The following is a 225,393-nucleotide window of genomic DNA, read 5'->3' as shown; positions in this document are numbered from 1 at the left end:
AGGTTCGAGGGGTAGATGCGGCCCTCGCGACGGCCGTGCTCGAGGTAGTGCAGCTGCCCCTGCCACGCGTGCTCGAACAGCGCCGCGAGGTCGGCGTGCAGCCGGATATAGCCGAGGGCGTCGAAATCCTCCGGCAGGGGCCCGTCCCGGCTCGCGAGGTCGGCGAGGCGCAGCGCGGTCTCGCGCGGCGGGCCGGACGGGCGCACCGCATCGGTCCGGCCCGCCCGCAGCGCGATCGCCTCCGCGACGACGGCGAGCAGACCGTCCGCGTAGGTGTCCCAGTCGAGCGCCCGGATCCGCGCCCGTCCCGCCTCGGCCCGGGACGCGGCGCCGGCCGGATCGGTCGCGATCCTGTCCACGGCCTCCGCGATGGCCGCGCCCAGCGCCGCGTCCGGACCGTCCGGCACCACCAGGGCCGTGACGCCGTCCTCGGCGAAAGCCAGCGTGCCGTGCACGGTCGCGACGAGCGGCGTGCCGCAGGCCATCGCTTCCGCGGCCGGGTTGCACCAGCCGGCATGCGCCTCCGCGCTGCAGAACGCGTCGAGCCCGTGATACCACGCGGGCAGGTCGGACTCGGGCAGCGGCCCGTGCACGACGAGGCGGCCCGAAGCCACCAGATCGGCGCGCGCGCCCACCAGCCCCCAGTCCGGCCGTCCGAACCAGTGCAGGGCCCACGCGTCACCGAGCCTGTCGAGCGCCGCGAGCTGCGCGGCGGGGCGCTTGTTGGCGATGCCGCCGAGCCTGCGCCGCGCGCCGCGCGCGGGCGGCGAGACGGGCGGCGCGAACAGCCCGCTATCGACCGCACCGACGAGGCGCCGCCACGGCAGGCCGAGGGCCTGGAGGGCGGCGTCGTCCCAGTGGTCGTTGTTCGCCACGACGAGGTCGGGCGCGAGGGTCCGCGTGACGCGCGCGTAGGCGTCGCGCCGCACCGGCGCGTTGAGGAGGTGCTGGATCCGGGCGCCGAAGTTCGGGGCCCGAAGGTCCGCGAATCCCTCGATCGTGGCATCCGGGAATCCGCCGCCGGGCACCATGACGGCGTCCCAGCTCGCGCGCGCGGCGTCCTCGCGGTGCAGGACGGGCAGCCGCGTCTCGAACCCGTCCTCGCCCGTACCCAGGGTCAGGTACGCGAACGCGTGACCGCGACGCGCGAGCACCCGTCCGACCCGCTCGAACCGGAGCAGGCCGCCCGTCAGCGCCAGGTGGTCACAGGCGACGAGCAGCCGCATCACGGGGTTCCTCTGATGAGACGCAGGAGGCGAAGGGACAGGCGGCTGCCGTCGCCGGCCGAAGCGCGGCGAGTGTCGAGGGTGTCCTGAAGGTGGTCGCGCGCGCGGTGCATCTCGGCCGCGTAGGCGATCACGCGGTCGGTGCGGCGGACGTGCTCGCGCGCGGCGGCCTCGTGCGCGGCGGCGTCGGCGGCGCGCGCGGCGCGCAGGGCCGCATTCTCCTCGAGCAGCCGCGCGATCTCCGCGGAGGCCTCCGCGAGCGCCGCGCGCGGATCCGCGTCGATCCGGGTCTCTTCGCCGACCGGCAGGCGCGTCGCCGCCGCCCAGTCCAGGCCGCGCTCCGTCACCCGGTCGCTGACGATCGTCTGGAAGCGGCTTTCCCGGGCCAGCCGGTCGGCGAGCTGCGCATCGTCCAGAGCCAGCCCGAGTCGCGGCAGCAGGGCGCGCAGGGCGTCCAGAAGGGTCAGCGTGGACGGCCCGCCGGGACGCCAGTCTCGTGCATCGGTCAGCGCGTTGATGAGGCCCCGCACGGCGAGGTGGCCAGCGTCCAGAGGGCCCCCGAGCTCCCATTCCAGGTCTATGAACGTGCCGTCGGCGCCCGAGACGAGATTCTTCGGGATGGCGTCGAGGGCCGGTCCCGGGAGGATCGTCCGGGTCTCGAGCGGCGCTCCCGCCGCGAAGCGGCGCGAGACGGCCTGAAGCCACGTTCCGGCCCAGGCGGCGACGGCGTCCGGGCACCAGCCTTCCCGCGCCAGCCGCGCCTCGAGAACTTCAGACCAGAGGGAGCCCGGCACGTAGGTCTCCGACGGCAACAGGTTCGTGACGCCTCGAACCGCGGCGGGAAGGTCGGGATTCGCCCGCGCGCGGCGCACCGCGATCTGCAACCCGGCCCCCGCGAAGGTCACCAGCCGCTCGAATTCCGGCCGGCGGCGCAAACCCGCGTGGATCGCCAGCCGGTCGTCCGGCGGCAGCGGCTCCGCCGATGCCGCGATCATGAAGGCGGGCGCCAGATCGCCGATGAGCCCCTGCTCCGCCACCGTGGCCCAGGCGCGCCGCGGCGAGAACAGCGCGCCCGCGCGGGCTGCCGGATCCGGCCCGGCCGCGCCGATCGCGAGCATTCCGGGATCGAACCCGCCCGGCCGCGCGAGGCCCCGCTCGGCGATGAAGCTCACGGGCTCCTCCCGCCCCGGGAACGGGAACCACCATTCCTGATAGGCCAGGCCGCGGGCCTGCAGGGACCGTTTCAGGCCTGCTCGCGTGGGCAGCCGGAGGCCGTCCGACCTGAGGCGTCCCTCGAGGCTCGGGAAGCCGCGCTGCCCCACCGTCTCGGAGCCCGCAGCGAGTCCGTGGAGCGAGAGGGCGTTGTCGATGACGAGGATCAGCCGCCCGCCGGGCCGCAGCCGTTCCTGGGCCCAGGCGATCGTCGCGTCGAGCGCGTCCCGGCCCCCGTCGTCGCGACACGACAGCAGCCCCGTCAGCACGACGCCATCGAAGAGCGTGGAAGCCGGCAGGTCGGCGCCATCCGCCGTGGTGACGAGGGTGGCGTCGGAAGCCCAGCGCGCGCGGCTCCCCGCGTCGGGCTTCGGGCCCAGCAGCAGGAGCGTGCCGGTCAACCACGGCAGGAAGGGGCGCAACGCCTCGGCGCAGGGCTCGCGCGGCGGGTGCGGCGCGCCTATTGCCACTTCATCCCGTGCCATACTTCCTGATTGCCAACATTGAATTGCCCGAAATTACCCGATCGCCAAGTGGTTGGGGGAAATTAATCGACGAAATGGACATGCGACAGTTGCGTGTCTACTTACAATTGGCATTAACCTGCAATTAAAACTGGCCCGTCTCGCCGAGGTCACGAGGGATGAATTTCGTCAGCGCGATCTCGTTGGCCGGGCCGCACGTCCTGGTCACGAGCACCTTCCCCGATGCGCTCAACAGGAATCCCGGGATCCGGAGCGATCTGGCCGACGGCTTCGCCGAACTGCTCGGCGCCGAGCGCGTCAGACACACCCCTCTGGAACTGGCGGTCGCGGCGGTCCGGGCGACCCGGCCGGATGTCGTGATCGCGGTCGGAAGTCTCGTGCCTGACCTGGCGGATCTGCGCGCGCTTCGGCGCGCCGCGGACGCCGTGGGTGCCGTCCTGATCTTCTGGCTGACGGACGACCCGTACGAGTTCGACTACGCCTTCAAGGCGGAACTCTACGCAGACATCGTCGTGAGCAACGATTCCTGGGCGGCGCAGCACTACCGGCACCCCGACGTCCACCACCTGCCGCTGGCCGCGGCGCCCGACCGGCATTTCCGGCCGATCGCCCCGGTGGCGGAGCGGGAGACAGTCCTGTTCTTCTGCGGCGTCGCCTACCCGAACCGCGTCGCCCTGATGCGCCGGATCGACGATCTCCTGTGCCGGCACGTCGTGGAGATCCTGGGCGCCGAGTGGCCGGACACGCTCCGATGCGCGGTGAACCGCCGCCTCACGCCGGCGCAGATGGCCGACTACGCCGCGGCGGCGCGGCTGACGCTCAACATCGGCCGCGACCTCGACGTGGCCAATCGCCGGCTGTCGCTCCCGCAGGCGACGCCGGGACCGCGCACCTTCGAGGTCGCTCTGTCGGGCTCGGCGCAGCTGTTCTTCGTCACCGGCCTGGAAATCTGCGCGCATTTCGAGCCGGACACGGAGATCCTGCTGGTGGACGGCGCGGCCGATATCGCGCGCGCCATCGAGCGGTCGCTCGACGAGCCCGCCGCGATCGAGGCGATCGCGCGCCGGGCGCAGGCGCGGGCGCTCCGCGAGCACACCTACCGGCATCGCGCGGCGCGCCTGCTCGATCTGAGCCGCCTGACGGTCCCGGCCTGATCACGCCGCCGCTGAGACGGACGAGACCGCGCATGTCCGACCTGTCGATCCTGCTGCTCGACACCGAGCCGCAGACCCACAACCGCTACCTCGTGCTCGCCATCGCGGACGCGCTGCGCCGGCATCCCGCGGTCGGCCGGGTCCATGTCGGCGGGCACGGCGATGCCCTGGCCGCCTTCGTCGAGCAGGGTCTCGACACGCTGATCGCTTTCGGCGGCGCGCGGGCGCACGCGCCCCTGGTCGGTCGCCTCGCGGGGCTCGCTCGGACCAGCGTGCTCTGGACCACGGAGGATCCGTACGAGCGCGAAGCGAACGTGCGCGGGTCCGGGGTCTTCGATCTGGTCTTCACGAACGACCTTGCCACGGTCCCGGCCTACGGAGGCCGGGCGCACCACCTCGCCCTCGGCGCCTCCTCGCTCTTCCACGATCTCCCGGTTCTCGAGGACGACGCGCGCTACCGCTACGATCTCCTCTTCATCGGAACGGCGTGGCCGAACAGGGTCGCGACCCTGAACGCGCTCTCGGCCAAGCTGCCGCGGGACGTGAAGTTCAAGCTGGCGCTGCCGTGGAACGCGCATATCGGTCCGCCGGAGCTGGAGGACGAGGCGCTCGTCACAGACTGGCGCTGCGGCAACCGCGACTTCGCCCTCCTGGCGAACCGCAGTCGCGTCGTGCTCACCCTGCCCCGGATCTTCTCGGCGGCGCGCGCCGATCAGGCGACCGGTTCGACGCCGCCGCCGCGGCTGTTCGAGACGGCGCTGGCCGGCGGCTACCAAGTCGTGGTGTCGCCCGAGCCGGAGACGGCCGCCTACTACACGCCGGGCGCCGAGATCGCGCTCTGCGACGACGAGGCCGGTGCGGTCGAGGCGATCCTGACGGCCCTGACCGAACCGGAAGCCCGCATCGCGCGCGCGCGCGCCGCGCAGGCGCGGACCCGCGCCGAACACCTCTACGACCATCGCGTGGCGACGATCCTGGACGCGGTGATCGACCGGCGCCGGACGCAGACGCGCCGGCCGCCCCTCGAACCGTCAGCGCCCCGCACGGTCCTGATGCTCACCCACAACCGGATGGGGCATCGTCCCGGCGGCGGGGTCGAGGTCTATCAGGAACTGCTGACCGAGCTCGGCGAGCCGTACCGCGTCCTGTTCCTCTTCTCCGTCTTCGGCGACGGGCGCTGGTCGCTCCGGCTCGAGGGCCCGGGGATCGCGGAGAGCTTCGCCTGCGGTCCCGTCACGCCGCCGCTCTCGACGGACCCGTTCGTGGAGGGGATCTTCCAGAGGCTGCTGTTCGAGCATCAGGTCGACCTCGTCCACATCCATCACCTGATGCACGTCCCGCTGTCGCTGCCGCTCATCGCGCGGGCCTGCGGCATACCCACCGTCTACCACCTGCACGACCATTTCCTGATCTGCGAGCGCTGGCTGCTGCTCGATCACACCGGCCGGTTCTGCGACGTCGTCAATCGCGGGGCGGACCAGTGCGACGCCTGCCTGGTCTCGGGAAACCAGTATCCGCCTGGCTCCAAGGCGCGCCGCGACGGCATGATGACCCTGGTGACCGACGCGATCGACGCCTTCGTCACGAGCACGCCCGCCACGGCGGGGTACCTCCGGCGCTACTTCCCCGGCATCCCCGCCGACCGGATCGTCGAGATCCCGATGGTGGCGCCGAACACCGCGCCGGCCGGGGCGCGGCCTGTGTCCAGGCGCAGGCGCGACGGCGATCGGCTGACCGTGGCGATCCTGGGCAATCTCGCGGCCCACAAGGGCGGTCAGCAGGCGATCAACCTGATCCGGAGCTGCGAGGCCTATCCCATCCATTTCAAGGTGATCGGCCGCATCGACGAAACGTACCGCGAGGCGGTCGCGGGCTTCGGACCAGATCAGGTCACCGTGACGGGCGCCTACGAGCAGCACGCGATCGGCGGCCTGCTGGCCGGCTGCGATGTCTCGCTGCACCTCTCGACCTGGCCCGAGACGTTCGTCATCGCGCTGACGGAGGCGTGGCAGGCGGGCCTGGTCCCGATCGTCGCCGATATCGGGGCCCTGGCCGAGCGCGTCGAGGACGGGGTCGACGGGTTCAAGGTCCCGCCGGACGATGCCGGCGCCGTCCGCGCGCGCCTCATCGCGCTGCACTACGATCGCGCCCGCCTCGCCCGGATGCAGGCCTCCATCGGCCGGAAATCCTTCCCCGACGCCGACGGCCACCTCGGGTCGGTCCGCGCCCTCTACGAGCGCCTGATCGAGGCGCGGCCGCTGCGCCACGGACGGGTTCCCAGCCACCTGCGGCACGGTTTCGACCTGCGGCTCGAGACCCTGGGATACCGGACGAACGCCGCCTCCTGGACCAGCGCGGCGATCGCGTGGGACGAGGCGGCCCGCGCGCCGGAGGCGTCGCCCACCGTGATGGCGGCGGCGCGCGCGCGCCCGGTGCCGGAGCTGCCCGACGCGTTCCGGCGTCTGACGCTGAGGCCGGTCCGGCGCAGCGAGTGCGGCTGGAGCCTCGACGTGCTGCGCACGGACGAGCGCCTGAACCGGAGCCTGGATCTCTCGTCGGTCGTCGCGCGGGCCTCCGTGTTCCTGCGCGGCTGGCTGCACGTCTCGGGGCCGGCGCCGAAGGCGATCTACCTGCGGCTGACGGGTCGCACCGGGACATCGTGGGTCGCCCTCCAGAGCGATCTCCGTCCGGACGTGGCCAAGTGGTACGGTGAACCCGCCGCCGCGACGTCCGGCTTCACCGGCCAGATCGACGTCGCGGGGATGTCCTTCGGACGCTACGCGCTCGCGATCGTCCAGATCGCCGACGGTAGCCTGCGCATCCTCGAAGACGTCGCCTCGATCTTCATCGCCCCCGACACCGAGCCGCCGGCGCGCTTCGTTCCGGAGCCGCGCCATCTCGTCAGCGGGCCGCCGCACGTCCCGGATCTGCACCACAGCCTGCCGGATGCCGGCGACGCGCTCCGCGTGTCGCCGGGGCAGCTCTGGGCCGCGGAAGTCGCGTTCCCCGGGACCGCGCCCCGGCTCGGCAAGGAGACGCTGGCCGTGTTCCGCGGCACCAACGGTCAGACGTGGCGGGCGCCCGTCCTCAAGATCGACGAGCGGACGGTGCGCATCACCGCCTCCGTCCCCAACATCGATCCGGGCGCCTACACGGTGTCCCTCGCCGAGCCGCACAACAGGACGTTGCGGACCCTCGCGACGCTGTTCCGCACCCAGGTGGCGCGTTCGGAGTGACGGGGCTCACCGGCAAGCCCGGTCTCGATCCCCCGAGCCGACCCCGGACGCGGGCTTACCACGCCTCGACCCGTTCACCGCCGAAGATGCGCGAAGTCGGCAGCTCGAAGATGAAGTAGGGATTGAGCTGCGGCGGAGCCCCGGCCTCATCCAGGCGGGACTGCTGCTCGGGCGTCAGGACGACCTCGAGCGCGGCGATATTCTGCGCCAGCTGCTCCGGGCGGCTCGCCCCGACCAGGACCGAGGCGACGCCGGGTCGCCGCGCGACCCAGGCCAGCGCCACCTGCGCCATCGGTCGGCCGACGTCCGCGGCGACCGCCCGCAGCACGTCCACCACCGCGAAGTTCGCCTCGGTGAACAGCATGCCGCCGAAGGGATTGTCGCCGTTGAGCCGGCCGTCGCTGCCGCCCTCGGCCGCGTCGCCGGCCCGGTCCGGGAGCGAGCCTGCCGGACCGGCCAGAGCGAGCTTCTCGCGCCCGTACTTGCCGGTCAGCAGGCCGGCCGCCAGCGGGCTCCAGGGCACCAGCCCGAGCCCGAGGGCGCGGCCCGCGGGCAGCACGTCGAGTTCCACGCCCCGGTCGAGCAGCGAGTAGGCGTATTGCAGGCCGATGGGTTCCGGGAGGCCGTGGGCACGGGCCAGCGCGGCGATCTGCGCGGCGTACCAAGCGGGCGCGTTCGAGAATCCGTAATACAGGATGTCGCCGCGAGCGACGGCGTCGGTCAGCGCCCGGAGGACTTCCTCCGGCGGCGTGGTCCGGTCCCAGACATGGGTCCAGTACAGGTCGATCCAGCCGGTCCTGAGACGGCGCAGGGAGCTCTCGAGACCGGAGCGGATGTTCCGCGCGCTGTTGCCTCCGGCGAGCGGCGTGCCCTGCGCGCGCGGGAAGCCGGACTTCGTCGCGACGACCAGGCGGTCGCGCAGACCGCGCGCCGCGATCAGGTCGCCGAGCATCGTCTCGCTCGCACCGCCCGCGTAGACGTCGGCCGTATCGATGAAGTTGCCGCCCGCTTCGACGTAACGGTCGAAGATGGCCGCCGAGACCGTCGCGTCGCTGCCCCAGCGGGCGGCGCCGAAGGTCATGGTCCCGAGCGCCAGGGGGCTCACGGCCAGACCCGAGCGTCCCAGGGTTCGATAGTGCCTCAGATCCATCGCCGCACCTCACTGTTGAGGGACTGGACGTAGTCCGGCGCCGGGATCAGGATTAGCCATGGTATTCCGCATGCGCCTGTGAGCAGAGTTCAGGAATGCGGCGCGGCACCCTCGACGATCTGGCGGCTTTCGCGGCGGTGGCGCGCCATCGCAGCTTCACGCGGGCGGCCGCGGAGATGGGGCTGTCGCCCTCCGCGCTCAGCCACACGATGCGGGTTCTGGAGGCGCGTCACGGCGTGCGCCTGCTGGCCCGCACCACGCGCAGCGTCGCGCTCACTCCGGCCGGCGAGCGGCTGCTGCGGTCGGTCGGCCCCGCGCTCGAGGACGTCGCGCGCGGGCTCGACGCGCTGGCCGAGTGGCGCGGCGCGCCGTCGGGGCGGCTGCGGCTGACGACCTTCGCGTACGCCGCGCGGGCGATCCTCGAGCCCAGACTGCCCGCCTTCCTGATCGATCACCCGGCCGTCTCGGTTGAGGTGATCGTGGACGACCCCCTGACCGACATCGTCGCCGCCGGCTTCGACGCCGGGATCCGCTTCGGCGAGACGGTCGAGCGCGACATGGTGGCGGTCCGGGTCGGACCCGACCTGCGCACGGTGGTCGTCGCGACCCCGGACTACTTCGCCCGTCATCCGCGCCCGGAGAGCCCGGCTGACCTGGAAGCGCATCGCTGCGTGAACTACCGGCTCGTCGGCGGCGGCGGGTTGCTGCCCTGGGAGTTCGCCCGCGACGGCCGCGAGATCCGGGTGCGCGCGGCCGGCCAGCTCGTCGTGAACGATGGCCGGCTCGCGGCCGCCGCGATCCGGGCCGGTGCCGGGCTCGGCTACATGCTGGAAGACGAGGCGGCCGACGACCTGGCCGCGGGCCGTCTCGTCCAGGCGCTGGACGCGTGGTGTCCGTCGTTTCCCGGCTGCCACCTCTACTACCCCGACCGGCAGGTCACGCCCGCCCTGCGCAGCCTGATCGACGCGCTGCGGTGGCGGGAGGCGTTGCCGCCTCCCGGCCCGTGAGACCGTGCCCGCGTGACAGTGCCTGCGAGACCGTACCCGCGGGGCCTCCCCGCTCAGGCGCCCCGCCAGTCGCGGGCGACCTCACCCGCGAAGTCGCGGTAGCTGCGCGGCCTGCGGCCGAGGAGCCTCGCGAAGTCCGCAACCTCGGCCTCGGTCGCGACGGCGCCGTCCTCCTGGTAGCGGCGCATCATCACCCGCAGGTCATAGGCGAGCCAGGCGGGAGCGAAGCTCCGGAGCCGCTGCTCCAGCGCGTCGAGATCGTCTCCTCCGTAGCGGACCGCGCGCCCGAGGGCCTCGGACCAGATCTCCGCCAGGGCGTCGCCCGTCAGGGCGTCCGGCCCGACGACGTCGTAGGTCTCGGCCGGAAGACGGTCGGCCGCGCGCTCGCGGCGCAGTAGCGCGTTGGCCGCCGCCTCGGCGATATCGCGCACGTCGACCATCGAGACGCCGGCCTGCCCGAGGGGCACGGCATACAGGCCGGCCCCGAGGAGCGGCTCCTTCTGGGCGAGGTCGTTCTGCATGAAGTAGGAGGGCCGCAGCACCGTAGCGGGCAGGTCGAGGGCCGCGATCATCCGCTCGACGGCGTGCTTGCCGGTGAAGTGCGGGGCATCGACGAAGGCCTCGCTCTTGAAGACCGAGAGGTAGACGATGCCGCGCACGCCCGCGTCGCGGGCGAGGCTGAGCGTCGTGATCGCCTGGGTCAGCTCGTCCGGCGCGTTGGCGACGAGCAGGAACAGGGTGTCGACCCCGACCAGCGCCACGCGCATCGCGTCGATGTCGGCGGGATCGCCGCGGACGGCCTCGACGCCGGAGGGGAATCGCGCCTTCTCGGGCGAGCGGGTCAGAGCGCGCACGGCGGCCCCCTCGGCGACGAGATGATCGATGACGGCGGAGCCGATGCGGCCCGTGGAACCGGTGACGAGGATGGTCATGGCGGATCTCCTGGATGCGGGGCGGCCCCGAGCGGGCCGCTGATGACCCGAAGATGCGCCGTTCCTCTTCTGAGCCATAGTCGGCAAGATCGGGACTGGGTGTCCCGGATCTGGAACAGCACATGGACCTCGCGGCGCTCGCCGACTTCAATCTCGTCGCCGGCCACGGCGGCTTCGGCCGCGCCGCCCGGGCGAGCGGGCGGCCGAAGGCGACGCTGTCGCGGCGCGTCGCCGAGCTCGAGGCGAGCCTCGGGACGCGGCTGATCGAGCGGGGCGAGCGCAGCCTGCGCCTGACCGAGGCGGGGGCGCTCCTCCACGCCCGGACGGGGCCGCTGCTCAGCGAGATCGCGGAGGCCGGCGCCGTCGTCGGTGGCGGCCTCGACCGACCCCGTGGGCGGCTCCGGGTGAGTGCGCCGCTGCTCCTGTCCGACACGCAGCTCGGCCGCGTCGCCGCGGACTTCGCCCGCGCCTATCCCGAGGTCGAGCTGGAGATCTCCGCCGAGGACCGGTTCGTCGACCCGATCGAAGAGGGTTTCGATGTGATCATCCGGGTCAATCCGAAGCCGGACGAGCGCCTCGTCGGGCGCTGTGTCCTGCGGGACGAGCTCTGGCTGGTGGCGCCGCCCGAGGTCCCGCGTCCCGAACCGTCGGCCGGGACCGACGCGGCGACCGTGCCGGCGGCGGTGCGCTGGACGCCGCGTCAGGACGAGACGTGGCAGGTTCATGACGGCCGGACGCGCCGGTCCTACGCGCCCGTGCCGGTCCTGCGCCTGTCCTCGCTGCCGATGCTGCGCGACGCCGTGGTGGCGGGCGCCGGCGCGGCGCTGCTCCCGCGCTCGCTGGTCGGGGGCGACGTGGCGGCCGGACGCCTCGCCTGCTGGGGCTGGCTGGAGGGGCCGCCGACGGAGCTGTGGGCGCTCCACACGTCCCGGCGCTTGGTCAGTCCCAAGGTGAACGCCTTCGTCGCCCATCTGGCAGCCGCGCTGTCGACGGATCGACCCGCCCGGCGGTAGATCGAGCGTTCGAACCGAGGGGCGCCGAGCGCGGCGCGCGCGGGACGGTGCCCTATCTGCATTCGGCCGCACCGTCCCGACGCGGCGCCTCGGGCGAGCCCGGAGGACCCGCCATCGTCCGGCCGAGCCAGTCCACGAAGGCCGCCGCCAGCCCCGCGGGTGGCAGGGCACGCACGAGAACGAAGTACCGGAGCCCGTTCATGACAGCTTCGTCGCCAGCCGGCACGAGGCGCCCGTCGGCGCGATAGGGCGCGACGATCAGCGATCGCCCCAGGGCGATGCCCGAGCCGCCGAGCGAGGCGCGCAGCGCCAGTTGCGCGAGGTTGAAGTAGAGATTCTGGACGCGGCCGCCCCAGGGCGCCCCGTGGACCCGTATCCAGCGATCCCACTCCTCCGAGACGCTCGCGGCCGCCTCCCACGGCGTCGCGTCGTGGAGCAGCACGACGGCCCCGCCGGGATCCGCCGCATCCCGGTAGGCCGGGGCGCAGACCGGGTAGACCGGCTCGGGATGGTCGAAGACGACCGTCGCACCGGGAGGCGGCGCCGGGCCGTAGCGGATCGCGACGTCGATACCGGACTGCGCCATGCGTCCCGGATCCAGGTCGTGGGTCTCCCCGAAGACGGCGACGTCGATGTCGGGATGCGTGTCGCTGAAGGCTTTCAACCTTGGCGCGAGCCATTCCGAGGCCAGGGAGGGGACGCAGCTGATCCGCAGCGTCGCCCGGCCCTCGCGCCGTTCCCCCCGGAGCAGGGCCTCGCCCATCCCGTCGAAGCCGCTCCGCGCCGCGGCGAACAGGTCTTGACCCGCGGCGGTCAGCCGGATCTCGCGGGTGCCCCGCTCGAGCAGCGGGTAACCGAGGCGCCGCTCCAGCCGCTGGATCCGCTGCGTGACCGCGCTCTGCGTGACGGCGAGGCGGTCGCCCGCACGGGCGAAGCCGCCCGCCTCGACCAGGACGCGGAAGAAGAACAGGTCGCCGGCCAGGCGCGCGTCGAGCCTCACGGGCATGCCCGATCATAAGCGGGCCTAATAGACCGCACCAGAGAATATAATTGGCCGCATGAGCGCCGCTCGCGCAGGGTCGGCGCGGACAAACCGGGCAGGATCGGGAGCGCCATGGCAGCCGTCGGCGGGATGGAGACTCGACTATCGGGCGACCGGATTCCGGAGGCGGTCAGGCGCGCCAGCCCCACGGTCTGGATGAACCCGGCGCTGGACGCCACCGCGTCCGTCCTGCCCGGACTCGCGACCGGCCGTGCCGACGTGGACGCGGCCGTGGCGCGCTGGCAGCGGTTCGCGCCGCTCCTGGCGCGCCTCTTCCCCGAAGAGGGCGCCGGCCGGATCGACTCGCCGCTCGTCCCGCTGGAAGAGCGCCTGTCCCGTGACATCCTGGACGGTGCCGACGGGCGCGTGCTGGTGAAGGCCGACCACGCGCTGCCGGTGACCGGCTGCATCAAGGCGCGCGGCGGCGTCTACGAGGTCCTGGCCTATGCCGAGGACCTGGCCGCGCGGGCCGGGCTGCTCACCGAGGGGCGATCCTACGCGGCCTTCGCCGACCCGGAATTCCGCGCCCTGTTCGCCCGCCACGTGATCGCGGTCGGCAGCACCGGCAATCTCGGCTTCAGCGTCGGCCTGATGGGGCGCTCGCTCGGCTTCGCGGTCGAGGTCCACATGTCCCACGACGCCAAGGCGTGGAAGAAGCAGCGCCTGCGCGAACTCGGCGCCCGCGTCGTCGAGCATCGCGGCGATTACGGGGCGGCGGTCGCGGCGGCCCGCGGCGCGTTCGCCGGCCGCGCGGACGCCCATTTCGTCGACGACGAGGATTCCGTCGACCTGTTTCTCGGCTACGCGGCCGCGGCCCTCGACCTTCAGCGCCAGCTCGCGGAGGCCGGGATCGCGGTGAGGCCGGCGCATCCCCTGTTCGTCTATCTGCCCTGCGGCGTGGGCGGTGCGCCGGGCGGCGTCGCCTTCGGTCTGAAGCTCTTGTTCGGTGACGCCGTGCACCCGGTCTTCGTCGAGCCGGTCGCGTCCCCGTGCATGCTGGTTCAGCTCGCGGCCGGTCTCGAGCGCCCGGTCAGCGTCTACGATGTCGGCCTCGACAACCGCACCGCGGCGGACGGGTTGGCCTGCGCCTCCGCGTCGATGCTGGTGGCCCGGACGCTTGAGAAGCTGGTGGCCGCCGTGGTCACGGTGCCCGACGACGCGCTGTACCGCTGGCTCAGGGTGATGTGGACCGAGGCGGGCCTGCGCCTGGAGCCCTCCGCGGCGGCGGGCTTCGCGGCGGCCGGGCGCTTCGCCGCCACGCTGCCCGCGGCGGTCGGCGCCGCGGCCACCCACGTGATCTGGACGACCGGCGGCGCGCACCTCCCGGCCGAGGAATTCGAGGCGGCCCTCGCCCGCGGTTGAGGCGCGCTGGACGTCTTCTCAAAAACCGAGACCGCGCGGCCGCGGCTCCTCGATCGTGCCCGATCGCCAGGCGATCCGCGGCCGATTCAAAGTGAGTACCAGACCCGGACGACGGTCACTCCATCAGGTCGGTCAGGGCCCCGATCTCGTCGGCGTTCTTCCAGACCGTCTCGCAGCCGATCACCGTGTCGGTGGCGTCGATCGTCAGCGTGAACGCGGGGGGCACCCGCTCGGTCCCGACGAGCCGGAGGCGAACACCCCACCGCGACATGTCGTGCACCACGCAGGGGATGGCGGGATGGCCGGCCACCGAGATGCATCCGCTCAGGTTGACGGAGACGCGTCGGGCGTTGCGCTGGTTGTCCATAAGTACTCCGCGCTAGAGCGCCGGAGCATAAGCGGCGACCGATCAAGGGCCGGTTTACGAACTGAACTCAATTGCGCCTAAAATTCGCGTCGAGGTGGCTAATACCGTAGTCTCGACCTACCGGTTGGGAAGCCACCGGGAGACGAAGGTCAGCGGACGCGACGTGCCGGCCCGGCCGTCGGCATCCGCACGCGCGTCCTCGTCCGGCAGCAGCGACCCGATCAGGCGGAGCAGCTTCTCCCGCTCCTCTCCGGTGAACAGCACGAGGAACGAACCGAGATCCAGTTGGACCTCCGGCGCATCATCGCCCGGGGAGTGAGAGACGTAGGGCTGTCCGGTCTGGAGGTCGCGCATCAGGGCCCAGCGGTCGCCGCCGACGCCGACATGGAATTCGCGCGCTATCCGTGGGCCCTGTTCAATCATTGCTCATCCCGCACGCGGTCAACGTGCAATTTTCAACGGGATAGAGCGCGCAAACGCCTTGCGATATAACCTGGCTCAAGAATTCACAGGTATCGTCGACTGCAGCCCCACCGGCGCGAGCCGCCGGTGGCGGGATATCGGCGCGGTCTCGGGCTGGAGGTCGGTGCACTTGCGGCGCAGGATCGCGGACGATCCGACGCCGGACTGACATGTCCCGTCTCCGCGCGGCAGACGGCGCGTATTCGGACCGAGAAGGGCGAGCGCTCCGCTCTCGCCCGGTCGGCGCCGGCCCTAGCGATACGCGTGGGGGCGTGAGCGCTCGAAGGCGGCCGCGCAGGCCGTGTCGAAGAGCTTGCAGGGCGGCGGGGCGTCGCCCGGTTCGACGAGCATGGGCTGTCCGCGGATGTCTCCGGTGGCGTGAGCCTGCGAGTACCGTGACCGCGGGTCGAAGTAAGGATCCGAAGTGTAACTGCTCATGAAGGCGCCCCCTGCCGGCATCTCGCTCTCGGACAGCGCCACGCCGGTCTGCAGCGCCAGTGAGAGCACCGAGACCAGGAGCAGCAGACATCGTCTGGTCATAGGCCCGCGCCTCCTCGCGCGCACGAGATCGGCAGCGCGGACGCCGCGCTCCGGATGTCCTGGATGTGTTCGACGGGACCGCCGCGGGCGTCTGCGGCCGGTCTCTGCGAGCAGGCCCGCCACAACGCGTGCGCGCTTCGGAACAGCCGCCCGACGGGATCACCGCGTGGCCGCGACGCGCTGCCTTCAGCGACGTTGGCGGGTCAGCCCACCTCGACATTCGGAAGATGGCGCAAGCCGAGCGCGCACTGCAATCAAATAGGCTTTTCAGCAGTGAAAACGGAATTGATTTGAGAAATTTTCTTTAAAATTCGATGCGCGCCCGTCCGGCCGCGGCCTGGGACGGAGACAGTTCAAGAATCGGATTCGCGACGCACTTTAGAGATTCAACGCCGCTTTAAGTTTCTTAAACGCGCTTTATTTTGTCGTGCCGAATTCATTCGAAGAGTGTCTTTGCCAGGACTATAACTTCGGCGTGCCGGGCATTCGCCCTGCCTTCTCTTCGCACACGAGGCTTGATCGGCTCCCAGTCCACGCGGGCACCCCGCGGGAATGGGAGCCGGGTCACGGCGGGACACCCGACTGATCACATGGAACTCGTCCGGTTCGCTCTGAAGTTTCGCAAGAGCTTCTATGTTCTTGCCGTCCTCATGTTCCTCGCGGGGCTCGGCTCGATCACCGTCGCGCCGAAGGACGTGCTGCCCGCCGTCGATATCCCGGTGGTGGTGGTGGTGTGGACCTATAACGGTCTCGACGCGACCGACATGGTCCAGCGCATCACGAACTACAGCGAGTTCTCGCTGTCGAGCAACGTGAACAACATCCGCCGGATCGAGTCGACGTCGATCCAGGGCACGGTGACCGAGCGTATCTACTTCGATTCCGCGGTCAGCATCGATCTGGCGATGACCCAGGTCGACTCGGCGATGAACGCGATCCGCTCGCGCATGCCGCCGGGCGTGCAGCCCCCCGTCATCATGCGCTTCTCCGCCTCGTCGGTGCCCGTCATTCAGATGGCGCTGTCGTCCTCGAAGCTGCCGCTCACCAAGGTCTTCGACTACGCCCAGTACCGGACCCGCCGCCGGCTCGCCGAGGTGCCGGGCTCGACCCTGCCCTCCCCCTACGGCGGCGCGCCGCGTCAGGTCATGGTCGATCTCGACCCCGGCAAGCTGCGCGCGATCGGCATGACGCCGCTCGATGTCCTGAACGCGGTCCTCAAGCAGAACCTCGTCGTGCCCTCGGGCCTCGCGAAGATCGGGACGCAGCAGTACACGGTGCGGCTGAACTCGAGCCCGCAGCTGGTCGATCAGCTCAACCGCATTCCCATCAAGGTCGAGAACAACCAGCCGGTCCTGCTGCGCGACGTCGCCCATGTCCGGGACGGCTCGCCCCCGCAGATCAACATCGTCCGCGCCGACGGCCACCACTCCGTCCTGTTGCAGGTCCTCAAGAACGGCGCGGCCTCGACCCTGGACGTCGTGAACGCCGTCAAGGCCGCGCTGCCGGACATCCACGCGGCCGCGCCGAAGGGCATGACCATCACGCCGCTGTTCGATCAGTCGGTCTTCGTCTCGGACGCCATCTCCGACGTGGTGCGCGAGGCGGTGATCGCGGCGGGGCTCACGGGTCTCGCCATCCTGCTGTTCCTCGGCTCCTGGCGCTCGACCATCGTGGTGCTGGTGTCCATCCCGCTCTGCATCCTGACCTCCCTGTCGATCCTGGTTGCTCTGGGCCAGACCATCAACGTGATGACCCTGGGCGGCCTCGCCCTGGCCGTCGGCATCCTCGTGGACGACGCGACGGTCGCGATCGAGAACACCTACCGGATGTTCGAGGAAGGCTTCTCCTTCCGGCGCTCGGTGGTCGAGGGCGTGGCCGGCATCGCCAAGCCGGCCCTGATCTCCACGCTGGCGATCTGCTCGGCCTTCTCGGCGGTCTTCTTCCTCACGGACGCGCCCCGCTACCTCTTCGTCCCGCAGGCCGAGGCGGTGGTCTTCGCGATGCTGACCTCCTACCTCCTGTCGCGGACGCTGGTGGCGATCCTCATCGACGTCCTGGTCGCCCCGGAATACGCCCGGCATCACGGCCCGGCCGCCGAGGTCGATGGGGCGTCACCACCCCGCCGCCGCTCCGTCCTCGGCCAGATTCTCCGCGCGCCGACACGGCCCCTCGCCTGGCTGCTTCAATATCCGCTGCGCGGTGCCCTCGCCTTCCGCAACGCGTTCGAGCGCGGGTTCGCGCGCTTCCACGCGGGCTATGTCGGCCTCCTGTCCGCGGTGCTCGGCCACCCGGCCCGCGCGCTGTCCGGCGCGCTCGCCGTCTTCGCGGTGACGGCCGCGATCTTCCCCTTCGTCGGTCAGGACTACTTCCCGCAGATCGAATCCAGCCAGATGACCCTGCATATCCGCACGCGTCCGGGCGAGCGGATCGAGCAGGCGGAGAAGACCTTCGCGCAGGTCGAGGACGTCGTCCGGCAGGTCGTCCCGAAGGACGAGCTGGGGCTCATCCTGGACAATATCGGCCTCCCCGCCTCGAACTACAACTTCGCCTTCATGGATGCATCGTTCGTCGCCTACAATGACGGGCAGATGCTCATCAACCTGAAGGGTGAGCATAAGCCGATCTCGTTCTACGAGAAGCGGCTGCGCCAGGTCCTGCACCAGGCCTTCCCCGACGACACCTTCTACTTCCAGCCGTCCGACATCATCACGCAGATCCTGAATTTCGGGACCGTCGCGCAGATCGACGTGCAGGTCTCCGGGCGGCACGATGCCGAGGACCTCGCCGTGGCGCAGGACCTCGTCCGCCGCATCGCGGCGGTCCGCGGCGCCGTCGACGTCCACCTGCACCAGATCGTCGACGCCCCGCAGATGTACGTGAACGTCGACCGCAGGCTGGCCTCCGAGATGGGCGTCAGCGAGCAGTCCATCGCGCAGAACCTGAACGTCTCGCTCTCCGGCTCCTTTCAGGTCAGCCCGAACTTCTGGGCCGATCCCAAGTCCGGCATGCCGTACCAGCTCTGGGTCCAGACGCCGGAGTGGCGCAACGCCGACATCACGCAGCTGATGAACACGCCGGTCTCGGTGCACACGGACGCGGGTGACAGGCCCGGCATCCCGATCCTGCTGTCGAACATCGCCACGATGCAGCGGCAGCCTGAGCAGACCGTGATCAACCACGTCAACCAGCAGCCGACCTTCGACATCCTCGCCAACGTCCAGAACGCGGATCTCGGCAGCGTCCGAAACGCCGTGGACCGGATCGTCGCCGAGGAGCAGGTCAAGCTCCCGGCCCCGGACAAGATCCTCGTCCGCGGCCAGATCGAGAGCATGGAGAGCGCCTTCTCGCGCATCGAGCTCGGGCTCGGGATCGCGCTGGTGGCGGTCTACCTGCTGCTCGTCCTGAACTACCAGACGTGGGTCGACCCCTTCGTGGTCATCGCCGCCCTGCCGCTGGCCTTCTGCGGCATCGTGATGAGCCTGTTCATCAGCAGCACGGCGTTCTCGATCCCCGCCCTGTTCGGCGCGATCATGTCGGTCGGCGTGGCGAGCGCGAACTCGATCCTGCTCGTCACCTTCGCCAAGGAGCACCGCGAGGCCACCGGCTGCTCTGCCCGCGAGGCCGCCCTGATGGCCGGCCATACCCGCCTCCGGCCGGTGCTCATGACCGCCTCCGCGATGTTCTTGGGCCTGATCCCGATGGCGATCGGGTCCGGCGAAGGCGCCGAGCAGAATGCCGCCCTCGCCCGCGCGGTGATGGGCGGGATCGGGATGGGCACCGTCTCGACCCTGCTCTTCGTCCCCCTTCTCTACACCCTGCTCCGCCGCAACCCGATCAAGCCCCTCGAGGATTATTGATGACCCGTTTCAACGACGCCCCCGGGAGCGGCGCCGAGGCTGCCGCGCGGGCGCACCAGCACGCGGTCGAGATCGACCCGCTGCGGCAGGACGGGGCCGGCGAGGCCCTCGTCCACGCGGTGCCGCCGCCGCCGCGCAAGCGCCCGTTCCTCGTGGCGTTCCTCGCGCTCGGCAGCGCCCTCGGCCTCGGCGCCTGGCACCATTGGGAAACCTACCAGGCCTCCCTGGTGACGCAGGCCGAGGCCGTGAACTTCGTTCCGACGGTCCGCACCGGGCCGGCGCAGGTGGATGACGGGCCCATGACGCTGACCCTGCCGGGCCAGACCGAGGCCTTCGACCATGCCGACATCTTCGCCCGCGCCACCGGCTACATCGCCGAGCGCCGGGTCGACATCGGGTCGCGGGTCAAGAAGGGCGACCTGCTGGTCCGGATCGCCGCGCCCGACCTCGACCAGCAGGCCCGGCAGGCCGAGGCCCAGCTCGGCCAATTCAAGGCGCAGCTCGCCGTGGCGCAGGCGGATGTGGAGCAGGCCAAGGCCAGCGTGACGCTCGCGAACGTGACCGACGCCCGCACCGCGACGCTGGCCGGACAAGGCTGGGCCTCGAAGCAGAACGCCGATCAGACCCGGGCGGGGATGCTGACCGCCACCGCGACCCTCGCCGCCGCGCAGGCGAAGGTGAAGGTCGCGGAAGCCAACATCACCGCCCAGCAGGCGACCGTCGACCGGCTCCGCACGCTGACCACCTTCGAGAACGTCGTCGCGCCGTTCGACGGCATCGTGACCGCCCGCAAGGTCGATGTCGGCGACCTCGTCCACGGCGATGCCGGCTCCGGGACGCCGCTCTTCACGGTCGACAGCACCGATGTCCTGCGCGTCGCGGTGCAGGTGCCGCAATCGGCCGCCGTGGGTATCCGCGGCGGGGTGAAGGCGCGGGTCCAGGTCGCGCAGATCGCGGACCGGACCTTCGACGGCACGGTCTCGCGCAGCTCGGTGGCTCTCCAATCCTCGGTGCGGACGCTGGACACGGAGGTCGACGTCGCCAATCCCGACGGGGTCCTGCGGCCGGGCCTCTACGTCGCCGTCACCTTCGCGGTGCCGCGCACGCATCCGCGAGTGATCGTGCCGTCCGAGGCGCTCATCTTCGACGCGGAGGGGACGCGCGTGGCCGTGGTCGGGGCGGACGACACCGTCCGGCTCCGGCCGATCACGATCGCGCGCGATCTCGGCACGCGCCTCGAGCTGCGCAGCGGCCTCGACAGCGGCGAGACCGTCGTCCTCAACCCGCCCGCCGGCCTTCAGGACGGCAGCCGCGTCGTCCCCCGCGGCTCCGTCGCCTCCCAGGTCCCGACAGCCAAGCTCTCCGAGCAGGCGAGCGCGGAGTGAGGCGCATGGTCCAGATCCCTCGCTCCCTTGTAAGCTTCGCCGGCGGGATGACGCAGGTCGGCCGCCGCGACCGAACCGCATTTGACTCCGGCTCCGAAGAGGATAATTCCACCTCTCCCTCCGAGCCTCAGGAGACCAGACAGGGCCGGCGAATACAAAATAAGAAGGAAAAACGAATGGCCAGCGTATTGGTAGTCGAGGACGACCGGCGGGTCGCCGCGGAGATCGGTTCGGCCCTCGCGGAATACGGATTTCAGGTCGACGAAGCCCCCAGTGGCAGCATCGGACTACGCAAGGCCCTGGACGGTAACTTTGACGTGATCGTGCTCGACCGGATGCTCCCGGAGATCGACGGCCTGTCGCTGCTGACCGAGTTGCGCGCCGCGAAGGTCTCGACGCCGGTCCTGATCCTCAGCGCCCTGTCGGCCGTCAACGAGCGCGTCGACGGGCTGCGCGCCGGCGGCGACGACTACTTGGCCAAGCCATTCGAGTTCATCGAGCTGACCGCCCGCGTCGACGCGCTGGCGCGGCGCAAGATGGCGGCCGAGGCGGTGAACGAACTCGTCGTCGGCGACCTGCGCCTCGACCTGATCGAGCGCGTCCTCCATTGCGGGAACCGGGAAATTGAGCTCCTGCCCAAGGAATTCGCGATCATCGAGTTCCTGATGCAGAACGCCGGCACGCTGGTGAGCCGGAAGATGATCTTCGAATCCGTCTGGGGCTACAGCTTCAATCACCAGTCCAGCGTCATCGACGTCCACATCGGCAAGATCCGCAAGAAGCTCGATCCCGACGGGCTGAACCCGCGGATCCACACGGTGCGCAACACGGGCTTCATCCTCCGTGCGCCTTCTTGAGGTCCGGCGCACCAGCGGCTTCCGGGTCGCGTGCCTGTTCTTCGCGACCTTCGGGACCGCCTCGCTGGCGCTCTCGGGCTTCCTCTACGTCGACACGCGCAGCTACGGCCGCAAGGCCGCGTTCGAGTGGGTCGAGTGGGAATCGAAGCACCTCCTGAACCTGTCGCCGCGCGCGCTGCGCGAGCGGATCGACGCGTCCGAGGATTTCGCCGAGGGCGGCCGCCCGCTCGTCCTGTTCGGGCCCGACCACGTGCGCCGGGCCGGCGCGCCGATCGCCTTCCCCGACAGGGCGCCGATCGGGAAGCCGTTCATCCTGGCGCAGCCGCTGGATCACCGCAGCCGCACGCTCTTCAGCCAGCTCACCGAGCTTCCGAGCGGCGAGTATGTGCTGGTCAGCCGCTCGGCCCAGGATCTCCAGTCCCTCGAGAAGGCGCTGGTCGAGACCTTTGTCTGGGGCATGGCCGCCACCATCGTGATCGGCCTGATCGGCGCCGTCGTGTTCGGCGCCGGCTCGCTGCGGCAGAACGATGCGATCACCAAGGCGGTCGAGCGCATCATGCGCGGCGACCTGAGCGAGCGCCTGCCGACGCGCGGCGTCTCGGCCGACCTCGCTCACCTCACGCGCGTCGTGAACGACATGCTCGACCAGCTCGAGCGGCTGATGCTGGAGATCAAGGGCGTCAACGAGAACATCGCCCACGACCTGCGCACCCCGCTGACCCGGGTGGTCGGCACGCTGGAGCGGTCGCTGCGCAAGGCCGACAGCGTCGCGGCCTTCCGCGCCTTCAACGAGGACGTCCTGGCCGAGGTCAAGAGCATCGTCGTCCGGTTCTCGGCCCTGCTGCGCATCTCCGAGATGGAGGACCGCCTGCGCCGATCGGGCTTCACCCAGGTCGATCTCGGCCGGCTGCTCGAGGATGCGGTGGAGTACTACGAGCCCCTGGCGATCGAGCGCGACATCCGACTTCTCTGGGACCGGCCGGACGGCCCGTGCGCGATCGAGGGCGACCGCAGCCTGATCTTCGAGGCGGTGAGCAACCTGATCGACAACGCCCTGAAGTTCACGCCGGCCGGCGGGCAGGTGACGGTCGCGCTGCTCCGGAATCCGACGGGGATCCAGGTCACCGATACGGGCTGCGGCATCCCCGCGGAGGAGCTGAGCGCTGTGCGCGCCCGCTACCGCCGCGGTGCGCTGAAGACCGACAAGAGCGGCTTCGGGATCGGCCTGAGCCTCGTCGATTCCATCGCGCGGCTGCACAGCGCCACCTTCGACATCGCCTCCGACGGGAGCGGCTGCCGCGTGACCCTCAGCTGGACCCACAGCGTCGCGGGGCACCCGTCGATCGACCTCCTGCCGGCCGCATCCCTCTGACGCCGTCGTCACGCCGTCGCGCCCGGCCGGTCCCGCATCGCGGGGCGTGCCGGGCGCGGGGCCGTACCGGGTGGGCGCTCAGTAGGCGGGCTGTCCGCGGCGGCGCTCGCGGCTGTTGAGATGGCTCCACTGGCGATTGGCCGGGACGGTCTCGACCGCGCTGGGCCGCTGGATCGCGGCGCTGTAGCCGGTCGCCCCCTCCCACATGCCGCCCGCCTTGTCGTTGCCCTCGGAGGCGGACCACGCGTCGAGGCCGCTGCCGTTGGTCCGGACGATGAGGCTGGGATCGATGGTCGCGCCACCGTCCTGAGCGAGAGCAGGTCCCGCGATCAGCATCGCGCCCATCGAGCAGGCCAGGACGATGTTCTTCATGATGATCTCCCGTTACACAAGCTGTCGCTCACCGGCGACGTGGTAGTAATATGCTGCAATACCCATTTAAACTCTATATTTTATTGCGGAATAATTCTTTCGCTCTTTGGACGGGCTTCAATCTTGAAACGATTTTTGAATTTCTCGTGGAGGATGGGCTCAGGTCGGCCACATCCCGGTCGCCGGGATCGGGGCTTGTGTCGCCCAGGCCTGACGGAAAATCCTGCCCGGCTTGCGCCGGCAGCGAGCACGAAAAAGCCGACCGGTTGCCCGGTCGGCGAAGTCGTATGGGTCTGAAGCTCTGGGTCAGACCGGCCCTGCCCTGGTACCCGGGCCAGCCGCTCTGAAACCATAGCATCCGCTCGGTCGGCGGCGAAGCAAGCCGCTGAAGAGCTGACTCTCTTGTAGATGATTTTGCGTCGATCGCAAGCAAAAGATCTTTTATTTGTTGAATATGGCCCAATTTACGAGACAACTTACTTGGCGTTCCAAATAGAGAAGCCCGGCCTTGCGGCCGGGCTCGAGACTGGACGTTGCGCCCGCGAAGGCGCGTCGGATCGGTTCAGAAATCCCGCTGCACGCGGAACCGGAATTGGGCCGCATCCTGTGAATTGACGTAGCGCAGCGCGTTCTTCGAGATGTCCGGCGTGACGCCGCTGTTGAGCGCCGTGCGGATGTACTCGCCCTCGACGCCGATATCGAGATCCTTCACGGGGGTCCAGATCAGGCTGGCGCCGGTGATCATCTGGTTGTTGCCCCGCAGGATGGGACTCGTGGCGAAGGCCAGGGCATTCGACGCACTGGCGCCGGCCGGGGCGAAGCCGAAGCCGAGGAGGCCCAGCGCGTTGCGCCCCTTGGAGTTGTAGTCGATCTGCGCGTAGCTGCCGAAGAAGGCCGAGCGCCAGGCAGGCGACCAGTAATGGAGCAGGGAGGCGACAGCGGAGAACGAGGTCGACAGTTCGAGGCGGCCGGTCGCGGGATTGAGCACCGCGTCGGCGTAGTATTGCGCGAACGAGCCGCCGCCGACCGGCGCCGCGCCGAGGGCGTCGTACGGCGCCGTGTAGTTGGAGATGCCCGTATAGGCGATGGCACCCTGCCCGTAGGCGCCCTGGAGGTAGAGCGTGTCGCCCGTCGCGATGAACGGCAGGTTGACCTTCAGGCCGCCCTGGACCGCCCAGCCGTAGGCGTTCGAGGCGCGTCCCGTCGGCGAGATGCCCAGGCCGGTCGTGGCGGTGGTGATGCCCGCGACCGTGCTGCCGGCGTCGCCGGCATTGATCTCGTGGACGGCGGCCGAGAGCTGCGCCGAGCCCCAGGCCTGGTCGATGCGGGCCGCGCCGACGAAGTCCGGCATGCGGCTCTTCTGGGTGACGTCGACGAAGGCGACATTGCCGGGACCGACGACGATCGGCGCCAGCCAGGTCGAGGGGGTGAACGGGTTGAAGGCGTTGCTGTAGCCCGCGAAGCCGCCACCGGCCGTGAAGGCCCCGACGGCCGAGCCTGTGCCGAAGATCGGGAAGCGCCGGTAGGTCGGATCTTCCATCGAGGCGGTCAGCGTGATGCCGTTCCCGAGGATCGCCGAATAGGCGAGCAGGTTCGTGCTGAACGTATCGGAGCCGGCCGTGCCGCCGATCAGCTCGAAGTCGTGCGCGTAGAAGTCGAAGAAGGAGGACGCGCGGCCCGCGGTGAGCCCGGCGAACTGAATGAAGGCCTTATCGGCGTTGACGTAGGTCTGCGTGCGCCCGAAGGCGTCGGCGCCGAGGCCCGCGATGGCCAAGCTCTCGCGCTGCCGGGATCCCGAGGTCAGGAACGGGCCGCTGCGGTTGGCGACATCGATGCGCAGGAAGGCGCGCAGGGTTCCGTAATCGGTCTGGGTCCGCGAATCGAGGTTCAGACGCATCAGGCCGAGATAGCCGGTGAGGTCGCCGCCGCCGCCCGTGCGAACCTTGCTGGTCTGATACAGAAAGTCATACCGCGCCCGTCCGGACAGACGAATGCAGGTATCGGTCCCGGGGATGTAGAAGAAGCCGGCGCCGTAGGCGTTGCAAACGCGTACGAACTCGACCGGCGCAGCCTTGAACGTCGGGAGATCGGCAGCGTACGCACCGCCGATCGGGATCATCAGGGCCGAGGAGCCCAGTAACAGCGCCTTGATTCTGGTCATCATATCCCCGCATCCGACGCCGTGGTCGTGCCACTGCCAGCGTCAACCCAATGATCCGCGTTCACGCACGTGTACGGGTCCCGACACAGTGCGACGTCGCAGTATTTTTTGAGAATTGGCCGCTCTATCGCTCGGCAGCTTGACCGTATCTGTCAAGATTTGATTTTACAAATAAATTGCGATTGCGTTTTTCAACCGAAATTGACTTCCTGAAATTTGTTTTTGTATCTGAATTGATCACGGAAATGGGAGCGCGGGGGGAGGCGAGCTGCGGATCGCGGCCGCGTCGGCTCAGCGAGGCTGGTTGATGGCTCGGTCCATCGCGTGGACTCCGCCGACCGAGACCTTGAGTTCTGCGCCGTGGATGTCGCTAGCAGGGATTAAGAGGCATCTGCCGCCCTATCAGGCCTGCTCCCCGAGATCCGGCGACAGATCCCGTGCCGGCGCTAGGAGTCCCTGTCTCCAAGCATTCCTGACTGAGCGCTCTGTCGTGACAGGTGGCTGAGGTGTCGCTCTGAGGCCGTACCCTGTCGGCCGCGTCCGCCTGCCATCGACGCGCGACCCGAAACGGTTTGCGCCGCGGCGGGGCGGAGCCACGGCATGCCCTGCTGACCGACCGGGCCGCAACCGCCGTTAAGCATATCGATCAAGAGTTATAGATTGCAAAGCTCGGCTATATCGCGCGGCCGGCATCATGATTTACAAAGTTCTAACGTAGCGCGTCCAATTTGCGGCGACGGTGCGGAGGATCGAATGTCGGAACCGCTGACCCTCGCGCCGCATCCGCCCGGCGGAGCCGAGACCGCCCCCGGGTGGCGCAGTACAGCCGCCGCGCAGGTCGACCGGCATCCCCGCTCCGATGTCGGGACCATCGTGATCCACTGGGTGGTCGCCATCGCCATGGTGGCGAGCCTGCTCACGGGCCTGCGCATCTCGGCCGACGCGCCCGTGGCGCGGACCGCGAAGTTCCTGGCGCCCCTGCTTCCGCAAGGTGAAGTCTGGACCGTCCACTTCGTGGCCGGCCTGACCCTATTCTTCGGAATCACCGCCTATCTGGTCTACCTCGTGCGCGGGCGTCTCACGGATCGCAACGGCCTGTCGCGGCTCCGCGCCGTCCGTGTCAGCGGGCGAAGCAAGGCCGCCCGGAAGGCACGTTGGGGCGGCATCAACGTCGCGCTGCACTGGCTGATCTACGCCGTCACGCTCGTCCTGACGGGTACCGGGGTCGCGCTCTACCTCGGCTATGGCGGCTGGGTGGTCTGGCTGCACGCCACCTGCGCGCTGGTCGCCCTGGCCTACATCGCGGTCCATACCCTCGCGCACTTCATGTATGGCGGCCTGTGGCAGCTCCTTCGGTTGTTCCGTCCGACGGCCCTGGCGGACGGTGCGGCGCGGCGGCGGCGACCGCTCCTGGCCGCCGCCATCATCGGCCTCCCCGTCGTCGGCGGCCTCGCCTTCGCGGATGTGAGAGGCCGCTCCACGCTGGTGATCGACAAGGTGTCGGCTGGGCCCGACCTGTCGAAGCTCCTCGAAGACCCGGTCTGGCGCACCGCGCGCCCGGTCTCGGTCCGGACGATGCAGGGGGCCAATTTCGGCGGGACCGGTGAGACCACCGTCGAGATCCGCGCCGTGCGCGACGCGACGAACGTGTATTTCGCCTTCCGCTGGTGGGACCCGTCGCGCTCGCTCAAGCGCGTCCCGATGATCAAGAAGGCGGACGGCTGGCACCTCCTCGACGCGGACGCGGCGCGCGCGGACGTGACCGCCTACTACGAGGACAAGCTGGCGGTGATCTTCTCGCGATCCGACGCGTTCGGCAGCGGCGGGTCGACCCATCTCGGCGCCCGGCCGCTGCCCGACGCCCCCGCCCCGCTCAATGGCCGCGGCTACCACTACACCACCGACGGCAGCTACATCGACATGTGGCAGTGGAAGGCGGCCCGCGGCGGCATGCTCGGCGTCGTCGAGGACATGCATATCGGTCCGCCCACCGACCCCACCGCCGCCGAGCGGGCCGTGAAGGGCCGCTACCAGGCCGGCTACTGGGGCGATCCCGGCACCAGCGCGTACCGCTACAACTTCAAGTTCGAGGGTCCGGGCGGCTACGCGGGGGCGGTCGAGCCGCTGCGGCTTCCCAAGGACTGGCAGGCGACGGTGGCCAGGCTCGGCACCGTGGATCTGGACTTCGATGCCAGCACGTCGCCGGGCTCGGCGTGGTGGATGGTCGAGAAGACCGAGACGGTGCCGTACTCGGCGGCCGCCGACGCGGAGATCCCGGTCGGCACCGTGATGCCGGGCGTGCTCATGACCGACGGCTATACAGGGGACCGCGCCGGGATCTCGGCGGCCGCCGACTGGGCCGACGACCACTGGACCCTCGTCGCCGCGCGCAAGATCGCGACCGGCAGCAAGTACGACGTCGATTTCCTGCCGGGAAACACCTTCTACCTGTATGTCTCGGCCTTCGATCACACGCAGACGCGGCACACGCGGCACATGCGGCCGGTCGAAGTCCTTCTGCGCTGAGCCGGGAGCGCGCCGTGGCCGAACGCGTCACCCTCGTCATCAACGGAAGGCGGGTCAGCGCCAGCGCCGGCCAGACCCTGCTCGACGCGGGTCTGGCGGCCGGCCAGGCGATCCCGCACGACTGCGCCACCGGGCAGTGCGACACCTGCCGCGTCCGGATCCATGCGGGCGCGGTCGACGATGCGGGGACGCGCATCGGCGAGACCGTGCAGGCCTGCCGGGCTCGCCTGACCACCGACGCGGTCATCGAATTCGACGAGGTTCCGGAAGCCGTCCGGCGGGCCGGCACCGTGGACCGCGTCGTCGATCTCACCGCCGAGATCGTCGAGGTGACGGTCGCGCTGCGCAAGCGGCTGACCTACCTGCCCGGCCAGTATGTCCGGGTCTCCTTCGCCGGGCTGCCCGCGCGGGACTACAGCCCGACCCTGCGCGCGGACGGCTCGGGCGAACTGAACGAATTGATCTTCCAGATCCGCCGCCAGCCCGACGGCGCGGTCTCGCCGCTGCTCGGCGGCAGGATCGGACCGGGAACCGCGGTGAAGGTCGAGGGCCCGTTCGGGACCGCCTTCCACCGGCTCGGGCGCGGCCGTCTCGTGATCGTCTCATCGGGCGTCGGCTGGGCGCCCGCCTGGGCGGTCGCCCGCGCGAGCCGGATGCGTGAGCCGGAGCGCGACCTGCTCGTCGTGGCCGGCGCGCGGCACCCGCAGAACCTCTACATGCGCCCGGCGCTCGACTGGCTGCGCGAGCGGGGGGCGACGACGGTCCTGACCTGCAGCGGCGGCAACCCGCCTCCGGATGCCCGGCCCGGGCGGCCGACGCTCCACATGCCGATGCTCACGCGCGACGACACCGTTCTCGCGGCGGGCGCCCCCGAGATGGTCGCGGCTGTCCAGTTCCTCGCCGCGGCGACCGGGGCGACCTGCTACGCCGATCCCTTCTACGCGGCCGCACGTGGCGCGGACGGGAAACCGCCGTCCGACACGAACTTCCTGCAGCGCTTCCTCCAGCGCGTCGCGGGTCATCGGACCGCTAAAACGGAGCCTGTCGCCTAGCAGATCGTCAACCACACCTTCGGTGTACGGTATCCGGTGACCTCGGGTTAAGCACTCGAGGCGCATTCTCGGGTTATGGCACTGTTATTCACGTCTCTTCGGCGCATCATCGCGGGTGGAATCATCCTCCTGGCCCTGCCGGCCGCCGCGCGCGCGGACGACCTCGCGGTCGTCGGCACGGGCGACGGGATCGAGATGCTCCAGGCCGTGGCGGCCGCCTACAATGCCGAGAGCGGCAGCGCGCGCGTGTCGGTGCCGCCGAGCATCGGTTCCGGCGGCGCCGTCGCGGCCGTGGGCGGCGAGCGCCAGAGGCTCGGGCGGGTCGCGCGCCCGCTGACCGAGGCAGAGAAGGCCCAGGGACTCGTGGAGGTGCCGCTCGCCCGCATCCCCTCGGCGATCTTCGTCCATCAGGGCGTCGGCGTCACCAACCTGACCAGCGCGCAGACCGCCGCGATCTTCGCCGGCACGGTCGACAATTGGAGCGCCCTCGGCGGCCCCGATCTGAAGATCCGCGTCGTCCGGCGCGAGGACACGGACAGCACGCTCACGGTCCTGCGGGCCACCATGCCGGGCTGGCGCGACCTCGTCCTGACCAGCCGCTCGAAGACGGCGACCACGACCCAGGACGCGATCGCCACGGTGCGGGAGACGCCCGGCGCGATCGGCTTCGGACCGTACTCGCCGGCGCTCGCGGGCGATCTCGCGGTCCTGACGATCGACGGCCGGGCCCCGCGCGATCCGACCTATCCGAGCGCCGTGACCCTCGCGCTGATCTACAAGGCCGCCACGCGCGACGCCGCGGCGTCGGCGTTCCTCGCCTTCGCGACCTCCGACCGCGCGGGACAGGTCATGGCGGAGCGGGGCGGCGCCCCGCTCAGGCCGTGACGGGCACCGTCTTCTCGCGTTCCCTGCGCGCGCGCCTCGTCGGCGCCACGCTCTCGACGGCCGCGATCGCGCTGGCGGCGTTGGTTTTCCTCGTGGTTCTGCGCTCCGGCCAGACGCTCCGCGAGCAGGCGCAGGAGGTCTCGACCTGGTCCGAGGCCCAGCTCTCCGACCGCCTGCTCAGCGACGCCAAGCTCGCCGCGGCGCGGCTCCAGATGCAGCGCGAGGACGTCGAGCGGCGCTTCGCCACCATGTCGAAGCGCTGGGACGTCGCGAAGGCGGTGTTCTCCGGCAACACGGTGGCGGCCTCGGAGCTTCTGCGGCCGGCTCTCGCCCTCGCCGATCTCGACGGCGCCATCGCCTTCGACCTCAATCTCCGCGCGCTGACCGCCGACCGCGTCGAGGCGGACCTCCTCGCCGCCAACGCGGCGTTCCGGACCTCGCCCGTCGCGGCGTCCCTGCGGGCCGTGCTCGCCCGCAACGATCGGGAGCACGCGGACGGGTTCGTGCTGTCGCTGCGCTGGGACGACGCGCTCGCGCGGGCGCTCGCCGCCACCGAGAGCGGCACGGTCGCCGACATCTTCGGCGAGCCGCTGTTCGACGATTTCGGCGAGGTGATCGGCGGCCTCGTCGGGTACCGGGTCCTGCGCGCGCACGAGCCGACCCTGACGGCGTTCGCGTCCCTCAGCAACCGCGACGTCCTGATCCTCGCCGACCAGAACCTCCTCTCCTCGGCGGGCTCGGAGGTCTCCAACGCCCAGCTCGGACCCGCGTCGGGCGCTGAGCTGCACGCCGTGCTCGGCGCCGAGAAGGTCGCGCGCTGCATCCCGCAGCCGCCCGACATACGCCTCTGCGTCGCGGCGCCGCTGCGGGAGCTGCAGCAACTCACCGGCAAGGTCGTGGGCATCGGCGAGGAGAGCTCGCGCGCGCTGCTGCGGACGCTCAGCGTCGTCGCCGGTCTCACGCTGTGCCTCGTCGCCGTCGTCATGCTCTTCCTGTCGAGCCGGATCACCCGTCCCCTGGTGCGCATCACCCAGACGGTCTCCGAGGTCGCGCGCGGCAACTGGCACGTCAGCGTGCCCGATATCGACCGTGCCGACGAGGTCGGCGATATCGCCCGGGCCGTCGTCGTGCTCGAGCATTCCCTCTCGGAGCGCGATCAGCTGCGCGACGACGTGTTCCGGCAGAACACGGTCCTGACGGAGCGCGAGCGGCAGCTGCAGGAGCAGAACGAGCGCTTCGACGCCGCCCTGAACAACATGTCCCAGGGCCTGTGCATGTTCGGCGTCCACGGCCGGCTCAAGGTCTACAATTCCCAGTTCTGCCGGATCTACGGGATCGCTCCGGGCGTGCTGGATCTCGACCCGACACAGGATGAGGTTCACCGGCTCGCCGGTCTCACGGACTGGTCGGCCGCGGAGAGCGGGCCGATCCGCCGGACCCTCACCCGGACGCTCGCCGACGGCCGCTGCATCGAGATCACGGTCGAGCCGATGGCCGATGGCGGCTGGGTGGAGACCCACGAGGACGTCACCGCGAGCGTCACCGCGCAGGCGCGGATCGCGCATCTCGCGACCCACGACGCGCTGACCGGCCTCTCGAATCGAGCGCTCCTGGCCGACCGTCTGGCCGCCGCCTTCGCGGACCATGCGGTCGGCGGCCGGGCGGTGACCGTCATCTGTCTCGACCTCGACGACTTCAAGGGCATCAACGACACCCTCGGACATCCGGCCGGCGACGAGCTCCTCCGACAGGTCGGCCGCCGCCTCACCGGACTGTGCCCGTCCGGCGGCACGGTGGCACGCCTCGGCGGCGACGAGTTCGCGATGGTCCTCTTCGAGGCAGACCTGTCGGACGGCGTCCTCGCCCTGGCGGAGCAGATCCTGATCCAGCTCAGGCGGCCGTTCTTCCTCGCCGGCCAGTTCGTGTCCGTCGACGGGAGTCTCGGTATCGCCGTCTCCGGCACGGAGGATGCCGACGGCGACGATCTCCTGCGCCGCGCCGACGTCGCCCTCTACGCCGCGAAGGCCGACGGCGGTCGGCGCGTCCGCGTCTTCGAGCAGGAGATGGAGGAGCGTCAGAACCAGCGGCGCTGGCTGGAACGCGAGCTGCGGCTGGCGATCGGCACCGCGCAGATCGAGCTGCACTATCAGCCGCTGTTCGACCTGGCGACGAACGCGGTGACGAGCTTCGAGGCCCTCGCGCGGTGGCACCACCCGGAACGCGGGATGATCTCGCCCGGCGAGTTCATCCCGGTCGCCGAGGCGACGGGGCTGATCGACGCCCTCGGCGCCTACGTGCTCGAACGGGCCTGCGCCGATGCCATGACATGGCCTGGCTCCCTGCGGGTCGCCGTCAACATCTCGCCGATCCAGTTCCGCGAAGGCAATCTCGACCGGTTCGTCGAGGAGGTCCTGCTGAAGACCGAGCTGCCGAGCCACCGTCTCGAGCTGGAGATCACCGAGTCGGTCATTCTGAGCCAGGATCAGGCGAGCTTCGAGATGCTGAGCCGCCTGCGCTCCTTAGGCGTGCGGTTCTCGATGGACGATTTCGGGACCGGCTACTCGTCCCTCTCCTCCCTGAACACCTTCCGCTTCGACAAGATCAAGCTGGACCAGTCCTTCGTCCGGAACCTCCTGGAGAAGGACGAGGCGGCGGCGATCGTCCACGTCGTCGCCGAACTCGGCCGCAGCCTGAAGATCACGACGACGGCCGAGGGTGTCGAGACCCCGGAGCAGCTGGCCCGGCTGCGGGCGAGCGGGTTCTCGGAGGTCCAGGGCTACCTGCTGAGCAGGCCGATCCCGGCCGCTGGCGTGGCGGCCTTCATCAACGCGCAGGAGCATATCCACGTCGCGGCCTGAGCGGGCCGCGCAACGGCCCGTTGGGCGGCTCGGCGGCTCGCGCTCAGTCGGCAACGCGCTCCACGCGGGACAGGAGGCACCCGGGCCGCGCCGTGTGGATGTTGACGAAGCGGGTGCGCGGATCGTCGAGGGCGCGGCGGAGCGGAATCTCGGCCTCGCTCCCGGGACAGACCTGCCCGAGATCGTAGAGGCAGAGATGGTCCGCGTCGTAGGCACGGACCGAGACCAGCGTGTTCGCGCGGACGATCGGCGCGAGGCCGTCGGCCGCCTCGGCGCGCGGGCACTCGTCCGCGTGCAGGAAGATCGGACTGGGTGTCCAGTAGATCCCGCGCGGCTCGGGCAGATCGTAGGATCCGAGCAGCATGGTCTCGCCGGGCCGGCCGAGCCGCAGGCAGTGTCGGCAGGGAAAGCCGCCATCCGCCGTCGCGACGACCCGACGGACCGGTTTGCCCCGGTCGTCAAGGCCGGTGGTACGGAAGCGATCGGCGGTCTCCGTCGGGATCGGAACGCAGCGATAACGGGTCATGGTGCACCTCCGGGACGGGCCCTAAGCTCCGTCCCGGCGCGCCGCATCCCGCTTCTTGCTGCGCAATCCGGAACGCTCCGCGGCCGCCGCGGGCGTCTCAGGCCGGGGTCGCGTCGCCGGCCGCGAGGGCGTGGCAGTACACGTCGACCGCACCCTTGCCCTTCAGCGTCACCGGGCCGATCGGCCGGACGTGGCGCGGGTCCGGCAGGCGCGCGAAGGCCTCGCGCGACAGGTGCAGCGCGCACCCGTCGCCGAGGCCCGCGAGCCGGGCGGCGACGTTCACGGTGTCGCCCCACAGGTCGAAGGTGAACTTCGTTCGGCCGACGATGCCGCCGACGACCGGCCCGATGTGGATGCCGCCGCGGATTCGCCAGCCCGGCTCGCCCTCGGCCGCGATCGCCACCATGTCGGCGGCGCAGCGGATGGCGGCGGAGACCGGGTCGTCGTGCGGCCGCAGCAGGTTGGCCGTGGCCATGAAGGCGTCGCCGATCGTCTTGATGTTCTCCAGGCCGCGCGCCTGCGCGACCACCTCGAAGGCCTCCGCGAGGCGCTGGATCTCCGCGACGACGACGTCCGGGCTCTGGTCGTGGCACCACGTGGTGAAGCCGACGAGGTCGATGAACAGGACGGCGACGTCGCCGAACAGCCGTGGCTTGACCTGCCCGGTCTCCATCAGCTCCGCCACCGCCGAGACCGGCAGGATGGCGTGCAGGAGTTCGTCGGCGCGCTTGCGCTCGCGCTCGATGGTCCGCAGATGCGCCACCTCGCGGTCGTGCGCCCGCTTCCGCTCCAGGCAGGACCGGATTCGCGCCTCCAGGATCACGGGCTCGAAGGGCTTCGGCAGGTAGTCGAAGGCGCCGAGCTCGATGCACCGGACGATGCTGCCGATCTCCATGAGCGCGGAGATCATCACGACGGGCGTGTGGCGCCACGCCTCGTGGGCCTTCATCCGCTCGAGCACGGCGTAGCCGTCCAGGGCCGGCATCATCACGTCGAGGAGCACGAGGTCGAACGGCTCCTCGCTCAGCCGATCGAGGGCCGCCCGCCCGTTCGCCGCCCGCACGCTGGCGTGGCCGAGGAGTTCCAGCTCCTGCTCCAGCAGGTCGAGGTTGAAGGGCTCATCGTCGACGATGAGGATGCGGGCTGGCTCCACGGGTCCTCCCTTCCTGGCGTGAGACGGCCGCGCTCAGCCGAGCCAGTGCTGCAGCTTCGCGAAGAGCAGGTCCTCGTCGACGGGCTTCGTCATGAAGTCGTCGCAGCCGGCGGCCCGCGCGCGGTCCTCGTCGCCGGTCATCGCGTTGGCGGTGATCGCCATCACGGGGATGGCGGCGGTCGTCGCGTCGGCCTTGATGCGGCGCGTCGCCTCCCAGCCGTCGACGAGCGGCAGCGACAGGTCCATGAGGATGAGATCCGGCCGGTGCGCGATCGCCATGTCCACGCCGGCGGCCCCGTCGACGGCGATCAGAATCTCGTACTCGTCCTCAAGCAGCTGGGTCAGCAGATCGCGGTTGAGCGCGACGTCCTCGACGATGAGAATCCGCTTCATGGGCCGGTCCCGGGCGTCGCGGGCCGCCACGGGCGGGTCGTTGCCGACCTCATCGGTCACCGTCGGCGGTCTCGGTCTCCAGGACCGGCAGCACGCGGCGGACCTCCCGGACCAGGGCGGCGCGATCGAGCCCGCCCTTGTCGATCAGTCCGAGCACCCGTTCCCGGAGCATGCCGCGCTCGGCGGGATCCAGGGACGCGGCGGTCAGGACCACGACGGGGATCGACCGGGCGGCGGGATCCGCCTGCAGGGCGTCCAGGAAGGCGAGGCCGTCCATCCGCGGCATGAGCAGGTCGAGGAGGATGACGCTCGGGCGGGCCTGCGCGATGCGCTCCAGTCCGGCCGCGCCGTCGGCCACCCAGTCGACGGTGCAGTGCTCCGAGTCGAGCAGCTGGCGCACGAGGTCGGGCACGTTGGGATCGTCGTCGATCACGAGGACGCGCTCGTTGTCGGGGGCGATCCGCGCGAGGGCGCCGATCAGGGCCTCCCGCTCGAACGGCTTCACGATGTAGTCGGTCGCGCCGAGCCGGAAGCCGAGCTCCTTCTGGTCGACGATGGAGATCAGCACGACCGGGATGTCCCGGGTCAGCGGATCGGTCTTCAGCGCGTGCAGCACCTGCCAGCCGTCGGTGCCGGGCATCATGATGTCGAGGGTGATGGCCCGCGGCTGCAGCTCCCGAGCCTTGACCAGCCCTTCCTGGCCGCTCGCCGCCCCGACCACCGTGTAGCCGGCATCGGCGAGGTTCTCCTTCAGCAGGTAGACGACGTTGGGATCGTCGTCGATCGCGAGCACGACCTTGGCGCCCGAGCGCGGCGCGGTGACGGCGGCGGGTGCCGGCTTCGGGGGCGGGGGCACCTCGGCGCCGCCGGCGATCCGCGGCGGGATGGTGAGCGTGAAGGTCGATCCCTCGCCCTCGCGGCTCTCGACGCCGATCCGGCCGCCGAGCAGGCGCGCGAGCCGGTGGCTGATCGCGAGCCCGAGCCCGGTGCCGCTGTGGGACCGGGTCGCGCTGTTGTCGACCTGATGGAACTCCTCGAAGATCGCGCTCAGGGCGCCCGCCGGGATGCCGATGCCGGTATCCATCACGGCGAACTCGATGCCCTCATCGACCGAGCGGACGCGGAGCGTGACCGATCCGGCCTCGGTAAACTTGATGGCGTTGCTGAGCAGGTTGATCAGGATCTGACGTAGCTTCTCCTCGTCCGTGCGCAGCATCGGGGGCGGGTCCCGGACGTCCCGGACGAGGCGCACGCCCTCGTTCTTGACGAGGGGCTCGACGGTGCGGAGGCACAGGTCGAGGACCGGCTCCAGGGCGAAGTCCGAGGGTTTCACCTCCATGCGCCCCGCCTCGACCTTGGCGAGGTCGAGGATGCTGTTGATCAGCGAGAGCAGGTGCTCGGAACTCGCCAGGATCTTCTCGAGATTCTCGAACTGCTTGACCGGCAGGACATCCTTCGCCCGCCGCATCACCAGCCGGGTGAAGCCGATGATCGCGTTGAGCGGCGTCCGCAATTCGTGGCTCATGTTGGCGAGGAAGCTGCTCTTGGCGCGGCTCGCCTCCTCGGCCGCCTCCTTCGCCTGACGCAGGCTCTCCTCGGCCTGCTTGCGCTCGATCACGCGGCCGAGCTGCGCGCCGATATTGCTCATGACCCGGAGCAGCGAGGCGTCCGGCGGGGACGCGTCACGGGCGAAGAACTCCAGTACCGCGACGACGTCGCGCCCGACCGTCACCGGAAAGGCGAACCCCGCCCGGATGCCGTGCTCGACCGCCGCCGGCGCGCGCGGGTCCGCGGCCAGCGTCGGGTCCCCGACGCTCCATTCCGGCGCGCCCGAGACCAGAACGCGGCCGGCCAGGCCCGATCCGGCGGCCAGCGACGTGGCGGCCGTGGCAGCCTGGAATCGCGCGACATCCGCGCCGGGGTCGCAGTGCCAGATGCCGGTCGGGAGCAGCGTCCGCGTCCCGTCCCGGGCCAGGATATGGGCGTGACCGACGGGCCAGCCGGCGTGCTGCGCGACGCGCTCGAGGCAGAAGCGCAGGGCGTCCTCGACCGTCGGGGCCTCGTTGGCGGCCGCGGCGGCGGCCTGGAGCAGCTCGACGAAGGCGGTCTGCTTCTGCAGCGCCAGCTCGGCCTCCTTGCGCTCGGTGATGTCGCTCCAGGACTCGACCACCTCGACGGGCTGGCCCGTCGCGTCCCGCAGGAGGCGCTGCTCGTCCCGGACCCAGCGATAGGTGCCGTTGGCGTGCCGGAACCGGTACTCGATGACGTTGTGCCCGTCCGCGAGCAGGTGCGGGAACTCGGCGAGCACCCGGTCCCGGTCGTCCGGGTGAAGCCGCTCCAGCCAGAATTCCGGGCCCGCCAGGTAATCGCCGGGCTCGTAGCCGAGGAGATCGCGCACGTTCTCGCTGATGAAGGTCGGCGCGTTGCGGCCCCCCACCTCGAAGCTGCAGATCATCGACGGGGACGCGGTGAGCAGGTAGGTCAGCCGCCCCTGCGTCGCCTGGAGCACCTGCTCGGCGCGCTTGATCTCGGTCACGTCGGTGTAGACCGCGACGACGCCGCCGTCGTTGGTCTTGCGCTCGTTGACCTGGACCCAGCGGCCGTCGACGCGCTGCTGGAGAAGCGGACCGCGCGGCGCGCGGTAATGGGCGATGCGCTCGGCGACCCAGGCCTCGACGCTCATCCCGTCCGGCCGTACGACGCAGGTCTCCGCGACGGCGTTGGCGATGGCCTCGAAGGTCACGCCGGGCACGATGATGGCCGACAGGCCGGGATGGAAATCCTGGAAGTGCCCGTTGCACAGGACGAGGCGATCGTCCGGGTCGAACAGCGCGAAGCCCTCCGAGCTGCTCTCGATCGCCTCGACGAGCTTCTGCTTGGCGACCCCGGCCTCGTCGAGAGGCCCGGCGCTCCGGCTAGGGCCGGCGTCGGCGGCCCGACCTGTCTCGCTGGGTGATCCGGCCGGCGCGTGGGACATACCTCGAACCACTCCGACACCGACGCGCCAGGGGTGACGCCTTGCCCTGCCAAGCCTGATCTGCGCGATGCCCGAGGGCGCGCAATTCATTATTCGGCACCGTCGCATGGTCTATTTTGCGGATCAAGCTGTACGGGAATCGCTGTCCCGCCCCAGTCACGGGCTCGCCGTTCGTCGCCCGGTTCGTCGCCCGTCTGCCGGCTTCTCGCTTCCAATCCCGTCCGGAACGCATCGGTGCCATGTCTCGGCGCGGCGTGGCGGCACGCCGAGAAGGTGTATCTTCCGTGAAAACGGAGGAAACGATGGCTTACAAGATCACTTTTCGCCGCGGAAAACGCGAGAGCTTCACCAAGCTGTGGCCGTGCGACCTCGAGGCGGCGACGGCCTACGCGCTCGCGCAGCTCCCCCTGCAGCAGCGCGAGAACGGGGCGACCTCTGTCACCGTGGTCTGCGAGCGGACCGGCGAGGTCGTGTTCAACTCGACCGAGCAGCCCGAGGCCGCGACGGTCTAGGGCGTCGCCCGGCCGCGGACCGGACGCTCCCGGAGGGGCTGCGTCGTGCCACCAGATCCCCTCCGTGCGCCCGAGACCGTCCCGGCCTCGGTGGGCCGCGCCGAACCGGGATCCGGCGCCCACGACTTACCGCCGCGCGTCCTGCACGCGCTCGATCCGCGCTTTCTCGGGCTGACGGGCGCGCCGGCCCCCCATCCTGATGACATCCCTATGCCGGACGCCCCGCACGCGTCTTGGTCCCTCACGGCCGATGCGGACGTGGTCGCGCCATCGGGCATCAGCCCGGATGGAGCCTCCGCATGCCGATCGTCCGTTACATCCTCGCCGAGTGCAGGGCCGACCGCGTCTTCGCGCTGATGGTCGTCGCCCTCGGCGGGTGGTCCGCCGTGTCCCTCGCGCTGCTCGCGCTGAACGTCTTCGAACCCCTGCAGGTCCAGTGAGCCCCGGAGCCGCGCCGCCCTGTCGCGGCGACGCCGCGTCGCCGTCCGGCACGGCACCCCCGGGGTTATCCATCCAACCGCTGGCGGGCCGCTGCCGCGTCTGCGGCCTCGCCTTCGGCGGCATCCTCGGCCGCGAGGCGGGGGTGATCCGGCTCGATCGCGCCCGGTGGCGCCGTCTCTGCCCGGGCGCGGCGTGGCTGACCGTGCCGGCCGCCTGCGCGGGTCTCCGGGCCAGCTTCGGCGGGAACGCCGGATCCTAACGCGGCCCTTATAAACTCCCGCCCGGTCCTCGCTCGAACCCTAACGCGGTTCCCGGCGACACTGCTGGTCGGCCAAGGCCGGCCGCGGAGCCTCCGCTGCCGGTCCGCCGAACCGGACCCGACCACCATGCTCGACATCGTCTTCCTCGCAGGGGGCCTCGCCTTCTTCGCCGCGGCGGCCGGCTACGCGGCCGCCTGCGACCGGCTCTGAGAGAGGCCGCCATGACCCTCGATCTCGCCCTCGGCGCCTGCGTGACCGCCGGCCTCCTCGTCTACCTCACCTACGCCCTCGTCCGCCCCGAGCGGTTCTGAGCGGCCCTGACGGATCTCCCCCATGACCCTCAACGGCTGGATCCAGATCGCGCTGTACAGCGCGATCGTTCTGGCGCTCGTGAAGCCCCTCGGGTCGTACATGACCCGCGTCTTCACCGGAGAGCGCACCCTCCTCTCGCCCGTGCTCGGACCGATCGAGCGCGGGCTCTACCGCGTGTCCGGCATCGATGACCGCCAGGAGCAGCACTGGCTGGCCTATACGGGCGCGGTCATCCTGTTCCACGTGCTGGGCTTCGCGGTGCTCTACGCGATCCTGCGCCTGCAGGCGGTACTGCCGCTGAATCCGGCCGATCAGAGCGCGGTGGCGCCGGATCTCGCGTTCAACACGTCGACCAGCTTCATCACCAACACCAACTGGCAGTCCTACGGCGGCGAGACCACGCTGTCGTACCTGTCCCAGATGCTGGGCCTGACGCACCAGAACTTTCTGTCGGCGGCGACCGGCATCGCGGTCGCGGTGGCGCTGATCCGCGGGTTCGCCCGCGCCTCCAGCGGCACGATCGGCTCGTTCTGGGTCGATGTGACCCGCGCGACCCTCTACGTGCTGCTGCCGATCTGCATCCCCTACACGCTGTTCCTGGTCTGGCAGGGCATGCCGCAGACGCTCAGCGCCTACGCGGACGCCACGACGCTGGAGGGCGCCAAGCAGACCATCGCGCTGGGCCCGGTCGCGAGCCAGGTGGCGATCAAGATGCTCGGCACCAACGGCGGCGGCTTCTTCAACGCCAACGCCGCGCACCCCTTCGAGAACCCCACCGCCCTGTCGAACTTCGTCCAGATGGTCTCGATCTTCGCGATCGGCGCCGCGCTGACCAACGTCTTCGGCCGCATGGTCGGTGACGAGCGTCAGGGCTGGGCGATCCTCGGCGCCATGGGAATCCTGTTCCTGGCCGGCGTCGCCGTCACCTACTGGGCCGAGGCCAACGGCAGCTCGGTGCTCAGCAGCTTCGGGCTCACCGGCGGCAACATGGAGGGCAAGGAGGTCCGCTTCGGGATCAGCGCCTCGGCGCTGTTCGCGGTGATCACCACCGCGGCCTCCTGCGGCGCGGTGAACGCCATGCACGACTCGTTCACGGCGCTCGGCGGCCTGATCCCGCTGCTCAACATGCAGCTGGGCGAGGTCATCATCGGCGGCGTCGGCGCCGGCCTCTACGGCATGCTGATCTTCGTCATCGTGGCGATCTTCGTGGCGGGCCTGATGGTCGGCCGCACCCCCGAATACCTCGGCAAGAAGATCGAGGCGAAGGAGGTGAAGATGGCCATGCTCGGCATCCTCTGCCTGCCGCTGATGATGCTGGGCTTCACCGCCCTGGCGACGGTGGTGCCGGCGGGCCTCGCCGGCCCGGCCAATGCCGGCCCGCACGGCTTCTCGGAGATCCTCTACGCCTACACGTCGGCGGCGGCCAACAACGGCTCGGCCTTCGGCGGGCTGACGGCCAACACGCTGTTCTACAACAGCACGCTCGCCGTCGGCATGCTGGTCGGCCGGTTCTTCGTGAAGATCCCGGTGCTCGCCATCGCGGGCTCGCTCGCGGCCAAGAAGACGGTCCCGGCCTCGGCGGGCACGTTCCCCACCCACGGTGGCCTGTTCGTCGGGCTGCTGGTCGGCGTCGTGCTGATCATGGGCGGCCTGACCTTCTTCCCGTCGCTCGCGCTCGGCCCCATCGTGGAGCACTTCGCGGGCGCGGCCGGTCAGACCTTCGCGACGGGGGGCTGAGATGCCGCGCGCTTTCCCCGCCCGGCGCGTCCCGCGCCACCACCTCGCGCTGCACCGCTCTCCACTGCGGCACGACCGCGGCGGCGCTCAGCCTCTGCGGACCTCCGACCTCATCCTGGCGCTCCTCGGCGTCGTGATGCTCGGCGGCTTCGCCCTGCTGGCCGCCTACGTGCTCACCCTCGGCGCCGAGGGCTGAGCCTCCGCAACGGTGATCGCGCGCGCAGCGAAGCGCGGCCCTGGGTTGCTTCGCTCCGCTCGCAAGGACGGCAGCCTCACTTCAATCTCTCCTCCGGACATCTCCCATGTCGCGTCAGACGTCATCCCTGTTCAGCGCCGCCCTGATCGGGCCGGCCCTCCTCGGCTCGGTACGAAAACTCGATCCGCGGGCCATGATCCGAAACCCGGTCATGTTCGTGGTCGAGGTCGTGGCGCTCCTCACCACCGTGCTGTTCGTCCGCGACCTCGTCACCGGCGGCAGCGACCTGCTCTTCTCGGGCCAGATCATCCTCTGGCTGTGGTTCACCCTGATCTTCGCCAACTTCGCCGAGGCGCTCGCGGAGGGTCGCGGCAAGGCCCAGGCCGACAGCCTGCGGCGCACCCGCACCGAGATGACCGCCAAGCGCCTCATTGGGCAGGGCCGGGCCTTCGAGACGGTGCCGGGCACCTCGCTCAAGGTCGGCGACGTCGTCCTGGTCGAGGCCGGAGACCTGATCCCGTCCGACGGCGAGGTGATCGAGGGCGTCGCCTCCGTGAACGAGGCGGCCATCACGGGCGAATCCGCTTCGGTGATCCGAGAATCCGGCGGCGACCGTTCGGCGGTAACCGGCGGCACGCAGGTCCTCTCGGACGAGATCAAGGTCCGCATCACGGCCGCGGCCGGCTCGACCTTCGTCGACCGGATGATCGCGCTCGTGGAGGGCGCCTCGCGCCAGAAGACGCCGAACGAGATCGCCCTGAACATCCTGCTCGCCGGCCTCACCATCGTGTTCGTCTTCGCGGTGGCCTCGATCCCCAGCTTCGCGAGCTACGCGGGCGGGTCGATCCCCGTGATCGTTCTGGTCGCCCTGTTCGTCACGCTGATCCCGACGACAATCGGCGCGCTGCTCTCGGCGATCGGCATCGCCGGGATGGACCGGCTGGTCCGCTTCAACGTGCTCGCCATGTCGGGCCGCGCCGTGGAGGCGGCGGGCGACGTCGACACGCTGCTCCTCGACAAGACCGGCACGATCACCCTCGGCAACCGGCAGGCCACCGAGTTCCGCCCCGTCCGCGGCGTCACCGCGCAGGATCTCGCCGACGCGGCGCAGCTCGCCTCGCTCGCCGACGAGACGCCGGAGGGCCGCTCCATCGTGGTGCTGGCCAAGGAGAAGTACGGCATCCGCGCCCGCGACATGGCGAGCCTGAACGCCACCTTCGTGCCGTTCACCGCGCAGTCGCGGATGTCGGGGGTGGATCTGCAGGGCACGTCGATCCGCAAGGGCGCCGTCGATGCCGTCATCGCCTCGGTCTCGGGCCAGCCCATCGCCTCGCGCGGCTCCAACGTCGCCCTGGCCGTCCGCCCCGAGGCCGAGACCGGCGTCGTGACCGAGATCCGCGCCATCGCGGAGGAGATCGCCAAGGCCGGCGGCACCCCGCTCGCCGTGGCCAAGGACGGTCGCCTGCTGGGCGTGGTCTACCTCAAGGACATCGTGAAGGGCGGCATCCGGGAGCGTTTCGCCGAGCTGCGCCAGATGGGCATCCGCACGGTGATGATCACCGGCGACAACCCGATGACCGCGGCGGCGATCGCCGCCGAGGCCGGCGTCGACGACTTCCTCGCCCAGGCGACTCCGGAGGACAAGCTCGCGCTGATCCGCAAGGAGCAGGCGGACGGCAAGCTCGTCGCCATGTGCGGTGACGGCACCAACGACGCCCCGGCGCTGGCCCAGGCCGATGTCGGCGTCGCCATGAACACCGGCACCGTCGCGGCCCGCGAGGCCGGCAACATGGTCGACCTCGACAGCGACCCGACGAAGCTCATCGAGATCGTCGGCATCGGCAAGCAGCTGCTGATGACCCGCGGGGCGCTGACGACCTTCTCGATCGCCAACGACGTGGCCAAGTACTTCGCCATCATCCCGGCGATGTTCCTCACGCTCTACCCGCAGCTCCAGGCGCTGAACGTCATGGGCTTGGCCTCGCCGCAGAGCGCGATCCTGTCGGCGATCATCTTCAATGCGCTCATCATCGTCGCGCTGATCCCGCTGGCCCTGCGCGGCGTCACCTACCGGGCTGTCGGCGCGGCCGCGCTGCTGCGCCGGAACCTCCTGATCTACGGCCTCGGCGGCGTCCTCGTGCCCTTCGTCGGCATCAAGGCCATCGACCTCGCCGTCAGCGCCCTCCACCTCGCCTGAATTGGTCCCCCGGAGACCCGCGATGCTCAACCAGCTTCGCCCCGCCCTGGTCCTGCTCACCGCCCTGACGGCGATCACCGGCCTCGCCTACCCCCTCGCGATGACGGGCCTCGCCGGCGCCATCTTCCCCGCCAAGGCCGCCGGCAGCCTGATCGCGCGCGACGGCACGGTCGTCGGCTCCAGCCTGATCGGCCAGAACTTCACGGGTGCCGGCTACTTCCACGGCCGGCCCTCGGCGACGACGGCGCCGGACCCGTCCGACGCCTCGAAGACGGTGCCGGCGCCCTACAACGCGGCGAACTCCTCGGGCTCGAATCTCGGGCCGACCAGCGCCGCCCTCGCCGAGCGGGTGAAGGCCGATCTCGACGCGCTCAGGGCCGAGAACCCGGATGCGCCCGTCCCGGTCGACCTCGTCACGACCAGCGGCTCGGGCCTCGACCCGGACATCTCGCCCGAGGCCGCCTACTTCCAGGTTCCCCGCGTCGCCAAGGCCCGCAACATCCCGGCGGACAAGCTGCGCGCGCTGGTGTCGTCCCGCATCGAGGCGCGCACCCTCGGCATCCTGGGTGAGCCGCGCGTCAACGTGCTGGCGCTGAACCTCGCGGTCGACGATCTCGCCCGTCGCTGAGGCGCGCCCGGCAGCAGGGGGGACCCCGAAGCTGCGCTGCGGATCCCGCTTCGTCTTTGCGAGCGAAGCGAAGCAATCCAGCCGCGCCACGCGCACCGGCGTCCCGCTGCCCTGGGTTGCTTCGCTCCGCTCGCAATGAGGCGACCATCCCGCGTTGTCCGCGGCGTTTTGCTAAGATGGCGATCATGCCCGAGACCGGCCGCGACCCGACCCGCCCCTCCCCCGACGCCCTGCTCGAAGCGGCGCGCCGGGAGGAGCGGACGCGTGGCCGGCTCAAGGTGTTCCTCGGCGCCGCACCCGGGGTCGGCAAGACCTACGAGATGCTGACCGTCGGGCGGGCGCGGCTGAAGGCAGGCCTCGACGTCGTGGTCGGCGTCGTCGAGACGCACGGCCGCGCCGAGACCGAGGCCCTGCTCGACGGGTTCGAGACGATCCCCCGCCGTTCCGTTCCGTATCACGGCACCGTCCTGCAGGAGATGGACCTCGACGCCTTGCTGGCGCGCCGGCCGGCCCTCGCCTTGGTCGACGAGCTCGCCCACACCAACGCCCCGGGCTCGCGCCACCCGAAGCGCTACCAGGATGTCGAGGAGCTCCTCGACGCCGGTATCGATGTCCTGACGACGCTCAACATCCAGCACGTCGAGAGCCTCAACGACGTGGTGGCGTCGATCACCCGCATCCGGGTGCGCGAGACGGTGCCGGACGGTGTCCTCGACCGGGCCGACGACATCGAGGTCGTGGACCTCAACCCCGACGACCTGATCCAGCGCCTGAAGGACGGCAAGGTCTACATCCCGACGCACGCCGAGCGCGCGCTCAAGCACTACTTCTCGCGCGGCAACCTCACGGCGCTCCGCGAGCTGGCGCTCCGGCGCACCGCCGACCGGGTCGACGACGAGCTGCTCGGCCACATGCGGGCCAACGCGATCGCCGGTCCCTGGGCGGCGGGCGAGCGCGTGCTGGTCTGCGTGAACGAGGATCCCCGCTCCGCCGGCCTCGTGCGCCACGCCAAGCGCCTGGCCGACCGCCTGCACGCCCCCTGGACGGCGCTCTCCATCGAGGGCGCGCGGGCGGCGGCCCTGAGCGAGGCCGAGCGCGACCGCATCGCCGAGGCCCTGCGGCTCGCCGACCGCCTCGGCGGCGACGCCGTCACCCTGCCGGGCGGGCGCCGGATCGCCGACGACGTGCTCGACTACGCGCGCTCGGCCAACGTGAACCACATCGTCGTCGGCAAGGCGAACCGCTCGTGGCTCTTCGAGCTGGTCAACGGATCGGTGGTGTACGACCTCGTGCGGCACAGCGGCGCCATCAGCGTGCACGTCGTCCCCGGCGAGGCCGTCCCCGACGAGAAGCCGGCGCGCCGCGCCGTGGCGGTGACCGCGCCGCGTCCGGGGCGCGACGCGCGGCCCTACGCGATCGCGCTGGCGGCGATCGCCGCGGGCCTCGGCGCGGCCATCGTCGCGGAACCCTACGCGGGCGTCGAGAACGCCGACCTGTTCCTGCTGACCGCGGTCGTGGCGGTGGCGGTGCGCTGGGGCCTCGGGCCGTCCCTCGTCTCGGTGGTGGCGGCCTCGCTCGCCTACAACTTCTTCTTCCTGCCGCCGGTCTACACGCTCACCATCGCCGATCCGACCAACGTCGCGGCGTTCCTGCTCTTCACCCTGGTGGCCGTCCTGGTCTCGAACCTCGCCTCCCGCGCGCGTCGCGTCGCGGTGGTCAGCCAGGGCCGGGCGCGGGCCACGGAACGGCTCTTCGGCTTCTCGCGGAAGCTCGCCGCCTGCGGCACCCTCGACGACGTGCTCTGGGCCACCTGCGCCCAGGTCGCCGCGATGCTGAAGGTGCGCGTCGTCCTCCTGCTGCCGGACGGCCAGGCCGTCACGGTGCGGGCGGGCTACCCGCCCGAGGACATGCTGGACGAGGCCGATCTCGCGGCCGCGCAGTGGGCCTTCGACAACGACCGGCCCGCGGGCCGGGGCGCCGACACGCTGCCGGGCGCCAAGCGCCTGTTCCTGCCGATGCGGACCGGGCGCGGGACGATCGGGGTGATCGGCCTCGATTCCGACGGCACCGGGCCGATCCTGTCGCCTGAGGGCCGCCGCCTCCTCGACGCCCTGGCCGACATGGGCGCCCTCGCCATCGAGCGGGTCCGGCTCGTGGAGGATCTCGACCGGGCCGAGCGCGCGGCCGAGACCGACCGCCTGCGCCAGGCGCTGCTCACCTCGATCAGCCACGACCTGCGCACGCCGCTCGCCTCGGTCCTGGGCGCGGCCAGCACGCTGCGCGACCTCGAGGCGGCGCTGCCCGCGGACGCCAAGGCGGAGTTGCTGGCCACGATCATCGAGGAATCGGAGCGGCTCAACCGCTTCATCGCGAACCTCCTCGACATGACCCGGCTGGAGGCCGGCGCGGTGGCGCCGAACCTCTCCGCGCAGGACGTGGCCGAGACGGTCGACACCGCCCTGCGCCGCACCCAGAAGATCCTCGCCGAACACCGCGTCGCCGTGGAGGTCGAGGCCGACCTGCCGCCGCTGGCGCTCGACCCGGTCCTGTTCGAGCAGGTCCTGGTCAACCTCCTCGACAACGCCGCCAAGTACGCGCCCGAGGGCTCGACCGTGACGGTGCGTGCGCGCCGCGCGGGCGACCGGGTCCGCATCGCCGTGCTGGACGAGGGGGACGGCCTGCCCGAGGCGGATGTCGAGCGGGTCTTCGACAAGTTCTACCGCGTCCGGAAGGGCGACCGTGTCCGGGCCGGCACGGGGCTGGGCCTCGCCATCTCCCGGGGCTTCGTCGAGGCGATGGGCGGCAATGTCACGGCCGAGAACCGTCGCGACCGCTCGGGCGCCTGCTTCACCGTCAGCCTGCCGATTCCGGCCCGGAACGCGCCCAGGGATATCGCCGCATGAGCCCCACGATCCTGGTCGTCGATGACGAGCCGCCGATCCGCAAGCTCCTGCGCATGGGTTTGGCCACGCAGGGCTACGCGATCCTGGAGGCGCCCGATGCCCGGACCGCCCTGGCGCTGCTCGGCCGGGAGGGCGTCGATCTCGTGATCCTCGATCTCGGCCTGCCCGACATGCGCGGCCACGACCTGTTGCGGTCGGTTCGATCGAGCCATCCCGACCTCCCGGTCGTCGTGCTTTCGAGCCGCGACGACGAGAGCGGCAAGGTCGAGGCGCTCGATCTCGGCGCCAACGACTACGTGACCAAGCCGTTCGGCATGGCGGAGCTGCTGGCGCGCCTGCGGGCCGCCATGCGCCACCAGCTTGCCGCGCGCGGCGAGCGGCCGATCTTCCGCGTCGACACCCTGTCCGTCGATCTGGTCCGCCGGATCGTGAAGGTCGACGAGGCCGAGGTGAAGCTGACGCCGCGCGAGTACGATTTCCTGCGCGTCCTGGTCCTGCATGCCGGCAAGGTGCTCACCCACGCGCAGCTGATGCGCTCGGTGCCGTCCTCGTCCGACCCGCAATACCTGCGCGTCTACGTGCGCCAGCTCCGCCAGAAGCTGGAGGCGGACCCCGAGCGGCCGCGGATCTTGCTCACCGAGACCGGCGTCGGCTACCGCCTGCGCGCGCCCGACGACGAGCCGGCCCCGCCGCACCGCGGCGCCGGCGGCGCGACCGCCCACTGATCCCGAGGACGAGCCGATGTGTTCCAGCGCCCGCGATCCCGCGCGATGAGTGTGGACCGGATCCTCGCGCCCTCCGACGCGCTCGTCGGCCTGCGCGCCGCCGGCAAGGGCGCGCTGCTCGAGGAGCTGGCGCGCCGCGCCGCCGGCGCCCTCGGCCTCGCCGCGGAGACGATACTCCCCGCGCTGATCCGGCGCGAGAGCCTAGGCTCGACCGGGGTCGGCGACGGCATCGCCCTGCCGCACGCGCGCCTCGAGGGCATCGCGCGCCCCTACGGGATACTGGCCCGGCTCCGCGACCCGATCGATTTCGACGCGGTCGACGATCGGCCGGTGGACCTCGTCGTCCTGCTGCTGCTCCCGGCCGTCGCCGAGGGCGAGACGCTGAACGCGCTGGCCTGCGTGGCGCGGCGCCTGCGCGACCCCGGGGCCGCCGCGGCGATGCGCGCCGCGCGGGACGCGGCGGCGCTCTACGCGGCCGCGACGGGCCGGTAAGGGCGCCGCGCGGCCGTCAGTGCGCGCCGCCGGTCTCGACGAACTTGAACAGGAAGACCGCCGCGATCACCCAGACGATCGGCTTCACCTCCCGGGCGCGGCCCGCCAGCAGCTTCAGCGCCGCGTAGGTGATGAACCCGCAGGAGACGCCGGTGGCGATCGAGTAGGTGAACGGCATCAGCAGGGCCGTGACGCAGGCCGGCACGACCTCGGTGATATCGTCCCAGTCGAGCTCGACCAGCTCGCGCAGCATCAGGCAGGCGACGTAGAACAGCGCCGGCGCCGTGGCGTAGGCGGGCACCGCGCCCGCGAGCGGCGCGAAGAACAGGCAGGCGAGGAACAGCACCGCCACGGTGGCTGCCGTGAGCCCGGTGCGGCCGCCCTCCTCGACGCCGGAAGCGCTCTCCAGGTACGCCGTCGTGCTCGACGTGCCGAGGAGCGAGCCCGCGAAGACCGAGACGGAATCGGCCATCAGCGCCCGGTCGAGGCGGCGCATCTTCCCGTCGGTCAGGAGTCCGGCCCGGCTCGCCACGCCCATCAGCGTGCCCGTGGCGTCGAACAGCTCCACCAGGAACAGGACCAGGATGACGTGGAGCAGGCCCGCCGAGAGGGCACCCGGGATGTCGAGGGCGAACAGGGTCGGGGCGATCGACGGCGGCAGGGAGACGATTCCCTGGAAGGTGTTGCCCGCGAAGACGAAGCTCAGCGCCGTGACGGTGAGGATGCTCGACAGCAGCGCCGCCCGCACCTTCCGGGCGGAGAGGACGGCCACCATCAGGAAGCCCAGCACCGCCAGGATCGCCTCGGGCTTGTGCAGGTCGCCGAGGGTGACGAAGGTCGCCGGGCTCGCCGCGACGAGGCCGGCGTTCTTGAGCGCGATGATCGCCAGGAACAGGCCGATCCCGACCGTGATGGCGATCCGCATGGAGCGCGGGATCCCCTCGACGATCAGCGCGCGCAGGCCTGTCAGCGTGACGATCAGGAAGCACACGCCCGAGATGAACACCGCGCCGAGGGCGGCCTGCCAGCTGAAGCCGAGCTGCTGGACCACCACGTAGGTGAAGTAGGCGTTGAGCCCCATGCCGGGCGCGAGGGCGATCGGGTAATTGGCCCAGAGCGCCATGATCATCGAGCCGAGCGCCGCCACGAGGCAGGTCGCCACGAAAACCGCGCCCCGGGGCATGCCGGCATCCCCGAGGATGCTCGGGTTGATGAAGACGATGTAGGCCATCGTCAGGAAGGTGGTCAGCCCCGCCAGAACCTCCGTGCGTACGCTGGTGCCGTGCTCGGCGAGGCGGAAGGTGCGTTCCAGGAGGCCGGGCCTCGCCGCCGGCACCGCGTCCCGCGCGCGATCCATCACGCGAGCCCCGCCCGGCCGGCCGCCACGGCCCGGTAGATCCTGTCCGGCGCGAAGGGGGTCGCGGTCAGGCGAGCCCCGGTCGCGTCCCGGATGGCGTTGCCGAGCGCCGCCGCCACCGGGTTGAACGGCGACTCGCTCATCGACTTGGCGCCGAGGGGGCCGACGCTGTCGTAGGTATCTGCGAACAGGACCTCGGTGTCTGGCACGTCGGCGCAGGCGGGGATGTGGTAGTCGCGGAACGTCTGGGTAACGAGGCTCCCGTCCGCGGCGACTTGGACGTCCTCGTAGAGCGCCGCGCCGAGCGCCTGCGCGATGCCGCCCTCGACCTGACCGCGGCACTGCATCGGGTTGATCACCCGCCCGGCATCGGCGGCGTGGACGCTCCTGAGGATCCGCACCGCGCCGCTCACCGGGTCGACCGCCACCCGGAAGGCGTGAACGTTGAACGCCACCGAGCGCGGGCTGCCGTCGGCCCGGCCGGTCGCGTCCAGGGGACCGATCGCCGCCAGCGTGACCGGTCCGGCCGGCGTCTCGACCTGCTCCCCGTCGAAGCGGCAGGATTCCGGGGTCGCGCCCGCGATCTCGGCGGCCCGCGCGCGGATCCGGAGCGCGAGCGCCTCGGCGGCGCGCAGCGTCGCCAGGCCCGCCACCACCGTGCCGGTGCTCCCGTAGGCGCCGGTGTCGTGCCCGACGATATCCGTGTCCGCGCCCGCGACGCGGACACGCTCCGGCGCGGCGCCGAGCGCCGAGGCCGCGATCTGCCGATGCACCGTGCTGGTGCCGTTGCCGAACTCGGCCGTCCCGACGCGCACGGTGAAGTGCCCGTCGGCGTCCAGGCTGACCCGCGCGTCGGCGTGGTGGCCGCGCGGCGGGATCGTGTCGATCATCGCCATCGCCATGCCGGTCCCGGCGCGCCAGCCGGGTTCCGGCTCGGGCCCCGGATCGGACCGCAGCGCCTCCTCGACCAGGGTGAGGCACTGGTCGAGCCCGTAGCTGCCGAAGATCACGTCGTGCGGTTCCAGGCTGTTCGACACCATGGCGTCGCCCGGCTTGATGGCGTTGCGTCGCCTCAGGGCGAACGGGTCCAGGCCGAGTTCGCGGGCGACCTCGTCCAGGGCGGATTCCAGCGCGAAGATCGTCTGGCTCAGCCCGTAGCCGCGGAAGGCCCCCGCCGGCACCGTGTGGGTGTAGACGGCGCGGCCGCTCACCTGCTTGTTCGGGCAGACATAGGCGGCCAGCACCTCGTGGCAGGCGTGGTGGATCACGCCGCCCGCGTGGTTCCCGTAGGCGCCGGTGTCGGACAGGACGTCGAGGCTCAGCGCCGTGAGGGTGCCGTCGCGGCGGGCGCCGACCTTCACGTCCACCCGCATCGGGTGGCGCGTCGTCGTCCCGACGAACTGCTCCCGGCGGGTCAGCTCCCAGCGCACCGGCCGGCCGGTGTGCAGGACCGCCAGGGCGACGAGATCCTCGGTCAGCATCTCCTGCTTGCCGCCGAAGCCGCCCCCGACCCGGGCGCAGACGACGCGCACCGCGTCCTTCTCGAGGCCGAACAGGTCCGCCAGCGCGTCCCGGGTCAGGAACGGCACCTGGGTGCTGGTGCGCAGCGTCAGGCGGCCGTCCTCGGCGCGCCAGCCGACGCAGCCGTGGGTCTCCATGGCGGCGTGCTGGACGCGCTGCGACCGGAACGTCCCGGCGTAGACGAAATCGGCCTCGGCGAGGCCCGCCGCCACGTCGCCGACCGCGCCGTGCACCTCGCCGGCGAGGTTGGGATGGCTCTCCAGGGGCGGTGCGTCCTCGCCCGGGCAATCACGGGGATCGTGGACGCGGGCTGCGTCGGGATCGAGGGCGCGCTCCGGATCGAGGAGCGCCGGGCGCACCTCGTAGGTCACCCGCAGGGCGCGGCAGCCGGCCTCGGCGGCTGCCTCCGTCTCCGCCACCACGGCGGCGACGCGCTGCCCGACGAACCGCAGGATCGGGTCGAGGACCCGCGTGTCGGAGGCGTCGTCGCGCGGATCCTCGTGGCGGGCGGTCGAGAAGCGGCGCGTCGGCGCGTCGGCGTGCGTCAGCACGGCCACGACGCCCGGGATGGCGCGGGCGGCCGTCGCGTCGATCGCGACGATCCGGGCATGGGCGTGCGGCGAGCGCAGCACCTTGAGGTGGAGCGTGTCGCCGAGCGGTGCGTCCATCGTGAAGCGGGCGCGTCCGGACACGACCAGCGGCGCGGCCGGTGCCGCGAGGTTGCGGCCCACGGGATCGCCGCAGCCGCCGCTCTCGACCGAGCGCGCGCCGCCCGCGATGGCCTCGCGCACGGCGCGGTAGCCGGTGCAGCGGCAGAGATTGCCCTTGAGGGCGGTGCCGAGATCCTGCTTCTGGCCCTGGTCGAGGCGCGCCGCGGTCATGATCATGCCGGGCGTGCAGAAGCCGCACTGGAAGCCCTGGGCCGCCAGGAAGGCTTCCTGCATCGGGTGAAACGCCGCCGGCTCGGCCGCGTCGGCGCGGCAGGGACCGGCCAGGCCTTCGATCGTGGTCACGCTCCGTCCCTCGGCGCGGAAGGCCGGTACCAGGCAGCTGTGCACGGGCTCGCCGTCGAGATGGACCGTGCAGGCGCCGCAATCGCCGGCATCGCAACCCTTCTTCACGCCGAACCAGCCGGCCTCGCGCAAGTAGGTCCGGAGGCACTGCCCGGCTCTCGGCGCGCCCTCGTGCGCGGCACCGTTGATCGTGAGCTTCATGACGCGGCTCCCGGCGACGGCGCCGCGTCGAGCGACCCGCGGATCTCCTCGGCGAAGTGCCGGGTCATGTGGCGGCGCCAGTCAGGCCGCCCGTGGACATCGTCGTGGTAGAGCGCGTCCGGGATCGCCTCGTCCAGCGCCCGCATCAGCGCGGCCGGATCCGGCAGACCGTCGAAGGCGAGGCGGAGCGGTCGTTTGACGGAGGCCGTGACCGTGAGCGCGAAGGCGCCGTCCGCGCCGCGCGTCCCGATCAGCAGCGCGCCGGAGCGCCCGTTCGGGCTGAGGCTGATGCGGCGGAAGGCCGTGCGACGCGCGAGCGCCGCGGCCGGCATCGACAGGCTCCGCAGGATCTCGCCCGGTGCCAGGGCGTTCCGCTCCGGCGCGAGGACGACGTCGAGGATCGGGAGCTCCCGCTCGGCCCCGTCGGCGGACCAGATCGTGCAGGTCGCGTCGAGGGCCGTCGCGAGGGCGATCATCGGCCCGGCCGGGAGGGCGAGGCAGACGTTGCCGCCGACCGTGGCCACGTTCCAGATCTTGAAGGAGCCGAGCAGCGCGCGGCAGCACTGGCCCACCAGCGGCGCCGCGTTCCAGCCCGGCGGCAGTTCCAGCCGGTCGAGCTGGGCGATGGTGCAGGTCGCCGCGAGGGTCAGGCCCTCCGCGTCGACCGCGTGCGGTGGCCATCCGAGCGCCGCGAGGTCGACGAGGCGCCGCATCCCGACCTGCGGCTCGGAGAACAGCCACGTCCCGCCTCCCAGACAGGCATCGCCGTCCGCCCAGGCGGGAAGCTCGGTCCGACTCCGCGGCCGGACGACGGTCTCGATCGTGTTGAGGTCCATGCCCGCTCGCCGGTCCGAGGCCGGTTCGGCCCGGCCCGACACTATGCCGGTTCTAATCGGGCCCCGGTCAAGCCGCGCCGGCAACTTCGAACCTTGGCGCCCCCACGCACGTCGGCCTAGGATGAATCAGATTTGCGTGAGATGGCCGGCGGCGGTCCGGATCGGAGATCCCCATGGCCCTGACGGCATCGCGGTACGGCAAGGAACGGGTTCGCGTGCTGCGCCTCGCCCGCGACGGCGACCACCACACGCCGCGCGAGCTGACGCTGTCGGTGATGCTGACCGGGCGCTTCGAGGCGGCCTGGACAGAGGGTGACAACCGCGCCTCCATCGCCACCGACAGCATCCGGAACATCGTCAACGTGACGGCGGCGCGGCATCTGGGGCTCGACGCCGAGGGATTCGTCGCCGCGGTCGCGCGGGTGCTGCTCGAGACCTACCCGCAGGTCGAGACCGTCACGATCGACGCGGAGGAAGTTCACTGGCTCCGCCACGCGATCGCCGACGCGCCGCACGGCCACACCTTCACGCGCGACGGGAACGGCGCCGGCTACGTGGGGCTCACCGCCGACCGGACCCGGTCTACACTGCGCTCCGGATTGCGCGGCTACACCTTCATGAAGACCACGCAATCGGGCTGGACGGGGTTCGTGGCCGACCAGTACCGAACCCTGCCCGACACGACCGACCGCATCGCCGCGACCAGCATGGACGCGACCTGGACCTGGGCCTCGGCGCCGCACGATCACGCCGGAACAAACGCCCGCATTCTCGCGACGCTGTTGACCGTCTTCGGCACCACCTACAGCCGCGGGATCCAGGACAGCATGTACCGGATGGGCGAGGCCGCCCTGGCCGCCGTCCCGGAACTGGCCGAGATCGGCTTCGTCATGCCCAACAAGCACTACCTGCCGATCGACCTGACACCGTTCGGCCTCGACAACCCGGGAATTGTCTTCCTGCCGACCGACGAGCCCTACGGCCGGATCGAGGCGACCATCGGCCGGACAGGTTGATCAGTCCGCGCCGCGACGCCCTTCCCCGATTCCCCACGCATCATCGCGCGCCGCGTCGATCGGTGGGCTGTGGATCAGCGGTGCAATCCTACAACCGCAGGCTGACAAGCGGCGGGCGAACGCGGGCGACGCACAACGCAAGATAGTCTCGCCCTTGATCTATGCTGTCCCATGGCTTTTCATTAAGTGGGACTGTGCATTTAGTGGCTCACCGCGAATATCTTGAGCAAAGCAAACCATTTTAACCGCCGCGCAACGGCATCCCATTATCGAAGCCCGCGCTAGATCGGGCATCGACAGGTTTATGGTGTCGCCCGGCGCAATAAAAATTTATCTCGATCAAGAAATTCTTGATCCGACCGGCTCGGTGCGCGCTTCGGCCGCACCCTCATCTCAGGATGCGGAGACATCGATGTTCGAGGGCGTTCTGGCTGGGAGGGATCACGCGGCCAAACTCGCGGCGTTGAGCCGGTCCCTCGCCACCATCGAGTTCGCGCTGGACGGCACGATCCTCGACGCCAATCCGAACTTCCTGGAAGCCATGGGCTACGTGCTCGAGGAGATCCGCGGCCGGCATCACAGCCTGTTCGTCCCGCCGGCCGAGCGGGAGAGCGAGGCCTATCGGGAATTCTGGGACAAGCTGCGGCGCGGCACCTTCGCCAGCGCCGAGTACAAGCGGCTCGCCAAGGGCGGGCGGGAGGTCTGGATCCAGGCCTCCTACAACCCGGTGCTCGACGCGCGCGGCGGACCGGTCAAGATCGTCAAGTTCGCCACCGACATCACCGCCCAGAAGCTCCGCGCCCTCGATCTGGAAGGGCAGATCAGCGCGCTGCACCGCTCGCAGGCGGTGATCGCCTTCGCGCTCGACGGCACGATCCTCACCGCCAACGCGAACTTCCTCGACGCGGTGGGCTATCGGCTCGACGAGATCGTGGGGCGGCATCACAGCCTGTTCGTCGGCGAGGCGGAGCGCGCCAGCGAGGCTTACCGGCTGTTCTGGGCCGCCCTGGCGCGCGGGGAGTATCAGTCCGGCGTGTTCAGCCGCAGCGGCAAGGGCGGGCGGGAAGTCTGGATCCAGGCGACCTACAATCCGATCACGGACGCGGATGGACGGCCCGTCCGGGTCGTCAAGTTCGCCACCGACATCACCGCCCAGGTCCACGAGCGGCAGCAGCGCGCCGCCGCGCAGAGCGCCATCGGCGCCGAGCTGGACGCCATCGGCGACGCCGTGGCGGATGTGACGCGCCAGGCCGACGCGGCGGTCACGCGGGTGGACCGCGTGTCCGGCGACATCCGCTCGGTGGCCACCGGCGCGGAGCAGCTGTCGGCTTCGGTGGATGAGATCAGCCAGCAGGTGAGCCACGCCGCCGAGATGGCCGGGCAGGCCGTGGAGCAGGCGCAGCGCACCGGCCAGATCGTGACCGGCCTCAGCGACCAGGCCGCGCAGATCGGCGCGGTGCTGAGCCTCATCTCCGGCATCGCCGCGCAGACCAACCTGCTCGCGCTCAACGCCACCATCGAGGCGGCCCGTGCCGGCGAGGCCGGTCGCGGCTTCGCGGTGGTGGCGTCGGAGGTGAAGACCCTGGCCGCGCAGACGGGGCGCGCGACGGAACAGATCCGCCAGCAGATCGCCTCGACGCAGGCGGCGACCCGGGAGGCCGTCGACGCCATCGACACGATCCAAAGCACGATCCGGACCCTGGACGCGGCCTCGTCGACCATCGCGGCGGCCGTCGAGGAGCAATCCGCGGTGATGCGCGAGATGTCGAGCACCATGCGGACCGCCGCACAGGACGTCTCCGCGATCTCCGGCGGGATGACCACGATCGCGCGGGCGAGCGGCCGTGCCGACCGCGCGACGCGGCAGGTCCGGGAGACCGCGCGGGCTTTCGGCTGAGGCGATCCGGGCGGTCGCCGCCGGGTCAGCCCGGATCGCCGCCTTCGTCCGCGCGCTCGTCCTCGACCAAGCGCCCGATCCGGGGGATCAGCGGGCAGGTGACCGTGCAGCGCAGGCCGTCGGGCTCGAAGGCGAGCGCGACGGTTGCCCGCAGCTCGTAGCTCAGCATCTCGGTGAGCACCTGCATGCCGAAGCCGCGCCGGCTCGGCTGCGCGACGCCTGACCCTCCCGATTCCTTCCAGACGAGCGTCAGGTCGCCGGGCGGGCTCGCGCCGGTGCCGGCGACGACCCAGGTGACGTCGACACCGCCCTTCGAGAGACCGAAGGCACCGTGCTCGATCGCGTTGCTGCAGAGTTCGTGGACCGCGAGTGCCATGAGTTGCGCGGCCTTCGGCCGGAGGCGCACGGTCGGCCCCGCCAGCGTCGCCTGCTCGCCTTCGCGGATCAGGTGGATCATCAGCTCGTCGGAGATGAGCGTGTGCAGGCTCACCTCGCCGAACGTGTCTGCCGCGACCCGCACGCGCGCGATGGCGTCCAGCCGACCTTCGAGATGCGTCGCGTAGCCGTCGACGGTCTCGGCGGTCTCGGCCGAGAGACGCAGGACCGCCCGCAGCATCGCCAGCGTGTCGCGCAAGCCGTGACGCAGACCGTCCGGTGTCCCGGACTCGTCCAGGAGGCGGCGAAGACGGGCGTTGTCCGCTTCGAGGTGCGCGACGCGCGCGGCCATTGCTTGAGGCTCTGCCATGTTCGCTCTCTCAGCGCCGAAAGCCGGGAGGTTCCGTTCAGCTCACATAACGTATCGCGGACCTGCGCCAGCATCACAGACCGGAGATTTTCGCTGTACCGGGCGGGAAGTGCCGGCTCGTGCCCGTCTGACCTGAACACGCCCCACCGCGGAGCGATCATCGAGCTCCGAGATGCTGTCAGCCAATACCGGCGATCATTCGTCCAGGTTTCAGGCTACGTTCTGACCAGAGGCCGATCTTCGACGAAGCACCTCCGAGCCGCACGCAAAGCTTCGGCCTTGATCACCCCGAGCGACAATCCGGCCGCGTCGACGTTCGCGATCATCCCGAGCCGGCCGAATGCCGGATGGCGGTTTCGGCAGGATCCGAGCGTCGTCGGGCCCGGTTCGACCTGCACCATCCGCCGGCGATCCGGAAAACGCCAACGGTAGGGCGGCGGACGCGCCCGCCCAGGGGGCCTCGCATACGCCCCACGCCGGGCCGGAGTCCGACCCTTGTTTCGGTTCGGCTAACCATCCCTGCCCCGGTCGCCTACCCGTGGCCGGACTTCGATGTGCGGGAGACGGATGCGTGGCGGGACAAAGCTTGCGGAAGGCAGGACGGCTGAAGCGGCTCTGGCCCGGGCGCGCGGCTGCCCTTCCGCCGGCACCGCGTTCGCCGGGACTGGCCGACCTGCCTGAACCGCCGCCGCCGCGCGGTCTCACGGCCTCCGAGCTGATCGCCATGGCGCGCCAAGCCCGGGCCATGTCCGATCAGAGGGATCCGGCAAAAACCACGAGCGTTTCCTGAGGTCCGCCGCACGCTGTCGGGAGGTCGTCATGGGGCTGGTCGCCTTCATCGTCTTCGTCTGTCCCTGGATGGGCATCGCCGGCCTGCTGTGGATGCGGGCACAACAGGCCAAGCCGCTCTGACCGAGGCTTCGTCGCCGCGTCGCCCGGCGATCGTCTCGGCTGCGATATGCCCCCCGAGCAGCCCGCCCGGAGGCGAGCCATGGCCCGCGCGTCGGCCTGTATCGAGCCGGTCCTGAAGCTCACTGACGAGCGCGGCCGCGCGACTCTCCGGCAGCGACAGAATCGGACGCCTAGCAGCTTCCCGTACAATAATGCATCGCCATCTCGCTCGCCATTCCGATATTTGCCTTATATAGCTTGATTGTGTAAATTATAAGTCTGCCGGTATAAGCATATGATCCAGCTTAACCGAGGGTCGAAGCAAAGTCTCAAAAACTTTGATGCATTTGTCGGTCCATTGAAGGCAATTGATTTTTCTCGGTCCGTAACATAGACGCGCCATGGTGATCCTTCCTAGGGTCAGGATTGTGGTGCCATTCATTATCCGAACAACCCATCGCTGCACCCTGCGTTTCAGAACGATCGTGATCGTCTTCGCAGGGTCGATGACCTCGCTCACATTTGGAATTGTCTACGTCCTGCTATTGCAGGTCGGCGCGATCGACGCTGCCAGCCGCACTCTGGCTCAGGAGATCGGGGCTGTCCGGGCTCTCGGCACCATGAAGCAGCGGACACAGGAGCTCGGTGCGTTGGAATGTCCTGCGCGCGCCGTATCGACCGAGGCCGACCCTCGGGAGGACATCGACCGGACAATTGAGCCGCACGAGGCATTCCTCAAGGCCTGGACCACCTATGTGTCGACGATCAGGACGGCGGACGAGCGGGAGCGCGCTCTAGGTCTGTGGGACGCGTGGCAGCATTTCCTCGCCGTGGAGGCGGAAGCGGCCGCCCTCGACAGGGCTGGGGAACGCGATCTCGCCGATAGGGTGCGGACGTCGGCTCTTCCGGCCGAGGCGGCAGCCGTCGCACGGGATATCGACGCGCTGCTGACCGACCGCGACGCCGCGGTCGCCGAGCAACTCGGAGCTGTCGACGCCGCCGGCTCGACCTTGCGCCCGAGCCTCGTGGCCGGCTTGTCCGCCGCTGCGCTGGCTGCCCTGGTCCTGGTGCAGGCCATCCTGCGCGGCGTCGCGCAGCCGATGACAGCGCTCGCCTGCGCCATGCAGCGACTGGCCGACCACGATCTCACCGTCGCAGTCCCGGCGACAGCGGGCTGCACCGAACTCGGCGTCATGGCGGCCGCGACGAGAGCTGTTCAGGAAACGCTGCGGCAGGCCGTGTTGCGGGACGCGGAGGCCGATCGGTCGCGCGCTCAGAGCGAGCAGCGCCGCGCCGTGATCGAGCACGCGACCGAGCGGGTCGAGACCACGATCGGCGACATGGTCGAGGCTGTGTCTTCGACCGCCGCGGCACTGCGCGTCACCGCCGACGACGTGGGCCAAGCGATCCGCGATGGGGCGGTTCGATCGACCAAGTTGGGCGCTGCGCTCGCGCAGACGCGATCGAAGGTCCGGCAGATCACCGTCTCTGCTGACACGTTCGGCGCGGCGGTCGAAGAGGTCGGGGCGCAGGCCGAGGCCACCGCGGCCCTGGCCGGAAGCGCCGCGGCGGACGCGGCCCGGACGACCGCCCGCGTTCAGGCGCTGAGCAGCGCCGTCGACCGGATCGGCGACGCGGTCCGCCTCATCGCCAAGATCGCAGCACAGACGAACCTGCTGGCCCTCAACGCCACGATCGAGGCCGCCCGGGCCAGCGACGCGGGCCGCGGCTTCGCGGTGGTCGCCTCCGAAGTGAAGGCCCTGGCCGCGCAGACCAGGGAGGCCACCGAGATCATCGGCCAGCACGTCTCCGAGATCCGAGGCTCGACCGACGCGGCGGTGTCGGCGATCGCGGGCATCACGGCGCGGGTCGAGGACATGAGCCGCGCGGCGAACGTTATCGTCGAGTCCGTGGAGCGGCAGGGTGCGACCGCGCGGGAGATCGTGACGGCCATCGCGGAGGTGACCGACGGCACCGAGGAGTTCGACGCGGAGGGCGCGGGCGTCACCGAGATTCCCGAGGCGGCCGAGCCGACGACGGCCGTGTTGACCGCGGCCGACAGCCTGACCCAGGACGCCGCCCGTCTCGGCGAGGCGCTCGCTGGCCTCCTGGAGAGCCTCCGTGCGGCATGAGGCGGGGCCCGCTGAGAGCGGGACGGAACAGGCCGCATGAACTGGATTGAGTGGGCACGCGGCCGCTCGATCGGCGGGTCGCTCCGGAGGGGATCCCTCGTCCTCGCTGTCGCGGCTTGCGCGCTGCCGGCCTCGGCCACCACCATCGCGTTCCTGACACCGGCGGGCGTCGCCCGGCCCCTGCACGACGGCCTCGACGAGCAGGCACGCGCGCGAGGCGTCGCGACTCGCTTCGTCTACGCGCCCGACGGTGCGGGCGACGAGCAGATCGCGCAGGCGCGGCGGCTGATCGCCGAGAGAGCCGACGCCCTCGTGGTGGTGCCGGTCGACTCCGCGGCGCGCGAGGAGATCACCCGGCTGGCCCTGGAAGCCGACGTACCACTCGTCCTCATCGGCCACGGCGCACGGACCGACTGGTTTGCCGGACGCGTCACCCAGGTCGTGCCGAGCGATCTCGTCGCCGGGCGGCTGCAGATGCGCAAGCTCGCCCAGATGTCGGGTGGGGCCGGACGCGTCGCGATCCTCGCGGGCAGCGCCACCGATCCCGTCTCGGCGCTCCGCAGCAGGGGTGCCAGGGAGGTGCTGGCAGAGAGCCCGCGCCTCCGCCTGGTCGCGGAGGCCGCGACGGATGCGAGCCGCACGACGGCGCGGGCCACCGTCGCCGGGTGGCTCGCCCGAGGCATCGGCATCGACGCGATCGCCGCGACCAGCGACGAGATGGCGCTCGGCGCCGCCGAGGCGGTCGAAGCTGCCAGGATTCCGGCGGGCCGGATCCGCATCGGCGGGGTGGATGCCACCGCCGAGGGCATGCAGGCAATGCAGGACTTGCGCCTCGCCGTGACGATCTTCCAGGACGCGGGCGTCCAGGGCCGGCGCGCGGTCGACGACGCCCTGGCGCTGATCCGACGCGAGCCGGTTCCGCCCAGCGACTGGGTCCCGTCCGAACTGATCACGGACCGCATGTCGACCACGCACTTCTCGCGCTAGACCGCGCCGGCGGGCAAACGCCAGTCGTCCCGGCGCCGGTTCGGCCCGTCAGTGCGCCATGAGGCAGCAGAGGGTGCTCGCCTGCAGGATGTCGCGGGTGGCGCGGGCGATGGCCTTGATGCAGCGCAATCGCGCCGACGCCCTCAGATTCACGGCACCGGCCTTGAGCTGAATCAACGCGTCGCGATCCGGGCCACGGCAGAGCTGCCGCGTTCGTCCCCTGGAGACCGCGATGTCCGCCCTCGAACTGCCGAGTGCAGTCAATCTCGCGCGAGCCCAATTCGCGCTCACCGTCGTCTGGCACTTCCTGTTCCCGGCCTTCACCATCGGGCTCGCGAGCTACCTCGCCGTGCTCGAAGGCTTCTGGCTGCGCACCGGGAAGGCCGTCTATCTGGACACCTACCGCTACTGGCTCCGCATCTTCGCGGTCGCCTTCGCGATGGGCGTCGTGTCCGGCCTGGTCATGAGCTACCAGTTCGGCACGAACTGGTCGGTCTTCGCCGACCGGACGGCGCCGGTGCTCGGGCCGCTTCTCGGCTACGAGGTGCTCACGGCCTTCTTCCTGGAGGCGGGCTTCCTCGGCGTCATGCTGTTCGGCCTCGAGCGGGTCGGCAAGGGGCTCCACTTCCTGGCGACCTGCCTCGTCGCCGTCGGCACCCTGACCTCCGCGTTCTGGATCCTCTCGGCCAATTCCTGGATGCAGACACCCACCGGCCACGTCGTCGCGCCGGACGGCCGCTTCAACCCGGCCGACTGGTGGGCGATCGTCTTCAACCCGTCCTTCCCCTACCGCTTCGCCCACACGGTCACCGGCGCCTACCTCACCACCGCGATGATCGTCGGCGCCGTGGGCGCGTGGCACCTGCTGCGGGACCGGGCCAATCCCCGGGCCCGGCTGATGTTCTCGATGGCCATGTGGATGGCCGCCGCTGTGGCTCCGGCCCAGCTGGTGATCGGCGACCTGCACGGCGGCAATTCCTACGCGCACCAGCCCGCCAAGGTCGCCGCCATGGAGGGTCATTTCCGGACGGAGCGCCGGGCCCCCGCGATCCTGTTCGGGTGGCCGGACGCGGAGGCGGGCGCGGTGCGGGGCCGGATCGAGATTCCCGGCCTCGCCAGCCTCTACCTGACCCACGATCTCGACGGTGAGGTCCGCGGGCTCAACGACATGCCGCGCGACCTCTGGCCGACCAACCTCCCCCTGGTGTTCTGGTCGTTCCGGATCATGGTCGGCCTCGGCCTGCTGATGATCGCCCTCGGTCTCGCCGCGCTCTGGCTGCGCCACCGCGGGCGGCTCTACGACACGCCCTGGCTGCACCGCTTCGCGGTCGGCATGGGGCCGTCCGGCCTGATCGCCGTCACGGCCGGCTGGACGGTGACCGAGGCGGGGCGTCAGCCCTTCACCGTCTACGGCGCGCTGCGCACCGTCGACAGCGTGTCACCGGTGGCGGCCCCGGCCGTCGCCGCCTCGCTGGCGGCCTTCGCGGCGGTCTACCTCGCGGTGTTCGGCGCGGGCATCTGGTACCTCCTGCACCTGTTCAATCAGGCGCCGCACGCCCACGAGCCCGGCCCGCCGCCCGGACAGCCGATCCGCACCGCCGGCATCACGCCCGCCCCCGCCCTCGTCGCCGGCGCTCCGACTGCCGGCCGCCCCCTCGCGCAGCCCGCGGAGTAGCCCGATGCCCCTCGATCTCACGCTCATCTGGGCGCTCCTCATCGCCACGGCGGTCTTCCTCTACGTGGTGATGGACGGCTTCGACCTCGGGGTCGGCATCCTGTTCCCGGCGGTGCGCGGCAAGGCGGACCGGGACGTCATGGTCAACACCGTGGCGCCGGTCTGGGACGGAAACGAGACCTGGCTCATCCTCGGCGGCGGCGGGCTGTTCGCGGTGTTCCCGCTGGCCTACGCCACGATCCTGCCGGCGCTCTACATGCCGCTGATCCTGATGCTCCTCGCGCTGGTCTTCCGCGGCGTCGCCTTCGAGATGCGGTTCCGCGCGGCCTCGCCCGCGAGCCAGCGGACCTGGGACCGGTCCTTCTCGTGGGGCAGCTACGTGGCGACTTTCTGCCAGGGCATCTGCCTCGGGGCCCTGGTCCAGGGCATCCGTGTCGAGGGTCGCGCCTACGCGGGCGGCTGGTGGGACTGGCTGACGCCGTTCTCGGTGCTGACCGGGGCCGCCCTGGTCGCCGGCTACGGTCTGCTCGGCGCCTGCTGGCTGATCTGGAAGACTGAGGGCGAGCTCCAACTCCGGGCCTACCGGCTCGCGCGCCGGCTCGGCCTCGTCACGCTGGCGGCCATCGTGGTCGTCTCGGCGGCGATGCCGATCCTGAGCGACGCGTTCCGCGCGCGGTGGCTGTCCTGGCCGAATCTCGCCCTGGCCGCGCCGGTGCCGGCGCTCGTCGCGCTGCTGGCGTGGCGCTTCTTCGTCGCGCTCGATCGGCGGGCCGAAGTGACGCCGTTCCTCTGCGCCCTGGGCCTGTTCCTCATGTCGTATGTCGGGCTCGGCATCAGCCTGTGGCCGATGATCGTCCCGCCGGTGGTCACGATCTGGGACGCGGCGACCCACCCGAGCAGCCAGGCGTTCCTTCTGGCCGGCGCGGTGATCCTGGTCCCGATGATCCTGGCTTACACCGGCTACGTCTACTGGCTGTTCCGCGGCAAGGTCGCGGCGGGCGCGCCGGGCTATCACTGAGACCCGCGGCCCGTCGAATGGGGACGCAGGGATCGGCGCGCCGCGCCGGTCCCTGCCCTCGCGCGCTCGGCCTCACGGGCCGGCACGGGCGCCCTTGACAAAACGTGCGACGTCGTCCGCGACCGAGTACCGGAGACTGAACGGGAAGCTCATCGCGTGGACGATCTGCCCGTGCCCGAGACCCGGGTAGATCTTCATCGTCTCCCTGCCGTCGAAGCCGCGCAGCGCCCGGTCGAGCGACAGGGTTCCGGCGGGGTTTACGTCGAGATCCGCCGCGCCGGTGGCCAGCAGCATCGCCGGATGGGGATCCGCGGCGTGGTTGATCGGCTGCAGGGCCGGATCGCTGCCCGCGAACACCTGGCGATCCAGCGGATCGGTCAGCGCCGAAGTCGCGTAGGGTCCGGCCAGCCCGACGATCCCGGCGAGCTTGGCGGGACTGGAGCCGGCCCGCTGGAGCCAAGTCGCGTCGAGGCCCAGCATCGCGGCGGCCCAGGCCCCCGAGGAATGCCCCACGACGGTGACGCGGGCGGGATCGCCGCCGTACTCGGCCGCGTGCGCGAGGGTCCAGGCGACGGCGGCGGCGTTGTCCGCGAGGATGTCCTGGAGGCTCGCCGCCGGCACGTGGCGGTACTCGGGGATGACCGCGACGACGCCCCGCCGCGCGAAGGCCGCGCCCACGTAGGCAACCTCGTCCTTCGATCCGCTCCGCCACCCGCCGCCGTACAGGAACACGGCGACCGGACGCGGCTTCCCGGCGGCTGGCCGGTAGATGTCGGCGCGGTGCGCGCTCCCGTCGGCATAGGGGACGCCCTTGTCCACGTGGACTTCGACCGGCGCCAGCGCGTTCAGGACCGCGAGGGTCAGGCCGACGATCGTGTCACCCAGGTAGCTCAGCATGGATCAGGCCTCCGCGAGGGTCGGAGATCGGGCGCGTCACGGAACGCCTCCGTCGGCGGCGACCCTAGGTGAGCTCGACGACGCCGAGGCGGTCCGTGACCGGGACCGGCACCCGCCTGTCCGCGGGAAGCTCCACCACGCTCACGGCGCCGTCGTCGTCGAAGCGATGGAGGCGCACCCGCCGGGGCTGCCGTGACAGCCGGAGCTCGGCGGTCCGCGCCGGCAAGTCCGGCCGGGGTGCCCGGCTACGCCGGTCCCAGCCGTCGAGGCCGAGCCAGATCGGGACGAGCGTCGCCCCGTCTCGCCGCGCGAACCGCGCGGTGATGAGATCGGGAACGGGGCTGCCGAGCGTGACGTCGCGATCGGCCGGAACGGCGGCGATCTCCCCGGCGGGGGCGCCGAACAGCCGGACGAGGTTGCGCACCGCCGCGAAGGCGGGTGTGGGGCGACCGTCGTGGGCGAGAAGGCCGAAGCGGCTCTCGGGATCGGCGTCGCCGCGGTCGAAGCTGGAGATCAGCTCGTACAGGTAGGTCCGCCGCACGCCCTGGAGGTAGCTCCAGAGCAGCATCCGCGGGAGGTAGCGGGCGCGCAGTGCCGGCGAGATCGGCAGGTGGGCGCTGCCGGTGGCGAGCGCCGTGTGGTAGCCGTTCTCGGTCGCGATCACGGGCGCGTCGCCGAAGACCGGGCGCGCGGCCGCGACGAAGCGCGCGAGGCTGCCGCCGCCGTCGGTTTCCGGGTGCTCGGCCCCGGGATAGGCGTGGATGTTGGCGAGGTCGACGACCGCCGCGAGGTTCTGCGCCGCCGCGACGTTACCCTGGATGTAGCTCGGGCCGGCCACGCGGACGGCCTCGGCCCGCGTGGCCGCCCGCACCGCGCGGAACAGGGCCGCCTGATGATCGGCCGAGAGCCGCGCGAGGCCCGGCCGCGCCGCGACCGGCGGCTCGTTGCCGCCCTCCGCCACGATGAGCCCGTCGCCGGCCCAGCCGGCGATCTCGGCGAAGCGCTCTGGCGGCACCCGCGGCCCCGGCGTGAGCCCGTCGTAGAAGATCAGGCTGAAACGGTAGCCCCGGTCGGCCAGATCGGCGATGCGCTCGAACTGCCCGGCCGGCTCGTCGCCGACGAGCACGATGTCGTCGCGCAGGTGCCGGATCCCGAGTTCGTCGAGCGCCTGGGCGCAGGCGGCGAAGCGGTCGACGTAGGGGGTGCCGCGATGGCCGAGATGCACGTTGACGCCGATCGAGTCGATCAGCGCCTCGCAGCGGTGCAGCGGCTCGGCCGCGGCGGCCCGCCCGGCCGCTAGCGCGCCCGCTGCCAGTGCGAGGGCCAACCGGCGCGTGAGACGGGTCACGTCCGGCCCGCCAGGGTGAGACCGCTTCCCGGCGCGGCGGCCTTCGCCGCGACGGTGCGCGTCGCGTGGGCGCGGCGGACGGCGCGCAGAAGGTCCTGCAGCGCCTCCGCGACCCGGGCCTGGGCCTCGCGGGAACCGAAATTGTGGTCCACGCCCGGTACCACCGTCACGGGCGCTCCGACACGGCGGTCGGCCGGTCCGGGCGAGCGTCCCAGATGGCGGCGGACGGCCGCGAGGCCCGGATCGCCCGCGCTGTAGAGCAGGCGGATCTCCGCACCCCGCCGACGGAGGGCCGCGACCCGCCGGGCGGGCGAGCCCCCGAGCGGACCGGGGCGGAGACCCCGGCGCAGGCGGCGGATCCCGGCCTCGATGCCGCGCCGGGCGAGGACCGAGGCGATGGCGGCGATCCGGATGTCGCCGCGGATCAGCCGGCGCCAGGTCGCGCCCCGCTTCAGCAGGGCCGCGTAGGTGGACGCGCTTCCGAAGGTCTGCCGGATGACCTGGTCGAGGTCCTGATCCGGGTCCCAGTCGAAGCAGTAGAGGTTGAGCAGGAGCGCGCCGTCGATCCGGCGGTCCCGGCAGAGCGCGTGGAAGGCCGCGTAGGCGCCGCTGCACCCGCCCACCAGCAGGATCGGGCCGCCCGCGCCGGCGATCAGGTCGACCGCCGCCGTGACGTCGGCGAAGCCGTCCGCGGCGAAGAGGGGCTTGCGGCCGTCCGGCCGCTCGTCACTGTCACCGATGCCGCGCAGGTCGAACCGGACCGACGCGATCCCCTCCGCGGCGAGGCGCCGGGCGAGATCCGTGGTCTGGCGCCCCCAGCCGGAACGCACGCTCATGCCCGTCGAGACGAACAGGATCGTCGGCGCCGCGCTTTCCGCCCGGTCCGGCCGGCAGCGGATGCCGATCAGGCCGCGCCCGAAGCGGACCGGCGCCTCCGCCCAGCCCGGTCCGGTCAGCCCGTTCCGGCGCCCGTCGATGGCGATGCCGCCGGTTCGCGGCCCGGCGGCCGCCATCCCGTCGGTCGCGAAGCCGATGACGCGGACGAAATCCGCGGTCGGGACATCCGAGAAGATCGGATCGGCGACGAGCGCCGCGAGACCCGGGAACGCTCCCGTCGCCACGTCGCAGCCGAGAGCGCCGAGGTGCGCGGCCAGCGCCTTGGTCTCGGGTGCGAGGAGCAGCGCGTGGCGGGCCGGCGCCCGCGCGAGCCGCGCGAGGTTCAGGTCGGCGAGATCGGTGAGGAACGCCGCCTCCATCCGGAAGCCGCCCACGGTGAGGCTGTCCGGGTCCTGCGCCGGGGCGGACCCGTCCGGCAGGCGGCCGATCGTCTGCGCCCGCAGCCGCATCTCGCGCAGATACGCGCGCCCGGTCGTGACCGGCGCCAGCAGGACGAGGCGGTCGACGGGCTCCGCCTCGCCGGCCAGAGCCGCGAAGGTCGCGCCGAGCCGCAGGCCGACGACGACGATCTCCGCGACGCCGGTCGTCGCGCGCAGGTACGCGATGGCCCCACGCACCGCAGCGACGCAGCCAGCGACCCGCGCCTCGTCCAGATCGGCCGAGTCGCCCTCGCCCGGATAGTCGAAGCGCAGCGTCGGGCAGCCCGCCGCGGCGAGGCCCTCGGCCAGGGAGCGCCAGGGTCGATGCGCGGCCATCTGCTCGAAGCCGTAGGCCCCGCAGAGGACGACGCCCCGCGTCCCGGCCGCCGGATGAAGCCACCCGAACAGCCCGTCGAAGGTCACCGGCACCGACACCGCGGCCTCGGACCCGACTTCACCCGTCATGACCGAATTCCACGATCTCGTCGCTGTTGATGGCCCGCACGCGCCCGCGCGGGAGCCGGCCGGCCTCCGCGAAGGTGATGATCCGGCTCGACCCCGGGGCGAGGTGGAAGCCGCTGTCGGTCGGCCGTGCCCCCGGGGCCAGCACCTGGACGCCGCGGGCGAAGCGCTCGGTGCTGATCCGCAGACCCGGCCCCGCCTCGGTCGCGACAGCTTCGGCCCGGAGGCCGACGGCCGACCGGTCGAGCGGCCCCGCGCTCAGGACGTGGAAGCTCTCGGCGATCACGCGCCCGTCGGCGTCGGTCAGCCGCGCGTGCGCGAGATCGTGGATCCGGGGCCCGAATCGGTAGCTGTCGGTGGCGTCGAAGAAGCGCCCGAGAAGGGTCGCGGAGGTGAACGTGAGCGCCGCCCGCGGGCCGGCCACGAGAGCGCGCTCGGCGCGCGCCGCGACGCGGCCCGCCACATCGCAGAAGATCAGGGACAGCGTCAGCGCCCGGGCCGTCGCCGTCTCGTTGAGGAGGTGGACATGGAGGCCGTCGAGGCCCTCATCGGTGAGGAGGACTTGGACCGGGCGGAAGGCGCGCCTCAGCGCGTACCAGGCCGATTTCGGGCGCTGCGTCCAGTCGATCACGCCCCAGCCGGCTCCGGGCGCGAGGTCGCGCATCATCAGGACGAGGCCGCCGGCCGTCGGCGAGCACGGCCGGCGCCACTCGGAGAAAGTCGCCTCCATGACCTCGGCCACCGCGGCGCGGCCGAGCTCGAGGTAGCGGTCCGGGGCCTCGGCGCGCAGGGTCGCCGGATCGACGCCGTAGAGCGCGCCGACGTAGTGGTCGCGCACCGTCTCGAAGTCCCAGTCGGCGCCGCGGTCCTGCGGGATGCCGGCCTGCCAGAGCGGGTCGGCCGGTCCGGTCGGGCCCGGCGTGCCGGGTTCGGGCGGGTTGGCGAAGGCGAGGCACTCGCTGGCGAAGCCGACCTCGGCCCGGCGGGCATCTTCCAGGGGCCGTCGATAGGCGCCGACGCCGAAATAGTGCGTGCAACCCCCGCGCGGCGAGAACGGCAGGTCGCCGCCGGAGGGCGAGTTCGGCACGACGACGAGATCGGGCCGCCACGCTGCCACCCGCTCCGCCAGCGTCTCCGCGCAGTAGGCGTCGGCCCAGACGGCGCGCGGCGCCCCGAGCATCGCCGCCTGCTGCCAGACCTCGCTGCCGCCGCAGACCACGCAGAGCGACGGCGCGGTCTGCGTGCGGTCGAGGAATCCGGTCAACTCGCGGTCGAGCGCGGCCGCGAAGGCCGGTTCGGCGTGCGGGTAGTCGAAGTTGGCGAGCATCAGGTCCTGCCAGACCAGGATGCCGAACTCGTCGCAGAGATCGTAGAAGTCCGGGGCCGGATAGAGCGTCGTCCCGGGCACGCGCAGCATGTTCATGCCGGCCTCGCGCGCCAGCTCGAGCAAGGCGCGGGTGCCGTCCGAGCCCAGCCCGACGAGGTCCGGCGGCGTCCAGACGGCGCCCCGGCAGAAGAGCGGCACGCCGTTCACGGCCAGCGCGAGCCCCTCCGCGAACGACCGCGTGAGCGACAGGGTCCGGAAGCCGACGCGGCCCAGGTCGATTTGCGCCCCGTCGACGCGGATTTCGACCGGGTGGAGGTTCGGTGCGCCGTGGGTATGCGGCCACCAGGGCGCGATGCCGGGCAGCGCCAGCGCGCCCGCGAACAGGCCCGGCTCGACCTCCGCGAGCGGGGCTTCGCCGCCGCCGCATCGGAGGAGGACGGTGCCGACCGGACCGTCGACCCGCAGGCGCACGGCCACCCGGCCGACGTCGCCGTCGAGGGTCGTACGCACATCCGCGGCGCTCGCGCGGGGGCGGACCTGCTCGACGGTTATCGGGCGGTAGGGCCCGACGAGGTCGATCTCGGGACACCAGCCCGGCATGAAGCCGAGGACGCTGGTGCGCACGTGGCGCAGCGACCCGGGCGTGATCATCCGCGGCCGCCAGCGCCCGCGCTTGGCCGGGCGGTCGAGTTCCGCCCGGAGCGCGCGGAAGCACAGCGCGAGCTCGGAAGCGCCGCCGAGGTCCACGTCGACGACGTGCTCCTCGAACATCGCGCTGGCACACAGGACCGGGACGCCGTCGAGCCAGACCTCGGCGAGGGTGGCGAGGCCCCCGAAGCGCAGCCGGGCCGGGCCGGAACCGGAGATGCGTGTCCGATACCAGACGTCGCGGTCATGGATCGGCTCCGGCGCCGCCTCGCTCCAGCGTCCGGCGGCTCGAAGGGCGTCGGCGGCGGTGCCCGGAACCTCGGCGGCGATCCAGCCGGTGACCCCGTCAAGATTGCCGGGACCCGCGCAGGCGCCCGCCGGCGTCGCGGCGAGCCGCCAGGGCCCGAACCGGACCTCCGGCGCGCGGTCGTCGACGCTGCGGATGCGGGCCACGACGCCTCTCAGCGGTCCAGCGCGCGGTCGAGAACCGCGAAGACGCGGTCGTAGGTCGCCGCGAGGCGGTCGAGGCGCGGCGCCAGGCCCTCGGCCGAGCGGCGATGGAACGCGCGGGCGAGTTGGAACTGGAAGGCCTTGGCCTCGCGGCTCAGGTCCGCGGCGGCCGCGGCGGCTGGCCCGAATCCAGCGGCCTCCCGGGCCTCAAGCCACGTGAGATGGCTGGCGAGCATCTCGAAGTTGCCGCCGAGCTGGCGCGTCGTGTTGAAGGCGTAGGCGTGGAACACGCTGAGCGGCCGGACGACCAGCTCCGCGGCCGTCGCCGCGAGGGTGTCGCGGAACGCCAGGACGGGGTTGCGCCGGGGCGCCCGGGCGCGATGCCGGACGAGCAGTTCGCGCGCGACCGCCGGCAGATTCGCCGGGCCGAGCGACGGTGCGACGGTTTTCACGAACTCGGCGTAGGGCGGCAGCGTCGCCGGCCCGAAGATCCCGGCGTAATCCTTCCCGGCAAGGCGGAAGCGACCCGCATTGTGCAGGTAATCGAGCTCCTGCGCGGCCGGATCGAGGGCCAGGATCCCGATCGTGGTCTTGCCGTGCTCGCGTCCGTAGGTGGTCCCCAGGGTGTCCGGCAGGTAGATCGCGTCGACCTCGACCAGCACCGGCCGGCCGGCCGCGGCCTGGATCACGGCGTGGTTCTCGAGGCCGCCGTAGACCGCGAGTTCCAGCACCTCCAGACCGTAGAGGCGCTCGATATCGCCGGTCGGCGGTTTGAAGAAGGTGAACTGGTCGCCCTCGAAATCCTGCCTCAGGGTGAAGCCCAGCATCGCCTCCGGCATGAGGCCGCGTCCGTGCAGGAGCTCGATCCAGAGGTCGACGTAGCAGTTCGTCTCCGGCCAGTCGCGGCCGGAATCGTGTAGCGGGTGCGGGACGTAGGGTCCCGCGGCTCCGAGACCCTCCGGCAGGCGCAGCGCGGCGGTCACCGCCTCAGCCCCACAGCTCGGCGCGCAGGGCGGCCGGCCACGCGGCGAGATCGAGCCCGTGGTGGCGCAGGAGCGCCAGCGTGATCCGCTCCAGGCCGAAACCGACGCAGGCGGTGTGGGCGACCTCGCCGTCGGCCTGGCGCAGCTCCCAGGTGCTGCCGAAATGGTCTTGGTGATAGTTGAAGCTGAGGCAGGCCGTCGGCTTGTCGACGCTGTTGACCGGGACGTTCAGCTCGAACTTCAGTCCCTGCGCCCGCTGGTTGTTGGCGAGCATCCGGCCGGCGCGGCCGAAGAACGGGTCGTTGGCCGCGTCGATCGCGAGGGGGAGACCGAGGACGCGGATCATGGCCGTGCCGCGCTCGAGCCAGGCTTCGCGGAAGGCCAGGACCTGCTCGGGGCTGCCCATGCGCACGTATTCGCGCATCCGGAACAGCTGCATCCGGGTCGGCTCGAGCGAGGGCTCGCGCCGGAAGCAGTAGGATTGCAGGTCGAACAGGCGGCCCTCGGCCGGCAGCGCGCCCCGCGCGGCGGCGACCGGGTAGACCGGGTAGCAGGCCGCGGGCGTCAGCACGATGTCGGTGGCCTCCTGCTGCCCGGTCCAGTCGGTCCCGGCTTCGAGGCAGGCGAGGATCTCGGCATGGCCGCGCGCGTCTCCGCAGAAGCTGTGTACGGTGCCGGCGAGGTTCGGGAAGCCCTTTAGGTAGCCGCTGCGCTCGAAGGCCGGGCGGCTCATGGCCGGCGGGAAGCGCAGCACCTCGGCCTCCTCGGTGGCCCCGAGTCGCGTGATCATCCGGTCGAGGGCGTCGACGACGCTCTCGAAGCCACCGCTGCGGCCGTAGAGGCCGTCGACGCCGGTCCGGACGAGCAGGCCGTGATCGAACAGGCGGTCGAGGAAGGTCGGGCCGCCGGCTGGCTCGTCCTCGAGCACGACGTCGCCGGGGGGAGAGGAGATCGATTCCATCACGCGCTCATGAGCTGGCCGCTGCCCTTCTGCACGAGCAGGAGCTTGGCGGTGTTGGCGAGGATGCGGTCGTTGCCGATCATCAGCGGCGCGGAGAGGACGTCGCGCAGCGGCCGGCCCAGGCTGAAGGGCGTGTCGTTGCGGTAGCCGGCGAGGCCGACGATCGCGAGCGCCCGCCGGACGATGTCGACCGCCATGTCGGAGACGGTGATCTTCAGGTTGTTGAGCATCACGCAGAAGCCGACGGAGCCGATCGTGTCGGCGTCCCCGTGCGCGTCCTCGAAGCGGCGCAGGGCCGACACGATGGTGCCGCGCATGGCCTGATGCGCGCTGGAGACCTCGGCGAGGCGCGTCGCGGTCGGCGGGACCTGCCCGGGCCGGCGCCGCGCCTCGGCCTGCACGAAGGCGCGGGCGCGGTCGACCGCGTAGGTCGCGATCCCGTACCAGACGCTGCTCCACAGCAGGTGCGAGGAGGCCAGCATCGACTGGGCGGCGATCTCCGCGAACGGCTTCGGCAGGATCTGCTCGACCGGGACGTTCCGCGCCTCCAGGCGGAAGCCGTCGCTGCAGGTCCCGCGCATCCCAAGCGTGTCCCAGTCGCCCGTTCGCGCGAGGGAGATCTGGTCGGCCATCAGCGCGACGAGGACCTGATCGGACGTCGCGGCGTCCGGATGGCGCCGGGCCGTGGCGAGGATCAGGTCGGCGTGGGCGCCGTAGGAGATCACCGACGCGTCCTTGCCGAGGGCGAAGACCTCGCCGGTCGTCTCCACGGCGCAGAGGCTATTGCGCAGGTCGCCGCCGATGCCCGCCTCCGTGGTCGAGGAGGCGACCAGCAGCTGCTCGCGCGCGACGCGCTCCATCAGGCGCCCGTGCCACGGGCTGTCGAGGCCGTGGGTCACGAGGCTGGAGACCTTGATGTGGTGCATCGCGAAGACCATCGCGGCCGCGCTGCAGGCCTGCCCGAGCGTGCTGCACAGCTCGGCGATCTGCGTCAGCCCCGCCCCCTCCCCGCCGAACTGGCCGGGGATCTGGAGGCCGAGCAGCCGCTCGGCCCTCATCGCGGCCACGGCCTCCGCGGGAAAGCGGCCTTCGCGGTCGACGGCGTCGGCGTGGTGCGCCGCCACCGCCGCGGCCCGCTCGGCGCGCGCGGCGAGCGTGCTCATGCGGCTTCCTGCTGGATGAGGGTGGAGACGGCCTCGCGGATCGCGCGGATCGACGAGAACGACTTGCGGTTCAGGAGCTCGTCGGGGAACTCGATGCTGAAACGCTCCTCGAGGCCCAGCATCAGCTGGACGGAACCGAACGAGTCCAGCCCGAGATCAAACAGGCTGTCATCCTCGGAGAGCTGGTCGGCCTTCCCGGCGAAGGCTTCGTTCGCCCCGAGAATCTCACGGATGTCTTGAGCGATGTTCAAGGCGGAACTCCTTATTCCAGTTATCACGACGCTATTGAATGGATCGGCTCGGCGTCAAATTATCTATTGATTAATAGTAAATAGCGGTCCGTAGAGGGCGACACAGGGTTGCGCGCCGTGCAAACAGGAACCGGATGTGGCCGGCGGCCTACATTCGGCAGCGCCACCTTTACGATCACTTTCCAGCTCTTGCTTTCGTGATCGTCCGTCCAGAGATTTCGCGGATTTAGCAACTCATGCGTGTAAATGCCCCGCCTGATCTTAAATTCGAGACGCGGGCCATTTAGGACGTTTCCGGACTCGTCGTGACGCGGCGGGGCCATCTCGGCCATAAGGGCGCGACGTCGCCCGTCCCGGGCGGGCCCAGCGATCAGCCGGCGCGCGATGATCTACAACCTCCAAATCCTGCGCGCCGTCGCCTCGTACCTCGTCTTCCTCACGCATTTCGGCCTCTACATCGGCCCCGTGCTGCCGAGGCCGGATCTGTTCGCCTTCGGCGCGAGCGGGGTCGACGTGTTCTTCGTGCTCTCCGGGTTCATCATGTTCGTGAGCACGAGCGGGCGCCGCGAGAGCCCGGGCGAGTTCCTGCTCCGCCGCGCGTCGCGCGTTGTCCCGGTCTACTGGCTCGTCACGCTCGCCCTAGCGCTGATCGCGCTGACGGGCCTGAAGCCCATCGGGATCGTGGAGATCCGGCCGGATTACGTCGTCCAGTCCCTGCTGTTCCTGCCGTTCTCCCGCGGCGGCTTCGTCGAGCCGCTGAACTCCGTGGGCTGGACACTCAATTACGAGATGTTCTTCTACGTGGTCTTCGCGGGGCTGCTCATGGTGCCGAGACCCGCCTTCCGGGCGCTCGGTGCGGCCGCGATCTTCCTGGCGCTGATCCTGCTCGGATTGCTGCCCGCGTCGAATCTCCACTGGGCGTACTACACGAAGCCGATCCTGATCGAGTTCGCCGCCGGCATCGGGCTGGGATACGCCTACCTGCGGCTCCGGGCGCCGGCCGCGGGCTTCCCGGTCCGGCGCGTGGCGTGCGCGGCCGTCGCGGCCGCTCTTCTGCTCATCCTCGGCGGCCAGATCGTGACCGACGCGCTCGGCGTCAGCCCCGAGCTGTCCGGGTTCGCGCGCCCGCTGATCTGGGGGTCAGCGGCCGTCCTGATCGTCGGTGCGATGCTGCTGCTGGAGCGGGGCGGCATCGCCCTGAAGTCGCGCTGGCTGCTGTCGCAGGGCAATGCCAGCTATTCCTTCTACCTAGTCCACAACCTGCTGCTGCACAGCGCCGCCAAGATCGCGGCGCTCGTCGTCGCGCCCGGCTTCGCGCGCGCCGCCCTGATCTTCGCGATCGCGTTCCCGGCGGCGGTCGCCGCCGGCGAGTTGCTGTTCCGGTATGTCGAGACGCCGGTGATCGCGGCCCTGCGGCGCCGGCTCGACCGGCGGCCCTCGCCCGATCCCCTGCCCGTTCCGGCCGCTACGTAGGCCGCGCAGCCGGGCCCCCGCCGCAGGTGTGCCGACCCGGCGCAGCGGGCACCCACGGGGAGTCATGCCGAAGATTGCAGGGCTGAGAACACCCTTCGCTTAACGTTAATTATTGGCAAAAATTAAGTTTACACGCCGCGTCTCGCGTCTAAACAGGCGCTATTTTCGACTGTTGCTGCGGCGGTGACCCCTTTTTTACAGATCACGTTGCTATTACCCTCTCGTGTGTGCCTTGGCCCGCTGTCACCGGCGGGACCGGCGGGACGGAATGCATGGTCCAGCGTCCGGCGCACCGACGAGGAAGCTGTGATGCGTGTCGCGATCGTTCACGACTGGTTGTACATCGTCGGTGGCGCCGAGCGTGTCCTCGAACAGCTGCTGCGGATCTATCCGGACGCGGATGTCTTCGCGCTCTTCGACTTCCTGCCCGAAGCGGACCGGGCGAGGCTGGGCTACACCCAGGCGCATACGAGCTTCATCCAGCGCATGCCCTTCGCGCGGACGCGGCACCGCAACTACCTGCCGCTGATGCCGCTCGCGATCGAGCAGTTCGACCTGTCGGCCTACGATCTCGTCATCTCGAGCAGCTACGCGGTGGCGAAGGGCGTCCTCACCGGGCCCGACCAGCTCCACGTCTCCTACATCCACTCGCCCATGCGCTACGCCTGGGACATGCAGCACACCTACCTGCGGGAGAGCGGCTGCGACGCGGGCATGAAGAGCGTGCTCGCCCGGCTGATCCTGCACCGGATGCGCGTCTGGGATTTTCGCACGGCGGCCGGTCCCAACGCGATCGTGGCCAACTCCGCTTTCGTCGCCCGCCGCATCCACAAGGTCTACGGCCGCACCGCCGAGGTCATCCACCCGCCGATCACGCTGCCGAGCCAGCGGTATGACGGGGCGCGCGGCAACCACTTCCTCGTGGCCAGCCGGCTGGTGCCGTACAAGAACGTCGAGGCGGTGATCCGCGCGTTCGCGCTGCTCCCCGACCTCGAACTCGTGGTGGCGGGCACCGGGCCCGATGCCGCGCGGCTGCGCGAGATCGCGGGGCCGAACGTGTCGTTCTCCGGCTTCGTGCCCGACGCGGAGCTGCGCCACCTCATGGCCACGGCCCGCGCCTTCATCTTCGCGGCCGAGGAGGATTTCGGGATCATCGTGGTCGAGGCCACGTCGGAGGGCACGCCGGTCCTCGCGCTCGGTCGCGGCGGCGCCCGCGAGACGGTCCAGACCCGCGGCCCGCAGCGCACCGGGATGTTCTTCGACACGCCCGAGCCCATGGCCATCGCCGAGTGCGTCCAGCGCTTCCTGCTGCAGGAGAGCCACTTTACCCGCGATGCCTGCTGGGCGCAGGCCGAGATGTTCTCGGCCGAGCTGTTCCGCAGCCGGTTCTCGACCTTCGTCGACGACCAGATGGCGATGCACCGGGCCGCCTGCGAGACGCGCCCGCGGATCCTACCGCGCCTCGAAGCCGTCGGCTGAGGACGCGCCGCATGTCCTTCCTGACTGTCGATCTGGCCGACCGGACGCCGGTTCGCGCCCTCGCCCAGGAGCCGGCGCGCGGCGGTCCGCTGGCCGCGGCCCTCGCCCGAATCTGGCATCGCCGCTACCTGTTCGCGGCGGTGTTCGCCACCGTCCTCGGCCTCGCCGTGACCGCCCTGCTGATGATCCAGCGGCAATACGTGGCGAGCGGCTCGGTCATCGTGGCCGAGGCGGAACCGGGCGCCAACAACGCCTCGATGGCCTGGATCCAGAAGATCGGCGACCCGGCCGACATTGAGAGCCAGATCCTGGTGATCCGCTCGCCGCGGCTCCTGCGCCTCGCGATCGACGACAACCTCGTCGCCGCGGTGCTGGCCGAGTGCCGCTACGCGGCCTCGGGCGGGCATCCCGACCGGATCAGCGAGAAGAAGGACGCCGCCTGCACGAAGCTCACGACCGACCGCAACGCGCTCGTCGAGTACCTGCAGAAGCGCTACACGGTCCTGAGCTCCGGCCGCTCGCGCATCATCACCATCGGCTACAAGTCGCCGCTGCCCGAGACGGCGCAGACGATGGCCAACGGCCTGATCAACGCCTTCCTGGACGACCAGCGCGAGGCGCAGGCCTCGAGCCGCAAGGCGGCGGCCGACTGGCTGCACACCGAGATCAGCCAGCTGGACGCCTCGATCCGGGCCGACGAGACCCGCATCCAGACCTTCCGGCGCCGCAAGGGCCTGCTGAAGGGCTCGCTCGCCCCGATCAGCGCGGAGCGGCTCACCAGCATCAGCCAGCAGCTCGCCGCGGCCGAGACCGCCAAGGCGGACGCGGCCGCGCGGCTCTCCGAGATCGAGGCCAAGGGTGCCCGCGGCGCCGACAGCGCCCCGGCCGTCCTGGCAAGCCCGACCATCGTCTCGCTGAAGCAGCAGCTCAGCGGCGTCAGCGCGCAGCTCGCCAACCAGAGCACCCTGCTGGGCGCGAACCACCCGGTGATCCGGGCGCTCGAGACCGAGCAGGCGAGCCTGCGCGCTCGGATCGAGCAGGAGATCGGCAACGTCGCCAAGGGCCTGCGCAAGTCCTACGAGGCTTCGAACGCCCTGGCCAAGTCGCTGCGCGCCCAGCTCGAGACGGCGAAGACCGACGCCGCCGCCGCCATGGACGACGAGGCGTCGATCGAGGGCATGGTGCGCAACGCCGAGATCAAGCGCACCCGCTACGCCGATCTGGTCAAGCGGGCGGGCGAGCTGGAGACCGAGCGGCGCATCCTCACCGGCAGCACGCGGCTCGTCAGCCTCGCCGAGCTGCCGCAGGAGCCGTTCTCGCCCAAGGCCGTGCCGTTCCTGGCGGGCGGCATCGTGCTGGCGGGCGTGCTCGCGGCCGCCGCCGCGCTGCTGCGCGACTACACCGACCGGCGCGTGCGCACCTCGGCGCAGCTCATGGCCGGCACCGGCGCCCCGGTCTTCGCGCAGCTGCCGAGCCTGGAGCCCGCCGGCCTCGTCGGCCGCTTCTCCGAGCGGCAGCGCGAGCTCGACCTCGCGGAGGCCCTGGCGCGGGCGCGGGTCGACCCGGTGATGCAGAACGTCCTGCGCAACCTGCACGCCCATCTCGTGCTGGCGGGCGCCGGCAAGTCCCGCGTCATCCTGGTGACTTCGGCGAAGCCGCGGGAGGGCAAGTCGTTCACGGCCTTCGCGCTGGCCGGCATCGGCGCCGCGAGCGGCCGCCGGGTGCTGGTGGTCGAGTGCGACCTGCGGCGCCCGAACTTCGAGGCCTCCCTCGGGCTCGGCCGCGGCCCCGGCCTCGGCGGCGTGCTCCGCGGCGAGATCGACCCGGCCGACGCGGTGGTCCAGGCCGGACGCTTCGACGTCATCCCCGCGGGAACGCCGACGGCCGACTCGACCGAGCTCCTGATGGGCGACCGGATGGCCGACTTCCTCAAGTGGAGCCGCCGCTACGACCTCGTCCTCCTGGACACCCCGCCAACCAGCCTCCTGATGGATGCGGCGATGCTGGCCCGCCACGTCGACGGCGTGCTCTGCTGCGCCCGCTACGGCCGCTCGCAGCTCTCCGACACGGTCGAGACCGTGGCGAACCTGCGCCGCGCCGGCGGACACGTCCTTGGGATCGCCATGACGATGGTCCGCCCGGGCATCCAGTCGACCTACGACGTGATGCCGCTGCCCGATCCCCGCACGGCCGCGAGCCCGCGATGACCGAAGTGCTCCCCGCCGACGCGCTCGCGAAGCACGGCCTCCTGGAACGGGCGCAGGCCGCGCGGTCCGTTGTCGCCGCGCGGCCGCGGGTCCTGTTCGTGAGCCATACCGGAACGATGTCCGGTGCCGAGCTGGTGCTCCGCGACGCCGTCCGGCCTTGGGCGGGCTCCAGCGCCTTCCTGTTCGAGGACGGCGCGCTGACCGCGGCCCTCCGCGACGCGGGTCTGGAGATCCGTCTCGCGCGCCGCCGGTCCGCCCTGGCGGGCCTCCGGCGGGACGTGTCACCGCTGAGCGCGCTCCCGGTCCTGGGACAGCTCGGTTCCCTGGCGCTGGAGATCGCCCGATCGGCCCGGTCCTGCGACGTGGTCTACGCCAACTCGCAGAAGGCCTTCCTGCTCTCGTCTCTGGCCGCGCGCGCCGCCGGGCGCCCCCTGATCTGGCACCTCCACGACATCCTCGACGGGGCGCATTTCGGCCGGGCGCAGCGCGCCGTTCAGATCCGGCTCGCCAATCTCTGCGCCGCCCGGGTGATCGTGCCCTCGGAGGCCGCCGCGCGGGCCTTCGTCCTGGCCGGCGGCCGCCGGTCCCTGATCCGGGTCGTGCCCAACGGCCTCGACGTCGATCCGGAGCCGTCCCCCGCCGTCGCCCTGCGCGCGGAACTCGCCCTGCCGGACGGCCCCCTCGTCGGCGTCTTCAGCCGCCTCGCGCCGTGGAAGGGGCAGGACGTCCTGATCGAGGCGCTGGCGACCCTGCCCGGCCTGCGCTGCGTCGTGGTGGGGGCGCCGCTCTTCGGCGAGGACGCCTACGCGGCCCATCTGCGCGACCTCGCGGCGCGGCGCGGGCTCTCGGACCGGGTGCTGTTCCTCGGCCAGCGCGACGACGTCCCCCGGCTGATGCGGGCGGTCGACGCGGTCGTGCACCCCTCGGTCGATCCCGAACCGTTCGGCCGCACACTGGTCGAGTCGATGCTGGTCGGCGTGCCGGTCATCGCCACCGACGCCGGCGCGTCCACTGAGATCCTCGACGGCGGCGCGGCCGGGACGCTGGTGCCGCCGCGTCGGTCGGATCGCCTCGCGGCGGCCCTGTCGGCGCTGTTCGCCGATCCCGACGCCTTCAGGGCGCGAGCCGCGCTCGCGCGCGAGCGGGCGCTGTCCCGCTACGGCGCGGAGCGCATGCAGCGCGATCTCGCCGACATCATCCTCCAGGTCGCCGGCCGGGCCTGACGGGCCGGCGATCCCCCTTCCTGTTCGGAGCCGTCAGACCCGCCATGCCGCGCGTCCTCGTCAACATGCCGAGCCAGCATGCCGGTCGGCCGTCGGGCGTCGCGCTCGTCGCCTTCCGGGTGATCGCCGGCCTGGTCGCGCGCGGCACCTTCGCAGTGGTGCTCCGCTCCCCGTGGCGCCGCGACCAGCTGCCGCCGTCGATCCGCGACCGCGTCGAGGTCGTGACGGTGCCGCGGCCGCGGATCATGCTGCTCGACGTCCTGCGCCAGTGCCTCGCCGTCCCGCGGCTGTGCCGCGCCCGCGCCGTCGACGTGGTGCTGAACATCGACCCGTACGGGGCGGCCTTCGGCGGCCGCGCCCGCGTCAGCGTGGTGCACGACCTCTATTTCCGCACCCTGCCCGCGCGCGTATGCTCCCGCGAGGCCCTGACCACCGACCCGATCTTCCGCCTGGTCCTCGGCAACAGCGCCCGGGTGATCGCCGTCTCGGACGCGACACGGCGCGATCTGGAGTACCATTACCCGCGGCTCCGCGGCCGGACGCGCACCGTGCCGTCCGCGGCCATGCTGGACCCATCGGTGGCTAGTTCCGGCGCCGAAGTCCCGGCGGGGCCGTACGTGCTGGCCGTCGGCAACGCCCTCTACAACAAGAACTTCGCGACCCTCGCGCGCGCCGTGGTCGCGCTCGGGAGGCCGGGGATCGGGATCGTCCACGTCGGCGAGGATTCCGACGAGGCCGTCGCCGCCGCACTCGGCGATGCGCCGGTCCCCCTGACCCGCCTGTCGGGCATCGGCGACGACAGGCTGGCGGCCCTCTATCGCGGCGCGCTGTGCCTGTGCGTCCCGTCCTTCGCCGAGGGATTCTGCCTGCCCGTTCTGGAGGCGCAGGCCCTCGACTGTCCGGTGATCTGCTCGGACCGCTCCGCGACGCCCGAGATCGCGGGAGCCGGCGCCCTCACCTTCGATCCCGCCGACGCGGCGGCGCTGACCGAGCGCCTGCGCCGCCTGCTGGACGAGCCCGGGCTCAGGGCCGCGCTGATCGCCCGCGGCCGCGACAATGTCCGGCGCTACGACTGGGCCGAGACCGCGCGCCGCTACGAGACACTGCTGCTCGACGCGCTGCAAGACGGCGCGGCGGCGCGGTCCGCCCGGGAGGTGCCGCATGCGCATCCTGCACCTTAGCTCCCTCTACGCACCCGAGCAGGTCGGCGGCGCCGAACTGATGGTCGAGACGCTCGCCCGGACCCAGGCGGATCTCGGCCACAGCGTCGCCGTTGCCTGCGCGGCGCGGACCGAGGGCGGACCGGTTCTGCAGGACGGCGTCACGGTTTACCGGACCGGCTACGGGACGCCGTTCCACATCCTCGATTGGCCGCAGCGCGGGCGGGTCGAGCGCCTCCGCTACAAGGTCGCGGCGCAGTGGAACCGCCACGCCGTCGACCGGATGACGCGGGCGGTCCGGGACTTCGCCCCCGACCTCGTGAACACGCATTCCATCTCCGAGCTACCGCCGGCGCTCTGGCCGATGCTCCGGCGGCTCCGGGTGCCGGTCGTGCACACGCTGCACGACTTCACCAGCCTCTGCACCAACGGCGCGATGGTGCGCCACGGGCGTCCCTGCGCCCGGCAGCATCTCAAGTGCCGCCTCTACGCCGCGCCGCACCGGCGCTGCCAGCGCGCCGTGACGGCCGTCGCCGCCGTGGGCTCGGACATCCTCGACCGCCACCTCGCGGCCGGCCTCTTCACCCACGTGCCGCCGGCGCTGCGCCGGGTGATCTGGAACCCGATCCCGCCCGGCTCGCCGGTGACGCGGGCGAAGCGGGCGCCCGGCGCGCCGGTCCGGTTCGGCTATCTGGGCCGGATCGAGGGTGCGAAGGGACTCGATGTCCTCCTCGACGCCTGCCGGCGCCTGCCGGAGGCGGGCTGGCGCCTCGCTGTTGCGGGTCGCGCCGTGGACGGACTGGACCGCTACCGAGCCCTGGCCGAGGGCCTGCCCGTGACCTTCCCGGGCTACGCCGAGCGCGACGCCTTCCTGGACGATCTCGACTGCCTCGTGGTCCCGCCGATCTGGCCCGAGCCCTTCGGCCGGACGGTGGCAGAGGCCTACGGGCGCGGCGTCCCGGTGATCGGCACCGCGATCGGCGGCATCGGGGAGCAGGTCGGGTCCGGCCCCTGGCTGGTCCCGGCCGGCGACGCGCCGGCGCTCGCCGCAGCGATGGCCCGGATCATCGCGGAGCCGGCCCGTCTCGCCGAGGGGCTCGCCCGCGCCGCACGCATCCGTGCCGGCACCGATCCGGTCGCTGTGGCGACCGCCTATCTCGATCTCTACGCCGCGACCCGCGACGCGGCCTCCATCGAACCGCTTCCCGAGCCTTCCGCCCGCGCGGAGCGCCCGCACCTCAGCGAGTGCCGTTCATGATGACCCCCACCCTGTCGTCGAGCTACGCCCGGGTCCTCTCGGAGGAACCCCGCGCCCAGGACCGAGACCGCCCGAGGGATCAGGCGGCCGCGCGCGCGGTGACCGGCCCCCTGCGGATCCTGCATCTCAGCGCCCTCTACCCGCCCTACATCGTGGGCGGCGCCGAGCGCTCGGTGGAGCACCTCGCCGAGGAACTCGTCGCGGCCGGCCACACGGTGGCGGCGGCCTGCATCGCCCGGGAGCCCGAGCCCAAGAGCGTGCGCGGCGGCGTCACCGTCTACCGCATGGCCCACCACAACGATTTCTGGCTCGAGGACTGGCCCCAGGCGAGCCGCTTCGGCCGCGCCTGGGCGAAGCTCAAGCAGCAGTGGAATTTCGCCGTCGCGGCCGAGTTCGGCCGCGTCCTCGACGATTTCCGGCCCGACATCGTGAACTCGCACTCGCTGCTCGACGTCTCGACTCTCGTCTGGCGCGAGGCGGCCAAGCGCGGGATCCCGATCGTCCACACGGTCTGCGAGTACGACCTGATCTGCGGCAACGCCGCGATGTTCAGGGACGGCAAGCCGTGCGACCGCTGGCACCTGGGCTGCAAGGTGGTCAACGCCGCCAAGCAGATCACGAACCGGTCGGTCGACGCCGTCGTCAGCGTCGGCACCGAGATCCTCAAGACCCATGTCGACCACGGGCTGTTCGCGCATCTCGCGCCCGAGCGGCGGCGAGTGATCTTCTATTCCTGCACCGTCCCAGAGGGCGACCCGGAGGCACGGCGCCGGATCGACCGGACCGGCCAGCCGATGACCTTCGGCTATCTCGGCCGGATCAACACCGAGAAGGGGGTCGGTACGATGATCGACGCCTTCCGGCGGATCGGTCCCGGCGATTGGCGCTGCCTCGTCGCCGGCCACGCGATGGACGACTCGATCGAGCGGTTCAAGGCGCAGGCCGGGGGCCTGCCCATCGACTTCGTCGGCTGGGCGAAACCCGCCGAGTTTCTCAGCGCGATCGACGTGCTCATCGTCCCGTCGTTCTGGGCCGAGCCGTCGCCGCGGACGATCTACGAGGCCTACACGATGGGCGTTCCGGTGATCGGGGCGGGCTCGGGCGGCATCCCCGAGCTGATCGGCGAGGACAACGCCGACTGGCTGTTCACGCCGGGCGACGACGCCGACCTCGCCGCACGGCTGCGGACCGTGATCGCCCGCGGCCGCGGTGACCTGCCGGACGAGCGCGCCTTCCAGCACGTCATCCGCGAATCGACCTCGGAGCGCGTCGCCGAGAAGTACCTCGATCTCTACGCCGAACTCGTTGCCGAGCGTCGGGCGAGCCGCCCGTGAGCGCCGCCGCGCCGGTCCTGTCGGAGGCGGCCGCCGCCGAGGAGGAGCCGGGGCTCGCCTCCGGCGCCGCGGTGACGCGGCGCTCGTTCGACGCCGCGCGCTGGGTGGCGGTGGCCTCGGTCGGCAACGTGGTCCTCAGCTTCGGGGTGTTCCTCGTGCTCGCCCGCCTCATCGGGCCCGCCGAGTTCGGTATGGTGGCGATCGCCGCGGTCTTCATCGACATCCTGCAGATCGTCGCCCGCTGCGGCCTGCCCGACGCGGTGGTCCAGCGCGCCGACCTCGACGAGGACTTCGCCGCCACCGCCTTCTGGGTGATGCTCGCCACGGGTGTCCTGTGCGCCGTGGGCCTCGTGGCCCTGGCCGGCCCGATCGCCTGGATCTTCGACCTGCCGGCGCTGCGGCCGGTCCTGTGCGCGCTCTCCGCCTGTTTCGTCATCACCGCAGCGGGTGCGATCCACGAAGCGCGGCTCCAGCGGAGCTTCGGCTTCCGCAAGCTAGCCCTGCGGGCGCTCGGCGCCAACGTGCTCGGCGGCGCCGCGGCCCTCGTGCTGGCCCTCGACGGCTACGGCGTCTGGAGCCTGGTGGTGCAGCGGCTCGTCGCCGCGACCGCGACCACGCTCCTGACCTGGGCGGCGGCCCGCTGGATTCCGCCGCTGCGGCTGCACCTCGCCTCCGTGCGCGAGCAGATCGCGTTCGGCTCGCGGCTGTTCTGCACCTATCTGCTGCTCGTCGCCTCGATCCGGAGCCAGGAAGTCATCGCGGCCTACTTCCTGTCCGCCACCGATGTCGGCTACCTGCGCCTCGCGTGGCGCTGCATCGACCTCGTGAGCCAGGTCGCGGTCATCCCGCTGACCACGGTCGGGCTGACCACCTACGCGCGCCTCCAGGACCGGCCCGGCGAGCTGGCCGCGGCCTTCCACGGATTCACCGAGGCCTCCGCGTTCCTGGCCGTGCCCGCCTTCTTCGGCATGGCGGCCGTCGCCCCGACCCTCATCCCGTTCCTGTTCGGCGACCAGTGGCACGACGCGGCGCCGGTGCTGCGGACGCTCGCGCTCCTCGCCCCGGAATTCGTCGCCACTTCGATGCTGTGGATGATCTTCACGGCCCTGGGCCGCAACGGCACGGCCCTGCGGCTCGCCGGCGCGCAGTTCGGCCTCGGCGCCGCGGCGGCCCTCGTCACCGCGCCCTTCGGCCTCGCCGCCCTGGTCGCCGGGCACGTGGTGCGGGCCTACCTGTTCACGCCCGCGATCGTCGCCAGCGTCGGGCGCGTCGTCCCGGTCACGAACGGGCGGCTCGTGCGGCTCCTCGCGCCGATCACGCTCTGCGCCGGCGCGATGGCCGGGCTGGTGCTGGTCGTCCAGGGGCCGATCCACGCCGCCCTCGGGGACCGGGTCGGCCTGTTCGCGGCGGTCGGAATCGGGATCGCGGCCTATCTGGGCCTCGCCTGGATCTTCATGCGCGGCACGCTCCGCACGGCCGTCGGCCTGTTCCTGAGACGCTCCGCCTGATCTGCACCCTCCGCCAACCTTTCTGGGCGACACTGCCGGCCGAAGGCCGCGGCCGGCGGAAGGTTCATCGGCGGCCGGCACGCGGGGACGGTGCAGGGTGATGGCGGGACGGGCATTGCCGATCGGGACGAGTGCGCCGACCGCGTCCCTCCTCGCGGCCCGCGTCGCCGTGTTCCTGCTCGGCGCCGCCCTGAACTTCAACGTCCTGACCTCGACCTTCGGGCTGCCGTTCCAGCGCCTGTCCGACCTGCTGCCGTTCCTGCTCATCCCCTGGCTCGGGTTGCGCCGCGCCGTCGTCGCGGAGGCACTGCGGCAGGCCGCGCCCCTCGCCGGCATCCTGGCGCTGATCGCGGCCTCGTTGGTGCTGAAGGCGCACAAGCAGGCGGGCGACGTCTACCTGACCCTCGTCCTGCTGCTCTACGTGGTCCAGGCGTTCATCCTGCTGGTGATGTTCCGCGACCGGCGCGTCGAGGACGCATTCTGCGTCGGCCTGCTCGCCGGAATGCTCGCCTCCCTCGCGGTCCTGCTGCTCGCCGCCTCCGGCATGCCGCTCGACCGGTTCGGACTCGCCGTTCCCACGGACGGGCTCGACGAGGAGCTGAAGCTGTTCGTGCAGGACAAGCAGGGCGGCCTCTGGGCCTCGGGCAACGAGACCGGCCACGTCTTCGCCCTGGCCGGGGCCGCGGCCCTGCTGCTCAGCCTGCGCTATCGCCTGAAGATCGTCTATCTCGCCTACTTCGCGGCCCTCCTGGCGAGCTTCCCGTTCACCAACAACCGCGCCGGCCTGTTCATGCCGATCCTGTTCCTCGGCCTGCTGATGCGGCGGAACCTCAAGGCGCCCGCGGTGCTGGCCGCGCTCGGCGTCCTGGGCGTGCTGCTCGTGGCCTGGGCGGTGACGGGGGAGATCCCGCTGCCGGGGACGCTGTCCCAGGCGATCGAGCGGCGCTTCGCCGAGGACCACAACGTCACGGGCAATTTCGACGAGCGGTTCCTGTCCGGCGTGACCGCGCTCCAGCTGGTCCTCGAGTACCCGTTCGGCGTCGGCGAGGTCGCCCGCCGGGAGGAGCTGCAGGCCCTGACCGGGCTCGTGACACCACACAACGGCTTCGTGTCGCTGGCACTCCAAAGCGGCATCGCCGCGGCGCTGCTGCTCGTCGCCGGCCTCGGGCGGATCCTGCTGGCGCCCGCCGCCTTCGGGCCGTTCCTGACCTACAGCGCGGTGTTCCTGATCCCGTCGCTCATGTTCGAGGAACTGTCGGTCAACCAGTACTTCCTCTTCTTCATGGGCTTCGTCCTGGCATCCCTCGCGCTGCCGCCGGACCGCGCCCAATCGGCCCCGGATTAGGGACCGCGCCGCCACGGATCGCGGCGCGGTCCGCGGGCTCAGCGCATGACGAAGGGGTTCTCCGGCGCGTCGCGGCTCGTGGAGATCCACACGCTCTTGGTCTCCAGGTACTCACGGATCGACTCGATGCCGCTCTCGCGGCCGATGCCCGAGCGCTTCATGCCGCCGAACGGCATCATGTAGCTCACCGCCCGGTAGGTGTTCACCCAGACGGTGCCGGCCCGGAGCCCCTTCGACATCCGCATCGCGCGGCCGATATCCTGCGTCCAGACGCCGGCCGCGAGCCCGTAGATCACGTCGTTGCCGACCTTCAGCGCCTCGGCCTCGTCCTCGAAGCCGATGATCGACAGCACCGGGCCGAACACCTCCTCCTGGGCGATGCGCATGTTGTTGGTGACGCCCGTGAAGATCGTCGGCTCGACGAACTGGCCGCCGAGCACGCCGGGACCGGAGGCGGGATTGCCGCCGAAGACGCAGCGAGCGCCCTCGCTCTTGGCGAGCGCGATGTAGTCGAGAACCTTCGTGTACTGGGGCGGCGTCGTGATCGGCCCGATATTGGTGTCGGCCTGCATCGGGTCGCCGAGCTTGGCGGTGCGGGCGAGTTCGATCAGGCGCTCGGTGAATTCCTGGCGGATGCTGTTCTGCACCAGCAGGCGCGAGCCGGCGATGCAGGTCTGCCCGGTGGCCGCGAAGATGCCCGAGATCGCCCCCGCGGCCGCGGCCTTCAGGTCGGCGTCGGCGAAGACGATGTTGGGCGACTTCCCGCCGAGTTCGAGGGAGACGCGCTTGATCTGCCGGGCGGCCGCCTCGTAGACCTTCGCGCCGGTGACGTCCGAGCCCGTGAAGGTGATCTTGGCGACGTCCGGATGCTCGACGATCGCGGTGCCGGCCTCCCCGCCGAAGCCGGTGACGACGTTGAACATGCCGTCGGGCAGCCCTGCCTCCTTGGTCAGGCGCGCGAATTCGAGCGTGCTGGCGGAGGCGAACTCGGACGGCTTCACCACGACCGCGCAGCCGGCCGCGAGCGCGGGCGCGCATTTCCAGGCGACGAACAGGAGCGGCGAGTTCCACGCCGTCAGCGCCCCGACCACGCCCACCGGCTCGTGCCGGGTGAACGCGAAGGTCTCGGGCTTGTCGATCGGCACCTGCGCGCCCTCGACCTTGTCGGCGAGCCCCGCGTAGTACCACCACCATTCCGGCTGGTAGCGGGTCTGGCCGTACATCTCGGCGAAGAGCTTGCCGTTGTCGCGGACCTCGATCTCGGCCAGCGCCTCGGCCTCGCGCTCGACGAGATCGCCGATCCGGCGCAGGACTTTGCCGCGGGCCGAGGCCGTCATGGTCGCCCAGGGTCCGTCCCACATGGCGCGCTTGGCCGCGGCTACCGCCCGGTCGACGTCGGCGCGCCCGGCGCGCGGGATCCTCGCCCAGGGCTCGCCGCGATAGGGGTCGATGGACTCGAACCACGCGCCCTCGACCGGATCGACGGACTGGCCGTCGATGTAGAGCTGGTAGGTCTTCACGGCGCGCCTCTCCGTCCGGGGATGCGCGCCATATGGACCCGGAGCCCGCCCGCGGCGAGCCCGACGGCTCAGGCGTTGGCGCTGAGGCGCTTGATGTCGGCGTCGACCATCTCGGTGATCAGCGCCTCGAGGCTGGTCTCGGCCTCCCAGCCGAACGTCGCCTTGGCCTTGGCGGGGTTGCCCAGCAGCACCTCGACCTCCGCCGGGCGGAACAGTGCCGGGTCGACGATCAGGTGGTCGTCCACCTTCAGGCCGACATGCTTGAACGCGATCTCGCACATGTCGCGCACCGTTGTGGTCCGGCCGGTGGCGATCACGTAATCGTCCGGGCGGTCCTGCTGCAGCATCAGCCACATCGCCTTCACGTAGTCCCGGGCGTGGCCCCAGTCGCGCTTGGCGTCGATGTTGCCGAGCCGCAGCTCCTTCTGCTTCCCGAGCTTGATCCGCGCCACCGCGTCGGTGACCTTGCGGGTCACGAACTCGACGCCGCGCAGCGGGCTCTCGTGGTTGAACAGGATGCCGTTCGACGCGTGCAGCCCGAAGCTCTCGCGGTAGTTGATGGTCATCCAGTGCGCGTACAGCTTGGCCACGCCGTAGGGTGAGCGCGGGTAGAACGGCGTCGACTCGCTCTGCTTGGCCTCCTGGATCAGGCCGAACATCTCCGAGGTCGAGGCCTGGTAGTATCGCGCCTGGGGGGCCGCCGAGCGCAGGCATTCGAGCATGTGCACGGCGCCGAGGCCGGTCACCTGCCCGGTGAGCAGCGGCTGCTGCCAGGACGAGGTCACGAACGACTGGGCGGCGAGGTTGTAGATCTCGTCGGGCTTCGTGGCCTGGACGATGCGCAGCAAGGCGGACTGGTCGAGCAGGTTGCCGTCGACCAGCTCGACATCGTCGGTGATGCCGAGCCACTTCAACCGGTGGTCGAAGACGCCGGCATGGCTGGAGCGCCGCACGATGCCGGTGACGGCGTAGCCCTTCTGCAGGAGCAGCTGCGCCAGATACGCGCCGTCCTGGCCCGTCACACCCGTGATCAGCGCTCGCTTGGCCGTCATGAACCCGTCCCGTCCCGAAGATGCCCGGCTGCTACGACCGCAACGGGCCGCGCGTCAAGGCGATGTGTCGACATCAGTATTGCGCCAAGCAAGCGGAGCCGGACCGGCACATCGCCAGACTAGCGTCGCAACTCGACAGCCATCTGCAATGGTCGTGCGGCCCCAGTGCGGCACGGCTAAGGTCGCGCGAGCCAGTCCGCCACGCCGTCGAGCGAGCGGAATTCCTCGACGGCGTGGACGCGCGCCGCCGGGAGGGCGGCCCGGCTCATGGTGGCGAGGGCGTGGCCCGGCCCGAGCTCGAGGACGCGGTCCGCGCCGTACTCGCGGCACGCCTCCAGGCAGGCGGCCCAGTCGATCGTGCGCGAGATCTGGAGCGCCAGCTTCCCGCGACCCTCGGCATCCCGAAACACCGTGCTCCCGTCCAGCCCGCTGACCAGCCGGGGCGCTCCGGGCGGCGGGCGGCGCGGCGGCACCGCCACGAGCGCGTCTCGGAAGGCGGCCGTCGCGGAGTCGAGCAGGGGCGTGTGCGACGGCGTGTGAACGGGCAGGACCACGGCGCGCTGCGCGCCCGCGCCGGTCGCCTCCCGGCACAGCACCTCCAGCGCCGCGCGCGGACCGCCGACGACGCCGCTGTCGGCCGCGTTGCGGATGGCGAGGTGACAGCCGTGGCGCGCCGCGAGATCCGCGAGCGCGTCGAGGCTCAGGCCGCGGATCCCCGCCAAGCCGAACCCCGCGCCAGACGCGGCGTCCATGGCCTCCGCCCGTCTTGCCGCCAGGGCCAGCACGTCGGCGAGGTCGAGGCGCCCAGCGACGCCCCAGGCCGCGAGATCGCCGATGCTGTAGCCGGCGACGATCGACCGGTCCGGCGCCGCCTCCGCCAGCGCCCGCCATGCGGCCAGGGCGGCGACGCAGCACAGGATCTGGCCGGTCCGATTCGCGTGCAGGTTGCCGCCGCCGGCCTGGGCCAAATCGCGCGGGTCGGCGCCGCCGAGGAGCGGTCTGGCGGCCGCGAACACGTCCTGGGCCGCCGGATGATCGGCCGTCAGGTCGAACATCGCCGGGTGCTGACCGCCCTGGCCGGAAAGGAGGATCGCGAGTGTCATGCCGCGCCCGGGCGGCGCAGTCCCGCGACCGGCCGCAGAAGCAATCGGTCCAGGCTCTTGGCGAGCACCGAGCCGTCCTCCGGCGCGTCGCGCAGCTCGCTCCAGTGCAGGTCGGCGCCGTCCGGCAACTGGATCTCGCCGTCGATGCCCATCGGCGCCGTCTCCGCCACGGCGGCGATGCCGTCGAGAAGGTCGACCGGCACCGGTGGTGGGCACGGCCAGAGCAGGTCGAGGTCGGAGCTGGCGCTCAGGTAGGTCAGGCCGGTGACCGCCTGCCAGAGCAGGCTGCCGAAGGGGCGCGGCACGAGGCCGTGCCGCCGGCCGAGCGCCGTCAGGGCGTCGAGGCTCGGGCCCCAGGCCGCCGACGCGCAAGTGGCGGCCTGGGCGAGGGTCACCACCGGTGCGGGCGCCAGCGCCGATGCCGGCAGCGCTAGCCCGATCCGCCGCTTGCCGTCCGCGGGCGGCAGCGGCAGGCCGAGCGGCACCGCGTCGCCGGTCTCTCCGGGGACGCGGCGGCGGACGATCAGCGGCCGGCCCGTAGCGGCCCAGCCGTCGAGATGTGGGACGGCGCCGAGGTCGGGCCGGTCCGCGCGCCACGCCGCCCAGGCCGCCGGATCGACCCGGACGAGGTCGTGGCGTCGGAACGGCTCAGCCAAGACGGGCTTGGTCGGCCACGGCCGCCGCGACGGTGCGGGCAACCGGGCGACCGCCCCGCTCGGCACCCAGCCGGTCGCGGATATCCTCCGCCGGCAGGGTATCGATCACCGCGCGGATCTGGCCCTCCAGGGACAGGTCCGGGTTCAGAACCACGTGGACGGCGCCGGTCGCCACCATGTTGTCGAGGCCGGGCGCGAAGACGGGCGTCGACTTCGCCATGTCCTTCAGCGTGTCGAGCGGCAGCTTGGTCACCCGCGCGACGGACGGCAGGTCCATCACGCTCGGGTTCGCCCCGGGTAGGGCCGCGAGGACCCGCGTCGCGAGCGCCGTGGCGATGAACGCGCCGGCGGCCGAGTGGCCGTAGATCAGCCCGATCGTGGGATGGCCCGACCGGTCGGCCAGGAGCAGCGCCTTGGCGAGATGGGCGAGGCACTCGTTGAGACCCAGCAGTTCGTCGTGGCGGCTCATGCGCTGGCTGTCGGAATCCACCGCCACCAGGATCGGCGCGCGGTCGCCGGCCCGGACGGCGTCGAGCACGGCGCGCGACAGGACCAGCGCCCCGTCGACGCCCAGGGGCGTGTCGCCGTCGACGCCCACGACGTGCATCCGGCCGTTCGCGAAGGGGCCGGTGCCGGTCACGAGGCCGTCGCGCACCGCCACCGCGTGTCCTCGCGGGAACAGGGAGGCGAGGATCTCAGCGAGCGTCATGGTCGGCCTCCGGGCTCCGGGCCACGGTCTCGTCGAAGGCGGGCGTGTCCATCGCCGGCACCGCGTCGGGATCGTTCACGCCGAGGCGCGCCCAGACCTCGATGGCGTCGCGGCAATCACCGAATCGCTCGATCCGGGCCTCCAGGCGCGCCTGCTCGGCGTCCAGGGTCGCCAGATCGAAGGCCGGCGCTCGGCCGACGAGGTCGCGGGCGGCCGCGCGGAAGGCCGCGACCGTGTCGGCGCAGAAGGCGTCGGCGCCCCCGATCAGGCGACGGTGCTTGCCACCCATGGTCCGCCAGACCAGAGCGCGGTCGCGGGAATCGAACTCCTCGGCGCCCTTGTTGGTCTCGATCACCTCGGGGCCGGAGACCGAGATGCGCCCGCTCTCCGACACGGCGAGCCGCGAGCAGGTGCCGGCGATGAGGCCGCCGCCGCCGTAGCAGCCGGCCCGCCCGCCGATCAGCCCGACGACCGGGATGCCGGCCGCGCGGACGTCGACGATGGCCCGCATGGTCTCGGCGATGGCCGTCTCGCCGGCATTGGCCTCCTGAAGGCGGACGCCGCCGGTGTCGAACAAGATAAGGACCGCCTTCAGCTTCAGCTCCAGGGCCGCGCGGAGCAGGCCGACCAGCTTGCCGCCGTGCACCTCGCCGAAGGCGCCGCCCATGAAGCGGCCCTCCTGGGCGGCGACCAGGACCGGGTCGCCGTCGAGGCGCGCGCTCCCGACCACGATACCGTCGTCGAAGGCGCGGGGCAGGTCGAAAAGCGGCAGGTGCGGGCTCATCCGCCGCTCGGTCGGCGGCAGGAACTCGCGGAAGCTTCCCGGATCGGTGAGCGCCAGCACGCGCTGGCGGGCGGTGGCCTCGTACCAGCTCAGGGCGTCCGGATCGAAGCGCGCGGCGCGGTCGGCAGCCATGGTCAGGCCTCCATCAGCCGCGCGCCCTGGAGCAGGCGCAGCGACACGGTGTCGGGGCGGGCGCCGCCGTCGTTGATGCTGATGCGGAGGCCGCCCGGCTGCGCCCGGGCAATGAAATCGGCCACCACCGCCTCCCAGACGTCGCCGTAGCCGGCGATCGGGGTCTCGATGGCCACCTCGCACGCATCCGGCGGCAGCACCCGCTCCAGCAGGATCTCCAGGTTGCCGGAGGCGACGACGCCGGTGATCGCGCTCGGCGCCGAGCCGGCCAGCGGCTTCTTGGTGGTGTGGCGGAAGGTCAGGGATTCCATCGCCGGCTCCTCGGGTGCGGATACGTCATCGTGCGACGCTACCAGTTCCGGAAGCGGGCGGGCGGCTCGTAGAGCCCGCCGGACCAGTGCACGAGATCCTTGATCGACTTCGCGGCGAGCAGGGCGCGGTCGGCGTCGAGCGGCTCGATGCCCAGATCCTCCGGGCGTCGGATGACGCCCCGGACGCGCAGCTCCTCGACCTTCGCCCGGTCTCGACCGCGACCGACCTCGGTGTAGCCGGCCACGCCCCGGATCGCCTGCTCGCGCTCGTCGGCGTCGCGGCAGAGCAGGAGGTTGGCGATGCCTTCCTCGGTGACGATGTGAGTGACGTCGTCCGCGTAGATCATGACCGGCGCCAGCTCGAGGCCGATCTTTTTGGCCAGTTCGAGGGCGTCGAGCTTCTCCACGAAGGTCGGCACCAGCTTGTCGCCGAAGGTCTCGACGAGCTGCACGACGAGCTTGCGCCCGCGCATCAGTGCCGGATCGCCGACGATCTGGCCCTCGCGGCCGGCCTTCATCCAGGCGTCGGAGGGGTGGCGTCGTCCGTGCGGGTCCGACCCCATGTTGGGCGCCCCGCCGAAGCCCGCCACCCGCGACTGGGTGATGGTCGAGGAATGGCCCATCAGGTCGATCTGCAGGGTCGCGCCGATGAACATGTCGCAGGCGTAGAGGCCGGCGGTCTGGCAGAAGGCCCGGTTCGAGCGCAGGCTCCCGTCGGCGCCGGTGAAGAAGACGTCCGGCCGCTCGCGGATGTAGCGGTCCATCCCGACCTCGGAGCCGAAGCAGTGGACCTGCTTGACCCATCCGGACTCGATCGCCGGGATCAGGGTCGGGTGCGGATTCAGCGCCCAGTGCGTGGCGATCTTGCCCTTGAGGCCGAGCTTCTCGCCGTAGGTCGGCAGCAGCAGCTCGATCGCTGCCGTGCCGAACCCGATGCCGTGGTTGAGCCGCTTGATGCCGTACTCGGCGTAGATGCCCTTGATCGCCATCATGGCGATCAGGATCTGCGTCTCGGTCATCGCCGCCGGGTCGCGGGTGAAAAGCGGCTCCACGTAGAAGGGCCTGTCGGCCTCGACCACGAAGTCGATCCGGTCGCCCGGGATGTCGACTCGCGGGACCGCGTCGACGATCTCGTTGACCTGCGCGACCACGACGCCGTTCTTGAAGGCGGTCGCCTCCACGACGGTCGGCGTGTCCTCGGTATTCGGCCCCGTATACAGGTTGCCGTTCTGGTCGGCCGAGACGCCGGCGATCAGCGCCACGTTGGGTGTCAGGTCGACGAAGTAGCGGGCGAACAGCTCCAGGTAGGTGTGCACCGCCCCGAGCTCGATCTGGCCGCCGTAGAGCATCTTGGCGATGCGGGCGCCCTGCGGGCCCGAATACGAGTAGTCGAGCCGCTTCGCGATCCCGGTCTCGAACACGTCGAGGTGCTCGGGCAGCACGATCCCCGACTGGACCATGTGCAGGTCGTGGATCTTCCCGGGATCGCAGGCGCTGAGGCCGCGGGCGAGGCAGTCGGCCTGCTTCTGGTTGTCGCCCTCGAGGCAGACGCGGTCGCCGGGCCGCAGGATGGCCTCCAAAAGGTCGACCACGGCTCCGGCCGGCACGACCTTGCCGTCCGCATGGGCGCGCCCCGCCGCGATCCGCGCGTCCCGCGCCTGCCTCTCACCGCGCCACTCGCCCATCCGCGTGCTCCCACCGGTGTACCGAACGTCATATAGCGAGCGCTCTGGTATTCTCAAACCCTTCTCTATCACAGTTTCGTATACGGGATTGCGCGCCTGTCAATATTTTGCATACTTTCTCCAACGGCCCCCGAGGCCGATCCGGGAGGGCAACGCGCCATGTCGCACGCGTCTATACGGCCGTCGGATGCGGCCGGAAGAGCCGCTTCCTCGAAGGGGCAACGCCGATGATCGTCCTCGGTGTCGCCCTGCTCGCCGCCTGCACTCTGGTCGGCGTGTATCTCGGCGATCTCCTCGGCCTCGCTCTCGGCGTGAAGGCCAATGTCGGCGGCGTCGGCATCGCCATGATTTTGCTCATCGCCGCGCGCCTGTGGCTGTCCCGCCGGGGCCGCCTGACGAAGGGCGTCCAGTTCGGCGTCGAGTTCTGGGCGGGGATGTACATCCCGATCGTGGTCGCCATGGCGGCCCAGCAGAACGTCGTCGCCGCCGTGAGCGGCGGCCCGATCGTGCTGATCGCCGCGACCGGCTCCCTGGTCCTGTGCTTCGGCGCGGTCGCCCTGCTGAGCCGGATCGGCCGGCGCGATCCCGGCAGCGGCCCCGTCGAGCACGGCGGATCCGTGATCGGCGGCGACGCCGAACCCGTCGCCAGGAAGGGGTGATCGCCATGGGACACGACATCTGGCACGGCATCGAGCACGTCTTCGTCGAGCAGAGCCTCGTGGCCGCCTTCGCGGTGGTCGGCGCGCTGATCCTGGTCTCGAACTTCGCCGCCAAGCACCTGACCAACGGCCGGGTCCACGGCTCCGCGATCGCGATCGTGCTCGGTCTGGTGCTCGCCTATGTCGGCGGGCTCTACACGGGCGGGAAGAAGGGCCTCGCCGACATCCCGGCGCTCGCCGGGATCGGCCTCATGGGCGGGGCGATGCTGCGCGACTTCGCCATCGTCGCCACCGCCTTCGAGGTCGACGTGATCGAGGCGCGGCGCGCGGGCTTACTGGGTGTCCTGGCGCTGGCGCTGGGCACGATCCTGCCGTTCATCGTCGGCACCCTGACCGCCGTGGCTTTCGGCTATCACGACGCGGTCTCGATCACGACGATCGGCGCCGGGGCGATCACCTACATCGTCGGGCCCGTCACCGGCGCGGCGATCGGCGCGGATTCCACCGTGATGGCGCTGTCCATCGCCACCGGAGTGACCAAGGCGGTGATGGTGATGGTCGGAACGCCCCTGGTCGCCCGGCTGATCGGCCTCGACAACCCGCGCTCGGCCATGGCGTATGGCGGCCTGATGGGTACGGTCAGCGGGGTCGCCGGGGGCCTCGCTGCGACAGATCCGAAGCTCGTCCCCTACGGCGCACTGACGGCGACGTTCCACACCGGCATCGGCTGCCTCGTCGGACCCTCGATCCTGTTCCTGACGGTGCGGGCCCTGGTCGGCTGACGCGTCGGCTCACCGGCTTCCCGGCCGAACAGCGGATCCGCACGCGCGGATTAGGGTATGGTCCCGCATCGTCTTCCCGAGGACGGGCAGGCGCCGCTCAGGGGACGATCGAGGAACGGCGCATGCACGGAGAATTCCAGAAGATCGACAGCGGGCTGCTCTCGGACCGGATCCGCGACGCGCTCACCGACGCCATCGCGTCGGGAACGATCGCGGCCGGCACAGCCCTCGACGAGCAGAACCTCGCCGATCGCTACGGCGCATCGCGCACGCCCGTCCGTGAGGCGCTGCGCCAGCTCGCGGCCTCGGGCCTCGTGGAGATCCGGCCCCGGCGGGGCGTGGTGGTGGCGCGCCTGACGCCGCAGCGGATCGCCGACATGTTCGAGACGACCGCCGAGATCGAGGCGATGTGCGCCCGGCTAGCCACCTACCGGATGACGCCCCTCGAGCGCGGGGAGCTGATGGAGCTCCACGAGGAATCCGCCAAGGCGGTCGAGGCGGGTGACGTCGACGCCTACGACCGATTCAACCGCGCCTTCCACGAGGCACTCTACACGGCGACGCACAACGGCTTCATGGCCGAGCAGGCCCTGGCGATCCGCGAGCGGCTGGCCGCGTTCCGGCGCACGCAGCTCCGCCACGCCGACCGGATCCGCCGATCGCGGGAGGAGCACGGCGAGATCCTGTCGGCCATCGCAGAGGGGGACGGCGAGACGGCCGCCCGTCGCATGCGCGCCCACATGCTCAGGGCCGCGGCGGCGCTGGGGCGCTACATCGCCGAGACGGAGTGACGGGCCGGCGCGGGTTCAGAGCCGCGCGACGGCGTCGCGCACCGTGGACCGGTAGGGCGTCGTCGGCCTGCCGATCAGCGCGCTCAGCTGACGCGTGTCGTCGTTGAGGGCGCCGCGGGCCGCGGCCGCGTCCGAGTCGGCGAGCAGCGCCGCGAAGTCCGCCGGCATCCCGGCGCCGACCAGCGCCGCCTCGTACTCGGCCTGCGGCAGATCGCGGTACGCGACCGGCTTGCCGGCGGCCGCAGGGATCGCCGCGGCGAACTCGGTCAGCGTGTAGGCCTCGTCGCCCGCCAGCTCGTAGACGCGGCCGCCCTGCCCGTCGCCGGTGAGAACCGAGGCCGCCGCCGCGGCGTAGTCGGCCCGCGCGGCCGAGGCGATGCGCCCGTCGCCCGCGCAGCCGAGGACGGCGCCGTGGGCGAGCGCCGGCGCGATCCCCGCGGCGTAGTTCTCCGTGTACCAGCCGTTGCGCAGCAGGACGAACGGCACGCCGGAGGCTTCGAGCAGCCGCTCGGTCCCGCGATGCTCCTCGGCCAGGGCGAGTGCCGACGTGTCGGCGTGCAGGACGCTCGTGTAGGCGATCAGGCCGACACCGACCCGCTTGGCGCTGTCGATGACGTTGCGATGCTGCGCCACGCGCCGGCCGATCTCGCTCGACGAGATCAGCAGGAGACGCTGGATGCCCTCGAGCGCCGCGTCCAGGCTCGTCGGGTCCGCGTAGTCGGCCCGTCGGACCGCGACGCCGAGACTTCGCAGGCTCCGTGCAGCCTCGCCCTCGGTGTCGCGCGCGCCGGCTACCACCGCGCTGGCCGGTACGCGCTGCAGGAGCGCCGCGACGACTTGGCGGCCGAGTTGGCCCGTGGCGCCGGTCACGAAGTAGGTCGGCTGACTGGTCGGGCTCATGCTCGCTCCTCATGGTTCAATATCGGAGCAAGGTCACTAGATGAGACCGCCAGCGCGGTGAAGGAGGCAGGATTTTGGGACCAGGTGACTCGGAGGAAACCGCGGTGCCGCTCGCCCGCGCCGAGCTGGCGGCCAAGTACGCGGCCTGGCAGGCCGGAACCCTCGATCCGGCGGCGTGCCCGGTGCGGGACGTGCTGGATCGGGTCGGCGACAAGTGGTCGATGCTGCTCCTGATCGCCCTGGCCGACGGGCCGCACCGGTTCAGCGCCCTCCTCCGGACGCTGCCCGACATCTCGAAGCGGATGCTGACGCAGACGCTCCGGGACCTGGAGCGGGACGGTTTCGTGGCGCGGACGGTATTCCCGACGAAGCCGCCCAGCGTCGAGTACCGGCTCACGGATCTCGGGGCCGCCTTGCTCGAGCCGCTGGCGCGCCTCGTCCAATGGGCGGAGGAGCGTCACCGCGCGATCCGGGCGGCGCGGACCCGGTTCGACGCAGCGCCCCTCTAGGAGCGTCGCGCGCGGCCTGCCTCGGCTTCTTCAGGACGTCGGGCCTCGCGCTGTCCGCCCGCGCGAAGAGGGTCAAGCCCGCGGCGCCGATCCGCCGAGGGCGTCGGCGAGCCGCCCGATATGCTCGGCCGCCCGACCGATCCCGAACGCCGCGCGCTCGGCATCCTCTGTCCGCCCCCGCTCCGCGGTCTCGGCGGCGGCGCGCAGCTCCGCCACGTTGCTCTCCAGCGACGCGATCCGCGACCGCAGTTCTGCGAGTTCGTCGGCGATGGTCAGCGCCGCCATGACCTGCAGGCGCATGTCGCCGATCTCGCCGAAGCTCTTGCGCATCTCGCCGATGCGCCCGTCGAGGAGGGCGGCGAGACCGGTGAGATGCGCCTCCTCACCCTCGCCGCAGGCCATGCGGTAGCTGCGGCCGTCGATGGTCACGTTGATCTGCGGCAAGGATCGCTCCGGTGGTCGCTCCGACAGGCTTGAGCGGTGGTGTCAGGCGCGTCCGAGCACATCCTGAACGGTCTCGATGGCCCGGTCGAGCCGGTGGCCGACCTCCCCGGTCGTCGCCGAGACCGTGGCGAGGCGGGCGCTCGCCGCGTCCAGGGCGGCCGCGAGCCGGGCCCGGTCCTCGTCCATCAGGGCGAGTTCCGCGTCCCGGTCGTCGGGCTGCGCGTCTGTCTCGAGGCGATGCTGGACGACGGCGTCGAGGCGGTTGATCGCCGCTTCGAGCCGGTTGAGGGCGTCGTCGATGGAACGGGTCTCGGTCTCGTCGGCCATGGTTCTTCGTGTATCCCGACGCGAAGCTTTCCGTCGAATGCAGGCGAAATTCCAGCGCGAAAACGCGTTCGATCCCCGATCCGGTCGCTGATCGAATGGATCGTCGCGATCCCTGTTTATTGGTCGGTGGATCGAAGGTCTTTGTCACAGCCACGCGTTTGACAGGTCGAGGCGCCATGCTAGACAGCCGCGCGATCCCGAGAGGGACCGCGCGAGACATGCCGGAGGGCCGGTCCGCGACAGTTCCGAGGCCTCAGCCAGCACCGTCCGAATTGACGGTCACGGGCGTGGAAGCCCGGCCTCTCCCGGTCCGGTTCATCGCAGGTTCAAACCCGCCCGCCCAGATCCCGCCCGGCCCGGCCCGGACGGTACGGCGGGCCGCCGAGACCGCTCCGCGGACCGCCCCCCTGAGGTCCGGCGCGCGGCGAGCCGCATCAGGAAGGAGTCACGCCGTGACGAAGGTTGCCATCAACGGGTTCGGGCGCATCGGCCGCAACGTCCTGCGCGCGATCGCGGAAGCCGGCCGCAGCGACATCGAGGTCGTGGCGATCAACGATCTCGGCCCGGTGGAGACCAACGCCCACCTGCTCCGCTACGATTCCGTGCACGGCCGCTTTCCCGGCGAGGTCGCGGTCGACGGCGAGTTCCTCGTGGTCAACGGCAAGCGCATCAAGGTGACGGCCGTGCGCAACCCGGCCGAGCTGCCGCACCGCGACCTCGGCGTCGACATCGCCCTGGAATGCACCGGCATCTTCACCTCGAAGGACAAGGCGAAGGCCCATCTCGACGCCGGCGCCAAGCGCGTTCTCGTCTCGGCCCCGGCCGACGGCGCCGACCTGACGGTGGTCTACGGCGTCAATCACGACAAGCTCACGGGCGAGCACCACGTGGTGTCGAACGCTTCCTGCACCACGAACTGCCTCGCCCCGGTGGCGAAGGTGCTGGACGAGGCCGTCGGCATCGAGCGCGGCTTCATGACCACGATCCACTCCTACACCAACGACCAGCCCTCGCTGGACCAGATGCACAAGGATCTCTACCGGGCCCGCGCCGCGGCGCTCTCGATGATCCCGACCTCGACCGGCGCCGCCAAGGCCGTCGGCCTCGTGCTCCCGGAGCTCAAGGGCAAGCTCGACGGCACCGCGATCCGCGTGCCGACCCCGAACGTCTCGGCGGTCGACCTCGTGTTCACGGCCAAGCGCGCCACCACGGTTCAGGAGATCAACGACGCCATCAAGGCGGCCGCCTCCGGCCCGCTCAAGGGCGTCCTCGGCGTCACCGACCGGCCGAACGTCTCGATCGACTTCAACCACGATCCGCACTCGTCGACCTTCCACCTCGACCAGACCAAGGTCATGGACGGCGTGCTGGTGCGCATCCTGACCTGGTACGACAACGAGTGGGGCTTCTCGAACCGCATGGCCGACACGGCCGTGGCGATGGCCAAGCTCATCTGAGCCGGACTTCAGCGGTCGCCGCCTCCCTTGAGGCCGGCGGCCGCACCTCTCTTCGGACGGCCTTTCTTCGAACCAGGGACTCTCCAGGGATGACCGACGCTTCGCAGGGCACGTCGAGCGGGCCGGCTGCCGTGCCGCCCGCCCCCAGGCCGGCTCCGCCGCCGCCCACCACCCAGACCGCACCACCTCCCGTGGCGACCGCCGCGCCCGCCGCCTCCGCGCTCCCGTCCCACGCGCTCCCGGCCAACCAGCTCTTCGATCAGCTCGCGCGCATCGAGGACAAGTGCTCGCGCATCGAGGACAAGTACGCCCGCTCCGAGGCGCTGCTGTCCCGCGTCGAGGACAAGGTCGAGAACGCGGCGAACCGGATGAACGAGTCCGCCCGCCAGTCCGACCTCGCCGCGCTCCGCACGGAGATGCGCGGCCTCGCCGAGCGCACCCGGCGCCTGCCCGGGACCGGCGCCCTCGTCCTCACCGCCGTGATCACCGCCATCCTGACCGTGGTCCTGATGGTCGCCGTCCAGCGGCTCAACCTCGACCGCCTACTGCCGCAGCGGGCCACCATCGGCACCACCGCGCAGTAACCGCCCCGCCCCGAACAGGACCGCACCAGACCGTATGAGCGCCTTCCGCACCCTCGACGATGCCGGCTCCCTCAAGGGCAAGCGGGTCCTCATGCGCGTCGACCTGAACGTGCCCATGGAGAACGGGCGGGTGACCGACGCGACCCGCATCGAGCGTGTCGCGCCGACGATCCGCGAGGTCGCCGAGCAGGGTGCCAAAGTGATCCTGCTCGCCCATTTCGGCCGCCCGAAGGGCAAGCGCGAGCCGAAGGATTCGCTGGAGCCGGTGGTCCCCGCCCTCGGCGCGGCCCTCGGGCGCAGCGTCGCGTTCGCGGCGGACTGCGTCGGCGACGCGGCCGCGCAGGCGGTGGCGGCCCTAAAGGACGGCGATGTCCTCCTGCTCGAGAACACCCGCTACCACGCGGGCGAGGAGAAGAACGACGCGGCCTTCGCGGACGCCCTGGCGGCGAACGGCGACGTCTACGTCAACGAGGCCTTCTCGGCGGCTCACCGCGCGCACGCCTCCACCGAGGGTCTGGCGCACCGGCTGCCGGCCTACGCGGGCCGCGAGATGCAGGCCGAACTCGACGCGCTGACCAAGGGCCTGGAATCGCCCCAGCGCCCGGTGATCGCGCTGGTCGGCGGCGCCAAGGTCTCCTCAAAGATCGACCTCCTCGAGAACCTCGTCGCCAAGGTCGACATGCTGGTGATCGGCGGCGGCATGGCCAACACCTTCCTGCACGCGCAGGGCAAGGCGGTGGGCAAGTCCCTCTGCGAGAAGGATCTCGCAGAGACCGCCACGCGCATCCTGGCAGCGGCCGAGAAGGCCGGCTGCCGGATCATCCTGCCGGTCGATGCCGTCGCCGCGACCGAATTCAAGGCGCAGGCCCCGCACGAGACTGTGCCGGTCGATGCCGTGCCGGACGCGAGCATGATCCTCGACGCCGGTCCGCGCTCGGTCGCCGAGATCAACGCCGCCATCGACGGGGCAAAGACCCTGGTGTGGAACGGCCCGCTGGGCGCCTTCGAGCTCGCCCCGTTCGACGCCGCGACCGTAGCCGCCGCCAAGCACGCGGCGTCCCAGACCAAGGCCGGCCAGCTCGTCTCGGTGGCGGGCGGCGGAGACACGGTGGCCGCACTCAACCACGCCGGCGTGGCGCAGGACTTCACCTACGTCTCGACCGCCGGCGGCGCGTTCCTCGAGTGGCTGGAAGGCAAGGCCCTCCCGGGCGTCGAGGCGCTGCGGGCGAAGGGCTGAGACGGCCGCCTTGCTCTCCTCCCCCTTCGACCGAGCCCTATCTACGGTACCGGCCTCCATCGGCTGGGGGGCCGAGTCGATCGGTGACGACGTGGCGAACGCGACCTTCGAGATCCTGAAGGGCATCCGGGCGCGCGTGGCGATGCCGGCTATGGCGGGCGGCTTCGACGCGCGTGTCAGCGCGATCGCGGAGGCCGTCGTTGCCCTGGAGAACCGGTCCGGGTGCCGATCATCCGCCGAAAGAATGCCCTGCGCCGCGTCGGAGATTGACCGAAAGCAAGGCACTCGGCAGAGCGACACGATACAGCTCAGCTGAGGGCCTGACGGCAACTCCGGCGATCGGGCGGACGACGAAACGGGAAACGGGAAGACACGCACGATGGCACGCATCACCCTCCGGCAGCTCCTCGATCACGCCGCTGAGTACGAGTACGGCGTGCCCGCCTTCAACCTGAACAACATGGAGCAGGGGCTCGCCATCATGGCGGCCGCCGACGCCACCGACTCGCCGGTGATCCTCCAGGCGAGCCGCGGCGCCCGCGCGTACGCCAACGACGTCGTGCTCGCGAAGCTGATCGACGGCCTCGTCGAGATCTACCCGCACATCCCGGTCTGCATGCATCTCGACCACGGCAACAACGAAGCCACCTGCGCCACCGCCATCCAGTACGGCTTCACCTCGGTGATGATGGACGGCTCGCTGAAGGCCGACGGCAAGACCCCGGCCGATTACAACTACAACGTCGAGATCACCCGCAACGTCACCAAGATGGCCCATTGGGCCGGCGTCTCGGTCGAGGGCGAGCTGGGCGTGCTCGGCTCGCTGGAGAGCGGCCAGGGCGAGGCCGAGGACGGCCACGGCGCCGAGGGCACCCTCAGCCACGACCAGCTCCTGACCGACCCGGACGAGGCGGTGAAGTTCGTCGAGGCGACCAAGGTGGACGCGCTGGCGGTCGCCATGGGCACGAGCCACGGCGCCTACAAGTTCACCCGCAAGCCCGACGGCGAGGTGCTGGCGATGAACGTGATCGAGGAGATCCACCGCCGCCTGCCGACGACCCACCTCGTCATGCACGGCTCCTCCTCGGTGCCGCAGGACCTACAGGACATCATCAACCAGTACGGCGGCCAGATGAAGCCGACCTGGGGCGTCCCGGTCGAGGAGATCCAGCGCGGCATCAAGCACGGTGTGCGCAAGATTAACATCGACACCGACAACCGCATGGCGATGACCGGCCAGATCCGGAAGGTGCTCACCGAGAACCCCTCCGAGTTCGATCCGCGCAAGTACCTGAAGCCCGCCATGGACGCGATGACGAAGCTCTGCAAGCAGCGCTTCGAGGAGTTTAACACCGCCGGGAAAGGCTCGAAGCTCCGCCCGATCTCCGTCGCCGAGATGGCCAAGCGCTACGCCAGCGGCGCCCTCGACCCGAAAATCGGCCCGCAGTAGGCGCGGGTTCTCGGCTTCCATGAGCAACAGCGCCCGTCTCGCCCTGCTCGGACCGCACGGTCTCGACGCGGAGGGCATCGCGGATTTCGTGACGGCCCTGAAGGCCGCCTGCGAAGCCGGCGACGTCGCCGCCGTGATCCTGCGGCTCGCCGCCACCGACGAGCGCGGGCTGACGGCGCGCGTCAAGTCGGTTGCCCCGATCGTGCAGGAGCGCGGCGCGGCGCTGGTCGTCGCCTGCCCGGGCTTCGCTGGCGACCTCGCCACGGTGGCGATCCGCGGCGGGGCCGACGGCATCCACGTCGACAAGCCGCGCGACCTGAAGGACCTGCGCGGCCGGCTCCGGGACGGCCGCATCCTCGGCGCGGGCGGCTTGGAGACCAAGCACGGCGCGATGGAGGCCGGCGAGGCCGGCATCGACTACCTGATGTTCGGCGGCCTGTACCCGGACGGCGTCGCCACTGATGCGGAGACGGTCCGGGCCCGCGCCGCGTGGTGGGCCGAGATCTTCGAGACGCCCTGCATCGCGGTGGCCGCCGCCGCCGACGAGATCGCGCCGCTCGCCGCGACGGGCGCGGAATTCGTCGGCCTGGAGAGCGGCCTCTGGCTGCAGGATTCGGGCGCGGTCGAGCGGGCCCAGCGCGCCGTCCGGGAGATCGAGGCGTGAGGGGCCGCGACCTTCGCTTGGCGGCTGCTCTCGCCGGGGCCGCGCTGCTGGCGGCGCCGGCCTGGGCGGCCTCGGGGCCGGCCGATCCGGCCCGGACCGCGGCGCCCGGCTCGCTCGGACCCGCGGCGCAGACCGGCAAGGCGTCGATGCCTGAGCTGCCGAGCCCCTACACGCCGAACTACGCGCGGGGCGCCGTGCCGCCGCCGGGCAGCCAGCCGCCGGATTTCGCCTACGGCGCCTACCAGAAGGGCCAGTACGTCACCGCCTTCCGCGAGGCGACGAAGCGCATCGAGGCGAATCCCAAGGACGCCGCCGCCATGACGCTGCTCGGGGAGCTGTACAATCAGGGCCTCGGCGTGAAGCAGGATCCGGTGAAGGCGGCCGACTGGTATCGCCTGGCCGCGGCGCAGAACGACGCCTCCGCCATGGCGTCCCTCGGGTTGATGGCCCTCGACGGCCGCGGCATGCCGAAGGACCCGAAGGGCGGGCGGCGCTGGCTCGAGCAGGCGACGGCCCAAGGTTCGCCGACCGCGGCCTACAATCTCGGCCTGATCCTGATCGGCACCGGCGCGACCGCCGACGAGGCGGCAGCGGCGGCGCAGTTCCGCAAGGCGGCCGACGCCGAGATCGGCCCGGCCCAGCACGACCTCGGCGTGCTCTACCTGCAGGGCCGCGGCGTGCCCAAGGACCCGTCGAAGGCCGCGGAGCTGTTCCGGCGCGGCGCCGACAACGGCGATCTCGCCAGCGAGGTCGAGTACGCGATCCTGCTGTTCAACGGCACCGGCGTCACCAAGGACGAGCGGGCGGCCGCGCGGTACTTCCTGCACGCGGCCTCGCGCGGCAACGCCATCGCGCAGAACCGCGTCGCGCGGCTCTACGCCGTGGGTCGCGGCGTCGCCAAGAATCCCGTGGAGGCGGCCGCCTGGAACCTCGCGGCGGCCGGACAGGGCCTGTCCGACGCGTGGCTGGATCAGACCCTCTCCGGTCTCTCGGCCGACGAGCGCACCCGGGCGGAGCGTCTCGCCAACGAGCGGATCGAGCAGCGCTGAGCCGCTAGACCTCGGCCTTCGACCAGTCGACGCCGGCCTCGAGGTGCGGCAGCAGGACGACGCTCTCCTGCTCGTTCGGGTCCGTCCGAGCGATCACCGCGGTGACGGGCTCTGTCTGGCTGCGGTTGTAGGGCAGGTGCGGCACGTCGGCGGCGATGTAGACGAACTCGCCGGCGCCCGCGATCGCGTGGTTCTCCAGCCGCTCGCCCCAGAAGCAGCCGGACACGCCCGACAGCACGTAGATCGCCGTCTCGTGGGATTCGTGCTTGTGAGCGTGGGCCCGCTCCCCGGGCGGGATCTCCAAGAGCTGCATGTGCAGCGCCTTCGAATCCACGGACTCGGCCGAGACGGCCGGTCGGTAGATGTGCCCCTGCTTGCCGCGGAACGGCGCACTCTCGCGCACCACCCGGAACCCCTGCTTCTCCGTGCCGGACGCGGAACTCATGGACCTTCCTCCACTCTGAAGGCGGGATCGACGGGGATCTGCATGCCGTTGACCAGCGCGTTCGTCTGGTTGGCCATCCCGACGACCGCCAGGAACTCGCCGTGCTGGGCCTCCGTCAAGCCCTTGGCCCGCGCCGCCGCGGTGTGGGAATGGATGCAATAGGGGCAGCCATTCGCGATCGAGACCGCGATGTAGACCAGTTCCTTGGTCAGGGGATCGAGAGTACCCGGGCCCATGACGGCCTTGAGCGTCGACCAGGTCCGCTCCAGCAGTGCCGGATCGTTGGCCAGGCCCCGCCAGAAATTGTTGACGAAGTCGGATCCGCGGGTCGCCCGGATGTCAGCGAAGACCGCGCGGACGCGCGGGTCGGCCTCGGCCTCGGAATCGGACCAGAGTTTCACGGTCGCCATCGCAGTCCCTTCCTCGAAGCTCGCGCCGTCAGAGCCTGCACGCCTCCTCGAGCGCCCGGTTCTCCGCCTCGGAGAACAGGCGCGAGCGGATGTGGAAGCGCTTCTCCCGACCGTTCTCCAGCGAGAACATGCCACCGCGGCCCGGCACCACGTCGAGGATCAGGTGCGTGTGCTTCCAGACCTCGAACTGCGACCGGCTGATGTAGAAGTCCGCGCCGCCGACGGTGCCGAGATGGACGTCGCCGTCGCTCACCAGGAAATCGCCGACGGGATAGCACATGGGAGACGAGCCGTCGCAACAGCCACCCGACTGGTGGAACATGACCGGACCGTACTCGCCCCGCAGCTCGTCGATCAGCGCGAGGGCCGCCGGGGTTGCGGTGACCCGCAGCGGCGTCCCGTCGGCGCCGGCCTGCTCGGCGACATTGGCGTCCACACTCTGCTCCGAACTCATGCGATCCTCCCGGTCGATGCCTGAATATGCGTGCGCGCCGGCCGGTTTCCACTGCGGCGCCCTCCGGAGCGCGGAGTGCATGGTCACCGGGTCCGGGATCGAAAAAGCCCCGGCCTTGCGGCCGGGGCTGAAGTTGTCTCGGGGGTTGACCCGGGAAGAAACTCAGAAGAACCCGAGCTTCTTGGCCGAGTAGCTGACCAGCATGTTCTTGGTCTGCTGGTAGTGATCGAGCATCATCTTGTGGGTCTCGCGGCCGATGCCGGACTGCTTGTAGCCGCCGAAGGCCGCGTGGGCCGGGTAGGCGTGGTAGCAATTCGTCCAGACGCGGCCGGCCTGGATCGCCCGGCCGAAGCGGTAGGCGCGGGTCCCGTCGCGGGTCCAGACGCCGGCGCCGAGGCCGTAGAGCGTGTCGTTGGCGATGGAGAGCGCCTCGGCATCGTCCTTGAAGGTGGTGACCGACAGGACCGGCCCGAAGATCTCCTCCTGGAAAATGCGCATCTTGTTGTGGCCGCGGAACACGGTCGGCTTCACGTAGAAGCCCTCGGCGAACTCGCCGTCCTTGACGTTCCGCTCGCCGCCCGTGAGCAGCTGCGCGCCCTCCTGCCGGCCGATGTCGATGTAGGAGAGGATCTTCTCCATCTGCTCGCCGGAGGCCTGGGCGCCGATCATCGTGGCCGGATCCAGCGGCGAGCCCTGGGTGATCGCCTCGACGCGCTTCACCGCGCGCTCCATGAACCGGTCGTAGATCGACTCGTGCACGAGCGCGCGGCTCGGGCAGGTGCAGACCTCGCCCTGGTTGAGGGCGAACATCGTGAAGCCCTCGAGGGCCTTGTCGAGGAAGTCGTCGTCCTCGTTCGCCACGTCGGCGAAGAAGATGTTCGGCGACTTGCCGCCGAGTTCCAGCGTCACCGGGATCAGGTTCTGTGACGCGTACTGCATGATGAGGCGGCCGGTGGTCGTCTCACCCGTGAAGGCGATCTTGGCGATCCGCGGCGACGAGGCGAGCGGCTTGCCGGCCTCGAGGCCGAAGCCGTTGACGATGTTCAGCACGCCCGGGGGCAGCAGGTCGCCGACGATCTCGGCCAGCACCAGCACCGAGGCGGGGGTCTGCTCGGCGGGCTTCAGGACCACGCAGTTGCCGGCGGCGAGCGCCGGGGCGAGCTTCCACACCGCCATCAGGATCGGGAAGTTCCACGGGATGATCTGGCCGACGACGCCCAGCGGCTCGTGGAAGTGGTAGGCGACCGTGTCGTGGTCGATCTCGGAGATCGAGCCTTCCTGCGCCCGCACGCAGCCGGCGAAGTAGCGGAAATGGTCGATCGCCAGCGGGATGTCCGCGTGGGTCGTCTCGCGGATCGGCTTGCCGTTGTCCCAGGTCTCGGCCAGGGCGAGCAGATCGAGGTTCTCCTCCATCCGGTCGGCCATCTTGAGGAGGATGCGGGCGCGCTCGGCCGGCGCCGTCTGGCCCCAGGCCTCCCGGGCGGCGTGGGCGGCGTCGAGGGCCTTCTCGACGTCCTGGGCGTCGGAGCGGGCGACCTCGCACACCACCTTGCCGGTGATCGGCGAGGTGTTCTCGAAGTAGCGGCCGGCCGCGGGGGCGACCCACTGGCCGCCGATGAAGTTGTCGTAGCGGGCCGAGAAGGGCGACTTGACCTTCGAGTCGCCGAGGAATTCCGGCTTGTTCATCGCTGTGTTCCCTCCGTGGGCCCCGGCCTCGCGAACCGCGGCTCTTGGGCTTAAGCTGGCGCTCGGGCGACCGATCCTGGGGGCCGCATCCGCTTCCGCTCTGTTCGCAGCCAATGGCTTTTGGCCTGCCGAATCAAGGTGGACTTTTGGCCAGTGCGCGAGTGCGCCGATCCTACGCGCTTCCCGGCATCACCGCGAGCGGGCAAAAGAGCCTCGTCTCCGGCACCGTCCGGCCGGCCGCCGCGCGACGATCGGCCGGACCCGGCGACCGGCCGAATCGATGATGTGCCGAATCGGCGCGCCGTTCCTCATCCGAGCAGGGCCAGCGGAACGGACGCCGCCGCGAGCGGGAGCGCCGCCAGGGCCGCGTTCCGCAGCCACGTGGGCCGGTACGCGACGATCGCCACCACGGCGAGGGCGGAGCCCGTCAGCGATCCGACCCACTGCACCGGGCCGAAATTCCAGCCCCCCGCCGCGACGGCCGCCGCGAACGAGAGGCCGAGCCCGCACCAGCCCGCCATCCGCAGGCTGCCGACCCGCGCCTTCGGCACGCCGACGCGGTAGGCGGCCCGGTGGTGCCGGTCGAGGCTGAGGGCCAGGGCCGCGAAGCCCGAGAAGCTCAGGAGCAGGCTGAGGATCAGCGCGGCGGCTGTCATGCTTCGACCGTCCGGGACAGGGTTACCTTGGCCGGACGGGCCGCGGCCACGTCCCGCCGCGTGGCCAGCCGGGCCGCGAGGCCGAGCGCGAGGCCGACGGCGGCCATGGCGGCGTCGAAGGCGAGGAAGCGCTGCTGGCCGATGAGGATCACGTCCACCAGCGGGATCGCCAGGAAGGCGCAGGCCGGCACCGCCAGGGCGAGCGACCACGCGCGCCGTCGCGGGTACAGGGACGCCGCGAGGGCGGCCACGAGCCAGGCGGCGAAGAAGGCGCGCACCTCCCAGTCCGCCCGGGCCCCGAGCCCGTCGGGCAGCAGACGGTTCGCCAGGAAATACGCGGCGAGGCCCACCGGCAGACCCGCAATGGTGCCGAGGTTGAGGAACCGCACGAGACGCAGGCCGAAACCCTCGGGATCCGCGCTCTTCGGCGCCCGGGCCACGGTCCAGAGCACGAGGCCGCTGGCGACCGTGGCGGCACCCATCACGCCGCAGAGGAAGAACAGGAGGCGCAGGGGCGCGGCGGCGAAGTGCGCCTCGTGCAGCCCCACCATCACGGCCCCGGTCCGGGTCGCCGCGCCGGCCTCGCCGACCCGGGCGATCTCCGAACCAGTATCGGCCGCGTAGGCGATCTGCGGGTGCAGGTGCGCGAGCCCGTGCGGCTCCTCGAAATACGCTGTCACGGTGGCGCCGGCGTCGCCCGGCCGCGTGACCAGCACCACCTCGGGCACCTCGTCCCCGGCGGCCGTCGCGCGGGCGACGATCTCGCCGAGCGGCAGCGGCGTGCCGGGGTGCCCGACCGGGGCCGCGCCCGGGATCGCCAGGCCGGCCTCGGCGTAGTAGCGCAGCACGTCGTCGCCGTAGACGGCCTTCATGCCCCAGGGCATCAGCATCGCCGACAGGGTGACGAGGCCCGTGTAGACGATCATCAGGTGGAACGGCAGCGCCAGGACGCCGGCCACGTTGTGGGCGTCGAGCCAGCCGCGCTGCGCAGAGCGGTCGCGCCGGAAGGTGAAGAAGTCGGCGAAGATGCGCCGGTGCGTCACGATCCCGGAAATCAGCGCGATCAGCAGGACCATGGCGCAGGCCGAGACGATCCAGCGACCCCAGATCGGCGGCAGGCTCAGCTCGAAGTGGAATCGGTAGAGGAAGTCGCCGCCGCGCGTGTCGCGGATGCGCGCGGGCTCGCCCGTGGCGGGATCGAGGAGCGCGTGGTGGAACGGGCCACCCGGACGCGGCCACCAGTAGACCTCGACGGCCGGGGTCTCGGCATTCGGCAGCTTGACCGACCATCCGGCCGCGTCCGGCATGGTCCGGCGCAGGAACGCCCCGGCCCGCGTCGCCGCTGCGGCGGGATCCGGTGCGGTCGCGGACAGTTCGGGCCGCATCCAGTGCGAGATGTCGGTGCGGTAATAGCTGGCGGTGCCGGTGACGAAGATCGCGAACAGCACCCAGCCGACCACGAGGCCGGACCACGTGTGCAGCCACGCCATCGCCTGGCGGACACTCCGCGCCGGGCTCACGCGGCCGCCCCGTGCGCGAAGGCGCCGGCGAGCCACAGGGCACCGGTCAGCAGGAGCGCCGTCAGGCCCAGGACGACGGCCGCCCGGCCGAGCGTGCGGGCCGCGAACACCCAGATCGCCGCCGCCGCCATGATGGCGAAGCTCGCCAGCGTCCCGGCCGAGACCGCCTCGGCCCGCGGGAAGGGAAGAATCAGGGCCAGCAGCGCGCTCGACAGGGCGGCGACCCCGTAGCCGCCGAGGATCGCGAGCAGTACCCGGCCGGCGACCGCCGCGCGGTTTGCCAGCGTCGGCATGGCGCGGGCGCTCATGGCGCCATCCCTCGTTCCCGTGAGCCCATGGCGCGACGTACCAGCGGTCCGGGCCGCCGCGCAACGCCTATGTTCCGGAACGATTCCAGTGTGAAAAGAGGCGTTTAGGACGCCGGAAAGCGGCGCGCTCCGAGGTCGGATCCGACGCTCGCCGCCCCGCGCTACGGGCCGGCGGTTCCCGACGCGCCGTCGCGGCTCGGCCTGCGGATCGCCACCGCCGCATTCCGCGCGCTCGGCGGCAGATCGGCCCCGGGATCGGGTTTGCTGAACGCCGCGGCCGATCCGGACGCCGGGCCGACCGCGCGGCCGTCGCGCGCGTGTCCCCAGCCGTAGCCGGCGTTGATCCCCGCGTAGAAGCCCGTGAAGTCTTCCGCTCGCGCAGTTCCCGCGAGCAGCACCAGGGCCGTGGACAGCACAAGGCGGCGCATCGATCGTCCCCGAACGAGAAAGGCGGCGGCCCCGCTCGGAGCCGCCGCCTCATGATCTTCGCGGAACGCGGCGGCAAAGAGACCGCCGCGGGATCCTCAATCCTCGACGTTGATGCTCTGGGCCTCACGACCCTTCTGGCCCTCGACCACGCCGAGCGTGACCTGCTGGCCCTCGGCGAGCGAATCGAGACCGGCGCGGGACAGCGCGGAGCGGTGCACGAACACGTCCTTGCCGCCGTCGTTGACCGAGACGAAGCCGAAGCCCTTGGCGGGATCGTACCACTTCACGGTGCCGCTCATCTCGACCGACGGGCCGCTGGCGAAACGGCCACCGCCGCCACCACCGCCGCCGCCGTAGCCGCCGCCGCCGCCGCCGTAACCACCGCGATCGCGGTCGCCGTAGCCGCCGCCGGCCCCGGCGCCGAAGCCGCCGGTGCGCGGACGGAACTCACGCCGGGGCGCGGGCGCCTCGGCCGTGGAGGTGTCGACGCTGGTGACGCTCGTGACCTGGGGGCCCTTCTGACCCTGGGCCGTCGTGACCGTCAGCCGGGTGCCCGGCATCAGATCGTCGTGCCCGGCCGCCTCGACAGCGCGGATGTGGAGGAAGGCATCGCCCGAACCGTCGCCGAGTTCGACGAAGCCGAAGCCCTTCTCCTTGTTGAACCACTTGACCGTCGCATCACGCTCCGGTCCGGACGCGACGGGAGCCGCGCCACGCGACGGGCCGCGATCGAAACCGCCCCCGCCGAAACCACCGCCGCCACCGCCGAAACCGCCGCCGCCGTATCCGCCGCTGGGGGGAGCCTGATCAGGCCATCTCGGCTCGCCACTCTCGTCGAAGCCGCGCTTCTGCGGCCCTCTGAAATCACGACCACGTCCCATAGAAAGCTCGCAAAAACCGTCCGCCGCCCTTGTCTCGAATACCGCGTGCGCGCCATCCCAGACAGCCCACGCCCCGCACTATCATTACCCCAGGTCGCGGTAACCAAGAATAACGCCCCAGTCCTGACGCAATCGGGCCTTGACCGCAAGGACCTTCTTGGCTCAGAGGCGCCCGTTTCGTTACTTTCTTGCGGCAAACAACGGAGTCCGCCCCCGCTCCCGGGCCGGCCCTTTCTCATTCGAGGGAAGGCGTTAGCGAAACGCAAAGGCTGTCCGGCTAGACTCGGCCCCGCGCCCCGCAGAACCGGCCGGCCATGATCGCGACACCGACTTTCCCCGATCTCTCCGCTCTTGTGGTCGACGAGAGTCTCTACATCCGCCGAATCGTGCGCGACATGCTGATGCGCGTGGGCATCAAGCGCGTGCTGGAGGCGCCGGACGGGGCCGAGGCGCTGGGCGTGCTCGCCGAGAGCAAGCCCGACATCAGCATCATCGACTGGGACCTGTCGATCCTGTCGGGCGAGGAGTTCATCCGGCTCGCGCGGACCCCGACCACCTCCCCCTGCCCCACGATCCCGATCATCCTGATGCTGGCCCAGCCCCGCCGGAACGTGGTCGACCGGGCGGTGGCGCTCGGCGTCAACGAGATCATCGCCAAGCCGTTCTCGCCCAAGACCCTGTGGTCGCGGCTGGACGAGGTGATCAACCGGCCCCGCCCCTACTCGCAGGTGAAGAGTCTCCTGCGCCCGATCCCGCGCCGGGCCAGCGCGATGAAGGCCGTCGCCTGAGCGCGACCGCGATGGGGCGTTGCAGTTCCCCGCCGAGCCTGTAGGGTCGCAGTTCAACAGAGTCCGAGCGCGCTGCTCAGGGCCGACCCGAAGGATCGACGGCCGCGCCGATGAGGGACGAGACCGCCGCGGCCGCGCCGTCCCGAATCCAGACCGGCGCGGTGCCGCTCCAGACGCAAGCCCCCGTGCCGGGCCGCGAGCGTCGCCGCGCCGCCTACGCGGCGCTCGACCTCGGCACCAACAATTGCCGCCTGCTGGTCGCGGAGCCGACCTTCAGCGGCTTCCGCGTGATCGACGCGTTCTCGCGGATCGTGCGCCTCGGCGAGGGCCTCGGCACGTCCGACCGCCTGAGCGAGGCGGCGATCGAGCGGACCGTGGAGGCCCTGCGGATCTGCCGGGCCAAGATGCAGGCCCGCGGGGTGCAGCGGGCCAAGATCATCGCCACGGAGGCCTGCCGCCTCGCGGTGAATGGCGCCGCCTTCGTGGAGCGTGTCCGCCGCGGCGTGGGTCTCGACCTCGAGATCGTCGACCGGCAGACGGAGGCGTATCTCGCGGTCACCGGCTGCGCGGCGCTCGCGGACCCGCTGGCCGAATCGGTCATCATCTTCGACATCGGCGGCGGCTCGACCGAGATCGCGTGGCTGGACGGGGCGGCCGCCAACCCGTCGACCGACCCGACGCTGCGGATCCGGGCCTGGGATTCGCTGCCGGTCGGCGTGGTCACGCTCGCCGAGCGGCACGGCGGCGCCGAGGTCACCCGGCGCATGTTCGAGGGCATGGTCGAGGAGGTGGCCGAGAAGCTCTCGGCCTTCGCGCTCCGCGCCGCGCCCGCGGCGACGGCGCCGCATTTCCACCTGCTCGGCACGTCCGGCACCGTGACGACCATCGCGGCGATGCATCTGCGCCTCGCCCGCTACGAGCGTCGGCGGGTCGACGGGCTGTGGATGAGCGACGACGCGGTCTCGACCGCGATCGACGACCTGCTCGACACGCGCCTGGAGCAGCGCGCCGACAACCCCTGCATCGGCCGCGACCGCGCCGATCTCGTGCTCGCGGGCTGCGCGATCCTCGAGGCGATCCGCAGGGCGTTCCCCTCGGAGCGCCTGCGCATCGCCGACCGCGGCCTGCGCGAAGGATTGCTGATGAACATGATGCGGGAGGACGGGGTCTGGAACCGGAAGGCGGTCCGATGAGGGCGGCGCGATGAGCGACCGGCGCGGCGGCGCGAGTTCCGGCGGCGGTGTCCGGGGCGAACTGAAGCAGCGGGTGAAGACCGGCCGCGGACGGACCCTGTCCCAGAAGCGCTGGCTCGAGCGCCAGCTCAACGATCCCTACGTGGCCCGCGCCAAGCGCGAGGGCTACCGGTCGCGGGCGGCCTACAAACTCCTGGAGATCGACGAGCGCTACAAGCTCCTGCGGCCCGGCCAGAAGATCGTGGACCTCGGCGCCGCGCCGGGGGGCTGGTCGCAGGTGGCCGCGCGGGTGGTCGGGCCGACGGGCCGCGTCGTGGGCATCGATCTCCTGGAGATCGAGCCGATGGCCGGGGTCGAGTTCATCACCCTGGACTTCCTCGACCCCGAGGCGCCTGACCGGCTGACCGGCATGCTCGGCGGCCCCGCCGACCTCGTCATGTCCGACATGGCCGCCAACGCCACCGGCCACAAGAAGACCGACCACCTGCGGATCATCGGCCTCGCCGAGACGGCGGCGGAGTTCGCCCGCGAGATCCTGGGCCCCGGGGGCGCCTACCTCGCCAAGGTGCTCCAGGGCGGCACCGAGGGCGCGCTGCTCACGGACCTGAAGCGCGACTTCGCCACGGTCCGGCACGTCAAGCCGGCCGCGAGCCGGGCCGATTCGAGCGAGCTCTACGTCCTCGCGACCGGCTACCGGGGTGCGCCGGGCCGGGCCGCGTCCGCCGACGAGGGCTGAGCCGCCCGGCGATGCTCCTCGCCTGGGCCCTGTCCGTCCTCAATCCGGCGCCGCTTCCCCTGCGCCGGCTCGGCTATGTCCGCCAGAGCGGCCTGCTCCACGCCCGCTCGCGCCGCTGCCGGGCGGCCTGGGCGCCGCACCTCGCGCGGGCCCGGTCCGTGATCGCGGCGGCGGCCGAAGCGACCCGGCAGCGCCGGCACGCGGTGGTGCTGGGCTCGGGCCTGCTCGACGACGTGCCGCTCGACGCCCTCGCCCGCCTGTTCGACCGGGTCAGCCTCGTGGACGCCGTCCATCCCTGGCCGGCGCGCCTCGCCGCCCGCCGCGTCCCGAACGTCGCGCTGGCGACCGCGGAGATCAGCGCCGGTCTCGCGGGGGCCTGGGCCGACCTCTGCGCGGACGCCGACCTGATCGTCTCGGCGAATCTGCTGACGCAGATCCCGCTCCTCCCGATCGAGGCCCACGAGACTCGGGGCCGCGAGGCCCCCCCGCGACTCGGCGGGCACCTCGTCGAGACCCACCTGGCGGCGCTCGACGCGCTCGCCGGGCGCGTCGAGCGCGTCTGCCTGATCACCGACACGGTGCAGCGCGAGGAGGACCGGGCGGGCCGGACCGTCGACAGCGCCGACCTGTTGTTCGGGATCGCGCTGCCGCCCGCGCCGGAAGCCTGGGACTGGGAGATCGCGCCGTTCGGCGAGATCGGCCGGCGTCGCCGCCTGATCCACCGCATGCACGCCTACCCGGACTGGAAGGCCGCGCGACGGTCGCCTCGCTGAGCCGCAAATGAAGAAGGCCGCCCCGGTTCCCCGGAACGGCCTCGCTTCGACGTTATCCGCGATGTCGGATCACTCGGTCGGCACGTCCGCCGCCGGCGTGGTCGCGCCGCCCTCGTCAGCGGCGCTCTCGAAGCGCGGGCGCCGACGGCGGCGGGGCTTGGCGGCCGGAGCCTCGTCGGCCGCCGCCTCGGGCTCGGGAGCGCTCGACGGCTCGACCGCGGGCGCGGGGCGCGCAGGGGCCATCAGGAAGGCCGGCAGGCCCGTGGGCTCCTCGGCCTCCGCGGCGGGCGCGGCCTCGCGGCGGCGCTCGCGGCGCGGCGCGGCCTCGGCGCGGGGGGCCCGCTCCGGGCGAGCCTCGGGACGGGCCTCCTGCCGGGCCTCGGCGCGCGGGGCATCGCCGCGCCCGTTCTCGTAGCGGCCCTGGTCGCCGCGATTGTCCTGACGGTTGTCCGGACGCGCGTCCTGGCGGCCATCCTGCCGATTGTCCGGACGGTCCTGGCGATCCGGCCGGCCCTCGTGCCGCTCCTGGCGGTAGTCCGGACGGCCGTAATCCTGGCGGTCCTGACGATCCTGCCGGTTCTCCTGCCGGTTCTCCTGGCGATAATCCTGACGCTGGTAGTCCTGGCGCTGATAATCCTGACGCGGCTGGTCCTGGCGCCGGTAGTCCTGACGGCCGTTGTTGTCGAACCTGCGCTGGTCGCGGTTCTGGAACCGGTCGCGGCCCTGGCGGCCGTCCTGATTCCCGTCCGGACGGCTCTCGTAGGGCTGCGGCTGCTGGCCGGGATCGTTGTCGTCGTAGCCGTTATAGGCGTGACCGTTCTGCGACCCGCCATTGCCCTGGGCGTCGTCGTCGCCCTCGTCCATGTCGTCGTCGTAGGGACGACTGGCATAGCCACCGGTGTTAGCCGGTCGATTCTGGTCCTGCGCACCGGAGACAATACGGAAGTAGTGCTCGCCGTGCTGAAAGTAGTTTTCGGCGGCGACCGGATCGCCGGCGGCAAGGGCATCCCGCGCGAGCTGCGCGTACTTGTCGGCGATGTGCTGCGCGGTGCCGCGGATTTTGACGTCGGGACCGTTGGATTCGTAGGAGCGCGTCAGCGGATTCGGACCCTTCGGCCGGTTCCGGCCGCGCATCCGTCGATTCTGGTTTGGTCTCATCGGTCTGTTATGACCCTCGTTCACGCAAACGACTGTCTACGGAGGCGCCCAGGCGGATCTCGTGGCGCGAACCGGCCAAGCGCATCCGGCGGCGCCGCGCGTGGGACCGCTCTTCGGTCCGCGCGTCTGCCTGACCACCCCTCGAACCGGGCGCCCGGTGAAGGCCGCCGATCCTCAGTCGATTGTCAGGTTCAAATGTGTCGTCCCGCCGCGCTGGCACCGGCGCGTTCTGGTTCGACGGGTTAGGGGGATCAGCGAACCAATCGGCGACCCATGGTCACCACCGACCTTACAGCCGCCCGTCTTAACGGACGGTTCGCGATCTTCAAGCCGACTCTAGCGTTCCCCGGTTGATGCAACAAGCAATTTTTCGGTGCCGGGATGGTCGACCCAGACTTAGGCATCCCTGTGGCCGGATAAAAGACCCTCCGGCCGGTCGAAACACAGGACTCGGTCATGATCGGCAAGATCGCGGGTCAACCCGCGCTCGCGATAGCCGGCGGCGCGCGCGAGGTCCGTGACGGCCGCCGCCTGGTCGTAGCCGATCTCGAGCACGATCAGGCCGCCCGGGGCGAGACGCGCGCCCGCGCCGTCCAGGATCCGCCGGTAGGCGTCGAGTCCGTCGGTGCCGCCGTCGAGGGCGGCCTCCGGGTCGTGGCCGCGGACCTCGCGCGCCAGGGTCGCGATCACGGCGCGGGCGATGTAGGGCGGATTCGAGACCACGAGGTCGAAGCGGCCGCGCAGGGCGTCGCACCAGTCGCCGGCGACGAAGCGCGCCCGGTCGTCGACGGCGTTCAAGACAGCGTTGTCCCGGGCGACGCGCAGGGCGGCCTCGGAGCGGTCGAGCCCGACGCCGGTGGCCCGCGGCCGCTCGGACAGGAGGGCCGTCAGGATGCAGCCCGTCCCGGTCCCGAGGTCCAGGCAGCGGAGCGGCGCGGCGCGCTCGGGCCGCGCCGCCAGCGCGACCTCGACCAGGATCTCGGTGTCCGGGCGCGGCACGAGCGTGTCGGGGCCCAGCCGGAACGGCAGGCCCCAGAACTCCCAGGCGCCGAGGATGCGGGCGACCGGCTCGCCGGCGAGCCGCCGGGTCAGCGCCGCCGCGAGGGCGGCCGCACCCGCCGCGCCGACGCGGCGATCTCCCTCGATCAGCAGGTCGCGGGTCTCCAGGCCGAGGAGGCCGAGCAGCAGGAACCGGGCATCGCCCGCCGCCTCGGCGACGCCACCGGCGTGCAGGCGCGCCGTCAGCGCGCGCAGCGCCTCGCGGCGGGTCAGGTCCTGCATCACGTCCGGCGTCACGGCGCGGATCAGGCCATGCCCTCGGCGGCCAGCAATTCCGCCTGGTGCTCGGTGATGAGGGCGTCCACCACCTCGTCGAGGGCGGTCCCGGCCATCACCTCCTCGAGCTTGTAGAGGGTCAGGTTGATCCGGTGGTCGGTCACGCGGCCCTGCGGAAAGTTGTAGGTCCGGATCCGCTCGCTGCGGTCGCCGGAGCCGACCTGCGCCTTGCGGTCGGCCGCCCGGGCCGAATCCTTGGCGCTGCGCTCGGCGTCGTAGAGCCGCGCCCGCAGGAGCGCCATGGCACGGGCCCGGTTCTTGTGCTGCGACCGCTCCTCCTGGACGAAGACCACGATGCCGGTCGGCAGGTGCGTGATCCGGATCGCCGATTCCGTCTTGTTGACGTGCTGGCCGCCCGCGCCCTGGGCCCGCATCGTGTCGATCTTCAGGTCCGCGTCGTTGACGTGGATGTCGACCTCCTCGGCCTCCGGGAGCACCGCGACGGTGGCGGCGGAGGTGTGGATCCGGCCCTGCGTCTCGGTGTCGGGCACGCGCTGGACCCGGTGGGCGCCGCTCTCGAACTTGAGGCGGGCGAACACGCCCCGGCCCTTCACCTCGGCCACGACCTCGCGGAAGCCGCCGACCGTGCCCTCGCTCTCGGAGATCACCTCGACCCGCCAGCCCTTCGACTCGGCGTACTTCGCGTACATCCGGAACAGGTCGCCGGCGAACAGCGCGGCCTCGTCGCCGCCGGTCCCGGCGCGGACCTCCAGGATCGCGCTCTTCTCGTCGGCGGCGTCCTTGGGCAGGAGCAGCAGCTGGAGGCCCCGGTGGGCGGCCTCGAGCGCCTCCTGCGCCTCCGGCTTCTCCTCGGCGGCGAGGGCCCGCATCTCCGGATCCGTGCCGGGCTCGTCGATCAGGGCCTCGACGCCCGCGAGGTTCTCCAGGGCGGCGCGGTAGGCGCGGATCGCCGCCACGACCGGGTCGAGGTCGGACAGCTCGCGGGAGAGCTGGACCACCGTCTCGGGATCGATCTCGCCGGAGGCGAGCTGCGCGGTGACGATGTCGTGCCGCGCCAGGATGGCGTCGAGGCGCTCGGTGGGAAAGGGGATCATCGCCCGTGTTTCTGCAGGTCTGCGCGTGCGGTTGCGGGCCGGGCGCGCGTCTCGTCCTGCGGGACGGAGCTGCGTGGCTTGGAGGGTGTAGGACCCGGCAGGACGTCCCCCAAATCCACGCCTCGTCCGTCCGAGAGCGGAAGCCGCGGCGCGTCGACCGAAATCGTCGTGGCGTTGCCGTACAACCCCGGCCGAATGTTCGGCAAGGGTCGCGTTCGCGCTTAGATAGGGATGCCGTGCGCGTGCGCGAAGGCCGTCAGCGCCGGGCGCAGGGAATCGCCGTCGTGCATCCGCGCCATCTCGGCGTCGATCAGCGCGGCGATCGCGGCCGCGTCGAGGCTCAGCACCATCGCCTTGACCGGGCCGATGGCGGCCGGCGACATCGACAGCTGTCGGTAGCCGAGGCCGATCAGCGCCATGGCGTCGAGGGGCCGGCCGCCGATCTCGCCGCACACCGTCACCGGGCAGGAGGCCGCGTTGGCCCGCTCGGCGATCAGACGGAACGCGCGGAGCGCCGCGACGCTCAGCGGATCAAACCGGTCGGCGACCCGCCGGTTCTCGCGGTCCACCGCGAACAGGAACTGCATCAGGTCGTTCGAGCCGACCGAGAGGAAGTCGGCCTCCTTGGCGATCTCATCGATCTGGAACAGGAGCGACGGCACCTCGATCATCGCGCCGAGGCGGCAATCGGTCGGGAGCCGGTAGCCGTGGCGCTTGAGGTAGGCCTTCTCGCGCTCGACGATGCCGCGGGCGCGCACGAACTCGTCCACCGTGGCGACCATCGGGAACATGATCTTGAGCGGGTCGCCGTCGGCGGCCTTCAGGAGGGCGCGCAGCTGCATGCGCAGCAGCGCCGGCCGGTCGAGGCCGATGCGGATCGCCCGCCAGCCCAGCGCCGGGTTCTCCTCCTCGAGCTTGGCCATGTAGGGCAGGATCTTGTCGCCGCCGATATCGAGGGTGCGGACCGTGACGGACTTGCCGGCCGAGGCCGCGAAGACCTTGCGGTACAGCTCCTCCTGCTCGGCCGCCGACGGCATGCGCTGCGCCACCATGAACTGCAGCTCGGTGCGGAACAGGCCGACGCCCTCGGCCCCCGTCTCCTGCAGGTGGCTGAAATCCACCAGCAGGCCGGCGTTGAGGTGCAGGCCGACGCGCACGCCGTCGCGGGTCTGGGCCGGGACGTCGCGCAGCGCCCGGTACTGCTCCTGCCGGCGGGCGCGCAGGCGCACCATCTCGGCGTAGGCGGCCTCGACCTCGGGACCGGGCCGGACATGGATCTCGCCGGCCACGCCGTCGACGATGATCGCGTCGCCGGCATCGCACAGGGCGGTGGCGTTCTCGACCTCGCCCACAGCCGGGATGCCGAGCGCCCGGGCGACGATGGCGACGTGGCTGGTCGGACCGCCCTCCTCCAGGACGATGCCGCGCAGGGTCGAGGCCTCGTAGTCCAGGAGCGCCGCCGGCCCCATGGTGCGCGCCACGAGGATGGCGTTCTCGGGCAGCACCAGGGCGCCGGCCGCCTCAGGGCCGATGAGCGTGCGCAGGACGCGGTTGGCGAGGTCGTCGAGATCGTGCAGCCGCTCGCGCAGGTACGGATCCGATTGCCGCATCATCCGGGCGCGGTTGTCCGACTGGACCCGCTCGACCGCGGCCTCCGCGGTCAGGCCCGAGCCCACGGCCTCGCGCATCCGGCGGAGCCAGCCCTTGTCGTGGGCGAACATCCGGACGGTCTCGAGCACTTCGCGGGACTCCGCCGTGCCGATCCGGTCGCCGCGCTCCACCAAGGCGTCGATCGCCGAGCGGACCTCCTCGATCGCCGCGTCGAGGCGCGCGACCTCGCGCTCGACGTTCTCGGCGATCAGCGTCTTCACGACGACGCGGGGCTCGTGCAGCACCACGTAGCCGAGGCCGATCCCGTCCGCGAGGGCGATGCCCCGGGCCAGGACCGGGCGGCGGGCCGCGGTGCCGGCGTCCGGCGCGAGCCCCTCCAGCTCGCCCGACGCGATCATCTCCGAGAGCACCATGGCGGTGGTCTGGAGCGCCTCGATCTCCTCCTCGGAGTAGACGCGGTAGGTCTTGTTCTGGACCGTCAGCACGCCGAGCGTGTTGCCGGCGCGCAGGAGCGGGACGCCCAGGAAGGCGTGATAGGCCTCCTCGCCCGTCTCAGGCCGGTACGAGAAGGCCGGGTGGTTCTGGGCGTCCGAGAGGGAGAGCGGCTCCGCCGTGCGCGCGATGAGGCCGACGAGGCCCTCGTCGGTGCGCATGCGGGTCTGGTGCACCGCCTCGCGGTTCAGACCTTCCGTGGCGAACAGCTCGAGGGTGTTGTCGTCGCGCAGCACGTAGACCGAGCAGACCTCGGCCACCACGTTGGCGGCGATCAGGACGACGATGCGGTCGAGGCGCGCCTGGGGGCTGACCGGCTCCGCCATCGCTTCGCGGAGGCGGCGCAGCAGCAGGCGCGGGCCTCCGGGCGCAGCGGGCATCGGTTCGTCGTTCCAGCGTCGGTGAGCGGCCTTGGCGTCGACCACCCTGCAACCTTGGCGCCAGACCCGGGACGGCCGGCGCCGGATGGACCGAGTCGCTGGTCCCAGAGGCGTTCTGGGATCGGCGGATCGGCCCGTGACTGTTCAGTTCACACCACGCGCCCCGCTCGAACCCGCGTACCAGGCTCAGGCCTGATCCAGGCCGTATAGCGAGTGAAGCGTGCGCACGGCAAGCTCCGTATAGGCGGCGTCGATCAGCACGGAGAACTTGATCTCCGAGGTGGTGATCGCGCGGATGTTGATGCCCTTCTCGGCGAGCGCCCGGAAGGCCTTGGCGGCGACGCCCGCGTGGCTGCGCATGCCGACGCCGATCGCCGACACCTTCACCACGTCGGTGGCGCCCTCGATCTGCGCGTAGCCGATCTGCGCGCGGGCCTCGTCGAGGATCTTCCGGGCACGCTCGTACTCGGCGGACGGCACCGTGAAGGTCATGTCGGTGGTCGACTGGTCGCCCGACACGGTCTGGATGATCATGTCCACGTTGATGTTGGCATCCGCCAGCGGCCCGAAGATCGCGGCGGCGACGCCCGGGCTGTCCTTGACCTTGCGCAGGGTGATCTGCGCCTCGTCCCGGGAGAAGGCGATCCCGGTGATGATCTGCTGTTCCACGATGTCGTCCTCGTCGCAGATGAGGGTGCCCGGGCGCGCGGCGTCCGGCGGATCGAAGGAGGACCGGACCGTGGTCGGCACCCGGTGGACCATGGCGAGCTCCACCGAGCGGACCTGCAGCACCTTGGCGCCCAGCGAGGCCATCTCCAGCATCTCCTCGAAGGTGACCCGCTCCATGCGACGGGCCTTCGGGACGATGCGCGGATCGGTGGTGTAGACGCCGTCGACGTCCGTGTAGATGTCGCAGCGCTCGGCCCCGATCGCGGCCGCCACGGCCACCGCGGAGGTGTCGGAGCCGCCGCGGCCGAGCGTCGTCACCCGGCCGGTCTCGTCGTGGACGCCCTGGAAGCCGGCGATGACCGCGACCTCGCCCTTGGCGAAGCCCGCCTCGAGATTCTTCGGGTCGATGTCGGCGATGCGGGCCGAGCCGTGCGCGTCCGACGTCACGACCGGGATCTGCCAGCCCTGCCAGGAACGGGCCTTGAGCCCGTCCTTCTGCAGGGCGATCGCCAGGAGGCCGGCGGTGACGAGCTCGCCGGACGCCACGACGGCGTCGTACTCGCGCGGATCGTAAATCGGGTTCGCGTCCTTGACCCAGTCGACCAGTTCGTTGGTCTTGCCCGACATGGCGGACACGATCACGGCGACGTCGTAACCGGCCGCCACCTCGCGGGCGACGTGGCGCGCCACGTTGCGGATGCGGTCGACGTTGGCGACGGAGGTGCCGCCGAATTTCATCACCAGACGGGGCATGGTCTCTCGGTCGCGGGTTCCCGGTGGCGATTGGACGGGCCGCTGCAGCCCCGTCCGGACGGTGCCCGGCGGGTACAAGCGGCTCGTAGGAGTGTCAACAACCGGCCAAGCATGGCGCCCGCGCGCCGCGGCGACTTCCGGGCGATCGCCGTGCTAGAGCGCGGGCACGACGCGGCCACGACGCCGCGCGGCGGATCCCACCCGCCGGCATGAGGACGGAACACGCATGGACAGGTCAGCCACGGACCGGGTCACGGAAGGGTTCGTCGACCGCGGCGAGGTCGCGCGCTTCGACGCGCTCGCCGCCACGTGGTGGGACGAGACCGGTCCGATGCGCGTCCTGCACCGGTTCAATCCGGTGCGGCTCACCTACATCCGCGACGCCCTCTGCCGCAGGTTCGGCCGCGACCCGAAGGCACCCTTCCCCCTCGACGGGCTGACGATCTGCGACGTCGGCTGCGGCGGCGGCGTCCTCTCGGAGCCGCTGGCCCGGCTCGGCGCCCGGGTGACCGGCCTCGACCCGGCCGAGCAGAACGTCGCGGTGGCCCGGGCCCACGCCGAGTCGGCCGGGGTGCCGGTGGATTACCGCGGGCAGACCATCGAGGCGGTGGTCGCCGGCGGCGAGAGCTTCGACGCGGTGCTGATCATGGAGGTCGTCGAGCACGTCTCCGACATGCCGGCCTTCGTGCGGACCGCCTGCGCGGCGGTGAAGCCCGGCGGAATGCTGTTCGGAGCCACCCTCAACCGCACGCTGCGCTCCTTCGCGCTCGCCATCGTCGGGGCCGAGTACGTGCTCGGCTGGCTGCCGCGCGGCACGCACGACTGGGAGAAGTTCGTGACGCCGGACGAGCTCGCCCGCGCGATCCGGGCCGGCGGCCTCGACGTCACCGACACGGTCGGCGTCGTCTACAACCCGCTGACGGACGGGTGGCGGACCAGCCGCGACAAGGCGGTGAACTACATGGTCGCGGCCGAGCGGTCGGCGTGAACGGGTCGCCTCCTCCGCCGTTGCCATCGCGGCGGAGGAGGCGGCGATGCTCGAGAAGATTCCCGGTGTGCTCGGCGAGGCGCTGTCGGGGCTGAAGGCGGGCCTGGAGAAGACGACGTCCCGCGCGGACTTCCCCGACGTGCCAGAGACCGTGACGCTGTCGAGCCCGGCCTTCGCCGACGGGGCGAACCTGCCCGCGCGCTTCACGGCCGACGGCGCGGGCGTGTCGCCGCCCCTCGCCTGGAGCGGGCTGCCGGCGGGCACCGCCGCCCTCGTCCTCCTCGTGGAGGATGCGGGCAGCCCGACGCCCCGGCCGCTGGTCCATCTCATCGCCTGGTCGGTCCCGCCGGAGCCCGCCGGCCTGCCGGAGGGCGCGCTGCCGGGGCCCGGCCACGCGGGCACCGTGGAGGCCGTGGGCCGGAACAGCTTCCTGCGCGCGGAGTGGCTGCCGCCGGACCCGCCGACCGGCCACGGGCCTCACCCGTACCTGTTCCAGATCTACGCGCTGCGGCAGCCCCTCGCCCTCGCCGAGGCGCCGGGCCGCGGCGCGCTGATCGAGGCTATGCGCGGTCAGGTCCTCGCGAAGGGGATATTGACCGGCGTTTACCATCGTCCCTGATCCGGCCGATACCGGTGCGATACAGCTCAGCCCTGCAGAACTCGCGCGTTGTGCCGCATTCGTGATCTCAGTATTGTGTCGACCAACGAAGCGGTCTGGGCAGACCGCCTGAAAATGGCTGGAGATCGAGCCTGTGGGCGTCGGCGTGCGCACGAAGCGGCGGGGCGGCAGCAGTGTGGCGCGCGCGCTCGCTGTGTCGGATGTCGGGACTTGGACCTGGCACATCGCCGACGATGTTCTGCGGTGCGACCCCGTCGCCGCGACGATGCTGGGCCTGCCCAGGACGAAAAGCGGCAGCGGCACGACCTTCGGAAGCTTCCTGGACCGCATCCACCCGGAGGATCAGCGTCGGATCGCGTCGACCCTCGATGACCTCCGCCGGCAGGGCGGCCTGTACATCGCGCAGTACCGGACCGTCCCGGAGCCGGGCGAGGTCCGGTGGATCCTCGCGCGCGGCCGCTTCATCCTCGACGCGCAGGGCGGCGTCAGCGAGGCCCACGGGATCGTCATCGACGTGACCGAGTGCGGCCGCGACGGCTTCCTCGACGAATCCGCCTTCTGCGCCACCGACGTGGCGGCCGGCGGCATCGACCGGGTCGCCGAGATGGCCCTGGCCCTCTACAACGCCGCCGAGGACGGCCTGCCCCAGCTGGGGTTCGAGCGCCTGAAGCCGCTGCTCGACGTGCTGCTGCACGAGATCGGCCGGCAGCTCGTGCTGGCACCGGCGGTGCCGGATCTCGACAGGATTCACTGAGCCGCCCCCCTCCGCTCGATGCCCGGCGCGCCTTGCCTTCCAGGGGCGAATCCTGATATGGCCGCGCCATCCCGCGATGCGTGAGCCGTGATCGCCGGACGCGACCCCGCGTCCAGCCTCGTGACCACGTTCCCGACACCCTACACAACGGACGGCCCTCCGGGCTCGAGAGACCCATGAAGATCCGCAACTCCCTCAAGTCCCTGCGTGGCCGCCACCGCGACAACCAGCTCGTGCGCCGCAAGGGCCGGGTCTACGTGATCAACAAGACCCAGAAGCGCTTCAAGGCCCGCCAGGGCTGAGGCCGCTCCGCCCGGTCAGGCCGGGTCGGACGACGATCGACGTTGGGACGGCCGTACCCGAAGGGGCGCGGCCGTTTCCGCATGCGCGCGGCACCGCGGCACGTTGACGGATCCCGGGCCGGCGCACAGTCTGGCCGCATGACGCCGACCCGCCTCCTCGCCGCCCTGGTCTGCCTGTCGGCCCTCGCCCTGGACGTCCCGGCGGCGCGGGCGGCCCCGGAGGCCGGGCGTTCCGGCCGCGCCGCCCCCGAGGGGAAGCCGGCGCCCAAGCCGCCGAGCCTCGACGACCTGTTCGCCCGCCTGCGCGCCAGCGAGGATCCGGCCGAGGCCAAGGGCATCGCCCGGCTGATCGAGCGGCGCATGGCCGGGTCGGGCAGCCCGACCGCCGACCTCCTCACCGACCGCGCCCGTCAGGCGGTCACCGCACACGACTTCCCCCTGGCGGCCGAGCTGATGGACCGCGTCACCGCCCTCGAGCCGAACTGGTCGGAGGGCTGGAACCGGCGCGCGACGGTGTTCTGGCTCCTGTCCGACAAGGACGACGCCCTGGCGGACCTGCAGCGGGCCCTGGTGCTGGAGCCGCGCCACTTCGAGGCCTGGGCCGCGATGGGCCGGATCTACGAATCGCTCGACGACAAGGCGCGGGCGCTCGCCGCCTTCCGGCGGGCGCGGGCGCTCTACCCGCAGATGGAGAAGATCGGCGAGGCGATCAACCGCCTCACTCCGGAGGTCGACGGCCGCGACCTGTGAGCCGGGTGACCGCCGTCCTCCTCACCCTCCTGGCCCTGCCCCTCGCCCTCGCCGGGCTCGTCCTCGCGGCCGGCGCGCTGGCGACGCTAATCATCACCCTGCGGGTCGGCGCAGCCAACCCGCCGGCCGGCCCGTTCGTGGCGGTGACCGGCGGCCGGCTCGCGACCCTGCAGGACGGACCGGCCGACGGGCCGCCCGTCGTGCTCCTGCACGGCGCCTCGGCCAACGCGTCGGATCCGATGGAGGGGATCGGCCGCCGGCTCGCGGCGCGGGGTTTCCGGGTCATCGCGTTCGACCGGCCGGGCTTCGGCTGGAGCGACCGGATCGGCGGCGGCGACGCCGCGCCCCCGGCCGCGCAGGCCGCCCTGATCGCCGAGGCACTGGAACGGATGGGTGTCGGCCCGGCGCTCGTCTTCGGCCATTCCTGGGCCGGCGCCCTCGCCCTGGCCCTCGCCCTGGGCCACCCGGACAGGGTCTCGGCCCTCGCCCTCGCGGCGCCGGTGGCGATGCCCATGCCGGACCGGATGCCCGATCTGCCCTGGTACTGGCGGCTCGCCGTGACCCCGCCGGTGGCGTGGCTGCTCAGCCGGACGGTCGGGCCGCCCATCGCGCGACACTTCCTGCCCGAGGCGGCGCGCCGGGTCTTCCAGCCGCAACCGCCGCGGGAAGATTACCCGGACTTGGCGCGGTCGGACCTGGTCCTGCGGCCCGGAACGCTCCTCGCCAACGTCCAGGACCTGCTCGGCCTGCCGCGCGCCCTCGCGGCGCAGAGCCCGCGCTACGGCGCGATCCGCATGCCCACCCTGGTGATTTCCGGCGAGGCGGACCCGATCGTCCGCGCCGACACGCAGGCGGTGCCGCTGGCCCGCGCGATCCCCGGCGCGCGGCTGGTTCTGCTGCCGGGCATCGGCCACATGCTCCAGTACGTCGCCGCCGATCGAGTCGCCGAGGAGGTCGCCCGGCTGGCCGGCGCGACGGGCGCGGCCGGTCCGGAGCCGGCCGTCGCGCACTGACGCGCCGGCCGGTCCCGCTCTCCTATCCGGGTGCGGTCACGCCTTCTCGGCGTGCTCGCGGGTGATGAAGGTCAGCCGCACGAGGTTGGTGGCGCCCGGCGTGCCGAACGGCAGGCCGGCCACGACGATCACCCGGTCCCCCACGGCAGCGAACTTCTCGCGCACCGCGAACTTGGCGGCGCGGAACGACATGTCGTCCACGTCGCTCGCGTCCTTGGTGACGATCGGGTGCGTGCCCCAGGCCAGGGCGAGGCGGCGGGCGGTCTCGCGCCGCGGCGTCAGCGCGATCACGGTGGCGTTCGGGCGCTCGCGCGACAGGCGCAGGGCCGTCGAGCCGGAATTGGTCCAGGCCATGATCGCGTCGAGGCTCAGCGCGTCGACCATCTGGTGCGCCGCCGCCGCGATGGCGTCGGCGGCCGTCTCGTCGGGGGTCGCGCTCTGCGCCCGGATGATCGACCAGTAGATCGCGTCCCGCTCCACCTGCTCGGCGATGCGGTTCATGGTCTCCACGGCCCCGATCGGGTGGGCGCCCGAGGCGCTCTCCGCGGAGAGCATCACGGCGTCCGCCCCTTCGTAGACCGCCGTGGCGACGTCGGAGACCTCGGCCCGGGTCGGCACCGGCGCGGTGATCATCGATTCGAGCATCTGGGTGGCGACGACCACCGGCTTGCCGTAGCGCCGGGCGCCGCGGGTGATGCGCTTCTGCACGCCCGGCACCTGCTCCAGGGGCATCTCCACGCCGAGGTCGCCGCGGGCAACCATCAGCCCGTCGGAGATCTCGATGATCTCGTCGAGGCGCGCCAGCGCCTGCGGCTTCTCGATCTTGGCCATCACGAGGGCGCGGCCGGCGCAGACCTTCTTCACCTCGGCCACGTCCTCGGGCCGCTGGACGAACGAGACGGCGATCCAGTCGGCGCCGGCGTTCAGGCCGGCATCGAGGTCGGCCCGGTCCTTGTCGGTCATCGCCGGCACCGGGATCACGGTGTGCGGCAGGGACACGCCCTTCCGGTTCGAGATCCGGCCGCCGACCTCGACGCGGGTCACGGCCCGGTTGTGCGCCGTCTCGAGCACGGTCAGCCGCAGCTTGCCGTCGTCGACCAGGATGGCGTGGCCCGGCTCCAGCGCCTCGAGGATCTCCGGATGCGGCAGGTGGCAGCGCGCGGCGTCGCCGGGGGTCGGGTCGCCGTCGAGCACGAAGGTGGCACCGGCCTCGATCATCGCGGCACCCTCCGCGAAGGTGCCGAGCCGCAGCTTGGGTCCCTGCAGGTCGACCAGGATGCCGATCGGCCGCTTGGCCTCGCGCTCGATGGTGCGGATCGCCTCCACCTTCTCGGGCAGCTTCTCGCGCGGCAGGTGGCTCATGTTGAGCCGGAATACGTCGACGCCCGCGCGGAACAGCCGCTCGATCATCTCCGGCGAATCGGAGGCCGGACCGAGGGTGGCGACGATCTTCGTGCGGCGTGACCGTTTCAAGCGTATTTCCTCCGTGTTCTCGTTGCCGCGCGGCGTCGAGCGCCGGCGGTTGAAAGATCTGGCTCAGGGAGCGCAGATCGGCTGTGAGCATCTCGGGCCGGACAGCGTCAAGACCGCAGTCTCGGCCGCCGCCTTCACATTACGGTTTCGCCGGCGCGTCCGGCCGGTTCGGATCCGTGAGCTGGATGGTCCAGCTCTTCTGCTCGCCGGTGTCGACTTCGAAGAAGCCGTTGCGGTCGTAGCCGCGGGCGAGACAATCCTCGATGCCGCGAATCGTGAACTCCGAATCGCGGGTGCACATCAGCGAACGGCCGCTCCACTCGCCGCCGCGCGTGTAGTCGACCGCGAAGACGTAGTAGAACCGCGCCGCCAGCGCGCCCTTGAGCAGCGTCTCGCAGGCCTTCGGCGCGAGATCCCACCAGCCCTCCGTCACCCAGCCCTGGGGATCGCGGTAGCCCAGCGAGATCCCGACCTTGCTGGCGGTCTGGTTGCACAGGCGCAGGTCCGCCTTGGCGGGGCTCGCGCCGAGGAGCGCGAGGCCGAGGACCGTGACTGCCGGGAGGAGCTGAGCCGCCGAGACGCGAGAGCTAATTGACGAGGATGATGCGGCAGTCGTTGACATTGGTACAGGTCGGACCGGGGTTCACGAGGTCGCCGAGGGCCGCGAAGAAGGCGGTGGAGTCGTTCTGCTCCAGCATCGCGGCCGGGTCGAGGCCGGCGGCCCGGGCCCGTTCGAGGGTCGTGGGGTCGACGAGGCCGCCCGCCGGGTCGGTGGCGAGGCCCCGCCCGCCGTCGGTCCCGTCGGTGTCGGCGCTGATGCCGAAGATGCCGGGCTCGCCGTCGAGCGCGACCGCCAGCGCCAGGGCGTATTCCTGGTTCGGGCCGCCATGGCCCTCGCCGCGGATGGTGACGGTGAGCTCGCCGCCGGAGATCAGCGCGACGCGCTTGCCGGCCGCCTTGTGGCGCTTGGCCTCGGCCGCGTGCTCGGCCGCGACCTCGCGGGCCTCGCCCTCCAGGTCGGCGCCCAGGAGGATCGGCTCGTAGCCGGCCGCGCGGGCCGCCTCGGCGGCGGCGTTCAGGGCGTCGATCGGCCGGGCGATGATGCGGTACTCGGCGCGGGCGAAGGCGGGATCGCCGGCCTTCGGCGTCTCGTTGTTGGGGTCGTTCAGGAGGCGCACCGCCTCCTCGGGCAGCGGGATGCCGCGCTTCTCGCAGATGGCCCGGGCATCGGCCAGGGTCGACGGATCGGGCACGGTCGGCCCGGAGGCGATCACCGCCGGATCGTCGAAGGGCACGTCGGAGATCGCCAGCGTCAGGACGCGCCGGGCATTGCGGGCCGCGAGGGCCAGGCGGCCGCCCTTGATCCGCGAGATGTGCTTGCGCACCGTGTTGATCTCGCCGATCGGCGCGCCGGACCGGAGCATCGCCCGGGTGATCGCCTGCTTCTCGATCAGCGTGAGGTCGCCGGCGGGGGCGATCCAGTTGGCCGAGCCGCCGCCCGAGAGCAGCACCAGGACCTCGTCGTCGGGCCCGGCCTCGGTGGCGAGCCGCAGCGCTTCGCGGGTCGCCGAGATGCCGGCCTCATCGGGGACCGGGTGGCCCGCCTCGACCATGTGGATCCCCGGCGCTTCCTGCCCGTAGCCGTGCCGCGCCACCGCGAGGCCGACGATCCGGTCGTCACCGAGCCCGTGCTTCTGCCGGTAGAAGCGGCTCGCCACGGCGCTCATGCTGCCCGCGGCCTTGCCGGCGGCCAGGATGATCAGGCGGCCCGGGCTCGGCTCCGGCAGGTGCGGCGGCAGGCAGAGATCCGGATGGGCGGCGCGGATCGCGGCCGTGAGGATCGAATCGAGGAGCGCGCGCTGGTCCCGGGTGGCCGCGTCGGTGACGGGCGGAACGGTGTCGGTCATGGCGTCGAACGGGCTCCTCTCTCCATTGTGTCGCGCGATCCCCGCCCGTTTCTTCCCTGGGCGGCGGGCCCGTTTCTTGCCGTGAGCGCACGATCCTTGATAGGTGATCTGCCCGAGCGGCCGCGCGACGGCAAGCGCCATCGGTGCCCTCGCACAGATCTGAAGACCTCTCTGAAGACCTCGGAGCCCCGTGACCCGTCCGGAGACAGAATCGGCCGTCCCGCCCGCGCATCCCTGCGAGATCATCCCCGGCGACCCCGCCTGCGGCCTCGTCATCGCCTGCGACCACGCCTCGAACTTCGTGCCGCCGGACATCGCGCTCGGCGTGCCCGCGTCGGAATACGCCCGGCACATCGCCTACGACATCGGCGCGGCGGCGGTGACGCGGAGCCTCGCGGCGCAGCTCGGCGCCCCGGCGATCCTGACGAACTTCTCCCGCCTCATCATCGACCCGAATCGCGGGCGCGCCGATCCGACCCTGGTGATGCGCCTGTCCGACGGCGCCGTCGTGCCGGGCAATGCCCGGATCGACGAGGCCGAGAAGCAGGCCCGGATCGCGCGGTTCTACGCGCCGTTCGACGCGGCCATCGACGACGCGATCGCCGCCGCGCAGGCTGCGGGCCGGCCGCCCGTGCTCCTGACCATGCACAGCTTCACGCCCTACTGGCGCGGAATCGCGCGGCCCTGGCAGGTCGGGATCCTGTACGACCGGGACGACCGCTTCGCCCGCCCGCTGATCCGCGCGCTGGAGTCCGATCCGGCCGGGCTCACCGTCGGCGACAACGCGCCCTACGGCGGCGGCCTGCCGGGCGACACGATCGACCGCCACGCCACGGCGCGGGGCCTCGCGAACGCCCTGGTGGAGATCCGCCAGGACCTGATCGCCGGCGCGGACGGCCAGGCGGAGTGGGCGGCGCGCTTCGCCCGCGTGCTGCGCCCGCTGCTCGCGGCTTGATCTCCGCCGGGCCGACCCCGAAATCGGGTGTGGCCCGCCCGACCCGAAGAGAGTTGCGACCGATGAGTGAGATCGATCCGAGGACCCAGACGGAACTCGAGGCCGCGGTCTTCCGCCGCCTCGTCGCGCATCTGCGCAACCGGACGGATGTGCAGAACATCGACCTGATGAACCTGGCGGGCTTCTGCCGGAACTGCCTGTCGAACTGGCTGAAGGACGCCGCCGACGAGACGGGCGTCGCACTGACCAAGGACGCGAGCCGCGAGGCGGTCTACGGGATGCCCTACGCCGAGTGGAAGGCGCGCTTCCAGACGGAGGCGAGTGCGGAGCAGCAGGCGGGCTTCTCGGCCGCGCAGGCCAAGGACCATTGATGCGGCGGCCGGACGGCGGCGAATCGGCTAAGCTTCCGGTAAGGCGGGCCCGTTAACCACGGGTCCAGGGCGCAACCGCGCCGTGCATTCGGGAGAGCCCCATGAACGCCCATTCGATGCCCACCGCCGCGCAGCGGCCCGGCGGCGACGTCTCGTCGGCCGAGGGTGTGGCCGCCGACGAGCTGAAGCAGTTCATCGAGCGCCTGGAGCGCCTCGAGGAGGAGAAGGCCGGCATCATGGGCGACATCAAGGAGGTGTTCGCCGAGCTGAAGGGCCGGGGCTTCGACGCGAAGGCCGTCCGGACGATCCTGCGCATCCGCAAGCAGGACCACAGCGAGCGCCAGGAGCAGGAGGCGATCCTCGAGCTCTACATGCAGGCACTCGGCATGGCGTAGCCGGAACGGGCGGCGAGAAGTCCGCCCGGTCCGCGCCTGCCGCATCCGACGGAGCCGCACAGCGGTGTTCGACGAGGCGACGGTCGGTAACAGCGATCGGGCGTCGGTGAACCGCCCCCCGGCCCGCTTCGGGCCGTCGATGGCCGGGATGGTCGCGGCGCTCAAGGGGCTGCCGCGAAGCCTCTCGGCGATGAGGAGCCGGACCGAGCACGCAGTGCGGACACGTCGCGGACGGAAGCTCCGCGCGACCGATCCGCGTCACGATCCCGAGCCGTGACGGACGCGTGACGGATCCTCGGGACCGTGTCCCGAGGATCCGCCGGACAGAGCCCCCTCCCCCAGCGGGAGAGGAAACAGTCTCAGGCGGCGCGCTCGGCGCGGTTCAGCAGCTTGCGATTGACCAGCACCTCGGCGATCTGGATCGCGTTGAGGGCCGCGCCCTTGCGCAGGTTGTCCGAGACGCACCAGAAGTTCAGGCCGTTCTCCACCGTCGCGTCCTCGCGGATGCGCGAGATGTAGGTCGCGTCCTCGCCGGCCGCCTCGTGGGGGGTCATGTAGCCGCCGTTCTCGCGCTTATCGATCACCAGCACGCCGGGGGCGGCGCGCAGGATCTCGGTCGCCTTCTCGGCCGTGAGCGGCTGCTCGAACTCGACGTTCACCGATTCCGCGTGACCGATGAAGACCGGCACGCGGACGGCGGTCGCCGTCAGCTTGATCTTCGGGTCGAGCATCTTCTTGGTCTCGGCGACCATCTTCCACTCTTCCTTCGTGTAGCCATCCTCCATGAACACGTCGATGTGGGGGATGACGTTGAAGGCGATGCGCTTCGTGAACTTGCCGCCCTGCTTGATCTCGCCGGCGGTGAACACGGCGCGGGTCTGATTGAACAGCTCGTCCATCGCCTCCTTGCCGGCGCCGGAGACCGACTGGTAGGTCGACACGACGACGCGCTTGATCGTGGCCGCCTCGTGGAGGGGCTTCAGGGCGACGACCAGCTGCGCGGTCGAGCAGTTCGGGTTGGCGATGATGTTGCGCTTGGTGAAGCCCACCACCGCGTCGGCGTTCACCTCGGGCACGATCAGCGGCACGTCGGCGTCGTAGCGGAACGCCGACGAGTTATCGATGACCACGCAGCCCTGCTGGCCGATGCGGGGCGACCACTCCTTCGACGCCTCGCCGCCGGCCGACATCAGGCAGATGTCGGTGTCGGAGAAGTCGTACGTGTCCAGCGTTTTGACCTTGAGCGTCTTGTCGCCGTAGGAGACTTCCTGACCCTGGCTGCGGCGCGAGGCCAGCGCCACGACCTCGTCGGCGGGGAAAGCCCGCTCGGCCAGGATATCGAGCATCTCGCGGCCCACGTTGCCCGTGGCGCCGACGACGGCGACCTTGTAACCCATCTCTCGTCTCCGCGCGGAAAACCCCGACCGATCCGGGTGCCGCGCCTGTGCCAGTACAATCGGCCGAAGGATCGTTCGTGCCGGACGCGCCCGCCAAACGAGCGCGGCCGCAGACCCCGTCCTCCGCGGAGGTGGGGGCGACGGCCGGGTCGAGCAAGGCGCGCAAGGGCGCGCGCTGTCAAGGCCGCCGACGGCGCAACACTCGATTCACCCTGCCTCCGGAAACCCGGTGACGGCCTCGGGCCGGCAGAGGGAATTCAATCCTTCGGCGCGACGCTGGCGTCCACCCCGCGGCCTCCCGCCGCCACGGAGCACGCCCCTGACCGGAACAGCGCCCCTCGTCGATCGGATCGGGCTCGGCGTGCCGGGCGGCCGGGCCGCGCGCGCGCCGTACGCCCCGGTCTCCCCGGGATCTCTCGGCCTGCGCATTGCCCTCGCCGCGGCGGCGATTGCCGTCCTGTGGGCCCTCCCCCGCTGGCCCGGCGAGACCTCGACCTCCGCGCCCGCGCCGCCGCCGGCCGCGGAGACCGCCTTCGTCCCGTCGGTTCAGGCCTCGCCGGCACCGCCCGCGGCCTCGGTCGCCCAGTTCGGGCTCGCGGAACCCGGGCTCGATCCGGTGCGCGTGTCCGCCCGCGTCGATCCGCGGACCGGGCTGCGCGAGGACACCCTCATCCGGGGCGACGTCGCGGCGATCGAGGCGCCGGCCCTGCGCGTCCAGCTCACCCGCGGGCCCCGCTCGGGCGCACCGCCGACGCTCTTCGTGCTCATGGCCCGGCGCGCCGCGAACGGTCCGGCCCTCGACCGGCCGGCCCTGGCGGTGGCCCGGACCGGCGCCCGCGATCAGATCCGCACGAAGTTCGGTGCGGTCGAGACCCTGGAGGTGACCTTCGCGGGCCCCGCGCAGCGGACCTGCACCGGCTTCGTCACGCGCGACACGGCTTTCCAGCTCGACGGATGGCTCTGCGCGCCCCTCGCGCGCCCGCCAGAGCCGCAGGCCCTCGGCTGCATGCTCGACGCGCTGAGCCTCGTCGACCTCGCCGATGCCGCCACGACGGCGGCCTTCTCGGTCGCGCCCGATCCGGCGGGCGCGTGCCCGGCATCGGCCGCGACAGAGCCTCCCGGGAGGGTCGGATCGTTAATCCGGCGGCCGCAAAATAAAAAATGAGGCCGGAGTGTGGCAAAACGCACAAGCTCAGCCATAAGGGCGGAACAACAGCCTCGCCCAAGCGTCTTATCGTCAAAGGCGGCGAACTGTTAAGCTTCGGTCGCCATACTGATGGCACTCAAGGACAAGGTTGGCCATGCGCTCGCTCAAGATCGCCCTTCTCGGCGTCGTCGCCGCCACCGGCCTCGGCGCTCTGGCCTCCGCGCCCGCCCAGGCTCAGGATGGCTACGTCCCCGGCCCGATCTACCGGGTCAGCCGGCCGCTCCCGATCCGCGTGCGCCCGCGCAGCTGGCTCGATGCCGGCAATGTGCCGCTGACCTCGAACGTTCCGGGCGCCGGCGGCTCGCGCAACCCGGCCCTGAACCCCTACCTGATCGCGGCGTCCAACCAGCTGACCCCGCCCTACGGCCCGACGGACCGCTTCGGCCGCGGCATCCTGCCGGATCCGATCACCAACGGGCCGTTCATCGGCGCCCGCTCCTCGGCGATCCGCAACGTCGACCTCTCCTTCGTCGACCGGCTGGACCCGACCTCGCCGCTCTACGGCCGCCCCTACTGAGCGGCCCGACAAGGCAGCATCACGTTTACGAAGCGCGGGTCCTCGGGCCCGCGTTTTTCGTTGGCGGGCATGCCCGGCCACGCCTTCACCGGGGCCCGATATCCTGTATGCCAAGTGCCGCGGGAGCGCGTGGGCTGCCGAGACCGGGAACTGAGCGATGAAGCCGTTCGACTGGGTGACCGGGTATCCGTCGTTGCGGATGCCGATGTTCGGGCGCAACTGCGTGGCGACCTCGCACGCGCTGGCGGCGCAGGCCGGCATCCAGATGCTCCAGGCCGGCGGCAACGCGGTCGACGCCGCGATCGCCACGGCGGCCGCCAAGACCGTCACCGAGCCGTGCAGCAACGGTCTCGGCTCCGACGCCTTCTGCATCCTGTGGGACGGGAAGGCGCTGCACGGCCTCAACGCTTCCGGCGGGGCGCCGGCCGCCTGGAGCCGGGACTACTTCCTGAAGAAGTACGGCGCCGGCGAGCGGCCGCCGATGCGCGGCTGGGACTCGGTCACCGTGCCAGGCGCGGTCGCCGCCTGGGCGGCGCTGAGCGAGCGCTTCGGCCGCCTCCCCTTCGCCGACCTGATGCAGCCCGCGATCCGCATCGCCGAGCGGGGCTACCTCGCGCCGGTGGTGGTCCAGCAGAAATGGGCGGCCGCGGCCCGGATCGAGGCGATCACCCGCCAGCCGGGCTTCTCTGAGTTCTTCCTGCCGCGGGGCCGGGCGCCGGATGTCGGCGAGCTGGTGACCTTCCCGGGCGCCGAGAAGACCCTTCGACTGATCGGCGAGACCAAGGGCGAGGCCTTCTACCGGGGCGAGATCGCCGAGGCGATCGCCGCGCACGCGCGGGCCAACGGCGGCGCGATGACCGCCGCCGACCTCGCGGCGTTCCGCCCCGAATGGGTCACGCCGACCGCGAAGGACTATCACGGCTACACGCTGCACGAGATCCCGCCGAACGGCCAGGGTATCGCGGCGCAGATCGCGCTGGGCCTCCTCGAGCAGTTCGACCTCGGCGGCCTGCCGGTCGATGGGCCGGAGTCGCAGCACCTGCAGATCGAGGCGATGAAGCTCGCCTTCAGCGACACCTACCGGTACGTCGCCGACCCCCGCGGGATGGAGGTGACGCCGGAGGCCATGCTCGACCCCGCCTACCTCGCGGAGCGCGCCAAGCTGATCGACCGGAACCGCGCCCAGGTCTTCGGGCCGGGCAAGCCGCCCGCGGGCGGCACGATCTACCTCACCGCGGCCGACGAGTCCGGCATGATGGTGAGCTTCATCCAGTCGAACTTCATGGGCTTCGGCTCCGGCGTGGTCGTCCCGGGCTGGGGCATCTCCCTGCAGAATCGCGGCTACGGCTTCGTGCTCGATCCGGAGAGCCCCAACGTGGTGGCGCCCGGCAAGCGCCCGTTCCACACCATCATCCCGGGCTTCCTCACGAAGGACGGAGCCCCGGTGATGAGCTTCGGCGTGATGGGCGGCAACATGCAGCCGCAGGGGCACGTCCAGACGCTGGTGCGGATGATCGACCACGGCCAGAACCCGCAGGCGGCCTGCGACGCGCCGCGGTGGCGGGTGAACGAGGGCCTGGACATCAACGTCGAGGCGGCGATGCCGCGCGCGACCCTGGAGCGCCTGAAGGCCCTCGGCCACGAACTCGAGGTGATCGAGGACAGCTACCAGGATTTCGGCGCCGGCCAGTTCATCTGGCGGATGGGCGATCCCGCCGTCGAGGGCTACGTGGCCGCGAGCGACCCGCGCCGCGACGGGCAGGCCGTCGTCTGGTGACGCGCTACTTGACCTGAACGCTGTCCACCACCTGGCGGAACTTGGCGAGGACGCCGTCGCGCTGATCCTGCCGCACGACGCCGAGGGCGCGGACGTAGCCGTCCGGTGCGAACCGGATGGTCTGCATGACCACGACCGGCTGATTGGTCGGCTGATCGAGGGCGCGGGCCACGATCTCGTGCCAGTCGACGCCGTTCGAGCGGTAGCTCTGCGCCCGCTCGATGACGAAGTCCTTGAGGGTCTGATTGGACGCCAGGGCGGCGCGGGCGAAGCCGTCCCGCTGCTCGGCCCCGGGCGGCTGCTGCACGGCCTGCGCGAGGACGAGGATCGGCTGTTCCAGATTCTGCATCTGGTCCTTCGGGCCGCTGGTGAGGAGGACCGAGTTGCCGGCCATCACCCGCACCGGCCGGAAGCCCGCCATGTCGGCGATGCGGAAGGGCAGCGCGTCGACCTGCTGGGTCAGCGACAGGGCCGGCCGGAGGGTGACGCCGGTCACCATCTTGCGCATCGAGGCCTCGGTCTCGGCGTCGGGCAGCGCCTGGGCGATGATCAGCCCGGTCACGGTCGGCGTTCCGACGACGAGGATCCACTTCCGGATCGCCGGCGCGGACGAGCCGGGATCGGCGGGCTGCTCACCGGTGTAGAGCATGCCCTCGTTGTCGCCGATCTTGACCTCCTCGCGCTTCTCGACCGCGAAGCCCTGGCTGAGCAGGTTGGCGTCGGTGAAGCCGCTGACGAGTTCCGCGAAGGCGTTCGCGGGCAATTCGACGACCGACACGGTCGCGCCACCCTCTTTCCGCTCGAAGCCCGAGAAGCGCCGCGACAGCGACATGTCGGCGGGCGGGTCGAAGCCGAAGCGCGAGCCCGCGGGATAGACGGGATCGCCGGCCCGGGCGGCCGAGCCGAGGCTGGCCGCCAGCGCGGCTGCGCACAGAACCCGTCCGAGACGCAGCGTCAGGTTGCGCATCCGCATCGAAAACCGGTTCTCCTGGTGGACCCAACTTTGGGTTAGTCCGCACCCGATGGGTCTGCCGGGCGACCTGTTCTGTCAAGCCGGCAACGCGGCGCGCCTGCGTTCACGATGAAGGGAAAGCGCGAGCGCGGCGGCGGCGCCGATCCCGACGCCGTAGGCGAGGAGATTCCACGGCGAGAAGATGGAGCCGAGGAGGAGCTGACCCGGCAGGGTCGTCCGGAAGGCGTCGAGGGCCGGCGTGTGGACGAGCCGGCTGCTCTCGATGAGCGCGGCGGCCCCGAAGGCGGCGATCAGGCAGGCACGCAGGCCCCAGCTGCCGGGTCGCAGGGCGGCGACCAGAAGGAACAGCATCGCCCCCCACAGGATCCCGCCGCCGTAATGGTGGATCGCGAGCGGCAGGCCCCAGTGCGGCACGCGCAGCAGCAGGCCGAGGGCGATCACCGCGGCCGCGAGGCCGAGATGGGTCGCGCGGGCCATCGGCAGCTCCCGACGCGCGGGCGCGGCCGGCACGGCCGGCCAGGTCGCGATGCCGTTCACCCGCGCGACCAGCGTGTAGGACACGATCATCAGCAGAAACCAGGACGAGAGCTTGGCCACCGGGACGATGGACCAGTGCTGCCGCTGGTTCGGGTAGAGCCACGTGCCGGACAGCGTGCCGAGATTCTCGGCGAACCAGATGAACAGCGCGACGAGCAGCAGGCCCAGCAGGAGCGGCATGGTGCGGTGCTCCCGCCAGACCTTGAAGTACACGGTCGCGGGGGCGAAGGCCGCGACCGCGACCGCGATGAGTCCGAAACGCAGGTCGATGCCGCGATGATCGATGAGGAAATTGACGTAGATCGCCACCGACAGGACCGCGAGCAGGCGCAGGCTCGGGTGCCGCGTGAACCGGAAATCGAACAGGCGCCAGACGCGGGCGAGGTAGCTGCCGACCGCCGCGTACATGAAGCCCGTGAACAGCGGGACGCCGCCGAGCCGGAACAGGTTCGCCTCCGGGTAGACCCAGCTGCCGATCGCGGTCTTGTGGATCTCCATGGCCGTGCCGATGACGTGGAAGACCAGGATCACCCGGGCCTCCGACCACGTCTCCATCCGCAGCCGCAGCATCGCGACCTGGAGCACGAGGGCGGCGAGGAACAGCGCGTCGTACCGGGCGACGGGCGCGTGGGCCGGCCAGACGAGGCGCGTGCCGAGCATGAGCGCCAGGAGCAGGCCGCCGAACAGGCAGGCCCAGCCCTGCTTGAGCCCGAACCGGACGAACTCGTAGAGCCCGGCCGTGACGCGCCCGCGCGCCAGGACCGCCTCCTGGAGGCGGGCCTCGGCCGCGACGAAGCCGGCGAGCGCCGGCCACTGTGCCGCCGCGCTGACGCGCCCGCCGGGGATCGCCGGCGGCATCGCGGTCGGTCCCGGCTCTAGGTCCCGCTCGCGCGTCATGGCGTGTCGCGCGTCATGGCGTGGCCGGCACCGTGACGCGTCGCAGGGTGAGATTGCAGCGGCCGCCCGGCGGCAGGAACCCGGGCCCGTCCGCCGCTTCCAGCAGGTCGCCGTCCGGGTAGAGCCGGTCGATGCCGTGGAAGACGAGCCGCGCGGCGCCACCCATCACCAGTGCGTCGCCGGCCTGCAGCCGGACCGAGCGGGTCGTGCTGGACCGGCTCGGGCCGCCGTAGCGGAACAGGGCCGCCGCGCCGAGGGACAGCGACACGACCGGCGCGGCGAGATCCGCCTCGTCGCGGTCCTGGTGGAGGCCCATGCGGGTCCCCGGCGCGTAGATGTTGATGAGGCAGGCTTCCGGCGGGGCCGGATAGGCCGCGAGCGTCTCCCAGGCCGCGCGGGCGGTCGGCGGCAGGGCCGGCCAGGGTCGACCGGTCTCGGGATGGTGCGGCTGGTAGCGGTAGCCCGCGACGTCGGAGACCCAGCCGAGGGGTCCGGCATTCGACATCCGCACCGAGAACGGCTTGCCGGTGCGGGGCATGCGCGGCGTCACGGGCGGCGCCTCGGCGAGAACCGCGGCGATCTCCGCGGCGAGCCGCGCGCGGGCCGCCGCGTCGAGGAAGCCCGGATGGTGGATCAGGCCCGGTGCGAGTTCCGACGCCACTCAGCGGTCCGCGTCGACGACCTGCTCCAGCACGGTCTTGGAGGCTACCGTGGTGTCGGCTTTCAGGCGGTAGACCAGCGGCACGCCGGTCCGGATCTGGAGATCGGGCACCTGCGCCTCGGTCAGTCCGTCGAGGACCATCACCAGGGCGCGGAGCGAGTTCCCGTGGGCCGCCACGAGGACCCGCTGGCCGGCCATCACGCGCGGCAGGATCGTCGCGACGTAGCAGGGCAGAACCCGCGCGGCCGTGTCCTTCAGGCTCTCGCCGCCGGGCGGCCGCACGTCGTAGCCCCGGCGCCAGGCGTGGACCTGCGCGTCGCCCCAGCGGGCGCGGGCCTCGTTCTTATTGAGGCCGGAGAGGTCGCCGTAATCGCGCTCGTTGAGGGCGCGCGCGCGCAGGACCGGGATCTCGGAGAGGCCCATCTCCTCGAGGATCAGCGCGCAGGTCCGCTGCGCGCGGACCAGCTCGGAGGTGAAGGCCACGTCGAACCCGTAGCCGTCCCGCTTGAGGCCGCGGCCGGCGGCCTGAGCCTCGGCGACGCCGCGCTCGGTGAGGTCCGGGTCGCGCCAGCCGGTGAACAGGTTCTGCAGGTTCCACTCGCTCTGGCCGTGCCGGACGAGGACGAGGAGCCGCTCCATCGCCGTCGCGCCGCCGGTCACAGGCCGAGCACGTCGGTCATGGTGTAGAGCCCCGGCGGCTTGGGATGCGCCCAGAGCGCGGCCTTGACGGCGCCCGTGGCGAACAGGCCCCGGTCGGCCGCGTGGTGGCTGATCGTCAGGCTCTCGCCGGTGCCGGCGAAGATCACGCTGTGGTCGCCGACGACGCTGCCGCCCCGCAGGGTGGCGAAGCCGATATCGCCGGGCCGGCGGGCGCCGGTATGCCCGTCCCGGGTCGAGACCCGGACGGCCTTCAGGTCGACGCCGCGGCCCTCCGCGGCGGCCTCGCCGAGCATCAGCGCGGTCCCGGAGGGGGCGTCCACCTTCATGCGGTGGTGCATCTCGGCGATCTCGATGTCGAACTCGTCGCCGAGGGCCTTGGCGACTCGCCGGACCAGCGCGGCCATCAGGTTGATGCCGAGCGACATGTTGCCCGACTGCACGATGCGGGCGTGGTACGAAGCCGCCTTCAGCTTGGCGAAATCGTCCTCCGAGAGGCCGGTCGTGCCGACGACGTGGACGATGCGCGCCTGGGCGGCGAGCTCGGCGAAGGCGACCGTGGCGGCCGGCGCGGTGAAGTCGAGGACGCCGTCGGCGCCCGCGAAGGCCGTGAGGGCGTCGTCGGTGACGGGAACGTCGAGGGGTGGCAGCCCGGCGAGGACGCCGGCGTCCTGGCCGAGCGCCGGCGAGCCGTCGCGCTCGATCGCCGCTGAGAGCGTGCAGCCCTCGGCCTGCGCCACCGCGCGGATCAGCATCCGCCCCATGCGCCCGTCGGCGCCGACCACCACGAGCCGCATCCCGTTCCCCAGCTTGCCGTCTCAGGCGGGCAGGAACGCGGCCGCGCCGGCCCCACCCCTGCCCGCATCGCTGTCCGGGTCCCCGCTCCGCCGCGCGGGCGGCGGGAGCCCGGGCGCCCTCACTCCTTCTGGGGGGCGATCTGCTCGAGCCCGCCGATATGCTTCTGCGCGTAGAGCGGCAGGCCGATCTGCTTGATCAGCTCGAGCTGGGTCTCGAGGAAGTCGATGTGACCCTCCTCGTCCTCGGCCAGATCCTCGAAGAGGCGCTTCGACACCCGGTCGTTGATCGAATCGCAGTACTTCGCGGCCTCGAGGTAGAGGCTGCGGGCCTCGTTCTCGGCGGCGAGATCGGATTCCAGGATCTCCTGGACGTTCTGGCCGATCCGCAGCGGGTCGAGCTCCTGCAGATTCGGGAACCCGTCGAGGAACAGGATCCGGTCGATGAACCGGTCGGCGTGGTTCATCTCCTCGATCGATTCCTTGCGCCAGAACTTCGCCAGCTCGACGTAGCCCCAGTCATTGAGCATGCGGAAATGCAGCCAGTACTGGCTGACGGCCGTCAGCTCGCTGCGCAGGCCGCGATTCAGATACTCGATGACCTTGGTGTCGCCCTTCATGCCCCCGTACTCCTTACCGTGCTCTCAGGCGGGGGGTAGAAGCATCAGGCCGCGACTCCCTCATCCGCAGTTTGGAATTTCACCAAACTACAGGCGCTCGCGCAAGCCGTCGTGCAAGCATGGCTGCTCTCCGCCGCCGCGGCCTCGCCCAGCGCGGTCTGCATGATCGCGCGGATCGTGCGGGCGCAGCGCCCGCATTTCGGGCTGCAGCCGAGGCAGGCGTAGACCTGCGCGGGCGTGCGCGGGCAGCCGGGTCCGGGGGCGAGGCAGCCGCGCACGGCGCCGTCCGATAAGACGTTACAAGAACAGACGATCATGCGCGCCGCAAATCCCGTCATCCCCGTGCCCGCCGCGGTCGTCGACGACCGTCTGGGGCACCCGCGCCAGTTTAGAAGAATTGAAAAGTAGCTGGCTTTTCAATACCTTATTGGCCACGGTCGACATGGCACCGCCGTCCGCGCGGGTCAAGGGCGTGCGATCTAAGTGCGCCCCAACTGTCAGGTCGGGCCGTCAGCGGGCGAGTTCGCGCAGGCCGAGCCGGATGAGCACTTTGGCCTCGGCGCCCTCCCCCGCACCCTTGAGCGCGGCCGCGATGGCGGCGGCGGCCTGGACCTGCGGGTAGCCGAGATTGACCAGGGCCGAGACGGCGTCCGCCACCGGCTGCGGGGCGGCGCCCTCCTCGACGGCGCCCGCAAGGGCGACCAGCGCGGGATCGACGGGCGCGAAGGCCGGGGCCTTGTCCTTGAGCTCGGCGGCGAGCCGGGCGGCGAGGCGCGGCCCGACGCCCGGGGCCCGGCTGATCGAGCCCTTGTCGCCGGTGGCGATGGCGCTCGCCAGCGCCTCGGGCTCCAGCACCGACAGAACGCCGAGCGCCACCCGCGCGCCGACGCCCTGGACGGTCTGGAGCAGGCGGAACCACTCGCGCTCGGCGTCCGAGCGGAAGCCGTAGAGGCGGATCATGTCCTCGCGGACGTGGGTCTCGATCGACAGCGCCGCGGGCTCGCCGACCTTGGGCATGCGCTGCAGGGTCCGCGCCGAGCAGTGAACGATGTAGCCGACCCCCGACACGTCGAGGATCACGAAATCCTCGCCGAACGAGTCCACGACGCCCTTGAGCTTGCCGATCATGCCACGCCTGCCGCTACCTCGGCTTGCCTACAGAACCGCGGCGGCCTTCGCCAGACGTGCTTGAGCGCGCAGGGAGATCATGAAATCACGGGCCCGCGCCGGCCGAGCTTGGCCGGTCACGGGGGGATGACATGCGCGCGCCACTTCTTGTCCTGATCGGCCTGCTCTGCGCCGGCCCGGCCCGGGCGGCGGACAACCCGGCAGCCCCGCCCGCACCGGTCGCGCCGAGCGCGGATCCGACGCAGGTCAGGCCCGGCAGCTACGTCCTCGATCCGGATCACGGCAAGATCACGTGGTCGGTCTCGCATCTCGGCTATTCGACCTATTACGGCCAGTTCACCGGCCTGAGCGGCACGCTCCAGCTCGACCCGAAGGCGCCCGAGAAGAGCCGCCTCGAGGTAACTGTGCCGCTCGGCGGCGTCATCACCGGCAGCACCCGGCTGAACGAGCACCTCGCGGCCCCGGATTTCTTCGACACGGCCAAGTTCCCGAGCGCCACCTTCACCGCCACCAAGGTCGAGCCCACCAGCCCGACCACCGCGCGGATCACCGGCGACCTCAACCTGCGGGGGACGGTCCGGCCGTTCGCGATCGACGCCACCTTCAACCAGGCCGGCATCCACCCTGTGGACCAGCGCTACACCGTGGGCTTCGACGGGCGCGCGGTCGTCAAGCGCTCGGATTTCGGCATCAACGCCTACCTGCCGCAGCTCGGCGACGAGGTGAGCCTGCGCATCGAGGGCGAGTTCAAGGCCGCGCCCTGACGGCCGGTCTGTCTGCCGACCGCGGGCCGACGCGGCGGGTGACGCCCCGTCGCCGGACGTGTAGTCAGCCGCCGTCGCGGCGCCGCGGCGAGGGGCGCGCCCAAGGGAACGCGCGTCTCCCGGTCGGCGCCCGGCATCGTCGCGAAGATGCGGGTGCGCCACCGCGCCGATCGATGCTTACCCTGGAGGTCTCAGCCGTGCGGCGTGTCGGTGTCCCCACCCTTGCCCTGACGCTAGCCCTGACGCTGAATCTCGCGGGGACGGCCGCCGCGCAGGCGCCCGCCGCGCCGGCCAATCCGGCCGCGCCGGCCTCGGCCCTCGACAATTACGCCTCGGCGGCGGCCACGACCATCATCGCCGAGCAGGCCTGCCCGGGCGTGCAGGTCCGGGCCGGCCAGCTGACGACGCTCCGCCTCGCGGCACGCGTCAATGCCGGGCAGGAGGCGATCCTGGAGGAGAAGCTGCGCACCCGCGCCACGCAGGTGCGCCAGCAGCTCGCCGCCGACGGCCGGGAGACGTGGTGCGCGCAGGCCCTCGCCGCCTTCGGCCCGGCGGGCAGCGTCGCGAAGGGCATCCTGGCGACCGGCGCGCCGATCCGGTGACACCGCCCGGCAGGCCGCCGCGGATTGACACGGCGCCGCCGCGCCCGTACTGACCCCGCATGGCGCGCGGCCTCAGCTGGGGTCCGCGCGTTTCGCGTTGTCCGGGCCGAACGCCCGTTCAATGACTTCAAACAAGAAGCCGGTCCAGGGGCAGCCGCCCCGGAGGCCGTTCGAGAACACGAGAGAACGATGTTCGCAGTCATCAAGACGGGCGGTAAGCAGTACCGCGTCGCCGCCAACGACACCATCACCATCGCCTCCCTGGCGGGCGAGGCCGGCGAGGCCGTGACCTTCGGCGAGGTCCTCCTGTTCGCCGACGGCGCGGGCGCGACCCAGGTCGGCGCCCCGACCCTGTCGGGCATCAGCGTCACGGGCGAGATCGTGCGCCATGGTCGCGACAAGAAGGTGATCGCCTTCAAGAAGCGCCGCCGGCAGAACTCGCGCCGCAAGCGCGGCCATCGCCAGGACCACACGGTCGTGCGCATCACCGGCATCTCGGCCTGAGGCCGGCGCACCGCTGGGCGCGTAGCGGTCCCTGAGGACCCGATCCGCGACCGCATCCCGACAGATCAGAATTCGGAGTTCATCCCATGGCACACAAGAAGGCAGGCGGCTCGTCCCGCAACGGTCGCGACTCGGAAGGCCGGCGCCTCGGCGTCAAGAAGTTCGGCTCGGAGGCCGTCATTCCGGGCAACATCATCGTGCGTCAGCGCGGCACCAAATGGCATCCCGGCGCCAATGTCGGCATGGGTAAGGACCACACGATCTTCGCGCTGGTACCGGGCCATGTCCGCTTCGAGACGCGCCGCGGGCGCGCCTTCGTAGGTGTTACCCCGCTGGCCGAGGCCGCGGAATAAGAGGCGGGCGCCCTGAGTGGCGAAGCTGGCGTCCCGCCCGGTGTCCCACACCGGACCGGAGACGTCGTTGCCGAGCCCCTGACGGGCCAGGTCGGACGGAACACCGGGGAGGATGGGACGCCATCCTCCCCTTCGTCGTCTTGAGGCGGTGCCCCGGAGCCGGGAGCGCCGCCCTGCGAGGGCACGATGTTCCCCGATCTGACCCGTGATGACGTTTTCCGGATCGAGACGCGGCGGCTGTGGCTGCGCTGGCCGACCGCCAAGGACAGGGACGCGATCCTGAAGCTGGCCGGCGACCCGTCGGTCGCCGCGATGCTGGCGCGGGTGCCACACCCGCTCCCGGCCCCGGAGGTGGACGCGTTCCTGCTGCAGGCGCGCTCGCGGAATGCCGCCGGTTCGGCGCTCACGCTCGCCCTCGCGCCGCGGGCGGCGCCGGGCAGCCTCATCGGTGTCGTCAGCATCGAGGGGCGGAGCGACGGACCGCCGGAACTCGGCTACTGGCTCGGGCAGCCCTACTGGGGCAGCGGCCTGATGGCCGAGGCCGTGACGGCCCTGTGCCACGCGTTCTTCGCGTATACGGGCGGGACGGAACTCGCCGCCTCGGCCCGCACGGTCAACCCGGCGTCCCGGCGCGTGCTGGAGACCTGCGGCTTCGCGCAGGCCGGCAGCGCGATCCGGCCCTTTCCGGCGCGCGGCGCGGACCTTCCGGTCGATCTCTTCAGCCTCGACCGGCAGCGCTGGCAGACTCCGCCGTCCGAGCCGGCGATGACGCGGGCCGCCTGAGGCGGCCTCGCGGCGCCGGACTGGCCGGCGGCCGCCGACAGGGTGATGGTGCGGGTCGCGAATCCGCGCCCGACAAAGGATTCAGGTCGTGAAGTTCCTCGACGAAGCCAAGGTCTATGTCCGCTCCGGTGATGGCGGTCCCGGCTGCGTCTCGTTCCGGCGCGAGAAGTTCATCGAGTTCGGTGGACCGAACGGCGGTGACGGCGGCCGCGGCGGCGATGTCTGGGTGGAGTGCGTCGAGGGTCTCAACACCCTGATCGACTACCGCTACCAGCAGCACTTCAAGGCCAAGAAGGGCGAGCACGGCATGGGCTCGAACTGCCACGGCGCCAACGGCGCCGACACGGTCCTGAAGGTCCCGGCCGGCACGCAGATCTTCTCCGAGGACGGCGAGACGCTGCTCGCCGACCTGACCGAGGTCGGCCAGAAGATCCGCCTCGCCAAGGGCGGCAACGGCGGCTTCGGCAACGCCTACTTCACGACCTCCACGAACCGGGCCCCGAAACACGCCAATCCCGGCCTGGAAGGCCAGGAGATGTGGATCTGGCTGCGGCTCAAGCTGATCGCCGATGCCGGACTCGTCGGGCTCCCGAATGCCGGCAAGTCGACCTTCCTGGCGAGCGTCACCGCGGCGAAGCCGAAGATCGCCGACTACCCGTTCACGACCCTGCATCCCGGCCTCGGCGTGGTTCGCTCGGACGGGCGCGAGTTCGTGCTCGCCGACATCCCGGGCCTGATCGAGGGCGCCCACGAGGGCGTCGGCCTCGGCGACAGGTTCCTCGCCCATGTCGAGCGCTGCCGGGTGCTGCTGCACCTCGTGGACGGCACGAGCGAGCATGCGGGCAAGACCTACAAGCTGGTGCGCGGCGAGATCGAGGCCTACGGCAACGGCCTCGCGGAGAAGCCCGAAGTCGTGGCGCTCTCGAAGGCCGACGCGCTCGACGCCGACACGCTCAAGAGCCAGGTGGCCAAGCTGAAGCGCGCCGCCGGCCGCGCGCCGCTGGTCCTGTCCTCGGCGAGCCGCAAGGGCGTTCCCGAGGCGCTGCGCGCGCTTCAGGCCGAGATCGATGCCAGCGCCGAGGCCGAGCGGAAGCCGGCGGCCGCCTGGCAGCCGTAGCCCTCGACCGACTGTTCAAAGGGCGGGTCTTGGTTCACACCCGCCCCGAACGCGCCGTCCCGCACGAATCATGATCCCTGCCCTCGAAGAATTCCGCCGCGTGGTCATCAAGGTCGGCTCGGCCCTGCTGGTCGACCGCAATGCCGGCCGCCTGCGCCACGCCTGGCTCGCCGCGCTGGCCGAGGACATCGCGGAGCTGCACGGGCGCGGCGTCGACGTCCTGGTCGTGTCCTCGGGCAGCATCGCCCTCGGCCGGACGGTGCTGGGCCTGCCGCCCGGCGTCCTGCGCCTGGAGGAGAGCCAGGGCGCGGCCTCGGTGGGGCAGATCACGCTGGCGCGCCACTGGGCCGAGGCGCTGGGCCATCACGGCATCGTCGCCGGCCAGATCCTCGTGACGCCGCAGGATACCGAGGAGCGCCGCCGCTACCTCAACGCCCGCGCCACCGTGCTGAAACTCCTGGAGATGCGCGCGGTGCCGGTCGTGAACGAGAACGACACGGTGGCGACCTCGGAGATCCGCTACGGCGACAACGACCGGCTCGCCGCCCGGGTCGCCACCATGATCGACGCCGACGTGCTGGTGCTGTTCTCGGACATCGACGGCCTCTACACGGCGCCGCCCCAGAGCGATCCGGAGGCCCGCCACCTCGCGGTGGTCGACCGGATCACTCCCGAGATCGAGGCGATGGCCGGCGGCCCGGCCTCCGAGCTGTCGCGGGGCGGCATGCGCACCAAGGTCGAGGCCGCCAAGATCGCGGCCTCGGGCGGCACGCACTTGGTCATCGCGGACGGGCGCGGGAAGAACCCGCTGAAGGCCGTGCGGGACGGGGCGCGCTGCACGTGGTTCCTCTCGGGGTCCACGCCCACGGCCGCCCGGAAGACCTGGATCGCCGGCTCGCTGGAGCCGCGCGGCACCCTGACGATCGACGCGGGCGCCGAGCAGGCGCTCCGGAGCGGGGCCAGCCTGCTTCCCGTGGGCGTGCGCGCGATCGAGGGCAGCTTCTCCCGCGGCGACGCCGTGATGATCCGCGATCCGGAGGGCCGGATCCTCGGCCGCGGTCTCGTGGCCTATGACAGCGCCGAGGCCGCGCTGATCATCGGTCATCCGAGCGCGCGCATTCCGGAACTGCTCAATTATCCCGGTCGCGCCTGGATGGTGCACCGCGATGACTTGGCACTATTCTAGAAATCGTCGACAGAAGCTAATCTATTTACAATTTTTGTCTCGATGATCGCCACCGTTCCCGGCCCGGCACTCTTGTCGAGACGGCGTTCGATGTGCAAATACGGCGCTCTCCCCCCGTCCGGGCCGCGCGCGCGGCCGTCGACAACCGAGGACGCCAGCGTGCCCGTCCTGAACCTGAGATCGGACTTCGCCGAGGCCGACGCCCTTCCGGAGCAGATGGCGGCGATCGGCCGCCGCGCCCGGGCGGCGGCGCGGCGCATGGCGCTGGCCTCGGCGCGGACGAAGGACGTCGCGCTCAAGCTGATCGCCGAGCGGATCCGCGCGAGCCGCGACGAGATCCTGGGCGAGAACGCCCGGGACGTGGCCGCCGCCCGGAGCGCGGGCCAGACCGCCGCGCTGATCGACCGTCTGACGCTCGACCCCGGGCGCCTCGCGGCCATCGCGGACGCGGTCGAGAAGGTCGGGTCGCTCGCCGACCCGGTCGGGCGCCAGCTCGCCGCGATCGAGCGGCCGAACGGCCTCCTCATCGAGCGCATCGCGGTGCCGCTCGGCGTCGTCGGCGTCATCTTCGAGGCGCGCCCCAACGTGACGGCGGATGCCGGCGCGCTCTGCCTGAAGGCCGGCAACGCCGCGATCCTCCGGGCCGGCTCGGACAGCCATCGCAGCGCGATGGCGATCGCGAAGGCGATGAGCCGCGGGCTCGCCGATGCGGGCCTGCCGGAGGACGCGATCCAGCTCGTGCCGACCCGCGACCGCGCCGCGGTCGGGCTGATGCTCGCGGGCCTCGACGGCTGCGTCGACGTGATCGTCCCGCGCGGCGGCCGCGGCCTCGTGGAGCGCGTCCAGGCCGAGGCGCGCGTGCCGGTCTTCGCGCATCTCGACGGTATCAACCACGTCTACGTCGCCGCGGCGGCGGACCTCGACATGGCCCGCAGCGTGCTGCTCAACAGCAAGATGCGCCGCACCAGCGTCTGCGGCGCCGCCGAGACCCTGCTGGTCGACCGCGCCTGCGCGGCGACGCATCTCGCGCCGCTGGTTCAGGCCCTGCTCGACACCGGCTGCGCCGTCCGGGGCGATGCCGCGACCCGCGCGGTCGATCCCCGGGTGACGGACGCTTCCGAGCAGGACTGGCACACCGAGTACCTCGACGCGATCATCGCGGTGCGGGTGGTGGACGGGATCGAGGCCGCCATCGAGCACATCGAGACCTACGGCTCGCATCACACCGACGCGATCATCACCGAGAACGACGCCGAGGCGACCCGTTTCCTGGCCGAGGTCGACTCGGCGATCGTCACCCACAACGCCTCCACGCAGTTCGCCGACGGCGGCGAGTTCGGCTTCGGGGCCGAGATCGGCATCGCCACGGGGCGGATGCACGCGCGCGGGCCGGTGGGCGTCGAGCAGCTGACCACGTTCAAGTACCGGGTCCACGGCAGCGGCCAGATCCGCCCGTGACGCGCACTGACGGTTCGGCGTGCGGCTGACCCTGCCGCCGAGCGCTCCCGGCATGCGGATCGGCCTCTACGGCGGATCCTTCAATCCCGCCCATCTGGGCCACCGGCACGTGACGCTCGCGGCCCTGCGTCGGCTCGGGCTCGACCGGGTCTGGTGGCTGGTGAGCCCGGGGAACCCGCTCAAGAGCCGGAGTGCTCTCCCCTCCGTCGCGGCGCGGTGCGATCAGGCGCGCCAGATCGCCCGGCACCCGCGGATCGCCGTGACCGGGATCGAGGCTGCGCTCGGCGTCCGCTTCACGGTGCAGACGCTGCGCTTCCTCACGCGCCGGTGCCCAGGCGTTCACTTCGTCTGGGTCATGGGAGCCGATTCCCTCGGGACCTTCCATCGCTGGAAGGGCTTCGCCGAGATCGCCCGCCTCGTGCCGATCGCCGTCATCGACCGGCCCGGCTTCACCATGACGCCGCTGAGTGCCCGCGCGGCCCGACGCCTGGCCGGTGCCCGGGTCCCCGAGGCGGCGGCGTCGACGCTCGCGCTGCGGTCGCCGCCGGCCTGGATGTTCCTGCACGGGCCGCGCTCGACCCTGTCGTCCACGCAGATCCGCGCGCGCACGGGTCGGGGGACGGCGCCGCCGAAGTCTGCGCGGTTGCAATCGCGGCCCGATACCGCCAATTTCACCTGATCCCGCAAGGCCCGACATCGCCGTGCGGCAGAACGAGGAACCAGGACTCTGCCCGAAACCAGTCACACGGAGACGATCCGCACCCCCGTCCAGGCCCCGGTCGAAGCCGGTAAGGCGCGCTCGGACGACCTGAAGGCGCTCGCCCTCGAATGCCTCGACGACATGAAGGCCGAGGAGACGATCGCGATCGATCTGGCCGGCAAGACCTCGCTCGCCGACACGATGATCATCACGTCGGGTCGCTCGCAGCGTCACGTCGGCTCGATCGCCGACAAGATCATCCAGGAGATGAAGAATCGTGGCTACGGGAACGCCCGGGTCGAGGGCATGCCGGCCTGCGACTGGGTGCTGATCGACGCCGGCGACGTGCTGGTGCACATCTTCCGCCCCGAGGTCCGCGGCTTCTACAACCTCGAGAAGATGTGGGGCGCCGACCGCCCCGTCGGGATCGCGGCCGGCTAGGCCGGATCCGAATCCGTGCGCTTGGTCCTGGCCGCGGTCGGACGGCTGAAGGCCGGGCCGGAGCGCGAACTCGCGTCACGATATCGCGACCGCGCCGCGCAACTCGGACGCGGCCTCGGCTTCCCGTCCTGCGACAGCGTCGAGATCCCGGAATCCCGCGCCCGTCGCGCGCCCGACCGGTGCGCCGAGGAGGCCGCGGCGCTCGCGACCCATCTGCCCGCGGGCGGTGTCCTCGTCGCCTATGACGAGCGCGGTCGGGCCGATCTCGCCAGCGAGGCCATGGCCGAGCGCGTCGCCGCCTGGCGCGACGCGGCACGGCCGGCCCTGGTCGTGGTGATCGGCGGCCCGGACGGGCTGGACGCCTCAATTCGGACGCGCGCGGAGCTGATCCTGTCGTTCGGGGCCGCCACCCTGCCCCACGGACTCGTTCGCGTGCTCGCCCTCGAACAACTCTATCGCAGCCTCACCATCCTGGCCGGTCACCCGTACCATCGCGGTGAGGCGGGCTGAGCGGCCGTGAGGATGTCCGAGTCCGAGTCGAAGCCTGGGTCGCGGCGCGCGCGCGCGGCACTCGCCCTGCTGGCCGCGCTGTCGATCACTGTCGCCGCGCGCGCCGAGACCCCGAAGCCCACGGATCCCGAGGCGATCCAACGGGCCAACGAGGAGCGGGAGCGCCGGGCCGAGAACCTGAAGCGCGTGCAGGACGCCCTCGCCGCCAGTGCCGGACAGCGTGCGCAGTTCGAATCCGAGATCGCGGCGATCGGGTCCGACCGCGCGAAGCTCGACACCGCCCTCCTCGACGCGAATCGACAGGCGCAGGCGACGGAAGACCGCCTCAGCCGCCTGGAGGAGCGCCTGAAGGCGATGAGCGAGAGCGAGGCCGCGATCCGACACTCGCTGCAGGGTCGGCGCGGCATCGTCGCCGAGATCCTGGCGGCGCTCCAGCGGATGGGCCGCCGCCCGCCGCCGGCGGTGCTGGTGAGCCCCGAGGACGTGCTGGCCGCGATCCGAACCTCGATGCTGCTCGGTGCGGTGGTGCCGGAACTGCGCGGCGAGGTGGACACGCTCGCGGCCGATCTCGCGGAAATGATCAGGCTGCGCGGTTTGATCGCGCAGGACAAGGAAGGCCTCTCGAACGACCTCGCCGGCTGGGCGCGCGAGCAGCAGCGCCTGCAGGCCCTGGTCGCCGCCCGGCGCGCGCGGCAGGCGGAGGTGGAGAGCGGCCTCACGGCCGAGCGGCGCCGCGCCACCGAGCTCGGCGCGCAGGCCAAGAACCTGAAGGACCTGCTCGACCGCACAGAGGCGGAGGTCGCCGCGGCGAAGCGCTCCGCCGAGGAGGCCAAGGCCGCCGCGGAGCGCGAGGTGCGCATTACGCAGGAGCGGTTCGCCGCGGCCGGCTTCCGCGATCCGGCGCGGCTCGCGCCCAAGGTGCATTTCGCCGAGGCGCGGGGCGAAGTGCCGCGGCCGGTGAGCGGACGCGTCGCACGCGGCTTCAACCAGCCCGACGGCAACGGCGGGACGACCCGCGGCGTGTCGTTCACGACCCGCCCGAAGGCGTCGGTCTCGTCCCCGGCCGACGGGTGGGTGCAGTTCGCCGGGCCGTTTCGGTCCTATGGCCAACTCTTGATCATCAACGCGGGCGACGGCTACTATCTTCTGCTCGCGGGAATGGACCAGATCAGCGTCGAGGTCGGTCAGTTCGTGCTCGCGGGCGAACCGGTCGGCAGCATGGGCGACAGGGGTGCGGGTCCCGGCGGGTCCGAGGGTGATCCCACGCTCTACGTCGAGTTCAAGAAGGACGGCGGCTCCATCGATCCGGAGCCGTGGTGGGCGAAGAGCCCGAATAATACGGTACTTGGCGAGAAGGTTCGCGGCTGATGCGCAAGACTTCCCTGATCATGCTCGGCGCCTTCCTCGGTGCCGGAACGTCCATGGTGGCGACCCAGACCGACTTCCTGTCGGGTCCGCGGGCCGTGGCCGCCTCGGCCGAGACCTACCGCCAGCTCAGCCTGTTCGGCGACGTCTTCGAGAAGGTCCGCACCGACTACGTCGAGAAGCCGGACGAGTCGAAGATGATCGAGGCGGCCGTCAACGGCATGCTGACGTCGCTCGACCCGCACTCGAGCTACATGGACGCCAAGGCGTTCCGCGACATGCAGACCACCACCCGCGGCGAGTTCGGCGGCCTCGGCATCGAGGTCACGATGGAGGACGGCCTGATCAAGGTCGTCACGCCGATCGACGACACCCCGGCGGCGAAGGCGGGCCTGCTCGCGAACGACATCATCACGCAGATCGATGACGACCAGGTCCAGGGCCTCACCCTGAACCAGGCGGTCGACAAGATGCGCGGCCCGGTCAACTCGAGCGTCAAGCTCAAGATCAGCCGCAAGGAGTCGAAGGACCCGATCGACGTCACGCTCACCCGCGACGTGATCAAGATCAAGCCGGTGCGCTCGAAGATCGAGGGTGGCGACGTCGCCTACATCCGCCTGACCCAGTTCAACGAGCAGACCTTCGACGGGATGCGGGCCGCCATCGACAAGCTCACGGGCGAGATCGGTGCCGACAAGATCAAGGGCTACATCGTCGACCTGCGCAACAACCCGGGCGGGCTGCTCGATCAGGCCGTGATGGTCTCCGACGCCTTCCTCGATCGCGGCGAGATCGTCTCCACCCGCGGCCGCAACCCGGACGAGACGCAGCGGTTCTCGGCCAAGGCCGGCGATTTGACCAAGGGCAAGCCCATCGTGGTGCTGGTCAACGGCGGTTCCGCCTCGGCCTCCGAGATCGTGGCCGGCGCCCTTCAGGATCACAAGCGCGCGACCATCATGGGCACGCGCTCCTTCGGCAAGGGCTCGGTCCAGTCGATCATCCCCCTCGGCGGCTCCGGCGCTCTCCGGCTCACCACGGCGCGCTACTACACGCCGTCGGGCCGCTCGATCCAGGCCAAGGGCATCGAGCCGGACGTCGAGGTCACGCAGGACGTGCCGGACGAGCTCAAGGGCAAGGACGAGACCAAGGGTGAGGCCGGGCTGAAGGGCCACCTGAAGCAGAAGGACACCGACGAGCGCGGCGGATCCTCCGCCTACGTCCCGCCGGATCCGGCCAAGGACAAGCAGCTGATCTCGGCCGTCGACTTCCTCCACGGCATCCAGAAGGGCGCCGCCAACGGCACGCCCGCGCAGCAGCAGCAGAAGCCGAGCCTGCCGAACTGATCGTTCGGCAACCCCGCGCCGCTCTGACCCGATCCCGTCCGGCCTCTCGCCGGGCGGGATTTCCCGTTCTGGGACCGAGCGTTAGCGGAACGTTAACCATACCCGGCCGCAATGGATGCGAGGGTTGGGACCGCGCCGACCGGCGCAGGAACCGCGATCCCGTATCGAGAGCCGCTTGACCGAGTCCACCGACGATATCCTCACGCGCCCCCTCGGGGTGCCGGAGGCGGCGCCGGAGCAGCCCGCAGGCCGGATCGGACGGCTGATCGCGGCTGCCCGCAGGCCCCGGGTCGCGGCCGCGGCGCTCGCGGCCGGCTTCGCGGTGGCGGCCGGCCTGGTGCTCGCGCTGGGCGACCCCCAGGGCGGTGAACCCCGGGTCCAGGTGGCGATCGCGATGCGCGAACCCGCGGCCCGTCCGGCCGCACAGGCCCCGGTCGCCCAGCAGCCCCAGGTCATCACGACGGCGCCGGGAACGGCGCCCCTCCAGCACAGCGCCGAGGAGGTCGAGACCGCGTCCGGGGTGACGGTCGTGCGCCCGGCCGGCAGCGGGCCGAGCGAGGCGGTGGTGATCCGCGTGCCGCCGCCGAGCGCCCCCCGTCTCGCCCAGGCCCCCGACCCACGGATCAGCGAGGCGGGCCGCCACGGTCTCATGCCGAAGCTCGGCGAGGGCCGCATCCGCGCCCTCGACGTCTACGCCCGGACCGAGGAGGCCGGCAGCGGGCCGCGCATCGCGATCGTGGTGACCGGTCTCGGCGTCGGTCAGGCCGCGACCGCGGGCGCCACCGCGCGCCTGCCCGCCGCCGTGAGCCTCGCCTTCCTGCCCTACGGGGGCGAGGCCGAGCGCGCCGCGGCGCGCGCGCGGGACGCCGGCCACGAGATCTTCCTGCAACTCCCGATGGAACCCTTCGACTATCCCGACAGCGATCCGGGTCCGCAGACGCTGCTGACCGCGCTGCGGGGACCGGAGAACGCGGACCGCCTCGCCTGGGCGATGAGCCGCTTCCCGGGCTACGTCGGCGCGGTGAACTTCATGGGCTCCAAGCTGATGGCCGACGCGGCTTTCGAGCCGGTCCTGCGCGAGATCGGTGCCCGCGGTCTCGGGTTCCTCGATGACGGCACGGCTCCGAAACCCGCGGCGGCGCCCGCCAACAAGGGCAAGACGCCGGTGGCCCGTGCCGAGATCGTCCTCGACGCCACGCCGCGCGCCGACGCGATCGACGCCGCGCTCGCCCAGGCCGAAGCCCGGGCCCGCGCCAACGGCTTCGCCCTGGTCTCGGCGACCGGGACACCGCTGAGCATCGATCGGATCGCCCGCTGGGCGAAGGAGATCGACTCGCGCGGGCTGCGCCTCGTGCCGGCGAGCGTGGCGCTGCGGGGCGCCCGCGACAAGCGGGTCTCGACTGCCGATTGAGCGTGTCCGTGTCCAAAGTCAGCGCAAGTAGATCCGGCGCCTTCCGGGCCGGTGAAGACTTGGTCGACGTTGCCGCCTCGCCTCCCCCTGACCTATGGTCGCCGCGATGGTAACGGATTCCGACCCGGGCATCGCCCTGCCCTACCGCCCCTGCGTGGGCATCGCCCTGATCGCGCCGTCCGGCGGCGTCTTCGTCGGGCGTCGCAGCAAGGATGCCGGTCCCGAGCACGTCGACGGTCCGCACATGTGGCAGATGCCGCAGGGCGGCATCGATCCCGGCGAGGACGCGGAGGCCGCCGCCCGCCGCGAGCTCTACGAGGAAACCAACGTTCCGCCCGAGGCCGTGAAGCTCCTGGCCGAGATTCCGGACTGGCTCCCCTACGATCTGCCACCGGCGGTGATGAAGCAGGCTTGGAAGGGCCGCTACCGCGGACAGACGCAGAAATGGTTCGCCTACGGCTTCGTCGGCAGCGAGGATCTGATCGACGTGCTCCGGCCCGGCGGCGGCGCCCACAAGGCGGAGTTCGACGCCTGGCGGTGGGCGCGATTTTCAGAGCTTCCGGACCTGATCGTTCCCTTCAAGCGGCCGGTCTACGAGCGCGTCGTCGCGGCCTTCGCCGGCCTCGATCGATGGGCGGCGCGGTCATGACCGCGCGGACGGGGCGCTGAGGCCGTGCGCTGGCTCGCGGTCCCGGTCGCCCTCGCCCTGGCGTGGCTCGCCTTCACGATGAGTCCGCTCTGGTCGCTCTACGACCTGTCGCAGGCGGTGCGCCGGCACGATGCCGCCTATGTCGAGAGCCACGTGAACTTCCGGACGCTGCGCCTGTCGCTCGTCCGGCAGATCACCGCCGCGATGCGCGCGGCGTCCGAGACCGATCCTGACCTCGAGCCCCGCGACCGCCAGCGTCTCAACGACGCCGCCTACGGCCTCGCCCTGGCGCTCGCCGAGACGATGGTGACGCCGGAGACGGTGATGGACCTGTTGGCCAATGGCTGGCCCGACAAGCTCGACCTCGAGCGCCCGGCCGGCACACGGCCGGAGGGGCTGGTCATCCGCGGCCTCGGGCGGCTCATGCCGTACTACGCGGCCCTGGAGATGCGCGGCTTCCGCGCGGTCGTGATCCCGATCCCGCCGGAAGGGTCTCGCGCCGAGCGCACGCGGATCCGGCTGCGCCTGCGCGGCCTGAGCTGGCGTCTCGTGGATATCGAGATGGCGGAGATGCTGCGCGCGCAGATCGCCGCCAAGCTCAGCCGCGCCCTGGCACGCGCCAAGATCGGGGCCAGTGCCGGCGAGGAGCGCTGAGAGGGCGCGGCAGCCCGGACGGCGAGGCGCTATTTCGCCTTCGGCTCGCCCGGCGCGTTCTTGGGCTCGCGCGCCGCGGCCTTGGGCTCGCGCGCCTCGATCAGGTCCTCGGCCTTCTCCTCGTCGGTGTCGCCGCTCTGCTCGATAGTCTTGCCCGGATTGGCCAGCAGGGAGCGCACGATCCCCAGCAGGACCTCGCACTCGCCGGGGAACTTGTAGCTCTCGAGGACGATCGCGGCGTCGCGCAGGGTCCGCAGATCGCGCACCAGCTGGGCGTTGGCGTCCTCGCGCAGCTCGCTTTTCTTGGCGATCGCCTCCTCGATCTGCGCGCCCTTCACGTCGCAGGCGGCCCAGGCCGGCGATGCGGCGACCGCGGCGGCGAGGGCGAGACCGAGTGCGGGAAGAGAGCGCCACATGGCGGTGATCCTCGAAGATCCAGTTCAGAGGGTGTGCAGGGGCGCGGCGCGCAGGACATCCTGCGTCAGCGCCACGAGTTGGCTCGGACGGTAGGGCTTCGGCACGAAGACCGAGCCCGGAACGGCCTCGCAGCCCGCCAGGGAAGCCCGGCCCCCGGAGGTGTAGACGACCGGGAGGTCGGGCGAGAGCCGGCGGGCGCACCGGGCGAGCGACAGGCCGTCCGTGTTGCGGGCCAGATCGATATCGGTGAAGAGCAGGTCGACGCTCTCCCGGGCCAGGATCGCCTCGGCTTCCCAGGCATCCGCGGCGGTGAGCACCCGGTACCCCTCTTCGAGGAGCGCCTCGGCGGCCAGCTCGCACACGGTCGGCTCATCCTCGACGACCAGGATCGTGGCGGCGCCCCGGTCCGGGACGGGCAGGGTCGGGCAGACGAACGCGGCGGCGAACGGAACCATGACGCAACTCCCACTCACCCGGCGGGGGCACGGTGTTCCCGAGCCGGATCGCTGGGGCAACGACCCCTTCCGACGCGGCGTTCACCGTGTTTGCATCGAATTGCTCGGGTTTGGTGAGCGGCGCGTTAACCGCGGCCCGTCACCCCTGAACGAAGGCGTCCGAATGGTTAACAGAGCGTTACCGATCTGCGACCGCGGGTCCGAACCGTGAACCGCCCGGCTCAGTTGGGCGTCGGCCTACTCCTCACCGGTATGGCCGGCTACGTCGACGCCCTCGGCTTCGTACGGCTCGGCGGCCTCTACACATCCTTCATGAGCGGCAACACCACGCAGCTCGCCGTTCTCGGCGCCCAGGTCGAGCTGCACCACATGATCCTCCCGGCGATCCTGATCCTGGCGTTCCTGACGGGATCGGTCCTCGGGAGCGGGCTGGCGATCCTGGTGCCGCCGCGCTGGGCGACGCCGGCGGTCCTCGCCTACGAGTCGCTCCTGATCCTCGCCGGTCTGGGGCTCGGACTCCAGTCGCCCGAGCTCGGCGTCGCGGCCTTCTTCGTCGCCTTGGCGATGGGATCCCAGAACGCGGTCCTGGCGCAGGTGAAAGGCTTCCGGGCCGGCACCACCTTCGTCACCGGCGCGCTGTTCAGCCTCGGCCAGAAGATCGCGCAGGCCCTGACCCGCACCGGAGATCCGCTAGGCTGGCTCGGCGACGCCTCCGTCTGGATCTCGCTACTGTTCGGCGCCTACCTGGGCGCGCGGGCCTATCAGCAATTCGGTCTCTACGCGCTGATCGCCCCGGCGGCGATCTCGGGTGGCCTGGCGTTGATTACCGCCTTCCTGGTCTTGCGCACCGCGCCGCCGGCCGCAAATGTCCCCCCGACATGAGCAGCCCCGTCAGCAACCCGTCCCTCACCAGTCACGTCGCCGCGCTGGAGCCCGGCGAGCACGTGCTCGCCGCGCATTTCCTGAAGGACGTGCCGGCCCTGGCGCTCAGCGACGGCGCGGTCGCGCTGGTGCGGGAGGACGGGATCACCCGCGTCGCCGCGCATCCCGACAGCGGGATCCTCGTCGCGGCCGGCGGAGTCGACCGGCTGCTCACCGGGGGCGACGACGGCCGCGTGGTGGCGATCCGCGCCGACGGCGCGACGGAGCAGCTCGGCCTCGCCAAGGGCGGCGCCTGGATCGACGCGCTCGCCGCCCATCCCGACGGCGCGGTGGCGTGGTCGGCCGGCCGGACCGTCGTGGCCCGCGACGCGAAGGGCCGCGAGAAGACCTTCGAGGCGCCGTCCTCCGCCCGCGGCCTCGTCTTCGCGCCCAAGGGCTACCGGCTCGGCGTCGCCCACTACAACGGCGTGAGCCTCTGGTACCCCAATCTGGAGACGCCTGCCGAGGTGATCACCTGGAAGGGCTCGCATATCGACGTCACGTGGTCGCCGGACGGGCGCTTCGTGGTGTCGACCATGCAGGAGAACAGCCTGCACGGCTGGCGGCTCCAGCCGGACCGCGGGCACATGCGGATGTCGGGCTATCCCGGCAAGGTCCGCTCGATGTCGTGGTCGTTCGACGGGAACTGGCTCGCCACCAGCGGGGCCGAGGCGGCGATCGTGTGGCCCTTCGATTCCAAGGAAGGTCCGACCGGCAAGGCCCCGCGGGAATGCGGCGTCCGCCCGGCCCGTGTCTCCCGCGTGGCGTTCCACCCGAAGGCGCCGGTCCTGGCCATGGGCTACGAGGACGGCTGCATCCTGCTCGTCCGCTTCACCGACGCGGCCGAGTTGCTGGTGCGACCGGCCGTCCAGGGGAGCGGCGTCACGGCGCTCGGCTGGGACGCGCGCGGCGGCCGCCTGCTGTTCGGCTGCGCCGACGGCAAGGCCGGCCTCCTCACGCTGCCGGGCTGAGACGCAGGGTCAGAGGTCGTCGCACCCGCGGCTGGAACCACCGCCCCGCGCATGCTCTTTGTCGGGGGTCGATTCCCCCGCCGGAGGCCAGGCATGTTTCGCGTGTTCCGCACCTTCGGCCTCGCCCTCGGCCTGCTCGGAGGCGTGGTCGCCGCGCAGGCCCCGGAATTCGCGCAGCAATACGCGCAGCGCCTCGGGGGCGCCGCGGACGAGCTCCGTCGGCAGGTGGCGGTCCTCGAATCCGACGCGCAGGCGTCCGGGACGACGCGCGAGGGCGCCGTCGACCGGCTGCGCGCCAACCCGGACCAGCTCGTCGCCCGCCGCGGCGAGGCCGCGCGGGCCGACATCGCCCGTCTCGCCCGCCTCAGCGCCCAGCAGCAGGCCCTGAGTGCGGCGACGAGCCCACTCGGGCGCGTGGTGGCGATGCTCCGCGATCCCGACGTGCCGGTGGCCGAGGCCGCCTATCACGACTTCAGCCCGGCCGTGCCCACGAGCGCCGACGGCTTGGCCGCGGGTCTGATCGGGTTCTTCGTCGCGTGGGGCGGCTGGCGCGTCGCGTCGGATGTCGGTCGACGGGCCGTGCGCCGGCGCCCGCGGGAGACCGCGACCGTCGCGTGAGCGCGGTTCGCGCGGGCCAGACTGTGGCGCAACGTCTACAGCAGCTTGCGCGAGCCTTGCGTATCGAGCAGGGATCCGGCCGTCCCGGTCCGGGAGAAGGCGCAAGATGCCGCGCGCGTCGAACTCCACCACCATCGATCCGGCGCTCGACGCCGCCGCGCTGCTGCGGCGTATCGGCTTCTTCGGCCTCTTCGTGGTTCTCCCCGTCCTCGCGCAGGTCGCACGACGCGCCTCGGTGATCCTCGCGCCGATCGCCGTGATCCTCCTGATCATCGCCAGCGTCATCGACCGGCGCCAGCGCCCGGTCCGTCCGGCGACCTATCGCCTCCTGACGGCTCCGGCCTTCCTGGCGGGCATGCTGGTCGTGCTGTGGTCGGCGCTGTCGCTGACCTGGACACCCTTCCTCGGGCCGGCGCTGGAGCGGCTGGCCAATCTCGGCGCAACCATCGGCCTCGCCCTCCTGGGCTACCTCGCCCTCCCCGACAGGATGCGCTCGGCGAACCTCTACCTCCTGCCGCTCGGCGTCGTGGCGGGCGCGATCGTCGCGATCATGCTCGGGCTGTTCGGCGCCCACATCGCGCCGCCCGGCGTCGAGGATGACGGGGCCCTCGATCGCGGCCTCGTCCTGCTCATCCTGCTGCTCTGGCCGGCCCTCGCGTGGCTGCGGTCCCGCCGCCGCGACCGGGAGGCGCTGGGCCTCGCGCTGCTCGTCGCCCTGGCGCTCACGGTCCAGCCTGACGGGACGCAGATCGCCGCCCTGTCGGTCGGCGCCGTCGCCTTCGCGGTGACGAGCTACCGGCCGAGGCTCGGGGTGACGCTCACCGCTCTCCTCTCGGCCGCCCTGCTGGCGGCGGCGCCGTTGCTCCCCTTCCTGGCGCGGCCGGTTGGCGCCGCTCTCTTCGGGCCGGTCGCACCCGCGGTGCTGTCGCTGAAGAGCTGGCAGAAGGTCGTGACCTCCGATCCGGTGCGGCTGATCACCGGGCACGGCTTCGAGACGGCCCTGCGCGGACGCCTGGTCGGCCTCCTGCCGGCCAACGCACCGACCACGGCGCTCTTCGAGTTCTGGTACGAGCTCGGCATCGTCGGCGCCCTCGCCGCCGCCTTCGCCCTCTACGCCTCGATCCGGCGGGCCGGCCGGGACGGCCCGGCCCTCGTTCCCGGCGCGATGGGCTGCTTCGCCGCCGCCTTCACGGTGGCCTGCCTGAGCGTCGGGCTGACTGCCGTCTGGTGGCTCACGACGGTCGCCATCGCGATCGTGGTCTTCGTCGCGGTGGAGCGCGGCCAGTTCCGGACCAGCCGGCCGAAGGTCGCCAAGCTGCATCGCCTGCAGACGCGGGGCGAGTGAGCGGTCAGGCGCGCAGGAAACCGTGCAGGCGGATCCAGGCCAGGAACAGGCCCGGCCAGGCCGCCACGGGTGTCCCGGGCGCGCCGAGCCCGAAGCCGTGGCCGCCGCGCTCGAACAGGTGCAGCTCGGCCGGCACCCGCGCCTTGCGCAGCGCCGAGAACATCAGCAGCGGGTGGTCGGCCACGGCGACGGGGTCGTCGATCGCCTGGACGAGGAAGGTCGGCGGCGTCTCCGGCCCGACCTGCAGGTCCACCGAGTAGGTCTTCATCTCGTCGGGGGTGACGTCGTCGCCGACGAGGATGCGGCGGGTCGCGGTCCGGTCGAACGGCTTGCGCATGGTGATGACGGGGTAGATCAGACCGGCCAGCGCGGGCCGGATCGGCTGAGCGTCGGCGGTGTCGACGCCCGCGTACAGGTCCCGGGCGCTCCCGACGGCGGTCTCGCCCATCAGGTGGCCGCCCGCCGAGAAGCCGAGGACGCCGACCCGCGTGGGATCGATGCCGAACTCAGCGCCGCGCGCCCGGACCAGCCGGAGGGCGCGCTGCGCGTCCTGCCGCGGCGCGTCCGGCCCCGAGCCCCAGCCCTCCGCAGGCAGGCGGTAGACGAGGAGGAAGACCGTGATGCCGGCGGCGTTCAGGACGCGGCCGACCGGGACGCCCTCGTTGCCGAGGGCTATGAATTCGTAGCCGCCGCCCGCCGCGACGATCATCGCGGCGCCATTCGGATTGGCCGGCCGCATGACCAGCAGACAGGGCCGCGCGACCCGGGTGACGTCGCCGAACGTCCCCTCGACGTAGCGGTAGCCGTCCGGGTTCGGCCCGTCGCCGCCGCCCGGCGGCGCGCCGGGCCACAGCTCGATCACCTGCAGATCCGCGCCGGGCAGCGAGCGCGGCAGAGCCCGGATCGACTCGTGCGGCGCGGGCTGCGGTGCCGTCTCCGCCGGCCCTTCCGCCCGGGCGTTGCGCAGCCCGAGGACGCTTCCGAGACCGGCGAGCAGGAGACGGCGGTCGAGGCGCAAAGGCATCTCCCGGGTGAGGCCGCGCGCGGGACCGCCCCCCGGCGAGCCCGGCTCCCGCGGGAGCGCGGGGGCAACGCCCAAGGACGCGAGGCGGGTTCCGTCGCGGCGGCGCGCCTCAGCTCTTTCGCGCGATGACGGCGACGTAGAAGCCGTCGGTCCCGGTCCGCAGCGGGCTCATCTGGATCCCGTGGGCCGTCTTCCGCACGGCTGACCGGAGCGAATCCGGCCCTGTTGCCAGCACCTCGTCCGCGGGGACGACGTCGAAGCGGCCGCGCCAGCCCGACAGGAGGCCGGAGACGGCCGCGTCGTTCTCCGCCGAGAGCAGCGAGCAGGTGATGTAGACGATCCGGCCGCCGGGCCTGACGAGTCGCGCCGCCCGATCGAGGACCTGCGCCTGCTCGGCGGTCCGCAGCGCGAGGCTCCCCGGCCGCAGGCGCCACTTGGCGTCCGGATTCCGACGCCACGTGCCGGACCCGGTGCAGGGCGCGTCGACCACGACCCGGTCGACCTTGCCGTCGAGATCCTCCAGGACGTCGGCGCGCGCCTTGCCGCTGCGCGGGGTTCGCACCTCGGCCAGCGCACCGGACCGGCGCAGGCGCTCGTGGATCGGCGCGAGCCGGCGCGGATCGCCGTCGGTGGCGATCAGGCGGGCGCCGTTGCCGGTCTCTGCCGCGAGGGCCAGGGTCTTGCCGCCGCCGCCCGCACAGAGGTCGACGATGGTCTCGCCGGCGCGCGGCGCGGCGAGGAGCGCGGCGAGCTGCGAGCCCTCGTCCTGGATCTCGTACCAGCCCTCCAGGAACTCGACCTCGACGTGGAGCGCCGGACCGCGCCCGTCGGCGCCGATCGGGACGCGCAGGCCCGCCGGCGCGTGCGGTGTCGGCGCGGCGTCGTAGGCCGCGAGCGCCGGCAGGATCGCGTCGCGGTCGCCGCGCAGGGCGTTCACGCGGATATCGAGGGGCGCGCGCCGCGCCAGCGCCTTCAGCTCCGGGACGAGGTCGTCGCCGAGCGTGGCCGCGAGGTCCGGGAGCACGAAGGCCGGCGCGTCGCCCGCCACCTCCGGCGGCGCGTCCTGCAGCGTCCCGCCGTCGAGGCGCGCGCGCTCGTCGTCGCTGAGGGGAGCCGGCGCGAAGCGCTCGCCGGTGAACAGGGTCGCGACCGAACCCGCCGCGAGCCCCTGCTGGAGGCGCAGCGTGCCGATCAGGACGGCCCGCGGCGTGTCCGCGCCCATGATCCAGGCCGCCGACGCCCGCCGCCGCAGGGCGTCGTAGACGAGGCTGGCGATGCCCGCGCGGTCGCCCGAGCCGGCGAAGCGGTGGGCGAGACCCCAGTCCTTGAGGGCGTCGGCGGCCGGCCGACGCCGCTCGGCGATATCGGTGAGGACTTCGATGGCGGCGGAGCAGCGAGCGGCGGGGGTCAGAGTTCGGATCCTTCGGAATGCGTCAATGACGACGTAAAACGGCCACGCTTGGCCCACGATGCCGCCACGTTACGGCCGAGCTTCCTGCACCTTCGCGGCGCAGACCGTGCTGCGGGCGATCCGCCGTGCGGGCCGCCGCGTGTCGTATGGCATCCGCCCCCGCCGGACCAGACTGGTCCGATGGCGGGCGCATCCCGGGAGTACCCCAGCCCATGACGTCCACCGTTCGCGTCGCCCTCGCGGCCCTGGTCACCGCCTCACTCGCCGCCTGCGCGAGCGCGCCCGCCGCCCAGCCGGAGCTGACGCCGGTGCCGCGTCCGCGGGTCGATGCCAAGACGCAGCTCGAATACGGCAACCCGCCCCCGCCGCCGCCCGGCCGCTACTGAAGCGTCCGCGCGGGGCGCGGCTCAGGCCGCCTCCCGCGCCCGGCGGGCCTCGTAGGCCTTGAGGCCGGTATAGACCGCGGCCAGGAGCGGGAACGGCACCTCCGGCGCCAGCCGCTGGCCGCGGGCGATCAGGTCGCCGATCACGTGGTCCGCCTCGATCCGCCCCTTGTTCTCGATGTCGCGCAGCATCGAGGCCGTGAAGGTGGACCCGGCCGCCGTCAGCTGCGCCCGCGCCCGCTCGGCCACGACGGCGCGCGGCTCGTAGCCGCTGGCCGCGGCGACGCTCGTGCATTCGGCGTGCAGCGCAGAGATCAGCGCGGTGCCCTCGGGCGCCGCCACGATGTCGCCGACCGCGGCGCGCATCAGCGTGGTCGCCCCGGCGAGCGTCGCCAGGAACACCCACTTCTCCCACATCTCCTGCAGGATCACGTCGCTCAGGCGCGGCTGGAACTTGAGGCCGCGCATCAGCGCGTCGACCGCCTCGATCCGCGCCGAGCGCGACCCGTCCCGCTCGCCGTAGGTGATGCTGCACAGCTCGCTCATGTGGCGGATCGCGCCGTCCGGCGCGAGCGTCGCGGCGATCGCGCACGAACCGCCGAGAACGCGGTCCGTACCGAACCGGGCGTCGAGCACGTCAAGATGCGACATGCCGTTGAGCACGGGCAGGATCGCGGTGTCGGGGCCCACGGCCGGCGCGAGGTCCGCGACGGCGCTGTCGAGGTCGTAGGCCTTGCACGACAGCAGGATCAGGTCGAACCGCCCGGCCCCGGATAGCCTATCGGCCGTGACGGTGGGCGGAGCGGGCAGGTGCAGGTCGCCGAGCGGCGAGCGGACGTTCAGGCCGTCCGCCGCCAGCTTCGCTGCCCGGGCCGGCCGGACCAGGAAGGTGACGTCGGCGCCCGCCTCGGCGAGGCGCGCCCCGAAATAGCCGCCGGTCGCGCCGGCCCCGACGATCAGCGTGCGCATCGGTCCCTCAGGTCCGCGACGGGTAGTTCGGGCTCTCGCGGGTGATCGTCACGTCGTGGACGTGGCTCTCGCGCAGGCCGGCATTGGTGATGCGGATGAACTGCGCCCGCTCCTGGAACTCGGGGATCGTGGCGCCGCCGACGTAGCCCATGGCGGCGCGCAGGCCGCCGGCGAGCTGGTGCAGGACGTTGCCGACCGGGCCCTTGTAGGGGACTTGCCCCTCGATGCCCTCCGGCACGAGCTTGTGCGTGTCGTTCACCTCGGCCTGGAAGTAGCGGTCGGCCGAGCCGCGGGCCATGGCGCCCACCGAGCCCATGCCGCGGTACGACTTGTAGGAGCGGCCCTGGTAGAGGAACACCTCGCCGGGCGCCTCGTCGGTGCCGGCGAGCAGCGAGCCGAGCATCGCCACGGAAGCGCCGGCCGCGATCGCCTTGGCGAGGTCGCCCGAATACTTGATGCCGCCGTCGGCGATGACCGGGACGTCGGCCACGCCGGCCGCCTCGACCGCCTCCATCAGCGCGGTGAGCTGCGGCACGCCCACGCCCGCCACGATGCGGGTCGTGCAGATCGAGCCCGGGCCGATGCCGACCTTGATGGCGTCGGCGCCGGCATCGATCAGCGCCCTGGCGCCGTCCCGCGTCGCGACGTTGCCGGCGATGACCTGAACGGCGTTCGAGAGCTGCTTCACGCGGGCGACGGCGTCGAGCACCTTGATCGAGTGGCCGTGGGCGGTGTCGACCACGATCACGTCGCAGCCGGCGTCGATCAGGCGCTCGGCCCGCTCGAAGCCGCTGTCGCCCGTCGTCGTGGCGGCGGCGACGCGCAGCCGACCCTGCTCGTCCTTGACGGCGTTCGGGTAGGCGACGCGCTTCTCGATATCTTTGACGGTGATCAGGCCGATGCAGCGGTAATGGTCGTCGACGACCAGCAGCTTCTCGATCCGGAATTGGTGGAGCAGCCGCTTGGCCTCGTCCTGGGTCACGCCCTCGCGGACCGTGATCAGGCGGTCGCGGGTCATCAGCTCGGCGACCGGCTGGTTGGAGTTCGTCGCGAAGCGGACGTCGCGGTTGGTCAGGATGCCGACGAGCTTGCCCCGCGAGCCGTTGGGGCCGCGCTCGACCACCGGGATGCCGGAGATCCGATTGAGCTTCATCACCTCGAAGGCGTCGGCGAGCGTCTCGTCGGGGTGGATGGTGATGGGATTCATCACCATGCCGGACTCGTACTTCTTGACGAGGCGGACCTGCTCGGCCTGCTCCGGCGGCTCGAGGTTGCGGTGGATGACGCCCATGCCGCCGTTGGCCGCCATGGCGATGGCCATCGGCGCTTCGGTGACCGTGTCCATCGCCGAGGCGAGGATCGGCAGGTTCAGCGGAATCGTGCGGGTCAGCCGCGAGGCGACGCTGACCTCGGTCGGCATCACCGAGGAGGCGGCGGGCCGCAGGAGCACGTCGTCGAAGGTGAGTCCCTCGATGATCGATGCGGTTTCTACTCGGGCCATGTGCCAACTTTCCTCGGACGGCAGCGCGCATGGAGGCCGCGCTGCGGGATCGGGTTGGCAAGTGCCAGTATCACGGGCTCCGCGAAGGCGCCAATGCGCGGTTGATGCGTCGCAGCGCGAAAACGCGCATGGCTCGAGGCTTATCCACGCCCGCTCGACGGGCGCGCCAGTGCCATGAACGGACGTCTGCGGTCAGACGCGGAGTTGGCGCGGGCGCCTCAGCGCATCGCCGGGCTGGCCGGCCCCTTGTCGGTGTATTCGGGCGGCAGGCCGATATAGTCGCCGAGCATGCCGTCGATGCCCGGCGCGCGGCCGAAGGCCTCGCAGTCGGGGTCGAGGGGCGCCTCGCCGAGGGTGGTGATGCGGATCCGGTCCCAGGTCGGGATCGTGTTGGGGGCGGTGAACGGGTCGTCGCCGGTCGCCAGCATGTAGCCGAAATCCTGGCCGAACTCGCCGGCGAGGTCGTAGGCGTCGCTGGCGCGGGAGAAGCGCGGCTGGCTGGTGAACGAGTTGGCCGCTCCGCCCCAGACCATGGCGGCCCGCTGCTCGCGGCGCCGGTCCAGAGCCTCGGCCTCGACCGTCAGGCTCCCGAGCCCGATCGGCACGCGCGGGATCGGCACGCGCCCGACACCCTCGGCGAAGCTCAGGCCGAGTTGCGAGGCGACCGTCACGCCCGCCGAGCCCGCGATGGTCGCGCCCGCACCGAGAAGGTCAGTCGGATCGACGCGGGTGACCTGCGCCCGCACGGTCAGGTCGGCGTCACGGCTGGTGACGATGTCGTACTTCAGCGACAGGTCGTAGCACAGCGCTCGGTCGGCGGCGTTGGCGATGAGCCGCCGCTCGGCGGCCGTCAGCGGGGCGGCGCCGGACACGTCGGCGTGGAACGCCGTCGGGATGATGCGGACGGTGCGGGCCTTCGCCAGGGCCGGCCGGTCGACGTAGATCCGCGAGGCCGAGGCGACCTGATCGCTGGACTTGAGCCGGTCGTAGCGCGTCAGCGAGCCGCGATCGTTGAGCAGGACAGTGCCGCAGGCGGCGACCATCGAGAGAAGGGCGACGCCGGCGGCGATCCGCGCCACGGAGCGGACCTTGCTGGGGCTGGACTGCATCGAAATCCTCGCGCGCCGGCCCCGGGCCGGCTGGAGCGGCCTCACGGACGCGTGATGGAAACTTAGCCATTGGCGCACCCGCAAAAAAGGTGGCTCCGCGCCGCGGCTCAACCTCTGTTGCACGGGGGATACATTCGCGAAACACGAGGGTGCGAGGTGGCCGCGCTGCCGTGCAACCGCGGCGGCGCCACATGCGTCTGCTGTGTGATGCCCGCGACCACCCAAAGACCGCTCTGGATCGTCCCCCTGACGGTCGCCACCGCGCTGTTCATGGAGAACACCGATTCCACGGTGATCGCCACGGCGCTCCCGAGCATCGCCGCGAGCCTCCACGAGGACCCGATCGCCCTCAAGCTGGCGCTGACCTCCTACCTGGTCAGCCTCGCGATCTTCATCCCGGTGAGCGGCTGGATGGCCGACCGGTACGGGTCGCGGACGGTGTTCCGCGCGGCCCTCGTGGTGTTCATGGCCGGCTCGCTCGCCTGCGCGGCCGCGAACGGCCTCGCGTGGTTCGTCGCCGCGCGGTTCCTCCAGGGTATGGGGGGCGCCATGATGGTGCCGGTCGGGCGCCTCGTGGTGCTGCGCAGCGTGCCGAAATCGCAGCTCGTGACGGCCCTCGCCTACCTGACCTTCCCGGCGCTGGTCGGCCCAGTGCTCGGTCCGCCGGTCGGCGGCCTGATCACCACGTGGTTCGACTGGCGCTGGATCTTCTTCATCAACCTGCCGATCGGCTGTGCCGGAATCGTGCTGGCGAGCCTGTACTTCGAGGACGTGCGGGAGCCGGAGCGGCCGCCCCTCGACCTGCTCGGCTTCGCGCTGCTCGGGACCGGCCTCGCCGCCCTGATGCTCGGCCTCGCCTCCCTCGGCCGGCACCTGCTGCCGGCGGAAGTGTCGTGGGGCTGCCTCGCCGCGGGCGCGGTGCTCCTGCCGCTCTACTGGGCACATGCCCGGCGGGTGCCCTACCCGATCGTCCGCCTCGACCTGATGCGGCGGCCGACCTTCCGGGTCGCGGTGCTCGGCGGCAGCCTGTTCCGAATCGGCACCGGGGCGATCCCGTTCCTCCTGCCCCTGATGCTGCAGGTCGGCTTCGGGCTCGACGCCCTGCAGTCGGGCCTGATCACCTTCGCGGCGGCGGCCGGCGCGATGTTCGTGAAGACTCTGGGTCCGCGGATCCTGCGCCGCACCGGCTTCCGCGCCCTGATGGTCTGGAACGCCCTGCTGGCCTCGGCCTTCCTGGCGGTCAACGGGTTCTACACCGCGCAGACGCCCCACTGGATCATGGTGATCCTGCTGTTCGTCGGCGGCTGCTCGCGCTCGATCCAGTTCACCTGCGTCAACGCCATCGCGTACGCCGACCTCGAATCGAAGGAGATGAGCGCGGCCACGAGCTTCGCCAGCGTCTGCCAGCAGCTGTCGCTCAGCCTCGGCGTCACGCTGGGCGCGCTGGCGCTCGAGGGGAATGCCGGGTTCCACGGCCGAACGGAAATCCAGGCCTCGGATTTCGGGCCGGCCTTCTTCGCCGTCGCCGTGATCTCGGCGGCCTCGGCACTGGCCTTCCGCAACCTGTCGCCGGATGCCGGCGCGGAGATCTCCGGGCGGAAGATGGCTGCCGCGCCGCCCGCCCCGACGACCGAGATGAGGCCGCGGCACGGCTGATCAGGCCGCGGCGCGGGCCGGCGGCCGGCCGGCGGCGCGTTTGCCGGCGTTCCGCGGCGCGCTACCCTTGCCGGAAGCCTTCGCGGGGGCGGCCTTCGCGCTCGGCGCCGCGGCGCGGGTTCCGGCGCGCCAGCCCTGCCAGCTGAGCGCGCCCGGACCGTTCAGGGCGTACATGAGGAACCCGCCCGCGAGGCCGAGATCGGCCAGCATCAGCGTGCGCTCGGCGACCGCGGCGGGTCCCACATAGTGCCAGAACGGGTGGAGCACGAAGGCCGTCACGGCGGCGAAGAGCGCGAGCGCCAGCCCGGTGAGCCCCGGCAGGACGCCGAGGATCAGGGCGAGCGGTCCGAACACCTGCACCACCACGGCGGCGGTGGCGACGCCGTTGGGAAACGGCATCCCGGCCCCCGCGAGCGTCAGCGCAAACCCCGACACGTTGAGCGCCCGGGCGATCCCGGTCGGCAGGAGCGCGGCGGCCAGCAGCAGGCGCGCGACGAGGAGGGTTGCGTCCTGGGCGCGGGCGAGCATCGGCGTGTCCGGTCGGGTGGATCAGGACAGCAGTGTTGCAACTTTCCGCTGAAGACCCCGTTAAGGCTGCCCCCTTTCAGCCGCCTACGCCGCCGCGGAACAGCCGGCCGCGCTCGGTCCAGGCGACGACGAGGAGAGCCAGGGCGCCGAGACTCGCGTAGCCGATCGCCACCGGGAGCACCGTGCCGTCGAAGGACTGACCGATCAGGAAGCCGCAGAACGCGCCCAGGATCGTCGTGTAGAAGCCGAGGAACGACGAGGCCGTGCCGGCGATGGCCCCGAGGGGCTCCAGCGCGAGGGCGTTGAAGTTCGGCATCGCGAAGCTGATCAGGAACTGGTTCACCGCGAGGATCGACAGGAACACGGCCAGCGGCGGGTGGCCGTGATAGGCCAGCCCGACGCCGACCTGCGCGAGGCCGACGAGCGTGAAGGCGATGACGCCGCTGTGCGACATCGCCCGCATCCCGAGCCGCCGGACCACGCGGGCGTTGATCAGCGTCGCCGCGCCCATGGCGCCGGCCACGAGCCCGAAGGCCAGCGGGAAGAGCGGGCCGAGGCGGTACAGGCCGGTATCGAAGACCTGCTGCGCCGAGCCGACGTAGCCCATGATGCAGCCGGTCATCAGCCCGAGCGCGGTGGCGTAGCCGACGGCGACGCGGGTCTTCAGCGTCAGGCGGATCGCCTCCCAGGTCGCGGCCGGCGAGAGCGGCCGGCGATATTCCGGGTGCAGCGTCTCGGGCATCCGCAGGGAGAACCAGATCGTCAGCCAGAAGGCGAGGACCAGCATCGAGACGAAGACGTAGACCCAGGAGCCCAGCGCCAGCATCATGCCGCCGATCGCCGGCGCGATCATCGGGACGATCAGGAACACCATCATGGTGAGCGACATGACGCTCGCCATCTCGCGACCCGCGAACCGGTCGCGCACGATCGCCACCGACAGCACCCGCCCGCCGGCGGCGCCGATGCCCTGGATGATCCGGGCGGCGAGCAGCCAGCCGAAGCTCGGCGCCACCATGGCGAGGAAGCAGCCGATCACGTAGACGGCGAGGCTTGCCAGCAGCACCGGCCGTCGCCCGAGGGCGTCGGAGACCGGCCCGTAGACGATCTGCGCGAAGCCGAAGCCGATCATGTAGACGTAGACGAGGAGCTGCAGCCGGTTGGGATCGGCCACCGCGAACCGCGCCTCGATGGCCGGGAAGGCAGGCAGCAGGTTGTCGATGGAGATCGCCGTCACCGCCATCATCAGGGCGATGATGGCGACGAACTCGGCGAAGCCCGGCCCGGACCAGGGCCGCGGGGCGCGGACGTCCTGGACCGGCGGCACGGGCCGAATCGCGATGGTCACGGCGGGCTCTTGGGGTGCGCGGGAACGGGCCGATCAGGGCTCGTCCTTCACGGCACAGTTGTGACAACCCTGCCCGCGCCGCGCAGTTCAGGCCGGCAGCGGGCGCAGGGCCGGCGCGTCGGGCTTGCGGCCCACGAAGGCGGCCATCAGGGCGGCGACGAGGCAGAGCAGGCCGGCCGCCACGAAGGCGCCGAGATAGGTGCCGCTCTCGGTCCGGACCATGCCGGCGAGCCACGCCGCGGACGCCGCGCCGATCTGGTGCGCGGCCGCGATCCAGCCGAACATCAGCGCCGCGTTCTCCTCGCCGAAGGATTTGCCCGCGAGCTGGACGGTGGGCGGCACGGTGGCGATCCAGTCGAGCCCGTAGAAGACCGCGAACAGCGACAGGCCGTAGAAGCTGTAGTCGAAGGAATAGGGCAGGAAGATCAGCGAGAGTCCGCGCAGGCCGTAGTACCAGGCCAGGAGCTTGCGCGAGTCGAACCGGTCGGTGAGCCAGCCCGAGGCCGTGGTGCCGATCAGATCGCAGATCCCCATGAGCGCCAGCAGGCCGGCGGCCGTGACCTCGGCGATGCCGTGATCGATGCAGGCCGGGATCAGGTGGGTGCCGATCAGGCCGTTGGTCGAGGCGCCGCAGATGAAGAACGTGCCGGCGAGCAGCCAGAAATCCCGGGAGCGCAGGCCGATGCGCAGGCCGCGGAGCGCCCGCACGGCCGGGTTCTCGGTCAGCACCGGCGTCGGCGTCACCGCGTCCTCACCGTAGCGGGGCAGGCCGAGATCCGCCGGCCGGTCGCGCAGGAGCAGGGCCGCCAGCGGGATCAGCGCCAGGGTCGCGGCGGCGACCACCAGCGAGACGGAGCGCCAGCCCTGTCCCACCGCGATCGAGGCCAGCATCGGCAGGAAGACCAGCTGACCCGTGGCGCTGCTCGCGGTCAGCAGGCCGAGCACGAGACCCCGGCGCTTGGCGAACCAGCGCCCGGCCACGGTGGCGCCGAGCACGTTGGCCACCATGCCGGACCCGGATCCGACGACCAGCCCCCAGAGCAGGACCATCTGCCAGGGTGCGGTCATCAGGCTCGTAGCTGCGGTGCCGATCGCCAGGATCAGCAGCGCGCCGCAGACCGAGCGCCGCAGGCCGAACCGCTCGATGATCGCCACCGCGAAGGGGCCGATCATCCCGTACAGGAAGATGTTGAGCGCGATGCCGACGCCGATCGTGGCCGCGGTCCAGCCGAATTCCCGCTCCCAGGGGACGATCAGCACGCTCGGCGTGGCGCGGACCCCGGCCCCGACGAGAAGGACCAGGAAAGTCACCGCGACGACGATCCAGGCGTAGTGCAGGCGCGACCCGGGGCGCGTCTCTGTCAGGGCGGTCATGGACGGGCTCCGGAAGCGGGGCGGATCGGTCAGGCGGCGGAGATCAGGGACTCCGCCAGGGCGGAGACGGTCGCGGGATTGACCCGGGCGTTGATGCGGCTCTGCGCCTCGCGCCAGTAGGGCGTCGCGGCCGCGAGGGCCTCGCGGCCCGACGCGGTCAGGGACACGCGGCGCTCGCGCGGATCCGCCGCGCCGGGCGTGACCGAGACGAAGCCGCGGCGCTTGAGCGGGTCGAGGTTGCGGCCCATCGTGGTGCGCTCCAGCGCCGCCTCGGCGGCGAGGCGGGAGACCGGGACCGGTCCGAGTCGGTCCAGCAGCCGCAGGATCGCGAACTGGGTCACGCGGAGCCCGGTCGGCTTCAAGGCGGCGTCGTAGATCGCCGTCAGCGCCCGCGTGGCGCGACGCAGGGCGGAGCAGGTGCACGGCTCGGGTGACGGGGCGCTCATGGTATGGGTGTATATGCACGTATCGGGCGTTCGGCAAGGCGAAGCTGACGGTTCGCAGCGATCGACACCCGTTGGCCCGGAAACGGGCGGGCGCTGTCATCGACACGGCCGGTCACGCTGCTATCGCTTGGGCGAGTGACCCGGTTCGGGAGAAGCGCGATGACACTCGAGACAGCGACGGCGTTGTCCTCCTCGGAGCAGAAGACGGCCCGCACCGGGCTGATAGAGGCGGCCGCCGACATCGTCACCGAGCAGGGCGGACCCGGCGGCTTCGTCCGCGACCTGTTCGGCCGCGTGACGCCGGAGGATCTCGCTCCCTACGATCCCTCTGTCCTGGCGGATCTCGCCGCCCGCGCCCGCGCCTTCCTGTCCGAGCCGCGGAGGCCGGGCGACCCGGCGCGGCTGCGCCTGAGCGACAGCCAGCTGGTGCGCGACGGCCGTACGCGCGAGACGACGGTCCTGGAGGTGATCAACGACAACCGTCCGTTCCTGCTGGACTCGACCCTGGCCGAATTGACCGAGCAGGGCCTCGCCCCGCAGCTCGTGGCGCACCCGATTCTCGGGGTGGAGCGGGACGGCGCGGGCGGGCTCATCCGAGTGGTCGGGGAGACGACCGCGGACGCGCAGGGCAGTCTCGCGCGCGAGAGCTTCATCCACATACACCTCGACCCCGTGGCGGCCGAGACCGGCGAGCGGCTCCTGAACGCCCTCGCGACGGTCTACCGGGATGTCGCCCTGGCGAGCGACGACCACGACGCCATGCTTGCGCGCCTCACCGACCTCGCCGCCGATCTCGGGCGCGGGCCGACCCCGATGCCGGAACCGGAGACCGAGGAGGCGCGCGCCTTTCTCGAATGGCTGACCGACGGCCAGTTCCTCATCCTCGGCATGCAGGAGCACGGCATCGCCGGCGACGCCCACCCGCTGGTCGAGGGGTCAAGCCTCGGCGTGCTCCGCGATCCCGGCGCGACGCCCCTGCGCCGCGGCCGGACGCCGGTGGACTACACGCCGGAGATCCTCGCCTTCCTGGAAGAGCCGCAGCCGCTGATCATCACCAAGGCCAGCGTGAAGTCCCGGGTCCACCGCTCGGCCTACCTGGACTATATCGGCGTCAAGCTGTTCTCCGGCCTCGGCAAGCTGTCGGGCGAGGTGCGGATCGTCGGCCTGTTCACCGCCTCCGCCTACACGAGCCCGGCCCGCGAGGTTCCGGTCCTGCGCCGGAAGGTGGAGGCCGTCGTCCAGCGCGCCGGCCTCGACCCGACGAGCCATGCGGGCCGCAGCCTCCTCGCCGTGCTGGAGAGCTACCCGCGGGACGAACTCTTCCAGATCGACGGCGAGCGGCTCTACCGGTTCACCCTGGCCATCGCCGCTCTGGCCGACCGCCCGCGGGTCCGCGTGCTGTCCCGGCCCGACCGGTTCGGCCGCTTCGTGTCGCTGCTCGTCTACGTCCCGAAGGACCGATACGATTCCGCGATCCGCGGACGGATCGGCAGCTACCTCGCCGAGACCTACGGTGGGCGGCTCAGCGCGTCCTACCCCGACTACCCGGAAGGCTCGCTCGCCCGGATCCACTACATCATCGGCCTGCCCGATCAGGGCAGCCCCGAGCACGATCCCGCCTCCCTGGAGGCCGGGATCGTCGCGCTGGTCCGGACCTGGGGGGACGCGCTGCGGGCGGCGCTGGCCGAATCCCAGGGGGGCGACCGCGCGCGGCAACTCGCCGCCCGCTACGGCGACGCGTTCTCGGCCGCCTATCGGGACAATTTCCAGCCTGAGGTCGCCGTCGCCGACGTGACGATCCTCGACAGCTTGGGCGAGACGCAGCCGCGGGCCGTCCATCTCGATCGGCGGCCCAGCGACCCCGCGGCGCAGGTCCGCCTGAAGGCGTTCTCGCGCGGCACGGCGATCGCGCTGTCCGACCGGGTCCCGGCGCTCGAGAATCTCGGCTTCCGCGTCATCAACGAGCGCACGTACCAGATCACGCCGGCCGGGACGGACGAGGCCGCGCGGGTCTGGCTGCACGACATGCTGATCGAGCGGGCCACCGGCGCCCCGATCGACCTCGCGGCGCTGGAACGCCCGCTGGAGTCCGCGATGCTCGCCATCGCGGACGGCATCGCCGAGTCCGACGGGTACAATCGGCTCGTCCTTGAGGCGGCCCTTCCCTGGCGGGAGGCGGCCCTGCTCCGGGCCCTGGGCCGCTACCTGCGCCAGCTGCGTATCCGCTACGGGCAGGACTACCTCGCGGGCACGCTGAGCCGCCACGCCGGGATCGCGCGCGCGATCGTGGCACTGTTCCGCGCCCGGTTCGACCCGGCGCTCACCGGTGACCGGACCGCGCAGGAGGCCGAGGTACGCGCCGAGATCGAGACGGCGCTCGCCGAGGTCACGAGCCTCGACGACGACCGGATCCTCCGCCGGTTCGTCAACCTCGTCGAGGCGGCGGTGCGGACGAACTTCTACCAGACAGGCGCCGACGGGCAGCCGCGAGAGACGATCAGCTTCAAGTTCGCCTGCGCCAAGGTGACGGCGATGCCGCTGCCGCGGCCGTTCTTCGAGATCTTCGTCTACTCGCCCCGCGTCGAAGGCGTGCACCTCCGCTTCGGCTACGTGGCCCGCGGCGGCCTGCGCTGGTCCGACCGGCCGGAGGATTTCCGCACCGAGATCCTCGGCCTCGTGAAGGCCCAGCAGGTGAAGAACGCCGTGATCGTGCCGGTGGGCGCCAAGGGCGGCTTCTTCCCGAAGCGGCTGCCGCCGGCCTCCGACCGCGCCGCCTGGATGCAAGAGGGGACCGAGAGCTACCGGATCTTCATCCGCACGCTGCTCGAACTGACCGACAACATCGTCGACAACGCCATCGTGCCGCCGCCCGACACGGTGCGGCACGATCCCGACGACGCCTACCTGGTGGTCGCCGCCGACAAGGGCACCGCCACCTTCTCGGACATCGCCAACGCCCTCTCGCTGGAGAAGGGCCACTGGCTCGGCGACGCCTTCGCGTCCGGCGGCAGTCAGGGCTACGATCACAAGGGCATGGGCATCACCGCCCGCGGCGCCTGGGAGGCGGTGCGCCGGCATTTCCGCGAGATCGACGTGGACGTGCAGACTGACCCGATCACCACGGTCGGCGTCGGCGACATGTCGGGCGACGTGTTCGGCAACGGCATGCTCCTCTCCGAGAGTATCCGCCTGATCGCGGCCTTCGACCACCGCGACATCTTCCTCGACCCGAACCCGGACGCCGCGGCGAGCTTCGCCGAGCGGCGGCGCCTGTTCGATCTAGGACGGTCATCCTGGGCGGATTACGACAAGAGCCAGATCTCGGAGGGCGGCGGCGTGTTCCCGCGCAGCCTGAAGACCGTGCCGCTCTCGGAGGCGATCCGGTCCGCGCTGGGCTTCGACCGGTCCGAGGCGACGCCCACCGAGCTAATGCAGGCGATCCTGAAGGCGCCGGCCGACCTGCTCTGGTTCGGCGGCATCGGCACCTATGTCCGGGCCACCACCGAGACCGACGAAGATGCCGGCGACCGCGCCAACGACGCCCTGCGCATCACTGGGCCTGAGCTGCGCGCGAAGGTCGTCGGCGAGGGCGCCAATCTCGGCCTGACGCAGCGCGGGCGCATCGAGGCGGCGCGCGCGGGCGTCCGCCTCAACACCGACGCGATCGACAACTCGGCCGGCGTGAACACGTCGGACGTCGAGGTCAACATCAAGATCGCGCTGATGACGCCGGAGCGGAACGGCAGGCTCAGCTACGAGGCGCGCAACACCCTGCTCGCCGACATGACCGACGAGGTCGGGCGCCTCGTGCTGCGCAATAACGAGTTGCAGACGCTCGCCCTGTCCCTTGCCCAGCGCGGGGGGCTGGGGGAGACCGGCTTCGCCATGCGGACGATGCAGGCACTAGAGGCGGAGGGCCGGCTCGACCGGGCGGTGGAGTTCCTGCCGGACGACGGCACGCTCGCCGAGCGCATGCGGCGGAACGAGGGGCTGACCCGCCCGGAATACGCCGTGCTGCTCGCCTACGCGAAGCTGTCGCTGCACGACGCGATCCTCGAGAGCGCCGTGCCGAACGACCCGTACTTCGACCGGGAGCTGCAGCGCTACTTCCCGAAGGCCCTGCGCGAACGCTTCCCCGACGCCGTCAAGGGACACCGCCTGCGCCGCGAGATCATCGCCACGGCGCTCGCCAACATCATCGTCAATCGCGGCGGCCCGTCGCTGGTGACGCGCCTCGTCGACGGCACCGGCGCGGACGCCGCGACCATTGCCAAGGCCTACGCGGTGACCCGCGACGCCTTCGGCCTGATGGAGCTGAACCTTGCCATCGACGGCCTCGCCGGTCGGATTCCCGGCCAGGGCCAGCTCGACCTCTACGCCGAGGTGCAGGATCTGCTGACGAACCGGATCGTCTGGTTCATCCGCAACCTCGACCTGGGCGGCGGCCTCGCCCCGGTGGTCGCCCGCTACCGGGACGGCATCGCCGCCGTGGAGGCCGCCCTCCCCAACGTGCTCGGCGACGAGGCGCTGGCGACGATCGGCGCCCGCGCGGCGGAGCTGACCGGGCACGGCATGGCCCCGGCCCAGGCGCGGCGCCTCGCCTCGCTCAACGCGCTGGTCTCCGCCCCCGACATCGTCCGGGTCGCGGAGGCCAGCGGCCGGCCGGTCGAGGAGGTCGCGGCCACGCATTTCGCCCTGGAGCACGCCTTCCGCCTGGACGACCTCGCCGCCGCGGCGCGGACCGTCCCGGTGGCCGACACGTTCGACCGCGTGGCCCTGGAGCGCGCGGGCGCCGGCATCGCCGCAGCGCACCGCAAGCTGACGGCCGAGGTCGTGGCGGATCTCGGCGCCGGGCCGGACGCGGTGGAGGCCTGGATCCGGGCGCGCGGCACCTCGCTCGCCCGGATCCGCGAGGCCGTGGACGCGATCAGCGCCTCCGGCCTCACGGTCTCCAAGGCGACGGTGGCGGCGAGCCTGCTCGGCGACCTCGTCCGGGCCGACTGATCGATCAGGCCCCGGGCGCGGATGCCGGTATGACGCTCCGGCGTCCGCGGCCGACCGCGGTGAGCACCAGTCCGAGCCCGGAGAGCGACACCGCGGCGGCGATCAGCGGGAGCTGCCCGTAGCCGGCCCCGAGGGTCAGCGCCGTGCCCCCGATCCAGGCGCCGGTGGCGTTGCCGAGGTTGAACGCGCCCTGGTTCAGCGTCGAGGCAAGGTTCGGCGCGTCGCTCGCCGCCTCCACGACCCAGATCTGGAGCGGCGAGACCAGGGCGAAGACCAGGCCCGACCAGAGCACCACGACCGCCACCGTGAGCGCCGGATGGTGCGCGACCGCGGCGAGCACCAGCAGGGCCGCCACGATGCCCAGGAAGCTGCCGACGATGGTGGCCATCGGGCCCCGGTCGGCCAGATGCCCACCGAGGAGATTGCCGACGGTCAGGCCCGTGCCGGCGGCGAACAGCACGCCGGTCACGCCCTGCGGCGTGAAGCCGGTCACGCCGGTCAGGAACGGCGTGATGTAGGTGAACACCGTGAAGAAGCTCACCGAGGACAGCGTCGAGATCAGCATCGGCCGCAGCACCGGCCAGCGCCCGAGCGCGCGAAACTCGCTGACGAGCCGGCCGCGGGTCCCGGGAAGCCCATCCGGCACGCAGAGCTGGATCGCGAGCCCGGCCGCGAGCCCGATCACGACCACCGCCCAGAAGGTCGAGCGCCAGCCCGCCTCCTGCCCGAGGGCGGTGCCCAGCGGCACGCCGAGCACGTTGGCGAGGGTGAGGCCCGCGAACATCAGCGAGACCGCCTGCGTGCGCTTCTCCCGCGGCACGAGATCCCGCGCCACAACGGCGCCGATGCCGAAGAACGCGCCGTGCGCGAAGGCCGTCAGGATCCGCGCGGCCATGAGCAGTGCGTAGCTCGGCGCCAGCGCGCAACCGAGATTGCCGGCCAGGAACACCGCCATCAGCGCGAGGAGCGCGGTCTTGCGCGGCAGGCCCGCGGTCGCGATCGCCACGATCGGCGCGCCCACGACCACGCCCATGGCGTAGCCCGAGACGAGGTAGCCGGCCTGGGGAATGGTGACGCCGAAGCTCTGCGCCACCTCCGGGAGCAGGCCCATGATGACGAATTCGGTCGTGCCGATCCCGAACGAGGCGACGGCGAGGGCGAGGATCGGCAGGGGCGGCACGGGGACGTCCTTCGGCGCGGGCTGAGCTCGATGGTGCAGAGCAGCATCGCAGCGCGGTCGCCGATGGATAGCGTCGGAGGCGCGGCGCACAGTTGCGCGGCGCGCAAGGGCCGCGTCGCGGATACGACGCGGCTTAGCCCCCGCTCGGACCTCTCACTCAGCCGGAACCTTCTTCCGCCTCCGCGACTTCGCAGTCGGCGCAGGGGGCGCCTCGATGGCAGCCGCGGCCCCTCCGCGGGTCTTCCGGCGCTGCTGTCCGAGCCCGAGGGCGCGTGCCAGCTCCGATCGCTGCGCCGAATAGCTCGCCGCGGTCATCGGATAGTCCCGGGGCAGGCCCCACTTCTCCCGGTAGGCCTCGGGCGTCAGGCCGCGCAGCGTCAGGTGACGCCGGAGCGTCTTGTACGGTTTCCCGTCCTCGAAACTGACGATGTGATCATTCGTGACAGATTTGCGGATCTGCGACGGACTGAGCTTCTCGACGCTCGAGTTCGCGGCGCGACCTTGAGTTCTCAAACTGTTCAGCGCCGCGTGGATACCGCCGATCAATCCGGGAAGTTCGGACACCGGAACGGAGTTGTTCGACACGTAAGCGGCGACGATATCGACCGCGAGCCCGATCGCCGGGCTGTGCTCACTGCCTGCGTTCTCACTCACGGCAAACCTCAGGAGTTACAATCATTCAGGCCGATCAATTCCTCTCGGAGTCGACCGAAGTCTGCGCCTATGTAGCATAGTGCACGAAATAGCTCAAACGTATTCGCGATCGACAGGTGAGATCGAATCGATGGGCCGCAAACCTTCCGCCCCCACCGCCGTTGACGGGGCATTAACCACGTCGCCGCTAGGGTTCGTTAACCATACCGGCACTGTTCCGGGGTGGTGTGACCTGTAATCTCCGCGCTCTGGTGCCGGGGACTTTGGCGGAGACCGGCATCAGGTGCGGACGGCGGCTGACCGGTGGGAACGGCGGAGGATGCGGCTCGCCGCCGCGGCGCTCGGCGTCACGCTCGCGGCACCGGCGGCAGCCCAGCGGTTCGACGCGACCAGCCCGGTTACCGGCCAGCCCGACAATCCCGGCATCGGCCAGGACACGGGTCCGAACGGCCTGCCCACACTCAAGCGCACCATCCCGGACGGCCTGAGCCGCGACCAGAATCGCGGGGCGCTCGGCGGCGACGCGGCGGGCGGCGAGCAGACCGGCGGTGACAGCCTCCGGTCGCCGCTCTCGCCCCCCGCGCAGACGCAGATCCCGGGTCAGCCCGGCGTGTCCCAGCTCAGCACCCGCGTGACCACGGGGGGACGGCGCACCGGCGGATCCTCGACGGCACCGGCCAATCTCGCGCCGTCGACCCTCCTGCGCACGCGCGCCGCTCCGCCGCGGCGGATCGGCTCGGCGACGCGGCGGGTCACTCAGGACGTCACGCAGATCCCGCCGCCGGCGCTGCGGCTGACGCCGGTGGTCCAGCAGGCGGTCGTCGGGGTCCCGAACCCGCAGGTCGTGACGCCGATCCGGCCGATCCTCCCGTTCCAGTCGATCGCGCCGGCCCTCGGCCTCCTGACCCCGGGCTTCATCCTCGGCACCGACCTGGCGCGCGCGATCCCCACCGATCCGGCCTACGCGCCGATCGGCTATCAGGTCGGCACCTTCACGGTCCTGCCCACCTTCGCCCAGAGCGTCGGCTACGATTCGAACCCGGACCAGACCACCCGCCAGATCGCCAAGGGCTCGGTCGCGCTGCGCACCGACGCCACGGTCGACTTCCGGAGCAACTGGTCCTCCAGCTCGCTGCAGGGCTCGCTCCGGGGCTCGTACCTCGAGACCCCGCAGAACGAGGCCGCGAGCCGCCCCGCGGCAGACGGAGTGGTCCGGCTGCGCATCGACGCCAACCGGGACCTGCGCATCGACGCGGAGGGGCGGTTCCTGGTGGACACGCAGCGCACGTCGAGCGCCAACCTCCAGGCTGCCACCGCCACGACACGGCCGCTCCTGGCCGTCTACGGCGGTTCGCTCGGGGCGACGGAGACGTTCAACCGCCTGTCGGTCACCCTGCGCGGGTCCGTCGACCGCTCCGAGTTCGACAATGCGCGTTTGGCGGACGGGACGATCGTCAATCAGTCCGACCGCAACCTGAACCAGTACAGCCTGCAGCTGCGCACGGCCTACGAGATTAACCCGGATTTCAGCCCGTTCATCGACCTGCTCGGCGACACGCGCGTCTACGACCGCCGCTTCGACGCGACGGGCGTCCGGCGCGACTCAGACGGCATCGCGGTCGCCTTCGGGACGAGCATCGGCCTCGCGCGCTCGGTGACGGGCGAGATCTCCGCCGGCATCCAGCATCGGACCTACGTCGATCCGAGCCTGCGCGACATCAACGCGCCGTTGCTCAACGCGGCCCTGGTCTGGGCGGCGAGCCCGCTCACGACCGTCCGCCTCACCGCCGCGACCGGCGTCACCGAGACGACGATCCCGGGCTCCAGCGGCGTGCTCACCGAGGTCGCGACGCTCGAGGTGCAGCACGACCTGCTGCGCAACCTCTCGATCGTCCTCGGCGGATCGTATCTCCGGAACGACTACCAGAGCAGCAGCATCCGCGAGAACGGGTTCTCGGCGACCGCGCGGCTCGACTACCACTTCACCCGCTGGCTGACCCTGCGCGGCACGTACATCTATCAGAAGTTCGACAGCACGGTCGCCGGGTCCAGCTTCCGGGAGAACACCTTCCTGCTCGGCCTGCGCGTGAATCCCTGAGGCGGCCTCAGAACCGCTCCGTCCAGGGACGCAGTTCCAGTTCGGAGGTCCAGGCGCTCCGATCCTGGCGCAGGAGGTCGCGATAGGCCCTGGCGATGGCGTCGGGATCGAGATGGCTGTCGGGGGCCTCCGGCGGCTCGCCGCCGCGGGCCGGATTGCGGATGGCGCCGTCTATCACGATGTGCGCGACGTGGATCCCGTGGGGCTGCAATTCCCGGGCGAGGCTCTGACCCAGTCCCCGCAGCGCGAACTTCCCCATCGCGAACGGGGCCGATCCCGCGAAGCCCTTCACGCTCGCCGAGGCGCCGGTGAGCAGGATCGCGCCGTGGCGATGCGGCAGCATGCGGCGCGCCGCGGCCTGCGCCACGAGGAAACCACCGTACGCGGACACCATCAGCGCCTGGGCGACCGCGTCCGGGTCGAGATCGGCGACCGGGCCGCGGAGACGACCGCTCGCGTTGTAGACGACGACGTCCGGCGGACCGCCGAGCGCGGGCTCCAGGCGGGCGAACAGCGCCTCGACCTCAGCGGGCCGGCTGGCGTCGCAGGCATGGACCGCCGCGCCCGTCTCCGCCGCCAGTGCGGCGAGCTTGTCGACGTTCCGGGCGGCGAGGCCGATCGTCATGCCGTCGGCGGCGAGCAGGCGCGCGAGCGATGCGCTGAGGCCGGAGCCCGCCCCGACGATCAGGGCTCTGGAATAGGTCGGGATCATCCTCTGCTCCTCTGCTGACCCGCCCAGGGCCGATGGAAACCTGTACGCCCGCCCCGCGTCAGTCGCGGCGCTGCGCGAAGAACGCCCGGAGCAGATCGGCCGCCTCGCGCTCGCGGAACCCGCCGTAGACCTCCGGCACGTGGTGGCAGGTCGGCTGATCGAAGACGCGCGGCCCGTGCTCGACCCCACCCCCCTTCGGATCGGCCGCGCCGTAGTAGAGCCGCCGGATGCGCGCGAAGGATATCGCGCCCGCGCACATCGGGCACGGCTCCAGGGTGACGTAGAGATCGCAGCCGACGAGGCGCTCGGTGCCGAGGGCCGCGCAGGCCGCGCGGATCGCCAGGATCTCCGCGTGCGCCGTCGGGTCGTGCAATTCGCGCGGCCGATTATGCGCCACCGCCAGGATGACCCCGTCCCGGACAACCGCGGCGCCGACCGGGACCTCCCCGGCAGCGGCCGCGGCGCGAGCGGCCGCGAAAGCGTGATCGAGCGCGGTCAGCGGTCCGGACGTTTCCGCCCGTGCCGGATGGATCGGATCGGCAGCCAAGCTGTTCTCATCCCACTGACGCGACGGGCCCGGGGCGGCGGGCTTGCCTGACCCAAGTCAATGTTAAGGCCTGGAACATTCCGCCGACCGTGACCGTTTCAGGAACCAGTGCGGCGCCGCCGCAGATCGAACAAGAGGACAACGCCATGAGCAGCACCACCGACAAGATCAAGGGCGTCGCCAACGAGGCCGTCGGCAAGGCCAAGCAGGGCATCGGCGACGTGACCGGTAACGACAAGCTCAAGGCCGAAGGTGCCGCCCAGGAACTCAAGGGCAAGGCCCAGGGCACCGTCGGCGACGCCAAGAGCGCGGTGAAGTCCGCCACCGACAAGCTCTGATCGTCGAGCGCGACCGGAACGGAACCCGCCTCGGGCGGGTTCCAGAACTGAACCGACCCGAATAACGCGAGGATGCCATGATCGGCTGGGCTGTCACGTTTCTCGTCGTCGCTCTCGTGGCGGCGCTCCTCGGTTTCGGCGGCATCGCCGGCACGGCGATGGAGGCGGCCAAGATCGTCTTCTTCGTGGCGATCGCGCTGTTCCTGATCTCCGCCGTGTTCGGCGTGATGCGCGGGCGCTCGCCGAGACTCTGACGAATGCGGGTCTTCGACCCGCCATCTAAGTCTTCGAGGCGGTCCCGACGGGCCGCCTCTTCGCGTTGAGGCGACTCGCACCGGTGCACAACCCGTCTCGCCTGTCGGAACCGGCTCTGATAAGCGGCAGGCATGAGCGACTTGCCGAACGACGATAAGCCGGAGGGGACCGCCCGTCCGGCCCCCGAGTCAGCGCGCACCGAGAGCTGGGCACCGCCCACCGATGCGGGCCGTGCCGATGCCGACACCGAGCGGCCTGCCAGTTCTGCCGCGAAGAAGACGGCGCGGAAGGCCAAGCCGCAGCCCGCCCCGCAGGCGGAGCCTCTGCCAGAGCCGCAGCCGGAGCCAGGTCCCGAAGCGTCCGCGGACGCCGAAGCCCTGATCGAGACGCCGCCCGGCGAGCGCATCGCGAAGGCGATGGCACGGGCCGGCGTCGCCTCGCGGCGCGACGCCGAGACGATGATCCTGGCCGGACGCGTCAGCGTCAACGGCGAGACGCTGACATCCCCGGCCCGCAATGTCACCGAGAACGACCGGATTCTGATCGACGGCGAGCCGATGCCGTCGCGGGAGCGCAGCCGCCTGTGGATCTTCCACAAGCCGCGGGGCGTAGTGACGACCGCCCGGGACCCGGAGGGCCGCCAGACGGTGTTCGACGTGCTGCCGGAGGATCTGCCCCGGGTCGTGGCGGTCGGACGGCTCGACATCAACACCGAGGGGTTGCTGCTGCTCACCAATGACGGCGGGCTCGCCAAGGTGATCGCGCATCCCGACACGGGCTGGCTGCGCCGCTACCGAGTCCGCGCCCACGGCGACACCGATCAGGCGCAGCTCGACCGGCTGTCCAAGGGCGTCACCATCGACGGGATGGAGTATGGCCCCGTCGAGGCGACCCTCGACCGCGTCCAGGGCGACAACGTCTGGCTGACGCTCGGCCTGCGCGAGGGCAAGAATCGCGAGGTCAAGCGCATCCTCGAGCATCTCGGACTGTCGGTGAACCGGCTGATCCGGCTCTCCTTCGGGCCGTTCCAGCTCGGCGACCTGGAGGTCGGCCTGGTCGAGGAGGTGCGGACCCGCGTCCTCAAGGATCAGCTCGGCAAGAGCCTCGCCGAGCAGGCCGGCGTGGATTTCGACAGTCCGGTCCGCGAGCCGATCTCGCCGTTCGGTGGCACCCGCCCGGCGGATCGGGACGCCCAATCGGCGCAGCCGGCATCTTCCCGGCGCAATGCGGCGCGTCCCGCGCCGGCGCCGCGCGTCTCGACCGGGGGCGCCGGTCCCGGACCGCGCAACTCCGCGTGGCGCGACGAGGACGCGGCCAAGACGCGGGGGACGCGCATTCCCCGGCGCGGCGCGGATCCCCGGGCCGCGCAGGCGGCCGCGGCAGAACGCGGCCGCGAGCGCGTCGGCTCGATCCGGGCCGGCGACCGCCGGGTCGTCGTCGAGCGCCTGTCCGCAACGCCGGCGGAGCCCGAGCCCGTCGCCAAGCCGAAGCGCCGCTTCGCTGACCGGGGGATGCCGGAGCGGCAGGAGCGCCCCGCCGGTCGGCGCGATGAGCGCCGCGACGATGAGCGCCCGCGCCGCGAGAGCGCGCGGAGCGAGGCTCCGCGGGACGAGCGGCGATTCGACGAGCGCGGGGGCAAGCCCGGGGGCCGGCGCGACCGACCGTTCGACGCCGGGCCGGCGGAGGGCGCGTCGCGGAAACCGGGCGGCTTCCGCGGCCAGAAGCCCGCTGCCGCTGGGGGCAAGCCCGCGTTCGGTGGCCCGAAGACCGGGGGTGCGCGTCCCGGCGGAAGCCGCCCCGGCGGCAAGCCCGGCGGTTTCGCCGGCAAGGGGGCTGGCCAGGGTCGGCGCATCGGACCCGCGGGCGGGTCGGAGACGGGCGGTCGTCCTGGTGCTCGTCCCGGTGCGCCGCGCGGGGGCGCCAAGCCCGGTGGCGGCCGGCCGCCGCGCGGGACGCGGTGAGGATCGTCGGCGGCGCGTGGCGGGGCCGCAGGCTCGCCACGCCGCGCACCGACGCCATTCGGCCGACATCGGACCGCCTGCGGGAATCGTTGTTCAACGTGCTCGCCCACGCCTACGACGACGCCGTCGCCGGCGCCCGGGTCCTCGACCTGTTCGCCGGTACGGGTGCCCTCGGCTTCGAGGCGCTCTCGCGAGGCGCCGCCTACGCCCTCCTCGTCGACGAGGGGGCCGAGGCGCGCGCGGTGATCCGCGAGAACATCGAGGCCCTGGGTGCCGAAGGCGTGACGCGCCTGTTTCGGCGGGACGCGACCCGTCTCGGCCCGGCCTCCACGGCGGGCACCTTCTCGCTGGTCTTCTGCGATCCGCCCTACGGCCGTGATCTTGCGCCGCGCGCCCTGAAAAGCGCCGCCGAGGGCGCCTGGCTGGCGCCCGGGGCTCTCATCGTTGTCGAAGAGGTCGAGGCCGCGCAGGTCGTCTGGCCGGCCGGCTTCGCGGAACTGGAGCGGCGCGTCTACGGGGATACGGCCGTGGCGATCGCCCGATTCGCCGCCTGAATCGTGCTTAGTCCCGATCGCGCGAAGCCGGATCCGTAGCGCCGACTTGAGACCCGAAATGGATCGCCAGCCAAACAGTGGGTGAGTCGGTCCACTCCACCCGGTGCCGACGATGCGGCGCGATCAGCACGGCGTCACCCGCGACGAGGCGACGGGCCTCCGCCTCGTCGGCGAACCGAAGGTCGGCCACGCCCGTCAGGACGGCGACCCACTCGGTATCCGGCTGGTCGTAGTAGAATCCCGGCGGGCTCGCCTGACCGGTCGAGACGATGCGCTCCACCCGTAGGCCCGGCTCGGAGACCAGGACCGACACGATCTCGTCGTCCGCCCGGAGCGGCAGGTCGGCGAGCAGGTGGGTCACACGCGTCGGGAGAGAGTCCATGATCCCGCCTGCAGGGACCGCACGGCGCCGGATCGGCGCCGGGCAAGGCCCGGATGTCAGGAGTTGCGCGGAGCGCCGCCCGCCTGCGGTGCCGCGCCGTCCGACGTCTTGGTCTGACCGATCCGCGCCGCGGATTTGACGAGGGAGAGCACGTCGCGGCGCATCTGATCGTCGGCGATCTGATTGTAGGCCCGGAGCAGTTCGACGGCACCGGCGACGCGCAGCAGCGCGGGACCGCTATCCGTCGTCGCCTCGGGCTCGGGCTCGAAGAAGCTCGAGACCGGAACGCCGAGCCGCTCGGCGATCGCCTGCAGGCGGCCGGCACCGACACGGTTCTTGCCGGTCTCGTACTTCTGGACCTGCTGGAAGCTGACGCCCAGCGCGCTGGCCAGCGCGGACTGGCTCAGTCCATTCGCCGCCCGAAGGAACGCGATGCGGCTGCCGACCCCGTGATCGATGGCTGTGGTCTGCTTCGGCTTGGGGGTTGGGTTCGCCATAGTGGGTAGTCCGGATGTTCTTGCTGTCTGCAGGCTTGCTCGCCCGGATCCAGGGCGCCAATCACAACCGACAGGTGCAACATTGCGCGGCCAAGATCCAGACCTGACATCTGTTAGTGCCACAGGTCAGCCGCGCGTGCAACGAATGGTTACGCTCTCGAAATCTTAGGTCCGGAAGACCGCAATTTGGGCCCTCCAGTGCCCGCCGCGAGAATAACTCAAATACCTGGCCCGATCAAATATAAGTGAGCGAGATCAGCTAAAAATTCACTCTCGAACACTGCCGGGCGATATCGGGTTGCCTGCGCCGCGTTGGGCCCGCCGGGCCGATCCCAGGGAAATCCGTACGACAGCAAACGGTCGACTCAGGGCTCGGTGGCGCGCGCCGGCGACGGAATCACGCCGCCGGGCCGAGCCAATCGAGGACGATTCGCAACTGGTCGTCGTCGAGCAACGCGGGCGCGTGGCCGCAATCGGGAATCTCGACCCGGCGCGTCGGCGGTCCTCGGCGCGTCATCTCGTCGGCCGTCGAGGGGAGGAGGAGTTCCGAGTGCTCGCCGCGGAGCAGCAGGACCGGACAGGTGATCGCGTCCCAGTCGCGCCACATGCTCACGCTGTAGACGCGGCCCGGTCGGAAGGCGTCTCCGATGCCGGGATCGTAGTGGGGCCGCCAGCCGCCGTTGGGCTCCTGGAAGAAGCTGTGCTTGGCGATGTGGCGCCACTGCTCGTCGGTGAGCGGGCCGAACGCGCCCAGCACCGTGCGCAGACGCGATTCGCCTGAGGCGAGGTTATGGTGCAGCCGGGGCGCGTCCCGCAGGCGCGACCCGATCTCGCGGATGGGCGCCCAGGGCAGGAACGGGCCGATATCGTTGATCACCATCCGGCGGATCGGGGTGCGGGCGGCCGCGGCCAGGACCATGCCGGTCAGGCCGCCGAGAGACGTGCCCACCCAGTCGATCTTCCCGGGGACCCGGAGATGGGCGATGAGCGCGGCCATGTCGGCGGCGTATTGCGGCAGGCCGTAGAGTTCCGGGTCCTTCAGCCATCCGCTGAGGCCGCGCCCGGGCAGGTCCGGGCAGATCACCCGGTACCCGAGCTTCGCGAGGCGATAGCCGAGGGCGTCGAAATCGCGGCCCTGGCGGCTGAGACCGTGGACGCAGACGACGACGTGCGGGCTGTCCGGGTCACCCCATTCCACGTAGGCGATGCGGTGGAAGTCGTGGGGCGCGTAGGCCTGGAAATGGCCGGTCCGGAACGGCACGTCGGCGCGGCTCAGGTCGTCGAGCCGCGGCGTCGCCTCAGGTCCGGGAAGGGGCGCCGCGGTGCCAGCCGTCACGGGGTCTCCGTGCGCGCGGCGGCCTCGCGGGCGAGACGGCCGGTCGTCTGATGGAGGTCGACCATCTGGTCGGTCAGCCGGCGCGCCTGCTCCTGCAGGAACGCGATGTTCAGCGCCGCGACCTCGCGGGCATCTGCCGCCTTGGCGACGCGGTCCGCGAAGTCGAGGCTCGCGCGGACATTGGTGTCGGAGGCCACGAGCATCCGGTGGCCGATCTCGCGCATCGCCGCCATGGCGTGGACGGCGTTATCCTCGAACGCGTTGTAGAGCCGGGCGCCGGCGGCGTCCCACTGCTCGCGCACCCGGCGGGCGCCGGCCACGTTGCTGTCGGTGAGCTGGTGCGCGGTCTCGCGGCTGGAGCCCATCACCGCGCGCCAGCCCTCGAAGCTCTGCGCCATCGAGGCCTCGAAGGCGTTCAGCGCCATCTCGCCCGCCTCGGCGAAGCGCTCGTACGCCTCGCGCGCCCGGGCGACGCCGCCCTCCACCGCGGCGCGGCCGGTCTCCCCGGAGATCGCCGGCAGGTTGTCGTTCCCCACAATCGTCTCCCGCAGATGGGCCGGTGGCACGCGGTCCCGACGGCGCGTCGCTGGAATACGGGCATCCGCCAGGGGCGATCTCCCGTCAACAGGGCTCTGTAACAGAATCCGCGCGCGGCCCACATTGTCACGGTGGCAGTGATTGACAGGCACGACGGCGGCGAAATCTTCGTCGCGCGGAGCGCACGCCACGCCCGCCGCCCGATCAGAAGGCTGCACGATGACGGACACCCGTCCGACCCAGACCGAGGTCCGCGAGACGGGCTCTCATCCGTTCGAGGCCGGGCTCGCCCGCCGGCCGGCCAACTACGTCCCGCTGACCCCCGTCAGCCTGCTGGCGCGGGCCGCCGCCGCGGCGGGGGGGCGGATCGCCGTGATCGACGGCCACCGCCGCCTCACCTACGCGGACCTCTACGCGCGCTGCCGGCGCCTCGCCGCGGGCCTCGCGGCCCAGGGGGTCGGGCCACTCGACACCGTGGCGATCCTGGCGCCGAACGTCCCGGAGATGATCGAGGCGCACTTCGCCGTGCCGATGCTCGGCGCGGTGCTGAACCCGCTCAACACGCGCCTCGACGCGGCGACGATCGCGTTCTCGCTGCGGCACGGGGGCGCCCGGGCGCTCCTCGTCGAGGCCGAGTACGCCGCGCTGGCCGCGCGGGCGCTCGCGGAACTCGCCGAGCCGGTCCTCGTCGTGGCGATCGGCGCGACCGGGATCGACGGGGCCCTGCCCTACGAGGATCTGCTGGCCGAGGGCGATCCGGACTACGCCTGGCACGGCCCGGAGGACGAGTGGCAGTCGCTCTGCCTGCTCTACACGTCGGGGACGACCGGCGATCCCAAAGGCGCCGTCTACAGCCATCGCGGCGGCTATCTCCAGGCGCTCGGCAACGCCGTCACGTTCGGCCTGACCGGCGAGAGCGTGTATCTCTGGACGCTGCCGATGTTCCACTGCAGCGGCTGGTCCTACCCTTGGGCGAGCGTCGCGGCCTGCGCCACGCAGGTCTGCCTGCGCAAGGTCGAGCCGGCAGCGATCTTCAGGCTGATCGCCGAGCACGGGGTGACGCATCTGTGCGGCGCCCCAATCGTCCTCTCGATGATCGCGCACGCCCCGGCCCAGGACCGCGTGCCGTTCCCCCAGCGCGTGCGCTGCGCGGTCGGCGGCGCGGCGCCGTCCTCGACGATCATCCGCACCATGGAGGAGCTCGGCTTCCAGGTGACGCACCTCTACGGCGCCACCGAGAGCTACGGCCCCGCGACGGTCTGTCTGGCGCAGCCGGACTGGACCGATCTCCCCGACACCGAGCGACACGCCCGCATGGCCCGCCAGGGCGTGCCGCTGGCCACGCTCGAGGCGGTGAGCGTCGCCGACGTCGCGAGCGACGCGCCGGTGCCGCGGGACGGCACGACGGTCGGCGAGATCCGCCTGCGCGGCAACACGGTGATGAAGGGCTACCTCGGCAACCCGGGCGCGACCGAGGAGGCCCTCGCCGGCGGCTGGTACCGGACCGGCGACCTCGCGGTCTGGCATCCCGACGGGTCGGTGGAGATCAAGGACCGGGCGAAGGACATCATCATCTCGGGCGGCGAGAACATCTCCAGCCTGGAGGTGGAGGAGGTGCTCATGCGCCATCCCGCCGTGATGCTGGCGGCCGTCGTGGCGCGGCCGGATCCGACCTGGGGCGAGAGCCCCTGCGCGTTCCTCGAGGTGAAGCCCGGCGCGACCGCGCCGAGCGACCAGGAGCTGATCGCGTTCTGTCGCGAGCACATGGCGCGGTTCAAGGTGCCGAAGACGGTGGTGTTCGGGCCGCTGCCGAAGACCTCGACCGGCAAGATCCAGAAATTCATCCTGCGCGAGCAGGCGCGGGACCTCTGACCCGCGCCCGCCCCGCGAAGGGAGCCGTCCGGGGCGATCGCTACAGGCCGGAGACGAGGTGGCCGCCGTCGACCGCCAGGACGCTGCCGGTCATGTAGGCGCCGGCCTCCGAGGCCAGGAGCAGGAGCGGCCCGTCGAGTTCGGCAGCCTCGCCCAGCCGGCGCTGCGGGATGCGCCTGATCAGCGCCCGGCCGCCGTCGGACTCGAAGAAGGCGTCGTTCAGCTCCGTCTTGATGTAGCCCGGCGCGAGGGCGTTCACCCGGATCCCGTAGCGGGCCCACTCGAGCGCGAGGCTCTTGGTGAGCTGGACGACCGCGGCCTTCGAGGTGGCGTAGGGCGCGAGTCCGCCGGTGACCCGCAGGCCGAGGATCGACGCGATGTTGACGATGCTGCCCCCCGTGCCGTGCCGGACCATGCGCCGGCCGGTGGCCTGGGCGACATGCCAGACGCCCTTGAGATTGGTGTCGAGCACCGCGTCCCAGTCGGATTCCGCGAGGTCGAGCGCCGACTTCGTCGCCGTCACGCCGGCGTTGTTCACCAGCACCGCCACGGGTCCGAACTGCGCCTCGGCGGCGTCGAGGGCCCGCTCGACGCTCGCGGCATCGGTGACGTCCATGACGACGGCGTGGGCCTCCCCGCGCGCGGACGTGACGCGGGCGACGGTCTCGGCGAGGGCGTCGGCACGGCGGGCGCCCAGCGAGAGGCGCGCGCCGGCGCGGGCTAGGGTCCCGGCGAAGTGACGGCCGAGGCCGCTGGAGGCCCCGGTGACGAGAACGTGGCGGCCGGCGAGGTCGAACGGATTCGCCATCTCAGCGGGCCGCGGCGACGCTCGGCAGGGCGACCCGGAACGCGCCGGTGATAACGAAATCGGTCATGGCTCTGCGCCTCCCCTGCACGCGCCGCCGGTCTTCAGGCCGCGGCGCCGGACCCTGTTGTGGACCCGCTCCGCCGGGTCCGCCAGCCGGCACGGAGCCCCTGCCCGCTCATCGGCGGCCGAACAGCCGCTCGATGTCAGCGAGCTTCAGCTCGATCGAGGTCGGGCGCCCGTGATTGCACTGTCCGGAATTCGGCGTCGCCTCCATCTCGCGCAGGAGGGCATTCATCTCCTCCGGCCGCAGGCGCCGCCCGGCCCGGATCGAGCCGTGGCAGCTCATGCGCGACAGGACCGCGTCGAGGCGCCGCCCGAGCGGGCCGCCCTCGGTCGCCGGCTCTCCGCCCTCCTCGTCGCCGCTGGCCTCCAGGGCGTCGAGGATGTCGGTGACGAGCTTGCGCGTCGAGGCGCCGATCAGCGCGGCCGGCACCTCGCGCACGAGCACCGCCCCCGGCCCGAACGCCTCGATGGACAGTCCCAGCCGGTCGAGGTCCGGGGCGGCCGCGACCAGCCGGTCGGCCTCCTCGGGGCTCATCTCGACGACGTCAGGAATCAGCAATCCCTGGCGGGCGATGCCGCCTGCCTCCCGCTCGGCCTTCATCCGCTCGTAGACGAGGCGCTCGTGGGCGGCGTGCTGATCGACGATCACGAGGCCGTCGCGGGTCTGGGCGAGGATGTAGGTCTCGTGGATCTGCGCGCGGGCGGCCCCCAGCGGATGATCGAGCGCCTCCACAGCGTCGGCGGCAACGCGGGTGTCGGCCTGGGGCGGGGCCGCCACGGCTTCGGGCTCGGGCCCGGCCCAGACGGCCTGAGCGGCCTCGCCGAAGCCGGTCGGCTCGACCCGCGCCGGCTGCGGCGCCGGCCTCCACGCCGCCGAGGACCGGTAGCCGGGCGGCGCTGCCACCGAGGGTGCACCGCTCGGGAAGGGGCCCGGCCGCGTCGGCCGGAACAGGCTCGGCGCGGTGGCGCCGCTGTGGGTGGCGAGCGGCGCCCCGGCCGGGCGCAGGGCGTCGAGGGTCCGCGCGGCGCCGGTGGTGGCCGAGCGGGCGCCGCCGCGGCGCAGGGCGTCGTGGATCGCGCTCACGATCAGCGCCCGCACGAGGCCCGGCTCGCGGAAGCGCACCTCGGTCTTGGCCGGGTGGACGTTCACGTCGACGAGGCCGGCGTCGCACGCGACGGCGAGGCCGAGCACCGGGTGCCGGTCGGAGGCCAGCGTGTCGGCGTAGGCGCCGCGGATCGCCCCGAGCAGGAGTCGGTCGCGGACCGGCCGGCCGTTGACCGCGAGGTGGATGTGGGTCGCCGCGCCGCGATGGTAGGTCGGCAGGCCGACATGACCGGCCACCGCGAAGCCCTCCCGGGCCAGGGAGACCGGCAGGGCGTTGGCGAGGAAGTCCTGCCCCAGCACCGCCGCGAGCCGGCGCAGATCCGCCTCGGCCCCGGTCTCGGCCGGCAGGACCAGGGGCTGCCCGGCATCGGCCCGCAGGGTGAAGCGGATCCCGGGCTGCGTCGCGGCGAGGCGGCGCAGCGTCTCGGCGATCGCGGCGTTCTCGGCCCGGTCCGACTTCAGGAACTTGAGCCGCGCCGGCGTGGCGGCGAAGAGCTCGGTCACCTCGATCCGGGTGCCGCGCTGGGCTGGGGCCGGACGGACCTGCCCCTTCATCCCCGCGTCGACGGTGAGGCTCGCCCCCGCCTCGGCCTCCGGCGTGCGGGTGACGATGGCGAGCCGCGACACCGCGCCGATCGACGGCAGGGCCTCGCCGCGGAATCCCAGGGTGTCGATCGCCGTGAGGTCGCCGCCCGGGAGCTTGGAGGTGGCGTGCCGTTCGACCGCGAGGTCGAGATCGTCCGGCGTCATGCCGCGGCCGTCGTCGACGACCCGGATCAGTCGGCGCCCACCGGCCTCGACGGTGACCTCGATCGCCCGGGCCCCGGCATCGATCGCGTTCTCGACCAGCTCCTTCACGGCCGAGGCCGGGCGCTCGACCACCTCGCCCGCGGCGATGCGATCGACGAGGACGGGGTCGAGGCGGCGGACGGACGGCGCGGACAGGGAGGACATCGGCGCGCAGGATAGTCCCTGCGCGGCGGCGATCCAATCGGCCGGTCGTGCCGACCCGTCAGGCGCGGCGCTTCGACCCGCCCAGGGAGATGCGGCCGGCGCCCCCGCGCGGTCCGTGGCTCGCCGCCGCCACGGGACGGCGGGACAGGTCGTAAAGGACGTTCCCGACGAGGCCCGCGGTCCGCCGGAGGGTCGGGCCCTCGCAGGTCGCCGCGACGCGGACGCCGATCGCGTGGGTGTGACTGCGGCCGTAGAGCCAGACGGCGAGCCGGGCGCGCGTCGCCTCCGGGATCCCGTCGAGCAGAAGCGCGGCCCCGTCCGGGTCGGCCTTGATCAGGCGGCCGACCACGTCCGGTGCGACCGGGCAGTCGAGGGCCGGGTCGTCGATGCTGAGCGTTCGGTCCTGGGTCATGGTGGCCCTGACAGCGTGGAGCCGTCAGCGTGGGCAGTCTTGGTTAACGAAAGCTCACCACAAGTCGCAGCCCCGATCCGCCATTGCAGGTCGCGACGGGGGCGTTGCCGCGCTGCAACCGCCACCCGCCCCGGATCCCGCGTCCTAGAGCGGCCGTCGGATCAGCCGGGCGATCAGGCCGACGATGCCCTCGCGGAACAGCAGCACGCAGAGCACGAAGACGCAGCCCTGGATGATCGTCACCCAGGCACCGAACTGCGCCAGGTAGGTCTCCATCGTGACGATCACCAGCGCGCCGACGATCGGCCCGAACACCGTCCCCATGCCGCCGACGAGCGTCATCAGCACCACCTCGCCGGACATCGACCAGTGCACGTCGGTGAGCGAGGCGAGCTGGAACACGATCGCCTTGGTGGAGCCCGCGAGGCCGGCCAGCGTCGCCGAGAGCACGAACACTGCGAGCTTGTACTGGCTGGCGCGGTAGCCGAGCGAGATCGCCCTCGGCTCGTTGTCGCGGATCGCCTTCAGCACCTGCCCGAAGGGCGAGTGGATGATCCGGTAGATCAGCAGCATCCCGGCCATGAACACGACGGCCACGACGGCGTACATCACCCGGTCGTCCGCGAGGCTGATCGCGCCGAACAGGTTGCCGCGGGGCACCGCCTGGATGCCGTCCTCGCCGCCGGTGAACTTCGCCTGCAGGGAGAAGAAGAACACCATCTGGGCAAGTGCCAGGGTGATCATCGAGAAGTAGATGCCCTGCCGGCGGATCGCCAGGGCGCCGAAGACCAGACCCAGCAGGGCGGCCGTGACCGTGCCGGCGAGGATCGCGAGCTCGGGCGTGAAGCCCAGGCTCTTGGCCGTGTACGCGCAGAGGTAGCTCGCCATGCCGAAATAGGCGGCGTGGCCGAAGGAGAGCAGGCCGCCGTAGCCGAGCAGGAGGTTGAAGGCGAGCGCGAACAGCGCGAAGCACAGCACCTTCATCAGGTAGACGGGGTACAGGACGAGCGGTGCCACGACGAGCAGCACCGCGATGCCCACGAAGATGAGGCGGTGGAGCGCCTTGTCGTCCCGACTCGTCGGCACGGCGGCGGCGATCGGGGCGGCGTCGAGGGCGGCGGTGTCGGCCATGGGGGTGCCTCAGATCGCGATCAGGCCGTGCGCCCGAACAGGCCGGCGGGTTTGACGAGCAGCACCAGCACCATGATCACGAAGATCACGGTGGCGGACGCCTCCGGATAGAACACCTTGGTCAGTCCCTCGACGAGGCCCAGGGCGAAGCCCGTGATCACCGAGCCGATGATCGAGCCCATGCCGCCGATCACCACCACAGCGAAGACCACGATGATGATGTCGGCGCCCATGTTGGGATTGACCGAGTAGATCGGCGCAGCGAGCACCCCGGCGAAACCCGCGAGCGCGACGCCGAACCCGTAGGTCAGCGTCAGGAACAGCGGCACGTTGACCCCGAACGCCTGGACCAGGGTCGGGTTCTCGGTTGCGGCGCGCAGATAGGCGCCGAGCTTGGTCTTCTCGATCACGAGCCACGTCGCGATGCAGACGGTCAGCGAGGCGACCACCACCCAGGCGCGGTAGTTCGGCAGGAACATGAAGGGCAGGCGCTGGCCGCCGGACAGCTCGGCCGGGATCGCGTAGGGCAGACCCGACACGCCGTACTGGTTGCGGAACAGGCCCTGGATGATCAGCGCGAGACCGAAGGTCAGCAGCAGGCCGTAGAGGTGGTCGAGCTTGTAGAGCCGGGCGATGAGCACCCGCTCCAGCACGATGCCGAAGGCGCCCACCACGAGCGGTGCGAGCCCCAGCGCCCACCAGTAGCCAAGACCGACATAGGTGAGCAGCATCCAGGCCACGAACGCGCCCATCATGTAGAGCGCGCCGTGGGCGAAGTTGATGATGTTCAGGAGCCCGAAGATGATCGCGAGCCCGAGCGACAGAATCGCGTAGAACGAGCCGTTGATCAGGCCGAGCAGGAGCTGACCGAACAGGGCCTGCGTCGGCACACCGAAGATCGTGGTCATGGCCGGTCTCCGCGCCCCGAACCCACCGTCAGCCCTTCACCAGGGGGCAGTTGCCCTCGTTGAGCGGCCGGAAGACCTGGTCGCCCGGGATGGTCTCGAGCTTCTTGTAGAGATCCCACTCGCCCTTCGATTCGGCGGGCTTCTTGACCTCGAACAGGTACATGTCGTGGATCTTGCGGCCGTCCGCGCGGATCACGCCCTTGCCGAACAGCGGGTCGTCCGTCGGCATCGCCTTCATCTTGGCGACCGTGGCCGCGCCGTCGGCGGTCGACTTCGTCTCGGCCACAGCCTTCAGGTAGTGGAGCACGTCCGAGTAGACGCCCGCATGGTTCGCGGTCGGCTTCGAGCGGTTCTTCATCTGCTTGGCGAACCGGTCCGAGAAGGCGCGGGTCTGGTCGTTCAGGTCCCAGTAGAACGGCTCGGTGAGCACCAGCCCCTGCGCCACCTTGGTGCCCAGCGAGTGCACGTCCGAGGAGAAGACCAGGAGGCCGGCGAGCGCCTGGCCGCCCTCGGTGATGCCGAATTCGCCCGCCTGCTTGATCGCGTTGATCGTGTCGGTGCCGGCATTGGCGAGCCCGATCACCTTGGCGCCCGAGCCCTGCGCCTGCAGCAGGAAGGACGAGAAGTCCGAGGTCGGGAACGGCGTCTTCACCGAGCCGACGACCTTGCCGCCGTTCTTGGTGATGACCGTGCTGGTGTCGCGCTGGAGGGTCTGGCCGAAGACGTAGTCGGCGGTCAGGAAGAACCACGTGTTGCCGCCGCGCTTGACCATCGCGCCGCCGGTGCCGTTAGCGAGCGCCACCGTGTCGTAGACCCAGTGGATGGTGTTCGGCGTGCATTGCGGGCCGGTGAGGTCGGCGGTGCCGGCGCCTGTATCGATGAAGACCTTGTTCTTCTCCTTGGTGACCTGGCTGATCGCCAGTGCCACCGAGGACGTCACGCCGTCCGTGATCATGTCGACGGCGTCGCGGTCGTACCATTGCCGGGCGATGGCCGCGCCGACATCCGGCTTGTTCTGGTGGTCGGCCGAGACGATCTCGACCTTCAGCCCGTGCTGCTCGGGCTTGAAATCTTCGACCGCGAGCTTCGCGGCCACGACCGAGCCCTCGCCACTGATGTCCGAGTAGGCGCCCGAGCGGTCGCCCAGGATGCCGATCTTCACGTTCGTCTGCGCGGCTGCGGTGCCCATCATCAGGGCGCCGGCGAGGGCGGCGAGGGTCACGGGCCGGGCGATGCGTCCGAGCATTTTCGTTTCCATCCTCCAGCGGCGCGGCGGATCTCCGCCGGCCGAGTATCGGGTCGCCGTTTTCTGGCGCTTCTACGGTTTTCGCGTGCGAGATTCAGACGCCGAGATAGGCGTGCAGCTTGTCGATATTGGCGTCAAGCTCGGCATTGGGGATCATGTCGACCACCCGCCCCTGCTCGATCACGAAGTGCCGGTCCGCCAAAGTCTGGGCAAAGCGGAAATTCTGCTCAACCAGGACGATGGTGTAGCCCTGAGTCTTCAATTGCTGGATCGTCCGGCCGATCTGCTGGACGATGACCGGCGCGAGACCTTCCGTGGGCTCGTCGAGCAGGATCAGCTTGGCGCCGGTGCGCAGGATACGCCCGATCGCCAGCATCTGCTGCTCGCCGCCCGAGAGCTTGGTGCCCTGGCTGCCGGCGCGTTCCTTGAGGTTCGGGAACAGCGTGTGGATATCGGCCACCGACATGCCGCCGGGCTTCACCCGCGGCGGAAGCATCAGGTTCTCGTGGACCGTCAGGCTCGCGAAGATGCCGCGCTCCTCCGGCACGTAGCCGATCCCGAGCCGGGCGATGTTGCGCGAGGCCATCCGGACCGTCTCGACGCCGTCGTAGACGATCGAGCCCGAGCGCTTGCCGAGGATCCCGATGATCGCCCGGAGGGTCGTGGTCTTGCCCGCGCCGTTGCGGCCGAGCAGCGTGATCACCTCGCCCGCGCGCACGTCGATGTCGATGCCGTGGAGGACGTGGCTCTCGCCGTACCAGCCCTCGAGGCCGCGGACGGTCAGCAGCGCGTCGGTCGCGGCCGCCGGAGGTGTCTTCAGAACCGCCTCAGGCATGTCCCGCCCCGATATACGCTTCGACCACGCGCGGATCCTTCGAGACCGTGGCGTAGTCGCCCTCGGCCAGCACCTGCCCGCGGGCCAGCACGGTGATCCGGTCCGACAGGGAGGCGACCACGGAGAGGTTGTGCTCCACCATCAGGATGGTGCGGTCCTTCGAGACCCGGCGGATGAGTTGCGCCGTGCGCTCGACGTCCTCGTGGCCCATGCCGGCCATCGGCTCGTCGAGGAGCAGCATCTCCGGATCGAGGGCGAGCGTCGTGGCGATCTCGAGCGCGCGCTTGCGCCCGTAGGACAGCTCGACCGCGAGCACGTCGGCGAAGTCGGAGAGGCCCACCGCCTCGACGAGGGCGAGCGCCTCGCCGTTCAGCGCGCGCAGGACCCGCTCGGGCCGCCAGAAGTCGAAGGAATCGCCGCGCCGCCGCCGCTGGAGGGCGATGCGGACATTCTCCATCACCGTGAGGTGCGGGAACACCGCCGAGATCTGGAACGAGCGCACGAGCCCGAGGCGGGCGACGTCCGCGGCCTTCAGGCCCGTGATGTCGCGGTCCTTGTAGCGGATCGTCCCCGCGGTCGGGATCAGGAACTTCGTCAGGAGGTTGAAGCAGGTGGTCTTGCCGGCTCCGTTCGGCCCGATGAGGGCGTGGATGGTGCCGCGCTCGACCTGCAACGCCACGCCGTTGACGGCCCGGAATCCGCGGAATTCCATCGTCAGGCCATCGGTCGCCAGGATTACATCCCGTGCCAAGCGTGTCCCTCCCGGGTTCGATTTCTTGCCGCCATATCGCCGATCCCCAGCCGCGCAGTCCATCGCAAACGCTCGTAGCGGCGCGACAATCCCCCGGGAGTGATATCAGTCGCCCTCCGTGTCACGACGGCCGCCGGACAGAACTTGACCGCGCAGCGCACCGCACTTAACTCAGACAATTCGTCGAGTGGCTCTTTTGAGAGGTTTCGGCATGGGCGATCGCCCGGCCTACATCGCCGTCGACTGGGGCACGACGAACCGGCGAGCCTTCGCCGTCTCGGAAGCGGGCGCCGTCCTCGACAGCCTGCACGACGAGCTTGGCGTCCTCGCCCTGACGCCCGACGCCTATCCGGGGGAGATCGCGGCCCTGCGCGCGCGACTGGGCGCCCACCCCATCATCGCCGTCGGCATGATCGGCTCCAACCGGGGCTGGCAGGCGGCGCCCTACGTGGCCGCGCCGGCCACCCTCGCCGCCCTGGCCGAAGCCTGCCTCGAGCCCGCCCCGGGCGTCCGGATCGTCCCCGGCGTCGCTCTGCGGGGCGGTGGTCGCCCCGACGTGATGCGGGGCGAGGAGATCCAGGTCCTCGGGGCGATCGGAGCGGGCGCGGCGCCGGCGACGGCCCTGTTCTGCCAGCCCGGCACGCACAACAAGTGGATCGAGACCGTCGACGGGGCCATCACGGATTTCACCACCGTGATGACCGGAGAATTCTTCGCCCTCCTGCGGGCACACGGGATCCTGGCCGGGACGCTCGACGGCACGGTCGGGGATGGGGCCCCCTTCCGCGCGGGTGTCCGGCGCGGCCTCGCGTCCCGCAATCTCGCCGCCACCCTGTTCGAGGTCCGCTCCGGCCTCCTGCTCGATCGGCTCGCCCCCGAGGACGCGGCGGCCCATGCCAGCGGGATCCTGATCGGCGCCGATATCGGCACCCGGGACGACCTCCGGCGGCGCCCGGTCCATCTCCTCGGCGGCGGTCGCCTCGGGGCACTCTACGCCGCCGCCATCACCGAAGCGGGCGGGGATCCGGTGATCGTGCCGGACGGTTCAACCACGGCCGGTATCCACGCCATCTGGAGTCTGCGGGCATGACCATCCTCGACCGGTTCGAGGCGGCCTTCGCGGCCTGCCCCCTCGTCGCCATCCTGCGGGGGCTCACGCCGGACGAGGCACCCGCCGTGGGGGAGGCGCTGGTCGGAGCCGGGTTCACCCTCGTCGAGGTGCCCCTCAACTCGCCGGACCCGCTCCGGAGCATCGCGACGCTCGCCGAGCGCCTCGCCGGGCGGGCGCTGGTCGGGGCCGGCACGGTCCTGACGCCGACTCAGGTCGGCGAGGTCGCCGATGCTGGCGGAACCCTCGTGGTATCGCCAAACGCCGATCCGGCCGTCATCGGCGCCACCGTCGCGGCGGGCCTTGTCTCCCTTCCGGGCTATCAGACGCCCACGGAGGCTTTCACGTGCCTGGCGGCGGGAGCAACCGCGCTGAAGCTGTTCCCGGCGGATGTCGCGACGCCCCTGGCGCTCCGGGCGCATCGCGCGGTCCTTCCGCCGGACACGCGGGTTCTGGCCGTCGGCGGAGTCTTGCCCGAGACCATTGCGGGCTGGCGGCAGGCGGGCGCCGATGGATTCGGCCTCGGGTCCAATCTTTACCGGCCCGGGAAGGCGGCGGCCGACGTCGCCCGCGACGCCGCGGCCTACGTGGCGGCGTTCGAGCGCTCCGCCTGAAGACACCGACGGCGGGCCGTCCGGTCGGGCCGAGCTAGACACGGAAGAGCGTGTCGGCCGCGCCCCCTGACCTTCGCTCGATGCGCGCCTCCGCAGGCGGCCTGACCGCGCCTGCGCGACCGGTTCACAGCGCGATCGCCGCCGCGTCGTCGCGGTCGGCACTTCACGGGCGAGGCCCGGCCGCTCGTGGCAGGTTGCCGAGGTGTCGCGCTATCGGCGGTTCGCGATCTCGCGGGCCGGCCGGTCGGACCGGTCGACCACCGTCCGGCACGCACCGCTCAGCGACACCCGCTTCTCGCGGAGGCAGAGTGTGATCGCCCCCGCGTTCGGGATCTGGGCGGCGCACAGCCGCATCACGTCCGGCGTGCAGGCGGCCCGGTCCGCGCCGGTCTCCGCGAGCGCGGGCGCCGTGCCGACCAGGACCGCGAAGAGGGCGAAAGTGGCGGACTTCATCAAGGATGTCTCCTGAGCGGATCGGGGCCGCGAGCGGCCAAGCCTCGGCGTCCGGCGAGAACGCCGAGGCCGGAAAAGATATCCCGTCGTGCTTGTTTCAATCTGACGCAGGTTCGCGGCCGCGGAGCGAAAGGCCGCTGACGTCACGGACGTATCGCCGGTGCGATCGCACCGGTCGTCGCAGGCTCGACCAGAGCCGCGCCGACGACCGGTTGTGATCTCTGGCGATCGAGCTTGTCCGCCGAGACGAGGGCGGCGGCGATCAGGGCCGACACCGCCAGCGTCGCCTTCACCACGTCCCAGACCCGCGCGAGCATGGTCGATCCCCAACGGCGTCATCGAGTGCGAGCAGCGGATCCGCCTCATCAATCCGCCTGCCCCGCATCCTCGACCGGAGCCCTTCCCAAAACCTTTCCCGTGAACCCAAGGACTGCATATCGACCGTCGCGTGATGCAATCCGGTCTCACCCCGAGAACTCGCGCAGGTTTCCCGCGCAGCATCTCACGCGAGCGTCGGTCCCGCGGCCGCCTCGGCGGCCAGCGCCTCGAAGACCAGGGCGTGACGGCGCGCCAGGGCCTCGACATCGTGCGTGTACCCGCCGCCGATCACTGCGGCGAGCGCGATCCCGCGGGCGCGGGCCTGCGCCACGACGTAGCGATCGCGGGCGAGCAGTCCGTCATCGGTGAGGCAGAGACGGCCGAGACGGTCGTCCCGATGGGGATCAACGCCCGCGTTATAGAAGACGAGATCCGGCGCGAACGCGTCGAGGAGCGTCGGCAGGCGGGCGCGCAGGACATCGAGATAACCGGCATCATCGAGACGGTCTGGCAGACCGATGTCGAGGTCGCCGGCGATCTTCTGGGCCGGGTAGTTGTTCTCGCAATGGATCGAGAGCGTGAACAGGTCGGGCCTGAGGGCGAGGCAGTCCGCGGTCCCGTCGCCCTGATGCACGTCGAGGTCGACCACGAGGACGCGCCGGACCAGACCTTCGGCCTGGAGGGTGCGGGCCGCCACCGCAACATCGTTCAGCACGCAGAAACCGGCGCCCTGCCGGCGCCGCGCGTGGTGGCTGCCGCCGGCGGCGCTGCCCGCGAGGCCTTCCGCGAGGGCGAGGCGCCCGGCCAAGAGTGTGCCGCCCACCGAGGCGCGGGAGCGGCGGACAAGGGCGGCGTCGACCGGCAAGCCGATCGCCCGCTCGATGTCCCGGCCGACATCGCAGGCAAGCACCGCGTCCACGTAGGCCGGATCGTGGGCGCGTAGCAGGATCTCGGCACTGGCGGGCTCCGGCGTGACGAAGCCTAGGGGCGCCAGACCCTTGGCGACCAAGGTCTCGGCGAGCAGGCCGTACTTGCGCATCGGGAACCGGTGGCCTGACGGGAGCGGCGCCTCGTAGGCCGGATGGAAGGCGATCGGCGGGATCACGCGGGCCGGCCCAGATCGGCCAGGAGGCACCGGGCCAGTGCCTGACCGCTGTCGTAGGCCGCCTCGATCCGGGCGCCGAGGCACCAATCCCCGCCTGCCCCTAGACGCAGGTCCGGATCGTACAGGCAGGGTTGCTCAAGGGCGGTCTCGACCTGGGCGTAGCGCCAGCGATGCGCCTCCGCGTGGGACGGCCGGAGCTCGGCGCCGAGGACGTCCTCGGCCGCTCCGAGAAGCGCGGCGATGACCGCCTCGCGTGGAGCCTCGAGATGTCCGCGGGACCAGGCGGGCGTCGCATGCACCGTGAGCCGCGAGCCGGCAGGCCTCCCGGGCTTCGCGGAATCGTGTGCGATCAGGCCGATCGGATCGGTCCGAGGCTGGACGAGGACATCCCGCGGTCGCGTCTCTGTCGCCACCATGAGCGACCAGCACGGCGCATAGGTGGCGCGCCGGACACCGGGTAACGCGACGCCCGATGCCTCGAGCAGCGTCGTGACCTGAGGGGCCGGGACGGTGATCGCGACGGCGTCGAACGGGCCGTGCACGGTGCCGGCCGCGTCCTCGAGGTGCCAGCGCGCTGCCTGCCGTCGAAGCCGCACGACGGTCGTCGCGCTCGATACCGGAAGGTCCGAGAGCAGGGCTCGGACGGGCTCCGTTATGCCCGGCACGCCGACATGGCGGTCGGAGCCGGCCCAGGGCGCAACGATGCCCAGCCGCTTCCACCGGCCGAGCTCGGCCGCGAAGGCGGGCCCGCGCGCGCGCATGAATTGCGCGCCGTGGTCGAACTGCATCTCACCGACCCGCCGGGTCGCCATGCGTCCCCCGACCCCGCGCCCCTTGTCGAAGACCCGGACGCTGAAGCCCGCCTCGGCCAGCCGGCGCGCGGCGGCCGCGCCTGCCATGCCGGCTCCGAGGACCGCGACAATTCCGTGCTCGTTCACGCCCCTGCCCCGTCTGAACGACCGGCCCCGCCGCCGCGTGAGGGCGAAGATAGGGGCCGAGCCACGCGGCGTCAGAGCGACGGAATCGCGCTTGTCATGGACGGGATCGGTGTACGCGACGCGGATACGGTCCGGCTGTCCGGCGAAGTCCCGCGGTGATCGGTGGCGCCGTGGTGCGGGTAGAGGGAATCCGCACCACTGAGTCGAATCACGGGTTAAGTCTCTGTCATTACTTGGTTTTGCCTGTGCCTAAGAATGTGCCTAACATCGTGTGCTCATGGGCTGTGCCTTGATGCGTGGAATTCCGATGGGTAGACGAGCGACCAGCTACCTCTACCTGCGCGGCACGACGTGGTGGCTGAAGATCCAGACGCCGGGGCAAGCGGCGATCCGCCGGAGCCTCAGGACTAGCGATCGGCTTCAGGCCGAGGTGAAGGCCCTGCCGGAGATCCAGCGCCACAAGCAGGCTCTGCTGATGCTCCGGTCGTTCCAGGCCAGCGAGACGGTTCCGGACCCGCGATACGATCCCGCTTCGGGTCAGGCGTTTCGGTTCGAGCCGGGCGAGGACGTGGTGCATGCGGATGGATCGCGGACCCGCGCGACGCGCGATCACGTGGTACACTTTGACGCAGACGGTCACATGCGGGTCGAGCCGAACGTCAGGACCAGCACCGTCGTGGTGAAGGCCCAGACGGTGTGGCAGTGCAGCCGGGAAGAGGCGCTGGCCATGGGCTGGTCCCCCGAACGGGTCGCCACGATGACTTTCAAGAAGTCGTTGGACGCGAAGCCCAAGGCGACGGGTGTGGATCCCGACCTGAAGCTGCTGGACGACTTCCTCGATCTCCAGCCCCGGACCAAGCACTACGAGGCGGACGCTCGGAACACCTGGAAGCGGTGGAAGACGTTCATCGGGGACAAGCCCCTGTCGAAGTGCACCCGAGACGACGGGCGCGCCTTCGTCAAACACCTGCGTTCACAGGTCCCGCCTCCGGCGCCGGTCACTGTGCGAAAGTGGCTTTCGTTGTTGAAGGCGCCGATCGCCCACGGTCTGCCCAAGCACGATCCGCGACAGGATGTCTTCCACAACCTGCAAACGGGGGTCGCCGTCCAGACGCGGCGCATCCCGCTCGACGAAGCTGACATGGCCCTATTCCGGGAGAACGCATTCCCGAAGATGGGTCGGGACGAAAAACTCCTGTGGATGATGATGGCCACCACCGGGATGCGTCAGAGCGAGTGCGATTCGCTGGTGGAGGAATTCCAGGAGAACGGCATCCGTTTCTGGATGATCGGCGTGACGCCTGGGCGACAGGCGAAGACCACCACCTCGATGCGACGCGTGCCGATCCCGGACGCGTTGATCCCGATGCTCCCCGAACGGATTACGGGTCGCGTCTTTTCGAAGCCCATGGTGATCATCAACAAGAACGTCGGGCGCTGGATGGAGCGCGTCGGGATCACCGACCCGCGCAAGGTCCCCTACTCGCTGCGGCATCGCGCCCACGACCGGATGCGTGCCGCGGCATGCCCGCGCGACATTCAGCTTCAGATCGTAGGGCACGATAAGAACACGATCCACGACGACTATGGCGAGGGCCACCCAATGCCGATTTTGAAGGACTGGGTCGAGAAGATCGGGTTCTGAAGGGTCAAACGACGCCGAAATTCACGCGCTGCTGGACCGCGTCGTCTTCGTGATCCGCGCGGGCCGGTCTGCCGAGGCCCTGGACCTTCTGGCCGAGACTCGGCGTCGGATGGAGGCCCTGACGCCGCCGACGATCTTACACTGAGCCTCGCGCGAGGCTCGAAGGGTCGCTTGACATCCTCTCGGATTGTGGTATCTTACCCCACATTGGGCGTTCTTTACCTAAGTGCCCAAATTGACTCGCCTCACCGCGATTTCGCGGTTATCGTTTGCCTGCGTTTGAGTCAGCAGGAGACGACAGTGAGCGAGGTGGAGACGATCGCGGATCCCGGCACGCGGACCAGCAAGGGGGGGCGACCCTTCCCCGTGTCTCGCGAGTTTGCGCCGATCCAGGCCAGTCCCGAGTGGGTCGCGGCCACCATCAAGCGGATGTCGGTCGTGGAACTGTGTGAGATGGTCCACGGCACGATCGGCGGCCCGCATGCGGACGACGCCGAGGTCTACCTGGACGAGTTGCTGACGCGTTCAGAGTTCAAGGGCCTGGACCGCGACGCGGCGCGGAACAAGGCCAAAGACAGCGGACGGATGCACGCGGCCTCGAAGGAGGCGACCCGCCGCTCCGCTGCGCGCATCGACGGCGACGAACCGACCCTGTTTCCGCTCCCGCTCGACGCGCCGCCTACGGTTGAAGCACGATCCCCGTCCGCGCCCGAAATCGCCCCGGAGCCCGCGCCCACCGTTCCCACGGCACTGAACGTGGGCGATGTGGGTGATGTGGGCAGTGAGGGAGATGAGGGTGAGGCCGAAGACGAGGCCGACGAGCCGAACGAAGACGAGGACGGCGCCGAGGCTCCGTTCGAGACTGTGCTCAATTTCGTGCGCGGCTACTGCGCGACCAACCGGCTGCACCTCCGCTTGGACGGGACGATCTCCGATATTGAGGTTCCCACAACTCTCTCGTTCGAGGACATCGAGGCAGCCTCCGGGCTGGAAGACCAGACCCGCCAGACCCTTCGCCTGGATATCCGGGTGGCGGCGCTCCGGGCTAAGCTGAAGACCGGGAATCTGAACGTCGCGGTGGACCAGTGGATGAAGGAGCAGCGGCAGGACCGCCGGTCTGCTCTCTTCAAGCTGACGAGCGTCCCGTCTGCCCAGGTGGACCCCACCTACGGCTGGAACGTGCTCCGGAAGCTGGCTGAGGTCCGGTTCGAGGGCGATCCCGAGTACAGCGCGGCCATGATCGAGCAGATCATCTGGGAGACCAAACGCCGGGCCTGGGGCGAGGGCGTGGAGAATCCGCACTTCTTCATGTTCACCTCGGCGACCCAGTGGAACGGCAAGTCCACCCTGGCGCGAAACATCCTGTCGCCGATCTCTGAGGCGATCCGGGCGAACGTCGAACTCCGGGCCCTGCTGGACACCCGCTGGCACGACCTGTGGAAGTCCTACGCCCTGATCATCGATGAGATCCCCCCGAAGGGCGAGGACGCCGACCGGGCGCTGGCTATCCTGAAGGGCCGGATTACGACCCCGGAGCACAACCTCCGGCCGATGGCGACCAACGACGTGATCCGCTCGAAGAACCGGACCACGCTGGTGGGTACGTCCCAGTACCGAGTGATCGACTGCTTTGGCGACGCCAGCGGAATGCGCCGGTATGTCGAGATAAAGATGCGCGAGGGTCGCCGGTATCTGGAGTGGCCTGAGGCACGGGCGGTCACCGAGGTGATCGACTGGCCGCGGGTCTGGCGCGGCGTGGACATGCTGGGACAGGAGCCGATCTACGCCCGTGACCAGTATGAGACGCTGAAGGCGCTCCAGGAGGCGATGAAGCCGCCGGTCGCGCTCGACACGTTCGATGAGTGGGTCGTGCGGCTGTCGCCCACCCGCGACAAGACCTATCTTGCTGCGATCAGGACCAGCAGCGGTCACGCGACGATCTCCGACCTTTACCGGAGCTACCGCGACTATGTGGTGGCGCACCGACCGCGCGGCGGCCTCCTGTCGGAGCAGGCGTTCGAGAACCGGATGCGCGGCGTGACCCGGAACATCTCGACCAAGCGCGGCCGGACTCCGGACGCTTTGCTCTCCCACCACACGTTCGAAAAGGACGACGGTCGGAAGACGACCCAGTACGTCTACATCGGACCAAATCCCTGACTTGGGCCAAATAGCCCTCGATTGGTTGAATATAATTTGGACCCTGCTTGCAGGGTCCAAATCTTGCTCAAGGCGTGCGTCAACCATGCGATGGGTGAGGCCCCGGTAGGCCACCACCTGCGCGATGTGACAGCCGCTTCTCCTGCAACTTATGACTGACGCGCAGCCGGGTGACGTATTCCTTGTCGAGCAGGTTGATCGATTGTCGCGGCTCACCGGCGCTGACTGAGACCGCCTCAAGGCTGAGATTGCTGCTCACAGGGTTCGGGTCGTCGCGCTCGATCTCCCACCTCATGGGCAATGACGGCTGACGACGAATTTACGGCCCGGATTTTTGAGGCAATCAACGGCATGCTTCTGGACATGTTGGCCGCCATAGCTCGCAAAGACTTTGAAGATCTGCGTCGCCGCCAGGAGCAGGGTCAAGCCAAAGCAAAGGCAGCGGGCCGCTATCGCGGTGCGTCGAAGACGTAAAGCGCAACGCAGGAAGCGCAGCCAGGCTGACCAAAGGCTTGTCGTGGTCGCAGATTCAGGCAGCCATTGGGTGCAGCCGAGCGACAGTGGCGAAGATCGCCCGTCGTGTGGGTGCGAATTCTCCGCCGGACCGCGCCGAGGTGAACTGTTGAAGCGGCACGCACGGCAGTTGGCAGCATCGGCATGATCTTGAGAGCTTGCCAATCCTCGCACCCTCTGACCATGTCGCAGCGCTGCTCCACGATCCGACGATCAGACGATCCGCGTCGTTGTCGCCGCTCTAAACATGCCTCTCTGCGCTGAGCATCGGTTCGATTGAACCAGACCTCAGGAGGTCGGAGGCTTTGATTTCGGCGCAGGCGCCGGGGGCGTCTGCCATCGGCTCCGCTTCTTCGGCGTAGGCTGCCGAGTCTGATACGCGCCCGCCTTCGGGATGTCGGAGGGGGCGACCGGCTTGATAATGCCCGACTCCGCCTCCTCGGTGATCGCGCGGACGATGTCAGTGTACCGCATCACAGTTCCCGAACGAGAGCGGCGTCGTCGCGCCAGGAACACACGATTCGAATAAGCCACAATTTCGGGCTGATCCGAGTCTGGTCGGCAATGTAGCCGTCGCGTGTACGCCGATTCAGCGGCTCGGCAAAGCTGGAGAGGTCAACGGCAGTGATTGTCTTAGTTATGTAAAACCGTTCATTGGATCCGAGTCGCATAATTATACATTTATGCCTACGGCGACAAAAAGTGTGCATTGATCTATTTTTAGAATGAAAAATTTTATTCTATATGCAGGTCCGAAAACTGTAAAGTGAAGCCAACTAATGACAACCTACGAATCGTGAAATATAATCAAGGAAATTGGCCAGCAATTTTTAGCTTAATTTAGTTCTGGCACATCAAAGACCCGAAGATATTTATACCTATAGCAAACTGGGTCTACGTTAGCTCCCTACTAGCGCGTTTTTGTCGTACCATGACACCATGACGAGTGCCCCCACAGCGCCACCAGCCGTCTGAGCCCCCTCGTAGCCGAAATCGCCCCATGGCCGTCCTGGGGCTTCTCTCGCCACGCTAGGGCCATCGTGATGCGCCTTACTGGTATGGCGCCGATAGTCTCGCTGCCATGATCTCGACGATCTCAAGCATACGGCCATCGAGCGTAGCCCAGACGAGTTTGCCGCCCTTGCTGGCTTCGGCGTTGTGCCGGAAGACGTGGCTTCGCGCGCTGGTGGTTAGGGCTTCAGTGACGACGTAAACAACGTATTGCGCCCGGTGCTCCAGGCTCTTCATCTTCTTATATTCGTTTGGCGTGAGTTCCACCACTAGATCGCGGCCGCTGAGACCCTTCACCTCAACCTTTAGAAGCGCCCCGGTGGGAGCCGTCACATTCAGGTCCCAGCCGACTCCATCCTTCTCTACGGAATCGACGACCTGAGACCCGCCATCTATCGATTCGTAGTAGGCGGTCGCATGGCGAACCGCAGCAAGCTCGATCTGCTTGCGCAACTCGGGATCAGTTTGGCGCTTCGGGCCTTTCGATCCGCCCTTCTTCGTCGCGGTGAACACACCGCCTGCCGCGATATATGCCGCAACCCTCGCCCGGAACTCATCCTTTCCACCATACCAGACCGGGCTCTGACCCAGATTGCCTTCAGCCTTCTCCGTTGGAATGATGAACTGGCGCCGATCGACCGACAGCAAGGTTGCGTCATCGGCTGGTGCAGTTATTTGGTAGACGACATCAAAGCCGCGTTCGCGTGTCAGCTTGATGTGGTCGTTGTTCCGGAACACAGTTGCGTTCTTATACCACCCGACGATGTAAGTTTTCTTATTGCTGGGATTCCGGGCGATCCACACGACCGTCACAGGCGCGATCGATTCATCTGACGTAGCGCCGCCCAGGTTCTTGAGATTGATCCGCGCCGCGCGTGGGACGTAGCCATAGACGCTGTCGCGCAATGGTTTAAAGTTGAAGACTTCGTGCCCTATGTTTCCGTCCTTCAGATAACCATGGCCGCCTACTGGCTGATCATCGGCAGTCGCGCCAGCATAGTTTTTCATCCATCCGATATTGACGAAGACCATCGGTCCTGCGGTCATGGTACCTGTCCGGCTCCGGCTGCTTCGAGCTAAGTCGATCCATACCGGTTGCTGGAGTGGATGGAAGGTGTTTCCGTTACGATGTCACCACCTTCGTGATTTACGTTGCCGGAACGGCAACCTCGACAGCGACGTTCGCCGCCGAGGGGCCGGGGCATCAGGGCACTATACGGACAGTCGCATCCTCGACCATCGCTGTGTCAGTCACCCTCAGGCGCCATTCGGTTTCGGCCTGGGCGAAACTGACACGATATACATCCAGATCACCGGCACCAGATACCCCTATAAACTTGATGGAACGAACATCTCCCCACGCTTTCAGCGCCCTCTTGTTGTCGGATGACTGCTCAGTGAAGTAATTGATTAGTCCTTCAGACATAAAATCTGGCTCGGGAACACCGAGGCGGGTCGCCGTGATCATGCGCCGAAGCGCCTCTTCACTTCCGGGTTTCGGCTTGTTCGCCGCGCGGCGGGCTTCGCTCTCTCGTTCGATAAGTTCTGCCTGATCCTTGCTTATCCTCGACGCGGTTTGCTCTAACCCGTTCTGATGGAGGACCAGCGATGTCACCGCGCCGTGATCATCCTCTAAGAAGCTGAGCTGCGCATGGATCAGCGAGTTCTTGTAAAAGAACTTGGTCGGATTTTCCGGCAGCAGCGAGTAGAACATCTGCCCAGAGAGTCGGGCCATGAGTCCGTCCTCATCGCGTTCGACGGTAAAGATCCGATTTTGACCAAACTGGTAGAAACCTACGAACTGATCTAGCTCCGCCGGATCCATGGGGACTGGTGTGCGCGGAAGCGCCTGTTCGGCCTTCAGGCGCCTGACCTTATCGGCGGGGCTTCCAGGGTCTGTTTGACCGGTCCGCTTCTCGACCTCTGCCCGCAACCGGCGCCAACTCGCGAATCCATAATCGCGGGCGACATCCCGCTGGGCCGCCGCCAACTTCGCGGTCGGGACGGACGCGCGGAGCGTCTTGAGGTGAGCCTTCGCCTCGTTGCGAAGGTGCTCTAGGTTCGGGCGATTAGGGAGCGTGCGCGCTTGACCGGCGCGCGGCAGGATAGGGTCGGCCATAGAATCCTTCCTTCCTTTGCGCCCATCGTCCGCGGTGCTGGGCAGGAAGTCAGGTTATGATCGTGGATGCCGAATGGGCTAAGCCCTTCGCGCGGACCGCTGGCCTATCCAGAGGCCAACGCAAGGTTACGACAGGGTTTAGCGCCCGGCAAGAGGGTGTGAGTTCGAGTGCAGCTTCCATGAGACCATGCTTCTCGCCCCCTCCCCTCGCGGTCCATGAAGCCGTGCGCCAACTCGATGCGGCGGTGAGCGCTCACCACGCTGGTCAGCCCCTCGCAGCGACCGATCTGATCCGAGCTGCCGATCGCCCGGAGATCCTTGCCTGGGCTGACACCATGTGGGGTACCGGAGGTCCATGGAGCGGCCCAAGGTCGACCCCCGACATTCCGGTCGCCAACCGCCTGAAGCCTCGGATGCCGGGCACAGCCGCCAAGCTGGCTATCATCCGCCGAGACGGATTCACGTGCAGGTTCTGCGGCGCTCCAGTGATCCTGCCTGATGCCCGCAAGGCCCTGATGCGCCACTACCCTGAAGCAGCTCGATGGGGGAAGCCCAACGCCAGCCGACACACCGCGCTCCAGGTACTCGAACTTCAGTGGGATCACGTTCTCCCGCATGCCAGGGGCGGCAGCAGCGATCCGAGCAACGTCCTGGTCACCTGTGCCCCATGCAACTACGGGCGCGGCCAACTCACCTGCGAGGAAGTCGGTCTGTCAGATCCTTGGCTCCGGCGTCCGGTCCAATCAGACTGGGATGGCCTGTCGCGGCTGCTGAAGCAGGCAGTCGTCAACGTCTAGTTGCGCCGCAGGTTTTCGGTTAGCGTCGCGGAAAACTGGGGCGCCACAGGCGTCGATGGCCTGGTAGGATACCGAATGCGCGCGTTCATCGCCGGAGCGTTGGCGCTCTCCCTGCTGCCGACGCTGTCCTACGCGTTGTCGCCGAAGACAGAGGCTGTTGCTGCCTTTGTCGGTGTGATGTCGTTCGTCAAAGGAAAATGCTTCGAGCTAACCGTTGACCCTCAAGCCGTGTATTTCGCGGCTGTTGAGCGCGGCATCGACATCGAGGATCTGATGCAGGATCCGGAGTTCAAGGCCCTCGGAGTCTCTGCCTACCGCGGTATGATGAGAGAGCAGGACAAGGCTTGCGCAATGGCTCTACATAACTTCGGTCCAGCAGGGGCTATCATCCCCGGCTTGATCCGTCACCGCTGAAAGACTCGGAGCATCCAGACTTCGTCAACGCGATGATCATGAGGCCGAGAGTGAAGTACCGGAATATCTGTAACCCGACGGTCCCCCCAAGACCAACAAAGGCCCGACGATTGATCAAGATGCTGCGAGAAGCAGAAGAATTATACGAAAGCCGGAAATACATAAAAGTAAGCAACCGCGAACAGATCGGTATCGACAAGCCCGTTGCGCCTGGACAGCAAACTCATGGCCACTTGGAGAACGGACGTGCCGTCAACAAAGACGGCTCCTTAAGCCACGGAGGCAGCCCTTTCTACCTGACCAAAGCCCAGGAAAAAGCGCTGCTGGCTGCCAACTTCAAGATCCCGAAGAGCCGTTTGATCGAGAGCGAGGGCGACATGGTGACGGTGACCATCTCCCACGAGCTGTACGAGCTGCTGGAGGAACTAAAGCGGCACGTGGCCTGACATGAGAAACCCGCCGATCGCGAGACCGGCGGGTTCTTTCGTCCTGCGGCCGTGAATCAGGCGGCCTTGCTGCCCCGACCGGCACGCTTCGACTGGCCGCCCACCTGTCCGAGGCCGATGGACCGGGCCAGTTCCGAACGCATCTCGGCATAGCTAGGGGCGACCATGGGGTAGTCCCTCGGGAGGCCGAAGCGTTCGCGGTAGCTCTCCGGGGTCAGCCCCTTCGAGGTGAGATGGCGCTTCAGCGTCTTGTAGGTCTTTCCGTCGATGAAGCTGACGATGCCCTCTGCCTGCACCGACTTGCGGATCTGGGCGGGGGTAACCTTCGTCACCTCAGGAGCCTGTTCGGCGGCGACAGGCGCAACGCCACAGCCGAGATTGGCGATCGTCTCATGCACAGCCCGGAGCAGCGTAGGCAGCTCGTTAACCGGCAGGGAATTGTTCGAGATGTAGGCGGCGACAATTTCGCCAGCCAGCTTGACCGCATCGAACGGTTGGTCGGAATCTTCCGGGGCCATCTTAGGAACTGCTCAGATTTAAATTTGGGTGACGCGCCGTAGGGCGAGCTAAACTAGATCAGTATCTGCGGGACGGAATCAACCCCCATAAGGTGAATGGCCCAAAAGAAAAACTCGCCGGACCTGAGACCAAGCGAGTGAATTCCTATCACAGAGTCGTTAGCCTCTCCGTTCGTAGCCCAGGTTGCGCGGGGCTCTGCTCTCCAGCATTCCGCGGAAGACCGACATCGCCTTCTCACGGGTCCCGAACTTGAGCACCGTGGGCTGATGATTCAGGAGCGCCTCAACGTCTAGGATCAGATCCCAGGCCCCGTGCATGGTGCCGACCTTCTGCGCCTCAGCCCGCACCAGGGGCAGCAGGTGCCGGACGGACTGTTCGTCTTTATCAATCTGCTTCAAACGCCCCTCCGTCGATTCCAGGGGCATGGATCAGCACCAGCGCATTTTGGAGGCGGGCATCTCGTTCTCATCGTCAAAACCAATCAGCGGGGCGATGCGACGGTGGCCTGAGAATGGTAGCGTTTGACGGCGTAGCCTGCTGTTTGATGCGGGCAAGATAGCCCAGCAAGGCAGCTCAGACACGTCAATGCCGACCATGGGTTCGCGTTACATCATCGCGCTAGCGTTGCTGGCCGCACCAATCGGAATCACGGCGCTTGCCCAACTGCCGTCAGGCGCCGAGTCTACTTCGGACCTCGCTCAACCGGCCACGGATAGGGTAACGACACCTTCTACTCCGAAGGATATGGGATCCCTGGAACGCTGCGGGTGCAAGCTCATCAGCGCGACAAGCTTCCGTGAGCCCGAAGCATGCCGCTTGAAGGAAAGGCCCAGCCTTATCGGGCTCGAAGGCTACCTGAAGACCGGCGACCGCGAGGTGGACAAGAAGGCTCCGCCTTGGCGCATCAGCGAGCTGAAACAGAGCGGTCCCGAAAAATGGGATGGGTTTCTCGGACAGCGAACCGCCAAGACGCGCGTTCGGGTCGAAGCCCAGGTCGATGATTCATCCCCCTCGAAGGTCAGGCTCAAGGTTACCGACACGGCGAACACGGGGTCCCCAGCGTTCTGGATTAGGCTCCAGGATTTCGACCCTGTGCCGTGGTGGCAATGCCCCGCGGACAAAGCGGTCCAGCATTCTGCCATTCTGGTCCGCCCGAAACCCGCCGCCAGACCGGTGACCATCGAGGGCCGGTGGATCAACAAGACGCCACCGAAACGACTCTGGTGCTGGACCTGGGTGTCGAAGGTCGGAGTGTACTGCGACCCAGCACCATCGAAGGATGCCGGGATGTCCGATACCTGGATCTTCCAGCCGGACGAGGTGCAAATCGAATACTGAAGCCTCCGCTGAGCCATTCCTGCTCTTCTATCAAGGTCTAAGGCGGAAGAGACCAAGTAACTACCCGCTGAGAATTGTACGGATCAGCGTGAACAATCTCTGACTTCGTCTCGGCAAATCCTCTCGGCCCCCATCATCGATCCTCAATAAGATCGCTCAGCTTTCCATTAGGTTGTTCGCTCTACGGTCAAGCTCTCAAGCAAGGACCGAAGACTAATGCGCCGTATCGTACTGACCCTGATCGCGACCCTGGTCCCGCTGGCCACCTCAGCCGCCTCGAAGGATGGGCACCTCGGCATCGCCCAGTTCATGTTCAAAGGCGACAAGGCGTTCGGGTGCGTGAATCCGAACGGTGATCCCATCGACTGCAAGATCACGGAGGATACCACCTTCAAGATCTTCCGCTCACCCGACAACAAGCATGCGCTGGTGTTCGTCACCTACCTACCCGACGCCACTGGCAATGCAGTCCAGAGCGCCGCCATCCTTACGGAAGAGGTCGAGACCGGCTGGGGCGTGAAGCGTCAGCTCATCAGCGTCGGCCAGGCCCCGTCGAGCATCAAGTTCACCGCGAAGAACGTGACCTTCGTGTCCAAGGTCGCGCGACCCAGTGATTCACGGATCAACCCGACCGGCCGCAAAACCTTCTCGCTGGCCTATTGAGAGTCGCGCTAAACACCGCCCCAGCGCATCCTCCAGGCGAGTGCCTCATCCGGGTCTTGAATCCCTATGAGCGGTCCCAGGCGTGTGAAGCTGGGGCAGTTTTCAGACAGCCAGTCCGCATGCTCTTCGAACCAGAGATCATCCTCAGCCTCAAACGGTGATTCAGAGCGTGGGATCAGGAAGACGTGCGGTTGGCCCAGGCAGAAGTCGAGGACGTTGTAGAAGCTCTGTCGCGAATAGGTTCGGAGCTCGGAGCGCTCGCGGATGAAGCGGTCGCGAAACTCGTAAGCGTCAATTGAATGAGGAGTGGGATCGAGCCTTCGGACGGTCCGTTCGACCTCAGCCATCCACACAGTTGTTCGTTCGAAGATATCGTTGTCGGACATGAGAAGATACAATTAGTATGGTTGAAGAGGAACGTCGCCGCAAGATGTATTTAGACGATCAAAATATCGCACTAAATCTTGAGGATATGTTTGCGAAACCCTGTCGTGATTTTTGAACGCCGTTCATGAAAAGATGGGCGCTACAGAGCGTAGAAGGACGGTTGCTAAGGGGAATCAAGGAATTCTAGTGTGAGACCGTTGAATCACGGTGTCGGAAAGATGCCGTCGATGCGACCAAAGCCTCGCGCGTGATGTAATTCTCGCCCGACGATCCTGACCAGCCACTTTCGCGCGCAGACGAGACAAGTAGTCCTCAATCGTCATACCCAATTTTTTTGCACAACCCTATCGTCCTTCAATCCATTGCGGCAGATCAGGGTCAATATTCTGACCCGCTCTTGGAACATGGTGATCACGACGGTTCGCGACAAGTCCTGAGGAAGTCTCGAACACGCCGCGCGGTCCAGACGATTCCGGTGATCGTGGTCACTCCACGGTCGTTGAGAGCGTCCGCACACAGCGTCGGACATCCTGTCTCCCCCAGGAGCGCGGCGAGGATCGGGAGCAGTTCGGCCTTGCGCGCGTCCTTCCGGGCTGCGGATGCCGCGGTGCCCAGGCGTCGGGCCTCCCGGATATTCGGGTTCCCCAGGATCACCCCACGCTCGCGGGCACGCTGGAGCCCGGCCTTGGTCAGAGTGCTGATGTTCCGCCGGATCATGCCGTGCACGAGGCCGTGGCAGGTGTTGCAGAGGGTCAGCAGGTTGGTTTCGTCATCCGGGCCACCGAGACACTTCGGCAGCAGGTGATGTTGTTCGAGGGCATCCTTGCCCCCGGCAGGCACAACATAAAGAAAGAACCAAAATATCCTTGGGCGCAGTACGAAGATGATCTCACTGCGAGATCACGTGTTTAATCAGCTGCGTGTCAAAGTACTGCTGCGGCTTGACGCATTTCGAGGACGACATATGCTAATCATCTCGACTCTACTGTTAATAAAACTTCCGAATAGCCTTGTCCTCAACAGTCCCCGATCTTAAGTTTCCCCCGTCTGGTCATCGGGAGAGGGCCAATCGGGAGCAGTGTGATGGGTGCGGGGCGAGACTGGCGGAAGAAGCGCCACTGGATGGTGTTTGATGGTCTTAGGCGCGACAGTGATCCAGCCTATGTACAAATTTGGCTAAACTCCGGTGCCTCGAACGAAGAGAAGCACGTCTACAAGGCCGCGTCACGGACCAAATTGTTGTCGTTGATCGATGTCGCAGAAGTCGAATACGAGCCTCTCGACTATAGGATATTTGGCGCCGATCCGGTACCGCGCGGTGGACGCGGTTCATTGGACGACCATGAGTATTTCCAGCTTCGTATGCGCTTCCCGGTAGCCGACCTATGACCGCCCTCACCAAGACCCGTATCGACCGTGCGCGCCTTCTCGCGGATGTCCGCGCGGCGGTGGATTCCTCCGACACCCGAGCCGAACCGCATCTCCGCGCGGTCTACCGCCATGCCCTCGCGCATCTCGACACTGTGCTGCGCGACATCCCCACCAAGACGCCACCGATTGCCCTGGCCACGGCGATCTTCCGCCCGCTCGCTCTGGAGATGTTCGCGGACTGGACGCTTCCCGCCGAGCTGCCTGCGGACCTCGCGTATCGGCACTGGATGGACGACCCGGCAGCCGGTCACGCGGCGCTGGTGGCCTTCGGCATCGACCAGAACAGCCCGCTGACGCTGGAGCAGCGCATGGAGCGCGCTCTGATCGCCCATCTGACACAGCGTTTCATGGGGCTCGTGAAACGCGCCATCGAGACTGCGTGATGCAGACCGCCCCGAAGTTCGAGTTTCCGCTTGGGCCCTGGCGCTACTGGTCGGCTGGTAAGAACGGCCACGGTCGCGCGGTCCGGTTCTGTTGGAGCAGCCGCGCCAACGATCTGGGCTACTACGTGGGCTGGCGTGAGGTCGATGGCCCCGAGACCAAGACCGGCGGTCAAGTCCAGATCCGCGAGCGTGTCTGTCGCCGCAAGCGAAAGGATGTGGCTGACTGGGCGAAGGAAAAGGCTGAAGCGTATCTAGCCGCGCAGTTCGAGCGGGTCGGGACGCCCTTTTCGGTGACCCTGGAGACGCGCCGAGTGACGAAGGTCGAGCTGACTCGCTGGATGCGCCTCTCTGGCTACACGACGCCGTTTACGATCGCCGCGGGTCGGTACGCGTTCGCTGACCAGACCATCGCCGACCACTTCCTGTACGCGTTCCGGTAAGGACAAAGCCCCCGGAGATCGCTCTCCAGGGGCTCCTGAGCCTTGCCGGTGATGATGAGGCTTACGCTGCCAGAGCCCGAGACACCGTCATCGGCTTCCATTCACCGCCACGGGTGGTCTTGATCCCACGGGCGTTCAGCGCGTCGGCGATGCCCTGGAGCGTGGTGACGCCGCTGGCCCGGATCTGCGCGATCACCGGCCCGATGTTGGCCTTCCGCTGGTCCGCCAGCACCTTCATGGTCTCACCACCCTTGCGGCTGGCCTCACCCAGGTTGGTCGGGTTCCCGAGACGCACGCCTTGAGCCTTCTTGGCGGCGAGACCGGCCTTCATGCGGGCGGAGATCAGCTTGCGCTCCTTCTCGGCCAGCGCGGCGAAGATGTGGAGGACGAACGGGTCGACATCGTGCCCGTACTCGACGACCACGAAGCGCACGCCCTTGTTCATGAGACCGGCGATGAACTCCACGTCGCGGCTTAGGCGGTCGAGCTTCGACACCACCACCCATGCCTTGGCCTTCTTCGCCTGGGCCATCGCGGCAGCCAGGACCGGACGGTCGCTGTAGCCGCCCGACTCCATCTCGACGTGGTCGCCGATCAGCTCACCGCCCTGAGCCTCGACGAACGCGCGGATCGCGGTCTCCTGGGCGTCGAGACCAGCGCCCGACTTGCCCTGATCCTTGGTCGAGACCTGGCGGTAAGAGACGTACGAGACCGTAGTCCTAGGGCTCCTGGCCCGCTATCACTAGCCTAACGACCTTATGGTGTCAGGGCCATCATATCTAGAACTGCTGCGAGATCTGCTGGTGCTGCCAGAAAATTAGCCAAACCGTTATCCCAGATCGCAGAAGAGCGATCATTTGAAACATACCAATTCGGCCCGACATTTACGTATGACATATGCTGACCGATGCGAATATCTAGTGCGTGCATCATCTCGACGATCTTGCGGTCATCTGAAAAGGCTTGTGCACGAGCGTAACCCCTAGCCCACCAGTCCACAAAGATGATTGGCACGCGCCGTCCTGAATTTCTCGCTTCGCGGAGCCAGGAATTGATATGGAGATCCCCTAGTCCCGAGCCGATAACGAAGATGACATCTGCTGACGACGCATCGTGCCCAAGAGCAGAATAGAAATGCAAAAACGGACTCTGCTGGATGCTCGAAGTTTTATCTAGCCCAGAGACGATTGAAGTCGGATAATAATCGCTCCCGTCCATTCGTCTGGTGCTTCCCAGGCCGCCTCCGAACACCGCGTTCCTTTTTGCTTCGTCCCGGTCATCGTACCAGAACAGTTCGCCCATATCACTGTCGCGCGGGGTCGGATGAGAGAACCCCATGTGAATCGAACCGTGCAGATGGAGCAGGCAATCTCGGTCCGAGTTCCTCACAAATTGGCTTGGGTTGAACTTCTTCGGACGAGCGCTTGGGGCGCAGTCGTACCCATAATAGAGATCTGGGCAAGCTTGCAGAATGAAATCATCGTAGTTGGTTGTGTAGATACGCGTTACATACGAACGCCGCAGGTCCTGTATGAAGCTTCGCAGGGGGATCACGCTTTGGCGCGGTGTAATGCAAGAATCAGAAACGAGATCGTAAACTGCCTTTATGATGTGACTAACAAGTGGGTGGAGCGATTCTTTCTGTATATTGGTTGTGTTTTGAATGAAAGGTTGGAGGATCGGCTTATAAGCGTTGATGGCGCCCGGCGTTGGCGGGTAGGTGAACATCAACTCGTGGGCACAATGGAAGATCTGCTCAAAATTGACGTTCCCGCGCCCGCCGAGGTATCTCGTTAGTCGCGTTGCGATGATTGAGTATGCCATTCGGCTGCCCAACATCTGCATGGCGCCATTGGAGCGGACAGATGTCGTAACGTGGCGAGACACGTCCCATGTGCTTGGTGCGCCGTAATCGAGAGATGCACCAGCTCCGACAAAAACGAGTGCCCGCTTCATGATGCCCCTTAGCGATATCGGGATGGTAACTTGTGTAGTTCGATGTGTCGTGACCGCGTCATATCGAGTCGCAGCCCACTCAAAGTTGTATCTATAAACCTACTAGCCGTCTGCGACATCCACGGCAAGGTGGAAACCCGGCTCCGGTTTGCCCGTCGGGTTCTGCATCAAGGCTGTGAATCAGAGCGCGTATGAGAAGGCCGAAAGGATCGTCCCTCACGGCCTTTCCCATGCTCATCCCTTAGGTTTCACCGATAAGTCGACCATCGAGCCTGCCGGAACGTTGATCGCGCATGTGTACGAAGCGGTCTGCCATGCTCCGTACTGGTTCTGCATGGCCGCACGATCACCCCGGAACTCGACGATTCCGGTATCCTTGTCTTTCCAGGCCACGTCGCTGAAGGGCGTTTCGAACAGGCCATCCGTCCACTTCAGTCCGTAGGGTGCCGCACGCTCGATTGCCTCTTTGCAGAGTGACAGAGCGTAGAACTTACCCTTCTGACTGTAACAGTTCACGTCGTCTCGACAGGTCTCCTGTGCCGCACGTTTGCTCCGATGCTCGGCCGCCGCGTTCTCTGCTACCGTCGTCCCTGACGCTCCCACGCACGCACACAGAACCAGCAACCCTAGAACCCTGCGTTGAATCACGATGCGCTTTCCTGTCTGATCCCCCGATGAGGCTTCTCGCCATCTCCGACATTCACGGCAAGGTTGAATCCGTGCGTCGGCTCCGCAAGCGTGTGACCAACGGCTTCGACGCCATCGTCCTGGCGGGTGACATCGGCAAGGATTTCGATACGGCCACGCAGGTGTTCGACATCCTGGGCAGCTTCGACTGTCCGATCCTGTACGTTTTCGGGAACTGGGATCACAGCCTCCCGTACGATCACGACTTCGGCCCGAACGCTCACCATCTTCACAACGCTTGCGTCACGCTCGATGGCTGGAAGTTCGCGGGATTCAGCGGCATCGACGTGAACTGGGGTCACAACCCGCTAGCGGCTTCGATCACCGTGGATCTCGATGCTCGGTACGAGGCTGGGTTCGCCGAGATCGACGGTCAGATCGAGGCTCTGGAGCGTACCGAACGCGAGACGCTGGCCGCGTGTGAAGCTCTGCCACCACTACCGAACAAGGCGCACCTCCGACCGGTGTGGCCGCTCCGTCGCCGTCTCGGCACGTTGCGCGAGAAGCGGAAGCAGCTCGAACCCGCTCTCCAGGCCGAGTACCGCGAAGGGTACAAGGAGATCGCCGCTGCCAACCGTCGCGAGATGGTCGACCGAATGTCGCCTCACCCTCAGGACCGCACGATCGTGGTGACGCATGGTCGGCTGGCCAGGACCGCGCAGGATATGCCGGACGTTCCGCTCTTCCTGTTCGGGCACGCGCACGGATTCACGGACACCCGCATGGGTCGGTCGCGCTTCGTGAACGTGAGCGCTCTGGACCATGTCGTGCCGGTACTGCCGGAGGGCGAGACGGAGCGGCACATCAAGCACCTGCGATCGGTCGACCTGGGTGCCTACACGGTCATCGAGATCGTCGACCAGATCGTGGCCACATCGCATCGAATGCGGCCCGTGCCGGAGGGTTGGAAGCAGGTGTCGGGCTTCGGCTTCCAGTACAAGGCTCTGGACCAAGGGACGTAGCCCTCAGACGAACTCGCTCTCTCGATAGAATGACCACCCGAACTTTGGCTCAGGAAACCGTCTGTTGATTGTGCTCTGTGCTTCTCGTTGCGAATGGGCGCTGACGTACTCGAAGAAGACACCCGGCTTACGTTCCTCCCAGACGCGGAACACGTATCGACGGACCGGAGAGTAGCTCATGCGCCGTGGTTTATCGGCCTCTAAGTTGTCGTCATAGAGGTCGTCTATACCTTCCAGACGCAGCTCTTCGTCGTCAGCCCAGCGGATGTAGATCTCTCGGTCCATACAGAGCATAAAATCCGCGACCATGAAGACTCCGTCCTCGGTGAAATTGTCGAGGTAGAAGCTCATGGTCTCGCCGTTCCGTTCGATCACTTCGCGAAAGGCTTTGAGCTTTGCCATCATCCGCGAATGGTCCAGCCCCCAGCGAAAATCAATCTTGCTATCGCCGAGGTAGTTACTGAGTTCCTGTCCGATGCGGTCGGTGGCTTTGTCCTGGACGATCTTGTCGGCCGCTTGTTGCTGTGCTGCCAGGATGCGACGGCGCCTCTGTCTGAGGTCGTAAGCTCCGGCAACAACGACCAGCAGTACCGCGATGACATAACCCCACATCGGTGGCCTCCTTTATTGAGGAAGGCTAACATCTGTGGGCGCAACTGGCCCGTACTGAATTCGCCCTATCCGCTGCGCTTGATACCGTCAGGGTGGAAGCGGGTCTCGGGCTGGCGCTTCGAGAACAAGCCTCCGGACCAGGGAGAACTGCCCATGGCAACCGTAGGGTGATAGAGCGACGTTGAGGCTCGAAGGGTCAGCATGTTCGCTCTGGATGGTTTCGTACGATGGTCGCTGCCGTTTCTCCTGGTCGTGGCTCACGAGGCTCGTGCTGAGCCTTCGAAGAACGATCCGCAGGCGTGTGTCACCATCACCAAGGCTGCTGATCGGCTCGCCTGCTTCGATCGAGCGTTTGCCAAGCCTTCTGTTCCCGCACCGACTCCAGTCGATCTGCGCGCCCTGGTCACGAAGGATCGACAGTGCGATCTCCAGGCGCTGCATGCGGCGATCGTGAAGGCTGTGCCCCCGAAGTCCGACTACGAGACCTCAGAGGCGTTCGCTGAGCGCGGACGGCGGCAACTGGCTGCGGCTGGCATCCCGTACTCCAGTATCTTCTGCCGCTCGAACAACCTGCCCTTGCGGTATGATGCGGATAAGGGCGGGTACAAGATCGATGGCATGTTTCCGACGAAGAGCCTGTATTCCCAGGAAGGCAATCGACGGGTTTTCACGTACTGGAACGGCGACAATCAGCTCGGGATGACACCGATAGCGCTCGTACCTGCTGCCACCGCAGAAAAGCTCGGATCAAACGCGGCTGATGGGGCGATCCTCGAACTCGTGAGTCCGTTCGTTAGTCAGTACACAAGCGAAGACAGCCCAGGATCCACCAAGGACGCCCCTGAAACATCAGTCGGGATCACGCTTCATTTCGAGCCCCGATACGTTTTCTTGTACAACAGCGTGACTTACGAGATCCTATGGTCGCGTCCGGTCCTACGTTGCGACAGTTCCGGCTACATCTTGCACATGATTGATGCGTGCAGTCCGGGCGCCAAGCGTCTTAACTAGGTAAGGGATCGCGAAATATGAGACGATTCATCATCGTGGCGACGCTGATGGCTCTAGCCGCCCCCGCTTATGCTGCCACCTACAGCTACGACTGTCGCGTCAACGGTAAGTCGCTCAAGGTCAAGATCGACGACGTGAAGAAAACGCTGACTTGGCGCGGCAACGTCTACAAGATCCGGGAGGAAGAGAGTTGCGCCAAGTTTGGCTGGCACGCGGAGCGACCGGGTCAGTCCTTCGACTTCTGCACCGCCACGCAGGGGTACGCCGATTTTCAGGAAGGCGACAAGACGATTCAGTGTGACCAGGACCGATAACAAAAAGGCTCCAGGGCGATTCCTGGGGCCTTCTTCGTTTCCAAGGTGATTCAGAGCCACCGCAGCTTGATCATCATCTCCTGATCCTGGTCGACAGGATCGAGGTAGAAGCCCATCCGAACGCTCCCCGCGGGGTGCCACCAGTATCCTTCCACGATCGGGATTTCGTGGTCCTGGCACCATCCTTCAATCTCAGGCCCTCGTATGGCGCGTACCGATGCAGGTCACTCGCATAAGCATCGAGACCAGGATGTTCGCCGCAGAGCCAGGGACGGAGGATGCCGCCTTCGTCTTCCGGGCCCGTTGGGATTAGGACGCCACCTGATCACCGGTCCCTTTGTCCGCTTTCAACACCCCCACAACTCGATACACGAAGTCCGCCATCACAAGCATGTTGATACTATTCTTCGCTGTGTTATAGGAGATTATCCCATGTAGGCATGCGTGCCGGTTCGGGATCGGATCACTTCGCAAAATCTCAATCTGAGCGGGGTCTTTTGCCTCGGAGTACAAGCGGTCAATAAGAGTTTCCATCAACGAAAAAACGCTGAATCCGCCGATTTTAAGCGCCTCACTCAAGCCGAGTTCCTCAACAAACTTTCTGAAGCTACGTAAGCTGGTCAATCCCGATAACTGACCGCCATGAAGCTCATAGCGAATGATCCGTTCAAATTCAGGAAAAAGGAGTCGACACACAGCACGGTAATGGCCGTTTCCATGTGCGGCCAATGCTTCTCGAAACGTAGCCTTGGCCTCATCATCCACATCAAACCCGTCAATGTCTTTTAGAAAGACATCTGCTATTTCGAGCCAGCGCTCAGAAAAATGGTCCTCTATTGCTCGGGATAAAGCATCTTCGGATAAACCGTCATCTTCAACAAGGAGCCTCATCGATTGGTGAGGCAAAAATCCTATCGCGTCCAACTTGTCGCGCTGCGCATTAATCTTTGCGAACCGTTCCAGAGCCTCATCTGATGGCAAAGCTTCTGCGACTCGCGTGGCGACAACGTGCAAATTTCTCGCTAGATGCCCAAATCCTACAAGAAACGAATTGATACTTTCGCTGTGTCGTTCAAGCAGCTCATGAACGACACGCGAAACCTTTTCATACTCTTTCGAAACTCGATCCGAGGGTTCCATGCTTCTAATCGATTGCTCTAGGTCGCGGACTCATTAAGCTCGCAGCCAGACCCGCACGGCTGCGAGCTTGACGCTGGCTAGGAAGTTGTCGGGATCCTTGTCGTAGCGCGTGGCGACGGCGCGGAAGTGCTTGATCTTGCTGAAGAAGCGCTCGACCAGATTGCGGTACTTGTACAG

General features: G+C 70.4%; 215 protein-coding genes and 1 pseudogene (1 of these 216 only partly in view). 108 read left to right on the top strand and 108 right to left on the bottom strand.

The annotated features are described in order from the left end of the window. Positions 1-1,226, bottom strand: the 5' portion of a protein-coding gene (locus tag BM314_RS13750) for a glycosyltransferase (RefSeq protein WP_091978476.1). Its footprint begins 559 nt before the window's first position; the window shows 1,226 of its 1,785 coding nt (coding positions 1-1,226); its start codon is at positions 1,224-1,226; its stop codon lies beyond the left edge, outside the window. Then, the gene (locus BM314_RS13745; RefSeq protein WP_170868107.1) at positions 1,226-2,923 is read right to left on the bottom strand and encodes a hypothetical protein; all 1,698 of its coding nucleotides are present in this window, start codon (positions 2,921-2,923) and stop codon (positions 1,226-1,228) included. Before BM314_RS13745 ends, BM314_RS13750 begins: the two co-directional genes overlap by 1 nt. Before the next feature lie 158 nt (positions 2,924-3,081). Between BM314_RS13745 and BM314_RS13740 the strand changes: the two genes are divergently transcribed. Together BM314_RS13740 and BM314_RS13735 are read left to right on the top strand one after the other, a co-directional pair. Next, on the top strand, positions 3,082-4,077 hold the full coding sequence (locus tag BM314_RS13740) for a glycosyltransferase family protein (protein ID WP_091978474.1): 996 nt from the start codon (positions 3,082-3,084) through the stop codon (positions 4,075-4,077). Between the two features lie 32 nt (positions 4,078-4,109). Next, positions 4,110-7,313: a glycosyltransferase family protein gene (locus BM314_RS13735; RefSeq protein ID WP_091978473.1), complete on the top strand. Its 3,204-nt coding sequence runs from the start codon at positions 4,110-4,112 to the stop codon at positions 7,311-7,313. Positions 7,314-7,368: 55 nt separating this feature from the next. Here the strand turns inward: BM314_RS13735 and BM314_RS13730 are convergent, their stop codons facing one another. Beyond that, positions 7,369-8,463, bottom strand: coding sequence for an aldo/keto reductase (locus tag BM314_RS13730; protein WP_091978472.1), 1,095 nt, complete (start codon positions 8,461-8,463; stop codon positions 7,369-7,371). Between the two features lie 95 nt (positions 8,464-8,558). Here BM314_RS13730 and BM314_RS13725 point away from each other — a divergent pair, with 95 nt between their 5' ends. After that, entirely contained in the window at positions 8,559-9,470 is a 912-nt protein-coding gene (locus BM314_RS13725; RefSeq protein WP_091978471.1) for a LysR family transcriptional regulator, read from the top strand. Between the two features lie 53 nt (positions 9,471-9,523). Here BM314_RS13725 and BM314_RS13720 read toward each other — a convergent pair whose 3' ends face one another. Further along, on the bottom strand, positions 9,524-10,402 hold the full coding sequence (locus BM314_RS13720; RefSeq protein WP_091978470.1) for an SDR family oxidoreductase: 879 nt from the start codon (positions 10,400-10,402) through the stop codon (positions 9,524-9,526). 122 nt (positions 10,403-10,524) lie between these two features. Between BM314_RS13720 and BM314_RS13715 the strand changes: the two genes are divergently transcribed. Further along, on the top strand, positions 10,525-11,415 hold the full coding sequence (locus BM314_RS13715; RefSeq protein WP_091978469.1) for a LysR family transcriptional regulator: 891 nt from the start codon (positions 10,525-10,527) through the stop codon (positions 11,413-11,415). A 52-nt stretch (positions 11,416-11,467) separates the two neighbouring features. On the opposite strand, the gene BM314_RS13710 is transcribed toward BM314_RS13715, so the two are convergent. Next, entirely contained in the window at positions 11,468-12,421 is a 954-nt protein-coding gene (locus BM314_RS13710) for a LysR substrate-binding domain-containing protein (protein WP_091978468.1), read from the bottom strand. 108 nt (positions 12,422-12,529) lie between these two features. Between BM314_RS13710 and BM314_RS13705 the strand changes: the two genes are divergently transcribed. Beyond that, complete coding sequence (locus tag BM314_RS13705; protein ID WP_091978467.1) at positions 12,530-13,819, top strand: D-serine ammonia-lyase; 1,290 nt, start codon at positions 12,530-12,532, stop codon at positions 13,817-13,819. Between the two features lie 115 nt (positions 13,820-13,934). Here BM314_RS13705 and BM314_RS13700 read toward each other — a convergent pair whose 3' ends face one another. The 3 genes from BM314_RS13700 to BM314_RS13690 form a co-directional block, all read right to left on the bottom strand. After that, positions 13,935-14,186: a PilZ domain-containing protein gene (locus BM314_RS13700; protein WP_020091601.1), complete on the bottom strand. Its 252-nt coding sequence runs from the start codon at positions 14,184-14,186 to the stop codon at positions 13,935-13,937. 117 nt (positions 14,187-14,303) lie between these two features. Further along, positions 14,304-14,609: a hypothetical protein gene (locus BM314_RS13695; RefSeq protein WP_020091600.1), complete on the bottom strand. Its 306-nt coding sequence runs from the start codon at positions 14,607-14,609 to the stop codon at positions 14,304-14,306. A 291-nt stretch (positions 14,610-14,900) separates the two neighbouring features. Then, positions 14,901-15,188 carry a hypothetical protein gene (locus BM314_RS13690; protein ID WP_091978466.1) on the bottom strand — a complete coding sequence of 96 codons (288 nt, stop codon included), beginning with the start codon at positions 15,186-15,188 and terminating at the stop codon, positions 14,901-14,903. Between the two features lie 590 nt (positions 15,189-15,778). Here BM314_RS13690 and BM314_RS13685 point away from each other — a divergent pair. From BM314_RS13685 to BM314_RS13670, 4 genes are read left to right on the top strand one after another with little or no spacing between them, the layout of a single operon-like run. Then, positions 15,779-19,045 (top strand): efflux RND transporter permease subunit, encoded by a 3,267-nt coding sequence (locus BM314_RS13685; RefSeq protein WP_091978465.1) that lies wholly within the window; start codon positions 15,779-15,781, stop codon positions 19,043-19,045. Further along, positions 19,045-20,430: an efflux RND transporter periplasmic adaptor subunit gene (locus BM314_RS13680; protein ID WP_091978464.1), complete on the top strand. Its 1,386-nt coding sequence runs from the start codon at positions 19,045-19,047 to the stop codon at positions 20,428-20,430. Before BM314_RS13685 ends, BM314_RS13680 begins: the two co-directional genes overlap by 1 nt. Before the next feature lie 5 nt (positions 20,431-20,435). Beyond that, the gene (locus BM314_RS13675; protein WP_307188506.1) at positions 20,436-21,287 is read left to right on the top strand and encodes a response regulator transcription factor; all 852 of its coding nucleotides are present in this window, start codon (positions 20,436-20,438) and stop codon (positions 21,285-21,287) included. After that, positions 21,274-22,659: a sensor histidine kinase gene (locus tag BM314_RS13670; RefSeq protein WP_020091595.1), complete on the top strand. Its 1,386-nt coding sequence runs from the start codon at positions 21,274-21,276 to the stop codon at positions 22,657-22,659. Before BM314_RS13675 ends, BM314_RS13670 begins: the two co-directional genes overlap by 14 nt. A gap of 78 nt (positions 22,660-22,737) precedes the next feature. Here BM314_RS13670 and BM314_RS13665 read toward each other — a convergent pair whose 3' ends face one another. Together BM314_RS13665 and BM314_RS13660 are read right to left on the bottom strand one after the other, a co-directional pair. Beyond that, positions 22,738-23,031: a hypothetical protein gene (locus BM314_RS13665; protein ID WP_020091594.1), complete on the bottom strand. Its 294-nt coding sequence runs from the start codon at positions 23,029-23,031 to the stop codon at positions 22,738-22,740. A gap of 562 nt (positions 23,032-23,593) precedes the next feature. Next, positions 23,594-25,195 carry a porin gene (locus BM314_RS13660; RefSeq protein ID WP_091978463.1) on the bottom strand — a complete coding sequence of 534 codons (1,602 nt, stop codon included), beginning with the start codon at positions 25,193-25,195 and terminating at the stop codon, positions 23,594-23,596. Positions 25,196-25,945: 750 nt separating this feature from the next. On the opposite strand from BM314_RS13660, the gene BM314_RS13655 reads away from it, so the two are divergent. From BM314_RS13655 to BM314_RS13640, 4 genes are all read left to right on the top strand, one after another. Beyond that, a complete protein-coding gene (locus BM314_RS13655) occupies positions 25,946-27,718 on the top strand; it encodes an ethylbenzene dehydrogenase-related protein (protein ID WP_091978462.1) in 1,773 nt (590 codons plus the stop codon). A gap of 14 nt (positions 27,719-27,732) precedes the next feature. Beyond that, a complete protein-coding gene (locus BM314_RS13650) occupies positions 27,733-28,770 on the top strand; it encodes a 2Fe-2S iron-sulfur cluster-binding protein (RefSeq protein WP_091978461.1) in 1,038 nt (345 codons plus the stop codon). Between the two features lie 75 nt (positions 28,771-28,845). Beyond that, complete coding sequence (locus BM314_RS13645; RefSeq protein WP_091978460.1) at positions 28,846-29,655, top strand: PstS family phosphate ABC transporter substrate-binding protein; 810 nt, start codon at positions 28,846-28,848, stop codon at positions 29,653-29,655. Then, positions 29,652-32,513, top strand: a complete 2,862-nt coding sequence (locus BM314_RS13640; RefSeq protein ID WP_091978459.1) for a putative bifunctional diguanylate cyclase/phosphodiesterase — start codon at positions 29,652-29,654, stop codon at positions 32,511-32,513. The genes BM314_RS13645 and BM314_RS13640 overlap by 4 nt, the downstream gene beginning before the upstream one ends. Positions 32,514-32,556: 43 nt before the next feature. On the opposite strand, the gene BM314_RS13635 is transcribed toward BM314_RS13640, so the two are convergent. The 4 genes from BM314_RS13635 to BM314_RS13620 form a co-directional block, all read right to left on the bottom strand. Further along, positions 32,557-33,039, bottom strand: a complete 483-nt coding sequence (locus tag BM314_RS13635) for a DUF1203 domain-containing protein (protein WP_091978458.1) — start codon at positions 33,037-33,039, stop codon at positions 32,557-32,559. Positions 33,040-33,136: 97 nt separating this feature from the next. Next, positions 33,137-34,192, bottom strand: coding sequence for an adenylate/guanylate cyclase domain-containing protein (locus tag BM314_RS13630; protein WP_091978457.1), 1,056 nt, complete (start codon positions 34,190-34,192; stop codon positions 33,137-33,139). Between the two features lie 33 nt (positions 34,193-34,225). Then, positions 34,226-34,585 carry a response regulator gene (locus BM314_RS13625; protein ID WP_026604690.1) on the bottom strand — a complete coding sequence of 120 codons (360 nt, stop codon included), beginning with the start codon at positions 34,583-34,585 and terminating at the stop codon, positions 34,226-34,228. Positions 34,586-34,634: 49 nt separating this feature from the next. Then, positions 34,635-37,562, bottom strand: coding sequence for a response regulator (locus BM314_RS13620; RefSeq protein WP_091978456.1), 2,928 nt, complete (start codon positions 37,560-37,562; stop codon positions 34,635-34,637). A 302-nt stretch (positions 37,563-37,864) separates the two neighbouring features. Here BM314_RS13620 and BM314_RS13615 point away from each other — a divergent pair, with 302 nt between their 5' ends. From BM314_RS13615 to BM314_RS13570, 10 genes are all read left to right on the top strand, one after another. Beyond that, on the top strand, positions 37,865-38,074 hold the full coding sequence (locus BM314_RS13615) for a hypothetical protein (RefSeq protein ID WP_020091585.1): 210 nt from the start codon (positions 37,865-37,867) through the stop codon (positions 38,072-38,074). A gap of 299 nt (positions 38,075-38,373) precedes the next feature. Continuing rightward, positions 38,374-38,514 carry a hypothetical protein gene (locus tag BM314_RS30595; protein WP_170868106.1) on the top strand — a complete coding sequence of 47 codons (141 nt, stop codon included), beginning with the start codon at positions 38,374-38,376 and terminating at the stop codon, positions 38,512-38,514. Positions 38,515-38,996: 482 nt separating this feature from the next. Beyond that, a complete protein-coding gene (locus BM314_RS13605; protein WP_020091582.1) occupies positions 38,997-39,086 on the top strand; it encodes a K(+)-transporting ATPase subunit F in 90 nt (29 codons plus the stop codon). 22 nt (positions 39,087-39,108) lie between these two features. After that, positions 39,109-40,824: a potassium-transporting ATPase subunit KdpA gene (kdpA, locus tag BM314_RS13600; protein ID WP_091978454.1), complete on the top strand. Its 1,716-nt coding sequence runs from the start codon at positions 39,109-39,111 to the stop codon at positions 40,822-40,824. Between the two features lies 1 nt (position 40,825). Beyond that, positions 40,826-41,020, top strand: a complete 195-nt coding sequence (locus BM314_RS13595) for a hypothetical protein (RefSeq protein WP_091978453.1) — start codon at positions 40,826-40,828, stop codon at positions 41,018-41,020. Between the two features lie 106 nt (positions 41,021-41,126). After that, positions 41,127-43,217, top strand: coding sequence for a potassium-transporting ATPase subunit KdpB (gene kdpB, locus BM314_RS13590; protein WP_091978452.1), 2,091 nt, complete (start codon positions 41,127-41,129; stop codon positions 43,215-43,217). 22 nt (positions 43,218-43,239) lie between these two features. After that, positions 43,240-43,845 carry a K(+)-transporting ATPase subunit C gene (locus BM314_RS13585; protein WP_091978451.1) on the top strand — a complete coding sequence of 202 codons (606 nt, stop codon included), beginning with the start codon at positions 43,240-43,242 and terminating at the stop codon, positions 43,843-43,845. Positions 43,846-44,030: 185 nt separating this feature from the next. Next, positions 44,031-46,748: a sensor histidine kinase gene (locus tag BM314_RS13580; RefSeq protein WP_091978485.1), complete on the top strand. Its 2,718-nt coding sequence runs from the start codon at positions 44,031-44,033 to the stop codon at positions 46,746-46,748. Further along, positions 46,745-47,473 (top strand): response regulator, encoded by a 729-nt coding sequence (locus BM314_RS13575; protein WP_091924434.1) that lies wholly within the window; start codon positions 46,745-46,747, stop codon positions 47,471-47,473. The genes BM314_RS13580 and BM314_RS13575 overlap by 4 nt, the downstream gene beginning before the upstream one ends. A gap of 45 nt (positions 47,474-47,518) precedes the next feature. Further along, entirely contained in the window at positions 47,519-47,965 is a 447-nt protein-coding gene (locus BM314_RS13570) for a PTS sugar transporter subunit IIA (RefSeq protein WP_056521681.1), read from the top strand. A gap of 16 nt (positions 47,966-47,981) precedes the next feature. Here BM314_RS13570 and BM314_RS13565 read toward each other — a convergent pair whose 3' ends face one another. The 3 genes from BM314_RS13565 to BM314_RS13555 are packed head-to-tail and all read right to left on the bottom strand — an operon-like array spanning position 47,982 to position 52,893. Beyond that, the gene (locus tag BM314_RS13565) at positions 47,982-49,322 is read right to left on the bottom strand and encodes an NCS2 family permease (protein WP_020091574.1); all 1,341 of its coding nucleotides are present in this window, start codon (positions 49,320-49,322) and stop codon (positions 47,982-47,984) included. After that, on the bottom strand, positions 49,322-52,057 hold the full coding sequence (locus BM314_RS13560) for a molybdopterin-dependent oxidoreductase (RefSeq protein WP_091978450.1): 2,736 nt from the start codon (positions 52,055-52,057) through the stop codon (positions 49,322-49,324). The genes BM314_RS13565 and BM314_RS13560 overlap by 1 nt, the downstream gene beginning before the upstream one ends. Next, positions 52,054-52,893 carry an FAD binding domain-containing protein gene (locus BM314_RS13555; protein WP_091978449.1) on the bottom strand — a complete coding sequence of 280 codons (840 nt, stop codon included), beginning with the start codon at positions 52,891-52,893 and terminating at the stop codon, positions 52,054-52,056. Before BM314_RS13555 ends, BM314_RS13560 begins: the two co-directional genes overlap by 4 nt. A 173-nt stretch (positions 52,894-53,066) precedes the next feature. On the opposite strand from BM314_RS13555, the gene pucL reads away from it, so the two are divergent. Further along, the gene (gene pucL, locus BM314_RS13550) at positions 53,067-53,909 is read left to right on the top strand and encodes a factor-independent urate hydroxylase (protein WP_091978448.1); all 843 of its coding nucleotides are present in this window, start codon (positions 53,067-53,069) and stop codon (positions 53,907-53,909) included. A 412-nt stretch (positions 53,910-54,321) separates the two neighbouring features. Beyond that, positions 54,322-55,806: a methyl-accepting chemotaxis protein gene (locus BM314_RS13545; protein WP_091978447.1), complete on the top strand. Its 1,485-nt coding sequence runs from the start codon at positions 54,322-54,324 to the stop codon at positions 55,804-55,806. Between the two features lie 25 nt (positions 55,807-55,831). On the opposite strand, the gene BM314_RS13540 is transcribed toward BM314_RS13545, so the two are convergent. Together BM314_RS13540 and BM314_RS30175 are read right to left on the bottom strand one after the other, a co-directional pair. After that, the gene (locus tag BM314_RS13540) at positions 55,832-56,551 is read right to left on the bottom strand and encodes an HWE histidine kinase domain-containing protein (RefSeq protein ID WP_091978446.1); all 720 of its coding nucleotides are present in this window, start codon (positions 56,549-56,551) and stop codon (positions 55,832-55,834) included. A gap of 215 nt (positions 56,552-56,766) precedes the next feature. Beyond that, complete coding sequence (locus tag BM314_RS30175) at positions 56,767-56,952, bottom strand: hypothetical protein (protein ID WP_132366249.1); 186 nt, start codon at positions 56,950-56,952, stop codon at positions 56,767-56,769. Positions 56,953-57,843: 891 nt separating this feature from the next. Between BM314_RS30175 and BM314_RS13535 the strand changes: the two genes are divergently transcribed. After that, positions 57,844-59,574 (top strand): methyl-accepting chemotaxis protein, encoded by a 1,731-nt coding sequence (locus BM314_RS13535; protein ID WP_244539931.1) that lies wholly within the window; start codon positions 57,844-57,846, stop codon positions 59,572-59,574. 36 nt (positions 59,575-59,610) lie between these two features. Beyond that, a complete protein-coding gene (locus BM314_RS13530; protein WP_091978445.1) occupies positions 59,611-60,561 on the top strand; it encodes a substrate-binding domain-containing protein in 951 nt (316 codons plus the stop codon). A gap of 48 nt (positions 60,562-60,609) precedes the next feature. Here BM314_RS13530 and BM314_RS31275 read toward each other — a convergent pair whose 3' ends face one another. Continuing rightward, the gene (locus BM314_RS31275) at positions 60,610-60,738 is read right to left on the bottom strand and encodes a hypothetical protein (RefSeq protein ID WP_280142554.1); all 129 of its coding nucleotides are present in this window, start codon (positions 60,736-60,738) and stop codon (positions 60,610-60,612) included. A 55-nt stretch (positions 60,739-60,793) separates the two neighbouring features. Between BM314_RS31275 and BM314_RS13525 the strand changes: the two genes are divergently transcribed. Both BM314_RS13525 and cydB read left to right on the top strand, forming a co-directional pair. Next, positions 60,794-62,236, top strand: coding sequence for a cytochrome ubiquinol oxidase subunit I (locus tag BM314_RS13525; RefSeq protein WP_091978444.1), 1,443 nt, complete (start codon positions 60,794-60,796; stop codon positions 62,234-62,236). A 4-nt stretch (positions 62,237-62,240) separates the two neighbouring features. After that, on the top strand, positions 62,241-63,254 hold the full coding sequence (cydB, locus tag BM314_RS13520) for a cytochrome d ubiquinol oxidase subunit II (RefSeq protein WP_091978443.1): 1,014 nt from the start codon (positions 62,241-62,243) through the stop codon (positions 63,252-63,254). 72 nt (positions 63,255-63,326) lie between these two features. On the opposite strand, the gene BM314_RS13515 is transcribed toward cydB, so the two are convergent. The 8 genes from BM314_RS13515 to BM314_RS13480 all read right to left on the bottom strand — a co-directional run bounded on the left by BM314_RS13515 (position 63,327) and on the right by BM314_RS13480 (position 73,054). Continuing rightward, positions 63,327-64,151: an alpha/beta hydrolase gene (locus tag BM314_RS13515; RefSeq protein WP_091978442.1), complete on the bottom strand. Its 825-nt coding sequence runs from the start codon at positions 64,149-64,151 to the stop codon at positions 63,327-63,329. 64 nt (positions 64,152-64,215) lie between these two features. Next, positions 64,216-65,499, bottom strand: coding sequence for a hypothetical protein (locus tag BM314_RS13510; protein ID WP_091978441.1), 1,284 nt, complete (start codon positions 65,497-65,499; stop codon positions 64,216-64,218). Further along, positions 65,496-67,280 (bottom strand): alpha/beta fold hydrolase, encoded by a 1,785-nt coding sequence (locus tag BM314_RS13505; RefSeq protein ID WP_091978440.1) that lies wholly within the window; start codon positions 67,278-67,280, stop codon positions 65,496-65,498. Before BM314_RS13505 ends, BM314_RS13510 begins: the two co-directional genes overlap by 4 nt. After that, on the bottom strand, positions 67,270-69,705 hold the full coding sequence (locus BM314_RS13500; RefSeq protein WP_091978439.1) for a glycosyl hydrolase 2 galactose-binding domain-containing protein: 2,436 nt from the start codon (positions 69,703-69,705) through the stop codon (positions 67,270-67,272). The genes BM314_RS13505 and BM314_RS13500 overlap by 11 nt, the downstream gene beginning before the upstream one ends. 8 nt (positions 69,706-69,713) lie before the next feature. Beyond that, on the bottom strand, positions 69,714-70,685 hold the full coding sequence (locus BM314_RS13495; RefSeq protein ID WP_091978438.1) for a DUF1839 family protein: 972 nt from the start codon (positions 70,683-70,685) through the stop codon (positions 69,714-69,716). Positions 70,686-70,689: 4 nt separating this feature from the next. Next, entirely contained in the window at positions 70,690-71,646 is a 957-nt protein-coding gene (locus tag BM314_RS13490; RefSeq protein ID WP_170868105.1) for an amino acid--[acyl-carrier-protein] ligase, read from the bottom strand. Continuing rightward, positions 71,646-72,809, bottom strand: a complete 1,164-nt coding sequence (locus tag BM314_RS13485; protein ID WP_091978437.1) for an acyl-CoA dehydrogenase family protein — start codon at positions 72,807-72,809, stop codon at positions 71,646-71,648. The genes BM314_RS13490 and BM314_RS13485 overlap by 1 nt, the downstream gene beginning before the upstream one ends. Then, positions 72,806-73,054 carry an acyl carrier protein gene (locus BM314_RS13480; protein WP_170855117.1) on the bottom strand — a complete coding sequence of 83 codons (249 nt, stop codon included), beginning with the start codon at positions 73,052-73,054 and terminating at the stop codon, positions 72,806-72,808. Before BM314_RS13480 ends, BM314_RS13485 begins: the two co-directional genes overlap by 4 nt. A 390-nt stretch (positions 73,055-73,444) precedes the next feature. On the opposite strand from BM314_RS13480, the gene BM314_RS13475 reads away from it, so the two are divergent. The 9 genes from BM314_RS13475 (at position 73,445) to BM314_RS13435 (ending at position 86,047) form a co-directional block, all read left to right on the top strand. Continuing rightward, entirely contained in the window at positions 73,445-74,533 is a 1,089-nt protein-coding gene (locus tag BM314_RS13475) for an acyltransferase family protein (RefSeq protein ID WP_091978436.1), read from the top strand. A gap of 309 nt (positions 74,534-74,842) precedes the next feature. Next, positions 74,843-76,012: a glycosyltransferase gene (locus BM314_RS13470; protein ID WP_091978435.1), complete on the top strand. Its 1,170-nt coding sequence runs from the start codon at positions 74,843-74,845 to the stop codon at positions 76,010-76,012. Positions 76,013-76,023: 11 nt separating this feature from the next. After that, the gene (locus BM314_RS13465; RefSeq protein ID WP_091978434.1) at positions 76,024-78,219 is read left to right on the top strand and encodes a GumC family protein; all 2,196 of its coding nucleotides are present in this window, start codon (positions 76,024-76,026) and stop codon (positions 78,217-78,219) included. Beyond that, entirely contained in the window at positions 78,216-79,442 is a 1,227-nt protein-coding gene (locus BM314_RS13460; protein WP_091978433.1) for a glycosyltransferase, read from the top strand. Before BM314_RS13465 ends, BM314_RS13460 begins: the two co-directional genes overlap by 4 nt. A 44-nt stretch (positions 79,443-79,486) precedes the next feature. Continuing rightward, a complete protein-coding gene (locus BM314_RS13455; RefSeq protein WP_091978432.1) occupies positions 79,487-80,623 on the top strand; it encodes a glycosyltransferase family 4 protein in 1,137 nt (378 codons plus the stop codon). Next, positions 80,604-81,860, top strand: a complete 1,257-nt coding sequence (locus tag BM314_RS13450; protein ID WP_091978431.1) for a glycosyltransferase family 4 protein — start codon at positions 80,604-80,606, stop codon at positions 81,858-81,860. Before BM314_RS13455 ends, BM314_RS13450 begins: the two co-directional genes overlap by 20 nt. Positions 81,861-81,970: 110 nt before the next feature. Further along, the gene (locus tag BM314_RS13445; RefSeq protein WP_170868111.1) at positions 81,971-83,194 is read left to right on the top strand and encodes a glycosyltransferase; all 1,224 of its coding nucleotides are present in this window, start codon (positions 81,971-81,973) and stop codon (positions 83,192-83,194) included. After that, positions 83,191-84,702, top strand: coding sequence for a lipopolysaccharide biosynthesis protein (locus tag BM314_RS13440; protein WP_091978429.1), 1,512 nt, complete (start codon positions 83,191-83,193; stop codon positions 84,700-84,702). Before BM314_RS13445 ends, BM314_RS13440 begins: the two co-directional genes overlap by 4 nt. A gap of 100 nt (positions 84,703-84,802) precedes the next feature. After that, positions 84,803-86,047 (top strand): O-antigen ligase family protein, encoded by a 1,245-nt coding sequence (locus BM314_RS13435; protein WP_091978428.1) that lies wholly within the window; start codon positions 84,803-84,805, stop codon positions 86,045-86,047. A 38-nt stretch (positions 86,048-86,085) separates the two neighbouring features. Here BM314_RS13435 and BM314_RS13430 read toward each other — a convergent pair whose 3' ends face one another. The 8 genes from BM314_RS13430 to mdcA form a co-directional block, all read right to left on the bottom strand. After that, positions 86,086-87,567, bottom strand: coding sequence for an aldehyde dehydrogenase (locus tag BM314_RS13430; protein WP_091978427.1), 1,482 nt, complete (start codon positions 87,565-87,567; stop codon positions 86,086-86,088). Positions 87,568-87,635: 68 nt separating this feature from the next. Beyond that, entirely contained in the window at positions 87,636-88,619 is a 984-nt protein-coding gene (gene gmd, locus BM314_RS13425) for a GDP-mannose 4,6-dehydratase (RefSeq protein WP_091978426.1), read from the bottom strand. 176 nt (positions 88,620-88,795) lie between these two features. Beyond that, positions 88,796-89,722 (bottom strand): acyltransferase domain-containing protein, encoded by a 927-nt coding sequence (locus tag BM314_RS13420; RefSeq protein WP_091978425.1) that lies wholly within the window; start codon positions 89,720-89,722, stop codon positions 88,796-88,798. Further along, the gene (gene mdcG / locus BM314_RS13415; RefSeq protein ID WP_091978482.1) at positions 89,719-90,378 is read right to left on the bottom strand and encodes a malonate decarboxylase holo-[acyl-carrier-protein] synthase; all 660 of its coding nucleotides are present in this window, start codon (positions 90,376-90,378) and stop codon (positions 89,719-89,721) included. Before mdcG ends, BM314_RS13420 begins: the two co-directional genes overlap by 4 nt. Beyond that, complete coding sequence (gene mdcE / locus BM314_RS13410) at positions 90,371-91,087, bottom strand: biotin-independent malonate decarboxylase subunit gamma (protein WP_091978424.1); 717 nt, start codon at positions 91,085-91,087, stop codon at positions 90,371-90,373. Before mdcE ends, mdcG begins: the two co-directional genes overlap by 8 nt. Next, positions 91,074-92,003, bottom strand: coding sequence for a biotin-independent malonate decarboxylase subunit beta (locus BM314_RS13405; protein ID WP_091978423.1), 930 nt, complete (start codon positions 92,001-92,003; stop codon positions 91,074-91,076). Before BM314_RS13405 ends, mdcE begins: the two co-directional genes overlap by 14 nt. Positions 92,004-92,005: 2 nt before the next feature. Continuing rightward, entirely contained in the window at positions 92,006-92,314 is a 309-nt protein-coding gene (mdcC, locus tag BM314_RS13400) for a malonate decarboxylase acyl carrier protein (RefSeq protein WP_091978422.1), read from the bottom strand. Between the two features lie 38 nt (positions 92,315-92,352). Continuing rightward, complete coding sequence (gene mdcA, locus BM314_RS13395; protein ID WP_091978421.1) at positions 92,353-93,999, bottom strand: malonate decarboxylase subunit alpha; 1,647 nt, start codon at positions 93,997-93,999, stop codon at positions 92,353-92,355. A gap of 227 nt (positions 94,000-94,226) precedes the next feature. On the opposite strand from mdcA, the gene madL reads away from it, so the two are divergent. From madL to BM314_RS13380, 3 genes are all read left to right on the top strand, one after another. Continuing rightward, on the top strand, positions 94,227-94,658 hold the full coding sequence (madL, locus tag BM314_RS13390; RefSeq protein WP_056521778.1) for a malonate transporter subunit MadL: 432 nt from the start codon (positions 94,227-94,229) through the stop codon (positions 94,656-94,658). A gap of 17 nt (positions 94,659-94,675) precedes the next feature. Next, on the top strand, positions 94,676-95,440 hold the full coding sequence (gene madM, locus BM314_RS13385) for a malonate transporter subunit MadM (protein ID WP_026604683.1): 765 nt from the start codon (positions 94,676-94,678) through the stop codon (positions 95,438-95,440). Positions 95,441-95,562: 122 nt separating this feature from the next. After that, on the top strand, positions 95,563-96,231 hold the full coding sequence (locus tag BM314_RS13380; RefSeq protein WP_091978420.1) for a GntR family transcriptional regulator: 669 nt from the start codon (positions 95,563-95,565) through the stop codon (positions 96,229-96,231). A gap of 15 nt (positions 96,232-96,246) precedes the next feature. Here the strand turns inward: BM314_RS13380 and BM314_RS13375 are convergent, their stop codons facing one another. Next, positions 96,247-97,131, bottom strand: coding sequence for an NmrA family NAD(P)-binding protein (locus tag BM314_RS13375; protein ID WP_091978419.1), 885 nt, complete (start codon positions 97,129-97,131; stop codon positions 96,247-96,249). Positions 97,132-97,205: 74 nt separating this feature from the next. Between BM314_RS13375 and BM314_RS13370 the strand changes: the two genes are divergently transcribed. Then, complete coding sequence (locus BM314_RS13370; RefSeq protein WP_091978418.1) at positions 97,206-97,640, top strand: winged helix-turn-helix transcriptional regulator; 435 nt, start codon at positions 97,206-97,208, stop codon at positions 97,638-97,640. 72 nt (positions 97,641-97,712) lie between these two features. Here the strand turns inward: BM314_RS13370 and BM314_RS13365 are convergent, their stop codons facing one another. Both BM314_RS13365 and BM314_RS13360 read right to left on the bottom strand, forming a co-directional pair. Continuing rightward, complete coding sequence (locus BM314_RS13365) at positions 97,713-98,084, bottom strand: cell division protein ZapA (RefSeq protein WP_091978417.1); 372 nt, start codon at positions 98,082-98,084, stop codon at positions 97,713-97,715. Between the two features lie 42 nt (positions 98,085-98,126). Continuing rightward, the gene (locus BM314_RS13360) at positions 98,127-98,411 is read right to left on the bottom strand and encodes a DUF4164 family protein (RefSeq protein ID WP_091978416.1); all 285 of its coding nucleotides are present in this window, start codon (positions 98,409-98,411) and stop codon (positions 98,127-98,129) included. A 452-nt stretch (positions 98,412-98,863) separates the two neighbouring features. Between BM314_RS13360 and gap the strand changes: the two genes are divergently transcribed. From gap to BM314_RS13325, 7 genes are all read left to right on the top strand, one after another. Then, positions 98,864-99,868: a type I glyceraldehyde-3-phosphate dehydrogenase gene (gap, locus tag BM314_RS13355; RefSeq protein WP_012317185.1), complete on the top strand. Its 1,005-nt coding sequence runs from the start codon at positions 98,864-98,866 to the stop codon at positions 99,866-99,868. A gap of 89 nt (positions 99,869-99,957) precedes the next feature. After that, the gene (locus BM314_RS13350) at positions 99,958-100,452 is read left to right on the top strand and encodes a hypothetical protein (RefSeq protein ID WP_026604681.1); all 495 of its coding nucleotides are present in this window, start codon (positions 99,958-99,960) and stop codon (positions 100,450-100,452) included. Positions 100,453-100,486: 34 nt separating this feature from the next. Continuing rightward, a complete protein-coding gene (locus BM314_RS13345) occupies positions 100,487-101,689 on the top strand; it encodes a phosphoglycerate kinase (protein WP_091677914.1) in 1,203 nt (400 codons plus the stop codon). Positions 101,690-101,699: 10 nt separating this feature from the next. Next, positions 101,700-102,005 (top strand): hypothetical protein, encoded by a 306-nt coding sequence (locus tag BM314_RS13340; protein WP_091978415.1) that lies wholly within the window; start codon positions 101,700-101,702, stop codon positions 102,003-102,005. 63 nt (positions 102,006-102,068) lie between these two features. After that, entirely contained in the window at positions 102,069-103,139 is a 1,071-nt protein-coding gene (fba, locus tag BM314_RS13335; protein ID WP_091978414.1) for a class II fructose-bisphosphate aldolase, read from the top strand. A gap of 19 nt (positions 103,140-103,158) precedes the next feature. Next, positions 103,159-103,803 (top strand): thiamine phosphate synthase, encoded by a 645-nt coding sequence (locus tag BM314_RS13330; protein WP_091978413.1) that lies wholly within the window; start codon positions 103,159-103,161, stop codon positions 103,801-103,803. A 17-nt stretch (positions 103,804-103,820) separates the two neighbouring features. Continuing rightward, positions 103,821-104,852, top strand: a complete 1,032-nt coding sequence (locus BM314_RS13325) for a tetratricopeptide repeat protein (protein WP_020091524.1) — start codon at positions 103,821-103,823, stop codon at positions 104,850-104,852. A 4-nt stretch (positions 104,853-104,856) separates the two neighbouring features. Here the strand turns inward: BM314_RS13325 and BM314_RS13320 are convergent, their stop codons facing one another. The 9 genes from BM314_RS13320 to BM314_RS31270 all read right to left on the bottom strand — a co-directional run bounded on the left by BM314_RS13320 (position 104,857) and on the right by BM314_RS31270 (position 111,641). After that, entirely contained in the window at positions 104,857-105,297 is a 441-nt protein-coding gene (locus BM314_RS13320; RefSeq protein WP_091978412.1) for a cupin domain-containing protein, read from the bottom strand. Then, complete coding sequence (locus BM314_RS13315) at positions 105,294-105,707, bottom strand: carboxymuconolactone decarboxylase family protein (RefSeq protein ID WP_091978411.1); 414 nt, start codon at positions 105,705-105,707, stop codon at positions 105,294-105,296. Before BM314_RS13315 ends, BM314_RS13320 begins: the two co-directional genes overlap by 4 nt. Positions 105,708-105,735: 28 nt before the next feature. Continuing rightward, positions 105,736-106,161 (bottom strand): DUF779 domain-containing protein, encoded by a 426-nt coding sequence (locus tag BM314_RS13310; RefSeq protein WP_026604679.1) that lies wholly within the window; start codon positions 106,159-106,161, stop codon positions 105,736-105,738. Positions 106,162-106,323: 162 nt separating this feature from the next. Then, the gene (gene adh / locus BM314_RS13305; protein WP_020091519.1) at positions 106,324-107,847 is read right to left on the bottom strand and encodes an aldehyde dehydrogenase; all 1,524 of its coding nucleotides are present in this window, start codon (positions 107,845-107,847) and stop codon (positions 106,324-106,326) included. 308 nt (positions 107,848-108,155) lie between these two features. Then, entirely contained in the window at positions 108,156-108,503 is a 348-nt protein-coding gene (locus BM314_RS13300) for a DUF3325 domain-containing protein (protein ID WP_020091518.1), read from the bottom strand. Beyond that, positions 108,500-109,993: a PepSY-associated TM helix domain-containing protein gene (locus BM314_RS13295; RefSeq protein ID WP_091978410.1), complete on the bottom strand. Its 1,494-nt coding sequence runs from the start codon at positions 109,991-109,993 to the stop codon at positions 108,500-108,502. Before BM314_RS13295 ends, BM314_RS13300 begins: the two co-directional genes overlap by 4 nt. Positions 109,994-110,019: 26 nt before the next feature. After that, on the bottom strand, positions 110,020-110,331 hold the full coding sequence (locus tag BM314_RS13290) for an iron transporter (protein WP_091978409.1): 312 nt from the start codon (positions 110,329-110,331) through the stop codon (positions 110,020-110,022). A gap of 161 nt (positions 110,332-110,492) precedes the next feature. Continuing rightward, positions 110,493-110,759, bottom strand: a complete 267-nt coding sequence (locus BM314_RS13285; protein WP_056521820.1) for a hypothetical protein — start codon at positions 110,757-110,759, stop codon at positions 110,493-110,495. Positions 110,760-110,855: 96 nt separating this feature from the next. Continuing rightward, a complete protein-coding gene (locus BM314_RS31270; protein ID WP_091978408.1) occupies positions 110,856-111,641 on the bottom strand; it encodes a cold-shock protein in 786 nt (261 codons plus the stop codon). A 314-nt stretch (positions 111,642-111,955) separates the two neighbouring features. Between BM314_RS31270 and BM314_RS13275 the strand changes: the two genes are divergently transcribed. The 4 genes from BM314_RS13275 to BM314_RS13260 all read left to right on the top strand — a co-directional run bounded on the left by BM314_RS13275 (position 111,956) and on the right by BM314_RS13260 (position 115,131). Next, positions 111,956-112,429, top strand: coding sequence for a response regulator (locus tag BM314_RS13275; RefSeq protein ID WP_012317168.1), 474 nt, complete (start codon positions 111,956-111,958; stop codon positions 112,427-112,429). A gap of 110 nt (positions 112,430-112,539) precedes the next feature. Then, on the top strand, positions 112,540-113,622 hold the full coding sequence (locus BM314_RS13270; RefSeq protein ID WP_020091512.1) for a Ppx/GppA phosphatase family protein: 1,083 nt from the start codon (positions 112,540-112,542) through the stop codon (positions 113,620-113,622). 10 nt (positions 113,623-113,632) lie between these two features. Continuing rightward, positions 113,633-114,358 carry an RlmE family RNA methyltransferase gene (locus BM314_RS13265; protein WP_020091511.1) on the top strand — a complete coding sequence of 242 codons (726 nt, stop codon included), beginning with the start codon at positions 113,633-113,635 and terminating at the stop codon, positions 114,356-114,358. A gap of 11 nt (positions 114,359-114,369) precedes the next feature. Continuing rightward, positions 114,370-115,131: a hypothetical protein gene (locus tag BM314_RS13260; protein WP_091978407.1), complete on the top strand. Its 762-nt coding sequence runs from the start codon at positions 114,370-114,372 to the stop codon at positions 115,129-115,131. 69 nt (positions 115,132-115,200) lie between these two features. On the opposite strand, the gene BM314_RS13255 is transcribed toward BM314_RS13260, so the two are convergent. From BM314_RS13255 to BM314_RS13235, 5 genes are all read right to left on the bottom strand, one after another. Further along, positions 115,201-116,265, bottom strand: a complete 1,065-nt coding sequence (locus BM314_RS13255) for a DUF4167 domain-containing protein (RefSeq protein ID WP_091978406.1) — start codon at positions 116,263-116,265, stop codon at positions 115,201-115,203. Between the two features lie 420 nt (positions 116,266-116,685). Beyond that, entirely contained in the window at positions 116,686-117,585 is a 900-nt protein-coding gene (prmC, locus tag BM314_RS13250; RefSeq protein ID WP_091978405.1) for a peptide chain release factor N(5)-glutamine methyltransferase, read from the bottom strand. An 8-nt stretch (positions 117,586-117,593) separates the two neighbouring features. Continuing rightward, positions 117,594-118,679, bottom strand: coding sequence for a peptide chain release factor 1 (gene prfA, locus BM314_RS13245; protein WP_020091507.1), 1,086 nt, complete (start codon positions 118,677-118,679; stop codon positions 117,594-117,596). A gap of 221 nt (positions 118,680-118,900) precedes the next feature. Next, on the bottom strand, positions 118,901-121,162 hold the full coding sequence (ptsP, locus tag BM314_RS13240) for a phosphoenolpyruvate--protein phosphotransferase (RefSeq protein WP_020091506.1): 2,262 nt from the start codon (positions 121,160-121,162) through the stop codon (positions 118,901-118,903). Between the two features lie 186 nt (positions 121,163-121,348). Continuing rightward, positions 121,349-122,584: an aspartate kinase gene (locus BM314_RS13235; RefSeq protein WP_056521840.1), complete on the bottom strand. Its 1,236-nt coding sequence runs from the start codon at positions 122,582-122,584 to the stop codon at positions 121,349-121,351. A 226-nt stretch (positions 122,585-122,810) separates the two neighbouring features. Here BM314_RS13235 and ubiG point away from each other — a divergent pair, with 226 nt between their 5' ends. The 6 genes from ubiG to BM314_RS13205 all read left to right on the top strand — a co-directional run bounded on the left by ubiG (position 122,811) and on the right by BM314_RS13205 (position 127,010). Next, the gene (gene ubiG / locus BM314_RS13230) at positions 122,811-123,572 is read left to right on the top strand and encodes a bifunctional 2-polyprenyl-6-hydroxyphenol methylase/3-demethylubiquinol 3-O-methyltransferase UbiG (protein ID WP_042675225.1); all 762 of its coding nucleotides are present in this window, start codon (positions 122,811-122,813) and stop codon (positions 123,570-123,572) included. A 46-nt stretch (positions 123,573-123,618) separates the two neighbouring features. Next, on the top strand, positions 123,619-124,191 hold the full coding sequence (locus tag BM314_RS13225) for a YbhB/YbcL family Raf kinase inhibitor-like protein (protein ID WP_091978404.1): 573 nt from the start codon (positions 123,619-123,621) through the stop codon (positions 124,189-124,191). A 175-nt stretch (positions 124,192-124,366) separates the two neighbouring features. After that, positions 124,367-124,945: a PAS domain-containing protein gene (locus tag BM314_RS13220; protein WP_244539930.1), complete on the top strand. Its 579-nt coding sequence runs from the start codon at positions 124,367-124,369 to the stop codon at positions 124,943-124,945. Between the two features lie 176 nt (positions 124,946-125,121). Then, positions 125,122-125,247 (top strand): type B 50S ribosomal protein L36, encoded by a 126-nt coding sequence (gene ykgO / locus BM314_RS13215; protein WP_003601867.1) that lies wholly within the window; start codon positions 125,122-125,124, stop codon positions 125,245-125,247. 138 nt (positions 125,248-125,385) lie between these two features. Further along, positions 125,386-125,997: a tetratricopeptide repeat protein gene (locus BM314_RS13210; protein WP_091978402.1), complete on the top strand. Its 612-nt coding sequence runs from the start codon at positions 125,386-125,388 to the stop codon at positions 125,995-125,997. Continuing rightward, the gene (locus BM314_RS13205; protein WP_091978401.1) at positions 125,994-127,010 is read left to right on the top strand and encodes an alpha/beta fold hydrolase; all 1,017 of its coding nucleotides are present in this window, start codon (positions 125,994-125,996) and stop codon (positions 127,008-127,010) included. Before BM314_RS13210 ends, BM314_RS13205 begins: the two co-directional genes overlap by 4 nt. Before the next feature lie 36 nt (positions 127,011-127,046). Here BM314_RS13205 and pyk read toward each other — a convergent pair whose 3' ends face one another. From pyk to BM314_RS13190, 3 genes are all read right to left on the bottom strand, one after another. Further along, entirely contained in the window at positions 127,047-128,483 is a 1,437-nt protein-coding gene (pyk, locus tag BM314_RS13200; protein WP_056521857.1) for a pyruvate kinase, read from the bottom strand. 139 nt (positions 128,484-128,622) lie between these two features. After that, the gene (locus BM314_RS13195) at positions 128,623-129,105 is read right to left on the bottom strand and encodes a DUF1036 domain-containing protein (protein ID WP_170868104.1); all 483 of its coding nucleotides are present in this window, start codon (positions 129,103-129,105) and stop codon (positions 128,623-128,625) included. Then, positions 129,071-130,390, bottom strand: a complete 1,320-nt coding sequence (locus BM314_RS13190) for a glycerate kinase type-2 family protein (protein ID WP_091978400.1) — start codon at positions 130,388-130,390, stop codon at positions 129,071-129,073. Before BM314_RS13190 ends, BM314_RS13195 begins: the two co-directional genes overlap by 35 nt. Positions 130,391-130,580: 190 nt before the next feature. On the opposite strand from BM314_RS13190, the gene BM314_RS13185 reads away from it, so the two are divergent. From BM314_RS13185 to BM314_RS13175, 3 genes are all read left to right on the top strand, one after another. Continuing rightward, on the top strand, positions 130,581-131,345 hold the full coding sequence (locus BM314_RS13185) for an N-formylglutamate amidohydrolase (RefSeq protein WP_091978399.1): 765 nt from the start codon (positions 130,581-130,583) through the stop codon (positions 131,343-131,345). A gap of 62 nt (positions 131,346-131,407) precedes the next feature. After that, entirely contained in the window at positions 131,408-131,716 is a 309-nt protein-coding gene (locus BM314_RS13180) for a DUF1244 domain-containing protein (protein WP_091677964.1), read from the top strand. Between the two features lie 116 nt (positions 131,717-131,832). Beyond that, positions 131,833-132,111 (top strand): DUF2312 domain-containing protein, encoded by a 279-nt coding sequence (locus BM314_RS13175; protein ID WP_026604676.1) that lies wholly within the window; start codon positions 131,833-131,835, stop codon positions 132,109-132,111. 359 nt (positions 132,112-132,470) lie between these two features. Here the strand turns inward: BM314_RS13175 and BM314_RS13165 are convergent, their stop codons facing one another. Continuing rightward, on the bottom strand, positions 132,471-133,508 hold the full coding sequence (locus BM314_RS13165; RefSeq protein ID WP_091978397.1) for an aspartate-semialdehyde dehydrogenase: 1,038 nt from the start codon (positions 133,506-133,508) through the stop codon (positions 132,471-132,473). Positions 133,509-133,869: 361 nt separating this feature from the next. On the opposite strand from BM314_RS13165, the gene BM314_RS13160 reads away from it, so the two are divergent. The 3 genes from BM314_RS13160 (at position 133,870) to BM314_RS13150 (ending at position 137,009) form a co-directional block, all read left to right on the top strand. Then, on the top strand, positions 133,870-134,673 hold the full coding sequence (locus BM314_RS13160) for a hypothetical protein (protein ID WP_091978396.1): 804 nt from the start codon (positions 133,870-133,872) through the stop codon (positions 134,671-134,673). 136 nt (positions 134,674-134,809) lie between these two features. Then, on the top strand, positions 134,810-135,232 hold the full coding sequence (locus BM314_RS13155) for a hypothetical protein (RefSeq protein ID WP_020091493.1): 423 nt from the start codon (positions 134,810-134,812) through the stop codon (positions 135,230-135,232). 157 nt (positions 135,233-135,389) lie between these two features. Then, positions 135,390-137,009, top strand: coding sequence for a gamma-glutamyltransferase family protein (locus BM314_RS13150; protein ID WP_091978395.1), 1,620 nt, complete (start codon positions 135,390-135,392; stop codon positions 137,007-137,009). A gap of 4 nt (positions 137,010-137,013) precedes the next feature. Here BM314_RS13150 and BM314_RS13145 read toward each other — a convergent pair whose 3' ends face one another. From BM314_RS13145 to ruvA, 8 genes are all read right to left on the bottom strand, one after another. Continuing rightward, positions 137,014-137,982 carry a hypothetical protein gene (locus BM314_RS13145; protein WP_020091491.1) on the bottom strand — a complete coding sequence of 323 codons (969 nt, stop codon included), beginning with the start codon at positions 137,980-137,982 and terminating at the stop codon, positions 137,014-137,016. Positions 137,983-138,057: 75 nt separating this feature from the next. Then, on the bottom strand, positions 138,058-139,416 hold the full coding sequence (locus BM314_RS31360) for a DUF817 family protein (RefSeq protein ID WP_091978394.1): 1,359 nt from the start codon (positions 139,414-139,416) through the stop codon (positions 138,058-138,060). A 13-nt stretch (positions 139,417-139,429) separates the two neighbouring features. Continuing rightward, complete coding sequence (locus BM314_RS13135; protein ID WP_091978393.1) at positions 139,430-140,077, bottom strand: alpha-ketoglutarate-dependent dioxygenase AlkB; 648 nt, start codon at positions 140,075-140,077, stop codon at positions 139,430-139,432. Continuing rightward, on the bottom strand, positions 140,078-140,716 hold the full coding sequence (locus BM314_RS13130) for a 2,3-bisphosphoglycerate-dependent phosphoglycerate mutase (RefSeq protein ID WP_091978481.1): 639 nt from the start codon (positions 140,714-140,716) through the stop codon (positions 140,078-140,080). Positions 140,717-140,733: 17 nt separating this feature from the next. Continuing rightward, positions 140,734-141,531, bottom strand: a complete 798-nt coding sequence (dapB, locus tag BM314_RS13125; protein ID WP_056521879.1) for a 4-hydroxy-tetrahydrodipicolinate reductase — start codon at positions 141,529-141,531, stop codon at positions 140,734-140,736. A gap of 119 nt (positions 141,532-141,650) precedes the next feature. After that, positions 141,651-142,148 (bottom strand): bacterioferritin, encoded by a 498-nt coding sequence (gene bfr, locus BM314_RS13120; protein ID WP_091978392.1) that lies wholly within the window; start codon positions 142,146-142,148, stop codon positions 141,651-141,653. A 44-nt stretch (positions 142,149-142,192) separates the two neighbouring features. Continuing rightward, positions 142,193-142,465, bottom strand: a complete 273-nt coding sequence (locus BM314_RS30980) for a (2Fe-2S)-binding protein (protein WP_083916283.1) — start codon at positions 142,463-142,465, stop codon at positions 142,193-142,195. Between the two features lie 193 nt (positions 142,466-142,658). Beyond that, positions 142,659-143,276, bottom strand: coding sequence for a Holliday junction branch migration protein RuvA (gene ruvA / locus BM314_RS13110; RefSeq protein WP_020091486.1), 618 nt, complete (start codon positions 143,274-143,276; stop codon positions 142,659-142,661). Positions 143,277-143,407: 131 nt separating this feature from the next. Between ruvA and BM314_RS13105 the strand changes: the two genes are divergently transcribed. The 16 genes from BM314_RS13105 to BM314_RS13030 all read left to right on the top strand — a co-directional run bounded on the left by BM314_RS13105 (position 143,408) and on the right by BM314_RS13030 (position 157,116). Next, entirely contained in the window at positions 143,408-144,040 is a 633-nt protein-coding gene (locus tag BM314_RS13105) for a YceI family protein (RefSeq protein WP_091978391.1), read from the top strand. Between the two features lie 197 nt (positions 144,041-144,237). Beyond that, positions 144,238-144,642 carry a hypothetical protein gene (locus tag BM314_RS13100; RefSeq protein ID WP_234081062.1) on the top strand — a complete coding sequence of 135 codons (405 nt, stop codon included), beginning with the start codon at positions 144,238-144,240 and terminating at the stop codon, positions 144,640-144,642. Positions 144,643-144,831: 189 nt separating this feature from the next. After that, positions 144,832-145,146 carry a 50S ribosomal protein L21 gene (rplU, locus tag BM314_RS13095; protein ID WP_010683509.1) on the top strand — a complete coding sequence of 105 codons (315 nt, stop codon included), beginning with the start codon at positions 144,832-144,834 and terminating at the stop codon, positions 145,144-145,146. Positions 145,147-145,232: 86 nt separating this feature from the next. After that, a complete protein-coding gene (rpmA, locus tag BM314_RS13090) occupies positions 145,233-145,499 on the top strand; it encodes a 50S ribosomal protein L27 (RefSeq protein WP_012317134.1) in 267 nt (88 codons plus the stop codon). A gap of 186 nt (positions 145,500-145,685) precedes the next feature. Then, on the top strand, positions 145,686-146,282 hold the full coding sequence (locus BM314_RS13085) for a GNAT family N-acetyltransferase (RefSeq protein WP_020091483.1): 597 nt from the start codon (positions 145,686-145,688) through the stop codon (positions 146,280-146,282). A gap of 88 nt (positions 146,283-146,370) precedes the next feature. Further along, entirely contained in the window at positions 146,371-147,399 is a 1,029-nt protein-coding gene (gene obgE / locus BM314_RS13080; RefSeq protein ID WP_056521891.1) for a GTPase ObgE, read from the top strand. A 70-nt stretch (positions 147,400-147,469) separates the two neighbouring features. After that, the gene (gene proB, locus BM314_RS13075) at positions 147,470-148,585 is read left to right on the top strand and encodes a glutamate 5-kinase (protein ID WP_020091481.1); all 1,116 of its coding nucleotides are present in this window, start codon (positions 147,470-147,472) and stop codon (positions 148,583-148,585) included. Between the two features lie 159 nt (positions 148,586-148,744). Continuing rightward, positions 148,745-150,043: a glutamate-5-semialdehyde dehydrogenase gene (locus BM314_RS13070; protein ID WP_091978390.1), complete on the top strand. Its 1,299-nt coding sequence runs from the start codon at positions 148,745-148,747 to the stop codon at positions 150,041-150,043. A 19-nt stretch (positions 150,044-150,062) separates the two neighbouring features. Continuing rightward, positions 150,063-150,722: a nicotinate-nucleotide adenylyltransferase gene (locus BM314_RS13065; protein WP_091978389.1), complete on the top strand. Its 660-nt coding sequence runs from the start codon at positions 150,063-150,065 to the stop codon at positions 150,720-150,722. 129 nt (positions 150,723-150,851) lie between these two features. After that, entirely contained in the window at positions 150,852-151,184 is a 333-nt protein-coding gene (rsfS, locus tag BM314_RS13060) for a ribosome silencing factor (RefSeq protein WP_085986769.1), read from the top strand. Between the two features lie 15 nt (positions 151,185-151,199). After that, positions 151,200-151,694, top strand: a complete 495-nt coding sequence (gene rlmH, locus BM314_RS13055; RefSeq protein ID WP_091978388.1) for a 23S rRNA (pseudouridine(1915)-N(3))-methyltransferase RlmH — start codon at positions 151,200-151,202, stop codon at positions 151,692-151,694. Between the two features lie 12 nt (positions 151,695-151,706). Beyond that, positions 151,707-153,062: a murein hydrolase activator EnvC family protein gene (locus BM314_RS13050; RefSeq protein ID WP_091978387.1), complete on the top strand. Its 1,356-nt coding sequence runs from the start codon at positions 151,707-151,709 to the stop codon at positions 153,060-153,062. Beyond that, positions 153,062-154,402 carry a S41 family peptidase gene (locus BM314_RS13045; protein WP_056521910.1) on the top strand — a complete coding sequence of 447 codons (1,341 nt, stop codon included), beginning with the start codon at positions 153,062-153,064 and terminating at the stop codon, positions 154,400-154,402. The genes BM314_RS13050 and BM314_RS13045 overlap by 1 nt, the downstream gene beginning before the upstream one ends. Before the next feature lie 175 nt (positions 154,403-154,577). Further along, positions 154,578-155,813, top strand: a complete 1,236-nt coding sequence (locus BM314_RS13040; protein ID WP_091978386.1) for a divergent polysaccharide deacetylase family protein — start codon at positions 154,578-154,580, stop codon at positions 155,811-155,813. Between the two features lie 94 nt (positions 155,814-155,907). Then, complete coding sequence (locus BM314_RS13035) at positions 155,908-156,462, top strand: RNA pyrophosphohydrolase (protein WP_056521916.1); 555 nt, start codon at positions 155,908-155,910, stop codon at positions 156,460-156,462. A gap of 24 nt (positions 156,463-156,486) precedes the next feature. Next, on the top strand, positions 156,487-157,116 hold the full coding sequence (locus BM314_RS13030) for a DUF2939 domain-containing protein (RefSeq protein ID WP_091978385.1): 630 nt from the start codon (positions 156,487-156,489) through the stop codon (positions 157,114-157,116). Positions 157,117-157,145: 29 nt separating this feature from the next. On the opposite strand, the gene BM314_RS13025 is transcribed toward BM314_RS13030, so the two are convergent. Further along, entirely contained in the window at positions 157,146-157,532 is a 387-nt protein-coding gene (locus tag BM314_RS13025) for a photosystem reaction center subunit H (RefSeq protein ID WP_091978384.1), read from the bottom strand. Between the two features lie 24 nt (positions 157,533-157,556). Next, entirely contained in the window at positions 157,557-157,988 is a 432-nt protein-coding gene (locus tag BM314_RS13020) for a response regulator (protein WP_020091470.1), read from the bottom strand. 207 nt (positions 157,989-158,195) lie between these two features. Here BM314_RS13020 and BM314_RS13015 point away from each other — a divergent pair, with 207 nt between their 5' ends. The 4 genes from BM314_RS13015 to BM314_RS13000 all read left to right on the top strand — a co-directional run bounded on the left by BM314_RS13015 (position 158,196) and on the right by BM314_RS13000 (position 161,843). Beyond that, entirely contained in the window at positions 158,196-158,870 is a 675-nt protein-coding gene (locus BM314_RS13015; protein ID WP_026604673.1) for a YoaK family protein, read from the top strand. After that, positions 158,867-159,880, top strand: coding sequence for a WD40 repeat domain-containing protein (locus BM314_RS13010; RefSeq protein ID WP_091978383.1), 1,014 nt, complete (start codon positions 158,867-158,869; stop codon positions 159,878-159,880). The genes BM314_RS13015 and BM314_RS13010 overlap by 4 nt, the downstream gene beginning before the upstream one ends. Before the next feature lie 93 nt (positions 159,881-159,973). Continuing rightward, on the top strand, positions 159,974-160,498 hold the full coding sequence (locus tag BM314_RS13005; protein ID WP_091678012.1) for a DUF2937 family protein: 525 nt from the start codon (positions 159,974-159,976) through the stop codon (positions 160,496-160,498). A gap of 106 nt (positions 160,499-160,604) precedes the next feature. Then, positions 160,605-161,843 (top strand): peptide ABC transporter permease, encoded by a 1,239-nt coding sequence (locus tag BM314_RS13000; RefSeq protein ID WP_091978382.1) that lies wholly within the window; start codon positions 160,605-160,607, stop codon positions 161,841-161,843. A 4-nt stretch (positions 161,844-161,847) separates the two neighbouring features. Here the strand turns inward: BM314_RS13000 and BM314_RS12995 are convergent, their stop codons facing one another. Both BM314_RS12995 and BM314_RS12990 read right to left on the bottom strand, forming a co-directional pair. Next, the gene (locus BM314_RS12995; protein ID WP_091978381.1) at positions 161,848-162,861 is read right to left on the bottom strand and encodes an alpha/beta hydrolase; all 1,014 of its coding nucleotides are present in this window, start codon (positions 162,859-162,861) and stop codon (positions 161,848-161,850) included. A 115-nt stretch (positions 162,862-162,976) separates the two neighbouring features. Next, positions 162,977-164,335 carry an RsmB/NOP family class I SAM-dependent RNA methyltransferase gene (locus tag BM314_RS12990; RefSeq protein WP_244539929.1) on the bottom strand — a complete coding sequence of 453 codons (1,359 nt, stop codon included), beginning with the start codon at positions 164,333-164,335 and terminating at the stop codon, positions 162,977-162,979. Between the two features lie 155 nt (positions 164,336-164,490). On the opposite strand from BM314_RS12990, the gene BM314_RS30590 reads away from it, so the two are divergent. After that, a complete protein-coding gene (locus BM314_RS30590; RefSeq protein ID WP_165923052.1) occupies positions 164,491-164,664 on the top strand; it encodes a hypothetical protein in 174 nt (57 codons plus the stop codon). Positions 164,665-164,685: 21 nt separating this feature from the next. Here the strand turns inward: BM314_RS30590 and panE are convergent, their stop codons facing one another. From panE to BM314_RS12975, 3 genes are all read right to left on the bottom strand, one after another. After that, positions 164,686-165,630, bottom strand: coding sequence for a 2-dehydropantoate 2-reductase (gene panE / locus BM314_RS12985; RefSeq protein ID WP_091978380.1), 945 nt, complete (start codon positions 165,628-165,630; stop codon positions 164,686-164,688). Positions 165,631-165,637: 7 nt separating this feature from the next. After that, entirely contained in the window at positions 165,638-167,131 is a 1,494-nt protein-coding gene (guaB, locus tag BM314_RS12980) for an IMP dehydrogenase (protein WP_091978379.1), read from the bottom strand. A gap of 218 nt (positions 167,132-167,349) precedes the next feature. Beyond that, the gene (locus BM314_RS12975; RefSeq protein WP_091678023.1) at positions 167,350-168,240 is read right to left on the bottom strand and encodes a DUF3313 domain-containing protein; all 891 of its coding nucleotides are present in this window, start codon (positions 168,238-168,240) and stop codon (positions 167,350-167,352) included. A 207-nt stretch (positions 168,241-168,447) separates the two neighbouring features. On the opposite strand from BM314_RS12975, the gene BM314_RS12970 reads away from it, so the two are divergent. Then, positions 168,448-169,896 (top strand): MFS transporter, encoded by a 1,449-nt coding sequence (locus BM314_RS12970; RefSeq protein ID WP_091924771.1) that lies wholly within the window; start codon positions 168,448-168,450, stop codon positions 169,894-169,896. On the opposite strand, the gene BM314_RS12965 is transcribed toward BM314_RS12970, so the two are convergent. The 4 genes from BM314_RS12965 to BM314_RS12950 all read right to left on the bottom strand — a co-directional run bounded on the left by BM314_RS12965 (position 169,897) and on the right by BM314_RS12950 (position 173,592). Further along, on the bottom strand, positions 169,897-170,424 hold the full coding sequence (locus BM314_RS12965) for a DoxX family protein (RefSeq protein WP_091978378.1): 528 nt from the start codon (positions 170,422-170,424) through the stop codon (positions 169,897-169,899). Between the two features lie 76 nt (positions 170,425-170,500). Next, positions 170,501-171,667, bottom strand: a complete 1,167-nt coding sequence (locus tag BM314_RS12960; RefSeq protein ID WP_091978479.1) for a multidrug effflux MFS transporter — start codon at positions 171,665-171,667, stop codon at positions 170,501-170,503. Between the two features lie 192 nt (positions 171,668-171,859). After that, the gene (locus BM314_RS12955; protein ID WP_091978377.1) at positions 171,860-173,146 is read right to left on the bottom strand and encodes an MFS transporter; all 1,287 of its coding nucleotides are present in this window, start codon (positions 173,144-173,146) and stop codon (positions 171,860-171,862) included. A gap of 29 nt (positions 173,147-173,175) precedes the next feature. After that, complete coding sequence (locus BM314_RS12950; RefSeq protein ID WP_091978376.1) at positions 173,176-173,592, bottom strand: MarR family winged helix-turn-helix transcriptional regulator; 417 nt, start codon at positions 173,590-173,592, stop codon at positions 173,176-173,178. A 159-nt stretch (positions 173,593-173,751) separates the two neighbouring features. On the opposite strand from BM314_RS12950, the gene BM314_RS12945 reads away from it, so the two are divergent. Next, positions 173,752-178,596 (top strand): NAD-glutamate dehydrogenase, encoded by a 4,845-nt coding sequence (locus tag BM314_RS12945; protein WP_091978375.1) that lies wholly within the window; start codon positions 173,752-173,754, stop codon positions 178,594-178,596. A gap of 4 nt (positions 178,597-178,600) precedes the next feature. Here BM314_RS12945 and BM314_RS12940 read toward each other — a convergent pair whose 3' ends face one another. Together BM314_RS12940 and BM314_RS12935 are read right to left on the bottom strand one after the other, a co-directional pair. Next, positions 178,601-179,776 carry an MFS transporter gene (locus BM314_RS12940; protein WP_091978374.1) on the bottom strand — a complete coding sequence of 392 codons (1,176 nt, stop codon included), beginning with the start codon at positions 179,774-179,776 and terminating at the stop codon, positions 178,601-178,603. 153 nt (positions 179,777-179,929) lie between these two features. After that, positions 179,930-180,430, bottom strand: coding sequence for a Ros/MucR family transcriptional regulator (locus BM314_RS12935; RefSeq protein ID WP_091978373.1), 501 nt, complete (start codon positions 180,428-180,430; stop codon positions 179,930-179,932). Between the two features lie 319 nt (positions 180,431-180,749). Between BM314_RS12935 and BM314_RS12930 the strand changes: the two genes are divergently transcribed. Beyond that, positions 180,750-182,528, top strand: coding sequence for an outer membrane beta-barrel protein (locus tag BM314_RS12930; protein WP_020091451.1), 1,779 nt, complete (start codon positions 180,750-180,752; stop codon positions 182,526-182,528). 7 nt (positions 182,529-182,535) lie between these two features. Here BM314_RS12930 and BM314_RS12925 read toward each other — a convergent pair whose 3' ends face one another. Together BM314_RS12925 and BM314_RS12920 are read right to left on the bottom strand one after the other, a co-directional pair. After that, a complete protein-coding gene (locus tag BM314_RS12925) occupies positions 182,536-183,240 on the bottom strand; it encodes an SDR family NAD(P)-dependent oxidoreductase (protein WP_091978372.1) in 705 nt (234 codons plus the stop codon). Between the two features lie 58 nt (positions 183,241-183,298). Continuing rightward, a complete protein-coding gene (locus BM314_RS12920) occupies positions 183,299-183,787 on the bottom strand; it encodes a nucleoside deaminase (protein ID WP_020091449.1) in 489 nt (162 codons plus the stop codon). Between the two features lie 146 nt (positions 183,788-183,933). On the opposite strand from BM314_RS12920, the gene BM314_RS12915 reads away from it, so the two are divergent. The 4 genes from BM314_RS12915 to rsmD all read left to right on the top strand — a co-directional run bounded on the left by BM314_RS12915 (position 183,934) and on the right by rsmD (position 186,895). Further along, on the top strand, positions 183,934-184,125 hold the full coding sequence (locus BM314_RS12915) for a CsbD family protein (RefSeq protein WP_020091448.1): 192 nt from the start codon (positions 183,934-183,936) through the stop codon (positions 184,123-184,125). A 77-nt stretch (positions 184,126-184,202) separates the two neighbouring features. Continuing rightward, entirely contained in the window at positions 184,203-184,379 is a 177-nt protein-coding gene (locus tag BM314_RS12910; RefSeq protein WP_012317097.1) for a DUF1328 domain-containing protein, read from the top strand. 132 nt (positions 184,380-184,511) lie between these two features. Continuing rightward, positions 184,512-186,341 (top strand): pseudouridine synthase, encoded by a 1,830-nt coding sequence (locus tag BM314_RS12905; protein ID WP_091978371.1) that lies wholly within the window; start codon positions 184,512-184,514, stop codon positions 186,339-186,341. Continuing rightward, entirely contained in the window at positions 186,338-186,895 is a 558-nt protein-coding gene (gene rsmD / locus BM314_RS12900) for a 16S rRNA (guanine(966)-N(2))-methyltransferase RsmD (RefSeq protein WP_091978370.1), read from the top strand. Before BM314_RS12905 ends, rsmD begins: the two co-directional genes overlap by 4 nt. Positions 186,896-186,902: 7 nt before the next feature. Here the strand turns inward: rsmD and BM314_RS12895 are convergent, their stop codons facing one another. From BM314_RS12895 to BM314_RS12880, 4 genes are all read right to left on the bottom strand, one after another. After that, positions 186,903-187,277: a cupin domain-containing protein gene (locus BM314_RS12895; protein ID WP_091978369.1), complete on the bottom strand. Its 375-nt coding sequence runs from the start codon at positions 187,275-187,277 to the stop codon at positions 186,903-186,905. A gap of 56 nt (positions 187,278-187,333) precedes the next feature. Further along, a complete protein-coding gene (locus tag BM314_RS12890) occupies positions 187,334-187,774 on the bottom strand; it encodes a helix-turn-helix domain-containing protein (RefSeq protein ID WP_056521969.1) in 441 nt (146 codons plus the stop codon). Positions 187,775-188,171: 397 nt separating this feature from the next. Further along, positions 188,172-189,110 (bottom strand): alpha/beta fold hydrolase, encoded by a 939-nt coding sequence (locus tag BM314_RS12885; protein ID WP_091978368.1) that lies wholly within the window; start codon positions 189,108-189,110, stop codon positions 188,172-188,174. Then, positions 189,107-189,646 (bottom strand): phasin family protein, encoded by a 540-nt coding sequence (locus BM314_RS12880; RefSeq protein ID WP_056521976.1) that lies wholly within the window; start codon positions 189,644-189,646, stop codon positions 189,107-189,109. The genes BM314_RS12885 and BM314_RS12880 overlap by 4 nt, the downstream gene beginning before the upstream one ends. A gap of 220 nt (positions 189,647-189,866) precedes the next feature. Between BM314_RS12880 and BM314_RS12875 the strand changes: the two genes are divergently transcribed. Next, positions 189,867-191,519 carry an AMP-binding protein gene (locus BM314_RS12875; RefSeq protein ID WP_091978367.1) on the top strand — a complete coding sequence of 551 codons (1,653 nt, stop codon included), beginning with the start codon at positions 189,867-189,869 and terminating at the stop codon, positions 191,517-191,519. Positions 191,520-191,559: 40 nt separating this feature from the next. Here BM314_RS12875 and BM314_RS12870 read toward each other — a convergent pair whose 3' ends face one another. From BM314_RS12870 to BM314_RS12835, 8 genes are all read right to left on the bottom strand, one after another. After that, positions 191,560-192,327, bottom strand: coding sequence for an SDR family NAD(P)-dependent oxidoreductase (locus BM314_RS12870; protein WP_091978366.1), 768 nt, complete (start codon positions 192,325-192,327; stop codon positions 191,560-191,562). Between the two features lie 175 nt (positions 192,328-192,502). Continuing rightward, positions 192,503-194,449: a DNA mismatch repair endonuclease MutL gene (gene mutL / locus BM314_RS12865; RefSeq protein WP_091978365.1), complete on the bottom strand. Its 1,947-nt coding sequence runs from the start codon at positions 194,447-194,449 to the stop codon at positions 192,503-192,505. A gap of 58 nt (positions 194,450-194,507) precedes the next feature. After that, on the bottom strand, positions 194,508-194,861 hold the full coding sequence (locus BM314_RS12860; protein ID WP_020091438.1) for a hypothetical protein: 354 nt from the start codon (positions 194,859-194,861) through the stop codon (positions 194,508-194,510). A 144-nt stretch (positions 194,862-195,005) separates the two neighbouring features. After that, the gene (locus tag BM314_RS12855) at positions 195,006-195,992 is read right to left on the bottom strand and encodes a branched-chain amino acid ABC transporter permease (RefSeq protein ID WP_020091437.1); all 987 of its coding nucleotides are present in this window, start codon (positions 195,990-195,992) and stop codon (positions 195,006-195,008) included. 20 nt (positions 195,993-196,012) lie between these two features. Beyond that, the gene (locus BM314_RS12850) at positions 196,013-196,900 is read right to left on the bottom strand and encodes a branched-chain amino acid ABC transporter permease (RefSeq protein WP_043380394.1); all 888 of its coding nucleotides are present in this window, start codon (positions 196,898-196,900) and stop codon (positions 196,013-196,015) included. A gap of 28 nt (positions 196,901-196,928) precedes the next feature. After that, a complete protein-coding gene (locus tag BM314_RS12845) occupies positions 196,929-198,146 on the bottom strand; it encodes an ABC transporter substrate-binding protein (RefSeq protein WP_091978364.1) in 1,218 nt (405 codons plus the stop codon). 94 nt (positions 198,147-198,240) lie between these two features. Continuing rightward, positions 198,241-198,981: an ABC transporter ATP-binding protein gene (locus tag BM314_RS12840; RefSeq protein ID WP_091978363.1), complete on the bottom strand. Its 741-nt coding sequence runs from the start codon at positions 198,979-198,981 to the stop codon at positions 198,241-198,243. Then, on the bottom strand, positions 198,974-199,732 hold the full coding sequence (locus BM314_RS12835; protein ID WP_026604669.1) for an ABC transporter ATP-binding protein: 759 nt from the start codon (positions 199,730-199,732) through the stop codon (positions 198,974-198,976). Before BM314_RS12835 ends, BM314_RS12840 begins: the two co-directional genes overlap by 8 nt. Positions 199,733-199,943: 211 nt before the next feature. On the opposite strand from BM314_RS12835, the gene BM314_RS12830 reads away from it, so the two are divergent. Both BM314_RS12830 and BM314_RS12825 read left to right on the top strand, forming a co-directional pair. Beyond that, positions 199,944-200,822 carry a 2-dehydro-3-deoxygalactonokinase gene (locus tag BM314_RS12830; protein WP_091978362.1) on the top strand — a complete coding sequence of 293 codons (879 nt, stop codon included), beginning with the start codon at positions 199,944-199,946 and terminating at the stop codon, positions 200,820-200,822. Further along, positions 200,819-201,454, top strand: a complete 636-nt coding sequence (locus BM314_RS12825) for a 2-dehydro-3-deoxy-6-phosphogalactonate aldolase (protein ID WP_091978361.1) — start codon at positions 200,819-200,821, stop codon at positions 201,452-201,454. Before BM314_RS12830 ends, BM314_RS12825 begins: the two co-directional genes overlap by 4 nt. 210 nt (positions 201,455-201,664) lie before the next feature. On the opposite strand, the gene BM314_RS12820 is transcribed toward BM314_RS12825, so the two are convergent. The 4 genes from BM314_RS12820 to BM314_RS12810 form a co-directional block, all read right to left on the bottom strand. Continuing rightward, a complete protein-coding gene (locus BM314_RS12820; protein WP_091978360.1) occupies positions 201,665-201,907 on the bottom strand; it encodes a hypothetical protein in 243 nt (80 codons plus the stop codon). Between the two features lie 143 nt (positions 201,908-202,050). Next, positions 202,051-202,224: a hypothetical protein gene (locus BM314_RS30585; RefSeq protein ID WP_020091429.1), complete on the bottom strand. Its 174-nt coding sequence runs from the start codon at positions 202,222-202,224 to the stop codon at positions 202,051-202,053. Between the two features lie 185 nt (positions 202,225-202,409). Further along, a complete protein-coding gene (locus tag BM314_RS12815; protein ID WP_091978478.1) occupies positions 202,410-203,327 on the bottom strand; it encodes a histone deacetylase family protein in 918 nt (305 codons plus the stop codon). After that, entirely contained in the window at positions 203,327-204,268 is a 942-nt protein-coding gene (locus BM314_RS12810; RefSeq protein WP_280142552.1) for an NAD(P)/FAD-dependent oxidoreductase, read from the bottom strand. The genes BM314_RS12815 and BM314_RS12810 overlap by 1 nt, the downstream gene beginning before the upstream one ends. A gap of 307 nt (positions 204,269-204,575) precedes the next feature. Between BM314_RS12810 and BM314_RS12805 the strand changes: the two genes are divergently transcribed. Both BM314_RS12805 and BM314_RS30580 read left to right on the top strand, forming a co-directional pair. After that, positions 204,576-205,913 (top strand): site-specific integrase, encoded by a 1,338-nt coding sequence (locus BM314_RS12805; protein WP_091978358.1) that lies wholly within the window; start codon positions 204,576-204,578, stop codon positions 205,911-205,913. 300 nt (positions 205,914-206,213) lie between these two features. After that, positions 206,214-208,073 carry a hypothetical protein gene (locus tag BM314_RS30580; protein WP_091978357.1) on the top strand — a complete coding sequence of 620 codons (1,860 nt, stop codon included), beginning with the start codon at positions 206,214-206,216 and terminating at the stop codon, positions 208,071-208,073. Positions 208,074-209,636: 1,563 nt separating this feature from the next. Here BM314_RS30580 and BM314_RS12790 read toward each other — a convergent pair. Both BM314_RS12790 and BM314_RS12785 read right to left on the bottom strand, forming a co-directional pair. Beyond that, complete coding sequence (locus BM314_RS12790; protein ID WP_091978356.1) at positions 209,637-210,644, bottom strand: protein NO VEIN domain-containing protein; 1,008 nt, start codon at positions 210,642-210,644, stop codon at positions 209,637-209,639. A gap of 157 nt (positions 210,645-210,801) precedes the next feature. Then, positions 210,802-211,716: a DUF3471 domain-containing protein gene (locus BM314_RS12785; RefSeq protein ID WP_139237833.1), complete on the bottom strand. Its 915-nt coding sequence runs from the start codon at positions 211,714-211,716 to the stop codon at positions 210,802-210,804. A gap of 872 nt (positions 211,717-212,588) precedes the next feature. On the opposite strand from BM314_RS12785, the gene BM314_RS12775 reads away from it, so the two are divergent. After that, positions 212,589-212,927 (top strand): hypothetical protein, encoded by a 339-nt coding sequence (locus tag BM314_RS12775; protein ID WP_091978353.1) that lies wholly within the window; start codon positions 212,589-212,591, stop codon positions 212,925-212,927. Positions 212,928-213,046: 119 nt separating this feature from the next. Further along, complete coding sequence (locus BM314_RS30170) at positions 213,047-213,373, top strand: hypothetical protein (protein ID WP_170868100.1); 327 nt, start codon at positions 213,047-213,049, stop codon at positions 213,371-213,373. Positions 213,374-213,429: 56 nt separating this feature from the next. On the opposite strand, the gene BM314_RS12770 is transcribed toward BM314_RS30170, so the two are convergent. Beyond that, the gene (locus tag BM314_RS12770) at positions 213,430-213,891 is read right to left on the bottom strand and encodes a Ros/MucR family transcriptional regulator (RefSeq protein ID WP_091978352.1); all 462 of its coding nucleotides are present in this window, start codon (positions 213,889-213,891) and stop codon (positions 213,430-213,432) included. A 159-nt stretch (positions 213,892-214,050) separates the two neighbouring features. Beyond that, on the bottom strand, positions 214,051-214,290 hold the full coding sequence (locus BM314_RS12765) for a hypothetical protein (RefSeq protein ID WP_139237831.1): 240 nt from the start codon (positions 214,288-214,290) through the stop codon (positions 214,051-214,053). A 187-nt stretch (positions 214,291-214,477) separates the two neighbouring features. Here BM314_RS12765 and BM314_RS12760 point away from each other — a divergent pair, with 187 nt between their 5' ends. Both BM314_RS12760 and BM314_RS12755 read left to right on the top strand, forming a co-directional pair. Next, entirely contained in the window at positions 214,478-215,230 is a 753-nt protein-coding gene (locus tag BM314_RS12760) for a hypothetical protein (RefSeq protein ID WP_139237830.1), read from the top strand. A 216-nt stretch (positions 215,231-215,446) separates the two neighbouring features. After that, positions 215,447-215,893 carry a hypothetical protein gene (locus BM314_RS12755; RefSeq protein ID WP_091978349.1) on the top strand — a complete coding sequence of 149 codons (447 nt, stop codon included), beginning with the start codon at positions 215,447-215,449 and terminating at the stop codon, positions 215,891-215,893. 8 nt (positions 215,894-215,901) lie between these two features. Here the strand turns inward: BM314_RS12755 and BM314_RS12750 are convergent, their stop codons facing one another. Together BM314_RS12750 and BM314_RS12745 are read right to left on the bottom strand one after the other, a co-directional pair. Beyond that, on the bottom strand, positions 215,902-216,279 hold the full coding sequence (locus BM314_RS12750) for a hypothetical protein (RefSeq protein ID WP_139237829.1): 378 nt from the start codon (positions 216,277-216,279) through the stop codon (positions 215,902-215,904). A 412-nt stretch (positions 216,280-216,691) separates the two neighbouring features. Continuing rightward, positions 216,692-217,120, bottom strand: coding sequence for an HNH endonuclease signature motif containing protein (locus BM314_RS12745; protein ID WP_170868099.1), 429 nt, complete (start codon positions 217,118-217,120; stop codon positions 216,692-216,694). A gap of 243 nt (positions 217,121-217,363) precedes the next feature. Between BM314_RS12745 and BM314_RS30165 the strand changes: the two genes are divergently transcribed. The 3 genes from BM314_RS30165 to BM314_RS12735 are packed head-to-tail and all read left to right on the top strand — an operon-like array spanning position 217,364 to position 218,534. After that, entirely contained in the window at positions 217,364-217,669 is a 306-nt protein-coding gene (locus BM314_RS30165) for a hypothetical protein (RefSeq protein ID WP_139237828.1), read from the top strand. Then, positions 217,666-218,094 carry a hypothetical protein gene (locus BM314_RS12740; protein WP_091978346.1) on the top strand — a complete coding sequence of 143 codons (429 nt, stop codon included), beginning with the start codon at positions 217,666-217,668 and terminating at the stop codon, positions 218,092-218,094. Before BM314_RS30165 ends, BM314_RS12740 begins: the two co-directional genes overlap by 4 nt. Beyond that, positions 218,094-218,534 (top strand): hypothetical protein, encoded by a 441-nt coding sequence (locus BM314_RS12735; protein ID WP_091978345.1) that lies wholly within the window; start codon positions 218,094-218,096, stop codon positions 218,532-218,534. The genes BM314_RS12740 and BM314_RS12735 overlap by 1 nt, the downstream gene beginning before the upstream one ends. A 61-nt stretch (positions 218,535-218,595) precedes the next feature. On the opposite strand, the pseudogene BM314_RS12730 reads toward BM314_RS12735, so the two are convergent. The 3 genes and pseudogenes from BM314_RS12730 to BM314_RS30160 all read right to left on the bottom strand — a co-directional run. Then, positions 218,596-219,222, bottom strand: a pseudogene (locus BM314_RS12730) (recombinase family protein); the annotation flags it as partial. Positions 219,223-219,290: 68 nt separating this feature from the next. After that, on the bottom strand, positions 219,291-220,490 hold the full coding sequence (locus BM314_RS12725) for an SIR2 family protein (RefSeq protein ID WP_091978344.1): 1,200 nt from the start codon (positions 220,488-220,490) through the stop codon (positions 219,291-219,293). 234 nt (positions 220,491-220,724) lie between these two features. Beyond that, entirely contained in the window at positions 220,725-221,006 is a 282-nt protein-coding gene (locus BM314_RS30160) for a hypothetical protein (RefSeq protein ID WP_139237827.1), read from the bottom strand. 158 nt (positions 221,007-221,164) lie between these two features. Here BM314_RS30160 and BM314_RS12720 point away from each other — a divergent pair, with 158 nt between their 5' ends. Beyond that, positions 221,165-222,139: a metallophosphoesterase family protein gene (locus BM314_RS12720; protein WP_091978343.1), complete on the top strand. Its 975-nt coding sequence runs from the start codon at positions 221,165-221,167 to the stop codon at positions 222,137-222,139. 3 nt (positions 222,140-222,142) lie between these two features. Here the strand turns inward: BM314_RS12720 and BM314_RS12715 are convergent, their stop codons facing one another. Then, positions 222,143-222,751 carry a hypothetical protein gene (locus tag BM314_RS12715; protein ID WP_091978342.1) on the bottom strand — a complete coding sequence of 203 codons (609 nt, stop codon included), beginning with the start codon at positions 222,749-222,751 and terminating at the stop codon, positions 222,143-222,145. Between the two features lie 201 nt (positions 222,752-222,952). Between BM314_RS12715 and BM314_RS30155 the strand changes: the two genes are divergently transcribed. Both BM314_RS30155 and BM314_RS12710 read left to right on the top strand, forming a co-directional pair. Continuing rightward, complete coding sequence (locus BM314_RS30155) at positions 222,953-223,762, top strand: hypothetical protein (protein WP_139237826.1); 810 nt, start codon at positions 222,953-222,955, stop codon at positions 223,760-223,762. A 17-nt stretch (positions 223,763-223,779) separates the two neighbouring features. Further along, on the top strand, positions 223,780-224,076 hold the full coding sequence (locus BM314_RS12710; protein ID WP_091978341.1) for a hypothetical protein: 297 nt from the start codon (positions 223,780-223,782) through the stop codon (positions 224,074-224,076). Positions 224,077-224,385: 309 nt separating this feature from the next. Here BM314_RS12710 and BM314_RS30150 read toward each other — a convergent pair whose 3' ends face one another. Then, positions 224,386-225,216 (bottom strand): hypothetical protein, encoded by an 831-nt coding sequence (locus tag BM314_RS30150; protein ID WP_139237825.1) that lies wholly within the window; start codon positions 225,214-225,216, stop codon positions 224,386-224,388. Positions 225,217-225,249: 33 nt separating this feature from the next. Next, positions 225,250-225,393: transposase (locus BM314_RS12705; protein ID WP_139237824.1), on the bottom strand; the 144-nt coding region annotated here is incomplete at its 5' end.

Source organism: Methylobacterium sp. 13MFTsu3.1M2 (assembly GCF_900112625.1).
GTDB lineage: Bacteria > Pseudomonadota > Alphaproteobacteria > Rhizobiales > Beijerinckiaceae > Methylobacterium.
This window is presented reverse-complemented; position numbering and strand designations above follow the sequence as displayed.

Excerpts from the sequence above, each read along its gene's own strand:
- BM314_RS13745 (WP_170868107.1), bottom strand. The coding sequence starts at position 2,923 with ATGGCACGGGATGAAGTGGCAATAGGCGCGCCGCACCCGCCGCGCGAG.
- BM314_RS13740 (WP_091978474.1), top strand. The coding sequence starts at position 3,082 with ATGAATTTCGTCAGCGCGATCTCGTTGGCCGGGCCGCACGTCCTGGTC.
- BM314_RS13735 (WP_091978473.1), top strand. The coding sequence starts at position 4,110 with ATGTCCGACCTGTCGATCCTGCTGCTCGACACCGAGCCGCAGACCCAC.
- BM314_RS13730 (WP_091978472.1), bottom strand. The coding sequence starts at position 8,463 with ATGGATCTGAGGCACTATCGAACCCTGGGACGCTCGGGTCTGGCCGTG.
- BM314_RS13725 (WP_091978471.1), top strand. The coding sequence starts at position 8,559 with ATGCGGCGCGGCACCCTCGACGATCTGGCGGCTTTCGCGGCGGTGGCG.
- BM314_RS13720 (WP_091978470.1), bottom strand. The coding sequence starts at position 10,402 with ATGACCATCCTCGTCACCGGTTCCACGGGCCGCATCGGCTCCGCCGTC.
- BM314_RS13715 (WP_091978469.1), top strand. The coding sequence starts at position 10,525 with ATGGACCTCGCGGCGCTCGCCGACTTCAATCTCGTCGCCGGCCACGGC.
- BM314_RS13710 (WP_091978468.1), bottom strand. The coding sequence starts at position 12,421 with ATGCCCGTGAGGCTCGACGCGCGCCTGGCCGGCGACCTGTTCTTCTTC.
- BM314_RS13705 (WP_091978467.1), top strand. The coding sequence starts at position 12,530 with ATGGCAGCCGTCGGCGGGATGGAGACTCGACTATCGGGCGACCGGATT.
- BM314_RS13700 (WP_020091601.1), bottom strand. The coding sequence starts at position 14,186 with ATGGACAACCAGCGCAACGCCCGACGCGTCTCCGTCAACCTGAGCGGA.
- BM314_RS13695 (WP_020091600.1), bottom strand. The coding sequence starts at position 14,609 with ATGATTGAACAGGGCCCACGGATAGCGCGCGAATTCCATGTCGGCGTC.
- BM314_RS13690 (WP_091978466.1), bottom strand. The coding sequence starts at position 15,188 with ATGACCAGACGATGTCTGCTGCTCCTGGTCTCGGTGCTCTCACTGGCG.
- BM314_RS13685 (WP_091978465.1), top strand. The coding sequence starts at position 15,779 with ATGGAACTCGTCCGGTTCGCTCTGAAGTTTCGCAAGAGCTTCTATGTT.
- BM314_RS13680 (WP_091978464.1), top strand. The coding sequence starts at position 19,045 with ATGACCCGTTTCAACGACGCCCCCGGGAGCGGCGCCGAGGCTGCCGCG.
- BM314_RS13675 (WP_307188506.1), top strand. The coding sequence starts at position 20,436 with ATGGTCCAGATCCCTCGCTCCCTTGTAAGCTTCGCCGGCGGGATGACG.
- BM314_RS13665 (WP_020091594.1), bottom strand. The coding sequence starts at position 23,031 with ATGAAGAACATCGTCCTGGCCTGCTCGATGGGCGCGATGCTGATCGCG.
- BM314_RS13660 (WP_091978463.1), bottom strand. The coding sequence starts at position 25,195 with ATGATGACCAGAATCAAGGCGCTGTTACTGGGCTCCTCGGCCCTGATG.
- BM314_RS13655 (WP_091978462.1), top strand. The coding sequence starts at position 25,946 with ATGTCGGAACCGCTGACCCTCGCGCCGCATCCGCCCGGCGGAGCCGAG.
- BM314_RS13645 (WP_091978460.1), top strand. The coding sequence starts at position 28,846 with ATGGCACTGTTATTCACGTCTCTTCGGCGCATCATCGCGGGTGGAATC.
- BM314_RS13635 (WP_091978458.1), bottom strand. The coding sequence starts at position 33,039 with ATGACCCGTTATCGCTGCGTTCCGATCCCGACGGAGACCGCCGATCGC.
- BM314_RS13625 (WP_026604690.1), bottom strand. The coding sequence starts at position 34,585 with ATGAAGCGGATTCTCATCGTCGAGGACGTCGCGCTCAACCGCGATCTG.
- BM314_RS13620 (WP_091978456.1), bottom strand. The coding sequence starts at position 37,562 with ATGTCCCACGCGCCGGCCGGATCACCCAGCGAGACAGGTCGGGCCGCC.
- BM314_RS13615 (WP_020091585.1), top strand. The coding sequence starts at position 37,865 with ATGGCTTACAAGATCACTTTTCGCCGCGGAAAACGCGAGAGCTTCACC.
- BM314_RS30595 (WP_170868106.1), top strand. The coding sequence starts at position 38,374 with ATGCCGATCGTCCGTTACATCCTCGCCGAGTGCAGGGCCGACCGCGTC.
- BM314_RS13605 (WP_020091582.1), top strand. The coding sequence starts at position 38,997 with ATGACCCTCGATCTCGCCCTCGGCGCCTGCGTGACCGCCGGCCTCCTC.
- kdpA (WP_091978454.1), top strand. The coding sequence starts at position 39,109 with ATGACCCTCAACGGCTGGATCCAGATCGCGCTGTACAGCGCGATCGTT.
- BM314_RS13595 (WP_091978453.1), top strand. The coding sequence starts at position 40,826 with ATGCCGCGCGCTTTCCCCGCCCGGCGCGTCCCGCGCCACCACCTCGCG.
- kdpB (WP_091978452.1), top strand. The coding sequence starts at position 41,127 with ATGTCGCGTCAGACGTCATCCCTGTTCAGCGCCGCCCTGATCGGGCCG.
- BM314_RS13585 (WP_091978451.1), top strand. The coding sequence starts at position 43,240 with ATGCTCAACCAGCTTCGCCCCGCCCTGGTCCTGCTCACCGCCCTGACG.
- BM314_RS13580 (WP_091978485.1), top strand. The coding sequence starts at position 44,031 with ATGCCCGAGACCGGCCGCGACCCGACCCGCCCCTCCCCCGACGCCCTG.
- BM314_RS13575 (WP_091924434.1), top strand. The coding sequence starts at position 46,745 with ATGAGCCCCACGATCCTGGTCGTCGATGACGAGCCGCCGATCCGCAAG.
- BM314_RS13570 (WP_056521681.1), top strand. The coding sequence starts at position 47,519 with ATGAGTGTGGACCGGATCCTCGCGCCCTCCGACGCGCTCGTCGGCCTG.
- BM314_RS13565 (WP_020091574.1), bottom strand. The coding sequence starts at position 49,322 with ATGGATCGCGCGCGGGACGCGGTGCCGGCGGCGAGGCCCGGCCTCCTG.
- BM314_RS13560 (WP_091978450.1), bottom strand. The coding sequence starts at position 52,057 with ATGAAGCTCACGATCAACGGTGCCGCGCACGAGGGCGCGCCGAGAGCC.
- BM314_RS13555 (WP_091978449.1), bottom strand. The coding sequence starts at position 52,893 with ATGGACCTCAACACGATCGAGACCGTCGTCCGGCCGCGGAGTCGGACC.
- pucL (WP_091978448.1), top strand. The coding sequence starts at position 53,067 with ATGGCCCTGACGGCATCGCGGTACGGCAAGGAACGGGTTCGCGTGCTG.
- BM314_RS13545 (WP_091978447.1), top strand. The coding sequence starts at position 54,322 with ATGTTCGAGGGCGTTCTGGCTGGGAGGGATCACGCGGCCAAACTCGCG.
- BM314_RS13540 (WP_091978446.1), bottom strand. The coding sequence starts at position 56,551 with ATGGCAGAGCCTCAAGCAATGGCCGCGCGCGTCGCGCACCTCGAAGCG.
- BM314_RS30175 (WP_132366249.1), bottom strand. The coding sequence starts at position 56,952 with ATGGTGCAGGTCGAACCGGGCCCGACGACGCTCGGATCCTGCCGAAAC.
- BM314_RS13535 (WP_244539931.1), top strand. The coding sequence starts at position 57,844 with ATGGTGATCCTTCCTAGGGTCAGGATTGTGGTGCCATTCATTATCCGA.
- BM314_RS13530 (WP_091978445.1), top strand. The coding sequence starts at position 59,611 with ATGAACTGGATTGAGTGGGCACGCGGCCGCTCGATCGGCGGGTCGCTC.
- BM314_RS13525 (WP_091978444.1), top strand. The coding sequence starts at position 60,794 with ATGTCCGCCCTCGAACTGCCGAGTGCAGTCAATCTCGCGCGAGCCCAA.
- cydB (WP_091978443.1), top strand. The coding sequence starts at position 62,241 with ATGCCCCTCGATCTCACGCTCATCTGGGCGCTCCTCATCGCCACGGCG.
- BM314_RS13515 (WP_091978442.1), bottom strand. The coding sequence starts at position 64,151 with ATGCTGAGCTACCTGGGTGACACGATCGTCGGCCTGACCCTCGCGGTC.
- BM314_RS13505 (WP_091978440.1), bottom strand. The coding sequence starts at position 67,280 with ATGACGGGTGAAGTCGGGTCCGAGGCCGCGGTGTCGGTGCCGGTGACC.
- BM314_RS13490 (WP_170868105.1), bottom strand. The coding sequence starts at position 71,646 with ATGGAATCGATCTCCTCTCCCCCCGGCGACGTCGTGCTCGAGGACGAG.
- BM314_RS13485 (WP_091978437.1), bottom strand. The coding sequence starts at position 72,809 with ATGAGCACGCTCGCCGCGCGCGCCGAGCGGGCCGCGGCGGTGGCGGCG.
- BM314_RS13475 (WP_091978436.1), top strand. The coding sequence starts at position 73,445 with ATGATCTACAACCTCCAAATCCTGCGCGCCGTCGCCTCGTACCTCGTC.
- BM314_RS13470 (WP_091978435.1), top strand. The coding sequence starts at position 74,843 with ATGCGTGTCGCGATCGTTCACGACTGGTTGTACATCGTCGGTGGCGCC.
- BM314_RS13465 (WP_091978434.1), top strand. The coding sequence starts at position 76,024 with ATGTCCTTCCTGACTGTCGATCTGGCCGACCGGACGCCGGTTCGCGCC.
- BM314_RS13460 (WP_091978433.1), top strand. The coding sequence starts at position 78,216 with ATGACCGAAGTGCTCCCCGCCGACGCGCTCGCGAAGCACGGCCTCCTG.
- BM314_RS13455 (WP_091978432.1), top strand. The coding sequence starts at position 79,487 with ATGCCGCGCGTCCTCGTCAACATGCCGAGCCAGCATGCCGGTCGGCCG.
- BM314_RS13450 (WP_091978431.1), top strand. The coding sequence starts at position 80,604 with ATGCGCATCCTGCACCTTAGCTCCCTCTACGCACCCGAGCAGGTCGGC.
- BM314_RS13435 (WP_091978428.1), top strand. The coding sequence starts at position 84,803 with ATGGCGGGACGGGCATTGCCGATCGGGACGAGTGCGCCGACCGCGTCC.
- gmd (WP_091978426.1), bottom strand. The coding sequence starts at position 88,619 with ATGACGGCCAAGCGAGCGCTGATCACGGGTGTGACGGGCCAGGACGGC.
- BM314_RS13420 (WP_091978425.1), bottom strand. The coding sequence starts at position 89,722 with ATGACACTCGCGATCCTCCTTTCCGGCCAGGGCGGTCAGCACCCGGCG.
- mdcE (WP_091978424.1), bottom strand. The coding sequence starts at position 91,087 with ATGACGCTCGCTGAGATCCTCGCCTCCCTGTTCCCGCGAGGACACGCG.
- BM314_RS13405 (WP_091978423.1), bottom strand. The coding sequence starts at position 92,003 with ATGGCTGCCGACCGCGCCGCGCGCTTCGATCCGGACGCCCTGAGCTGG.
- mdcC (WP_091978422.1), bottom strand. The coding sequence starts at position 92,314 with ATGGAATCCCTGACCTTCCGCCACACCACCAAGAAGCCGCTGGCCGGC.
- mdcA (WP_091978421.1), bottom strand. The coding sequence starts at position 93,999 with ATGGGCGAGTGGCGCGGTGAGAGGCAGGCGCGGGACGCGCGGATCGCG.
- madL (WP_056521778.1), top strand. The coding sequence starts at position 94,227 with ATGATCGTCCTCGGTGTCGCCCTGCTCGCCGCCTGCACTCTGGTCGGC.
- BM314_RS13380 (WP_091978420.1), top strand. The coding sequence starts at position 95,563 with ATGCACGGAGAATTCCAGAAGATCGACAGCGGGCTGCTCTCGGACCGG.
- BM314_RS13375 (WP_091978419.1), bottom strand. The coding sequence starts at position 97,131 with ATGAGCCCGACCAGTCAGCCGACCTACTTCGTGACCGGCGCCACGGGC.
- BM314_RS13360 (WP_091978416.1), bottom strand. The coding sequence starts at position 98,411 with ATGGCCGACGAGACCGAGACCCGTTCCATCGACGACGCCCTCAACCGG.
- BM314_RS13350 (WP_026604681.1), top strand. The coding sequence starts at position 99,958 with ATGACCGACGCTTCGCAGGGCACGTCGAGCGGGCCGGCTGCCGTGCCG.
- BM314_RS13345 (WP_091677914.1), top strand. The coding sequence starts at position 100,487 with ATGAGCGCCTTCCGCACCCTCGACGATGCCGGCTCCCTCAAGGGCAAG.
- fba (WP_091978414.1), top strand. The coding sequence starts at position 102,069 with ATGGCACGCATCACCCTCCGGCAGCTCCTCGATCACGCCGCTGAGTAC.
- BM314_RS13330 (WP_091978413.1), top strand. The coding sequence starts at position 103,159 with ATGAGCAACAGCGCCCGTCTCGCCCTGCTCGGACCGCACGGTCTCGAC.
- BM314_RS13320 (WP_091978412.1), bottom strand. The coding sequence starts at position 105,297 with ATGAGTTCCGCGTCCGGCACGGAGAAGCAGGGGTTCCGGGTGGTGCGC.
- BM314_RS13315 (WP_091978411.1), bottom strand. The coding sequence starts at position 105,707 with ATGGCGACCGTGAAACTCTGGTCCGATTCCGAGGCCGAGGCCGACCCG.
- BM314_RS13310 (WP_026604679.1), bottom strand. The coding sequence starts at position 106,161 with ATGAGTTCGGAGCAGAGTGTGGACGCCAATGTCGCCGAGCAGGCCGGC.
- adh (WP_020091519.1), bottom strand. The coding sequence starts at position 107,847 with ATGAACAAGCCGGAATTCCTCGGCGACTCGAAGGTCAAGTCGCCCTTC.
- BM314_RS13300 (WP_020091518.1), bottom strand. The coding sequence starts at position 108,503 with ATGACAGCCGCCGCGCTGATCCTCAGCCTGCTCCTGAGCTTCTCGGGC.
- BM314_RS13295 (WP_091978410.1), bottom strand. The coding sequence starts at position 109,993 with ATGGCGTGGCTGCACACGTGGTCCGGCCTCGTGGTCGGCTGGGTGCTG.
- BM314_RS13290 (WP_091978409.1), bottom strand. The coding sequence starts at position 110,331 with ATGAGCGCCCGCGCCATGCCGACGCTGGCAAACCGCGCGGCGGTCGCC.
- BM314_RS13285 (WP_056521820.1), bottom strand. The coding sequence starts at position 110,759 with ATGCGCCGCCTTGTGCTGTCCACGGCCCTGGTGCTGCTCGCGGGAACT.
- BM314_RS31270 (WP_091978408.1), bottom strand. The coding sequence starts at position 111,641 with ATGGGACGTGGTCGTGATTTCAGAGGGCCGCAGAAGCGCGGCTTCGAC.
- BM314_RS13275 (WP_012317168.1), top strand. The coding sequence starts at position 111,956 with ATGATCGCGACACCGACTTTCCCCGATCTCTCCGCTCTTGTGGTCGAC.
- BM314_RS13270 (WP_020091512.1), top strand. The coding sequence starts at position 112,540 with ATGAGGGACGAGACCGCCGCGGCCGCGCCGTCCCGAATCCAGACCGGC.
- BM314_RS13265 (WP_020091511.1), top strand. The coding sequence starts at position 113,633 with ATGAGCGACCGGCGCGGCGGCGCGAGTTCCGGCGGCGGTGTCCGGGGC.
- BM314_RS13260 (WP_091978407.1), top strand. The coding sequence starts at position 114,370 with ATGCTCCTCGCCTGGGCCCTGTCCGTCCTCAATCCGGCGCCGCTTCCC.
- BM314_RS13255 (WP_091978406.1), bottom strand. The coding sequence starts at position 116,265 with ATGCGCGGCCGGAACCGGCCGAAGGGTCCGAATCCGCTGACGCGCTCC.
- prfA (WP_020091507.1), bottom strand. The coding sequence starts at position 118,679 with ATGATCCCCTTTCCCACCGAGCGCCTCGACGCCATCCTGGCGCGGCAC.
- ptsP (WP_020091506.1), bottom strand. The coding sequence starts at position 121,162 with ATGCCCGCTGCGCCCGGAGGCCCGCGCCTGCTGCTGCGCCGCCTCCGC.
- BM314_RS13235 (WP_056521840.1), bottom strand. The coding sequence starts at position 122,584 with ATGCCCCGTCTGGTGATGAAATTCGGCGGCACCTCCGTCGCCAACGTC.
- ubiG (WP_042675225.1), top strand. The coding sequence starts at position 122,811 with ATGGACAGGTCAGCCACGGACCGGGTCACGGAAGGGTTCGTCGACCGC.
- BM314_RS13225 (WP_091978404.1), top strand. The coding sequence starts at position 123,619 with ATGCTCGAGAAGATTCCCGGTGTGCTCGGCGAGGCGCTGTCGGGGCTG.
- ykgO (WP_003601867.1), top strand. The coding sequence starts at position 125,122 with ATGAAGATCCGCAACTCCCTCAAGTCCCTGCGTGGCCGCCACCGCGAC.
- BM314_RS13210 (WP_091978402.1), top strand. The coding sequence starts at position 125,386 with ATGACGCCGACCCGCCTCCTCGCCGCCCTGGTCTGCCTGTCGGCCCTC.
- BM314_RS13195 (WP_170868104.1), bottom strand. The coding sequence starts at position 129,105 with ATGTCAACGACTGCCGCATCATCCTCGTCAATTAGCTCTCGCGTCTCG.
- BM314_RS13190 (WP_091978400.1), bottom strand. The coding sequence starts at position 130,390 with ATGACCGACACCGTTCCGCCCGTCACCGACGCGGCCACCCGGGACCAG.
- BM314_RS13180 (WP_091677964.1), top strand. The coding sequence starts at position 131,408 with ATGAGTGAGATCGATCCGAGGACCCAGACGGAACTCGAGGCCGCGGTC.
- BM314_RS13175 (WP_026604676.1), top strand. The coding sequence starts at position 131,833 with ATGCCCACCGCCGCGCAGCGGCCCGGCGGCGACGTCTCGTCGGCCGAG.
- BM314_RS13165 (WP_091978397.1), bottom strand. The coding sequence starts at position 133,508 with ATGGGTTACAAGGTCGCCGTCGTCGGCGCCACGGGCAACGTGGGCCGC.
- BM314_RS13155 (WP_020091493.1), top strand. The coding sequence starts at position 134,810 with ATGCGCTCGCTCAAGATCGCCCTTCTCGGCGTCGTCGCCGCCACCGGC.
- BM314_RS13150 (WP_091978395.1), top strand. The coding sequence starts at position 135,390 with ATGAAGCCGTTCGACTGGGTGACCGGGTATCCGTCGTTGCGGATGCCG.
- BM314_RS13145 (WP_020091491.1), bottom strand. The coding sequence starts at position 137,982 with ATGCGGATGCGCAACCTGACGCTGCGTCTCGGACGGGTTCTGTGCGCA.
- BM314_RS31360 (WP_091978394.1), bottom strand. The coding sequence starts at position 139,416 with ATGACGCGCGAGCGGGACCTAGAGCCGGGACCGACCGCGATGCCGCCG.
- BM314_RS13130 (WP_091978481.1), bottom strand. The coding sequence starts at position 140,716 with ATGGAGCGGCTCCTCGTCCTCGTCCGGCACGGCCAGAGCGAGTGGAAC.
- dapB (WP_056521879.1), bottom strand. The coding sequence starts at position 141,531 with ATGCGGCTCGTGGTGGTCGGCGCCGACGGGCGCATGGGGCGGATGCTG.
- bfr (WP_091978392.1), bottom strand. The coding sequence starts at position 142,148 with ATGAAGGGCGACACCAAGGTCATCGAGTATCTGAATCGCGGCCTGCGC.
- BM314_RS30980 (WP_083916283.1), bottom strand. The coding sequence starts at position 142,465 with ATGATCGTCTGTTCTTGTAACGTCTTATCGGACGGCGCCGTGCGCGGC.
- ruvA (WP_020091486.1), bottom strand. The coding sequence starts at position 143,276 with ATGATCGGCAAGCTCAAGGGCGTCGTGGACTCGTTCGGCGAGGATTTC.
- BM314_RS13105 (WP_091978391.1), top strand. The coding sequence starts at position 143,408 with ATGCGCGCGCCACTTCTTGTCCTGATCGGCCTGCTCTGCGCCGGCCCG.
- rplU (WP_010683509.1), top strand. The coding sequence starts at position 144,832 with ATGTTCGCAGTCATCAAGACGGGCGGTAAGCAGTACCGCGTCGCCGCC.
- rpmA (WP_012317134.1), top strand. The coding sequence starts at position 145,233 with ATGGCACACAAGAAGGCAGGCGGCTCGTCCCGCAACGGTCGCGACTCG.
- BM314_RS13085 (WP_020091483.1), top strand. The coding sequence starts at position 145,686 with ATGTTCCCCGATCTGACCCGTGATGACGTTTTCCGGATCGAGACGCGG.
- proB (WP_020091481.1), top strand. The coding sequence starts at position 147,470 with ATGATCCCTGCCCTCGAAGAATTCCGCCGCGTGGTCATCAAGGTCGGC.
- BM314_RS13050 (WP_091978387.1), top strand. The coding sequence starts at position 151,707 with ATGTCCGAGTCCGAGTCGAAGCCTGGGTCGCGGCGCGCGCGCGCGGCA.
- BM314_RS13045 (WP_056521910.1), top strand. The coding sequence starts at position 153,062 with ATGCGCAAGACTTCCCTGATCATGCTCGGCGCCTTCCTCGGTGCCGGA.
- BM314_RS13035 (WP_056521916.1), top strand. The coding sequence starts at position 155,908 with ATGGTCGCCGCGATGGTAACGGATTCCGACCCGGGCATCGCCCTGCCC.
- BM314_RS13025 (WP_091978384.1), bottom strand. The coding sequence starts at position 157,532 with ATGTGGCGCTCTCTTCCCGCACTCGGTCTCGCCCTCGCCGCCGCGGTC.
- BM314_RS13020 (WP_020091470.1), bottom strand. The coding sequence starts at position 157,988 with ATGGTTCCGTTCGCCGCCGCGTTCGTCTGCCCGACCCTGCCCGTCCCG.
- BM314_RS13010 (WP_091978383.1), top strand. The coding sequence starts at position 158,867 with ATGAGCAGCCCCGTCAGCAACCCGTCCCTCACCAGTCACGTCGCCGCG.
- BM314_RS13005 (WP_091678012.1), top strand. The coding sequence starts at position 159,974 with ATGTTTCGCGTGTTCCGCACCTTCGGCCTCGCCCTCGGCCTGCTCGGA.
- BM314_RS13000 (WP_091978382.1), top strand. The coding sequence starts at position 160,605 with ATGCCGCGCGCGTCGAACTCCACCACCATCGATCCGGCGCTCGACGCC.
- BM314_RS30590 (WP_165923052.1), top strand. The coding sequence starts at position 164,491 with ATGACGTCCACCGTTCGCGTCGCCCTCGCGGCCCTGGTCACCGCCTCA.
- panE (WP_091978380.1), bottom strand. The coding sequence starts at position 165,630 with ATGCGCACGCTGATCGTCGGGGCCGGCGCGACCGGCGGCTATTTCGGG.
- guaB (WP_091978379.1), bottom strand. The coding sequence starts at position 167,131 with ATGGCCCGAGTAGAAACCGCATCGATCATCGAGGGACTCACCTTCGAC.
- BM314_RS12975 (WP_091678023.1), bottom strand. The coding sequence starts at position 168,240 with ATGCAGTCCAGCCCCAGCAAGGTCCGCTCCGTGGCGCGGATCGCCGCC.
- BM314_RS12970 (WP_091924771.1), top strand. The coding sequence starts at position 168,448 with ATGCCCGCGACCACCCAAAGACCGCTCTGGATCGTCCCCCTGACGGTC.
- BM314_RS12965 (WP_091978378.1), bottom strand. The coding sequence starts at position 170,424 with ATGCTCGCCCGCGCCCAGGACGCAACCCTCCTCGTCGCGCGCCTGCTG.
- BM314_RS12960 (WP_091978479.1), bottom strand. The coding sequence starts at position 171,667 with ATGGCGGTGACGGCGATCTCCATCGACAACCTGCTGCCTGCCTTCCCG.
- BM314_RS12955 (WP_091978377.1), bottom strand. The coding sequence starts at position 173,146 with ATGACCGCCCTGACAGAGACGCGCCCCGGGTCGCGCCTGCACTACGCC.
- BM314_RS12950 (WP_091978376.1), bottom strand. The coding sequence starts at position 173,592 with ATGAGCGCCCCGTCACCCGAGCCGTGCACCTGCTCCGCCCTGCGTCGC.
- BM314_RS12945 (WP_091978375.1), top strand. The coding sequence starts at position 173,752 with ATGACACTCGAGACAGCGACGGCGTTGTCCTCCTCGGAGCAGAAGACG.
- BM314_RS12930 (WP_020091451.1), top strand. The coding sequence starts at position 180,750 with ATGCGGCTCGCCGCCGCGGCGCTCGGCGTCACGCTCGCGGCACCGGCG.
- BM314_RS12925 (WP_091978372.1), bottom strand. The coding sequence starts at position 183,240 with ATGATCCCGACCTATTCCAGAGCCCTGATCGTCGGGGCGGGCTCCGGC.
- BM314_RS12915 (WP_020091448.1), top strand. The coding sequence starts at position 183,934 with ATGAGCAGCACCACCGACAAGATCAAGGGCGTCGCCAACGAGGCCGTC.
- BM314_RS12910 (WP_012317097.1), top strand. The coding sequence starts at position 184,203 with ATGATCGGCTGGGCTGTCACGTTTCTCGTCGTCGCTCTCGTGGCGGCG.
- BM314_RS12905 (WP_091978371.1), top strand. The coding sequence starts at position 184,512 with ATGAGCGACTTGCCGAACGACGATAAGCCGGAGGGGACCGCCCGTCCG.
- BM314_RS12895 (WP_091978369.1), bottom strand. The coding sequence starts at position 187,277 with ATGGACTCTCTCCCGACGCGTGTGACCCACCTGCTCGCCGACCTGCCG.
- BM314_RS12890 (WP_056521969.1), bottom strand. The coding sequence starts at position 187,774 with ATGGCGAACCCAACCCCCAAGCCGAAGCAGACCACAGCCATCGATCAC.
- BM314_RS12875 (WP_091978367.1), top strand. The coding sequence starts at position 189,867 with ATGACGGACACCCGTCCGACCCAGACCGAGGTCCGCGAGACGGGCTCT.
- BM314_RS12870 (WP_091978366.1), bottom strand. The coding sequence starts at position 192,327 with ATGGCGAATCCGTTCGACCTCGCCGGCCGCCACGTTCTCGTCACCGGG.
- mutL (WP_091978365.1), bottom strand. The coding sequence starts at position 194,449 with ATGTCCTCCCTGTCCGCGCCGTCCGTCCGCCGCCTCGACCCCGTCCTC.
- BM314_RS12860 (WP_020091438.1), bottom strand. The coding sequence starts at position 194,861 with ATGACCCAGGACCGAACGCTCAGCATCGACGACCCGGCCCTCGACTGC.
- BM314_RS12855 (WP_020091437.1), bottom strand. The coding sequence starts at position 195,992 with ATGGCCGACACCGCCGCCCTCGACGCCGCCCCGATCGCCGCCGCCGTG.
- BM314_RS12850 (WP_043380394.1), bottom strand. The coding sequence starts at position 196,900 with ATGACCACGATCTTCGGTGTGCCGACGCAGGCCCTGTTCGGTCAGCTC.
- BM314_RS12845 (WP_091978364.1), bottom strand. The coding sequence starts at position 198,146 with ATGCTCGGACGCATCGCCCGGCCCGTGACCCTCGCCGCCCTCGCCGGC.
- BM314_RS12840 (WP_091978363.1), bottom strand. The coding sequence starts at position 198,981 with ATGCCTGAGGCGGTTCTGAAGACACCTCCGGCGGCCGCGACCGACGCG.
- BM314_RS12830 (WP_091978362.1), top strand. The coding sequence starts at position 199,944 with ATGGGCGATCGCCCGGCCTACATCGCCGTCGACTGGGGCACGACGAAC.
- BM314_RS12825 (WP_091978361.1), top strand. The coding sequence starts at position 200,819 with ATGACCATCCTCGACCGGTTCGAGGCGGCCTTCGCGGCCTGCCCCCTC.
- BM314_RS12820 (WP_091978360.1), bottom strand. The coding sequence starts at position 201,907 with ATGAAGTCCGCCACTTTCGCCCTCTTCGCGGTCCTGGTCGGCACGGCG.
- BM314_RS30585 (WP_020091429.1), bottom strand. The coding sequence starts at position 202,224 with ATGCTCGCGCGGGTCTGGGACGTGGTGAAGGCGACGCTGGCGGTGTCG.
- BM314_RS12805 (WP_091978358.1), top strand. The coding sequence starts at position 204,576 with ATGGGTAGACGAGCGACCAGCTACCTCTACCTGCGCGGCACGACGTGG.
- BM314_RS12790 (WP_091978356.1), bottom strand. The coding sequence starts at position 210,644 with ATGACCGCAGGACCGATGGTCTTCGTCAATATCGGATGGATGAAAAAC.
- BM314_RS12785 (WP_139237833.1), bottom strand. The coding sequence starts at position 211,716 with ATGGCCGACCCTATCCTGCCGCGCGCCGGTCAAGCGCGCACGCTCCCT.
- BM314_RS12775 (WP_091978353.1), top strand. The coding sequence starts at position 212,589 with ATGCGCGCGTTCATCGCCGGAGCGTTGGCGCTCTCCCTGCTGCCGACG.
- BM314_RS30170 (WP_170868100.1), top strand. The coding sequence starts at position 213,047 with ATGCTGCGAGAAGCAGAAGAATTATACGAAAGCCGGAAATACATAAAA.
- BM314_RS12770 (WP_091978352.1), bottom strand. The coding sequence starts at position 213,891 with ATGGCCCCGGAAGATTCCGACCAACCGTTCGATGCGGTCAAGCTGGCT.
- BM314_RS12760 (WP_139237830.1), top strand. The coding sequence starts at position 214,478 with ATGCCGACCATGGGTTCGCGTTACATCATCGCGCTAGCGTTGCTGGCC.
- BM314_RS12755 (WP_091978349.1), top strand. The coding sequence starts at position 215,447 with ATGCGCCGTATCGTACTGACCCTGATCGCGACCCTGGTCCCGCTGGCC.
- BM314_RS12750 (WP_139237829.1), bottom strand. The coding sequence starts at position 216,279 with ATGTCCGACAACGATATCTTCGAACGAACAACTGTGTGGATGGCTGAG.
- BM314_RS30165 (WP_139237828.1), top strand. The coding sequence starts at position 217,364 with ATGGGTGCGGGGCGAGACTGGCGGAAGAAGCGCCACTGGATGGTGTTT.
- BM314_RS12740 (WP_091978346.1), top strand. The coding sequence starts at position 217,666 with ATGACCGCCCTCACCAAGACCCGTATCGACCGTGCGCGCCTTCTCGCG.
- BM314_RS12735 (WP_091978345.1), top strand. The coding sequence starts at position 218,094 with ATGCAGACCGCCCCGAAGTTCGAGTTTCCGCTTGGGCCCTGGCGCTAC.
- BM314_RS12725 (WP_091978344.1), bottom strand. The coding sequence starts at position 220,490 with ATGAAGCGGGCACTCGTTTTTGTCGGAGCTGGTGCATCTCTCGATTAC.
- BM314_RS12720 (WP_091978343.1), top strand. The coding sequence starts at position 221,165 with ATGAGGCTTCTCGCCATCTCCGACATTCACGGCAAGGTTGAATCCGTG.
- BM314_RS12715 (WP_091978342.1), bottom strand. The coding sequence starts at position 222,751 with ATGTGGGGTTATGTCATCGCGGTACTGCTGGTCGTTGTTGCCGGAGCT.
- BM314_RS30155 (WP_139237826.1), top strand. The coding sequence starts at position 222,953 with ATGTTCGCTCTGGATGGTTTCGTACGATGGTCGCTGCCGTTTCTCCTG.
- BM314_RS12710 (WP_091978341.1), top strand. The coding sequence starts at position 223,780 with ATGAGACGATTCATCATCGTGGCGACGCTGATGGCTCTAGCCGCCCCC.
- BM314_RS30150 (WP_139237825.1), bottom strand. The coding sequence starts at position 225,216 with ATGGAACCCTCGGATCGAGTTTCGAAAGAGTATGAAAAGGTTTCGCGT.